This window comes from Luteibacter sp. 1214, assembly GCF_031455395.1.
Classification (GTDB): Bacteria; Pseudomonadota; Gammaproteobacteria; order Xanthomonadales; family Rhodanobacteraceae; genus Luteibacter; species Luteibacter mycovicinus.
Genome location: NZ_JAVDSQ010000001.1, coordinates 916037 through 1113279 on the forward strand (window position 1 = coordinate 916037; position 197243 = coordinate 1113279).

The 197243-nt window shown below is 64.6% G+C and carries 172 protein-coding genes, 5 tRNA genes, 2 pseudogenes and 2 riboswitches (1 of these 181 cut by a window edge); of the genes and pseudogenes, 96 read left to right on the forward strand and 83 right to left on the reverse strand.

Features of this window, described 5'->3' with window-relative positions:
• The 4 genes from J2X57_RS03770 to J2X57_RS03785 all read left to right on the forward strand — a co-directional run.
• Nucleotides 1–532, forward strand: the 3' portion of a protein-coding gene (locus tag J2X57_RS03770; protein WP_309863924.1) for an ABC transporter permease subunit. Its footprint begins 1127 nt before the window's first position; the window shows 532 of its 1659 coding nt (coding positions 1128–1659); its start codon lies beyond the left edge, outside the window; the stop codon is at nt 530–532.
• Nucleotides 522–1277 (forward strand): DeoR/GlpR family DNA-binding transcription regulator, encoded by a 756-nt coding sequence (locus J2X57_RS03775; protein ID WP_036114096.1) that lies wholly within the window; start codon nt 522–524, stop codon nt 1275–1277. The genes J2X57_RS03770 and J2X57_RS03775 overlap by 11 nt, the downstream gene beginning before the upstream one ends.
• 64 nt (nt 1278–1341) lie before the next feature.
• A complete protein-coding gene (locus J2X57_RS03780) occupies nt 1342–4353 on the forward strand; it encodes a TonB-dependent receptor (protein WP_079522066.1) in 3012 nt (1003 codons plus the stop codon).
• A 10-nt stretch (nt 4354–4363) separates the two neighbouring features.
• A complete protein-coding gene (locus J2X57_RS03785; RefSeq protein ID WP_309863931.1) occupies nt 4364–6307 on the forward strand; it encodes a CocE/NonD family hydrolase in 1944 nt (647 codons plus the stop codon).
• A gap of 115 nt (nt 6308–6422) precedes the next feature.
• On the opposite strand, the gene J2X57_RS03790 is transcribed toward J2X57_RS03785, so the two are convergent.
• Nucleotides 6423–11861, reverse strand: a complete 5439-nt coding sequence (locus tag J2X57_RS03790; protein ID WP_309863933.1) for an autotransporter outer membrane beta-barrel domain-containing protein — start codon at nt 11859–11861, stop codon at nt 6423–6425.
• A 272-nt stretch (nt 11862–12133) separates the two neighbouring features.
• Here J2X57_RS03790 and asd point away from each other — a divergent pair, with 272 nt between their 5' ends.
• Both asd and J2X57_RS03800 read left to right on the forward strand, forming a co-directional pair.
• The gene (asd, locus tag J2X57_RS03795) at nt 12134–12988 is read left to right on the forward strand and encodes an archaetidylserine decarboxylase (protein ID WP_036114101.1); all 855 of its coding nucleotides are present in this window, start codon (nt 12134–12136) and stop codon (nt 12986–12988) included.
• Nucleotides 12989–13117: 129 nt separating this feature from the next.
• The gene (locus J2X57_RS03800) at nt 13118–13561 is read left to right on the forward strand and encodes a hypothetical protein (RefSeq protein WP_309863935.1); all 444 of its coding nucleotides are present in this window, start codon (nt 13118–13120) and stop codon (nt 13559–13561) included.
• Between the two features lie 15 nt (nt 13562–13576).
• On the opposite strand, the gene J2X57_RS03805 is transcribed toward J2X57_RS03800, so the two are convergent.
• Entirely contained in the window at nt 13577–15112 is a 1536-nt protein-coding gene (locus J2X57_RS03805) for a transglycosylase SLT domain-containing protein (RefSeq protein WP_309863937.1), read from the reverse strand.
• Nucleotides 15113–15248: 136 nt separating this feature from the next.
• Here J2X57_RS03805 and J2X57_RS03810 point away from each other — a divergent pair, with 136 nt between their 5' ends.
• The 3 genes from J2X57_RS03810 to greB are packed head-to-tail and all read left to right on the forward strand — an operon-like array spanning nt 15249 to nt 18531.
• Nucleotides 15249–16769, forward strand: coding sequence for a helicase HerA-like domain-containing protein (locus J2X57_RS03810; protein WP_309863939.1), 1521 nt, complete (start codon nt 15249–15251; stop codon nt 16767–16769).
• A gap of 2 nt (nt 16770–16771) precedes the next feature.
• Nucleotides 16772–18034, forward strand: a complete 1263-nt coding sequence (locus J2X57_RS03815; RefSeq protein ID WP_309863941.1) for a hypothetical protein — start codon at nt 16772–16774, stop codon at nt 18032–18034.
• A complete protein-coding gene (gene greB, locus J2X57_RS03820; protein ID WP_036114111.1) occupies nt 18031–18531 on the forward strand; it encodes a transcription elongation factor GreB in 501 nt (166 codons plus the stop codon). Before J2X57_RS03815 ends, greB begins: the two co-directional genes overlap by 4 nt.
• 68 nt (nt 18532–18599) lie before the next feature.
• On the opposite strand, the gene J2X57_RS03825 is transcribed toward greB, so the two are convergent.
• A complete protein-coding gene (locus J2X57_RS03825; protein WP_309863946.1) occupies nt 18600–22166 on the reverse strand; it encodes a transporter substrate-binding domain-containing protein in 3567 nt (1188 codons plus the stop codon).
• A gap of 135 nt (nt 22167–22301) precedes the next feature.
• Here J2X57_RS03825 and J2X57_RS03830 point away from each other — a divergent pair, with 135 nt between their 5' ends.
• Nucleotides 22302–22937 carry a response regulator gene (locus J2X57_RS03830; RefSeq protein WP_036114118.1) on the forward strand — a complete coding sequence of 212 codons (636 nt, stop codon included), beginning with the start codon at nt 22302–22304 and terminating at the stop codon, nt 22935–22937.
• Between the two features lie 10 nt (nt 22938–22947).
• On the opposite strand, the gene J2X57_RS03835 is transcribed toward J2X57_RS03830, so the two are convergent.
• From J2X57_RS03835 to J2X57_RS03845, 3 genes are all read right to left on the reverse strand, one after another.
• Nucleotides 22948–23736 carry a DUF3025 domain-containing protein gene (locus J2X57_RS03835; RefSeq protein ID WP_036114120.1) on the reverse strand — a complete coding sequence of 263 codons (789 nt, stop codon included), beginning with the start codon at nt 23734–23736 and terminating at the stop codon, nt 22948–22950.
• A gap of 5 nt (nt 23737–23741) precedes the next feature.
• Nucleotides 23742–25058 (reverse strand): 30S ribosomal protein S12 methylthiotransferase RimO, encoded by a 1317-nt coding sequence (gene rimO / locus J2X57_RS03840; protein ID WP_309863951.1) that lies wholly within the window; start codon nt 25056–25058, stop codon nt 23742–23744.
• A gap of 135 nt (nt 25059–25193) precedes the next feature.
• Nucleotides 25194–26129 (reverse strand): acyltransferase, encoded by a 936-nt coding sequence (locus tag J2X57_RS03845; RefSeq protein ID WP_309863954.1) that lies wholly within the window; start codon nt 26127–26129, stop codon nt 25194–25196.
• A gap of 436 nt (nt 26130–26565) precedes the next feature.
• On the opposite strand from J2X57_RS03845, the gene J2X57_RS03850 reads away from it, so the two are divergent.
• The 4 genes from J2X57_RS03850 to J2X57_RS03865 all read left to right on the forward strand — a co-directional run bounded on the left by J2X57_RS03850 (nt 26566) and on the right by J2X57_RS03865 (nt 29200).
• Nucleotides 26566–27024, forward strand: coding sequence for a hypothetical protein (locus J2X57_RS03850; protein WP_309863957.1), 459 nt, complete (start codon nt 26566–26568; stop codon nt 27022–27024).
• 143 nt (nt 27025–27167) lie between these two features.
• Nucleotides 27168–28010, forward strand: a complete 843-nt coding sequence (locus tag J2X57_RS03855) for a hypothetical protein (protein WP_309863959.1) — start codon at nt 27168–27170, stop codon at nt 28008–28010.
• Between the two features lie 105 nt (nt 28011–28115).
• Nucleotides 28116–28787, forward strand: a complete 672-nt coding sequence (locus J2X57_RS03860; protein ID WP_043693328.1) for a dienelactone hydrolase family protein — start codon at nt 28116–28118, stop codon at nt 28785–28787.
• Nucleotides 28784–29200 carry an HIT family protein gene (locus J2X57_RS03865; RefSeq protein WP_309863963.1) on the forward strand — a complete coding sequence of 139 codons (417 nt, stop codon included), beginning with the start codon at nt 28784–28786 and terminating at the stop codon, nt 29198–29200. Before J2X57_RS03860 ends, J2X57_RS03865 begins: the two co-directional genes overlap by 4 nt.
• Before the next feature lie 130 nt (nt 29201–29330).
• Here the strand turns inward: J2X57_RS03865 and J2X57_RS03870 are convergent, their stop codons facing one another.
• The 3 genes from J2X57_RS03870 to apbC form a co-directional block, all read right to left on the reverse strand.
• Complete coding sequence (locus J2X57_RS03870) at nt 29331–29822, reverse strand: hypothetical protein (RefSeq protein ID WP_036114138.1); 492 nt, start codon at nt 29820–29822, stop codon at nt 29331–29333.
• An 85-nt stretch (nt 29823–29907) separates the two neighbouring features.
• Complete coding sequence (dcd, locus tag J2X57_RS03875; protein ID WP_036114141.1) at nt 29908–30474, reverse strand: dCTP deaminase; 567 nt, start codon at nt 30472–30474, stop codon at nt 29908–29910.
• Nucleotides 30475–30533: 59 nt separating this feature from the next.
• Nucleotides 30534–31619, reverse strand: coding sequence for an iron-sulfur cluster carrier protein ApbC (gene apbC, locus J2X57_RS03880; RefSeq protein WP_309863971.1), 1086 nt, complete (start codon nt 31617–31619; stop codon nt 30534–30536).
• A gap of 184 nt (nt 31620–31803) precedes the next feature.
• Here apbC and J2X57_RS03885 point away from each other — a divergent pair, with 184 nt between their 5' ends.
• The 4 genes from J2X57_RS03885 (at nt 31804) to nth (ending at nt 35739) form a co-directional block, all read left to right on the forward strand.
• Nucleotides 31804–32250 (forward strand): DUF2147 domain-containing protein, encoded by a 447-nt coding sequence (locus tag J2X57_RS03885; RefSeq protein WP_309863974.1) that lies wholly within the window; start codon nt 31804–31806, stop codon nt 32248–32250.
• A 106-nt stretch (nt 32251–32356) separates the two neighbouring features.
• On the forward strand, nt 32357–34471 hold the full coding sequence (metG, locus tag J2X57_RS03890; protein WP_309863978.1) for a methionine--tRNA ligase: 2115 nt from the start codon (nt 32357–32359) through the stop codon (nt 34469–34471).
• A 24-nt stretch (nt 34472–34495) separates the two neighbouring features.
• Nucleotides 34496–35104: an RnfABCDGE type electron transport complex subunit B gene (locus tag J2X57_RS03895; RefSeq protein ID WP_036114155.1), complete on the forward strand. Its 609-nt coding sequence runs from the start codon at nt 34496–34498 to the stop codon at nt 35102–35104.
• Nucleotides 35105–35124: 20 nt separating this feature from the next.
• The gene (gene nth, locus J2X57_RS03900; RefSeq protein WP_156108850.1) at nt 35125–35739 is read left to right on the forward strand and encodes an endonuclease III; all 615 of its coding nucleotides are present in this window, start codon (nt 35125–35127) and stop codon (nt 35737–35739) included.
• Between the two features lie 47 nt (nt 35740–35786).
• Here the strand turns inward: nth and J2X57_RS03905 are convergent, their stop codons facing one another.
• From J2X57_RS03905 to J2X57_RS03920, 4 genes are all read right to left on the reverse strand, one after another.
• On the reverse strand, nt 35787–37304 hold the full coding sequence (locus tag J2X57_RS03905; protein WP_036114160.1) for a SulP family inorganic anion transporter: 1518 nt from the start codon (nt 37302–37304) through the stop codon (nt 35787–35789).
• 12 nt (nt 37305–37316) lie between these two features.
• On the reverse strand, nt 37317–38006 hold the full coding sequence (locus J2X57_RS03910) for a carbonic anhydrase (RefSeq protein ID WP_036114164.1): 690 nt from the start codon (nt 38004–38006) through the stop codon (nt 37317–37319).
• 135 nt (nt 38007–38141) lie between these two features.
• A complete protein-coding gene (locus J2X57_RS03915) occupies nt 38142–38507 on the reverse strand; it encodes a hypothetical protein (RefSeq protein ID WP_309863986.1) in 366 nt (121 codons plus the stop codon).
• Between the two features lie 308 nt (nt 38508–38815).
• On the reverse strand, nt 38816–40201 hold the full coding sequence (locus J2X57_RS03920) for a hypothetical protein (RefSeq protein ID WP_043693309.1): 1386 nt from the start codon (nt 40199–40201) through the stop codon (nt 38816–38818).
• Between the two features lie 222 nt (nt 40202–40423).
• Here J2X57_RS03920 and rnt point away from each other — a divergent pair, with 222 nt between their 5' ends.
• The 6 genes from rnt (at nt 40424) to phoU (ending at nt 45836) form a co-directional block, all read left to right on the forward strand.
• The gene (rnt, locus tag J2X57_RS03925) at nt 40424–41083 is read left to right on the forward strand and encodes a ribonuclease T (RefSeq protein ID WP_036114172.1); all 660 of its coding nucleotides are present in this window, start codon (nt 40424–40426) and stop codon (nt 41081–41083) included.
• 167 nt (nt 41084–41250) lie between these two features.
• Entirely contained in the window at nt 41251–42246 is a 996-nt protein-coding gene (pstS, locus tag J2X57_RS03930) for a phosphate ABC transporter substrate-binding protein PstS (protein ID WP_309864380.1), read from the forward strand.
• A 124-nt stretch (nt 42247–42370) separates the two neighbouring features.
• Complete coding sequence (pstC, locus tag J2X57_RS03935; RefSeq protein ID WP_309863991.1) at nt 42371–43402, forward strand: phosphate ABC transporter permease subunit PstC; 1032 nt, start codon at nt 42371–42373, stop codon at nt 43400–43402.
• A complete protein-coding gene (gene pstA / locus J2X57_RS03940) occupies nt 43402–44271 on the forward strand; it encodes a phosphate ABC transporter permease PstA (RefSeq protein ID WP_036114177.1) in 870 nt (289 codons plus the stop codon). The genes pstC and pstA overlap by 1 nt, the downstream gene beginning before the upstream one ends.
• Nucleotides 44272–44353: 82 nt before the next feature.
• Nucleotides 44354–45097: a phosphate ABC transporter ATP-binding protein PstB gene (gene pstB, locus J2X57_RS03945; protein WP_239709154.1), complete on the forward strand. Its 744-nt coding sequence runs from the start codon at nt 44354–44356 to the stop codon at nt 45095–45097.
• 25 nt (nt 45098–45122) lie between these two features.
• Nucleotides 45123–45836 carry a phosphate signaling complex protein PhoU gene (gene phoU, locus J2X57_RS03950; RefSeq protein ID WP_036114183.1) on the forward strand — a complete coding sequence of 238 codons (714 nt, stop codon included), beginning with the start codon at nt 45123–45125 and terminating at the stop codon, nt 45834–45836.
• 35 nt (nt 45837–45871) lie between these two features.
• On the opposite strand, the gene sugE is transcribed toward phoU, so the two are convergent.
• The 4 genes from sugE to rnr all read right to left on the reverse strand — a co-directional run bounded on the left by sugE (nt 45872) and on the right by rnr (nt 50110).
• Entirely contained in the window at nt 45872–46192 is a 321-nt protein-coding gene (gene sugE / locus J2X57_RS03955; protein WP_308846554.1) for a quaternary ammonium compound efflux SMR transporter SugE, read from the reverse strand.
• Nucleotides 46193–46332: 140 nt separating this feature from the next.
• Nucleotides 46333–46608 (reverse strand): hypothetical protein, encoded by a 276-nt coding sequence (locus tag J2X57_RS03960; protein ID WP_036114189.1) that lies wholly within the window; start codon nt 46606–46608, stop codon nt 46333–46335.
• On the reverse strand, nt 46605–47351 hold the full coding sequence (gene rlmB, locus J2X57_RS03965) for a 23S rRNA (guanosine(2251)-2'-O)-methyltransferase RlmB (RefSeq protein WP_309864007.1): 747 nt from the start codon (nt 47349–47351) through the stop codon (nt 46605–46607). Before rlmB ends, J2X57_RS03960 begins: the two co-directional genes overlap by 4 nt.
• Complete coding sequence (gene rnr / locus J2X57_RS03970) at nt 47348–50110, reverse strand: ribonuclease R (protein WP_309864384.1); 2763 nt, start codon at nt 50108–50110, stop codon at nt 47348–47350. Before rnr ends, rlmB begins: the two co-directional genes overlap by 4 nt.
• Before the next feature lie 222 nt (nt 50111–50332).
• Here rnr and J2X57_RS03975 point away from each other — a divergent pair.
• The 4 genes from J2X57_RS03975 to J2X57_RS03990 all read left to right on the forward strand — a co-directional run bounded on the left by J2X57_RS03975 (nt 50333) and on the right by J2X57_RS03990 (nt 52906).
• Nucleotides 50333–50417, forward strand: a tRNA-Leu gene (locus J2X57_RS03975).
• A 163-nt stretch (nt 50418–50580) separates the two neighbouring features.
• Nucleotides 50581–51663 (forward strand): DUF4272 domain-containing protein, encoded by a 1083-nt coding sequence (locus J2X57_RS03980; RefSeq protein ID WP_309864010.1) that lies wholly within the window; start codon nt 50581–50583, stop codon nt 51661–51663.
• The gene (locus J2X57_RS03985) at nt 51660–52244 is read left to right on the forward strand and encodes a hypothetical protein (protein ID WP_309864013.1); all 585 of its coding nucleotides are present in this window, start codon (nt 51660–51662) and stop codon (nt 52242–52244) included. The genes J2X57_RS03980 and J2X57_RS03985 overlap by 4 nt, the downstream gene beginning before the upstream one ends.
• Before the next feature lie 59 nt (nt 52245–52303).
• On the forward strand, nt 52304–52906 hold the full coding sequence (locus J2X57_RS03990; protein ID WP_309864014.1) for a pentapeptide repeat-containing protein: 603 nt from the start codon (nt 52304–52306) through the stop codon (nt 52904–52906).
• Nucleotides 52907–52996: 90 nt separating this feature from the next.
• Here J2X57_RS03990 and J2X57_RS03995 read toward each other — a convergent pair whose 3' ends face one another.
• Nucleotides 52997–53149, reverse strand: coding sequence for a hypothetical protein (locus J2X57_RS03995; RefSeq protein WP_309864016.1), 153 nt, complete (start codon nt 53147–53149; stop codon nt 52997–52999).
• A 497-nt stretch (nt 53150–53646) separates the two neighbouring features.
• Entirely contained in the window at nt 53647–53901 is a 255-nt protein-coding gene (locus J2X57_RS04000) for a hypothetical protein (protein ID WP_043693292.1), read from the reverse strand.
• 478 nt (nt 53902–54379) lie between these two features.
• On the opposite strand from J2X57_RS04000, the gene katG reads away from it, so the two are divergent.
• Nucleotides 54380–56632 (forward strand): catalase/peroxidase HPI, encoded by a 2253-nt coding sequence (gene katG / locus J2X57_RS04005; protein WP_036114203.1) that lies wholly within the window; start codon nt 54380–54382, stop codon nt 56630–56632.
• A gap of 146 nt (nt 56633–56778) precedes the next feature.
• Nucleotides 56779–57300 (forward strand): YcxB family protein, encoded by a 522-nt coding sequence (locus J2X57_RS04010; protein WP_308846561.1) that lies wholly within the window; start codon nt 56779–56781, stop codon nt 57298–57300.
• Between the two features lie 41 nt (nt 57301–57341).
• Here the strand turns inward: J2X57_RS04010 and J2X57_RS04015 are convergent, their stop codons facing one another.
• Both J2X57_RS04015 and J2X57_RS04020 read right to left on the reverse strand, forming a co-directional pair.
• A complete protein-coding gene (locus tag J2X57_RS04015) occupies nt 57342–57722 on the reverse strand; it encodes a DUF6869 domain-containing protein (RefSeq protein ID WP_308846562.1) in 381 nt (126 codons plus the stop codon).
• Between the two features lies 1 nt (nt 57723).
• Entirely contained in the window at nt 57724–58359 is a 636-nt protein-coding gene (locus J2X57_RS04020) for a TetR/AcrR family transcriptional regulator (RefSeq protein ID WP_309864019.1), read from the reverse strand.
• 78 nt (nt 58360–58437) lie between these two features.
• On the opposite strand from J2X57_RS04020, the gene J2X57_RS04025 reads away from it, so the two are divergent.
• Nucleotides 58438–59172 carry an SDR family oxidoreductase gene (locus tag J2X57_RS04025; protein ID WP_036114213.1) on the forward strand — a complete coding sequence of 245 codons (735 nt, stop codon included), beginning with the start codon at nt 58438–58440 and terminating at the stop codon, nt 59170–59172.
• A 20-nt stretch (nt 59173–59192) separates the two neighbouring features.
• On the opposite strand, the gene J2X57_RS04030 is transcribed toward J2X57_RS04025, so the two are convergent.
• Entirely contained in the window at nt 59193–60326 is a 1134-nt protein-coding gene (locus J2X57_RS04030) for an NAD(P)/FAD-dependent oxidoreductase (protein WP_309864021.1), read from the reverse strand.
• Nucleotides 60327–60408: 82 nt separating this feature from the next.
• Between J2X57_RS04030 and J2X57_RS04035 the strand changes: the two genes are divergently transcribed.
• A complete protein-coding gene (locus J2X57_RS04035; RefSeq protein ID WP_036114215.1) occupies nt 60409–61131 on the forward strand; it encodes a TetR family transcriptional regulator in 723 nt (240 codons plus the stop codon).
• Here the strand turns inward: J2X57_RS04035 and J2X57_RS04040 are convergent.
• Nucleotides 61088–61999: a LysR family transcriptional regulator gene (locus J2X57_RS04040; protein WP_309864025.1), complete on the reverse strand. Its 912-nt coding sequence runs from the start codon at nt 61997–61999 to the stop codon at nt 61088–61090. The two genes, J2X57_RS04035 and J2X57_RS04040, sit on opposite strands and share 44 nt — an antisense overlap.
• 192 nt (nt 62000–62191) lie before the next feature.
• A riboswitch (glycine riboswitch) is annotated at nt 62192–62286 on the forward strand.
• 42 nt (nt 62287–62328) lie between these two features.
• Between J2X57_RS04040 and gcvP the strand changes: the two genes are divergently transcribed.
• The 4 genes from gcvP (at nt 62329) to J2X57_RS04060 (ending at nt 69404) form a co-directional block, all read left to right on the forward strand.
• Entirely contained in the window at nt 62329–65199 is a 2871-nt protein-coding gene (gcvP, locus tag J2X57_RS04045) for an aminomethyl-transferring glycine dehydrogenase (protein WP_309864028.1), read from the forward strand.
• 162 nt (nt 65200–65361) lie between these two features.
• Entirely contained in the window at nt 65362–66027 is a 666-nt protein-coding gene (locus J2X57_RS04050; RefSeq protein ID WP_036114222.1) for a carbonic anhydrase, read from the forward strand.
• Nucleotides 66024–66902, forward strand: a complete 879-nt coding sequence (locus tag J2X57_RS04055) for a bestrophin family ion channel (protein WP_051943748.1) — start codon at nt 66024–66026, stop codon at nt 66900–66902. The genes J2X57_RS04050 and J2X57_RS04055 overlap by 4 nt, the downstream gene beginning before the upstream one ends.
• Nucleotides 66903–66995: 93 nt before the next feature.
• Entirely contained in the window at nt 66996–69404 is a 2409-nt protein-coding gene (locus tag J2X57_RS04060; protein ID WP_309864036.1) for a GH92 family glycosyl hydrolase, read from the forward strand.
• 66 nt (nt 69405–69470) lie between these two features.
• Here J2X57_RS04060 and J2X57_RS04065 read toward each other — a convergent pair whose 3' ends face one another.
• The 4 genes from J2X57_RS04065 to J2X57_RS04080 all read right to left on the reverse strand — a co-directional run bounded on the left by J2X57_RS04065 (nt 69471) and on the right by J2X57_RS04080 (nt 73475).
• A complete protein-coding gene (locus J2X57_RS04065) occupies nt 69471–71792 on the reverse strand; it encodes a heavy metal translocating P-type ATPase (protein WP_309864039.1) in 2322 nt (773 codons plus the stop codon).
• On the reverse strand, nt 71789–72205 hold the full coding sequence (locus tag J2X57_RS04070; RefSeq protein WP_309864042.1) for a heavy metal-responsive transcriptional regulator: 417 nt from the start codon (nt 72203–72205) through the stop codon (nt 71789–71791). The genes J2X57_RS04065 and J2X57_RS04070 overlap by 4 nt, the downstream gene beginning before the upstream one ends.
• A 68-nt stretch (nt 72206–72273) precedes the next feature.
• Nucleotides 72274–72915: a DUF1109 domain-containing protein gene (locus J2X57_RS04075; protein ID WP_309864046.1), complete on the reverse strand. Its 642-nt coding sequence runs from the start codon at nt 72913–72915 to the stop codon at nt 72274–72276.
• Nucleotides 72912–73475, reverse strand: coding sequence for a sigma-70 family RNA polymerase sigma factor (locus J2X57_RS04080; RefSeq protein WP_036114244.1), 564 nt, complete (start codon nt 73473–73475; stop codon nt 72912–72914). The genes J2X57_RS04075 and J2X57_RS04080 overlap by 4 nt, the downstream gene beginning before the upstream one ends.
• Before the next feature lie 188 nt (nt 73476–73663).
• Here J2X57_RS04080 and J2X57_RS04085 point away from each other — a divergent pair, with 188 nt between their 5' ends.
• From J2X57_RS04085 to J2X57_RS04130, 10 genes are all read left to right on the forward strand, one after another.
• Nucleotides 73664–73933 carry a DUF2282 domain-containing protein gene (locus tag J2X57_RS04085; RefSeq protein ID WP_043693269.1) on the forward strand — a complete coding sequence of 90 codons (270 nt, stop codon included), beginning with the start codon at nt 73664–73666 and terminating at the stop codon, nt 73931–73933.
• Between the two features lie 7 nt (nt 73934–73940).
• Nucleotides 73941–74777: a DUF692 domain-containing protein gene (locus J2X57_RS04090; protein ID WP_309864052.1), complete on the forward strand. Its 837-nt coding sequence runs from the start codon at nt 73941–73943 to the stop codon at nt 74775–74777.
• A complete protein-coding gene (locus tag J2X57_RS04095; protein WP_309864055.1) occupies nt 74774–75505 on the forward strand; it encodes a DNA-binding domain-containing protein in 732 nt (243 codons plus the stop codon). The genes J2X57_RS04090 and J2X57_RS04095 overlap by 4 nt, the downstream gene beginning before the upstream one ends.
• A 14-nt stretch (nt 75506–75519) precedes the next feature.
• Nucleotides 75520–75984 (forward strand): DoxX family protein, encoded by a 465-nt coding sequence (locus tag J2X57_RS04100; RefSeq protein WP_309864058.1) that lies wholly within the window; start codon nt 75520–75522, stop codon nt 75982–75984.
• Nucleotides 75985–76075: 91 nt separating this feature from the next.
• Complete coding sequence (locus J2X57_RS04105) at nt 76076–76345, forward strand: hypothetical protein (protein ID WP_036117863.1); 270 nt, start codon at nt 76076–76078, stop codon at nt 76343–76345.
• A 50-nt stretch (nt 76346–76395) separates the two neighbouring features.
• Entirely contained in the window at nt 76396–77229 is an 834-nt protein-coding gene (locus tag J2X57_RS04110; protein ID WP_309864062.1) for a DUF692 domain-containing protein, read from the forward strand.
• Nucleotides 77226–77975 (forward strand): DNA-binding domain-containing protein, encoded by a 750-nt coding sequence (locus J2X57_RS04115; RefSeq protein WP_309864065.1) that lies wholly within the window; start codon nt 77226–77228, stop codon nt 77973–77975. Before J2X57_RS04110 ends, J2X57_RS04115 begins: the two co-directional genes overlap by 4 nt.
• A 594-nt stretch (nt 77976–78569) precedes the next feature.
• Nucleotides 78570–81752, forward strand: coding sequence for a TonB-dependent receptor (locus tag J2X57_RS04120; RefSeq protein WP_309864067.1), 3183 nt, complete (start codon nt 78570–78572; stop codon nt 81750–81752).
• A gap of 85 nt (nt 81753–81837) precedes the next feature.
• Nucleotides 81838–84216 carry a GH92 family glycosyl hydrolase gene (locus tag J2X57_RS04125; RefSeq protein WP_309864069.1) on the forward strand — a complete coding sequence of 793 codons (2379 nt, stop codon included), beginning with the start codon at nt 81838–81840 and terminating at the stop codon, nt 84214–84216.
• A complete protein-coding gene (locus tag J2X57_RS04130) occupies nt 84216–86081 on the forward strand; it encodes a sugar-binding domain-containing protein (RefSeq protein ID WP_309864072.1) in 1866 nt (621 codons plus the stop codon). Before J2X57_RS04125 ends, J2X57_RS04130 begins: the two co-directional genes overlap by 1 nt.
• A gap of 55 nt (nt 86082–86136) precedes the next feature.
• Here the strand turns inward: J2X57_RS04130 and J2X57_RS04135 are convergent, their stop codons facing one another.
• Nucleotides 86137–86985: a hypothetical protein gene (locus J2X57_RS04135; RefSeq protein ID WP_309864077.1), complete on the reverse strand. Its 849-nt coding sequence runs from the start codon at nt 86983–86985 to the stop codon at nt 86137–86139.
• Nucleotides 86986–88015: 1030 nt separating this feature from the next.
• Between J2X57_RS04135 and J2X57_RS04140 the strand changes: the two genes are divergently transcribed.
• The 10 genes from J2X57_RS04140 to J2X57_RS04185 all read left to right on the forward strand — a co-directional run bounded on the left by J2X57_RS04140 (nt 88016) and on the right by J2X57_RS04185 (nt 97142).
• Complete coding sequence (locus J2X57_RS04140; RefSeq protein ID WP_309864079.1) at nt 88016–88741, forward strand: GntR family transcriptional regulator; 726 nt, start codon at nt 88016–88018, stop codon at nt 88739–88741.
• The gene (locus tag J2X57_RS04145; RefSeq protein ID WP_309864082.1) at nt 88738–89526 is read left to right on the forward strand and encodes an SDR family oxidoreductase; all 789 of its coding nucleotides are present in this window, start codon (nt 88738–88740) and stop codon (nt 89524–89526) included. The genes J2X57_RS04140 and J2X57_RS04145 overlap by 4 nt, the downstream gene beginning before the upstream one ends.
• Nucleotides 89527–89561: 35 nt before the next feature.
• The gene (locus tag J2X57_RS04150; protein WP_309864085.1) at nt 89562–90494 is read left to right on the forward strand and encodes a 3-keto-5-aminohexanoate cleavage protein; all 933 of its coding nucleotides are present in this window, start codon (nt 89562–89564) and stop codon (nt 90492–90494) included.
• Nucleotides 90495–90512: 18 nt separating this feature from the next.
• Nucleotides 90513–91391 (forward strand): SMP-30/gluconolactonase/LRE family protein, encoded by an 879-nt coding sequence (locus J2X57_RS04155; protein ID WP_043693242.1) that lies wholly within the window; start codon nt 90513–90515, stop codon nt 91389–91391.
• A 73-nt stretch (nt 91392–91464) separates the two neighbouring features.
• Nucleotides 91465–92793 carry an MFS transporter gene (locus J2X57_RS04160; protein WP_309864089.1) on the forward strand — a complete coding sequence of 443 codons (1329 nt, stop codon included), beginning with the start codon at nt 91465–91467 and terminating at the stop codon, nt 92791–92793.
• A gap of 21 nt (nt 92794–92814) precedes the next feature.
• Entirely contained in the window at nt 92815–94137 is a 1323-nt protein-coding gene (locus J2X57_RS04165) for an MFS transporter (protein ID WP_309864091.1), read from the forward strand.
• Nucleotides 94134–94835 (forward strand): CoA transferase subunit A, encoded by a 702-nt coding sequence (locus tag J2X57_RS04170; RefSeq protein WP_309864095.1) that lies wholly within the window; start codon nt 94134–94136, stop codon nt 94833–94835. The genes J2X57_RS04165 and J2X57_RS04170 overlap by 4 nt, the downstream gene beginning before the upstream one ends.
• Nucleotides 94835–95479 (forward strand): CoA transferase subunit B, encoded by a 645-nt coding sequence (locus J2X57_RS04175; RefSeq protein WP_309864098.1) that lies wholly within the window; start codon nt 94835–94837, stop codon nt 95477–95479. Before J2X57_RS04170 ends, J2X57_RS04175 begins: the two co-directional genes overlap by 1 nt.
• Nucleotides 95476–96003 carry a gamma carbonic anhydrase family protein gene (locus tag J2X57_RS04180; protein WP_309864101.1) on the forward strand — a complete coding sequence of 176 codons (528 nt, stop codon included), beginning with the start codon at nt 95476–95478 and terminating at the stop codon, nt 96001–96003. The genes J2X57_RS04175 and J2X57_RS04180 overlap by 4 nt, the downstream gene beginning before the upstream one ends.
• Nucleotides 96000–97142 carry a glycerate kinase gene (locus J2X57_RS04185; RefSeq protein ID WP_309864104.1) on the forward strand — a complete coding sequence of 381 codons (1143 nt, stop codon included), beginning with the start codon at nt 96000–96002 and terminating at the stop codon, nt 97140–97142. Before J2X57_RS04180 ends, J2X57_RS04185 begins: the two co-directional genes overlap by 4 nt.
• On the opposite strand, the pseudogene J2X57_RS04190 reads toward J2X57_RS04185, so the two are convergent.
• From J2X57_RS04190 to J2X57_RS04225, 8 genes and pseudogenes are all read right to left on the reverse strand, one after another.
• A pseudogene (locus tag J2X57_RS04190) lies at nt 97139–97411 on the reverse strand (M24 family metallopeptidase); the annotation flags it as partial. The gene J2X57_RS04185 and the pseudogene J2X57_RS04190 sit on opposite strands and share 4 nt — an antisense overlap.
• A gap of 332 nt (nt 97412–97743) precedes the next feature.
• Nucleotides 97744–98931, reverse strand: a complete 1188-nt coding sequence (locus J2X57_RS04195) for an MFS transporter (RefSeq protein WP_309864387.1) — start codon at nt 98929–98931, stop codon at nt 97744–97746.
• 50 nt (nt 98932–98981) lie between these two features.
• Nucleotides 98982–99311 (reverse strand): hypothetical protein, encoded by a 330-nt coding sequence (locus tag J2X57_RS04200; RefSeq protein WP_036114301.1) that lies wholly within the window; start codon nt 99309–99311, stop codon nt 98982–98984.
• Between the two features lies 1 nt (nt 99312).
• Nucleotides 99313–99876, reverse strand: a complete 564-nt coding sequence (locus J2X57_RS04205) for an isochorismatase family protein (RefSeq protein ID WP_309864107.1) — start codon at nt 99874–99876, stop codon at nt 99313–99315.
• On the reverse strand, nt 99876–100328 hold the full coding sequence (locus tag J2X57_RS04210; RefSeq protein ID WP_309864109.1) for a MarR family transcriptional regulator: 453 nt from the start codon (nt 100326–100328) through the stop codon (nt 99876–99878). Before J2X57_RS04210 ends, J2X57_RS04205 begins: the two co-directional genes overlap by 1 nt.
• Before the next feature lie 188 nt (nt 100329–100516).
• Nucleotides 100517–101698, reverse strand: coding sequence for a glycoside hydrolase family 64 protein (locus J2X57_RS04215; RefSeq protein ID WP_156108852.1), 1182 nt, complete (start codon nt 101696–101698; stop codon nt 100517–100519).
• A gap of 211 nt (nt 101699–101909) precedes the next feature.
• Entirely contained in the window at nt 101910–102713 is an 804-nt protein-coding gene (locus tag J2X57_RS04220; protein ID WP_309864114.1) for an alpha/beta fold hydrolase, read from the reverse strand.
• Between the two features lie 151 nt (nt 102714–102864).
• Nucleotides 102865–103569 carry an SDR family NAD(P)-dependent oxidoreductase gene (locus J2X57_RS04225; RefSeq protein WP_309864117.1) on the reverse strand — a complete coding sequence of 235 codons (705 nt, stop codon included), beginning with the start codon at nt 103567–103569 and terminating at the stop codon, nt 102865–102867.
• Nucleotides 103570–103711: 142 nt separating this feature from the next.
• Between J2X57_RS04225 and J2X57_RS04230 the strand changes: the two genes are divergently transcribed.
• Entirely contained in the window at nt 103712–104629 is a 918-nt protein-coding gene (locus J2X57_RS04230) for a LysR family transcriptional regulator (protein ID WP_036114312.1), read from the forward strand.
• Here J2X57_RS04230 and mmsB read toward each other — a convergent pair.
• The 5 genes from mmsB to J2X57_RS04255 are packed head-to-tail and all read right to left on the reverse strand — an operon-like array spanning nt 104571 to nt 110128.
• Nucleotides 104571–105494 carry a 3-hydroxyisobutyrate dehydrogenase gene (mmsB, locus tag J2X57_RS04235; protein WP_309864121.1) on the reverse strand — a complete coding sequence of 308 codons (924 nt, stop codon included), beginning with the start codon at nt 105492–105494 and terminating at the stop codon, nt 104571–104573. The two genes, J2X57_RS04230 and mmsB, sit on opposite strands and share 59 nt — an antisense overlap.
• Nucleotides 105491–106636: an enoyl-CoA hydratase/isomerase family protein gene (locus tag J2X57_RS04240; protein WP_309864124.1), complete on the reverse strand. Its 1146-nt coding sequence runs from the start codon at nt 106634–106636 to the stop codon at nt 105491–105493. Before J2X57_RS04240 ends, mmsB begins: the two co-directional genes overlap by 4 nt.
• The gene (locus J2X57_RS04245) at nt 106633–107430 is read right to left on the reverse strand and encodes an enoyl-CoA hydratase (RefSeq protein WP_309864127.1); all 798 of its coding nucleotides are present in this window, start codon (nt 107428–107430) and stop codon (nt 106633–106635) included. Before J2X57_RS04245 ends, J2X57_RS04240 begins: the two co-directional genes overlap by 4 nt.
• The gene (locus J2X57_RS04250; protein ID WP_309864129.1) at nt 107427–108602 is read right to left on the reverse strand and encodes an acyl-CoA dehydrogenase family protein; all 1176 of its coding nucleotides are present in this window, start codon (nt 108600–108602) and stop codon (nt 107427–107429) included. Before J2X57_RS04250 ends, J2X57_RS04245 begins: the two co-directional genes overlap by 4 nt.
• Nucleotides 108603–108613: 11 nt before the next feature.
• A complete protein-coding gene (locus tag J2X57_RS04255; RefSeq protein ID WP_309864390.1) occupies nt 108614–110128 on the reverse strand; it encodes a CoA-acylating methylmalonate-semialdehyde dehydrogenase in 1515 nt (504 codons plus the stop codon).
• A gap of 139 nt (nt 110129–110267) precedes the next feature.
• Nucleotides 110268–110473, reverse strand: a riboswitch (cobalamin riboswitch).
• A 111-nt stretch (nt 110474–110584) separates the two neighbouring features.
• Between J2X57_RS04255 and J2X57_RS04260 the strand changes: the two genes are divergently transcribed.
• From J2X57_RS04260 to J2X57_RS04275, 4 genes and pseudogenes are all read left to right on the forward strand, one after another.
• Entirely contained in the window at nt 110585–110968 is a 384-nt protein-coding gene (locus J2X57_RS04260; RefSeq protein ID WP_309864134.1) for a VOC family protein, read from the forward strand.
• Between the two features lie 108 nt (nt 110969–111076).
• Nucleotides 111077–111535 (forward strand): annotated as a pseudogene (locus J2X57_RS04265) (aldo/keto reductase); the annotation flags it as partial.
• A 29-nt stretch (nt 111536–111564) separates the two neighbouring features.
• Nucleotides 111565–111777, forward strand: a complete 213-nt coding sequence (locus J2X57_RS04270; protein ID WP_309864136.1) for a LysR substrate-binding domain-containing protein — start codon at nt 111565–111567, stop codon at nt 111775–111777.
• A 111-nt stretch (nt 111778–111888) separates the two neighbouring features.
• Nucleotides 111889–112077: a hypothetical protein gene (locus J2X57_RS04275; RefSeq protein WP_036114325.1), complete on the forward strand. Its 189-nt coding sequence runs from the start codon at nt 111889–111891 to the stop codon at nt 112075–112077.
• 45 nt (nt 112078–112122) lie between these two features.
• On the opposite strand, the gene J2X57_RS04280 is transcribed toward J2X57_RS04275, so the two are convergent.
• Nucleotides 112123–112632 carry an Lrp/AsnC family transcriptional regulator gene (locus tag J2X57_RS04280; RefSeq protein ID WP_043693203.1) on the reverse strand — a complete coding sequence of 170 codons (510 nt, stop codon included), beginning with the start codon at nt 112630–112632 and terminating at the stop codon, nt 112123–112125.
• A 78-nt stretch (nt 112633–112710) separates the two neighbouring features.
• Between J2X57_RS04280 and J2X57_RS04285 the strand changes: the two genes are divergently transcribed.
• Entirely contained in the window at nt 112711–113124 is a 414-nt protein-coding gene (locus tag J2X57_RS04285) for a DUF2000 family protein (protein WP_309864141.1), read from the forward strand.
• A gap of 40 nt (nt 113125–113164) precedes the next feature.
• Entirely contained in the window at nt 113165–115798 is a 2634-nt protein-coding gene (locus J2X57_RS04290) for an excinuclease ABC subunit UvrA (protein ID WP_309864145.1), read from the forward strand.
• A 62-nt stretch (nt 115799–115860) separates the two neighbouring features.
• Here J2X57_RS04290 and J2X57_RS04295 read toward each other — a convergent pair whose 3' ends face one another.
• The 4 genes from J2X57_RS04295 to J2X57_RS04310 all read right to left on the reverse strand — a co-directional run bounded on the left by J2X57_RS04295 (nt 115861) and on the right by J2X57_RS04310 (nt 121785).
• Nucleotides 115861–116286, reverse strand: a complete 426-nt coding sequence (locus J2X57_RS04295; RefSeq protein WP_036114334.1) for a hypothetical protein — start codon at nt 116284–116286, stop codon at nt 115861–115863.
• A 129-nt stretch (nt 116287–116415) separates the two neighbouring features.
• A complete protein-coding gene (locus J2X57_RS04300; protein ID WP_239708999.1) occupies nt 116416–117057 on the reverse strand; it encodes a DUF1345 domain-containing protein in 642 nt (213 codons plus the stop codon).
• Between the two features lie 85 nt (nt 117058–117142).
• On the reverse strand, nt 117143–119371 hold the full coding sequence (locus J2X57_RS04305; RefSeq protein ID WP_309864149.1) for a transferrin receptor-like dimerization domain-containing protein: 2229 nt from the start codon (nt 119369–119371) through the stop codon (nt 117143–117145).
• A 5-nt stretch (nt 119372–119376) separates the two neighbouring features.
• On the reverse strand, nt 119377–121785 hold the full coding sequence (locus J2X57_RS04310) for a TonB-dependent receptor (protein ID WP_309864152.1): 2409 nt from the start codon (nt 121783–121785) through the stop codon (nt 119377–119379).
• 460 nt (nt 121786–122245) lie between these two features.
• Between J2X57_RS04310 and J2X57_RS04315 the strand changes: the two genes are divergently transcribed.
• The 3 genes from J2X57_RS04315 (at nt 122246) to J2X57_RS04325 (ending at nt 125520) form a co-directional block, all read left to right on the forward strand.
• Nucleotides 122246–122779, forward strand: a complete 534-nt coding sequence (locus J2X57_RS04315) for a hypothetical protein (RefSeq protein WP_036114338.1) — start codon at nt 122246–122248, stop codon at nt 122777–122779.
• A gap of 138 nt (nt 122780–122917) precedes the next feature.
• Nucleotides 122918–123628, forward strand: coding sequence for an AraC family transcriptional regulator (locus J2X57_RS04320; RefSeq protein ID WP_309864155.1), 711 nt, complete (start codon nt 122918–122920; stop codon nt 123626–123628).
• 62 nt (nt 123629–123690) lie between these two features.
• Nucleotides 123691–125520, forward strand: a complete 1830-nt coding sequence (locus tag J2X57_RS04325) for a M3 family metallopeptidase (protein ID WP_309864157.1) — start codon at nt 123691–123693, stop codon at nt 125518–125520.
• A 5-nt stretch (nt 125521–125525) separates the two neighbouring features.
• Here J2X57_RS04325 and J2X57_RS04330 read toward each other — a convergent pair whose 3' ends face one another.
• Complete coding sequence (locus J2X57_RS04330; protein WP_309864160.1) at nt 125526–126440, reverse strand: LysR family transcriptional regulator; 915 nt, start codon at nt 126438–126440, stop codon at nt 125526–125528.
• Between the two features lie 115 nt (nt 126441–126555).
• Here J2X57_RS04330 and J2X57_RS04335 point away from each other — a divergent pair, with 115 nt between their 5' ends.
• The 5 genes from J2X57_RS04335 to mfd all read left to right on the forward strand — a co-directional run bounded on the left by J2X57_RS04335 (nt 126556) and on the right by mfd (nt 133193).
• The gene (locus J2X57_RS04335) at nt 126556–127191 is read left to right on the forward strand and encodes an NAD(P)H-binding protein (protein ID WP_309864163.1); all 636 of its coding nucleotides are present in this window, start codon (nt 126556–126558) and stop codon (nt 127189–127191) included.
• A 98-nt stretch (nt 127192–127289) separates the two neighbouring features.
• Nucleotides 127290–128192 (forward strand): 23S rRNA (adenine(2030)-N(6))-methyltransferase RlmJ, encoded by a 903-nt coding sequence (rlmJ, locus tag J2X57_RS04340; RefSeq protein ID WP_043693175.1) that lies wholly within the window; start codon nt 127290–127292, stop codon nt 128190–128192.
• 28 nt (nt 128193–128220) lie between these two features.
• A complete protein-coding gene (locus tag J2X57_RS04345) occupies nt 128221–128727 on the forward strand; it encodes a Slp family lipoprotein (RefSeq protein WP_308846602.1) in 507 nt (168 codons plus the stop codon).
• Between the two features lie 33 nt (nt 128728–128760).
• Nucleotides 128761–129669: a cation diffusion facilitator family transporter gene (locus J2X57_RS04350; protein ID WP_043693172.1), complete on the forward strand. Its 909-nt coding sequence runs from the start codon at nt 128761–128763 to the stop codon at nt 129667–129669.
• 74 nt (nt 129670–129743) lie between these two features.
• On the forward strand, nt 129744–133193 hold the full coding sequence (mfd, locus tag J2X57_RS04355; RefSeq protein WP_309864170.1) for a transcription-repair coupling factor: 3450 nt from the start codon (nt 129744–129746) through the stop codon (nt 133191–133193).
• A gap of 127 nt (nt 133194–133320) precedes the next feature.
• Here the strand turns inward: mfd and egtD are convergent, their stop codons facing one another.
• Together egtD and egtB are read right to left on the reverse strand one after the other, a co-directional pair.
• Nucleotides 133321–134307 (reverse strand): L-histidine N(alpha)-methyltransferase, encoded by a 987-nt coding sequence (gene egtD, locus J2X57_RS04360; protein WP_309864174.1) that lies wholly within the window; start codon nt 134305–134307, stop codon nt 133321–133323.
• Nucleotides 134304–135569: an ergothioneine biosynthesis protein EgtB gene (egtB, locus tag J2X57_RS04365; protein WP_309864392.1), complete on the reverse strand. Its 1266-nt coding sequence runs from the start codon at nt 135567–135569 to the stop codon at nt 134304–134306. Before egtB ends, egtD begins: the two co-directional genes overlap by 4 nt.
• Before the next feature lie 185 nt (nt 135570–135754).
• Here egtB and J2X57_RS04370 point away from each other — a divergent pair, with 185 nt between their 5' ends.
• Complete coding sequence (locus tag J2X57_RS04370) at nt 135755–136195, forward strand: DUF6491 family protein (RefSeq protein WP_309864177.1); 441 nt, start codon at nt 135755–135757, stop codon at nt 136193–136195.
• 137 nt (nt 136196–136332) lie between these two features.
• Here the strand turns inward: J2X57_RS04370 and J2X57_RS04375 are convergent, their stop codons facing one another.
• The 3 genes from J2X57_RS04375 to J2X57_RS04385 all read right to left on the reverse strand — a co-directional run bounded on the left by J2X57_RS04375 (nt 136333) and on the right by J2X57_RS04385 (nt 139486).
• The gene (locus tag J2X57_RS04375) at nt 136333–136749 is read right to left on the reverse strand and encodes a hypothetical protein (RefSeq protein WP_036114369.1); all 417 of its coding nucleotides are present in this window, start codon (nt 136747–136749) and stop codon (nt 136333–136335) included.
• A 77-nt stretch (nt 136750–136826) separates the two neighbouring features.
• A complete protein-coding gene (rlmKL, locus tag J2X57_RS04380) occupies nt 136827–138971 on the reverse strand; it encodes a bifunctional 23S rRNA (guanine(2069)-N(7))-methyltransferase RlmK/23S rRNA (guanine(2445)-N(2))-methyltransferase RlmL (RefSeq protein ID WP_309864181.1) in 2145 nt (714 codons plus the stop codon).
• On the reverse strand, nt 138968–139486 hold the full coding sequence (locus J2X57_RS04385) for an alpha/beta hydrolase (protein ID WP_036114375.1): 519 nt from the start codon (nt 139484–139486) through the stop codon (nt 138968–138970). Before J2X57_RS04385 ends, rlmKL begins: the two co-directional genes overlap by 4 nt.
• A gap of 45 nt (nt 139487–139531) precedes the next feature.
• Between J2X57_RS04385 and J2X57_RS04390 the strand changes: the two genes are divergently transcribed.
• The 3 genes from J2X57_RS04390 to J2X57_RS04400 are packed head-to-tail and all read left to right on the forward strand — an operon-like array spanning nt 139532 to nt 141902.
• Nucleotides 139532–140089: an N-acetylmuramoyl-L-alanine amidase gene (locus J2X57_RS04390; protein WP_036114378.1), complete on the forward strand. Its 558-nt coding sequence runs from the start codon at nt 139532–139534 to the stop codon at nt 140087–140089.
• Nucleotides 140090–140140: 51 nt separating this feature from the next.
• Complete coding sequence (locus J2X57_RS04395) at nt 140141–141007, forward strand: acyl-CoA thioesterase II (protein WP_036114381.1); 867 nt, start codon at nt 140141–140143, stop codon at nt 141005–141007.
• Nucleotides 141008–141011: 4 nt separating this feature from the next.
• Nucleotides 141012–141902, forward strand: coding sequence for a LysR family transcriptional regulator (locus J2X57_RS04400; protein WP_079521969.1), 891 nt, complete (start codon nt 141012–141014; stop codon nt 141900–141902).
• Here the strand turns inward: J2X57_RS04400 and J2X57_RS04405 are convergent.
• The 8 genes from J2X57_RS04405 to J2X57_RS04440 form a co-directional block, all read right to left on the reverse strand.
• The gene (locus J2X57_RS04405; protein ID WP_309864186.1) at nt 141877–143112 is read right to left on the reverse strand and encodes an MFS transporter; all 1236 of its coding nucleotides are present in this window, start codon (nt 143110–143112) and stop codon (nt 141877–141879) included. The two genes, J2X57_RS04400 and J2X57_RS04405, sit on opposite strands and share 26 nt — an antisense overlap.
• Before the next feature lie 154 nt (nt 143113–143266).
• Nucleotides 143267–143728: a hypothetical protein gene (locus tag J2X57_RS04410; protein WP_309864189.1), complete on the reverse strand. Its 462-nt coding sequence runs from the start codon at nt 143726–143728 to the stop codon at nt 143267–143269.
• A 52-nt stretch (nt 143729–143780) separates the two neighbouring features.
• Nucleotides 143781–144758 (reverse strand): multidrug resistance efflux transporter family protein, encoded by a 978-nt coding sequence (locus J2X57_RS04415; RefSeq protein WP_309864192.1) that lies wholly within the window; start codon nt 144756–144758, stop codon nt 143781–143783.
• 52 nt (nt 144759–144810) lie between these two features.
• A complete protein-coding gene (locus tag J2X57_RS04420; RefSeq protein ID WP_051943766.1) occupies nt 144811–145152 on the reverse strand; it encodes a hypothetical protein in 342 nt (113 codons plus the stop codon).
• Nucleotides 145153–145216: 64 nt separating this feature from the next.
• The gene (locus J2X57_RS04425) at nt 145217–145564 is read right to left on the reverse strand and encodes a hypothetical protein (protein WP_043693146.1); all 348 of its coding nucleotides are present in this window, start codon (nt 145562–145564) and stop codon (nt 145217–145219) included.
• A gap of 185 nt (nt 145565–145749) precedes the next feature.
• A complete protein-coding gene (gene recJ / locus J2X57_RS04430; RefSeq protein ID WP_309864196.1) occupies nt 145750–147459 on the reverse strand; it encodes a single-stranded-DNA-specific exonuclease RecJ in 1710 nt (569 codons plus the stop codon).
• Complete coding sequence (locus J2X57_RS04435) at nt 147456–148430, reverse strand: phosphoglycerate mutase (RefSeq protein ID WP_309864200.1); 975 nt, start codon at nt 148428–148430, stop codon at nt 147456–147458. Before J2X57_RS04435 ends, recJ begins: the two co-directional genes overlap by 4 nt.
• 2 nt (nt 148431–148432) lie before the next feature.
• Nucleotides 148433–150322, reverse strand: coding sequence for an ATP-binding cassette domain-containing protein (locus J2X57_RS04440; RefSeq protein ID WP_036114395.1), 1890 nt, complete (start codon nt 150320–150322; stop codon nt 148433–148435).
• A 233-nt stretch (nt 150323–150555) separates the two neighbouring features.
• On the opposite strand from J2X57_RS04440, the gene J2X57_RS04445 reads away from it, so the two are divergent.
• The 6 genes from J2X57_RS04445 (at nt 150556) to J2X57_RS04470 (ending at nt 154896) form a co-directional block, all read left to right on the forward strand.
• Complete coding sequence (locus J2X57_RS04445; RefSeq protein ID WP_239709153.1) at nt 150556–150840, forward strand: hypothetical protein; 285 nt, start codon at nt 150556–150558, stop codon at nt 150838–150840.
• Nucleotides 150841–150912: 72 nt separating this feature from the next.
• Complete coding sequence (locus tag J2X57_RS04450; RefSeq protein ID WP_309864207.1) at nt 150913–151950, forward strand: agmatine deiminase family protein; 1038 nt, start codon at nt 150913–150915, stop codon at nt 151948–151950.
• Between the two features lie 10 nt (nt 151951–151960).
• A complete protein-coding gene (locus J2X57_RS04455) occupies nt 151961–152851 on the forward strand; it encodes a carbon-nitrogen hydrolase (RefSeq protein ID WP_308846613.1) in 891 nt (296 codons plus the stop codon).
• A gap of 24 nt (nt 152852–152875) precedes the next feature.
• Nucleotides 152876–154111: a TraB/GumN family protein gene (locus J2X57_RS04460; RefSeq protein ID WP_309864210.1), complete on the forward strand. Its 1236-nt coding sequence runs from the start codon at nt 152876–152878 to the stop codon at nt 154109–154111.
• A gap of 96 nt (nt 154112–154207) precedes the next feature.
• The gene (locus J2X57_RS04465) at nt 154208–154528 is read left to right on the forward strand and encodes a cytochrome c (RefSeq protein ID WP_036114406.1); all 321 of its coding nucleotides are present in this window, start codon (nt 154208–154210) and stop codon (nt 154526–154528) included.
• A gap of 17 nt (nt 154529–154545) precedes the next feature.
• Nucleotides 154546–154896 (forward strand): cytochrome c, encoded by a 351-nt coding sequence (locus J2X57_RS04470; RefSeq protein ID WP_309864214.1) that lies wholly within the window; start codon nt 154546–154548, stop codon nt 154894–154896.
• Nucleotides 154897–154979: 83 nt separating this feature from the next.
• Here the strand turns inward: J2X57_RS04470 and J2X57_RS04475 are convergent, their stop codons facing one another.
• Nucleotides 154980–155573 carry an NfuA family Fe-S biogenesis protein gene (locus tag J2X57_RS04475; protein WP_309864218.1) on the reverse strand — a complete coding sequence of 198 codons (594 nt, stop codon included), beginning with the start codon at nt 155571–155573 and terminating at the stop codon, nt 154980–154982.
• Between the two features lie 139 nt (nt 155574–155712).
• On the opposite strand from J2X57_RS04475, the gene J2X57_RS04480 reads away from it, so the two are divergent.
• Together J2X57_RS04480 and J2X57_RS04485 are read left to right on the forward strand one after the other, a co-directional pair.
• On the forward strand, nt 155713–156054 hold the full coding sequence (locus J2X57_RS04480) for a 4a-hydroxytetrahydrobiopterin dehydratase (protein ID WP_036114410.1): 342 nt from the start codon (nt 155713–155715) through the stop codon (nt 156052–156054).
• A 1-nt stretch (nt 156055) separates the two neighbouring features.
• Nucleotides 156056–157531: a CPBP family glutamic-type intramembrane protease gene (locus J2X57_RS04485; protein WP_309864221.1), complete on the forward strand. Its 1476-nt coding sequence runs from the start codon at nt 156056–156058 to the stop codon at nt 157529–157531.
• Here J2X57_RS04485 and J2X57_RS04490 read toward each other — a convergent pair whose 3' ends face one another.
• Entirely contained in the window at nt 157532–158479 is a 948-nt protein-coding gene (locus J2X57_RS04490) for an RluA family pseudouridine synthase (RefSeq protein ID WP_079522942.1), read from the reverse strand.
• Between the two features lie 349 nt (nt 158480–158828).
• On the opposite strand from J2X57_RS04490, the gene J2X57_RS04495 reads away from it, so the two are divergent.
• Nucleotides 158829–162338 (forward strand): Rne/Rng family ribonuclease, encoded by a 3510-nt coding sequence (locus tag J2X57_RS04495; RefSeq protein WP_309864224.1) that lies wholly within the window; start codon nt 158829–158831, stop codon nt 162336–162338.
• Nucleotides 162339–162453: 115 nt separating this feature from the next.
• Here the strand turns inward: J2X57_RS04495 and J2X57_RS04500 are convergent, their stop codons facing one another.
• The 3 genes from J2X57_RS04500 to J2X57_RS04510 all read right to left on the reverse strand — a co-directional run bounded on the left by J2X57_RS04500 (nt 162454) and on the right by J2X57_RS04510 (nt 164638).
• Nucleotides 162454–163107 carry a response regulator gene (locus J2X57_RS04500; RefSeq protein ID WP_036114414.1) on the reverse strand — a complete coding sequence of 218 codons (654 nt, stop codon included), beginning with the start codon at nt 163105–163107 and terminating at the stop codon, nt 162454–162456.
• A gap of 550 nt (nt 163108–163657) precedes the next feature.
• Nucleotides 163658–163867: a hypothetical protein gene (locus J2X57_RS04505; protein WP_036114417.1), complete on the reverse strand. Its 210-nt coding sequence runs from the start codon at nt 163865–163867 to the stop codon at nt 163658–163660.
• A 108-nt stretch (nt 163868–163975) separates the two neighbouring features.
• Nucleotides 163976–164638 (reverse strand): TetR/AcrR family transcriptional regulator, encoded by a 663-nt coding sequence (locus tag J2X57_RS04510; protein ID WP_309864231.1) that lies wholly within the window; start codon nt 164636–164638, stop codon nt 163976–163978.
• A gap of 119 nt (nt 164639–164757) precedes the next feature.
• Here J2X57_RS04510 and J2X57_RS04515 point away from each other — a divergent pair, with 119 nt between their 5' ends.
• Nucleotides 164758–166335 carry an MDR family MFS transporter gene (locus tag J2X57_RS04515; protein WP_309864234.1) on the forward strand — a complete coding sequence of 526 codons (1578 nt, stop codon included), beginning with the start codon at nt 164758–164760 and terminating at the stop codon, nt 166333–166335.
• 86 nt (nt 166336–166421) lie between these two features.
• Nucleotides 166422–166772 (forward strand): hypothetical protein, encoded by a 351-nt coding sequence (locus J2X57_RS04520; RefSeq protein ID WP_036114420.1) that lies wholly within the window; start codon nt 166422–166424, stop codon nt 166770–166772.
• Nucleotides 166773–166831: 59 nt separating this feature from the next.
• Here J2X57_RS04520 and J2X57_RS04525 read toward each other — a convergent pair.
• Both J2X57_RS04525 and J2X57_RS04530 read right to left on the reverse strand, forming a co-directional pair.
• A tRNA-Gly gene (locus J2X57_RS04525) sits at nt 166832–166907 on the reverse strand.
• A 50-nt stretch (nt 166908–166957) separates the two neighbouring features.
• Nucleotides 166958–167221 carry a hypothetical protein gene (locus tag J2X57_RS04530; RefSeq protein WP_309864240.1) on the reverse strand — a complete coding sequence of 88 codons (264 nt, stop codon included), beginning with the start codon at nt 167219–167221 and terminating at the stop codon, nt 166958–166960.
• A gap of 113 nt (nt 167222–167334) precedes the next feature.
• On the opposite strand from J2X57_RS04530, the gene J2X57_RS04535 reads away from it, so the two are divergent.
• Nucleotides 167335–167955: a hypothetical protein gene (locus J2X57_RS04535; RefSeq protein ID WP_309864244.1), complete on the forward strand. Its 621-nt coding sequence runs from the start codon at nt 167335–167337 to the stop codon at nt 167953–167955.
• A gap of 100 nt (nt 167956–168055) precedes the next feature.
• On the forward strand, nt 168056–168352 hold the full coding sequence (locus tag J2X57_RS04540) for a hypothetical protein (RefSeq protein WP_036114428.1): 297 nt from the start codon (nt 168056–168058) through the stop codon (nt 168350–168352).
• Nucleotides 168353–168409: 57 nt separating this feature from the next.
• Here J2X57_RS04540 and J2X57_RS04545 read toward each other — a convergent pair.
• The 10 genes from J2X57_RS04545 to serC form a co-directional block, all read right to left on the reverse strand.
• Nucleotides 168410–168496 (reverse strand) — tRNA-Leu (locus J2X57_RS04545).
• Between the two features lie 52 nt (nt 168497–168548).
• A tRNA-Cys gene (locus tag J2X57_RS04550) sits at nt 168549–168622 on the reverse strand.
• 78 nt (nt 168623–168700) lie between these two features.
• Nucleotides 168701–168776 (reverse strand) — tRNA-Gly (locus J2X57_RS04555).
• Between the two features lie 38 nt (nt 168777–168814).
• Nucleotides 168815–169429, reverse strand: a complete 615-nt coding sequence (pgsA, locus tag J2X57_RS04560) for a CDP-diacylglycerol--glycerol-3-phosphate 3-phosphatidyltransferase (protein WP_036114575.1) — start codon at nt 169427–169429, stop codon at nt 168815–168817.
• Between the two features lie 49 nt (nt 169430–169478).
• A complete protein-coding gene (gene uvrC, locus J2X57_RS04565; RefSeq protein WP_036117967.1) occupies nt 169479–171302 on the reverse strand; it encodes an excinuclease ABC subunit UvrC in 1824 nt (607 codons plus the stop codon).
• A 279-nt stretch (nt 171303–171581) separates the two neighbouring features.
• On the reverse strand, nt 171582–172367 hold the full coding sequence (gene kdsB, locus J2X57_RS04570) for a 3-deoxy-manno-octulosonate cytidylyltransferase (RefSeq protein WP_309864247.1): 786 nt from the start codon (nt 172365–172367) through the stop codon (nt 171582–171584).
• A 56-nt stretch (nt 172368–172423) separates the two neighbouring features.
• Nucleotides 172424–173728, reverse strand: a complete 1305-nt coding sequence (gene aroA, locus J2X57_RS04575) for a 3-phosphoshikimate 1-carboxyvinyltransferase (RefSeq protein WP_309864250.1) — start codon at nt 173726–173728, stop codon at nt 172424–172426.
• Nucleotides 173725–174837 (reverse strand): histidinol-phosphate transaminase, encoded by a 1113-nt coding sequence (hisC, locus tag J2X57_RS04580; RefSeq protein WP_309864253.1) that lies wholly within the window; start codon nt 174835–174837, stop codon nt 173725–173727. Before hisC ends, aroA begins: the two co-directional genes overlap by 4 nt.
• Nucleotides 174834–175934, reverse strand: a complete 1101-nt coding sequence (gene pheA, locus J2X57_RS04585) for a prephenate dehydratase (RefSeq protein WP_309864255.1) — start codon at nt 175932–175934, stop codon at nt 174834–174836. Before pheA ends, hisC begins: the two co-directional genes overlap by 4 nt.
• Nucleotides 175935–176014: 80 nt before the next feature.
• Nucleotides 176015–177100 carry a 3-phosphoserine/phosphohydroxythreonine transaminase gene (gene serC / locus J2X57_RS04590; RefSeq protein ID WP_309864399.1) on the reverse strand — a complete coding sequence of 362 codons (1086 nt, stop codon included), beginning with the start codon at nt 177098–177100 and terminating at the stop codon, nt 176015–176017.
• 167 nt (nt 177101–177267) lie between these two features.
• Here serC and J2X57_RS04595 point away from each other — a divergent pair, with 167 nt between their 5' ends.
• Complete coding sequence (locus tag J2X57_RS04595; RefSeq protein WP_309864257.1) at nt 177268–183522, forward strand: neuraminidase-like domain-containing protein; 6255 nt, start codon at nt 177268–177270, stop codon at nt 183520–183522.
• On the opposite strand, the gene J2X57_RS04600 is transcribed toward J2X57_RS04595, so the two are convergent.
• Nucleotides 183512–184285, reverse strand: a complete 774-nt coding sequence (locus J2X57_RS04600; protein ID WP_036114587.1) for an FHA domain-containing protein — start codon at nt 184283–184285, stop codon at nt 183512–183514. The two genes, J2X57_RS04595 and J2X57_RS04600, sit on opposite strands and share 11 nt — an antisense overlap.
• Before the next feature lie 126 nt (nt 184286–184411).
• On the opposite strand from J2X57_RS04600, the gene J2X57_RS04605 reads away from it, so the two are divergent.
• Together J2X57_RS04605 and infA are read left to right on the forward strand one after the other, a co-directional pair.
• The gene (locus J2X57_RS04605; protein ID WP_036114590.1) at nt 184412–184687 is read left to right on the forward strand and encodes a polyhydroxyalkanoic acid system family protein; all 276 of its coding nucleotides are present in this window, start codon (nt 184412–184414) and stop codon (nt 184685–184687) included.
• Between the two features lie 88 nt (nt 184688–184775).
• The gene (infA, locus tag J2X57_RS04610; protein ID WP_019466733.1) at nt 184776–184994 is read left to right on the forward strand and encodes a translation initiation factor IF-1; all 219 of its coding nucleotides are present in this window, start codon (nt 184776–184778) and stop codon (nt 184992–184994) included.
• An 86-nt stretch (nt 184995–185080) separates the two neighbouring features.
• Here infA and J2X57_RS04615 read toward each other — a convergent pair whose 3' ends face one another.
• The 3 genes from J2X57_RS04615 to clpS form a co-directional block, all read right to left on the reverse strand.
• Nucleotides 185081–185680 carry an ATP-dependent Clp protease proteolytic subunit gene (locus tag J2X57_RS04615; RefSeq protein WP_036114591.1) on the reverse strand — a complete coding sequence of 200 codons (600 nt, stop codon included), beginning with the start codon at nt 185678–185680 and terminating at the stop codon, nt 185081–185083.
• A 106-nt stretch (nt 185681–185786) separates the two neighbouring features.
• A complete protein-coding gene (gene clpA, locus J2X57_RS04620; protein ID WP_036114594.1) occupies nt 185787–188054 on the reverse strand; it encodes an ATP-dependent Clp protease ATP-binding subunit ClpA in 2268 nt (755 codons plus the stop codon).
• 80 nt (nt 188055–188134) lie between these two features.
• On the reverse strand, nt 188135–188467 hold the full coding sequence (gene clpS, locus J2X57_RS04625) for an ATP-dependent Clp protease adapter ClpS (protein ID WP_036114597.1): 333 nt from the start codon (nt 188465–188467) through the stop codon (nt 188135–188137).
• 124 nt (nt 188468–188591) lie between these two features.
• On the opposite strand from clpS, the gene J2X57_RS04630 reads away from it, so the two are divergent.
• From J2X57_RS04630 to hflD, 3 genes are all read left to right on the forward strand, one after another.
• On the forward strand, nt 188592–189080 hold the full coding sequence (locus tag J2X57_RS04630) for an NUDIX hydrolase (RefSeq protein WP_309864402.1): 489 nt from the start codon (nt 188592–188594) through the stop codon (nt 189078–189080).
• A complete protein-coding gene (gene mnmA, locus J2X57_RS04635; protein WP_309864312.1) occupies nt 189077–190171 on the forward strand; it encodes a tRNA 2-thiouridine(34) synthase MnmA in 1095 nt (364 codons plus the stop codon). The genes J2X57_RS04630 and mnmA overlap by 4 nt, the downstream gene beginning before the upstream one ends.
• Before the next feature lie 82 nt (nt 190172–190253).
• The gene (gene hflD, locus J2X57_RS04640; RefSeq protein ID WP_043693098.1) at nt 190254–190880 is read left to right on the forward strand and encodes a high frequency lysogenization protein HflD; all 627 of its coding nucleotides are present in this window, start codon (nt 190254–190256) and stop codon (nt 190878–190880) included.
• A gap of 3 nt (nt 190881–190883) precedes the next feature.
• Here the strand turns inward: hflD and J2X57_RS04645 are convergent, their stop codons facing one another.
• Nucleotides 190884–191813 (reverse strand): LysR family transcriptional regulator, encoded by a 930-nt coding sequence (locus tag J2X57_RS04645; protein WP_309864316.1) that lies wholly within the window; start codon nt 191811–191813, stop codon nt 190884–190886.
• A gap of 230 nt (nt 191814–192043) precedes the next feature.
• Between J2X57_RS04645 and acnA the strand changes: the two genes are divergently transcribed.
• Nucleotides 192044–194791: an aconitate hydratase AcnA gene (acnA, locus tag J2X57_RS04650; protein ID WP_079522962.1), complete on the forward strand. Its 2748-nt coding sequence runs from the start codon at nt 192044–192046 to the stop codon at nt 194789–194791.
• A gap of 79 nt (nt 194792–194870) precedes the next feature.
• On the opposite strand, the gene J2X57_RS04655 is transcribed toward acnA, so the two are convergent.
• Nucleotides 194871–195305, reverse strand: a complete 435-nt coding sequence (locus J2X57_RS04655) for a hypothetical protein (protein WP_309864319.1) — start codon at nt 195303–195305, stop codon at nt 194871–194873.
• Nucleotides 195306–195427: 122 nt separating this feature from the next.
• Between J2X57_RS04655 and J2X57_RS04660 the strand changes: the two genes are divergently transcribed.
• Nucleotides 195428–197125 carry an AMP-binding protein gene (locus J2X57_RS04660; protein ID WP_036114608.1) on the forward strand — a complete coding sequence of 566 codons (1698 nt, stop codon included), beginning with the start codon at nt 195428–195430 and terminating at the stop codon, nt 197123–197125.
• Nucleotides 197126–197243: the final 118 nt, after the last annotated feature.

Below are 197243 nucleotides of genomic sequence, written 5' to 3' on the forward strand. Positions count from 1 at the left end.
CTGGGTTGCCCGGCCGGTGCAGGTGCTGGCTTCGCTTCCCGCCGCCGTGCCCGGCATGGTCCTGGGACTCGGCTACGTGCTCACCTTCAATCACGGCGCCTTGTCGACGTGGCTCTACGGCAGCGTGGCGATCGTCGCGGCATGCAGTCTCTATCACTATCACGCGCCATCCTTTCTTACGATGCAGACCGGTATGCGTCGTGTTCCGGAAGCACTGGAAGACGCGGTGGCGGTGTTCGGCGGCGACACACGTCACGTCGTTCGCGACGCGGTGCTGCCTTTCGCGGCGCCCGCCGCTGTCGCGACCTTCTTCTATCTGTTCATGCGCTCACTGGTGACCCTGTCGGGCGTTATCTTCCTGGTGACGCCCGACCTCGGCCTTGCCTCGGTCACGGTGATGCGCCTCGACGAAAACGGCTTCCTGGCCCAGGCGGCGGCGTACGCGATGTGCGTCGTCCTTGCCGGCGGCCTCGCACTGGGCGCCATGCGCCTCATCCTCCACACACTCAAGGACCGACGCCATGTGGCATGAAGAACGACACACCCGTATCCGTGACCTGCTCCGCGCCAGCGGCAAGGTCTCCGTGGAGCGCATCGTCGCCGAGCTCGGCGTGTCGCGCGAAACCATTCGCCGCGACCTGGTCGAACTGGCCGCGCTCGGAGAAATCCGCCGTGTGCACGGCGGTGCCGTGCTGACCGGCGATGAGCCGCCGATCGCCGTGCGCCATGCTACCCGCGTACGCGAAAAACGCGCGATCGCGAAGAAGGTCGCCAGCCTGGTCGAGAGCGGCCAGACCATCTTCATGGATGCGGGCAGCACGATGACGCTCGTCGCTGAAGCATTGGCGACACGAAGCGGGCTCACCATCGTCACCAATGCGGTCGACGTGGCGGCGCGCTTCGCGTCACGCCCCGGCAACGAGGTTCATCTGCTCGGCGGTCGCTTCGATGCGCAGATCGGTTGTACCAACGGATCGGCGACGATCGCCGAGATCGGCCGCTATCAGCCCCACCTGGCGATCCTTTCTCCGGTGGGCATCGATGCGAAGGCCGGTGCCAGCAGTTTCGAAATGGAGGAAGCCGAGATCGCCCGTGCGATGTGCGCCAGCGCACGACGCATCGTGATCGCGGCGGACCATTCAAAAATCGGCGTGCGAAGTCGCGTCGCCTGGTGTCCCGCGGACCGGATCGACGTGCTGGTCACTGACCGCCGCTCGGAAAAGTCGCGCGGTATCGCCGCCATCAGTAAGGCGATCGGCGATGTCGAATACGCCTGAAACAACAACGTGCCAGGAAGGCCAACTCACCCATCACAACCCCATGTCCTTCCCGGAGCAACCCATGATTCCCCGCCCCAATCTCCGACGCACCCTGTTGTGCGCCGCCGTCGCGGCGTCACTGACCGGCCTCGCCTATGGTCAGGCCACCACCGGCCGCATCGCCGGTAGCGCGCCTGTCGCCAGTGGCGAGACCGTGGTGATCGAAGGCAGCAATGGCATCACCCGCGAGGTCGCGGTCGACTCGCGCGGTCGTTATGTCGCCGAGGCCCTGCCGCTGGCGACGTATAAGGTGTCACTGAAGTCCAACGGCAACATCGTCGATACCCGCGACAACGTCACCCTGCGCGTGGGCGCCGCAACGGACGTGTCGTTCGCCGCCGCCTCCTCGCAGGATGCCCAGCAGCTCGATCAGGTGACCGTCTCGGCCACGCAGGCGGCGAAGATCGATGTCGCCACCGTCGCGTCGAGCACGGTGGTCACCTCCGCCGATCTCGCCCGGCTGCCCTTGCAGCGTTCGGCCGAAGCCATCGCCCTGCTCGCTCCCGGCGCCTCGCCGGGCTACACCGGCTTCAAGAACGCGTTTGGCGGCAGCCTGGTGAGCTTCGCGGGTTCGGCCGTCTCCGAGAACGCCTACTACATCAACGGGATGAACACGACCGATCCGCTCAGCGGCTTCGGTGGCGTGACCCTGCCCTACGGTGCGGTCGATCAGCAGGAAATCCTCAGCGGCGGCTATTCCGCCATGTACGGCCGCTCGGACGGCGGCGTGATCAGCCAGGTCGGCAAGCGCGGCACCAATGAGTGGCACTTCGGTGCGCAGGTGCTCTGGGAGCCGGATTTCGCACGCGCCAGCGCGCGCAACATCACCTACGGTCACGACAACCCGGCGCCCCCGGGCACGATCAACCAGCGCAACGACGAAAACCACGAGTGGACCACGACCGTGAGTGCGTACGCCGGCGGCCCGCTGGTCAAGGACAAGCTGTACGCTTTCGCCGCGGTGGAAATGGAGCGCAGCAAAGGCAACAGCATCGGCGACGTCAACCACGCCTACGATACCCGGTACACGTACAAGGATCCGAAGTGGTACGGCAAGCTCGACTGGAACATCACGGATAACAACATCCTCGAGCTGACCGGCGTCAACCAGACGCATCGCTCCAACGGCAACAAGTACACCTACGATTACCCGACCGATACGGTGGGCGATTTCGCCAGCACGGACTCGACATACAAGACCAAAGCGATGGTCTATGTGGCGAAGTTCACCAGCTACATTACCGATGACCTGACCCTCACCGCCCTGTACGGCAAGTCGAAGCTCACCTATTACAACGAGCCGCCGGCCACCGGCGTCTCCGGCCCGTTCATCGGCAACGTCAGTCAGCAGAACCCGGCCCTCAATGGCGGCACGCCGATCACCAACGGCCAGACGCTGGATACGGTGGACAACCCGGATCATGAGTCGACCAACCGCAACCTGCGCGTCGACCTCAACTACAAGATCGGCAGCCACTCGATCACCGCCGGTATCGACAATCAGGACTCGCAGGACATCGAAGACGGTACGACCATCGGTGGCGACGGCTACGAACTCTGGTATGCGAAGGGCGATCCCAATCTCAACATCAGCGACAGTCCCTTCGTCGACAAGCCGGCCAACTATCCCGGTGGCCAGACCGGTTACTACGGCTACTACCGCCACTACAACACGCTGGCCTCGGTACGCGTCAGACAGCGTGCGCAATACATCATGGACGACTGGCAGGTCACCGACCGCCTGCTGCTCTCCCTCGGCCTGCGCAACGATCAGTTCACCAACTACAACCCGTCCGGCCAGCCGTATCTCAAGCTGACCCGCCCGCAGTGGGCGCCGCGACTGGGCTTCAGCTGGGACGTCAATGGCGACTCGAGCATGAAGATCTACGGCAATGCCGGTCGTTACTTCCTCGCCATGCCGGCCTCCGTGGCGCTGCGTACCTCCGCCGGCTCGCTGGCGACCAACCAGTACTTCACCTATACCGGCATCGACGCGAACGGCCTGCCGACCGGCGTCAACTTCATCCAGTCGGCCACCGGTGGTGCGGTCTCTCCCAACGGCGAATACGGCCAGCCGCCCGACCCGAAGACGGTCAGCGCGAAGAACATCAAGTCGGAGTATCAGGACGAATACATTCTCGGCCTGGACAAGCAGATCGACGCCGACTGGGTGGCGGGCGCGAAGGCTACCGTGCGTCACCTGCGCAACGCGCTGGATGACGTCTGCGACAACGGCGCGATCACCCGTGCGGCGATCGCACAAGGCGCCGACATCGACGCCGTGACGGTGGGTAGCTGCTACCTGTCGAATCCGGGCCGCGCGAACGTTTACCAGCTGGCCAATGCGAACGGCGGCTACACGAATGTCACCGTGACCAACGCCGATTTCGGCTTCCCTCACCTCAAGCGCAATTATTACGGTCTGGACCTCTACCTGTCTCACCCGTTCGACGGCACGTGGTCGGGCAAGATCGACTACCTCTACTCGCGCAGCTACGGCAATACGGAAGGACAGGTGCGCTCGGACGTGGGCCAGGGCTCGGTCGCTGCATCGCGTGACTGGGATTACGCCACGCTGATGAACTACGCCAACGGCAACCTGGGCAACGATCGCAAGCACCAGCTGAAGCTCTACGGTTCCTACCAGATCGCTCCCGAATGGCTGCTCTCGGCGAACATCCTGATCCAGTCCGGACTGCCGAAGTCGTGCCTCGGCCGCTACGGTGCGGACGAGAGCGACCCTTCCGGTTACGGCAGCTACTATCACTTCTGCTTCGGTGTGCCTTCGGCATACGGCGCGAAGGGTCGCGAGCCGTGGGAAGAGCTTGTCGACGTGAATGCGGAGTACCGTCCGCTCTGGGCCGACAAGAAGCTGGCCTTCACCGTATCGGTGTTCAACATCCTCAACCAGCAGCGCTCGCAGCGGACCAACCCGGTGTCGGGCAGCACCAACTCGGTGAACGACGGCTACCAGCAGGTCATCAGCTACACCCAGCCGCGTTACGCCCGGTTTGGCGTCACCTACGACTTCTGACGGAGCGTCCATGCATTCACTTCTGCGACTGGGTATCGTCGCGCTTGCCGCCGGGGTCCTCGCGACTCCGGCGGTCGGTGGCGAGAAGACCTATAACGACCTGCCGACGGAAACGCCGGCCCGATTCACGCCGACGAACCCCGGCTTCGACTACGTGCGCCGCACCGTCGAGATCCCGATGCGCGATGGCGTCAAACTGCATACCGTCATCCTGATGGCCAAGGGCACGGCACACGCCGGCATCCTGCTCACGCGCACGCCTTACGGCGCGGATGGCATGGGTCACCGCAGCGACAGTCCGCATCTGGACACCGCCCTGCGCGGCTACGACAACCCGGCCGACATCATCGTCCAGGACGGATACATCCGCGTCATCCAGGACATCCGGGGCAAACACGGTTCGGAAGGCGACTTCGTCATGAACCGCCCGCCGATCGGCCATGGCAATCCGACCGCCGTGGATGAGTCCTCGGACATCTACGACACGGTGGACTGGCTGGTAAAACATGTGCCGGAGTCCAACGGCAAAGTCGGCATCATCGGCATTTCGTACGACGGGTTCGAGGCGATGGTGGCGACGATCCGCCCTCATCCGGCGTTGAAGGTCGCCGTGCCCATCAATCCCATGATCGACGGCTGGATGGGCGACGACTGGTTTCATCGTGGCGCGTTTCGCCAGCAGATGATCCCCTATATCTATGGCATGGTGAATTCGCGCGGCAGCGACATCGGCTGGACGACGGGTTACCGCGACGACTACGACCTGTACCTTCGCGGCGGTTCGGCTGGCGATATCGGCCGCGCCTACGGCATGGAATCGCTGGGATTCTGGCAGAAGATTCTTGCGCATCCCGCGTACGACCGCTTCTGGTCCGAGCAGGCCATCGACAAGGTCGCGGCGAACGAGCCGATGACCGTGCCGACCATGCTGGTGCACAGCCTGTGGGATCAGGAAGACAATTACGGCGACATGGCGGTCTACCGCGCCCTCGCGCCGCGCGATCCCCGGCATGAGAAGTTGTGGCTGGTCCTGGGACCGTGGCGTCACGCGAAGACATGGGAAAAAGCCAACACGATCGGCGCGATCGATCTCGGCAGCGATACGGGCACCGAGTTCCGCCAGAAGATTCTGCGTCCGTTTCTCGCCCAGTACCTCAAGGACGATGCGCCGAAAGCGGATATCGCGCCGGTCAATGCGTTCGTTACAGGTGAGAACACGTGGCGCAAGCTGAATACGTGGCCTTCCGCCTGCCGTGACGGATGTGTGCCCGCGATGCAGCGCTGGTTCGTCGGGGCCGACGGCGCGCTGGGGACGGCGGCACCCGCCAAGGGCGACGACGAATACGTATCGGATCCCGCGAAGCCCGTTCCCTACCGCGTGCGCCCGATTCAGTCGTGGTCGCACGGCGTGGCCGATCGCGAAGACTCGTGGCCCGAATGGCTCGTGGATGACCAGCGCGATTTCGCGTCGCGGACCGATGTGCTGACCTATGTGTCCCCCGTGCTGGATAAGCCGATGGGCGTCGCCGGCGAGCCGCTGGTTCATCTGCTCGCGTCGACGAGTGGCACGGACAGTGACTGGGTGGTCAAGCTCATCGACGTGTATCCGGACGAGGTCGAAGAGAAGCCGTCGATGGGTGGCTACGAGCTACCGGTAGCGATGGAGATCTTCCGCGGCCGCTACCGCGAGGGCTATGACAAGCCGAAGGCGCTTCAACCGGACACCGCGCAGGAGTACCGGTTTCCGCTACCGACCGTGAACCATGTGTTCCAGCCGGGGCATCGCGTGATGGTGCAGATCCAGTCGAGCTGGTTCCCGCTGTACGACAGGAACCCGCAGACCTTCGTGCCGAACATCTTCAACGCGAAGCCGGGGGATTACCGGAAGGCGACGCAGAAGATTTATCGCGACGGGCAGGAAGGAACCTACGTCGAGTTACCCGTGGTGAAATAGAGGGACGACCCGTTACCAGCAGGCCGGCCCCTACCAGGTTGCGACACCCTGGTGGGAACCGGCGCCGATGGGGGCCAGCTGGCTGGCGATACGCGATCGCCTCAGCCCGGAGGACTCAGAAGTCCCAGCGCGCCCCGACATTGAAGCCCCAGCCACGCGTTCCCGCCTCACCCAGCTTCTTCTGCCAGTCCGCCTCGCCATACAGCGAGATCCGGTTGGTCCAGGCATACGTACCGCCCAGGCCCACCTCCACCATCCGACCGAAAGCACCGCCGGCGAACTGCTGCGAGATGTCGTAGCCCTCGGCGCCGACGTTCACCGACGAACTGCCGCCCCAGCCCTTGATGTAGTTCACCCGCGCATAAGGCGTAGCCTTGCTGCCGCTATCCGTCACCCACGTGCGATCGAAACGCACGCCGGCTCGTCCGATCGTCTGCGACAGGTCGTTGAACCGCGTGGTGGCGCCATCGGTATCCGTCTGATCACGTAGCACGATGTGCTGACGCGTCAGCTGAAGCTGCGGCTCCAGTTCCCATCCGCCATCGAACTTGAACGGGTACCCGGCCTCGAGCGAACCGTTCCAGCCCGAGCCGCGGATGCGCGCCGTACCCTTTGAGCGAGCGGTATCGACGTCGCCGACGTGGCGGTCGCCCTGGGCGATCGCGTCGATATAGAAACCGCTCACGTGCTGCCACGTAACGAACATGGCGACCGAGTTGGTATCGAATTTCGTACGGCTGTAACCGTCGGCCGCTTTCGGTTCGAGCCGCGTCGTGCCGTGCGTATAGGCGATACCCGCCCGCAGGGCTGACCGGTCCGCATCGAGCGCGAAGATGTTCACGCCCACCTGCACCGCATGCGTGTCGATATCGGCGTCGTAGCCGTACTGGCTGAACGACCGGTTGGAGGAGTAGCTGTAGTCGCCACCGGTGTAACGCACGAACGGCTCACCGCCGAGACCCTCTCCCGCATCGTTCATATCGCGAATCTCGCCGAGCCGGCGATGCAGGTTGTCGATCGTGCTGTAACCGTAGATGGCCAGCGCGGTCGGCGAGAGAATGTACGAAGGCACCTGTGGCACGACCGCCGGGCGAGCATCGCCTGCCGGCACGAATCCGCCGGTCGATCCCGGCTGTGGCGTCGGATAAGGCAGGCCCGTCGCTGGCGTAGGCGCCGGTGTAACCGTGGTGGGCGTGGGGCAAGGGCCGTCGCACACCAGGACGTTGGCCAGCCGGTAATCCCAGAACGCGTTGCCGGTGGTCGCACCACCCACGACGCGCTGCGACGCATCGCTGCTGCCAGGCTGGAAGGCGTACAAGCCGTACTGCCACGGACCCGCCGCGACATAACCGCCCTTGAGCCGGAAAGCACCGCCCGTCGACGTGCCCGCGACCTGCACGAGGGAGATACCTTCATCGGCACGCACGTAGCCATTGCGATCGGTATCGGTCAGCGCTCCCGTGCTCAGCGCGGCAGGTGTGACATCGAGCACCGTTTCACCCGATGCATTCCCTTGCACCAGCAGGCGATCGGTCTGCTGCTGGGCCAGGGCGCCACCGGCGTTGAGGTTGGTTACCAGATTCAGCCGACCGCCCGAACTCGCATAGTTGCCGTCGATCGTCAGTCGATTGCCCGGCGATCCGCTGCCCTGGGTCAGGTCGATCAGGCCGGCATTATTCACGTTGGCCGAGCCCGGCGATGCGCCCGAGATTACCGGGTAGACACCGTTACCGGCATAGAGGGTGGACGTCGGATCGATGTCGACGTCGCTGTTGGCGAGCTTGAGGTTGTCCGTAAGGGTGAACTGCGCGCCGTTCGCGAGCGAGACGGTGTTCCAGCCGTTGCCGAGGTTGATACCCTTCGCAAGATCGTCGTAGGCGAACGTGCCGCCGCGTGTCTGTGTCCCGTCGAACGTCAGCGAGTTACCGCCGCCGGTCCCGGCCAGCAGATGATAGGTGCCGGACGTATCGACCTTGCCCACCGTCGCCTGGTTGCCCGTCCCGTTGCCCATGGTCAGGCTGCCCTGCAGGGTGCCGCCCGTCCAGGCGAACGTGTCGGATCCCTCCCCCGTGCCGATGTCGCCGCGTACGCTGCCCCCAACGAGACCGACCGTATCGTTACCGGCGCTACCGCGCACGGCCTGCGCCGACGGCGACGCCGCACGGATCGTGCCGCTGTTGACGAAACTGGTGCCCGTCCCATTGGCAAGATCCACGACGGGCGACGCGGTGCTTGCCGACGTCAGCACCCCGGCATTGGATACCGAGGACGCCGTCCCTGCCACAAGCGCCGATCCACCGGCCGGCGAAAGGATATTCACCGACGCGGCATTGGCCACGGAACCCGTGGTCAGGGCCTGGATACCGGTCGCGCCCGCACCGTTACCGTTGACGGTGAAGCCATTGCCGATCGAAAGGTTACCGTCGGTCGGACTGCCGTCGGCGCGGCGGAACGCGTAGCCCACACCCGAGCCGTCGACGTTGAACGTCGCCGTGGACGAGGGATCGATCGCCGTCGCGGTACGCAGTCCCGCGCCGTTGACGACGCGAAGCGTCGCGCCGCGGAGCGTGATCGCACCGGTCTCCGCGGCGTTCTCGATCGCGTTACCGGTACCCAGCGTGGTGATCGTCGTGCCCGTCGCGTTGAGCGAGGCGGCGCCCGTGTCCAGCAGTACGCCGTGCGCGCTGCCGTTGGTGACGATCGCGGAGTCACCCGAACCGAGCACGAGGCCGGCACCGCTGGTCAGCTGCACACCCGCCACGCCATCATCCACCGTGATCGACCCGGCGGGATTGAGTCGCTGCGTCCCCGCACCTTCCACGCGCACGCCGGTGCCGCTGCCCACATGGATGCTGCCGTTGTTGGCGAACGTGCCGCCCGAGCGCAGCAAGGCGCCCGTGGCACCCGGGCCCGACAGATTGAGCGCCGCGTTGTTGATGGCCTTGCCGTTGGTCTCGACGATGAACCCGGTGGTGTTCGCCCCTGTCAGAGTCATGGCACCGGCATTGACGAGGCTGGCACCGTTCCGTGCGATGTAGCCAGTGACGCCGCTGGTCGCGGACGTGAGATTCGCCAGGCTGTTGAGTTGCGTACTGGTGACGACCGCACCCTGGCTGGCGCCGGTGAGGCTGTGTTTCTGGCCGTCGGCCACGCCGGCGATGGAGCCAGCGCCAGCAAGATTCACGTTTGTCGCCGCGTCGATGGTGGCCACCGCGCCACCCTCCGCCACCACGCCCTGCGCGCCGTTGCCCGAGACCGTGATACCGGCGTTGCGGGTGTTCACGAGTGAACCGGCGCCCGTACCCAGGATACCGGTCGACTGCGCACCGGAAGCGACCATGCTCAGCCCCGTGCCATCGAAATCCGCGCCCGAGTCGAGCCGGAACAGCGTCGACTGCGCCGTCGAGACGTTCAGCGGGCTGCCGCCGTTGACATTGATATGCGCGTCATCGCCGTAGGCGAAGAAGCCGATCTGTCGTGTGCCGCTGGCGAAACTCGGTGCCGCGCCGGCAGCCACATCGACCGTGGCGCGGCCGCGCGCATGGATACCGATCGCGCCGTCGCCGAGCAGGTTTACCGCACCCTGCACGTTCGCGCTCGCCGTGGCGCTGCCCTGCCCTTCGGCCCAGACACCGTAATTGCGCGTGCCACTGGCGGGATCCGCGCCACCGGCGACATTGATCGTGCCCGTATTGCTCACCAGCGATGCCGTCGCGCCGGTCGAGAGCGCCTTGATACCCGTCCCGTTCACGCCATTGAGGTTGATGGTTCCGCTGTTGACGACGTTACCGGTAGCGCCCCCGTTCTGTACGAGGATGCCATCGTTTTCGCGTGGGACCGCGGCGGCCGCGCCGTTGACGTTGATCGTCCCCGAACTGTCGACGTTCGCACCCGGCGACGTCACGAGAATGCCCGCGGCGTTCTGGGTGAGCGAGCCAAGCGTGATGGTGCCCTGGTTCCGCGCGATCGCCGCGTAAGGTACGTAGATGCCTGTCGTCATCGTGCCCTGGTTGACCGCGATGTCGGCCGCCGGCGTCGCGGGTGACGTTTGCGGCCCGCGACCGATATAGATCGTGCCCGCCGCTCCGTTGGTGAAGATGGCGGTGGGATCGCCCAGCGCGATGCCGTCCATCGAGCCATTCGAACGCGAACCCGTCACGCCGACGTTGACGATGCCGTTGTTGGTCGCGCTGGCATTGGCGCCCACGCGCACACCAATCGACTTGCCCGCGCCATTGGCCGAGCCGGTGGCGAGGTTGAGAATACCGTTGGTTCCATTGGTGAACGTACCGCCGGACTGCAGATCGACCGCCGTGGACCCGATGGCACCGTTGGTAATGGTGTTGTCGGCATTACGGAAGAAGTTGCCGTTGATCACGCCATTGTTGGTACCTGTCGTACCCGCTCCCGTCAGCACCAGCGCAGAGCCGTCGCCGGTGTTATGCGTGGCCGCCAGCGTGCCATTGATCGTCACGTTCGCGCCGGCTTCTCCACGCACCGTGCCGCCGTTAGTGTTGACCGCTTCCAGCGTCGCGCCGGAAGCCACCGTGCCGGAGGCGTTGGGGCCGACCAGTTGCATGACGATGCGATTACCGATGGGCTGCGCCACTTCATCGGCTGCGTCGTCGGCGCTGATGCCGTAGCTGATCTGCTCGGTCGTCGCGCTGTAGCCCTTCGCGAACAACGATGCGTACGAGGTGGGAGCGAGATTCCCCGTCTGCAGGTTGGCGATGAGGAAATTGTTGTAATCACGCAGCTGCGCGTCATTGGTGACGGTGTGTGAACTCGTCACACCGTCGACGGTGGTGACATCGAACGTGCCGCCGTAATGCGAAACGTAGCTCACGTAAAGGTTCTGCGGCTGGGCCGGGTTGGCCACATCGCCGTTGAAGGCGATGCGATTGCGCGAGGTCCAGTCGATGGTGCTGGCCGCACTCCCGGTGCCGTCCGCGTAGAACAGGGAGGTCTGTTTCGCCGCCATGGTCCAGCCGTTGGTGGTGGAGTCCGTCGGCACGCCGGGACTGCCGATGTCGACGGTGAGCGCGCCGCCACCACTGGTTACCGTGCCGACCCGCGCGTCGATGTACTGCTGCCCGTTGACGTTGACCACGTCCGGCACCGCGGTGCTGCCGTCAACGGCGCTCAGCCCGACCAGGTTGGCACTGTTGTACGTGGAGACGACACGCCGGCCACCGGTGATGGGATCCGGCACGCTGACGCCAAAGTTCTGGGTGCCGGGGTTCAGACGTGCCGCACCGATCCACTCGGAACCCGACTGGATCCGTCCAAGTCCCTGGAGCGCGGCGATGGTCGTATTGCGCGTGCCGGTGTCACCCGCGGCGAAAAGCTGTGGGCCGGAGATCGTCACCACCTGACCGGGCGTCAGTACCGTGGCGTACTGCTGGTTGTCGTTCTTCGTCGGTGAATAGGCGTCGAGGGTGACGGTCTGAGCGACGACCGGACCACCCGTCAGTGCCGCGGCGACGGCGAGAAACAATTTGGCGCGACGGCGGCCGCCCATCATGGCGCGGCGCGAAATAACCTGGGAGCTCATTTTTCGGTACGTATCCCTATCGGGCGCCGATCCCGGCACCGTGAAGCACGACTGGCACTCCCTTACCCGGCGACGCGAGCCCCCTCACCCGTTCACCGTGGCCCTCCTGGGCCCCGTGCGAAGCAGCGACGTGTCGAAGACGCGTCGGTCATTACTTAGGTATATTCGGCAGGCCATGAAAAAAACGTGCATTTATTTGCCGAATATGCGCATAGTTTTTGCACAGTTTTACCGCAGCAGCGGGAAACGCGGGCCTCGCCTATACTTCCCCGATGAAGCCAAAGGTCCTGCTGCAGTACATCCTCCCGCACCGCTTTCTCTCGCGAATCGTCTACTGGGCGACCCGCTGGGAATGGACGCCCTGGAAAAATTTCCTGATCCGGGAGATCGTCCAGCGCTACGACGTCGACATGAGTCAGGCGGCGCAGCCCGACCCGCTCGCGTATCAGCATTTCAATGCGTTTTTCACGCGCAAGCTGAAGCCGGGCGCACGCTCCGCCGCGCCCGATCCGCAGGCCATTCTTTGTCCCGCTGACGGACGTATCAGCCAGTGCGGCCCGATTCGCGACGGCCGGATCTTCCAGGCCAAGGGCCAGGAATACACGGCGGCCGAACTGCTGGGCAGCGACGAAGCCGCCGCCCCTTTCCGGAACGGCAGCTTCGCGACGATCTACCTGTCCCCGCGCGACTACCACCGCGTTCACATGCCGCTGTCGGGCACTCTGACCGGCACGACACACGTGCCGGGTCGCATCTTCAGCGTCGCCCCGTTCGCGGTGGCCGACATCCCTCGCCTGTTCGCGCGTAACGAACGCCTCGTCTGCCATTTCGACGGCGAACACGGCCCCTTCGTCTCGGTGATGGTGGGAGCGATCCTGGTCTCGAGCGTCGCCACGGTCTGGGACGGCATGGCTATCCCGCCGTACGCGGCGGACATCATCCGCAAGGACTGCCGCGGCAGAGGCGTCCACATCGATCGCTTCGGCGAGATGGCCCGCTTCAACATGGGCTCGACCGTGATCCTCCTGCTGCCGGAGGGCTACCGCTTCGACGACCTCCAGCCCCAGCAGCAGGTCGTCGTCGGCCAGCGTCTGGGCCAATACGTGGGCGCCGGCACGCGCGACTGACCCACCGCGTCACAATGTGACGAATATGTCTTCAAATTGACGCGACGTCAGCGTATGCTCCGTGGCTCCGGCGCCTCTTAGGGGGAAGCGCCGGGGTCATAAGAAGCATCCGCCCAGGGGAAGTCGTCCATGCGTCTTGTCACTCATCTCATTGCCGTCAATCGCGAGATCCGCCTTAAGCGGCAGCTCGCCGACATCGAGCGCGTCGTGCTTGCTCTTCCCGTCCGGGCACACGCCGACCTGCAGCAGTTGGTCAGGCGCGAGATGGAGCAGGCCGCGGCATGTGACTTCCCGCATCTCTACGGCACTCCGCCGGAAGAACGCTACAGCACCTATGGTCACGGGCCGGATGTCGGCCTGGGCAAGGCACGCTCGGAAAATCCGCTGATCGCCACACGCGGCGTCGCCCTGTGGATCGCCTCGGTGTATCACGAGACCCTCGATTCCCGCCGTCCTGGCATGGAAGACCTGCACCGGCAGATTCTTCGCCTGATGCGTCAGATCAAGGAACTCTCGGCACCGGATAAGCGCGATGCCGCCGACGCGTGGATGGAACCGCACGCGGTCGCCTGATTCTTTTCAGAAAAACTACCGGCAAACCGGTACGCGCAGCGCCTGCCCCACTTTCAGCTGATGTCCTTTGAGGCCGTTCATACGCGCGATGTCCTCGACATCCGCGCAGTTGCTCTTGCGAGCGATACTGACGAGCGTGTCGCCCCGGCGCACCGTGTAGCTCTTCGAAGCCGACGACGATGACTTCGACGGTGTCGACGACGACGAACCACCGGCCAGCGCGGCGGATGTGGCGGCCGGCGGGGGTGGAGCGATGATCTTCACCGCATTGTGCAGGTCGGCCGCGAGGATGGGCCACGGACCGTCGGCACAGCTGGAGGCGTAGGCCTTCTCGAGCTGTTTGGGTACTTCGAGTCGCATACCCACCGGCTGGCTGATCTGCGGATCGAGGCGGGGGTTGAGGTTGCGCAGCGTGCGGAACCAGCCTTCCGGCATGTCCTGCGTCGAGCCGAGGCAGACCGTCAGTTCGCTCAGGGAGGCCGGGCGCTTCAACGTGATCTGGCCCGGCTCACCGTCGATCTTCGGCCACTTCAGGTGATAGCTGTCAGGGTGCAGGAACAACCATGCCGCGGCCAGCACCATCGGGACGTAGTCACGCGTTTCCGCCGACATCTGGCCATAGATCTGCGGGTCGTAGAAGCCCGCGCCGGGACTGCTCGCCGCGATGCGGCGCATGCGCCCCTCGCCGCCGTTATAGGCGGCCAGGGTCAGCTCGAGATTGTTGTTGAAGGCGGCCAGCTGCTCGTCGATGTATTCCGCATTGGCCTGCGCCGCCATCGTCGGATCGAAGCGCTGGTCGAAGCCGTCCGAGTTGCTCAGGCCGAAGCGCAAGCCGGTGGCGTACATGAACTGCAGGGGGCCGGATGCGCCGGAGCGCGAGACCGCGTGCACCTTGCCGCCCGACTCCTTGGCCATGATGCCGAAGAGCAGCGCCTCGGGCAGGTCGGCCTTCTTGTAGGCCGGCCACATCTTGTAGCGCATCATCTGGTAATTGACGTAAGCGTCCATCAGATTGGGACGCAGCTGGGTCAGCCAGAGCTCCAGCGCCGCCTTGACCGGACCGTTCATCACCATCAGGTCGGAAAACTGCTGACCCTTGAGCATGGTGACGGCGCGCTGCGCCGCCGGTAACGAACCGATCGCGACGGAGCCCGGCAGATTCGCGTCGCCCGGCTGCGCACCAACTTCGGCACCCTGCTCCGTATCGTCCGCATCTTCGCCTTCGATGAAGCTGCCGTCCTTCAGGCGCAGCAGACGATCGAACACCGCGGCGAACCGCTGCGGGTCGCAACCCGGGGTCAGGCTGCAACGGGCCGACGCGTCCTTGAGCTGGTCGAGCGACTGCTTGCGCGTCTGCGCCGCCTGCGGGGTATCGCCCCGGCGAGCCTGGTCGATCGAGCTCTCGTAACCCTTGCTCGCCTGGTTCATCCGGTCGTACAACGCATTGACCTCGGGCGTGGCCCTGCCCGGACGGGGCGTACCGCTGGAAGCGCAACCGGCGAGGACCGCCAGGGGAAGCAGGAGAAGCGGACGCGGCACGCGAAAGGACATGTACGAAACTCAGGGTCAGGCAGTGGCGGCCACGTTACCCGCCGGACCGCCCGGACTCAAGCGGTCGTGCGTCAATTTTCTCCGTAACGGCATATCGTTGCGTACACTTGTTCAGGAGATTCTTAAGGATGAAACCATGCCCACGATCCTGATTGGCCGCAACGACGAGGCCGCTGTCGAACTGGACTCCCGCTACGGCAACCGCCACGGCATGATCGCCGGGGCCACGGGTACGGGAAAGTCGGTCAGCCTGATGCTGCTCGCGGAGGGTTTTTCTCGCCTCGGTGTGCCCTGTTTTCTGGCCGATGCCAAGGGCGACCTCGCCGGCCTCTCACAAGCCGCCGGCGCTCCGTCGGAAAAGCTCACCGCCCGCCTGACCAGGCTCGGTCTCACGACCTGGAAGCCGCAGGCCAATCCAGTGGTGTTCTGGGACATCTACGGCAAGGCCGGTCACCCGGTACGTGCCACGGTGTCGGAGATGGGCCCGACCCTGCTCTCCCGCATTCTGGAGCTGAACGACACGCAGGAGGGCGTCCTCGAGGTGATTTTCCGGGTCGCCGACGATGAAGGCCTGCTGCTTCTCGACCTGCCCGACCTGCGCGCGATGCTGGGCTTCGCTTCCGGGCACGCCAAGGACATCTCGTCGCGCTATGGCCTGATCAGTCCGCAGAGCGTCGCCGCCATCCAGCGATCCTTGCTGAAGCTGGAGCAGGACGGTGCCGACGCCTTCTTCGGCGAACCGGCGCTCGAGTTGCCGGATCTGATGCGTCAGGACATGAGCGGCCGTGGCGTGATCAACGTGCTGGCGGCGGATACCCTGATCCTCAAGCCGCGCCTGTATTCGACGTTCCTGCTGTGGCTGTTGTCGGAGCTGTTCGAGCAGCTGCCTGAAGTGGGCGATCTGGACGTGCCGAAGATGGTGTTTTTCTTCGACGAAGCGCACCTGTTGTTCGACGACGCACCGGCCGCCCTGCGCCAGCGTGTCGAACAGGTGGTGCGGCTGATCCGTTCCAAGGGCGTGGGCGTCTACTTCTGCTCCCAGAATCCCGACGACGTACCCGGCGAGATCCTCGGCCAGTTGGGCAATCGCGTACAGCATGCGCTGCGCGCGTTTACCCCGCGCGACCAGAAAGCGGTGAAAGCCGCCGCCGAAACGTTCGCGCGAAACCCGAAACTCGATGTGGTCGAAAGCATCGGCACGCTCGGCACCGGCGAAGCCCTGGCATCGACCCTCGGTGATGGCGGTATCCCCTCGCGCGTGCAAAAGATCCTCGTGTCGACGCCTGAATGCCGCATCGGCGCGATCACCGACGACGAGCGCGCGACCGTTCGCGCGCGCTCGCCCGTCGGCGCTAAATACGACACGTCGGTCAACCGGGAATCGGCCGAGGAACGCCTCGCCGCGCGCGCCACGGCGAAGAACGCCGACGATGCGCCGTCGGTGAAGTCCGCGGGTAAAACCGGCGACGCCGCTGGCAAGGCGGGCGAAGACGACGCGGGCTGGGGCGGCGCCGTGCGTGACGCCGTCTTCGGAACCCGACGGCGGCAGGGTATGGTCGAGACGATGGCCAAGTCGATGGTGCGCGCGGCCGGAGCGCGTGCGGGTCAACAGATCGTGCGCGGCATTCTTGGCAGCATCTTCGGCGGAAAGCGCTGAGCATGCCGCGACACGCGCTCGCCGACGCCGACACGCCGTTTTCGCAGCGTGCGATCGACGGGTTCCGCTACCCCCTGGGTAGCGGCGCCCGGCTGACGCTGATCGCGGTGACGCTGCTGGAGGCGCTCTCGTTCCTGCCGGTGACCGGTCTGAAACTGCTGGTGATCTTCATCGGCTGGATGGCGATCTACGTCTACGCGTTCGAATGCCTCCGGCACACGGCGGATGGCTTCGCCGATCCGCCGGAGCTCGCGCTCAACACCGAGGACAGCACCGGCGTCGCACTGATCCTGATTCAGCTCACCGGCAACGCACTGGCCGTGCTGGCACCGTTTTTCCTTGGCATTCCCGGATTGCTCGTCTCACTGGTGTTCGCTTTCGTCCTGCCGGTGATCACGATGTCGCTCACCTTCGACGGTGTCGGCGCGGCGCTGAACCCGGCTAACTGGATCGCAGCCATCGGCCGTTTCGGTCCGAGCTACCTGCTGCTGTTCGCCATCGTCATCCTGACCAGCCTGCTCCAGGCGGGCGCGCAGTACGCCATGAAAGATCACGGCCCGACCTTCATCGGCACGCTCGGTTATTACGCGGTGGCCAATTACCTGACCATCTACAACTTTCATCTCATGGGCGCTCTGATTCACCACAAACACGAGACGCTGGGCTATTTCCCTTCGTCCATCGCGCTGCGCGAGGCTACCGAACCCGATGACGACGACGCACTGCTTCGGCACGTCAACCTGATCGCGCGCGACGACATTCCCGGAGCCACCGACATTCTTACGGAGCGCTTGAGAGAAGGCCTCGCACCCGTCCCGATGCATACACGCTACCGTGAACTGCTACGTGCGCAGGACCGGCTTCCCGAGCTGCTCGTCCATGGGCAGATCTGGATCGCCGCGCTGATCGCCGGGCAGGAAACCCGGCGTGCCCTGGGCGTGGTTCAGGACTGCCTCGACGTCGATCCCGCCTTTCTCCCTGACGATCCCCGCACGTGCGGACCGCTGGCGGACGTCGCCGCGCATGGCGGCATGGTTCGGCTGGGGCTGCACCTCGCGCAGGGCTACCTGACGACCTGGCCACGTGACATGGGCGCGCCCAGCTACGGACTGCTGGCGGCGCGTCTGCACGACCGTCTCGGCGACCCCGTGTCATCGGCACGGCTCGCCCGCCGGATGCTTGCCGACTATCCGGAACATCCCGTGAGATCCGACCTGGAAGCATTGCTGGCGACGCTGAGCCCGACATACGGGGTGTCACCATGAGCCGCTGGCGCCCGCCGTCGCCGTCGTCGACGGCGATCATCACGCGCGAGGGCTTCGAGCGACTCAAGGCGGAGCTCGACCATCTGTGGCACACGGTACGTCCCGAAGTGGTCAAGGCACTCGCCGCGGCTGCCGCCGAAGGCGACCGGTCCGAGAATGCGGAGTACACGTACCGCAAGAAGCAACTCGGCGAGATCGATCGTCGCGCGCGCTATCTCAGCAAACGCATTCCGGTGCTCAAGGTCGTCGAAGCGGCGCCTTCTCAGCGCGATGCGGTTTTCTTCGGCGCCACGATGGAACTCGAGAATGTGGAAACCGGCGAGACGGTGCGTTACCGCATCGTGGGACCGGATGAAACCGATGCACGCAAAGGGTGGATCAGTATCGATTCGCCCATGGCGCGCGCGGTACTCAAGAAGCGGCTGGATGATGAGTTCGAGGCGGATCTGCCGGGTGGACGGACGCGGTTTGCGATTCTGGCGGTGGCGTACGACTGAGACAGGCAGGGAGTGAGACAGGCGGAAACCCAGCCGGGACAGGCGGGGAGACAGTCCTGCCGGCGACCCTACGAAGCCGCCACCAGCCGCCCGGCAAACGCCTCCAAACCATCGGCAAAACGCCCGACGCCCGCGGCGAAGTCTCGCAACGCGGCCCGGTCGACGTCACCGCCTTCCCGCAACGCCAGCTCCATCCGCTCCCCCTGTTCGCCCACCTCGGATTGCCCGAAGACGTTCACGCCGCCCAGCACGTGGTGAATCCATCCCGCGACCTCATCGCGATCCGCGCGAGCCGCTACGACATCGAGGCTCGTCAGCGCATCCCGCGTCGCATGCACACCCGCCTGAATCACGCTGACGACGTTGGCGTCGGAACCGAACGCGCGGCGCATGCGATCCATGTCGATTCCGAGGTCGGGCACGCTGACCGAAGGCGCCATCGCGTGGTTGCCGTCATGCGTGTCGTCGAGATGGACGTCTAGGTCGACACGACCCCGCGCGCCAAGCCAGCGCGCCACGGTCTCATGAAACGCCTCGAGCCGGATCGGCTTGCGAAGAAGGTCGTCCATGCCTGCCGCGAGGCAAATCTCCCGCTGATCCGAGCGTGCATCGGCGGTCATCGCGACGATGGGCAGACGCCGCGTGCCACCCGCCTCGCGCAGGCGCACCTCGCGCGCCACGGCATAGCCGTCCATGCGGGGCATGTGGCAATCGACCAGCAACAGATCGTAGTCGCCGACGTCGAGGGCCTCGAGCGCGGCGACACCGTCGTCGACCACATCGCACCGGTAACCCCGAAGCGCCAGCTGCACGCGGACGAGCTCCTGGTTCACCGGATGATCTTCCGCCAGCAGGATGCGGGCGTCGCGAGGGGTGGCGGCGACAGTGGCCCTGTCGTCGACCTCCGTATCCTGCGACAGCGGCAGCGTGGTGACCGGCAGCTCGAGCGTCACCGTAACGACGGTGCCCCGTCCCGGTTCGCTCTCGATCGCGATGTGCCCACCCATGCGTTCCACGAGACGCCGCGAAATCGCCAGGCCGAGGCCCGTCCCGCCGAAGCGGCGGGTCGTCGACGACTCGGCCTGACTGAACGGGGCGAAGACATGCCGAAGCTTGGCCGCATGAATGCCGATACCGGTGTCGCTGACCACGAAGCGCAGGCGCTGGCGCGCGCCATGTTCTTCGTCGACGTGTAACGCCACGTTTACGGCGCCACGCGCCGTAAACTTGATCGCGTTACCCAGCAGGTTGAGCAGGACCTGACGCAAGCGCCCGTCGTCGACCATCAGCGCAGGCGCCAGGGTCTCGTCGAATGTCACTTCGACGCGCAGTCCTTTCGCCTCCGCCTGCGCCGCCATGATGGCGACGGCGCCCTCCACGATGGCGCGTGGATCCGCCGGCCGCGGGTCGAACGTCAGATGACCGGCTTCGATCTTCGAGAAGTCGAGCACGTCGTCGAGGATGTGGAGCAAGGCCTCCGCCGAATGCTCGATGGTCGACACCATCTTGCGCTGCTCCCGATCCAGCGGCGTACGCTCGAGCACGTCGAGCAGGCCGATCACGCCGTTCATCGGGGTGCGGATTTCGTGGCTGATCGTCGCGAGGAAATCGCTCTTCGCGCGGGTCGCGGCTTCCGCTTCGTCACGTGCATGGGCGACGCCGCGCGCGGCCAGTTCCTGCGCGGTCACGTCGACCCAGTAGCCGTTCCATCGCACGCTGCCGTCTGCCGCGGCCAGCGGCACCGCATCGGAGCTGAGATAGCGCGTGCGCCCGCCGACCTGGGCGCGAACGGTGACGTGCAGCGGCGTGAGTTCGCGGGCGGATCGTTCGAACGCTTCGCGCAGCGCTTCGCGATCCTCGTCCGGCACGGGCGCCAGCATGGTTTCGCCGCCGGCGAGCAGCTCGCCCGGCTCCATGCCGAGAATGCTTTGCGGATCGCCGCCGACATACGCCATCGCATAAGCGCCGTCGACGCCGCGGACCGCCTCGTAGACCACCGCGGGCACATGCGCCGTGACCTCGGCGAGACGCCGCTCGGTGCGTTCGCGTCGGCGCGTCTCGCGACGCAGATTGAGGTACGCATAGCTGATCGCGATCAGCGAAGCCAGCAACACCGCGACGAAGGGCAGCACACGTCCCGCGATTTCACGCCATGTCGGTCCCACCACGTAGTGGGAGGCGAACCAGGTGTTGCGGATCTCCTGCTGCCGGTGCGTCGACAGGTTGACCAGCACACGGTTGACCAGCGGAACCAGCGGCGCGAGTTCACGCCGCACACCGATGGCGATCGCTTCGTTGTCGCCGGTGGGAGCGGCCACCTTCAGCTGGCCGAGGAAATTTTCGCGGATGAGGTAATCGACCGAGGCCAGATTGCCAACGAACGCATCCCCCTCACCGGCCGCGAGGCGGCGCAGGCCGTCCGCCTCGGTATCGACGGAGACGATCTGCACGCCGGAAATGCGCGAGAGCAGCCGCCGGATCGGCTCGCGCGTGGTATTACCCAGAACGCGTTTACCGACCAGATCGTCGCGGCCAGCCACTGTGGGCGAGCCCTCGCGCGTCACGATCATGATCGGAAAGTCGAGGTAAGGCACGCTCGGTTCGAGGAACGGCGCCGTCGCACTCTGCGGATTGATGGCCGCGACGAGGTCGACATCGCCCCGATGCACCCGCTCGACCGTGCCCGCCCAGTTCTCGCTGGGCACCTGAGTGACGCGGATACCCAGTTCGGCCGCGATCTCGCGCACGTAATCCAGCGAAAGGCCCTCCGCCTCACCCTGCCCCGTGATCAGGCTGAAAGGCGCATAGCTGGGGTCCACCCCCAGACGCAGAGGCGGCAGCGCCTGCAGCCAGTTCTTCTCCTTTTCACTGAGAGGGATACCGGCCTCCCTCGGCCGCGGCGCGATATCCCGACCCACCCAGCGCGCGCGCAGGCGGCCGTGATCCGCGGCGGTGAGCTCACCCAGGGCGTGGTCCAGCGCCCGCCCCAGCGGAGCACGCTCGGCAGGCACAGCGAAGGCCAGCGCGCTGATCGGCAGCGCCAGCGGTGCCCCGACGCGAAGCTCATGATCCAGCCGCAGGCGCGAGACGAACTCGCGTGCCGAATACGGGTTGTCCAGGTACGCGTTGACGTCACCGCTGCGCACGCGCTCCAGCGCCTCGGCCGTCGAGGCGGTCTCGACCAGAGTCGTCTCAGGCAGCTCGCGACGCAAGGCCGAAATGTCGAAGTAGCCGGTATGGACGGCCAGGCGCTTGCCGACCAGATCGCCGGGACGGTGCACGATGGGCGCGTCCACCCGCTCCACCACCGCCGGGAGCGATTCGAAGTAGGTCGCACCCACACGAATGCCGGGCATGCCCTGTTCCAACGGCGTGACCGACGTGGCGACATCGATCTCGCCCTTGGCCAGGCCCGCCAGGAGCGCCGGCCAGCTCGGGTATTCGCGGGTCTGCAACGTGACGCCGAGCTCCGCGGCGATCTCGCGCAGGTAGTCCGGGCCCAGACCTTCCAGTTCACCGTCACGAAGCTCCTCGAAGGGGGGATAGCCCTCCGGGTAGGCGCCGACCGTGAGTACGGGGTGGTGGCGGAGCCATTCGGCATCCTCCGGACGCAACGGCACGTCCGGGGTGGCCATCGCCACACTGGCAAGCACAAACAAAATTAACGGGAGCAGGCGTCGGATCACGTGGGAGGCTTCGTCAAGGTAACCTTCTGGGCATAATCGGTTCGAAGCTCAATGTGTCGCAACGTATTCAGGAGAACGCAAGGCATGCCACTCAAGGTCATTCTGGCAGACGATCACCCCCTCGTTCTCGTTGGCGGGCGGCTTGCGCTCGAGAATGCGCATATCGAAGTGGTCGGTGCGGCGAAGGCGGCCGACGAACTTCTGGCCATGCTCGCCGACCGCGAATGTGACGTCGTAATTACGGATTTTCTCATGCCGAGCGATCGGCAGGACGACGGATTCCCCCTTCTCGAAGCGATCGCCAAGGATTATCCGCATATCGCGCTGATCGTCCTGACCATGATCAACCGCCCCGCCGCTCTTCAGTCGATGCTCTCACGCGGCGCACGCGGCATCGTCGACAAACGTGCCCCGATGGACGAGCTGGCCACGGCCGCACGTGCGGTCTCCGACGGCGAAACCTACCTCAGCGAAACCCTGCTCGACATCCTCAACGAGGCCGACGAGAGTTCGGTCGCCATGCCGGGTGCGCCGTTGTCACCCCGCGAGACGGAAGTCATCCGCGCCTTCGTCAACGGCATGTCGCTTCAGCAGATCGCCGACCGCGAAGGCAAGTCGGTCAAGACGATCAGCCGCCAGAAGCGGGATGCCATGCGCAAGCTGGGCGTCGATCACGACAGCCTGCTCGGCGACTACGTGCGGGATCACGGACTGAGCTGAGCGCTTTTCGCTAAAGCGGTGGCGGGTAGACCCGCCCCGCGCGCAGCGGCTGGAAACACGGCGCCGTGGTGTAGAACGACGCCTCCCCCGTATCCGCGTGCCAGCCCGGCACGCCGGACACCGGCAACGGCCGAAGTTCCTGCGGATCGTTGAGAACGGCACCGCTGTGAATCGCCTCGGCGCAGACGGCACGCGCATCGCGCCCGTCCATGACGACCAACGCCTTCCCCACCAGCAGCTTCTCCGGCGTCAGGGCATGCTCGAGCAGCGCATGGCCGAACACCTCGACGCTCGCTTCGCCGCGCAGCCAGGCCTCGCGATGCGTCCAGAACAGCGTCGACCAGTCGTGTGCATCCCAGGCGCGCAGCATGGCCGGATCGCGCAGCGAAACGATCATCCCCGCCTCGTCGAAATGCGTCAGCGCGCACTGCGGACGTGAGCGCTCCCGCGGTCCCATGCGCGCGATCTCATCCATCTGGCGCGCGTTGAGTGCACGTTTCAGCGCCGGGTAGCGCAGCCAGATGAGCGCGTTGAACAGGTCGTGCCAGTTCTCGGCACGCGTGGCTATCGCGCCTTTGCGGGCGATGCGCTCTTCGTAGTGCAGTCCGTCGTCGAGCAGGGCCTTGTCCTGCGTGGCGAAGCGCACGTCGGAACCGGGCGGGAGCAAGGCGTTCAGCGGCGCGGTACCGGGCCACGTATCGCCGTCGAGGAGCGACGTGTAATCGCCCCAGGCGGAAAGCGGCGGCGACGCGAACACGCTCCGATCGAGCGAATGCCGCGTCGGTGCCACGTAACGCATGGGACTTAAGCCAGACGACCGTAGAGGTCGTGGGCGTCGGCTTCTTCGACGACGACGTCAACGAACTGGCCAGGCTTCAGCAGCTGGCCGTCGTCGATACGCACGGCACCGTCGATTTCCGGCGCATCGGCGCTGGAACGCCCCCAGGCGCCATCGGTATCGATTTCGTCCACCAGCACCTTGATCGTCCTGCCCACCTTGCGCTGCAGCTTGGCGGCGGAAATCTCGGCCTGCACCGCCATGAACTGCTCGAGGCGGTCTTCCTTGAGTTCTTCGTCGATCTGACCCGGCAGATCATTGGCCCTGGCGCCGTCGACCGGCGAATACGCAAACGCGCCCACGCGATCGAGTTCGGCCTCACGCAGGAAGCCGAGCAGTTCCTGGAACTCCTGATCGGTCTCGCCGGGGAAGCCCACGATGAACGTGCTGCGGATGGTGAGATCGGGCACCTGACGACGCCAGTTCTGCACGCGCTCCAGTGTCTTGTCGACGTTACCCGGGCGCTTCATCAGCTTGAGGATGCGCGGGCTGGCGTGCTGGAACGGGATGTCGAGGTACGGAAGGATCTTGCCGTCCGCCATCAGCGGCATGATTTCGTCGACGTGCGGATACGGGTAGACGTAGTGCAGCCGGGTCCAGATGCCCAGTTCGGACAGGCCCTCGCACAGCTCGGTCATCCGCGTACGGTACGACTTGCCACGCCATGCGCGCTCGGCGTAGCGCACGTCGACGCCATAGGCGCTGGTGTCCTGCGAGATCACCAGCAACTCCTTCACGCCGCCGCGGGCCAGCTTCTCGGCTTCCATCAGCACCTGGTCGACCGGGCGGCTGACGAGGTCGCCACGCATCGACGGGATGATGCAGAAGCTGCAACGGTGATTGCAGCCCTCGGAAATCTTCAGGTACGCGTAATGCTTGGGCGTCAGCTTCACGCCGGTGTCGGGCACCAGATCGAGGAACTTGTTCCGCGTCGGCGGAATGGCCTGATGCACCGCGCTCATCACGCTGACGTAGTCCTGCGGGCCCGAGATGGACAGGACGTCGGGGTAGCTCTCACGGATCAGCTCCGAACGCTTACCCAGGCAACCGGTGACGATTACCTTGCCATTCTCGTGAAGCGCCTCACCGATGGCATCGAGCGATTCCTGAACGGCCGAATCGATGAAGCCGCAGGTGTTGACGACGACCGCGTCGGCCTCGCCGTAGCTGGGCACGATCTCGTAGCCTTCGACCTTCAGCTGGGTGAGGATGCGTTCGGAGTCGACGAGGGCTTTCGGACAGCCGAGGCTGACGAAACCGACTTTGGGAGCGGCCTGGGACATTGCCGTGGGTACCGGGGGTATAGGAAGCCGGGCATTATAGCGGGTTGGCGGGCATGCGGCCGGGGGGCCCTTCACGTCTCGCCCCAAGGCTTTGTGGCGGCCCGAATCTCCTGAATCAACACCTCGGTGTAAAGCTTAATGAAGGTCCGCTTCCGAAACGACGCGTGCCCTGCCTGGCGCGCTATTTCCAAATGGCCGACCCGGCTTGAAGCGTAGGGCCTTCTTTTCGATGAGGTGCCACGAGGCAGCGGCCAGAGCAACGGTTACGGGCACGGTGATGGACAGCAGTTCAAGGTAAGGCGTTTCCCGCCCCCAAAGTGCAACTCCTATCTGCTGCACGGGCCATGCGTATATATAAATGCCATAGGAGAGATCTCCGACTTTTGAAATGTTTCGCAGACCAGCCCATGACCGCACGCCGATCGCAATTGTCAGTGACGGAACGACGAAGGCGAGCCCAAGATTGGTCTGATCAATGCGGATGAGTGCGTAGCCGATGACCAGGGATGACAGGGTCGGCAGGGGTTTGCGGAGGTACGGACAGGCCCGCAACAGACTTCCTGCAGCGAAGAAGAGCCCGAAGTCCGCGAGGAAACTCTCTCCGGACTGAAGACCTGAAAGCGCGAAATACCCAAAAATTCCCACGACCAACACGATGGAAGGACGTCGCGTTGCGGTTCCGGCAACGATAAGTAGTCCATAACAATAGACCTCGTACGGAATGGTCCAGAGTGATCCGTTGGGGAGGTGCTTTGGGTTCTCAGGAAATCCCGTCAGTCCAAGCGCAGCTATCACTGCAAACGTCAGCGGAATTGATATGCAAAGAGCCGGCACCATCCGAAGGGCACGACGAGCGGTAAAGCGCAGAATGCTAGGGTCTTTCAACCAGCTGGATGTGACCAGATAGCCGCTGATTGAGAAAAAAATGAGCACGCCGAGGTTACCGAACGAATGATCCCCCAGGAACATTGGCTCCACGCGTCCGGACAGAGCGAACTGATGGCTGATCAGCACGAGGAAGGCGCCTGACAACCTTAGCGCGTCAAAATTGTTGCGCTGTCCATTGGTCATATCCTCGTCCCCCGCTGCGAACACTCAATATGCCGAGCTTGGTTAACGACGCGTTACCTGTGAGCCGACGTATGAGTCGGTCAGGGAGAATGACTGTGCCGACGAGCAGCCGCAAGCTGCGATATTGCGTATCAGCGCGCAGGATATGGAACGCAAAAACTTACTGCCGAATATGGGCATCATCGGTTGACGATGCGCTTATAGCATCAGGGTCGAGATTGCGCGCATCGGGTGTTCTGCGGCCCGCCTTGATCTCTCGCGCTCTTCAAGCCTCACATCTAGTGACCTGCTTTAGGCCGATACGACATGGATGCTAAATGACTACGAAATGTAATCACGCCCTTGCCAGCGTCGCGCTAAGTATCATGATGCTTAGCTCGGGGATCGCATTTTCTTACGATGACAATAATCCAGTGAACCTGCCTCTCAACAGACAGTGACGCCGCAGCGCGAAATTGACGAGGCGCGGGCGCCTATCAAGTCCGATGCGGACTTACAAAGATATCTGATCACCGAACAACCTTCTTCTCCGTTAAACCAATTAAGTCCAGAAGGTAAGGCGAGGTTTCTGGCAAGCCTGCATTTCGGCGACAAAGCACTGGGCAGCTACAATTATCAGGCTCTCGAGACTGAGCTAACAGCGTCGCAAATCTACGATATCCTGAGCTTGTTCGGCGCACAGGCGACCACCCGGCTTATTCCTGGAGCGATGGTTCAAACCAGCACCGATTCGCTCATCATGAAGCCTCAGGCAATAAATCGCCCGTGTGGCCCCGGCATTGACTCATGCGACTCAGGGGGCGGCGACGGCGACACGGATTACGAAGGGTATGGCTGTGGTCGCCCGCACACCTGCATTGTTGAGCCGAACGCTATCTGCATGCATAGCTGCTGACTCCAAAGGCTTCCGGGCGCGCAGTGCACGCCCGGAAGCCTGAATTCGACCTCCGCCTCGATGGAGATTCAGCATTGCCAGCGCGCAAGTACGCACTAAGCCTGCTAACGATCATTGCCCTATGTGGAAGTGCCACAGGCGTAATGGCTTTCGCCCAGGAAACGCCCGCAGTACGACTTCGGGCACTGGAAAATTACGAGCACGCACGCATAGTCGATCAAACGCCTGAGGATCAGCGCAACCACCTGATCGTCGCTGAGTACGACCGCCTGTTCCCCTACAGCGCGGCCACGCTACCGTCGATGTCGGATGATGAGCTTCGATCCGCGTTCAGCGCGTCGTATCTCGCCGCCTTTTTTGCGATGGACCGGCGGCTCACGTCCGAAGTCGAAGCTTATCTCCATGCGCTAGAGCAACGGGGTATCGTTTCCGGTAAAGACTTCGTCAAGATGCACGATATCTTTGTCGCCACCCGAATGTTCGATCGCGCGAATGAGATAAAGACGAAGTATCCGGATCTGAACATGGAGAAGGCACCTACCATCATCGGCAGGTCGCCCGTTCGCAAGCCGAGCAGACTGGTGCCGACGTCTCAGGACGACTCCCTGACCTATCAGCCGGTTAACCTGAAAGGAAGGGTACTGGTCGTTATCGCGCATCCGTTGTGCCACTTCTCCGTCAACGCGATCAAGGCAATTTCGGAAGAACCCGCGTTGAGTTCGATATTCAAAGGCGCCGTCTGGCTCGCACCTCCTGGACCGCGCCTCAACCTTCCAGAGATAAACAAGTGGAATGAGGATCACCCGGCTGCCCCATTAGCTTTCATGGACCAGAGAGAAGACTGGCCCATGTTCGATGCCTGGGCCACCCCGACGTTTTATTTCCTCAATAACGGAAAGGTCGTGGCAAAAGTGGAAGGCTGGCCACCCGCCAAGGGCATGAAGGACTTCTACCAGTCCGCCGCCCGGTGGAAAGCTGCCCGCTAAGCGAGCATTGGCACGGAGGTACCGGACAGGCCTTCACGCACATCCCGCCGACATGCGGCCGGGTTACCCTTACGGGTATTCCTACCATCTCCGGAGATTCGCCCCATGGGCCGTACCCTGATCCTCGACACCTCACGCCCGCACGAAAGCATGGACGCCTACCTCGCCGAGCCGACCGGCACCCCGAAGGGTGGCGTCGTGGTGATCCAGGAGATCTTCGGCGTCAACGCCCATATCCGCAGCGTGGCGGACCGTTTCGCGGCCGAAGGCTACGTCGCCATCGCGCCGGCGCTGTTCGACCCGGTCGAGAAGGATGTCGAGCTTGGCTACGATCAGGACGGTATGCAGAAGGGCGTCAAGCTCATCGGCGAGTTGGGTCTTCTGCGCCCGATGCAGGATGTGGGCATCGCCGCGAAGCTGATCGCCGACCAGTACAAGGTCAAGGTCGGCACGGTGGGCTACTGCTGGGGCGGTACCGTCGCGGCGCTGGCGGCCCTGCGTCTCGGCTTGCCCTCGTCCAGCTACTACGGCTCGCGCAACGTACCCTTCCTGAGCGAACCGGCCAAGGCCAACGTGATCTTCCATTTCGGCGAGCGCGACCACTCCATCCCGCCCGAGATGGTCGAGAAGCACCGTGAGCTGAAACCGGAAATGGATACCTGGGTCTACCCGGCCGACCATGGCTTCAATTGCGACGCACGCGCCAGCTACGACGAGCCGAGCGCAAAGCTGGCCTGGGAACGCACCCTCGCCTTCTTCGCCCGCGAACTGGCATGAGCGAGGCGTTCGACCTCGATCCGCGGCTCGCCGGTGACACCCTCGTCGTCGGCGACCTCCCTCTCAGCCGCGTCCTGCTGATGCGGGACGCGCGCTATGCGTGGCTGGTGCTGGTGCCGCGGAGAGCGGGGCTGGTCGAGGTTTCGGATCTTCCCGACGAGGAACGCGCCCTACTCTGGCAGGAGGCCGGCCTCGCCGGGAGCGCACTTCGTGCCGTGGCACCGTGCGACAAGCTCAATATCGGGGCGCTCGGGAACATCGTGCGCCAGCTCCACGTCCACGTTGTCGCCAGAACCGAGGGCGATGCGGCGTGGCCGGGGCCGGTATGGGGGTTTGGCAAGGCGGAGCCCTATGCGGACGGTGAGGCGGAGAAGCGGGTCGAGGCGTTGCGGGAACTGCTCGGCCTGAGCTGATGCCGCACCACCCATCGCCAGCAGGGCTGGCTCCTACAAGAGCCGGGGACAGCCGAGACGGCGCCAGCAAGAACAAAAAAGCCCGGAGGCGCGAGCCTCCGGGCTTTTTTCGAGCAGAAGACCTGAGGGCTTACTGCTGCGTCTGCGGGTCGTAGGCGCCGCTGGAGGCTTCCTTACCCTGCATGCGGTCCGGCAACGCGGCCTTCTGCGGGGTGTCCTCGAGCTGGCGTGCCTTTTCTTCCACGGCGTTCAGGCGGGTGAGCTCGCCCTTCTTGTCGTAATACACGGCAAAGCCATAGTCCAGCTGCATGCGGGCCATGAAGCCAAGATGGATGTCGCGGATCTTGGAGTCGTCGCTCGGGATCAGCAGGACCGTCTTCGGCAGCTTGCCCTGGTCTTTCAGGTAGGCGAAATGGCTGCCGGTATCGGCGGCGGAAAGCACCGCGTTGTCCACGACGAACTGGCCGCTCTTATAGGCCTTGATCGTGACGTCGAACTGGCCCTGCTCTTTGGCGACGGGGTCGTTCTTCGTGGCACCGCTGTGGCAACCGGCGAGCACCAGCATGCTGGCGAGGAGCATCGCCGCGGCGGCGCGGGACAGGAGGTTGGGAACTCGGATCATGCGGTGTCTCCGTGGATCGGCGTTTCGTGAAAGTGGGAAGTTTACCCCGCGCCCCTATCGGGCGCGGATGCGACCGGAAGGCCGTTCAGGTACTCGGCAGGGTGACGCCGCGCTGGCCCTGGTACTTGCCGCCGCGATCGGCGTAGGACACCTCACACTCCTCGTCGGATTCGAGGAAGAGCATCTGGGCGACGCCCTCGTTGGCGTAAATCTTTGCGGGCAGCGGCGTCGTGTTCGAGAACTCGAGGGTGACGTGGCCTTCCCACTCCGGCTCGAGCGGCGTCACGTTGACGATGATGCCGCAGCGGGCGTAGGTGCTCTTGCCGAGGCAGATGGTCAGGACCTGACGCGGAATGCGGAAGTACTCGACCGTGCGCGCCAGCGCGAAGGAATTCGGCGGAATGATGCAGACGTCGGATTTGACGTCGACGAAGCTGCGCTCGTCGAACGCCTTCGGATCGACGATGGTCGAGTTGATGTTGGTGAACACCTTGAACTCATCGGCGCAACGGACGTCGTAGCCGTAGCTCGAGGTGCCATACGAGACCAGCCGGTGACCGTCGCGCTCCTTGACCTGACCGGGCGCGAACGGCTCGATCATGCCGTGCTGCTCGGCCATGCGGCGGATCCACTTGTCGGACTTGATGCTCACGTACTTGTCTCCCTCGCTGGAGCCGGAAAGGTATAGGAACGTCGTCGAAGACGCTACTTTCAGGTGTTCTGGATGACGATCTTGGGGAAAGAGATCGCCTTGTTACGGGCCTGCAGGGACAGTTTCGCCGCCGTGGAACGCGCGATGGCGCGATAACGCCCGGCCAGATCGGATTCCGGGATCGCCGCCACGGTGGGCTTGCCGTCGTCCGACTGCTGACGGATGCGGATGTCGAGCGGCAGATCGCCCAGATAGGCGATACCGGCTTCTTCCGCCATCCGTGCGCCGCCGCCGTGGCCGAAGATGTGCTCCTCGTGACCGCAGTTCGTGCAGATGTGCGTCGCCATGTTCTCGATGACGCCGAGCACCGGCACCTCCACCTTGCGGAACATGCCCAGCGCCTTGCGCGCGTCGAGCAGCGCGATGTCCTGCGGCGTGGTGACGATGACGGCACCGGAGACCGGCACCTTCTGCGAGAGGGTCAGCTGGATGTCGCCGGTTCCCGGCGGCAGGTCGATGATGAGGTAATCCAGGTCGTCCCAGCGCGTGTCGTTCAGCAACTGCATCAGCGCCTGGGTGACCATGGGACCACGCCAGATCATGGGGGTGTCCTCGTCGATCAGTACGCCGATGGACATCGCCTGCAGGCCATGGGCGAGCATCGGCTCGATGCTTTTGCCGTCAGGAGAAACCGGTTTTCCTGACAATCCGAGCATGCGCGGCTGGCTGGGGCCGTAGATATCGGCGTCCAGGATGCCGACCCGGGCGCCTTCGGCCACCAGCGCCAGCGCCAGGTTCACTGACACCGTGGATTTGCCTACCCCGCCCTTGCCCGACGCGACGGCGATGATGTTCTTCACCCCAGCCATGGGAGACAGCTGGCCCTGCACCTTGTGGGGATGCACGCGCCAGGTGACCGACACGGCGGCCGAGGCGATGCCCGGCTCGGCCTCGAGGGCCTGGCGGGCCTGCTCCGCCGCTTGTGCGACATAGCCCACGGCGGGGTAACCGAGCTGGATGTCGACGGAGACACGGTCGCCATCGACGCCCACCGCACGCACGGCGGCGCCGAACGGCTGTCCCGAGTGCGGGTCGATAACGCGGTCGAGGACACCGCGGACGAGGGATTCGCTGGGCTGGGTCATGAGGAGAGTTGAGCAAAATCGAAGATCGCCCATTATGCCAGCTAGCGTGCCTCGACCGGGCCCGCACGTTTGCGCGGGGCCCGGGGGCCGCAGCCTTGCCTCGTGGCGCGATGCAGCTTGACGGGGCTGCCGCCGCTCGTCAGGCTCCGGCCGTACCTTACCGTATGGGGAGCACCGCCATCCTATGAAGTCCCTGATCCGCACCGTCGCTGCCCTCGCCCTCGTCGCGAGCGCCCTCCCCGCCTTCGCCGCCACGGATACCCCGGTCGGCAAGTGGAAGACCATCGACGACAAGACCCACGAAGTGAAGTCGATCGTCGAGATCACCGAGCACGGCGGTCTGCTGGAAGGCAAGGTCGTGGAGGTGCTCAAATCCGACCACGGTCCTCACCCGGTCTGCTCCGAGTGCGATGGGGAGCGCAACAACAAGCCCATCGAAGGCATGACCATCATGTGGGGCCTGAAGAAGGACGGCGACGAGTGGTCCGGCGGTCAGATCCTCGACCCGGCCAAGGGCAAGATCTACAAGGTGACCCTGAAGCTCGAGGACGGCGGCAAGAAGCTCGATGTGCACGGGTATATCGGATTTTCGCTGATCGGTCGCAGCCAGGAATGGGTGCGGGCGGAATAATCAAAGACATCGCGCGCAAGGCGCGCTCCTACGGGGGCGGGGGCCAGGGGCCCGTCGCCCCCTTCGCATGCCATAATCCCCGGTCCCAAAGCAGACCGCGATCCTCATGGCCCGCCGCATCCTGGTTACCAACGCTCTACCCTACGCCAACGGCCCGCTTCATCTGGGCCATATGCTCGGCTACATCGAAGCCGACATCTGGGCGCGGGCGCAGCGAATGCAGGGCAACGAGGTCTGGTATGTCGCCGGTGAGGACGCCCACGGCACGCCGATCATGCTGGCCGCCGAGAAGGTCGGGCTGACGCCTGAGGAATACATCGCGGGTATCCGCGCGTCGCACGAAGCGGATTTCACCGACTTCCACTTCAGCTACGACCAGTACCACACGACGCATTCCCCGGAAAACCGGGAAATCGCGACGGACATCTACGTGCGCCTGCGTGATGCCGGGTATATCGCCCGCCGCGACATCCAGCAGCTGTATGACCCCACGCGTGACATGTTCCTGCCGGACCGCTACATCAAGGGCACCTGCCCCAACTGCGGCACGCCAGACCAGTACGGCGACAACTGCGAGAACTGCGGCGCCACCTACGCACCGACCGATCTGATCAACCCGTACTCGGTGATGTCGGGCGCTACCCCCGTGCTGCGTGACTCCGAGCATTACTTCTTCGAGCTCGGCAAGTTCGAGCAGCTGCTGCGCGACTGGTTCGCGGGCAAGTACACCGACGGTAAGCCCACCGCCAACAGCAGCGTCGTCGCCAAGCTGGCGGAATGGATCGACGGCGGCCTGCGTGACTGGGACATCTCGCGCGATGCGCCGTATTTCGGATTTCCGATCCCCGACGCGCCGGGCAAGTTCTTCTACGTGTGGCTCGACGCACCGGCGGGTTACCTCGCCTCGTTCAAGGCACTGTGCGAGCGCAAGGGCATCGTCTTCGACGACTTCCTGCGTGCAGACAGCACCGCCGAAATGCACCACTTCGTCGGCAAGGACATCATCAACTTCCATGGCCTTTTCTGGCCGGCGATGCTGCACGGCGCGGGTATGCGCGTGCCAACCGCGCTGCATACCAACGGTTACCTGACGGTCAACGGCGCGAAGATGTCCAAGTCGCGCGGCACCTTCATTCAGGCGCGCACGTTCCTGGACTCCGGCCTCGACCCGGAAGCCCTGCGCTACTACTTCGCCACCATGCTTGGCCCGCAGCCGATCGACGTCGACCTTGACCTCAAGTCGTTCGAGGAACGCGTCAACTCGCATCTGGTCGGCAAGTGGGCGAACATCGCCAGCCGTACGGCGGGCTTCCTGCACACGCATTTCGCCGGCAAGCTGTCCGATCGCTTCGACGACGAGGCGACCGCACTGTGGAAGGACCTCCTGGCACAGTACGAAGGCATCGAAGCCGTCTACGAAGCCGACGAATATGCCGAAGCGACGCGCCGGTTTGTGTCGATGTCCGATGCGGTCAACGGCTACATCGCAGCCAAGGCACCCTGGGTGATCGCCAGGGACGAGGCGCGCCGCGACGAACTGCAGCAGGCCTGCTCGTTCGCGATCAACGCGTTCCGCCTGCTGTCCGGCCTGCTCAAGCCCATCGTGCCGACCACCGTCGCCGCCGCTGAGGCATTCCTCGGCGCGCCGATCGCGACGTTCGCCGACGCACGCCGCGAGCTGTTCGGCCACACCGTCAATGCGTTCTCGCCGCTGTTCGGACGTCTCGATCCGAAGAAGATCGCCGCCATGGTCGACGCCTCGAAAGAATCGCTGACTCCCGCTGAGCAGGCTCGCGAAGCCGCCGCGGAAGCCAGGCCCGCCAAGAAACCCAAAGAAGCTCCGAAGCCCATGACCGACGCCACCGCTACCGCCTCCACCGATACCGCCGCCACCATTTCCATCGACGACTTCGCCAGGCTCGACCTGCGTATCGGCAAGGTGACCGTCTGCGAGTTTGTCGAAGGCTCGGACAAGCTGCTCCGCTTCGAACTGGATGCCGGCACGCTCGGCACGCGCCAGATCTTCTCGGGCATCCGCGCCGCGTATGGCGAGCCGGAGAAGCTCGTCGGCCGCAACGTGGTCTTCATCGCCAACCTCGCGCCGCGCAAGATGCGCTTCGGTCTGTCCGAGGGCATGATCCTGTCCGCCGGTGACGGCGGTGCGGACCTGTTCCTCCTCGACGCCGACCAGGGTGCGGCGCCGGGCGCCACCGTCCGCTAAACACGACCCGGCAACGCGCCAGCCATGACGCCAACGCTCGCCGACCGCATCGACACGCTCCTGCCGCAGACCCAGTGCGAGCAGTGCGGTTTCCATGGCTGCCGCCCCTACGCGGAGGCGATCGCCGCCGATGAAGCGGGCATCGATCGCTGCCCGCCGGGTGGTGCCATCGGCATCGCCCGTCTGGCCGCCCTGCTCGATCGTCCCGTGGTGCCGCTCGATCCGACGCATGGCGTGGAGAAGCCGCGCACGCTCGCGCGCATCGTCGAAGCCGATTGTATCGGCTGCACCAAGTGCATCCAGGTGTGCCCGGTCGATGCGATCCTCGGTGCATCCAAAGTGATGCACACCGTGGTCAGCGATCTGTGCACCGGCTGCGAACTCTGCGTACCCGCCTGCCCCGTCGACTGCATCCGGCTCGATCCGATGCCGCTGGCACAGGCGGACGACCGCGAGCACGCCGACGCGGCGCGACGTCATTTCCAGCGCCGTGAGGCACGTCTTGCTCAGGAGCGTGCCGAGCGCGAACGCCAGCTCGAAGCGAACAAGGCCGTGGTCGCCGCGCCCACCGCACGCAACGCGGTCCTCGAAGCGCTCGCCCGCGCGAGGCTGCGGAAGAAGGACACTCCGTGAAAAAAGCCAACGTGGTCGAGATGTTCAGCCGCCTGCGCGAGCTGGATCCGCATCCGAAAACCGAACTCGAATACACCACGCCGTTCGAGTTGCTTTCCGCCGTGGCGCTGTCCGCACAGGCCACCGACGTCGGCGTGAACAAGGCGACGCGCAAGCTGTTTCCTGTCGCCAACACGGCACAGAAGATCCTCGACCTGGGGCTCGAAAAACTCAAGACGTACATCAGCACGATCGGGCTCTACAACAACAAGGCGAAGAACCTGATCGCCATGAGCCGGATTCTCGTGGATCGTTACGACGGCGAAGTACCGCAGTCACGCGAGGCGCTCGAAGAACTGCCGGGCGTCGGTCGCAAGACCGCCAATGTGGTGCTCAACACGGCGTTCGGCCAGCCGACGATTGCCGTCGACACGCACATTTTTCGGGTGGCCAACCGCACGGGGCTGGCACCCGGACCGGATGTACGCAAGGTTGAAGACAAGCTCGAGAAGGTCATCCCGAAAGAGTTCATCCAGGATGCGCATCACTGGCTGATCCTGCACGGGCGTTATGTTTGTAAGGCGCGTAAGCCGGAGTGTCCGAACTGCGCGATCATCGACCTGTGCGCTTATAAACAGAAGACAAAGCCGGCCTGAGCCGGCTTTTCTTCTTCGCGAGGGAATGTCGCGTGCGAGGCGCGCTGCTACGCAGCCTGTCTGGAACCCTCGACCCGCCGTCCCAGTTCGTGCCAGTCCACGACGAGTTCGCAGCCGCGTTTCGAGGCGTTCTGCCCCCACTCCCGCAATAGCTCCAGCGACGCCTGGTCGACATGCACCAGGCGATCCATCCGCACGCTGAGGCGCGTATTGGCCGGCACGGCCTCCAGCTTGCGTGCCATCGTCGGCACCTTGAGGAACGTCGCGGAACCCTCGAGGTGGAGCGTCGCCTGACCCGGCTCGTCGTGGTGCTGCACGTCCATCTTGAGCTTCGACGACAACAGCGCCAGGCGGAACAGCGAGAGACCGAAGCCGACGATCACGCCGGTCAGCAGGTCGGTGGCAACGATAGCCACGGTGGTCGCGACATAGACCGCCGCCGTACCTTTGCCGTACGCCGCCAGTGTCTTGATCTGGCCGGGATTGACCATCTTCACGCCGGTAAAGACCAGGATGCCGGCCAGGCAGGAGATGGGCGTCATGCGCATCAACCACGGAAGCAGCATCACGAAGGCCAGCAACCAGCCGCCGTGCAGGATCGACGCCATACGTGTGGCTGAGCCGGCCTGCACGTTCGCGGCGCTACGCACGATCACGCCCGTCATCGGCAACGCACCGAGGAAACCGCAGATCAGATTGCCGACGCCCTGCGCCGTCAGTTCGCGGTCGTAGTTCGTCCGCACGCCGTTGTGCATGCGATCCACCGCGGCCGCGGAGAGCAGCGTCTCCGCGCTGGCGATGAACGCAAACGTCGCCGCCGCGACCAGCAGCGACGCGTCGAACAGTCCGAAGAGGCTACCCATGCTCGGCAGGCTCACCGCCGAAAACAGGTTGGCGGGCACGTCGACTCGCTTGACGTCCACCGCCGTCAGTTGCGCGATGAGCGTCATCGCAACCACCGCGAGCAAGGCACCCGGCACGAAGCGGAGCTTCGCCGGGCGCAGCTTCTCCCAGCCGAGCATGATCGCAATGGTGCCCAGGCCGATCATCAGGGCGGCGGGGGCCTGCCCTTCCGCGGCACCGGTGACCGATTCCCACGCTGCGGAGGGGAGCGCCGCGAAGTTTTCGAGACCGCGTGCTTTCGGAATCGCGTCCAGCAACACATGGGACTGGGACGCGACGATCAGGATGCCGATGCCGGACAACATGCCGGCGACCACCGCCGGCGACGTCATCCGGAACCAGACGCCGACCTTGCACAGACCGGCGACGATCTGAATCAGGCCGGCAAGCAGCACGACGGGGCCAAGAGCGGCCACGCCGTGCTCGCGCACAAGTTCAAACACCAGGACCGCGAGGCCCGCCGCGGGACCGCTGACCTGCAGCGGCGACCCCGCGATCGAACCGACGATGATTCCGCCCACGATGCCGGTGATCAGTCCTGCGCTGGGCGGCATGCCCGACGCGATCGCGATACCCATGCACAGAGGCAGAGCGACAAGAAAGACGACCACCGAGCCGAGGAGGTCGCGGCCAAAGAGGCCCTGGGAGAAATATGCGCGCATGTCGTGCCTTCCTTAAGCGGCGTTTGCTACCGGCACGGGCGTGGAGAAACGCGCGTGCGGTGTCGCGTCCGGCGCGTGTGCATCGCCGGCGACGAGGGGACGGAACCTTCCTTCCAACGGATCGAAGGCGGTGATTTCGGTGTTGGCGATGTCGTAGATCCAGCCGTGAATACGCAGGCTGCCGTTGGCGATCGCGGCTGCGACGGCGGGCAGCGTGCGCATGTGTTCGAGCTGGCCGACTACGTTTTCTTCGGTGAGATAACGCAGACCCTCTTCGCCCAGGATGGTCGGACGATTCTCGGCGACGACGTAGCGAGCCACGTCGGCGTGCTTCAGCCACTGCTCGACCGACGGTTTGCCCTTCAGCGCCGCCGGGTTCTGCAGCGCCTTCATCGCGCCGCAGTCGGAGTGGCCGCAGATGACGATGTGCTGCACCTTCAGCGCCGTCACCGCGTATTCGATGGCGGCGACCACGCCACTGACGTGCTGCGCGTACGGCGGAACGATGTTGCCGACGTTGCGGTAAACGAACAGGTCGCCCGGCTGAGCGTTGAAGATCAGCTCCGGCATGATGCGCGAGTCGGCACACGTGATGAACATCGTATGCGGCGTCTGGCCGGACGCCAGCTTGGCGAATACCTCGCGCTGATCGTCGGTCATGTTGCGGCGGAAATTATCGAAGCCCTGGATGAGACGTTCCATGGTGGTTTCTCTCTTCGTTGGCGAAAACAAGGCACGAGCGCGCACGCTCGCGGCGGCTGGCGGATTGCCAGCGCACGAAAACTGCAGGTGAGAAAAAGAAGGTGGGGCTGTCGGCGCGTGAAGGCGCCGGACCGATCAGACGATCGGAGGCCGCAGCTCGAGGCTGGGATGATGCGCGTGAGGCGCCGGCCGGACGTCCGCATGACGGGAGGTGCTGACGTGGGGAATCATCACGACATGCTGAGGGGGGACGTCGAAGGTATCGTCGAGGCCGCCGCTATTGTCTTCCAGCGACGGCACGGGATCCTGATCGTCGAACGAGGCCGTGTCGTCGGCAACCGCCAGCGCGTGCTGCGCCGCGTGTTCCTGGGAAGCCTCCGCCGCGGCGAGGCCGCTGGCGGAGGGCGCCGCATTCACGCCGACGCACGCGACGAACAACGCGAAGAACACGAAAATCGTGCTCGCGAAGCGGCGCATGGCGGGGGCGAAAAGGGTCTGCATGAGCCCGAACCTACGACAGGCTTCATGACGTTCGCAAGTGTGGCGATGCAACAAATTCAGGCTTGGGGCATTTTTGTGTGCTGAAACGTGACGTGGCAACGGTTTTTTGCCGGTGACCGGGCACGAAGCGGCCCGCGCTTATTCAGATATGGACGTCCGAAAGACCGTTGGCTGCCTGAGATCATTCGCAACGAGAATTCGCTGACAGGGTCAGTTACCACGAACGCATGGCCGCGTAAGGCAAAAAAACGGCGGGCTTGCGCCCGCCGTCCGGTTCGTCCCTGAGCAGAACTCCGTTCCGATATCGATCAGAAGGTCAGCATGCCCCAGAAGCCCACTTCGTTGGTCTTGTAGTGGTAAGGGGTAGCGAACGGGCCGTCGAGCTTGTTGTGCTTGTAGACGAGGGCCAGCTTCAGGTTCTTCAGCACGTCGTAAGAGACGCCTGCGTTGTAGTACTTGTCCTTGATCTTCTCTTCGACGTTGACCAGGTTGTCGTACTTGTAGTCGACCTTGTCGTAACGAGCGAAGACGGCGAACTGGTCGTAGAACTTCCAGTCAGCCCAGAGCGAGTAACCGTCGGCCTTGTCCTTGGTCGTGCCGGTGGCCACGCCGGTGCCGGCGCCCGTACCCTGATACTTCAGGATGTCGTCCCAGTTTTCGGTGTGGAAATATTCCGCACCGACGCCCCAGGTCTTGTCGCGCCACGCCAGCAGGGCATCGCCGCGAGTCGCCGTACGGGTCGGGGCGCCAGCCTCGACGTCGTTGCCGCGCTTGCCGCTGTAACCGCCGATGGCGATGACCATCTGCTCGATCGGCGAGTAGCCGAGGCGGGCTTCCGTGTCGACGCTCTTGGAGCGGCTCAGGTTGCGGTAGCCGCGACCGTTGACCACGGACACCTGGTAGTTGACCGAGTTGTCGCCGGTCGTGGCACCCATCGCGTGGATACCCCAGTCGGACGAGTTGCCGAAGGCGCCGACGCCGCCGGCGGTTGCGGTACCACCGCTGCGACCACCTTCAAACGAGCGATCGGTGATGGTGTTCTCGACGTAGCGGTAGCCGTACCACTTCTCGACGAACGGGATCCAGGGCATGTCGGATGCACCGAAGCGCACCGTGAACAGCTGGTCGAACTTGCCCTGCACGTAGGCCTTCTTCACGAACAGGCTCGTGGACGAGAGCGACGACTGGTAGCTGAAGTCGGTCGTCAGGTTGGCCGACCAGATATCGTTGAACTTGTGGTCGACGGTCAGGTAGAAGCGCTTGACGTCGAAACCCGTGCCGTTGACCGAACCGTGACCATCCTTCTGGATCGAACGGCCGTTGCCGATCTTCTCGTCGTGATCCTGATTGGTCACGTCGAAGAACATCGTGCCGCCGATCTTCGTGTTGTCGACCAGCTTGTTCAGTGCGTCGAGCTTCTTCGCGAGCTCGTCGGCCGGCTTGGCGGCGGTCACCTGCACGTCGTTCACGGCCTTGGCCGTCTCGATCTGTGCGTCAGCCTGGGCTTCCTGCTTGGCCTGAAGGTCGGCGACCTGGCTCTGGAGGGCGGCCAGCTGCGCCTGCAGCTGCTGGAGGGTGGCGGCGTCGACCGTGACGCGGGCCGGCTGCTGCGACTTCTGCGTCGCGGCGAGGGCCGAGAAGCTCGTCAGGCCCAGACCGGCGGCGATGGCCACCGTGAGCAACTTGGAACGCATGGGATTTCTCCGCTTGGTTTTTAGAATGTGTGTGGTCCCCTGTGTCCCCACTGAGCTTTTTCTGTCCGAAAAACCTCAAGCGGGGCCAACGGCGCGAAGGATGGGCCGTGGCGTTTACCGTTCAATGCAATTTTTGTTACAGATCGAAGACATGCGCACATCCGCTTAACACGGACGGCACAGACGGACGCCGGATGGCCCCCCGGCTGATATCCTTGACGCATGGATACGACCAGTAACAGCACCGCTTCGACGATGGCCGCGCGGTTCCGGGGCTTTCTGCCCGTGATCGTGGATGTGGAAACCGGGGGATTCGATTCGGAGCGTGACGCGCTGCTGGAGATCGCCGTGGTGGCCGTCACCATGGAGCCATCGGGCCTGCTCGTCCCCCAGCCGGCCGTCGCGGCCAATGTGGAGCCCTTCCCGGGCGCCAATATCGACCCGCGGTCCCTCGAGATCACCGGCATCGATCCGGACCACCCGTTCCGCGGCGCCCTGCCCGAGCGTCAGGCCCTGGATCACGTCTTCAATGCGGTGCGCGAGGCGGTCAAGGCCTCGGAGTGCCAGCGCGCCGTGCTGGTGGGCCATAACGCCGCATTCGATCTGGCCTTCCTTAATGCGGCCGTGCGCCGCGTGGGGCACAAGCGCAATCCGTTCCATCCTTTCAGCTGCTTCGACACGGCCACGCTGGGCGGCCTCGCCTACGGACAGACGGTCCTGAGCAAGGCCGTACTGGCCGCCGGCATCCCGTTCGACAGCCGCGAAGCCCATTCGGCGATCTACGACGCCGAGCGCACCGCCGAGCTTTTCTGTGAAATCGTCAATCGCTGGCGCCGCCTGGAGCTCGCGGAGCGCGACCAGACGGCCCCGATCGAAGTCTGAGGCATTTCGTAAGTTCATGAATATGACAGCAAATCGGATGCTGTCATATCGCTGCAACATTCAGTACGTCTCATTGCAACACGGCAGGGCTGCAATACGGCCCCAGGCGGTCAACGCCTGACACTCATCCATCCGAGGACTACTCCGTGTTCACACGTAAACTCCGCATCGCTGCGCTCGTCGCCGCTTCCCTGTTCGGCATGTCCGCCCAGGCCACCGACATCACGGGCGCCGGCTCGAGCTTCGTTTACCCGGTCCTGTCGAAGTGGTCGGCGACGTACGCCGAAGCCACCGGCAACAAGCTGAACTATCAGTCCGTCGGTTCGGGTGCGGGTATCGCCCAGATCAAGGAAGGCACCATCGACTTCGGCGCGTCCGATGCTCCGATGAGCGCTGAAGACCTCACCAAGTTCGGTCTGGGCCAGTTCCCGGTCGTCGTCGGTGGCATCGTGCCCATCGTCAACCTGCAGGGCATCGCCCCGGGTCAGCTGAAGATCGATGGCAAACTGCTTGGCGACATCTATCTGGGCAAGATCGCCCGCTGGAACGACCCGGCCATCGCCGCCCTGAATCCGGGCGTGAAGATTCCGGACGTCAAGATCACCGTCGTGCACCGTTCGGACGGTTCGGGCACTTCGTTCAACTTCACCAACTACCTGTCCAAGGTCAACCCGGAGTGGGCGTCCAAGGTGAAGTTCGGCACGGCCGTCGAATGGCCGGCGGGCGTCGGCGGCAAGGGTAACGAGGGCGTCTCGCAGTACGTCCGTCAGATCCCGGGCTCGATCGGCTATGTCGAATACGCTTACGCCACCAAGAACAAGCTCTCGTACACGCAGATGCAGAACGCTGCCGGTACGTGGGTCCAGCCGAACGCCGACGCGTTCGCCGCTGCCGCCTCCACGGCGGACTGGAAGTCGGCCAAGGACTTCAACCTGATCATGACCAACGCCCCGGGCGCCCAGGCGTGGCCGATCACGGCGACGACGTGGGTCATCATGTACAAAAAGTCCAAGAACGCCTTGCACAGCAAGGTCGCCTTCGACTTCTTCAAGTGGTCGCTCGAGAAGGGTCAGTCGCAGGCCGCTTCGCTCGACTACGTCGCGCTGCCGCCGGCTCTCGTCCAGCAGATCGAAGCCTACTGGGCTGCCGAGTTCAAGAACTGATCCATCCGGTCTCAACGGACCGGCTGTCATATAGCCGGTCCAGAGTATCGTCCAAGGGGGTCGCCGTTCCGACAGGGACGGCGACCCACACGTTTGCATAGGCTCCCGGGAACCCGAACCCATCATGCACGCCACCGTCAGCAACGCCGTGCCCGACCAGGAACGTCAGGCGGAAGCGTCCCGGAATGCGCGGGATACGCGTAACGACCGGCTGTTCGGCTGGGCCCTGAAGGCCTGCGCCCTGCTCGTTCTGCTCTGCCTCGTCGGCGCCGCCGCTTCCACGCTCTGGCTGGGCCGCGACGCGTTCGCCACCTTCGGCTGGGGCTTTCTTACCAGCGCCGTGTGGGATCCGAGCAACAACCAGTACGGCGCCCTGGTGCCGGTGGTCGGCACGGTCGGCACCGCGATCATCGCCCTTACATTCGCCGTGCCGGTCAGTTTCGGCATCGCCCTCTTTCTTACCGAGATCGCCCCTGGCTGGATGCGCGGTCCGGTCAGCTCGGCCATCGAACTGCTGGCCGGCATTCCATCGATCATCTACGGCATGTGGGGTCTCTTCATCTTCGCCCCGTTCGTGGCGGAGAACGTCAAGCCGTGGCTGATGAACAACTTCAGCGCGGACCCGCCGGACGGCAAGGTGTCGTGGCTGGTCCAGCACGTGCCATTCATCGCGAAGTTCTTCTCCAGCGAGTACCCGTTCTTCGGCGCCGGCGTGCTCACCGCGGGACTGGTGCTGGCGGTGATGATCATCCCGTTCATCTCTTCCGTGATGCGCGAGGTCTTCCAGACCGTGCCCACCCGCCTGAAGGAGTCCGCTTACGCCCTGGGCTCCAGCACGTGGGAAGTGGTCTGGGACATCGTCGTCCCCTACACCCGCACGGCCGTGATCGGCGGCGTGTTTCTCGGCCTGGGCCGGGCGCTCGGCGAGACGATGGCGGTGGCTTTCGTCATCGGCAACACCTTCAAGTTCACGCCGTCGCTGCTCGAAACCGGTAGTACGATCGCCTCGACCATCGCCAACCAGTTCGGTGAGGCCGAGGGTCTGCAGAAGTCCGCGCTCATGGCGATCGCCTTCCTGCTCTTCGTAGTGACCTTCATCGTGCTGATGATCGCGAGACTCATGCTCCGCCGCCTGGCGTCGAAGGAGGGCAACTGATGTCCGCCTCGCTCTATACCAGGCGCCGGATCAAGAACATCCTCGCGATGGCCTTCAGCATCGTGGCGACCTGCATCGGCCTGCTCTTCCTCGCGTGGATCCTGTGGGAGACCCTGAGCCAGGGGCTCGCGGGACTGAAGCCGCAGCTGTTCACCAAGATCACGGCGTATCGCGAAGAGGGTGGCCTGGCCAATGCCATGGTCGGCAGCCTGATCCTCAACGTGCTGGGTATCCTGATCGCCACGCCGATCGGCGTGGCCGCGGGCACCTGGCTCGCCGAGTATTCGCGCCGCTCGAAGCTCGGTCCCACGATCCGTTTTCTCAACGACATCCTGCTGTCGGCGCCGTCGATCGTGCTCGGTCTGTTCGTCTACACGGTGATCGTCCTGCCGTCCAAGTGGCTGACCAATGGCGACGTGACGTTCTCGGGCATCGCTGGCGGCATCGCGCTGGCGCTGATCGCCCTGCCCGTCATCGTCCGCACCACGGATGAAATGCTCCGCCTGGTACCCGGCACGCTGCGCGAAGCGGCACTGTCGCTGGGTGTCCCGCAGTGGAAGCTGACGATGCAGATCCTGGTGCGTTCGGCGCGCTCGGGTATCGTCACCGGCATCCTGCTGGCCCTGGCCCGCATCAGCGGTGAAACCGCGCCGCTGCTGTTCACGGCGTTCGGCAACAACTTCATGACGTTCAACCCGATCGACAAGATGCCGAGCCTGCCCCAGGTCATCTACGAATACACCAAGGACCCGAGCCCGGACATCAACACGCTCGCCTGGGCCGGTGCTTTCGTCCTGACCATGTTCGTGCTGGCGCTCAGCCTGATCGCCCGCCTCGCCTTCTCGCGTTCCAAGGTGTCCCATGACTAAGATGAACGAAGTCGCCTCCAAGCCGGGATTCGGCACCTCGCCGCATGCCGCCGCCGTCGACCTCGGCCAGGTGCCGGCGAAGATGACCGTGCGCGACCTCAACTTCCATTACGGTGAGTTCCATGCGCTGAAGCACATCGCCATGGACGTACCGGAGAAGAAGGTCACCGCCATCATCGGTCCGTCGGGCTGCGGCAAGTCCACCCTGCTGCGCATCTTCAACCGCATCTACGCGATCTACCCGAATCTGCGCGCCAGCGGCGAGATCGTGCTCGACGGCGAGAACATCCTCGACCCGAAGTACTCGCTCAACCGCCTGCGCAGCAAGGTCGGCATGGTGTTCCAGAAGCCGGTGCCGTTCCCCATGACGATTTTCGAGAACGTCGCTTACGGCATTCGTCACCACGAAAAGCTCAACCGCACCGACATGGAGGGCCGTGTCGAGCAGGCGCTGCGTGGCGCCGCACTGTGGGACGAGGTGAAGGACAAGCTCAAGCAGAGCGCACTCGGCCTCTCCGGCGGCCAGCAACAGCGTCTGTGCATCGCCCGCGGCATCGCCCTGAAGCCGGAAGTGCTGCTGCTCGACGAGCCGACCTCCGCGCTGGATCCGATCGCCACGAGCCGCATCGAGCAGCTGGTCGAGGAGCTCAAGAGCCAGTTCACCATCGTCATCGTGACGCACAACATGCAGCAGGCGGCGCGCTGCTCGGACATGACCGCGTTCATGTACATGGGCGAGCTCATCGAGTTCGACCGGACCGAGAAGATCTTCACCAAGCCGGACAAGAAGCAGACCGAAGACTACATCACCGGCCGGTTCGGCTGAGCGCCCCCTATTTCGAGGTCCCGCGATGAATACTCCGCACCAGCACATCATCAAGAGCTACGACGACGAACTGAAGCGTCTCACCGGCGAAATCGTCCGCATGGGCGAGATCGCCGTCGCGCAGCTCGAAGCCGCCATCGACGTGGTCGAACGTCGTGACGAGCGCGCCGCCCAGCGCGTGGTCGACAACGACGACGCACTCGATTCACTTGAGCAGGAAATCAGCCAGGATGTCGTGCGTCTGCTCGCGCTGCGCGCGCCGATCGCCGGCGATCTGCGCAACGTATTCGCCGCGCTGCGTATCGCCGCCGACATCGAGCGCATCGGCGACTACGCCGCCAACGTGGCCAAGCGTTCCATCCCGCTCAGCCGTGTCGCCCCGATCACCGCCGCCGGCGGCCTCAAAAACCTGGCCGAGCTGGCCGCGGACCAGTTGCGCAACGTGCTCAAGGCGTACGACGAGCAGGACGCCGAAGCCGCTTATGAAGTGTGGAAGTCGGATGCGGATCTGGATGAGGCCTATACGGTCGTCTTCCGCGCGCTGCTGACGTACATGATGGAAGACCCGCGCAACATTACGCCCTGCACCCATCTCCTGTTCATGGCAAAGAACATCGAGCGCATCGGCGACCACGCGACCAACATCGCCGAGAACGTCTGGTTCGTCGTTCACGGCGAGCCGCTGGTGGCACCGCGCACCAAGCGCGACACCACCGCGAATCCGGATTTCGATAAATAAGAGGCGGCCGGCAGGGCAACCGCCCTGCCGGGGTTTTACGTCGCCGACGTCAGCTTCAACCCAAGAATCCCGACGACGATCAGTCCGACGCAAAGCAGCCGCAACGGCTGCGCCGATTCGCCGAAGAGGATGATGCCGAGCGTCACGGCGCCGACGGCACCGATGCCTGTCCACACCGCGTAAGCCGTTCCGAGCGGCAATTTTCTCGTCGCCCAGGCGAGCAGGACGATGCTGACGAGCATCGCGCCACCCGTAAGCACGCTGGGTAGCGGCTTCGAAAATCCTTCGGTGTATTTCAGGCCGACCGCCCAGGCGATCTCGAACAGCCCGGCAAGGACGAGGATGAACCAATACATGAGAGTGAGCTCCGCAAGAGCGGGGTCGTCCCCGTGGAGATAGTGCGCGCCCCGGGGTCGTCCCCAAGGGGCGGACCGGCATTGCGCCGGTCCGTTTTGCATTATACGGGGGAGGTGTAACCCCCCGCTGACCGAATGCCTCAGACGACCGGTGGAACGACCGCCTTGCGCGCCCGGACACCACGCACGATGCCGTACACGCTGATGAGGAACCAGGCCAGTTCCTGCACGAACGCGGACAGGTTGAACATGCCGAAGATCAGGGAAAGCAGGATGCCGAAGGCACCCAGCAGGTTCATCACCTGGTACGTATACCCCTGCCCCGACAGCTTATGTGCCTGAAGCAGAAAAAACGCGACCAGCACCAGCGCAACGCCGACCAGGCCGGCCCAGTCATGCCAGAACATCGAACTCATTTCTTCGCACCTCGCTGACGCAGCGCCTCGAACAACACGATACCCGTAGCGACGGACACGTTGAGACTCTCCATGCCACCCGGCATCGGGATCTTCGCCACGAAGTCACAGGTATCGCGGGTAAGGCGGCGCATGCCGTCACCTTCGCTACCCATGACCAGCGCGACCGGACCCTTCAGATCGATGGCATAGAGCGACTGATCCGTATCGCCGTCCATCCCCGTGATCCACACGCCTGCGTCCTTGAGCAGGCGCAGGGCGCGGGCGAGATTGGTGACGGCAATGACCGGCACCAGATCCGCGCCGCCGGCCGACGCACGACGGACCGTGGGGGTAATGCCGACCGCGCGGTCCTTAGGCATCACCACGGCGGTGACGTTCGCGGCCGCCGCGCTGCGCAGGCAGGCACCGAGGTTATGCGGATCCGTCACACCGTCGAGCACGAGCACCAGCGCGTCCGCACCGGCCGCCTCGAGCAGACCGGGCAACGCACTCTCGTCGCGGAGCGGCGGTGTTTCGTACCGCGCGATGACACCCTGATGGCGGGCTTCGCCACCGAGCTTCTCGAGCTGCTCCTTGCTCACCGTCTTGACGATGAGCCCGAGCTTGCGCGCTTGCGCGGCGATCTCGTTGACACGGGCATTCTTCGAGTTCTGCTCGATCAGTACTTCACGGACACGATCCGGGTCGTTGGCGAGAGAGCCTTCGACCGGATTGATCCCTACGATCCACGTCTCACTCATGCTTGCGGCTTGCTCCTGGGTTTACGCGGCCCACGCCGACCTGCGGATGTCTTCGCGGGGGTCTGGTCCGTCGGCGCCGGACCGGCCGCCGTTTTCGTTACGGCGCTTTTCTTCGCCGTGGATTTCTTTGCGACGGGCGCCTGCGCGACGTCGGACGCCGCACGGCGCCTCGATGTGACTTTGCGCGCCGAGGTATCGGGAGACGCATCGCGACTGTCGTCCCGACGAGCGCCACGACGACCTGACGGACGCGCATCCTCCGCCCGTGCCTCGTCAGCCTGACGCGGGCCACGCGGGCGTGAGCCACCTTGCGACGCCGTGTCCTGGCGTGACGAGCCCTGCCGCGAACCGCCGGCCGAGGAGCCGCGCTTTCGTGACGAGGTCTCGGCCTCCGCCTCGCGCCTGGGCGCCCGCGCGGGACGCGCATGATGCTCAACCGGCTCTTCAACCGCAACCGGGGCCGCCGTCTTCTTGCCGAAGATCCGGCCGACGGCCTTCTTCGCGGCACGGCCCATCGCCATCCCCGCCTCCAGCATGCCCGAGCGAGGCGCCGGCTTGGCCGCAGCCACGACCTTCGGCGCAGGCTTCGGCAACTCGGCCAGACGTGCGACCAGGCGGAAGTCGATCTTGCGATCCTCCAGGCTGGCGCGCAGCACCTGCACGCTCACGTAGTCACCGAGGCGATACGCCACGCCCGTGCGCTCACCCTGCAACAGGTGACGTACGGGATCGAACTTGTAGTAATCGTTGGGCAACTGCGAAACATGCACCAGACCCGATACGCGCGAGGCGGACAACTCGACAAACAGACCGAACGAGGTAACGCCGGTGATGGTGCCCGCGAATTCCTCGCCGACGTGCTTCTCCATCCACGCGCATTTGAAACGCTCATCCACGTCGCGCTCGGCCTCTTCGGCACGGCGCTCACGCTGCGAGCAGTGGATCGCCATCGCGGACATCTGCGTATCGCTGTAGATGTAATCGGCCGGCTTGCCGCGGGTCAGCGCGTAGCGAATGGCACGATGTACCAGCAGGTCGGGATAACGGCGGATGGGCGACGTGAAGTGGGCATACGCGTCCAGTGCCAGACCGAAGTGGCCCTGGTTCTCCGGATGGTAGATCGCCATGCTCTGCGCACGCAGCAGCACGGACTGGATCAGCTCCGCTTCCGGGCGGTCCTGCACTTTCTTCAGCAACGCCGAGAAATCGGCTGGCGTGACTTCGTCCGCCGGCGGCATCTTCAGCTTGAACTCCTTCAGGAACTGCAGGAGGTCGTCGTACTTTTCCGCCGGGGGCGGCGCATGCACGCGATACAGCGCGGGGATCTTGCGCTTGGTCAGGAAGCGAGCCGCCTGCACGTTGGCGGCGATCATGCATTCCTCGATCATCTTGTGCGCATCGTTGCGATCGGACGCGCCCATCGATTCGACATCGCCCGCGGGACCGAGACGGAACTTCACTTCCGGTGTTTCGAAATCGATGGCACCGCGACGCTTGCGCGCCTTCGCCATGACCTTGTAGAGCTTGTGCAGCGTTTCGACCTGCGGCAGGACGTCGGCGATCTCGTCACGAACGTCCGCGTTGCGCTCGCCCACCGCCTGCCAGACCTTGTTATAGGTGAGGCGCGCGTGCGAGAACATCACCGCGTCGTAGAACTTGGAGCGTACGACGTCGCCGTCCTCGTCGATCTCCATGTCGCAGACCATGCACAGACGTTCGACCCTTGGCATCAGCGAGCAGATGCCGTTGGAAAGCGTCTCGGGCAGCATCGGCACGACGAAGCCCGGGAAATACGTGGACGTGCTGCGGTTGTAGCCCTCGACGTCGAGCGGCGTACCGACCGGCACATAGTGCGAGACGTCGGCGATCGCCACGATGAGACGGAAACCGCCGTCCTTCAGCGACTCGGCATACACCGCGTCATCGAAGTCACGCGCGTCTTCGCCATCGATGGTGACCAGCGGAAGCTTGCGGATGTCCGTGCGGCCCTTGCGCTCTTCGGACGTCACCTTGGGCTCGACTTCCTCAGCCTGACGGATGACCTCCGGCGGGAACTCATGCGGCAGGTCGTGGCTGGCAATGGCCATCTCGACCACCAGCGACGGCTGCAGGCGCTCACCGAGGACGGCGCGCACGGTGCCCATGGGGCCACGGTGCTGGGTCGGCGGATCGGTGATCTCCACCACGACGATCTCGCCCGAGCGGGCGCCGGCGTCGCGGCCGGAAGGAATCATGATGTTCTGGTGCAGGCGGCGATCGTCCGGCTCGACCAGGGTCACGCCGTTCTCGATGACCACGCGGCCGACCAGGCGCGGCGAGCGGCGCTCCAGCACCTCGACGATGGCACCCTGCCGGCGGCCACGACGGTCGATGCCGACGACGCTCGCGAGCACGCGGTCGCCATGAAGCACGCTGCGCATCTGCTGCGGCGACAGGTAGAGATCTTCTCCGCCCTCGTCCGGGCGCAGGAAGCCGTAGCCCTCGGCGTTGGCGATGACCCGGCCCGGCAGCAGGCTGAGCTTCTGGGCGGGTGCGTAGTCGCCGCGGCGGTTACGCAGCAGCTGGCCATCGCGGACCATGGCGCCCAGGCGACGGTTGAGGGCGACGATTTCGTACTCGTCGAACAGCCTCAGGGCGCGGGCGATGTCGTACTCGGCCAGCAACTCGCCCCGCTCCTCGAACAGCGCCAGGATGGCCTCGCGGCTGGGGATCGGCTTCTCGTAGCGCTGAGCTTCGCGATCGGCATGGGGGTCGACCACGGCGCGCGCCGGGCCGTGCTGATCCAGCGCCTTGCCGGAGCGGCTGGACTTGGGTTTACGGGGGCCGCGGGCGGCATCCGAACCTTTAGTTTTCTTTGTCACGTATGAACCTTTGAAGGGGGACGCGAAATAGTTTCACATCCGGTGTGCAAAATCGTTGACAAGTTTCCCCGACCTACCTAATCTACGCGGCTCACGGGGCAGCGATGCTTCGGGACACCTGCCCAGGTGGCGGAATTGGTAGACGCACTAGTTTCAGGTACTAGCGGGTAAAACCGTGGAGGTTCGAGTCCTCTCTTGGGCACCAATTATAGACGAAGCCTCGCAGCGATGCGGGGCTTTGTTGTATCTGGGGTCAGAAAGCCGCGTCTGGCGTACAGCGCGGGCACGATGTGCCGCTGCCACAGGTCTCTCTTGGCACCGGCGACGGACTCGCCGAGAATCCGGTGACACTGCATTGGGAAGCCCACGTGTTCACACGCCTGAAGTCCATCTTCGCAACGTCCGGGGGCAACAGCAGCGCGGAAAACGATATCCGCCTCAATGTCTATGCCACCGTCAGCCCGCTGCCGAAGCCAAGCTTCCCTCACACGCTCCTCGGCGAGCGCGATCTGAGCGATCCGGAATTGCACGGTCACCTCGAGGGGTTCATCGGCTACACACTCAGCCGGGGCGACGGGGAAATGACTCACACCCGTTACCACGTGATGCGGCACCTTCAACGGGTGCAACACCATGTCAGCCTGATGCTGTCCTCGAATGCGCTCCCCGAGTTCGCTCGATGGGCCTGCCAGGCGAATGCGATCGTTTTCGACGACGACGGCAGGATCTGCGATCCCGAGGGCCGCGTGCTGATCGACAGCCAGGGCGCGGGAGATCCCGCTGCGGAGTTGCCCTACCCCACCGACGCGCTGGAACGAAAGTCGCGCAGCGAAGCAAGGCTGCTGGCGGATGGTATCGCCGTGCCTGGCAGCCTGCCGCCCATCATCGGTGAGCACGAGGTCCAGTGGCGCACTGCCGATGAGGTGGCCGGACGCGTGATGGCCCTTCTGGCCGTGAGCGCGTTTGCCGAGGGCATACGGGACAACGACCCGCTCGACCTCGAACAGATACGTGAACGGCTCCCGGCCGCCTTTTCGTATTTCTCGCAGGCCGAACAAGCGTTCCTGCAGGCCGCTACGCCCGACACGCACGTCGTCATCCAGATGGGGTGGCGTTATGAGAGCACGGCGATCCTCGCCTGGGCGGCGGGACTGTGGCCGGAACTACCGTCTCCCGGCGAGATATGCGACGTGTCCGGCCTGACCGGGCACCTGCTCGATGCGTCAGCACATGGTCTGCCGCCGACCCATGGCCTGCGGCCTGCAAACGAGATTCTCGACGCGCTCGACGAGACGATCCGATGGCACTGGGTCATTCGCGAAGCCGAACTCGGACGACGCGAATTCCCGCCCGACGTCATTCCCGGCGTCATCAGGGAACGGCACCACGCCCTGAACTGGCTCGTTGGTTTCGAGCGCGCGGATTGGGATGATGTGACGACGCCGACGTGAACTCACCAACCCGAAAGATCAGATCGGTCGTCCCCAACGAGGTCTGGCAACTGGCCATCGTTTTCGACGACGGGACCATACGCCTGTTCAACGCGTCCGTGGCCCGGGAGGAGATGGCCTGGTCGCAGCTGGCCTATCCCCAGACCTTCAAACATTTCTCATATAGCGATAGCGCATTAACGTGGCCTCTGCTGGGTAACGTCACGGCTGACTACCTGTACGACAACGCCGCACCCGTCACGCAAGCCACCCTCGAGCATCATGCCCTTCGCCTCAGCTACAAGAACCAGGCACCGACCGAGGAAGACGCCACGCATCACGTCTATGGCATCTATCTCCACGCCTTCAGCGAAGCTCTTTTCTCCGTGGGCGAGTCCATTGGCGGCGGTCACGCCGAGCGGGGCGGATCGCGACGGATGACGCTGCGCGAATGGCGGGACTGGCCCGGCTGGAAAGAGCACGCCATCCTGTCCGGCGCCGAGTGGGCCATCCCGGTCATCGAGTCCCATATCGATGACCCTGAAATGCTGGCGGATCGCCTCGTCCGCGAGATCTGTCGCCGAGCGGCCGATCCTCAGTAAGAGGAAATCGAGCCCTTAGGCCGGATAATGTCGCCCTGCCCCAACGGACCTCCTGGCTCATGAACGACCTGATCGGCGAAGAAGCGGAGTTCTATCTGAAGGCCTTTCACGGCCTCGACTACGCCGAAGGCAAGCTCGCCTCCAAGACCTTCGAGGAATGTACGTTCACCCGATGCTCTTTCGGCGACGCCGTCCTCGACCACTGCAAGTTCATCGACTGCACGTTCAACGCCTGCGATCTGAGCAACGTCAAGGTCAATGCCAGCAAGTTTCAGGGCGTGACCTTCAACGAATGCAAGGTGATCGGCGTGGACTGGGCGCGGGCGGACTGGCCTCGTTATGCGGCACCAGCCAAACTGGCATTCCGAAAATCAGTGGTGAACTACTCGTCGTTCTTCGACCTGAATCTTCAGGAGCTGGTGCTCGAAGAGTGCAAGGCACGCAACGTCGACTTTCGCCAGGGCGATTTCGCGCGAGCCAACTTCACCTACTCCGATTTCGCCGAGAGCATGTTCGGCAAGACGAAGCTGATAGGCGCGGACTTCAGCGAAGCGACCAATTACATCATGGACATTCGCGAGAACCAGATAAGAGGGGCCAAGTTCACGCGGACGGAGGCATCGGGGCTTCTCTACGGTCTGGGTATCGAGCTGGTCGACTGAAGCCAGGGACCGCAGGCATTGGTCAAGGCGCTCCTATGGCGCGCCGTTCAATACCTGCCTGAACCGATCCTCCGCGTGCCGCTGGGATGATCAAGCCCGGGATCGTCGCCAGTCGCCCTTGATGACGATCACTGCGAACAGAAGCAGTGTGATTCCGATCCTCGATGCAAGCGCAAGGGCGTAGTGCAGCCCGGGATCGATCAGCCGCGAAAGCGCAATCATGAGCGCGGTGTACACCAGCATGGTCACCCACCCCTGCCAGCTGCGAGGACCGATTCCCCAGCCAAAGCGCTTCTTCCCGAACCAATACGTCCGATCAGCCTTCATGCCCGGCGCCCCAAGGTTTTGTACCGCTCAATGTACGCCGGCACGATCGCAAGAACTTGTCGACTTACACGATGACCCGGCAAAGTACAGTAGCCGTCTGACGTTCCCGGCTATGATCCGGTCCACACCCCGCGAGGTATCAAGGATGACCGCTCGTTTATCACCCCGATTCGCTCTTTGGCGCGCTGGTGCCTTCTTCGGCATTCTCGCGGCAGCCGGCATCATCATCTTCGTTCCCGCCGGACTTCGCGAAGCGGGAGTCCACGTGGCGAAAGCGTGGGGACTCGGTCAGTGGGCCGCGCCGCTTTGTCTGTTGGGTGCGATACCCGGCGCGGTAATCGCAGATCGAATCCGAACGAACCGAACCTCCGCAGGTAGCTCGTAGGCACCTCGCATGGGATGCGTAGCGACTTCTATGATTCACTCCGCTCGATAAACAAAACGTGCCCAGGAAAGTGCTCTCGAATGGTGACCAGCTCGTCATCAATTCCGGCTCCGTCTAGCGGATCGAGTCGACGCGTCATGATCGTCAGATCGAGGCCCTGACGCCGAAGCTCCGACACCTCCGCCGGATCGGCGACACCGCCGTTGAGCCATATCGAAGCATGGCCCGCTGCCACATGGCGCCAGCGATCCCAGCCCTCTAGCGTCAACACAAAGACAATCATGGCGCGCTCCTATGGGTCGGACCACTAGACGCGACACCTCGTCGGGCACCTCGTCGAGGGTTCCTACCGGCGCCGTGCTCCCCTTGCCGGGAACGCGCAGCGAAACCGCCCCCGAAACTGACAGGATCACCTGCCACAATCTTTTCTGTGCCTTCGTAGTCCACTCTTGTGCCCCGCAGCAGAATGACGATAGTCCGACTCTATGGGTTCGATAGATTCAATCAGTTTCCGAACGCATCACGGCCAAGCGTACACTCCGACGAGGTCTTCCACAGGTTCGCGTCATGCCTACCAGCCAACGCGCCCCACTTGTTGCATCCAGTGCCCTTTGCATGCGGGCCAACGATGCTCTGGTCGACCCTCCGGCAGTCACGCTGCCCAACATCGTTGTCCCTCCGGCGCTCCGCGTCGGAACTCCGTGCAAGCCTGACACCCCGTAACGCCAGCATTTGGGACCTGTCCCAAGGAGAAAGAGCGCATGACCAATGAAGCCAAGTGCCCGTTCAACCATACCGCCGGCGGCGGTACGACCAATCGCGATTGGTGGCCCAAACAATTACGTGTCGACCTGCTGGCCCAGCATTCGAACAAGTCCAATCCCCTGGGTGAGCAGTTCAATTACGCCGAAGCGTTCAAGAGCCTCGATCTGGCGGCGGTCAAGGCCGACCTGACCAAGCTGATGACCGACTCGCAGGACTGGTGGCCCGCCGACTTCGGTCATTACGGCGGCTTGTTCATCCGCATGGCCTGGCACAGCGCCGGTACCTACCGCGTCGGCGACGGCCGTGGCGGCGGCGGTCGCGGTCAGCAGCGTTTCGCGCCGCTGAACAGCTGGCCCGATAACGTCAGCCTGGACAAGGCGCGCCGCCTGCTGTGGCCGATCAAGCAGAAGTATGGCCAGAAGATTTCCTGGGCGGATCTCTACATCCTGACCGGAAACGTCGCTCTGGAGAGCATGGGCTTCAAGACCTTCGGCTATGCCGGCGGCCGCGAAGACACCTGGGAACCCGACCAGGACGTGTACTGGGGTAACGAGAAAACCTGGCTGGGTGGCGACGTCCGCTACGGCAAGGGTGCCGCGGGTAAGGACGACGATGGCGGCGTCCTCGTTGCCGATGCCGAGAAGCATGGCGAAGAGCAGAGCCGCACCGATGGCGGTCGCAACCTCGAGAGCCCGCTCAGCGCCGTGCAGATGGGCCTGATCTACGTGAACCCGGAAGGTCCGGACGGCAATCCCGATCCGGCCGCCGCTGCGCACGACATCCGCGAAACCTTCGGCCGCATGGCCATGAACGACGAGGAGACCGTCGCGCTGATCGCTGGCGGTCACACCTTCGGCAAGACGCACGGCGCCGGCCCGGCCGATAACGTCGGTCCTGAGCCGGAAGGTTCCGACATCGAAAATCAGGGCTTCGGCTGGAAGAGCAGCTTCGGCAGCGGCAAGGGTGCGGATACCATCACCAGCGGCCTCGAAGTCACCTGGACCAGCACGCCCACCAAGTGGGGCAACGGCTTTTTCGAGAACCTGTTCGGTCACGAGTGGGAGCTGACGAAGAGCCCGGCCGGCGCCCATCAGTGGATCGCGAAGGACGCCGAGGAGACCATCCCGCACGCCTTCGATCCGTCGAAGAAGCAGCGCCCGACGATGCTGACCACCGACCTCTCGCTGCGCGTGGACCCGGCTTACGAAAAGATCTCCCGCCGTTTCCTGGAAAATCCGGACCAGTTCGCCGACGCGTTCGCCCGCGCGTGGTTCAAGCTGACCCACCGCGATATGGGACCCCGCGCCCGTTACCTGGGGCCGGAAGTGCCGGCCGAGGTGCTCGACTGGCAGGATCCGATTCCGGCGGTCGATCACCCGCTCATCGGCGAGTCCGACCTGGGCGCGCTGAAGGAGAAGATCCTTGCGTCGGGTCTGACCGTTGCCGAACTGGTCACCACGGCCTGGGCTTCCGCGTCCACCTTCCGAGGCTCCGACAAGCGCGGCGGTGCTAACGGCGCGCGCATTCGCCTGGCACCGCAGAAGGACTGGGAAGCCAACCAACCCGAACAGCTCGCCAAGGTGCTGAACGTCCTCGAAGGCATCAAGAAGGACTCGGATGCCGCAGGCAAGAAAGTCTCCATCGCCGATCTCATCGTGCTGGCGGGTAACGCCGGCATCGAAAAGGCCGCGAAGGATGCGGGTCACGCCGTAACCGTGCCCTTCTCCCCCGGTCGTGGCGATGCCACACAGGACCAGACGGATGTCGAATCCGTGGGCGCGCTCGAGCCGAAGGCCGATGGCTTCCGCAATTACCTCAAGCGCAAGTGGCGTGTACCCGCCGAAGCCCTTCTGATCGACAAGGCCCAGTTGCTGACCTTGACCGCGCCGGAGATGACCGTGCTGGTCGGTGGCCTTCGCGCGCTGGGTGTGCGCTCAGGTAACGACAAGCATGGCGAGTTCACGTCCAGGCCGGGCACGCTCACGAACGACTTCTTCCGCAACCTGCTCGACATGGGTACGGAATGGAGAGCGATGTCATCGGCACAGGATGTGTTTGAAGGCGTCGATCGCAAGTCGGGCGAGCGCAAGTTCACCGGTACGCGTGTCGACCTGATCTTCGGCTCGCATGCGCAGTTGCGTGCGATTGCCGAGGTGTATGCGACGGAAGATGCGCAGGCGAAGTTCGTGAAGGACTTCGTGGCGGCATGGACCAAGGTGATGAATCTGGATCGCTTCGATCTGAAGTAAGCGGGATACGTTTGCCGTTTTACCCGAAGGCCGCCGGGACCAACGTCCCGTCGGCTTTCTTTTTTTTACCATCCACCCAGCTCTTGACACGAAGGGTGCCGGCACGAAGACTCGGCCCACGGTCTTACACAGCGTCAAGGGGATCCATGGAAAGGAATTTGGACGAAAACCAGTCCGAACGCGTCACCATCAATGCCACCCGGACATTCTCACGCACATTTCTCGTCATGGTGCAGCTCTGGTTTTCTGGAGCGTCCGGGTATATCAATATCGCGGCACTCGCTGGCGTCATGACATTCGCGTTCCACCAACCGTCGCACTGGGGCATCGCCGCAGCAGGCGGCTTTGCATGGGTCGCCATCATGCTGCCGATCCTCTTCGCCTACCAGGCGTGGAAGGCCGTCCGACTCTCCAGGAAAGCCGGCCCGCTTCAGTTCGAACTGGATGCCGAGGGCCTCGTATGCAACAACAGGTCGTTTACTACGCAGATCAAGTGGCCGGCCATCGTGCGAGTCCGGACGACCAAGCGAACTATTTTCTTCTACGTTTCAAAAAATGCTGCCTGGTTCATCGATCGCCGAGACTTGAAAAATGGCGATGAGCAGGCCATTGCGGAGCTTGCCGCCGCGCATGGTTGTGCGATGACGCGTAAAGCACGCGCTGCCTGACGTTCTCGATGCCGTGAAGCTGGCTGTCGCGCACTAGCCGCTCAGAACATCGTCCGCGCACAGGCGCGTTCTACCCGGGCCCATACGTCAGGCGAACTGCTTTCCCATACACCATTCAGCAACTCACGAAACGCTGGGTCCTGCCGCGCCCGTATCTCGATGCGGTCGATGAAGTCCGCCCCGCGATAGTGGATCAGGTCCTCCAAAGGACCGGCGGCGAGCATCCCCAGAACCTCCTTGGGAGGCGATTTCGCCAGAATGTGCAGAATGACGTTCCATATGTCATCGCCAGGCGTGTCTGTGTCGTGGAATCGTTCGATCGACCACCACAGAGGGTGATCCTTCTGAAATCGCGAAGGGTCCTGCACACCCTCGATGTATGCCGTCGCCCAGCTTTCGAGTTCCGCATCGCTCATCGTCATATCAGGCTCTCCTGGATACCGCCATCAGATAGGCGCGGCACATGATCGGCAGCTGCGCCCTCAGCATCGCCAGCGAAGACACCGGCGCTTCCTTCTCCAGCACTTCGCGTACCGTTCCTACGAGAATCGTACGCACGGCAAACGTCACCGTCGGCAGGTCGTCGAAGTGGGCGTCGGCCGCGCTGGCAAGCAGCCGCTTGATCGCCTGGTCGGCGCGGCGGACGATGTCGTCGATCAGGTCATCGGTGTCGAGTTCGGCAGCCACCGTATACAGCACACGCGAACCGGGCATGTGGCGTAGCTTCGCTTCGAGATAGGCATGCACCAGCCCATCGGCCATCTCACCCAGCCGCGCACCTTCGAGCCGGACGCAGGCCTCTTCGGTCGCGATCACCACCTCGTAGAGGTACTGCTCCAGCACCGCGTACAGCAGCGCCTCCTTGTGCGGGAAGTACTGGTACATCGTGCCCACCGACACCCCTGCCCGCTCGGCCACCCGCGTAGTGGTCAGCTTGACGAGGCCGTCGGACAGCAAAACCTGAAACGTCGCCTCGAAAATCGCCGCCACCGTCGCGGTCGAGCGGGCCTGACGCGGGGTTTTACGCGGCTTGAGGGGGTCTGAAGGGACGACGGCCATATGCGAATGTAAAAACCGAAGGATGATTCATAAATTAACTCATAGCGCCATCCGCCACCTAATCCAGAAGGAAACGCCATGAGCAATACCGATCGACGCATCTCCCTCATCACCGGTGCCAACAAGGGTATCGGTCTCGAAATCGCCCGCCAGCTCGGCAAGGCCGGCCATCGCATCCTGCTCGGCGCCCGTGACACCGGCCGAGGCCAGCAGGCCGCCAAAACGCTCAGCGACGAAGGCATCGATGTCCGCTTCGTCTCGCTCGATCTCGGCAGTCCGGCATCGATCAAAGCCGCCGCGGCGGATATCGAAGCCAACGAGGGCCGTCTGGACGTCCTCGTGAACAATGCTGGCGTCGCCGTGCAAGGCGACGGCAACACCAGCATTGCGACGATGGACGCCGTGCGCACCACTTTCGAGACGAATTTCTTCGGGACGGTGGAAGTCACCCAGGCTCTGTTGCCGCTGGTGAAGAAGTCCGCCTCGGGACGCATCGTCAACATCTCCAGCGGCCTCGGCTCCATCGCGCTGAATGCCGATCCGACGTGGGACTATGCCGCGGTCAAGCTGATCGGCTACAACGCGTCGAAAGCCGCGCTGAACATGTTCACCGTGATCCTCGCCGATGAGCTGAAGGACACCGGGATCAAGGTCAACGTCGTCAACCCCGGTTACACCGCAACGGACCTCAACGGCAACAGTGGCCATCAGACCGTGGCCGAGGGTGCGCAGGAAGCCGTGCGAGTCGCGCTGCTTCCCGACGACGGCCCGACCGGCGCGTTCACCAGCAAGGAAGGTCCGGATCCGTGGTGAGCGCCAAGCTCGCGAGGTAATCAGGTCGCGGACGGGATCTGCGTAAACATCTCGACGAGGCTGTGGGGGGCACGCTCGCCGAAACAGATGTCGAGGAGTTCGTCCGCGTCCGCCGCCGCCGAGGCGCTGCGTGGAAACAGCGTCGCCTCGTATGCGGCAAGCGCCGCTTCGATGTCGCCGGGATGAGCCACGATGGCTTCAGCCAGTTCCGCGCCATCCCACATCGCCAGATTGGCGCCCTCACCCGAGGGCGCCATCAGGTGGGCGGCGTCGCCGAGCAAGGTCACCCCGGGAACGCGACCCCAACGATGATCGCCCGGTAAGGCATGGATGATGCGGAGGACGGGCGGCGTTTCACCATCGGTAATCAGCGCGGTGAGCCCCGACGCCCAGCCGTCGAATTCCAGGGCCACGCGAGCCCTTGCTGCCGCCGGATCGGAGACGTCGATCTCGGCCATCCAGGCTTCGGATCGCCTGAGCGCCACATAGGTATGAAGCGCGCCATCCGGCTCCCGGTGCGCAAGGATGCCTTTGCCAGGCATCGCGGCAAACATGGCGCCGCCACCAACCGCATCCGCTGCCGCCTTGTGGCGCTCGTCGCTTTCGTAGAGGTAGGTCTCGACATACGACATGCCCACGTAGGCCGGCCTGGCATCCGACAGCAACGAACGCACCTTCGACCATGCGCCGTCGGCACCGACGAGAAGGTCGGCCGTCACACTCGATCCGTCGACGAAGGTCAGGCGATGCTGCGCACCTCCCGCTGGCGATGCACTGACAAGCTTGCGCCCCCACTGAATGACGCCACCCGGCAGCGACTCGATTAGCATGCGGCGAAGCTCGCCACGAGGCACTTCCGGGCGGCCACCGGTGCCGTCATCCGGCTCGTCGAACAGGACGCGACCGTCCGCGTCGAGCACGCGCGTTTGCTGACCGCCAGGGTGAACGAGCGCCTGAAAGGCATCGAAGAGACCTGCCGCCCTGATTGCCCGCTGCCCATCGCGTTCGTGGATGTCGAGCATGCCACCCTGCGTACGTGCCGTCGCCGAGGCCTCTGCCTCGAACACCGTCGACGCGATGCCATGGACGTGGAGAACGCGCGCCAGCATCAAGCCGCCAAGACCGGCACCAACGATCGCTATGGGGGTATGCATTGGGGGAAGACCTTGCGGAAGGTTTTATGGAACGTCGTTCCAATCATGTTGGAACGACGTTCCATCCATGTCAAGATGGCTCATGGTCAAGAAAGCTGCCCCCGCCCCGCGCCGTGAAGACTCCCTCTCCCGGGACCGCATCGTCGACGTGGCTATCGAACTCCTCGACGCCGAGGGTGAGAGCGGTTTGACGTTTCGCGCTCTGGCGGGGCGGCTCGCCACGGGCCCGGGCGCGATCTACTGGCACGTTGCCAATAAAGGCGAGTTGCTGACAGCCGCGTGCGACGCGATCGTCGGCCGGACGATGACGATCGCAGTGGCTGGCGAGTCGCCGGAAACCGACATCCGCGCGCTGGCTCTCGGGCTCTTCGACGCCATCGACGCGCATCCATGGGTGGGCTCCGCGCTCACGCGCGCGCCCGGGCAGCTGCCTGCCGTTCGCATACTCGAAGGACTCGGCCAGGCCCTCTGCGCGCTTGACGTTCCGGCCGAGAGGCAGTGGCCGACGGTGTCGGCATTGCTGAGTTACATCCTCGGCGTGGCGGGACAGAATGCGGCCAACGCGCATGTCGGCAGAACGCTGGGGACGGATCGCCTGGCCTTCCTGTCGAGTGTCGCTGCGACCTGGTCCGAGCTCGACGAAGAGGCCTTTCCGTTTGTGCGGAGCATGGCGGGGCCTCTGCGTGAGCATGACGATCGCGCGGATTTTCTGGCGGGGATCGATCTGATTCTTGGCGGGGTCCGCGGACGAAGGGGCGTGATCAGGGAGGAAGTAAGTCCGTGCGCTCACGCACCAGATCGATGAAGGCACGGAGGCCAGCGGACATATGCCGGTGCGCGGGGTAGTACACCGCGAGACCAGGGAAGCCGGGGCTCCAGTCGTCGAGAACACTTACCAGATGGCCAGCGGCGAGATGCTCGGGAACGCCCGGGCCATTGCTCCACGTCCACGCTAGGCCGAAGCCGTCGACGGCGGCCGCAACCATCAGATTGTGATTGTCCAGGCCAAGCGGACCGTCAACCTCGATACGCCGCTGCTCGCCGCGTTTTTCGAACTCCCACCGATAGATCGTCCCGCTCGGCAGGCGGCCCCGGATGCAGACGTGCTTCGCGAGGTCGTCCGGTACCTTCGGCTTCCCATGGGTTTTGAAGTACTCCGGTGAGCCGACCACGATCAGCCGCAGCTTGTCCGAGCAGCGCACGGCGACCATATCCTGCGGCACGTCGTCAGCCAGACGAAGACCCGCATCGAAACCCTCCGCCGCGATGTCGATGAATCGACCCTCGGTATTGAGGTCGAGGCGCATCTCCGGATAGCGGCGCAGGTACTCGAGGATGACGGGCTCGAGGATCATGGCCGCGCCGCCTTCCGCCGCACTGATCCGCAGCGTCCCGGTCGGGCTGTCCCGGAAGGCGTTGGCGGCCTCCATCGCGGCGGATATCTCGCCCAGTGCCGGGCGCACCCGTGCCACGAACTGCTCCCCGGCTTCGGACAACGACACGCTGCGGGTCGTCCGGTTGAACAGGCGGACGCCCATGCGTTGCTCCAGGGCCGCGACCGCGTGGCTCAACGCCGACGGGGACATGCCCAGGGCCACGGCGGCCCGTCGGAAGTTCTGGTGGCTGGCCACCGCCAGTACCGCCTGAAGTTCGATCAGCCCGGCCTTGTGCATTGTTCGGGATTCCGCATCGATGGGTGCCGGATAAGCCTGATTGACGGGATGGCCGGGTGCAAGTGAAAACCGTCATCTTCGGCCCCGCCTCTGTATAATCGTGCCCAGCAACACCCGGTGGGAGAAGCGGAAGGACCCGCTGCCGAAGGCGCAACGCCCGTAATCGCTCAGGCTCCCATGACCACCGGCGTGCTTCATCACTCTGGAGAGACCGGTTAGATCCGGCGCCGAAGGTGCAAGAGGCCATCCGCCTCCAAACTCTCAGGCAAAAGGACAGAGGGGCGCCCCACGTGCCGGCACGGCACGTTCTTTCGGATGCCTCCAAAGTCATGAGCCAGAAAAACTCTCCTTCGCTGCGCGAGCTCGAGAACCATGGCGCGTTCATCGAGCGCCACATCGGCCCGAATGACGCCGAGATCGCCGAGATGCTCGCCGTGGTCGGCCACGCCGACCTCGATGCGCTGACGGACGCCATCGTCCCCGGCTCGATCAAGTCGCCCGCCCCGCTGTCGCTGCCCGCAGCGGTGACCGAGGAAGAGGCGCTGGCCAAGATCCGCGCGATCGCCGACCGCAACACCGTCTTCCGCAGCTTCATCGGCCAGGGCTACTACGGCACGCTCACGCCGAACGTCATCCTGCGCAACGTGCTCGAGAACCCGGCGTGGTACACGGCCTATACGCCGTACCAGGCGGAGATCTCGCAGGGCCGCATGGAGGCGCTGATCAACTTCCAGACCATGGTCACCGACCTGACCGGCATGGACATCTCGAACGCGTCGCTGCTCGACGAGGCCACCGCCGCGGCCGAAGCGATGACGCTGGCCAAGCGCTCGGCCAGGTCGAAGTCGAACGTCTTCTTCGTCTCGAAGGACGTCCATCCGCAGACCCTCGAAGTGCTGCGCACGCGTGCCGACGGAATCGGCATCGAACTGCACGTCGGTGACGACAGCGAAGGTACGACGGTCGACAGCTTCGGCGTGCTGCTGCAGTACCCGAACACCTTCGGTCGCATCAACGATTACAAGGCGCTCGCCGACGCGACCCACGCGCGCGGTGCCATCGTCTGCGTCGCCACCGACCTGCTCGCCCTCACGCTGATCGCTTCGCCGGGCAGCTGGGGTGCGGACATCGTCGTCGGCAACACGCAGCGCTTCGGCGTGCCGTATGGCTTCGGTGGCCCGCACGCCGCGTACCTCGCCTGCCGCGATGCGTACAAGCGCTCGATGCCGGGTCGCCTGATCGGCGTCTCCGTCGACACCGAGGGCAAGCCGGCTTACCGCCTCACCCTGCAGACCCGCGAGCAGCACATTCGCCGCGAAAAGGCCACGTCCAACATCTGTACCGCGCAGGTGCTGCTCGCCGTCATGGCCAGCATGTATGCCGTGTACCACGGTCCGGAAGGCCTCGTCCGCATCGCCCGCCGCACGCATCGCCTCACCGCGATCCTCGCCGGTGCGCTCGGCAAGGCTGGCGTTGCCGTTGGCGGCGACTTTTTCGACACGCTGCACGTCACCGGTGTCGACGCGAAGGCGCTGCACGCCAAGGCCGCAGCCGCCAACCTCAACCTGCGCGCAATCGACGCGAACAGCGTCGGCATCAGCCTCGACGAGACCACCACGCGTGCGGACATCGCCGCGCTGGCCGGCGTGTTCGGTGCGAACGTGAACGACATCGACGCACTCGATGCCGCGACCGACGACGCACTGCCGACTGCCCTGCTCCGCGATGTCGATTTCCTGCAGCATCCGGTGTTCAACACGCACCACAGCGAGCACGAGCTGCTTCGCTACCTGCGCGGCCTGGCCGACAAGGATCTCGCGCTGGATCGCACCATGATCCCGCTGGGCTCCTGCACCATGAAGCTCAACGCCACCGCCGAGATGATCCCGGTGACGTGGCCGGAGTTCGCCAACATCCATCCGCTGGCCCCGGCCAGTCAGGCGCAGGGTTACAAGCAGCTGATCGACGAGCTCGAGGCGATGCTGGTCGAGTGCACCGGTTACGACTCCGTCAGCCTGCAGCCGAACTCCGGCGCCCAGGGTGAATACGCCGGCCTGCTCGCGATCCGCGCGTACCACCGCTCGCGTGGCGAAGGCCATCGCGACATCTGCCTGATCCCGGAATCCGCGCACGGCACCAACCCGGCGTCCGCGCAGATGTGCGGCATGACCGTCGTGGTCACGCGCTGCGATGCCAACGGCAACGTCGATGTCGACGACATCCGCGCCAAGGCGGAGAAGTATTCGGATCGTCTCGCCGCGATCATGATCACCTACCCGTCCACGCATGGCGTGTTCGAGGAAGACGTGGTCGCCATCTGCGACGTCGTGCACAAGCACGGCGGCCAGGTGTACACCGACGGCGCCAACATGAATGCGCTGGTCGGCGTGGCCAAGCCGGGCAAGTGGGGTTCGGACGTCTCGCACCTCAACCTGCACAAGACCTTCTGCATTCCGCACGGCGGTGGCGGCCCGGGCGTCGGCCCGTGCGCGGTCAAGTCGCACCTCGCGCCGTTCCTGCCGCGTGCCTTCGGCGCCGAGGGCGACGTGGGCATGGTCAGCGCGGCTACCTTCGGCTCCGCGTCGATCCTGCCGATCTCGTGGATGTACATCACGCTGATGGGCACCGAAGGCCTGCGCAAGGCGACGCAGGTCGCGCTGCTCAACGCCAACTACATCGCGAAGCGCCTCGCTCCGCATTACAAGACGCTGTACACGGGTCGTAACGGCCTGGTCGCGCACGAGTGCATTCTCGATCTGCGTCCGCTCAAGGACGTCACGGGCGTGGGCGCGGAAGACGTGGCCAAGCGCCTCATCGACTTTGGCTTCCACGCACCGACCCTGTCGTTCCCGGTCGCGGGCACGCTGATGGTCGAACCGACCGAAAGCGAGTCTCAGCATGAGCTGGACCGTTTCATCGACGCCATGATCCAGATCCGTGAAGAGATCGCCGCGGTGGAAGATGGCCGTCTGGATCGCGAGGACAACCCGCTGCGCAATGCTCCCCATACGGCTGCCATGGTCACCGGCACCGAGTGGACACACGCCTATCCGCGTGAGCTGGCCGCGTTCCCGCTGCCCTCGCTGAAACTCAGCAAGTACTGGCCGCCGGTGTCGCGCGTGGACAACGTCTACGGCGACAAGAACGTGATGTGTGCCTGCATCCCCATCGATGCCTACAAGGAAGATGCGGAGGTTTGAGGCTTTCGCTGCTGAAAGCGTTCAGGGCGGGAGCCATCGCCAGCAGGCTGGCTCCCGAATCCCTCGCTCCATACCCCCGCGAATCCCTTCGGCCATGCTTTGTCTTAAACTGGAAACCTGACCGCCGCACCTCCGCAGCGGCGCACTTTCCAAGGTAAGCGCATGACTCAGGAAACTCTTCGCGACCAAAGCCTCCTCGGCCTCCTCAGGGGCGTCGAGGACTTCAGCGCCAACGTCTTCCCCGAGACGCAGGAGCTCTTCAGCGAGCTGGCCGAAGGCCAGAGCCCGCACACCTTGTTCATCACCTGCGCGGATTCACGCGTGGTCCCGGAGATGATCACCCAGACCCAGCCAGGGGATCTCTTCGTCTGCCGCAACATCGGCAACATCGTGCCCGGCTACGGCGAAATGCTCGGTGGCGTGTCCGCCGTGGTCGAATTCGCGGTCGCCGTCCTGCATGTCCGTCATGTCGTGATCTGCGGTCATAGCGACTGCGGCGCCATGAAGGGCCTGCTCAACCCGGACTCCACCCGGACGCTGCCTACGGTCGAGGCCTGGCTACGCAACGCGGCCGCCGCCAAGAGCGCGGTGTTCGCACGCCAGATAGAGGGCCCTGCCCTGCTCAACGCCGTGACCCAGGAAAACGTCCGCCTCCAGCTGGCCCATCTGCGCACGCATCCGGCGGTCACCGCCGCGCTCGCCAACAAGGCGATCACGTTGCAGGGCTGGGTGTATGACATCGGCGACGGTACCGTTTCGGTGCTCGACCAGGCACACGACGAGTTCATCCCGCTGGCCGAGGCGATCAAGCGGGAACACAAGGCGTGATCCTGCCGGGGCGGGCGCACCTGGGCCACATCCTGCGTTACGTGGGCAAGCCGTTGATCTGGCTGCTTGCGTGGGATGTGGCGGTCACCGCCTTCTGGTACGTGATGCATCCGCGGCTCACGGCGGAGTTTCCCGCCCTGCCGCTCACTCTGCTCGGCTCGGCCGTCGCGGTGTACCTCAGCTTCCGCAACACCACGGCGTACGCGCGCTGGTGGGAAGCGCGCACCCTCTGGGGAGCGATGGTCAACGCCTCGCGGACACTCGCCCGCGAGGCGGTCACGCTCCTGCCGGACCGCGGCATGGGCGTCACGGTCGCGCATCGACAGATCGCCTATGTGCACGCGCTGCGCATGCATCTGCGTCGACAGGCGCCGTGGGACGAACTCGCGGCGCGGCTGCCGGCGGAGGAAGTCGAACGACTGCGCGGCGTCCTCAACGTGCCTAACGCGATCCATGCGCGCACCGCGGCGCTCATTGCCGACACCCGCCCCGATCCGATCATTCAGGCGGCCTTCGCGCGGACGCTGTCGGACATCTCTAACGCTCAGGGTGGCATGGAGCGGATCAAGAACACGCCTTTGCCGCAGCAGTACGCGACCTACCCGGCCATCTTCACGCACGGTTTCTGCATCCTGCTGCCCCTCGGCCTGGTCGAGACGCTGGGCCTGCTGACACCGCTCGGCTCGACGGTCGCGGGCTTCCTCTTCCTCGCCCTGCTGCAGATCGGCAACGATATGCAGAACCCCTTCGAGAACCTCGAAGACGACGTGCCGCTGACCACGCTCACGCGCGGCATCGAGATCGACCTGCGCGACTCACTCGGCGAAACGCATGGGCTGAAGCCGGTGCAGCCGAGCGACGGGATTCTCTGGTAGCGATTGCTGCGCTGCATCCATGACGCCTGGCACACGACCCGGCCTCCGATTCGGATTTCAATCGATATAAATACCGGTCCCGGAGATCTGCCCTTGCGCGCGATTCGCCCGTTCGTCCTTGCCGCCGCCGTTCTGCCGGCCGCTGTCGCTGCCGCTTCCGGCCCCGCCGACCTCGTCAACCCACTGATCGGCACCACCAACGGCGGCAACGTCTTCCCGGGCGCCGTCGTGCCGTTCGGCATGCTGCAGTTCAGTCCCGAGGCCTCGCCGTTGCCGGGCAAGAAGGCCCCGATCGCCGCACCGGGGGGTTACGAATATCGCGCCGATGCGATTCGCGGTTTCAGCCTGACCAACGTCGAAGGCTGGGGTTGTGCGGGTGGCTCGGGCGATGTACCGATCATGCCGATCACCGGGGACGTGACGACCTCACCCAGCACCGACTTCCGCCATGCGTACGCATCGAAGTTCAGCCACGACCATGAGACGGCTAAAGCGGGCCAGTATCGCGTAACGCTCGATAACGGCGTCACCGCCGATCTCACCGCCGCGCTGCACAGCGGTGCCGCACGCTTCTCCTTCCCCGCCGAGAAGCCGGCCAACGTGCTCGTGCGCGCGTCCGATTCGGAGGTCGGTTCGGAGAACGCGGACGTCGTGGTCGACAAGGCGAACCGTCGCATCAGCGGCTCGGTCACCAGCGGTAACTTTTGCGGCTATATCGACAAGGCGGACCGCCACAGCTACTACACGATTCATTACGTCATCGAGTTCGACCAGCCGTTCGCCAGCACGGGCACGTGGAAGGACACCGCCGTGACCAAGGGCGGCACAAAGAGCGAAGGCGGCTCGGGCTACGGTGAAAAGGGCTTCCCTGCCGAGGGCAAAGGTTCCGGCGCATGGGTCGGTTTCGCCAGGGGCACGAAGGACGTGAACCTGCGGGTCGGCATCTCGTACGTCAGCGCGGCGAACGCGCAAGCCAACCTCGATGCTGAAGTACCGAAAGGCACTTCGTTCGACACCGTGCGCGATAACGCGGTGGCCGCCTGGAACAAGCAGCTGTCGCGCATCGATATCGAAGGCGGCACGCCGGACCAGCGCACGGTGTTCTACACCGCGCTCTACCACGCATCGATGACGCCGAACGTCTTCAGCGATACCAATGGCGAGTACATGGGTTTCGATCAACAGGTGCATAAGGTTTCCGGCACGCAGAAAGCGCAGTACGCGAATTTCTCCGGCTGGGACGTGTACCGCTCGCAGCTGCCGCTGGTGACCTGGCTCGACCCGAAGACCGGCAGCGACATCGCGCAAAGCCTCTACAACCAGGCGCAGCAGAACAAGGGCGTCTGGGACCGCTGGACGCATAACAACGGCGCGACGCACGTCATGAACGGCGATCCCGCCGCGCCGTCGATCGCCGGCATCTACGCGTTCGGTGGCAGGGACTTCGACGTCAAGGGCGCCTTTGCCTCGCTCGTGCATGCCGCAGACAACCCGACTGAACTGGACAAGTCGATGGATGGGTGTCCGGTCGAGTGCGTCGGCCAGCGCCCGGGTCTCGAATCGTGGCTCAAGCTGCACTACATCCCCGTGGGCGCACCGTCGTGGGGGCCCGCCGCGGATACGCTCGAAATCGTCGCCGCCGAGTTCGCCCTCAGCGCCCTGTCCGACCGGCTCGGCGACAAGGCCACTTCCACGCGTTTCCTGGACCGAGCCCAGTACTGGCGCAACCTGTTCGATCCGAAGGCCGCTCCGGACGGCGGCTACATCCGCAACCGCAACGCCGACGGCAGCTGGGCGCTGGTGAAGGATGATGACGACAAGGGGGCCCACGCGTTCACGCCATCCACGGAAGACGGCTTCGTCGAAGGCAGCGCCGCGCAATACGTGTGGATGGTGCCGTTCAACGTGCACGGCCTGTTCGACGCGATGGGTGGCATGGACAAGGCGCGCAAACGTCTGGACAACTATTTCTATCAGCCCGATGGCACCTTCGCGGTCACGAAGTCCGGGCCGCTGCATGCGGAGCTCGACAACGAGCCGTCGATCGGTGGTCCCTGGCTTTACAACTACGCCGGCCAGCCATGGAAGACACAGGAGCTGGTGCGCCGCGTCCTCGATACGATCTGGGTCAACGGTCCGAACGGCATCCCCGGCAATGACGACCTGGGCGAGATGTCTTCGTGGTATGTGTTTGCGGCGTTGGGCATCTACCCGAATATCCCGGGACGCGCGGAGTTCATCGTGGGCAGCCCGATTTTCACGAAGGCCACCGTGCATCGCGAAGGCGGCGATGTGGTGATCGAAGCGCCGAATGCGGGCGCGGGCAAGCCGTATGTCACGGGGCTGAAAGTCGACGGGAAGACGACGCCCCGCTCATGGCTGCCGGAGTCGTTCGCGACCGGCGGCGGCAAGCTCGAGTTCGACCTGTCGGACAAGCCGAACAAGAGCTGGGCGAGCAAGGCATCGGACGCCCCGCCGTCGTTCGACACCAGGAAGCACTGATTATGTAGGAGCGCGCCTGCGCGCGACGGGGTCTGCTGCAGCCCCTATCGCGCGCAAGACGCGCTCCTACAAAGTGCTGTGGCGCAGGCGTAGTGCGTTCGCTACCACCGACACCGAGCTCAGACTCATCGCCAGTGCGGCGATCATCGGTGACAGCGTCAACCCGAACACCGGGTACAACACGCCAGCCGCTACCGGCACACCTACCGCGTTGTAGACGAACGCGAAGAACAGGTTCTGCCGGATGTTTTTCACGGTCGCATCCGACAGAGCGCGAGCACGGGCGATGCCGGCGAGGTCGCCCTTCAGCAGCGTAACCGAAGCGTTCTCGATGGCGATATCGCTGCCATTGCCCATGCCGATACCGATATCGGCCACCGCCAGCGCCGGGGCATCGTTCACACCGTCGCCCGCCATGGCCACGACGGCACCGTTTGCCTTCAGCGACGCCACGATGCGTGCCTTGTCTTCCGGCGATGCGCCGGCGTGTACGTCATCGATTGGCAACGAGGCTGCTACCGCTTTCGCGGTGGCCGCATTATCGCCCGTCAGCATCACCAGCTTGACGCCGGCCTCATGCAAGGCCTCGAGCGCCGGCTTCGTCGACGGCTTGACCGCGTCCGAGAAGGAAAAAACCCCCGCCAGTCGTCCATCGATCGCGAGGTACATCGCGGTGGCGCCCCTTGCACGTGCTTTCGAAGCCACGTCATGCGCGGCACCGAGTTCGACACGCTCGTTTTCCATTAGCCGGCCGTTGCCTACGGCTACATCGCGGCCCTCGACGCGACCGCTCACGCCGCGCCCCACGTAGACCTGGAATCCCGACACGGCGGCGATGGTTACGCCCTCCCCTTCCGCCGCCGCGACGATAGCCGCCGCCAGCGGATGCTCGCTGGGACGCTCGACGGCAGCGGCCATTGCCAACGCGGTGGCACGATCGACCCCGAACGTACGCACATCGGCCAGCGTCGGCTTGCCTTCGGTCAGCGTGCCGGTCTTGTCGAAGACCAGCGTGTCGATATCCCGCAGCCGCTCGATCGCTCCGGCATCGCGAAACAGCACGCCCGCCTGGGCACCACGACCGCTCGCCACCATGATCGACATCGGCGTCGCAAGGCCGAGGGCGCAGGGACACGCGATGATGAGAACCGAGACGGCCGCCACCAGTGCATGCGTCAACGCTGGCTGCGGGCCCACCCACCACCAGGCCGCGAACGCCAGGATCGCGGCGACGACGACGAGCGGGACGAACCACGCCGCCACCTTGTCCGCGACGCGCTGCGACGGCGCGCGCGAGCGTTGCGCTTCGGCGACCATCGCCACGATGCGAGATAAGACCGTGTCCGTACCGACATGATCGACGCGCATCGTCAGTGCGCCGTGCTGGTTCTGCGTGCCGCCGGTCAGCCGGTCATGCGCATGCTTGGCCACGGGCATCGCCTCGCCCGTAAGCATGGCTTCATCGACGTGGCTCTCGCCATCCAGCACGGTGCCGTCGACCGGTACTTTCTCGCCCGGACGCACGCGAAGCGTGTCACCGACGCGCAGGGCATCGATCGCGACATCCTCTTCGTGGCCATCGCTGCCGACGCGACGTGCCGTCTTCGGCACGAGACCCAATAAACCTCGCAGCGCTTCGCCGGTGCGCCGACGGGCGCCCAGCTCGAGGAAGTCACCCAGCGTCACCAGTGTCACGATCACGGCCGCGGATTCGAAATAGACCGCGACCTGCCCATGCATGTCGCGCATGGCCGGGGGAAACTTGCCGGGGAGAAGAAAAGCGATCGTGCTGTAAAGCCAGGCGACGCCCGTACCCAGCGCGATCAACGTATACATGTTCGGCGACCACGGCTTGAGCGACCGCCAGCCACGGGCGAAAAACGGCGCGCCGCCCCACAGCACCACGACCGTCGCCAGGATCGCCTCGACCCAGCCGAGGATCGCCGCCCACGGCTGATGCCATGCCTGCCCCGCAAGATGCGGAATCATGGCGATCAGGAACACGGGCACCGTCAAGGCGACAAGCAGCGCCAGCCGACGGCCCATCGAGCGCACCTCACCGTCGTCGTCATCCAGGCTCGGCATCGCCGGCTCGAGCGCCATGCCGCACTTCGGGCATGAGCCCGGGCCTTCCTGCCGCACGTCCGGGTGCATGGGACAGGTGTAGATCGTCCCGGCGGGCGCAGGTGCCGCCGGGGTCTTCGGGCCGAGGAAGGCCATCGGGTCGGCGGCGAATCGTTCGCGGCAGCGGCCGCAGCAGAAGTGATACTCCTGGCCGTCATGCATCGCGTGGTGTGCGGTCTTTGCAGGATCGACCGTCATGCCGCACACGGGATCGATCGCGGTCGCCGGCTCGGCGGCCGCGTGGTGCGCGCAGCAGGAGCTCATGCGTTCGGCTCCGCCAGCGCCTTGAGGATGGGACAGTCTTCAGGCGCACCGTGTCCCGGGCACGCCTCGACCAGTTCAGAGAGGCCATCGCGGACACGCTGGAGTTCGGCGATGCGCTCGTCGATGGCCTGAAGGCGCGCTGCGGCGCGTTCGCGGACGCCCACGACACCGCCGTGGCGGTCGGCCGAGAGGGCCAGCAGTTCGCGGATTTCATCGAGGGTGAAGCCGAGGTCCTTCGCTCGACGGATGAAGCGCAGGCGGGACACCGCACCCTGGTCGTATTCACGGTAACCCGAGGGGCGGCGCTTCGGCTCGGGAAGGAGGCCTTCCCGCTCGTAGAACCGAATGGTGTCGATAGCGACGCCCGCGCTCTGCGCGATGCGGCCGATGGTGAGGGAGGTTTGGCTGGTCATGGGATAAGTCTAGACCCTTTATCCATGTCCAGAGTCAAGCGATTGGGCTCATGGGGCGACCACCCCACCTACCAACGCAAAACCCGCGGCCCCAGCAACGCACCCACCACCGAGGGCACCAGCATCCCAAGCAAATACCAGACCGACCAGAACGGCGGCGCCATTTCCGGGCAATGCAGGCAGTAGGCAACGGCGGAGGTCGCACCAGCCAGCAATCCCGCAGCGGCTCCCGCCAGGCGCAGCCGCACGGGCGCCATACCACGTACCGCCCACAACATGGCGACAAACGGCGGTACCGACAGGACGGCGATGATGATCGAGCACACCTTCCAGGTATGACCGAGCAACAACGGCACGCGGGCATCGACATCCGCGCCGGCGAGCGCGATGCCTGCGGCGATCCAGGCGATCACGGCCGGTATCACGACGGCGGTCCATCCCGCACCCACCGACACGCCCGGACGCGACAGCCGGAGCGTCACGAGCAGGGCACCGCCGCCGAGGGCCACCGCAAATCCGAGCCGGAACCAGAAGACCGGCATGGAGACCACCTCGCCGAGATCCGGACGGATACCCAGAAAGACCGCCATCAACACCGTGGCTGACGACAATCCGATGAGGATGGCTACCGCGAAGCGCCAGGGCGGGACACGCCGATCGACCGGTGTCGTCTGGCTTGCCAGCAGGGAGATCAGATCGTCGGTCTTCATGTCAGGCCTCGAATGCGCGTGGCGAGGGCCTTGAGGCCGCGGTGTATGCCGACTTTGACCGCCGATTCGGACAGTCCGCTGCGAGACGCGGCTTCGGCCACGGACAAGCCCTGAAGCTTGACCAGTTCGATCGGAAGGCGATGGCGCTCAGGCAGGGTGACCAGTAACTCGCCGAGATCGCGCCTTGCTTCAGCCGGCTCCAGGTCGACAGTACCGAAGAGGTTATCGTCTTCCCAGAGGGGCTCGTGCAATGCCTCTCGTCGCGCGTGCGCGCGAAAGAAATCCATCAGCTTGTACCGGGTAATGGCATAGACCCAGGCCGTCAGTGACTGATCGTCCTGATAGGTGTGCCGTGCGTTATGAATGGCCAGCAGGGCCTCCTGCAGTACGTCCTCGACATCGGCCGGAGCCTTCGGCAGTCGGCGACGCAGGTACGCACGCAAGTGCGACGACAGCCTGCCGAGGAAAAGGCGGTACTGCGCGGCATCACCGCTCAGCCCTTGCAGGAAACACCAGCGCAGTTCGACCTCAGCGGAGGTGGTGGCGTCATTATCGGACATCGTCCCGCCTGTGATCACCCGAACACGGGCATCGCGGAGTGTAACGCTGGAGGTAACGGGAGTTCATAGTCACTATTCGCGTCCGCGCCCCATCCGGTTACACCTCGCGATGTCCGGGTGTAACCAGCGGGCCCTTTCGAGCGAATTCTCCTGTACCGGACGCCGTGTCCGGATCCAAGGAGACCGCCATGAACCATCGCCACATCGCTTCCCTCGCCCTGACCTTCGCCGCCCTGACCGCCGGTGTCGCTCACGCCGACGCCGCCAAACCCGCCGTCGAAAAATGCTGGGGTGTCGCCAAGGCCGGCCAGAACGACTGTGCCGCCGGCCCCGGTACGACCTGCGCTGGTACCGCAAAGGCGGATTATCAGAAGAACGCGTGGAAGAACGTCCCGGTCGGCACGTGTACCGCCATCAAGACCCCCAAGGGCAACGGCTCCCTGACCAAGGTCGGTTGAGCTCGCCATGACCCTCGCACCCACCGCGGGTATCGGTTTCAAGCCCCAGCACGCCGACGACGTCTTCGCTTGTGCGTCGCCGGCCCTTTGGCTCGAGATCCATCCGGAAAACTACGCGGTGGATGGTGGGCCGCGACTGGCCCTGCTGGATGCGCTCGCGTCGCGGTTCCCGCTGTCGCTGCACGGGGTCTCCCTGTCACTGGCCGGGGAGACCCCGCCCGATCCCGTGTGGCTGAGGCGACTGAGGACCCTCATCGAGCGAACGCAGCCCGTTCTGGTATCGGAGCACCTCGCGTGGTCATCGTGGGACGGGAACTATCTTCCCGACCTGCTTCCCTTCCCCCGGACGCACGAGGCCCTGTCGATAATCGTTGAGCACGTCGACCGGACGCAGACGGCACTCGGGCGGCGCATCTCGCTTGAAAACCCATCTCATTACCTCCCGATCGACGGGCACGAGTGGAGCGAAACGGCATTTCTGTCCGAGCTTGCCAGACGCACGGGGTGCGGCCTGTTGCTGGATATCAACAACGTCCACGTCAGCGCCCGAAATCTCGCCGCCGATGCCCACGACTACATCGATGCATTCCCTCTTTCGCTCGTCACCGAGATCCATCTGGCCGGACACGCATTCGACGAGGGACTCGAAGGCCTCCTGATCGATTCGCACGATGCACCGGTCGCCACCGAGGTGTGGGACCTCTACAGCTACACACTGCAAAAGACAGGTCCGGTGCCGACCCTGATAGAGCGCGATGGCAACGTTCCATCGTTCCCGACGCTGCTGGCCGAGCGCGATATCGCTCAGGCGATTCTTGCCAATGCGCACGGACGGACGCCATGACGTCCGCGTCTTTCCAGCAAGCGTTCGCGGAGGCTCTAGGGGCGGATGGCAGCCGCACGGCGTTCTCCGACCATCCTGCGTTCGCCGTGTATCGCAACACGGTAATGCGTGGGTGCATCGATGCCCTCGAAGCCAACTACCCCGCGGTATCGTGTCTCGTGGGGCGCGACTGGTTCCGGTCGGCGGCAGCCATCTTCGTCGGCGAAGACCCGCCGCGCGACGCGCGCCTCGTGGCGTACGGCGAACGCTTTGCCGACTTCCTCGCGAGGTTCGCACCCGCCTTCGAGCTACCCTATTTACCCGATGTCGCACGCCTCGACCGCTTGTGGACGGAGAGCTACATCGCGCCCGACGCATCGCACCTCGACGTAGCATCCTGGCGACAGGCGGATCCCGCCGCCATGGCGTCATGGCATCTCACGGTCCATCCGGCGACGCGCACGTTCGCCTCCGACCTGCCTGCCTTTTCCATCTGGTCACCCAGCCGGGCCGGTGAGGCCGTCCATGGCGATCTCGTGTGGGAGCCGGAGACTGTACTGGTTACCCGGCGCAATCACGAAGTACGCGTCACGCCAGCCAGTCCCGCCGTGTTGTCTCTCCTGCATGCGTGTGAGGCCGGTCTGTCCCTGGCCGATGCGATCCGTACAACCACCGATGCTCATCCCGGCACCCGCATCGACCTGCTCGTCGCCCTCCTCGTCGAGGCGGGTGCTTTCGCCTCATCCTGAAGGATCCGATTCCCATGATTGAACCACGCTCTTTCTCCGACAACTCCTTGCGCGCACGGTGGAACGCGATCGCCGGAGCCGTCGAATCCCACATCGGCCACAGCTTCCTGGCCTCGGTAGCCCGCGTCTCCATCGCCGCGATCTTCTTCCAGTCCGGACGCACGAAGGTCGAAGGTTTTCTGACCATCACGGAGAGCACGTACGAACTGTTCCGCACGGAATACAAGCTTCCGCTGGTGCCGCCGGAAATTGCGGCGCACATGTCCGCCTATGTCGAAACTTTTGTACCCGTACTCCTGGTGCTGGGCATCATGACGCGCCTCTCCGCCACCGTTCTCCTCGGCATGACGACCATCATCGAGATCTTCGTGTATCCCGACGCATGGCCTACCCATCTGTCATGGGCGGCCATCCTGCTGTACCTGATCGCACGCGGAGGCGGACGCGTGTCGCTCGATCATGCATTCGGCATTCGCTGACCGCGAAAAGATAGTGCGGGCAGCTGTAACCGAATAGCCACCGGCAACGAATCAATCAGTGCCACTTCCGGCACACCTTCTGGAGAACGCCATGAATACCGCCACCCACAGCATCGCCGCGGCTGCCGCCCTCTTCGCCGTCTCCGCCGCCGCCATCAGCGCACCGGCACAGGCCGCCGAACAGGCAGCCGGCAAGACCGTTCACTGTTATGGCATCAACAGCTGCAAGGGGACGTCCGATTGCAAGTCGGGCAATCACCAGTGCAAGGGGCAGAACGAATGCAAGGGCCAGGGCTTCAAGGCCGTCTCCGTGCAGGAGTGCAAGGCACAGAACGGCAGCACCACGCCGCCCGCGGCCTGATCGTCGGGCCCGGCCGATATACACGGCCGGGCCACCTTGAAGGACTGTCGATGCAACCGACCATACCTCCACCGTTTCAGGGTTACGGGCTCGGGCTTCGCGTACCTCACTACGCCGAATTCCTCGCGCGTCAGCAGCCGGTGGATTTCGTCGAAGTCATCTCGGAAAACTTCATGGTCGAAGGCGGCCGGCCCCTGGATACGCTTGCACGCATCCGTGACCGCTACGACGTCGCGCTTCACGGTGTCTCGATGAACCTGGGCTCGGACGACGGTGTCGACCTCGACTATCTCAGACGCCTGCGCGCGCTGGCCGACACCATCGAGCCCCTGTGGCTATCCGATCACGTTTCCTGGACCGGTGTCGGCGGCATCAACTCCCACGACCTGCTCCCTCTTCCCTATACGGTCGAAGCGCTCGATGTCCTCGCCAGAAACGTGCTCGATGCGCAGGACGCCCTCGGACGCGCACTCGTGCTCGAGAACCCGTCGACCTATCTGTCGTTTTCCGACAACACCATGGATGAACCGGGCTTCCTGAGGGCACTGTGCGAACGCACGGGATGCTTTCTTCTTCTCGACGTCAACAACATCGTCGTCAGCGCGACCAATCATGGACTCGATACCGAGGCATGGATCGAGCGCTTACCCCTGGACCGTGTGCGCCAGATCCATCTGGCAGGTCACAGTCAGGGCGTGGACATGCTCGTCGACACGCACGACGCCCCGGTGCCCGAGACCGTCTGGGATTTGTACCGGCGATTCCTCCCGCGCCTCGGCGAGGTCGCCGTCATGATTGAGCGTGATGACCACATTCCGCCATTGCCCGAGTTGCTGTCGGAACTCGACCGGGCGCGACAACCGGCGATCGTCGCGACGCCATGAGTCTGGGCGACCTCCAGCGCCGCCTGCTCACGGCGGTCATGACCGGACGCCCGGTGCCCGAGTTGTCGGCGGCGGGCCAGCGCGTGTATGCAAACAACGTTCGCGGTCAGCTGCTGGCCGCGTTGCGCGATACCTATGAAAAATGCGCCGCGTGGCTGGGCGACGACGTCTTCGATGTGCATGCCGGGGCCTATATCGACGCGCATGGCTCGACGTCCTGGTCACTGGACCATTACGGCTGCGACTTTCCGGACTATCTTGCGCGAGCCTTCCCGGAAAGGCTCGAACTGAGTGAACTGGCGTGGCTCGAAGGGGCACTTCGCACCGCGTTTTCCGGAAGAAACGCTTCAGGCCTCGCGCTCGAGGAACTGCACGTGAAGGATTGGGATGGCGTCCAGTTCTCGTTCGTTCCCACCCTCATGTACCGACAGCTGCACACGAACGCACCCGCCCTATGGGCCGGCATCGCGTCCGGCCAGCGAACACATACACGTATAGCCGACGGCGCAGCCGATAACGGTCACGGCGTCCGCGTCTGGCGGCATGAGTTGACGCCACGCTTCGTTTCCATGACGCGTGCGGAACACGCCTGTCTCGATCTGTTGGTCGCGGGCGCAACGTTTGGCGAAGTCTGCGAGTGGCTGTCCTCGACGGCGCGTGAGAAAGACGTCGCCTCCGCGGCGGGATCGCTGCTTCGCGCCTGGGCGACCGACGGGTTGATTTCCGGTGTGCGGGAAACCGGCTGACCCCTCGTCTATTTTCGAGCCCGAGTTTTTGCAGCGCAGCGTGACACAAACGCGCAATAACGGCTTAATTCTCCACAGGGGATTTAGATCGATCTAAGTGTGTGATCCACGTCACGCCGCTTGAGCGATGACATGGACGACCTGGATCGTGGGGTGGGGACAGTCTGGGGATGACGCATAAAGCGTGGCTTCCCACAACGCTGCTTCCTGTCGTGCCTTGGGTGGGGATTTGGGAAGCTGTCGCATGAACGCACGAAACGATCGTATCGCCGTGAAACGAGCCTGCGCGAGGAGTGCTGCCTGTTTTCCACGGTGAGGGATGCTGACCGTTACACGGGTCGCGCGCAGGCGCGCTCCTACGACTCCGTGTTGGAAAACGATGGTTGCGCAGGCGGGCATCCGCTTTAACCCATAGAAAACCGCAGAGAGACCATCACCGACAAGCGGGGGCTTGTCGGGCGTGGAATTTTGGATCGATGTAACTGGTTCCAGCAGGAGGCCGCGTGCAGAACTAGACCGGGTATCTGCAGTGATGAAACGGGGATCAACGCGCCGTCTCAACGTGCGCGCACATTACTGAGGGAAGTAATCGCAATGACTTATCTGCCACACATGCTCAAGCGCAAGCCGCTCTGCGCCGCACTCGCCGTAGCCACCCTGTCCTTCGCGGGCCTGATCGCCGTTCCGGCGACCGCCTTCGCGCAGGCCGCCGCACCCGTCGCGACGAGCTCTGACGCCACGGCGCAGACCACCGATGGTGCCAAAGCGAAACAGGACGAAAAGACCCGGAAAACCGACAAGGCCAAGGACGACAGCACGACCAACCTCGACGCCGTCGTGGTCACGACGTATGCCCAGTCCATCGACCAGAACGTCCAGGACAAGCGCGAAGCCAATTCCATCGTCGAAGTGATCAACGCGCAGAACATCGCGCAGTTTCCGGCCAAGAATATCGCCGACGCGCTCGCCCACGTCCCTGGCGTCGTCATCAGCCGCGAGTCCGGCGAAGGCAAGACGGTCAGTATCCGCGGCCTCGCGCCCGAACTGACCCTCACCGAACTGAACGGCAACTACGTGGCCTCGGCCGATACCTCCGCCGGTCTGACGCGCTCGTTCAACTACACCCTGATGCCCGCCAACATGTTCTCGGACATCAAGCTCTACAAGAGCCTCGAGGCGCGCCTCGATGAAGGCGGTATCGGCGGCAACGTCGACCTGCGCACCCGCCGCCCACTGGAAATGAAGGCCAACGACGGCTTCGTCTCCGCGAACATGGCCGGCTCGGACAACAGCAGCAAGATCAAGCCCCAGGTTTCCGCGCTCTGGTCCTGGAAGAACAAGGACGAGACCTTCGGTTTCCTCGTCGCCGGTTCCGAACAGAAGCGTCGTGACATCAACTACACCGCCAACGCCAACAGCTGGCACTGGTGGGGCAATGACTGCACCGACCACGCCACCTGTACCGCGCCGCCGACGGACATACACGGCAAGCCGTACGGCGGCGACGTCGCGCCCAATATCGACCTCTGGTCCGGTGGTGGCGTCGTCGATCAGGGCGGCAATACCTATAACGGTTACTGGATGCCGCAGCAGTTCTCGACCAGCCGGAACCAGCTCGACCTGAAGACCAAGGGCGCCCAGGCGACCATGCAATTCAAGCCAAGCGATCATTTCCTGCTGACGGGCAACTACTTCCGTTTTCAGCGTGAGCAGACCCAGATCACCAACACGCTGGAAGTGCCCGAATGGGGCCTGCCGGGCAACAGCAACTACGCCGACCAGCAGGGCCGCCTGCTCGCGAACAACGGCTTGTCTTTCGATCCGTCGCACACCGTCGTGACGGGTGCCAACTACGTGCTGCCGCCCGCTGGCACGGGCTGTAACGCCACGGTCAACCCGAGCACGGGTGCGGTACGCCAGGCCGTCGACGTGTGCTCCACGGAAATCCCCTGGGTCACCGGCAATTACTCCGTCGAGAAAGCCACCTCGCAGACGCTCAACCTCGAAGGCGAGTGGGACAACGGCGGCGCGCTCAGCGGTACGTTCAACGTCGGCCGCACGTGGGCCAAGGGCGGCCCGTCGGTCGAACTGGGCATGGCCGCCAAGCCGCGTAACTTCGTCAACGGCGCGTGGGTCGACGGCAGCAACGGTGCCGCATGGACCCTGGACGGCAAGCCGACCCTCACCGCGGCTCCGGGTGTACTGCAGGCCATGCAGAACGGCGCAGGCCAGGTCGATCTGGGCTCGACCGGTTCCAACATGGTCAACACCACGACATCGCAGAACTTCGCGCAGGCGGACTTCACCTGGGCGTTCGACGACAGCTGGATGCAGTCGCTGCAGTTCGGCGTGAAATACCGTGACAACAAGGCCGAGCAGCAGAGCAACGAGGTGCGCTGGTACTGCAAGGGCACCGAGTCGCAGTTCCAGACCTGTGACCCGAACGCCGGCCAGCTGCCCGCGGGCTTCCTGCAGGCCAACAGCCTGGACGGCAGCAGCGAGGTCTACAACGACAATACGTTCCCGGCGATCAACTTCCCGGCGTATTACAACTACCTCAACTCCACGTACGACCGGGTGCTGTACAACCATCCCGAGAACAAGTCGTCGATCCAGGAGAAGATCGCCGCGGCGTACGTCCAGGCCAACTTCGACACGGGTACGATTCGCGGCAACGTCGGCCTGCGTTTCGTCAGCACCAAGCAGGACCTGACAGTCGCGGATCAGATCACGACCAACAACGCGGTGTACTACCACGATCCGGCGGGCAACATCCTTATCTGCCCGGCATCGGGTGTGAACGCCGGCGGCGGCGCGTGCGCGGCAGGTGACTTCCAGTACCTGCCCCGTGAAGTCGCGGTCATCCAGAACTACACCAACGCCACGACGTCCAAGCGTTACAACAAGCTGTTGCCGAGCTTCAACATCGCGTGGAACGTGACGGACGACTTCCTGGTTCGCGCGGCCGGCTCGCAGGCACTCGCCCGTGCCAACTACACCGATCTGGCGCAGCTGGGCAGCCTGACCAATAACACCCAGGAGTACTACAACGACCGCAAGCAGTTCGGTGCCCCCTTGCCCGGCTGGTACGGCAGCGGCGCCAACGCCGATCTGAAGCCGTTCACGGCGACGCAGTTCGACCTGGCCGGCGAGTGGTACTACGCCGAGCATTCGGTGCTCGGCCTGGATCTCTTTCAGAAGAAGGTGAAGAACTTCGTCGTGCCCGTGACCGTGAACAACCTCACGGTGAACGTCGGCGGCACGGAAGAGAACTTCCTGCAGTACAGCACCAACGCCAACGGCCGTTCGGGTACGTCGAAGGGTATCGAGCTCTACACCCAGCACACCTGGGACTCGGGCTTCGGCTACATCGGCAACTACACGCTCAACAAGACGAACGAAACGGCCGTGACCCTGGGCGACACCGCGGTGGGCAAAGCCGAGCTGATCGGCAGCGCCAAGTACGCCGCCAACGTTTCGGTGTTCTACGAAAAGAACGGCCTGCTGCTACGCGCCAGCGACAACTGGACGGGCCGTACCATGCAGGGTCTGGCGTCAGGTCTCCCGATCTACTCGCAGCCGTACCACCAGATCGATCTGAATGGCGACTACGAGTTCAACAAGCACGTCATGGTGACCGCCTCGGTGATCAACCTGAACAAGGCGACGCCTCACCAGTACCTCGGTGGCGACACCCGGGCACGCCTGGTCTCGCTCGAGTACGCCGGCCGCCAGTACTACGTCGGTGTGACGTACAAGTTCGGCGACGGTACCTGAGTAAAAACAGACGGGGTCAGGCGCATCGCCTGACCCCGTTTCCGTTTCAACGGATGCCTCCCCACTCCGTCGAAGGAAAAACACCATGAATTCGCATAAGGCACGCCTTCCTGGCCGTGCTCTCGCCGTCGCGCTGTCGCTGCTGCTGTTCGGCGCCATCGGCGACGGGCAAGCCAGAGAGAAGACAGCCGCCACGCCGCCCGGATCGTCGCTCGATCTGGCGAACCCGCTGGTCGGCACCGCTTCGCTGGATCGGAAGGAACTGATCGGGAATGCCCCGCCCCCGGGTGAGCCGCTCTACACCGGCATGACCACGCCCGGCGCCAGCCTGCCGCAAAGCGCGACCGAAGCGGCGCCGGTCAACATCAACGCCGACCTCAGCTTCCCCACGGGCGTGCCCGTCGCCTATGACTACCGACGTCCCGCCATGGTGGGTTTCACCGGCGGCGGATCGACCTATGGCGCACGTGGCGCACCCATGGTCATGCCGGTCGTCGGCGACTGGACCGTACCGCCCGACTACGCCACCTCGTACTACGACAAGGCCACCGAGAAAGCGTCGCCCGGCTACTACGCCGTCGATCTCGCCACATTCCACACGAAGGTGGAGCTGACGGCGTCGCAGTGGACCAGCCTGATGCGTTTCACCTTCCCGGAAAGCCACCGTTCGAACGTGGTGATCAACCTGCGCCGGGACGGCGGCGACGTGGAAGTGGTCAACGACCACACGATTCGCGGTGTCGCCACCGCGGGACGTCGCGACCATGACGCGGATGGTCCCTATTTTGTCGCGGAGTTCTCCCGGCCTTTCGCCAGCTTCGGCACGTTTCACGCGAACCTGAGCGATAAGGGCGAAGGCCTGGGTGGCGAAGATGTACAGGCCGGACGACGCAACGTGTCGGGTAGCTACGCGGGTGGCTATGTCACCTTCGACACGAAGGCGGGCGATCAGGTGGTCGTACGCATCGCTCACGGACACAGCGCGGAAGAAGCGGATCAGCGGCTGCATGCGCAGGACAGCGATACGGACTTCGACCGCGTACACGCCAGCGCACGCGCGGCCTGGGCAAAGCTGTTCGATCGCGTGGAAGTGAGTGGCGGCACCCCGAAGCAGCGCACACTGTTCTATTCGACGCTCTACCACTCGTTCGCCAGCCCGCGCATGATCGCCCGCAAGGGTGAGCACTACACGGACGCCGCGGGCAAGGATCAGGTGGCGGCATACGATCATTACGGACCAGTGCCCTTCTGGGACACCGGCCGGAACCAGATCACGCTGCTGATGCTGCTCGAGCCTGGCGTCGTCCAGGACATCATGCGCTCGGAGCTGGATCGCGCGCACGAACGCGGTTACATGAACACTTCGTTCCACGGCGACCACGCCGTGTTCCTCTACGACGGTGCCATGCAGCGCGGCATTCCGTTCGATTATGCATCCGCCTACGACGCGTTACGCAAGAACGCCACGGACCCCAGGGGCCCGCGTGGTTATCTCGCGGAATACGACAAGAACGGCTGGATCTCCGACATCGTCCCTCCCGGCAACCCGAGTCCGCCCTACGCCGGCGGGAAGGCCGGCGTGGCAACCACGCTGGAATACGCGTGGGACGACCATGCGCTGGCCGACTTGGCACGACGTCTGGGTAAGAAAGACGATGCCGACCTCTTCGAACGCCGCTCCGCGAACTATCGGAACGTATTCGATCCCTCGACAGGTTTCTTCCGCGGACGCACCGACGACGGCAAATGGATCTCGCCGTTCGATCCCGCCGAGCCTTACTACAACTTCATGATGAAGGAAGGTTCGGGCTGGTCGACGCTGTGGCTCGTGCCGCATGACGTGCAGGGACTGATCAACCTGCTGGGCGGCCGAGACGCGTTCAACGCCAGGCTGGATACGTTCTTCTCCACGCCTTACCAGCCCAAAGGCATCTGCCGTGACTGCACCGGAGTGATCGGGCAATACGTGCAGGGTAATCAGCCGGACCAGCAGGCGCCGTATCTGTATGCGTGGAGTGGTCAGCCGTGGAAGACGCAGGCGCTGGTACGTCGCATTCTCGCCGACCTGTACGGCAGCGACGCCTCGGGCTACGGCTACCCGGGGATGGACGATCAGGGATCGACGTCGTCGTGGTACGCCCTGAGTGCGATGGGTTTCTATCCCGTCGACCCGGCGACGCCCGATTACATCATCGGTAGCCCGATCTTCGACCGTGTCCGCCTGCGTCTTGGCAACGGCAAGGTTTTTGAGATCGTTGCCCGGAACAACTCGGACCGTAATCCGTACATTCAGTCCGCCACGCTCAACGGGAAGCCGTGGACCAAACCGTGGTTCAGTCATTCCGATATCGCCGAGGGCGCCACACTGGTGCTCACGATGGGTCCCGCACCCAGTAAGACCTGGGGCACCGACCCGAACGACGCGCCGCCCTCCATGTCGGCCGCAAAAAAGGATCCTCAATGATGCGTACGACCCACCTGCGGCACGCCTGCCTCGCCATCGCGATGGCTGCGGCCTTCGCTCCGGTCGCCATGGCGGCATCCACGGACAAGGCCTCGACCTGGAGCGGTAAAGCCGCTCCGCTGGCCACGCCCTGGACGGGCAAGGTGTCGCCCACCAACGCGCTGCCGGAATACCCGCGCCCGCAGCTCGCGCGCCCCTCGCTGGAACACCCGCAGTGGCTGAGTCTCAACGGGCTTTGGCAGTACGCGGCGAGCGACACCGAGACGAAGCCGACCTTCGGCCAGGCACTGAAGGACAAGGTGCTCGTGCCCTACCCGGTCGAGTCCGTGCTCTCGGGCGTGCAGAAACATGCCGACTTCATGACATACCGCCGCACGGTCGATGTCCCCGCCGACTTCACCGCCCATGGTCAACACGTCATGCTGAACTTCGGAGCGGTCGCGCAGGACGCCGTCGTCTATGTCAACGGCACGCAGGTCGCGAAGCACACGGGCGGCTATACCTCGTTCGCTGCGGACATCACCTCGGCGCTGAAGGCCAAAGGCCCTCAGGAAATCGTCGTCACGGTACACGCGCCCGTCGACGGCGAAGACGTAATGGTCGGCAAGCAGCGCCTCAAGCCCGAAGGCATTTTCTATACCCCGGCCTCGGGCATCTGGCAGTCCGTGTGGATCGAACCCGTCGGTGCGACCAGCCTCGCACAGCTGACCTTCACCCCGGCGCCCAGCCTGGATGCCTTTACGGTGACCCCGAAGCTTCAGGGTGACACGACCGATGCCACCCTGCATGTCACGGCCTACGCAGACGGCAAGCCCGTCGGCGAAGCGACCGGACCCGCCAATGCTCCGCTTCATCTGGGGATCGCCCATCCGCGCCTATGGAGCCCGAAAGACCCGTTCCTGTACACGTTCAAGGCGACGCTCGCCAAGGGCGACCAGCACGACGATGTCACCAGCTACGCGGGCCTGCGCACCATCGGCCTCGCAAAGGTCGGCGGGCTCAACCGGATCGTCTTGAACGGTAAACCGACCTTCCTGCTCGCCACGCTCGACCAGGGCTACTGGCCCGACGGCATCCATACCGCTCCGACCGACGCGGCACTGAAGTTCGACATCCAGAAGACGAAGGACCTCGGCTTCAACACCATCCGCAAGCACATCAAGGTCGAGCCGGCGCGCTGGTACTACTGGGCCGATCACATCGGCCTGATGGTGTGGCAGGACATGCCCGCCCTGCCCAACGGCCACAACGAGAAGCTCAGCGATCCCGCCAAGGCCGGCTTCAAGACCGATGTCACCGCCATCGTCGAACAGCTGAAGGGTGAGACCTCGATCATCGGCTGGATCCCGTTCAACGAAGGCTGGGGTCAGTGGAGCATCCCCGCCGCTGGTGAACTCGCGACGCAGATCAAGCAGCTCGATCCTTCGCGCCTGGTCAATGCGCGCAGCGGCGCAAATTGCTGCGACACCAAGGGCGACCCGCATGCGGGTGACGTTTACGACATCCATGATTATCAGGGTCCCGGCCTGCCGGCGCCAGATGCGACCCGTGCATCCATGGATGGCGAGCATGGCGGCTTGACGCTCGGCGTACCGGGTCACGTGTGGCCGAACACACCGATCAATCCGTACGGCGAGGTGAAGGACAACGCCGCATTGAACGCCGGCTATGTGGCAAACACTGCTGTGCTTCGTGACAAGGGCCCCGGTATCGGAGTCTCCGGTTCGGTCTACACGCAGATTACGGATGTCGAAGGCGAGCACAATGGCTTGTATACGTACGACCGGAAAATCGAAAAGGTCGACGAAGCCAAAGTCCGCGCGATCAATGAGGCGACCATCGAGGCGGGTAGCCCGTCCCTCTGAGTTTCAACAGTTGTTCCTTTTTCCCAAAGCCCCGGAGCGATCCGGGGCTCTTTTTTTATTTTCCCGCCTCTTCGTCATGTGAGGCCAGCATTCGCCGAAGACGTTCAACATTCTCAGCAGAATCAAGCCCTGAGATCGATTCCACAACCCTCCCGTCACGGAAGACATTGAACGTAGGCGAGGCAGTGAAGTCGACGCCCTTCCAGGCCGCGTTATCAAAAGCGATCATCGCCGGGAACATCGGAAACCGTCGATTCCACTCGGTCAGAACCTCGCGGTCCAGTTCCGCGCCACTGATCAGCCAGGTAACGTTGGATTTGTTGAACATCCCGGCCAGCTCGGCATCGCGTAGCACTTTCGAGGCCGCATCCTCGGCGAAGTGACACCCAATGACGACGACCACGTACGTGCCCTTTGCCGGTGTGGTCGGCTCAACCAGACTCAGGCCGCCGTCATGCTCGACATATCCCATCGGATGGCCCGGCCCTGGCGCCGTAGTGACTTCGAAATGGCGATAGTCGTAGAAATCATCCTCGGGGTATGCCTGTCTCAGCTGGGCCGATGCGACAAAATCCCTGGCCGTAATCAGAGCTTCGTAGTACGCCTGGACTTCACTTTCGGCTGCAATGTTTCGCCGCCGAAGCTCTTTCAGTACGTCGCGCATGCCATGCAGATACAAACTTCTCGCATCGTAGTCTCCCGCTTGCGCGAAGAAACTCGAGGTCTTCAGCATGCGGAAGAGCATGCGAAGATCCGCTTCCTTCTGTACTTCCAGGCTGGCAATCCACTCCGCCAGCGACCTTTTATAGAGCCGCTTCAGTGCCAACGACTTCTCTTTGGGAGTAATCGCCGAGAGACGGATCGATGAAACCTCGGACCACAGCACATCGCCCGAATGACGCACGCCGCTGAGTACGGGCGACGCGTAAAACGCCAGAAACGAAAGAACCCAAAGGGCGCCGCTCCGACATGTTCGCGAATCAGGACGGTTTCTCACCTAGTGAGTCCGACAAAGATACGAGCAGACCGCACCTTCGAGCCGCTCACAAACATGGCTGCTAACGCCCTTGTGTACGAGGCACGCTGCGCCCCCACGGGTAGGTGGAAGTGACCGCCTCAAACGACGCTCGACTCGATTGTCATCCTCGGTTGTTGCACGACGCGTCCGAACGGCTCGTGTCGTCGTCTGCAATCCAAAGAGCGCCAGGATGCTGTAGACCTCCGAAGAATGCATACCCTCAAGCTCTACGCTCGAATACGAACCCAGTCCTCGCGGAGAGAACATCAGCGATGCGAGAAACGTCTTCATCTTCGCCTCTCCAAGCCGATGAATGGGGGAGTTTGGCGTGACGGCCAGATAAGCGTCCAATTGCGCCCGGGTCCGAATAGGAGCACTTATCGCGTCGAGGACCTCCTCAGAAGAGGCTGCTTCGTTCTGTAGTCGATAACTCGAAGCGCACGCATCGAAGCTCAGTGCCAGAGCGAATGCTCCAGCAAGAATAATCATTTTCATGTGAGACCCTGGGAAGAAGGTTGGCTGGTGGCGCACGTACCGAAAGGTTGGTGTTGTGCCCGGGAAATGATCGCTGTATCGACCCTCACCTGGATGTAGGCGAACGACATCAATCCCGACAGGAGATCTCCCTCCGTGCCTGAGTAACCCGCCCTTAAATGAGCACGCTGCCAAGGTGCAGCGGCCCTGCGCCGTCTCTGAGCAGAAGCGCAGCCCGCCGCCTTCCGTGGTGATGCGCTGGCTCCATCGCCGGGACCACCCGCCAACGGTACCGAATCGATCCAGGCCAGACTGTTCGACCCTTCGCCGGGTTACGTACCGCCAAACCCCCGTGGTACCGAAAACGCGCATGTTGCGCTGCAGCTTTTCGACGCCTGCTTTTTTGTGATCACATATCAAACATCGCAACGAAGGCCCCGTGATGAGCGTCGATCCCAAAGCCCTCCCCTCCCTGACTGAAGTCACCCGCTCCACGCTGGTGGATCAGGTCTATCGGCAGCTGCGGGACGCTCTGATGAGCGGCCGGTTCGAGCCCGGCCAGCCGCTGACGATCCGAGGTCTGGCCGAGGCGCTGGGCTCCAGCCCCATGCCGGTTCGCGAGGCCTTGCACCGGTTGCACGCGGAGCGCGCGTTTGAAGTGACGCAGACCGCGCGCATCCGCGTTCCGGTGATGACCGTCGCCCGCCTTCGTGAAATCCGCGATGCCCGCGTCGCCCTCGAAGGCTTGTTGGCGGAGAAAGCCGCGGCCCTGATCGACAAGAACGATCTCGCCGAGATCCGCACGATCTACAAGCAGATGCAGGCCGCCGTCACGAGCGTGAACGTTCCGGATTACCTCTGGGCCAACTTCGCCTTCCACCGTCGCATCTACGCCGTCGCGCGCACCGAACTGGTGATCGCCGCCGTCGAGACGTTCTGGCTGCACATGGGCCCGTGCTTCGGGCTCGTCGCGCCGGACAAAGCGCATCTGCGCCGCTCGATGGAGGCGCATCGCCGCATCGTCGAGGCACTGGTGGATCGTGATGGCCCCGCCGCGAGGGCCGCCGTCGCCGACGACATCATGCAGGCCGCCGACTCCCTCACGCATTTGCTGGCCGACAGCAGCGGCCGCGCCCCCACACAAAAGAAGAAAGGAACCGAAGCATGACGATTCTCGATCGGATGGTGCCCCAGCCTGGCTTGCGTGTGCTGATCTCGGGCGGCGCGTCCGGCATCGGTGCGGTGTTGGCGGATGCCTATATCGAAGCGGGCGCCACCGTGCACGTGTGCGACGTCAGCGCCAAGGCCGTCGACGCCTTCAACGCGGCGCGTCCCGGTGCGCTCGCCACGCTGGCCGATGTCTCCGATGCCAACCAGGTAGCGAACGTCTTCCGTGTCCAGGAAGAGCGCTTCGGCGGCCTGGATGTGCTGATCAACAACGCGGGCATCGCCGGCCCCACGGGCGGCATCGATGCGATCGCGCCCGATGCGTGGAAGACCACCGTCGATATCAACCTCAATGCGCAATACCGCTTTGCGCACCACGCCGTGCCTCTGCTCAAACAGTCCGACCGGGCGCAGCTGCTGTGCATGTCGTCGGTGGCCGGGCGTCTCGGATATGCGTGGCGCACACCCTATGCGGCGACCAAGTGGGCCGTGATCGGTCTCATGAAATCGCTGGCGTCTGAACTCGGCCCTGACGATATCCGCGTGAATGCCCTGCTGCCGGGCATCGTCGAAGGGCCCCGCATGGAAGGCGTGATCCGCGATCGCGCCACCCAGCTGGGCCTGCCGTATCCGGAAATGGAAAAGGAATACCTGAAGAAGATCTCGCTGGGCCGCATGGTCACTGCGGAGGACGTAGCCGCCATGGCGCTGTTCCTCTGCTCGCCCGCCGCGCGCAACGTGACCGGCCAGGCCATCAGCGTCGACGGCAACGTCGAATACCTCTGAGCCCCCTTCCTCCCTTTTCGTTCCGGAGTCTCCCCATGGCCAAGGCCAAGCCCGTCATCATCACCTGCGCCGTCACCGGTGCGATCCACACGCCGTCGATGTCGCCCCATCTGCCGGTCACGCCCGATGAAATCCGTGACGCGGCGCTCGGCGCGGCAGAAGCAGGTGCCGCCATCGTCCACCTGCACGCGCGCAATCCGGAAAACGGCCAGCCCAGCCAGGACGTGAACCTGTTCCGCCAGTTCCTCCCGCAGATCAAGAAGCAGAGCGACGTGGTGATCAATATCACCACCGGTGGCGCGCCCAACATGGGCGTGGAAGAGCGCCTGCAGCCCACCCTGTTGCTGAAGCCCGAACTGGCATCGCTCAACATGGGCTCGATGAACTTCGGTCTGTACGAAATGCTGCAACGCTTCCAGGATTTCAAATACGACTGGGAACGCCCGTACCTCGAAGAGAGCGACGACCGCATCTTCCGCAACACGTTTCGTGACATCACCTACATTCTCGAAAGCTGCACGAAGAACGGCACGCGCTTCGAGGTCGAGTGCTACGACATCGGCCACATCTACGCGGCGCAGCACTTCGTGCAGCGTGGTTTGCTCAAGACTCCTGTGTTCCTGCAGTCGGTGTTCGGTCTGCGCGGCGGTATCGGTGGCGATCCGGAGGACCTGATGCATATGCGCCGTACGGCAGATCGTCTGCTCGGCAAGGACTATGTCTGGTCGATCCTCGGCGCCGGGCGCAACCAGATTCCGCTGGCGACGATGGGCCTGGCGATCGGATCCAATGCACGCGTCGGGCTCGAAGACTCGCTGTGGGACGGCCCCGGCCAGCTCGCCGCGAGCAACGCTCACCAGGTCCGCCGCATCCGCACCGTGATCGAAGCACTGGGCCACCGCGTGGCGACACCTGACGAAGCGCGCGAGATCCTGCAGCTCAAGGGCCGCAACCAGGTCGATTTCTAAGCATCCCGGGAGAGCGTCATGAAGATCGAAGTACTCGTCGACATCAAGACCACCCTGGGTGAAGGCCCGCAGTGGGACGTCGAGCAGCAGCGGCTGTACTGGGTGGACAGCATGGACGGCCGTATCCTGCGTTGCACCGCGGAAGGCAGCGAATTACGCGGCTGGGAAGTCGGCCAGAAGATCGGTTCCATGGCGCTGCGCAAACATGGCGACCATGCGCTGGTCGCCATGGAGAACGGCATCCACGACCTCGATCTGGGCAACGGCGACCTGCAACTCATCGTCGATCCCGAGCCGGGCATGACCAACAACCGGCTTAATGACGGCAAGGTCGATCGCCACGGGCGCTTTCTGGTGGGCTCCATGGACATGCAGGAAGAAAAGGGCTCGGGAAAACTGTTTCGTCTCGACCCAGATCTTTCGCTGCACGTGCTGGAGGAAGACATCATCTGTTCGAACGGTCCGTGCTGGAGCCCGGACGGCAAGACCTTCTACTTCGCCGATACGTGGACAGGCGAGATCTGGGCATACGACTACGACAACGCCAGCGGCAAGGTAAGCAACCGTCGCACGTTCGCCCGGGTCGATACGTCGGGCGGCGGCGCCGCGGACGGTGCCACGGTGGACGCCGAAGGCTGCGTCTGGCAGGCGCTGGTCTACGACAGCAAGCTGATTCGCTACACGCCTGATGGCGAGGTGGACCGCGTGATCGAGATGCCGGTGCGCAAGGTCACCAGCGTGGCGTTCGGTGGCCCGGACATGGACGTCCTGTACGTCACCTCGATGGGCAAGCCGCCCTTGCCGAGGTTCCCCGGCGACGGCCAGCAGCGCGGTTCGCTGTTCGCCATCACCGGTCTGGGTATACGAGGCGTGCCGGAACGCCGCTTCGCCTCCTGAGCCTCGCGCACGGGATTTCCACAGGATCCGATCCATCTCACTAACGGTGCCGTGACGCGCCGGGGGGAGTGTCATGTTCAAAAAAACCGAAGCACCGTTGAAGAAGATCCATCGCTTCTCGTGGGTCTCCCTGCTGGTCTGTTGGTTGATCTGGGTCCTGAATGCCTATGACCGGGAAATCATCCTTCGACTTGGCCCTACCATCTCCAAGGAATTCAACCTCAGCCCCGATCAGTGGGGCACCGTGGTCACGGTGGTCATGCTGGCTCTGGCGCTGCTGGATATCCCCGGCTCGATCATGAGCGACCGCTATGGCGCCGGCTGGAAGCGTGCACGCTTTCAGGTGCCGCTGGTCCTCGGTTACACCTTCATCTCGTTCCTTTCGGGTTTCCAGGCGCTGACCGGCAAGCTCTGGTCGTTCGTCGCGCTGCGCGTCGGCGTGAACCTCGGCGCGGGCTGGGGTGAACCGGTCGGCGTCAGCAACACCGCCGAATGGTGGCCGGTGCAGCGCCGTGGCTTCGCGCTGGGTGCGCATCACACGGGCTACCCCGTCGGTGCGATGCTCAGCGGCCTGATCGCCAGCTTCGTCATCAGCACGTTCGGCGAGGGCCACTGGCGCTATGTGTTCTTCCTCGCCCTGATCGTCGCCATTCCGCTGATGATCTTCTGGGCTCGCTATTCGACCGCCGCACGCGTCGACACGCTGTACGCCGATATCGCCGAGAAGGGTATGACGCCCCCGGATCTGGGTGATGGCGTGAAGGTCGCCAAGGGCGAAACCTGGAAGACCTTTGTCGCCACGCTGACCAACCGCAACATCGCGCTCACCGCGGGCAACACGATGCTCACGCAGGTGGTCTACATGGGCGTGAACGTGGTGCTGCCGGCGTACCTGTACAACATCTCCGGCCTGTCGCTGGCGGAGTCCGCGGGCATGAGCGTGGTCTTCACCATCACCGGCATTCTCGGTCAGCTGATCTGGCCCAGCCTGTCGGACATCATCGGCCGGAAAATCACGCTGGTGATCTGCGGCGCGTGGATGGCCGCGTCGGTAGCGGCGTTCTACTTCGCCCAGAACATGGCGATGCTGATCACGACGCAGTTGCTGTTCGGCCTTGTGGCCAACGCGGTATGGCCGATCTACTACGCGGTGGCTTCCGACTCCGCCGAGCCGCGTGCCACGTCGACGGCCAACGGCATCATCACCACGGCAATGTTCATCGGTGGCGGTATCGCACCGGTACTGATGGGCGGACTCATCTCCATGGGCGGCGGCTGGAAGAACCTCAGCGGGTACATCGTCTGCTTCTTCGTGATGGCCGGATGCGCGCTCGCCGGTGTGCTGCTGCAGCTGTTTACGCGATACGGCAGCCAGCACCACAACCCACGGGCGGCCGCCTGACCGGATCCCCGGAGAACAGCCATGAGCATCCTCAGCCCGTCACAAGACACCGAACGCCTGGTCATGCGCAAGTTGATGCCGGTACTGGTGGTGGCTTACATCATCAGTTTCCTGGATCGCAGCAACATCGCGCTGGCCAAGACGCATCTTCAGGTCGACCTTGGCCTGTCGACCGTGGCCTACGGAGTAGGTGCAGGTCTGTTCTTCCTCACCTACGCGCTGGCGGAGATACCCAGCAACCTGATCCTGCACCGCGTGGGCGCGCGTTTCTGGATCACGCGGATCATGGCGACGTGGGGACTGGTCTCCGCCGCCATGGCGCTCGTCCAGGGCGAGACCTCGTTCTACGTGCTGCGGCTGTTGCTCGGCGCCACGGAGGCCGGATTATTCCCGGGCGTGATGCTCTACCTGACCTACTGGTTCGGCGAAGCATCGCGCGCCCGGGCCACGGGTTACTTCCTGGTCGGCGTGAGTCTGGCCAATGTCATCGGCGGCCCGTTGGGCGGTGCCTTGCTGGGGCTGGAAGGGAAGCTCGGGCTTCATGGCTGGCAGTGGATGTTCGCGGTGGAGGGCCTGCTGGCGACAGCCTTTGCCGCCGTGGTCTTCATCACCCTGCCTGACCGCCCTGCCCGGGCGCGCTGGCTGACGCCTGCACAGCGCGATGCGCTGGAACGGCGGATCGCTGATGAGTCCGTGGCGATTGAAACGAAGCGCGGTAAGGGAGCGAGTGGGCTGGCCCGATGTTTCACCGACCCACAGATCCTGCTGGCGATCCTGGTCTACTTCTGCCATCAGATAGCCATCTACACCGTGATCTTCTTCCTGCCCGGCATCATCGCCGGCTACGGCAAACTGAGCGACCTGCAGGTAGGCTGCCTCAGCGCCCTGCCCTGGCTCGCCTCGGCGATCGGTACGATGACCATACCCCGGCTGGCGAACACGCCCGCACGCAGTGCGTGGCTGTTGCGCGGCGGACTCGTGCTGATGGCCGCCGGGCTTCTGATCGCCGCATGGACCGGGCCGCTCGTGGCGATGCTCGGCTTCTGTCTGGCGGCCTTCCTGTTCTTCGTCGTGCAGTCGCTGATCTTCACCTACGCCACGTCGCGGCTGACCGGCCGCGGACTCGCGGGCGGTCTGGCGTTTATCAACACCTGCGGCTTGCTGGGTGGCTTCCTCGGCCCCTCCCTGATGGGCGCTGTGGAAGCGCATACAGGCAGCACGCATGACGGACTGATCGTCATCGCCGGACTGCTCCTGCTTTCCGCTATCGCCGCGACGCGACTGCGCCATGGCAGCGAGGAACGCGCGATTACTTCCCCCGATCTTCTCAAGGTGAACCGATGAACAAGCTCTACCCCAGCGCCCAGGCGGCCCTGGCCGACCTGCTGGCCGATGGACAGACCCTGGCTGTCGGCGGCTTCGGCCTGTGCGGCATTCCCGAAGCGTTGATCGACGCCGTGCGCGAGCATGGCGCCATGGACCTCACCGTCGTCTCCAACAATGCCGGTGTCGACGGTTTCGGGCTGGGTGTGCTGCTGGAATCGCGGCAGGTACGCAAGATGGTTTCCAGTTACGTGGGCGAGAACAAGGAGTTCGAGCGTCAGTATCTTGCCGGTGAACTCGAACTCGAATTCACGCCACAGGGCACACTCGCCGAGAAGCTGCGCGCCGGTGGTTGCGGCATTCCCGCCTTCTTCACCCGTACCGGCGTTGGCACCGAAGTGGCGAAAGGCAAGGAAACCCGCGACTTCGCGGGCGAAACGTATCTGATGGAAGAGTCGATCCGCGCCGACGTCGCGCTGGTGAAAGCCGCCGTCGCCGATCGCTCGGGCAACCTGCGCTTCGCCAGCACCGCGCGCAACTTCAACCCGTTGTGCGCGATGGCCGGCAAGCAATGCGTGGCCGAGGTGGAACGCATTGTCGAGAACGGTGAAATCGCCCCCGACGACATTCATCTGCCAGGCATCTTTGTCCAGCGGCTGGTGCTCAACGCGACGCCCGAGAAACGTATCGAGAAACTCACCCTGACGGACGCAAACTGATGGCTTGGGATCGCGACGATATGGCGCGCCGCGCCGCCGCCGAACTGGCCGACGGTTTCTACGTCAATCTGGGCATCGGCTTGCCGACGCTGGTGGCCAACTACATTCCCGAGGGCATGGACGTGTGGCTTCAGTCGGAGAACGGCCTGCTGGGCATCGGCCCGTTCCCCACGAGGAGCACCGTCGATCCCGATCTCATCAGCGCAGGCAAGCAGACCGTGACCGCCCTGCCCGGCTCGAGCTTCTTCGACAGCGCACTCAGCTTCGGCATGATCCGCGGTGGCCACGTGAACCTCGCCATCCTTGGCGCGATGCAGGTGTCCGAACGGGGCGACCTCGCCAACTGGATGATCCCGGGGAAGATGGTCAAAGGGATGGGAGGCGCCATGGACCTCGTCGCGGGCGTCGAGCGTGTCGTGGTATTGATGGAACACACGGCGAAGGGGGCGCATAAAATTCTCCACGAGTGCAGCCTGCCCTTGACCGGCGTCGCGGTCGTCGACCGGATCATCACCGATCTGGGCGTACTCGATGTCACGGCCGATGGCCTGCGACTGGTCGAGCTCGCGCCCGATGTCACCCTCGATGAATTCCGTGAAGCCACCGGCTGTACCGTGCACGCCCCAGATGGAAATACACGATGAAATACCAGCTCGGCGACACTCGCGTAAACGCACATCCGGACAGCTGGATCGCACCCCAGGCTGTGGTGGTCGGCAACGTTCACCTGCACGCGGGCGCCAGCGTGTGGTTCAACGCGGTGGTACGCGGCGACAACGAGCCCATCGTCATCGGCGAAGGCAGCAACGTACAGGATGCCGCCGTCCTGCATAGCGATCCCGGATCACCGCTGACCATCGGCAAGGGCGTCACCATCGGTCATCACGCCATGCTCCACGGCTGCACCGTGGGCGATCACACGCTGATCGGGATCAACGCCGTGGTGCTCAACGGCGCCGTCATAGGCAAGCACTGCATCATCGGTGCGAATGCACTGGTGACCGAGGGCAAGCAGATTCCCGATGGCTCGCTGGTCGTGGGCTCCCCGGCAAAGGTTTTACGCGAACTCAGCGACGAGCAACGCCAGGGTCTCGAAGAGAATGCGGCCCACTACGTCGCCAATGCCGCGCGCTTCGCCGCCAAACTGACGCCACAGGACGATGCGTGAAGATCGTCATCGCCCCGGACTCCTTCAAGGAAAGCCTCGACGCCTTATCGGTCGCGCGGGCCATTCGTGATGGCCTCGCCGATGTGTGGCCCGGTGCCGACTACGTGCTGAAGCCGATGGCCGATGGTGGCGAAGGAACCGTCGACGCCGTGATCGCATCGACGGGTGCGCAACGTCTTTCCCGGAAAGTGCGCGGGCCGCTGGGGGATCTCGTGGACGCTACATGGGCCTGGCACGCCGACACGAGGACGGCGACCCTTGAGATCGCCGAAGCCAGCGGCTTGATGCGTGTGCCGCCGGATCGCCGCGATGCCGCGCGGGCCGACAGCTACGGCACCGGCGAACTCATGCGTGCCGCACTCGATCACGGTGCAAGGCGCATCGTCGTCGGACTCGGCGGTAGCGCGACCAACGACGGTGGCGCCGGTTTGCTTCGTGCGCTTGGCGTGCGCTTTCTCGATGACACGGGGAGTGCCCTGCCGCCCGGCGGCCTCGCGCTGGGCGCACTGCACCGGCTCATCCTCGATGACCTCGACCCACGTCTGCGTGACGTTGAGCTGATCATAGCGAGCGACGTCGACAACCCGCTGTGCGGCGCGTCGGGGGCGTCGGCGGTGTTCGGGCCGCAGAAAGGCGCCCATGCCGCATTGGTACCGCAGCTCGACGCCGCTTTGGCTCGATTGGCTTCCGTACACGCAGCGCAAACCGGCAAGGACTGGAGCGGCACGCCCGGTGCGGGTGCCGCTGGCGGAGCCGGCTGGGCGATGCTCGCCGTGCTTCGGGCGACGCTGCGCCCCGGCGTGGCGCTGATTGCGGAGATGAACGGCCTGGAAGACGCCATCGATGGCGCTGACCTCGTCATCACCGGCGAAGGCCGTATGGACGCCCAGACGGTGAGGGGCAAGGTGCCGTTCGGTGTCGCGCGTCTGGCGAAGGCCGGCAACGTGCCGGTGGTGGCTATGGTCGGCACTCTCGGCGAAGGCTATCGGGACCTCTACGGACACGGCCTCACCGCGGCGTTCTCGCTGGTCTCGCGGCCGATGTCGCTGGCGGAGGCCATGACCGACACCTCCGCGTTGCTTACGAGTCTGGCCCGGGACGTGGCGCGGCTGATGGATGCCTCGCACCCTACGCGTTAGGCCTCGTCCAACAGGCACAGAGGTACTTCACCCGGGCGAAGTGTCAGCACCCGCACGCCCTTTCGCGTGACCGCTACCGTATGTTCGAACTGGGCGGAAAGACTGCCATCGCGCGTATACACGGGCCATTCGCCCTCTCGCGAGAGAATGGCGGAGCGGCCCTGATTCAACATCGGCTCGATCGTGAACACCATGCCCTCGCGTAGCTCCAGGCCGGTACCGCGACGGCCGTGATGGAGGATCTGGGGATCCTCGTGCATCTCCCGGCCGCGCATGGGGCTTCCTGAGGTTCTGCAGGGCATACGTGACGTATATGGATCATATACGAAGCATTTATGCCGTACAAAGGCAGGCGAGGCCGACGATCAACCCCCGGAAAAGTGAAAGGCGCCAGCGCATCGTGCGCCGGCGCCTCTCGGTCCACACAGGGGGAAGTGGACGCCTCCAGCATGCTGCGACGGATGTCGGCCAAGTGTGACGCAGCGCACCAACGTGGTCTGGTGCCGGAAATGCGTGGGTAGAAATGAGAAAAGGCGACCGGGATCACGCCGTATGGAAGACGTATGACGCACTAAAGCGCTGACCGATTGAGCTGAGATATCTAACCAGACCTGCGAAAGCAGGCTTCATGGTGCGCGTCATAGAGCATCGTATAAATCCCGACGCCAGCGGCCATCAGCCCCGAAGCCGCCCCCACGCCCAGCGCCCAGCGCGGCCCCATATGATTGGCCACCCATCCGACCATAGGTGCCCCGATCGGTGTCCCGCCCAGCGCGATACCCAGACGCAGCGCCATCACCCTGCCCCGCATCGCGGCGGCGGTAGTCAGTTGCATGAGGCTGTTGGTCGTATTGGTGAAAGTCAGGGCGGCCACACCGATGACGACAAGGGCCGCGGCGAAAAACCAGTAGCCCGGCGCCACTGCGGCCAGTGCGCAGCCCAGACCGAAGACCGCCGAACCGACCAGCAATGACGCAAAGCGCGGCTTATCGCGCCCGGCTGCCAGCAAGGCGCCGGCCAGCGTGCCGACAGCCATGATCGACGACAGAAGCCCATAGCCCCGCGCGTCGGTATGGAACACCCCGACGGCCATCGTCGAAATAAAGATCGGAAAATTCATACCGAACGTTCCGATCAGGAACAGCATGACCAGAATCGCCTTGAGATCGGGCCTGCCCCACACGTAACGCAGCCCATCGGTAAGACTGCCTTTGGTGCGTACGGCACGCGTCCTCGCATGCAAGCTGTCCACGTGTAGGAAAAACAACGACCCCAGCACCGCGAAGAAGCTGATGCCGTTGAGCAGGAACGCCCAGCCCGTGCCCACTGAAGCGATCACCAGACCGGCGACGGCCGGCCCGATCATGCGCGCCGCATTGAACGAGGTCGAATTCAGCGCCACGGCGTTCGGCAGGTCATCATCACCAACGAGGTCGGCCACGAAGGTCTGGCGTACCGGAGCGTCGAACGCCGAAGCACATCCGGAAGCGAACGCGAACAGATACACGTGCCACAGTTGCACGACGCCGAGCACGGTCATCAGCCCGAGTGCAAGGGCGAGCAGACCCATCGTCGCCTGTGTCGCCATCAACAGGGTACGGCGGTCGTAGTGATCGGCGGCGAAACCCGTCCACGGCAACAGGAGCAACTGCGGTCCGAACTGCAGTGCCATGACGGTACCGACCGCTGCGGCGTCATGGTGAGTGAGTTGCGCGAGAACCAGCCAGTCCTGGGCGGTGCGCTGCATCCACGTTCCAATGTTCGACACCAGCGCACCGGCCGCCCACATGCGGTAGTTAGGGCTTTTCAGTGAACGAAAAACACGTGTTTTCGCGGCACTCACGAGCGCTCAGGCACACGGCCACCGTGAAACTGCCCGAAGTGCCGGGCCGAGTGCAGGCTCATGACGAGCACGCCAAGACCGAGAACCACGACATCTACCGTCTTCTTCATGTCGATGTCGCCGGTACGGCAGACCAGCACGTAGCCGATCACCAGATTGGCAATACCCCACACCACGTTCACCGTCGAAGAAGACAGCCCCTTGCCCGGCGGCTTGGCGAACGGACTCTGGAACGACTCACCCATCACGCCGCCGACAAAATGCGGCACGGCATTGGACAGAAATGCACCCCCGAAAAACAACGAAACCAGATGCTGCCAGGGCATGTCAGACACTCCTCGTATCGAGTAGATCGATGATTTCCTTCGTCGCTCCCGTCTCGCCCAGCCGTGGGAAAACGTGCTTGATGCTGTATTCGTGCGCTTCGGGCCGCGCATCCGTCATCGCGTCGATCGCCAGGGTGACGTTGAAACCTTGCTCGTAGGCCTGCCGCGCCGTGGATTCGACACCGGTCCCCGTCGCCACGCCGGCCACGACTACCTGGGTCACACCGCGCACTCGTAATGTGCTTTCGAGGTGAGTGCTGGCGAAAGCACCCCAGGTTCGCTTCGTCACGACGATATCGTCGGGTTGCTGATCCAGCTCCGGAATGAAATCGGTCCAGCCAGGTGGCCTCGTCGTCATGCGAGGTGGGCGTTCCGTACGCCCGGGCGCGGCACCTGCCACGTTCACCAGCACCACAGGCAGGGCTCGCTGGCGGAATGCCGCGAGCAGCGCGCGTGCGCGTTCAATGACATCCTCGATGGGATGGGCGAGCACGGAGCCGACAATGCCCTTTTGCAGGTCGACGACGATCAGCGCCGTCTGCGGATCAAGCTTCGTAAGCGCCATCAGAAGTCCGCCAGCCGCTGCAACAGTGTCACGGCGGCCGCCAATTCGCGACGTTCCTGTGGCGACAGCTGCGCCTCAAGCGCGCGAAACAGCCAGTCTTCCTTGGCGGCTCTGACCTCGGTGACTTTCTTGCGAAACCCCGCCGTCAGCTCGATAAGCGTTTGCCGCCCATCGGTCGGATCCGGCGTGCCCGTCACGGCTTTCATCGTTTCCAGCGTGCCCACGGTCACCCGCATGGACTGCGGGCGCACGCTTTCGGCCCGGGCCAGAGCGGACACCGTGGCCGGGCCGTCGCGCTCAAGGCGGAGCAGCACCGATTTCTGGGCGGCCGTCAGGTCGTGTGCCTGGGTTTGCTCACGTACCCGGCGGATGAGCTTGCCAAGCGTGATGCGCAGGTCACCGGCGAGGGCCACGGAGGAGGCAGTATCGGGAGTGGGCGAGGGTTTGGCCATGCACACACGGTAGCATGCATACAGGTTATATGTACAGTCTAACTGTATATAAGCCAACAACTCAGGTAGTGGCTTGGCTCGGGTAGGAGCCAAACCTGTTGGCGATGGCAGGTCGCGGCAAGCACCCTGTCGCCAGCAGGGCTGGCTCCTACCAGAGCCAGGCCGCGATCAGCGTGTCAGCAAACTGCTTACCAGCCCACGCCCAACGTAATCTGCGTCGGCGCAGCGGTATTCACCGTCGAACTCTGCTCCTGCGCGTCGTCATAAGCGAACCCGTACGCCAGCCGATCAATGGAATGGTCGTGCCAGAACCTGGCGTAATAGTTGGCCGGTGCGGCCTGATACCATGCAGTCGGGTCGCTCCACTTGCTTACGTCGGAAATGACGTGCCGATTGAACGCGGCGGAGATCTGCGTTTCCAGCGCTTTCTCGGCGTCGTTGCCCTGCGCAAGGCTACCCTTGGCCTCCAGGACATCCTGCGTGGTCGGCTTCTGGACCAGATACTGACCACCGACATACGCACCGTTGCCAAGGTCGACCTCGTTGAAAACCAGCGTGGTTCCCTGCACCTGCCCGCTGAAGCGACGCGCGCCGCCCCACAGATCGATCACGAGCGGCCGCGTGCTGTAGTCCGCCCACGCCTGGTCGATGTAGCTGTCGAAGTAATGCTCGTTGGGCTGCCCCGTGTCGAATGTCGACTTTCCGGGCGCCAGGATGCGCGTGCCGCTGTCCGCCTCGGAGACGAACTCCGGCGGGACTTCGGCCTTGAAAGCCGCGTAAATCGAAGCACGCGACTGCTCGATGCCGACGCGCTTCTGAAATCCACCTTCACCGGTGACGTTCAGCGTGAGCGGAAAACCGAACTGGTCGACCTGCGTGGTGTTGATCCAGAGACCGCTGTCGTTATAGGTGAACTCGTACCAGTCCAGTTTGACGTCGTTGTTCGCGTCGGTCGGGTTCTGTGGATTGGGACCGGCGAAACCCGTCAGGCCATCCGCCGCGACAAGAATCTTCAGATAGACCGGCTCGCCCACAGATACATAGATGCGACCCGAAGACATCTTCGGCAGCTTCAGGTTCTGCGCCTGAGCCAGGGTGAAGCCATGATTCGGATAGTTCTGTCCATTCTTGCTCAGATGGCCGTCCGCATCGTTGTCGCCCACCGAGGCCGCCACAAGCTGGCCGTCGGCGGATACCCAGGAAAGATTTCCCGTGACGGGATCCTTGCCCAGGATCGTCACGTAGACCTGATCATCGGCAAAGGCACCGGCCGTGTTGTTCTGCACGATTGTCGGCACGTCGGCGTAAGCCGGAAGCGCTGCACATACACCCGCCGCCAGCGTGGCCAGTGGAAGGACCAAAGCCAGCATACGGCGGCGGCCGGCGGAACGAGCGGTTTGAATATTCGTTGTCACCATGAAGCCTCTCCTTGCGTTAACGAAACGAGAGCATGCGCATGGCAGGCAGGAATGTCTGCCTTATTTCGGATAAGCGGACCGCATGACCGGCGCAATGGCCCGTACTGTGACGGGACTTCACTCCCATTCGTGCGACCGCCGTTAACGTGGCGTCGGCGACATGTTAGTCGCGCAGAAACTCACGCAAAAAGGCATTGAAGCGCTCGGGATATTCGACAGGCGGAAAATGTCCGCACTTCGGAACGACATGCAGAACGGCATCGCGTGCCTGATCGCACATGAGCTGACCCGCGGCAACCGGTGCACTCGCGTCGTCTTCTCCCACGATCACCATCAATGGGATAGCCGTCTCGGCGAATCGTGCCGTCAGCCGGTCTTTGAGGTCGAGCGTCGCAACGAGCTCCCATAGCGAAGCGTGAAAGCTCGGGTCTTGTCTATGCAGCAGCTTCCGGAACCGGTCGGACACTTCGGGATGTTGTGCACGAAACGCTTCGGGGAACCATCGCGCCAGATGCGCCTCGGCCATGATCGCCATGCCGCCGTCACGCGTAGCGCGCGCACGATCACGCAGCATCTGCCTGACTGTTTCGGGGAACGTGCAGGATGTGGCAACGAGCGTCAGGCTCCGGACCACCGATGGCTGCTCGATCGCCAGGGCCTGCGCGACCATGCCACCGAAGGAAATGCCGATGACATGCGCGGATGCGATATCCAGCGAGGCTAATGTGTCCGCCACCTGCATCGCGATGGCCTCGAATGTCGGCGCGCCGTCGGGAGCGCCGGACAGACCGTGACCCGGAAGGTCGAGCGCTACGACATTTCGATCGCCCGCGAACTCCGCGAACTGCGCATCCCAGATACCGAGATCGAGCCCCAGTGCATGAAGAAACACGATCGGCGACGCACCCGGTGGCCCCGAGCGCACGACGTGGATGGCATCTGGTGCGCGTGCGGACAAATCATTCACGAATGAATACCCTTCAGTCGATATCAGCTCCCGCCCCCCGCAAGAGAACGCCGAGCATACGGACGCAAATGCTCGCGCGAAAGGAGGTTCGCCAGGGCATCTAACGCTAGAGCGGGATACCTTGACCGGAGCGTCGCGCCGCTTCGCTAGCTCACCAGGGTACGACACGCCCCAGATAGTCGAGGTAATGCAGCCCCTGGCGCCCCGCATACGTCGTCATGGTGTCGACCAGGTTCGGAATGCTCTCCTGAATGGTCAGGCGCGCCTCAGGGCCGCCCATGTCGGTGCGAACCCATCCCGGCGCCATGAGCAAGAGCGTGCGCGGGTCGTCCTTGTGACGTGCGGCGAAGCTGCGCATGAACATGTTGAGTGCGGCCTTGCTGCCTCGGTAAACCTCGTGATTGCCGTTGGTGTTGTTGGTGAGGCTGCCCTGCCCTGACGACATGACGCCGATCGTCCCGTCGACCGTCACAAGATCCTGCAGGGACTCGATCACGCGCATGGGACTGAGCGCATTGGTGACCATCACGCGGATGAACTCGTCGGTGGACACGTCGGCTATCGTCTCCGCGTCATCGTTGGTCACCCCCGCGTTGACGAAAAGCACGTCCACGGTCCGCGATGACAGTCGGCCCTTGAGGGCGGCGATATCCTCGACCACGGTCGTATCGAGGACCTCGACTTCAAGTGCGCCGTCGGACGACGCTGCCAGTTCACGCAGCTTTCCGGTTGAGCTGGCCCGCCCCGTAGCGATGACGTGCCAGCCACGCCCAAGGTATTCCTCGACCATCGCGAATCCGAGGCCGCGCGACGCGCCAATCAGGAGAATGGTTTTCTGTGAGGACGGTGCTTGCATGAGCTACTCCGGTTACGAGGGGCCCGCACTCCGGGCCGGTCCTCCCAACGTAGCGACGACGCAACCGGGGCGGAAGACGCGCGACCGTCAGTCCATACCTGCACCAAACGCCTTATCTGATCCGATCGCGATACGATGGGTCATGGACGAACCCGACCTCAACCTCCTCGTTGCCCTTGACGCCCTGCTGGCCGAAGCGAGCGTCGCGGGCGCGTCACGGCGCCTGGGGCTCAGCGCGTCGGCCATGAGTCGCACGCTGACGCGCTTGCGCGCCGCCACACAGGACGAACTGCTGGTCCGGGCCGGGAGGCGTATGGTGCTGACGCCGCACGCCGAAGCTCTGCGCGAACGCGCCCACGGCCTGCTCCAGGACACGCGAAGCGTTCTCCGCCCGGCGGTCACCGAAGACGGGATCGCCTCCCTCCGGCGCACGTTTACGATCCGCGCCAACGATGGATTTGTCGAGGTGTTTGCGGCCGAACTCATCGGCGCGGCCAGCCGCGCAGCGCCTGGCGTCCGCTTGCGTTTCGCCCCGAAAGCGGAGAAGTCCGCGGTGCCGCTCCGCGAAGGACTAGCCGATCTCGAGATCGGCGTCCTCGGCGGCATGGGACCCGAAGTCCGCGTGCAGGCGTTGTTTCGCGACCGTTTCGTCGGTGTGATCCGGCGCGGCCATCCGCTGGCCGATGTCGATCCGATGACGCCCGAGTCGTACGTGGCGTACGGCCACGTTGTCGCCTCACGTGCAGGCCGCAGCGAGGGTCCGGTCGATGCCGCCCTGACCGCAAAGGGTCTTCAGCGCGACGTCGTTTCGGTCGTGCCGAGCTTTCAGGCGGCTCTGGCGGTGACGCTGGCATCCGACCTGATCGGGCTGGTTCCGGCCTCGTTTCTTGCCAGCCCGCCCGATACCGTGCGCGTCTTCGACCTGCCGGTCGAAACGCCGGCCATCACGGTGTCGCAGATGTGGCATCCAAGGCTGGAGAACGAGGCTGGACATCGCTGGCTCAGACAACTGGTGCGCGAGGCTTGCCAGGATCGTCTTGCACAGCTGACATCAGCCTGATCACGCTGGAGAAATCCAGCTCCCCATTCCCCGCCTTACTATTTAACGCATAAAGGTTGCGCGCCAGCTCCCCAAGTGGAATCGAGGCCCCCACACCGACTGCCGCCTCGGTGACCAGCCCGAGATCCTTCAACATCAGATCGTTGCCGAAGCCACCGGTGTAACCACGCGATGCCGGCGCATTCGGCAGCACGCCCGGCCACGGATTGCACACCTCGGTAGCCCAGCTGCGCCCCGTGCTCACCGCCATCATCTGCGACAGCACGCCCGCGTCGAGACCGTGCGCGACGCCCAGGGCCAGCGCTTCGCCGGTGACGGCCATGATGACGCCGAGCGCCATGTTGTTGCACAGCTTGGCCACCTGTCCCGCACCGCTAGCGCCGACATGGAAAATATTCTTCCCCATCGCTTCCAATACGGGCCGTGCAATATCCAGCACCGCCGCGTCGCCTCCCACGATGAACGTCAACGTTCCCGCCGCTGCACCCGCGGTGCCGCCAGAAACAGGCGCGTCAAGCATCGCGAGGCCGCGACCAGTGGCGGCTTGTGCAACTTTTTTCGCCGATGCCGGTGCGATCGTGCTGCAATCGACGACGAGTGCACCATCGGGAATGGCGGCCAGCAGCCCCGCGTCTCCCAGATAAAGCGCTTCCACATGCCGGCTGGCGGGAAGCATCGAGATGACGATCTCAGCGTCGCTCACCGCATCGGCAGCGCTCGCCGACAAGGAGGCTCCTGCGGCAACCGCCGTATCGACCGCCGACTGAACGAGGTCGAAGACCCGCAGGGCATGCCCTGCCTTGAGCAGATTCGCGGCCATCGGGCCACCCATGTTGCCCAGCCCGATAAAAGCGATACGACTCATGCGTACGACTCCGGTTGACTGCCCAGATCGGCGAGCGGATGCGCTTCCGCGCTGAACGGTGCATTGAAGAAAGATTCGGCCCAGCTCGATGTCGCCTCGGCCAGCGTTGCCGGGTTCCAGCGCGGTTGGCGGTCCTTGTCGATCAGCAGCGCACGGATGCCCTCCGCGAAATCGCCGTGTGCGGCGCAATGCAGCGACACGATGTATTCGAGGCGAAAGGTATCGGCGAGGGAAAGCGTCGACGCGCGGCGCTGCAGCTCGAAGCCGAGCCGCGCGGAGCCAGGCGCACCGGCAAGCAGCGCTGTCCTTGCGTTCCGCAGCCAGGTATCGTCATCCTGGATCGCATCGATGGCGCCAACGATATCGTCGAGCCGCTCGTTGCCGCAGACGTCGCGGATCAGTGCCGCGTGCGCTTGCAGCGGACCGGGAGACACCGGCTGCTCGATGGAGCGTAGAACCGCGGTCAGCGTGTCGTGGTTGGCGCTCGCCGAACTCGACCAGTTCGCGTTGGACAGCGCGTTCATGACCTCCGGACGCGCATCCTCGGGAATGAAGTGGTCGGCGAGACCCGCATGGATGGCATCGCCCGCGCCGAGCGGCGCGCCGGTGAGGGCCAGGAACATGCCGCCGCGATCGGGCACACGCGACAACAGCCAGCTGCCTCCCACGTCCGGATAGAGTCCCACGGTAATTTCCGGGAAGGCGAGCTTCGACCGCTCGGTGACCACACGGTGGCTTGCTCCCGCCATCAGTCCGATGCCGCCACCCATGACGATGCCGTGCCCCCAGCAGAGGATCGGTTTGGCATAGGTGTGAATCCGATAGTCCAGCCGGTACTCGGTCGAAAAGAACTCACTGGCATACGCGTTGCGCGTGATCTCACCGCCGCCTGCGTCCCGGTAGTCGACCATGCTTCGATACAGGCCATGCAAGTCGCCGCCCGCGCAGAAGGCCTTGTCGCCGGCTCCCTGCAGGACGACCACCGCGATAGCGTCGTCGTCGGCCCATGCGCGAAGCTGGGCATCCAGCAGGCTCGCCATCGTCAGTGAGAGCCCGTTGAGGGTCTTCGGAGCATGGAGCGTCGCGATTCCGATACGTCGGCCATCACGCCCGTCGCGCTCTTCGAACAGCACGTCGCTCATGCGTTCTTCCACTCGGCCGGGCGCTTCTCGAGAAAGGCGTGTACGCCCTCCGCCTGATCGGCGCTGTCGAACAGGTCGACGAAGGCTTCGCGCTCGGCGACGAGCGCGGCGGCGTGCGTCTGCGTGCGCGTTGCCTGCACCAGGCGTTTGCAGGCCGCCACGCTGGTCGGGCTCTGCTTCGCGGCACGCGCTGCCCATGCGAGCGCGGCGTTCAACCCTTCCCCTCGGGGAACCACGTCTTCCACCAGCCCGATGTGCAAGGCCGTCGCGGCGTCGACTCGCTCGCCGAGCAGGATCATCCGCTTCGCCCAGCCCTCGCCGACCAGGCGCGGCAGGTTCTGTGTACCGCCGGCACACGGCAGCAGTCCCACACCCGCTTCCGGCAAGGCCATCTGCGCGTGTTCCTCGGCGATGCGAAGATCGCATGCCAGTGCACATTCGAGGCCGCCACCCATCGCATAGCCGTTGATGGCCGCGATGCTCACGCCACGGAACGCCGACAACGCCTCGAAGGCCTCACCGAACCGACGGGCGGCTTCACGCGCCAGCGCGCGGTCGCCATCCGCGAACTGCTTGAGATCGGCGCCGGCCGAGAAGAACTTCTCCCCCTCGCCCGTCACCACCAGGGCGTAGACATCACGATCCGCATTCAGCGCCGTGACGAGATCGCGCAGCGCGGAAAGGCTATGTACCGTCCAGGTGTTGGCTGGCGGGTTGCTCAGCGTCACGATGGCCGTGCGGCCTTCGAACGTCAGCCTGAGCCCTGTCCAGTCGGTATCCTTGTAACCGGTCATCGCAACTCCTCTTCAGTGTTGAGCAAGTGGCGCGCCACGATCACGCGCATGATTTCGTTGGTGCCTTCCAGTATCTGATGCACGCGGCTGTCGCGCAGCAACCGTTCGATCGGGTACTCGCGAATATAGCCATAGCCGCCATGGAGCTGCAGGGCGTCGTTGCAGATGTTGAATCCCGCATCGGTGGCGAAGCGCTTGGCCATGGCGCACCACACCGTGGCGTCGTGACTGCGTGCGTCGAGCTTGCGCGCCGCCGTGTGCACCATCTGTCGAGCGGCGACCAGCTGGGTCGCCATATCGGCCAGCTTGAACTGCAAGGCCTGGAACTCGCCCAGCTTGCGCCCGAACTGCCGCCGCTCACCGAGATAACGCCGCGCGGCGTCCAGGGCGCCCTGTGCGGCACCGAGTGAACAGGCGCTGATGTTGATCCGCCCACCGTCCAGACCCTTCATGGCAATCCGAAACCCTTCACCCTCTTCGCCCAGAAGGTTCGCCGCCGGCACACGAACGCCGTCGAACGTGATGCCCCGCGTAGGCTGACTGTTCCAGCCGAGCTTGTCCTCCTTACGCCCATACGTAATGCCTTCGGCGTCGGCGGGTACGGCGAACGCACTGATACCACGCGCACCCTCGCCCCCCGTGCGGGCCATGACCACGAGCATGTCGGTGGCACCGGCTCCCGAGATGAAGGCCTTGCTGCCATGGAGCACGTACGCGTCACCATCACGCACGGCGCGCGTCTGCAGAGACGCCGCATCGGAACCAGCGCCCGGCTCGGTCAGGCAGTACGACGCAAGCTTCGCCCCGCTGCACAGCGTCGGACCCCATTCGGCACCCAACGAAGAACGTGCATGCGTCGCCAGCATCCACGTCGCCATGTTGTGGATACTGATGAACGCCGCGGTGGATGGATCGGCGGCGGCGAGTTCTTCAAACACAATCGCCGCATCCAGCCGGGTCAGCCCGCTGCCGCCGGCCGCTTCGTCGACATAGAGGCCGCAGAAACCCAGTTCGCCCGCCTTGCCGATGGCCTCACGCGGAAAGATGCTCTCGGCGTCCCAGTGCGCCGCACGCGGCGCCAGTTCGGATGCCGCAAAATCGCGCGCCGCCTCGCGAAACGCCATCTGCTCGTCGCTGAAGCCGAAACCGTGCCCCATCACAGGAATGTCCATCACGGCCGCCATCACTTGAGACTGATCGTCGTATTGACGCCGTGGCCGCGCGTGTCATCGTCGAACCAGCGCGACGTGATCGTCTTGGTCTGCGTGTAGAACATGACCGCCTGCTTGCCGTAAGGGCCCAGGTCGCCGAGTTTGGACGCACGCGATCCCGTGAACGAGAACAGCGGCACCGGTACGGGAATCGGTACGTTGATGCCGACCTGACCAACGTCGATGTCTTCCTGGAACCGCCGCGCGGCCGCACCGCTCTGCGTAAACACGGCCGTACCGTTCCCGTTGGGATTGGCGTTAACCAGATCGATCGCTTCGTCCAGCGTGTCGACCGTGAGGACGACCAGCACGGGCCCGAAGATCTCTTCGTCGTAGATACGCATGCCAGGCTTCAAGCCCGAGAAAATCGTCGGCCCCACGAAGTTGCCCTCGTCGTAACCCGGCACGCGAAAGCCGCGACCGTCGAGCTCCAGCGTCGCCCCCTGCGCCACACCGGCGTCGATCAGGCGCTCCACGCGCTCACGCGCTGCGGATGAGATCAGTGGACCGACATCGGTGCCCGCTTCTATGCCTGCGTTCACCCGCAGCGCCTTCGCTCTGGCGACGATGTCGGGAATCCACTCGCGCGCGTTACCGACCAGCACCGCCGTCGATGCCGCCATGCAACGCTGCCCGGCCGCACCGAAGGCGGCGCCGATCATGGCATTGAGCGTCTGTTCCTTGTTGGCGTCGGGCAAAACGACAGCGTGGTTTTTCGCCCCCATCATGCACTGCACGCGCTTACCGGCTTGCGATGCACGGTGATAAACGTGCGTACCGACCTTCGTCGATCCGACGAAAGACACCGCCTTGATGTCGACGTGATCGCAGATGGCGTTGACCACCTCTTCGCCCCCGTGCACAACGTTGAGCACGCCTCTGGGAATGCCCGCCTCCTGCGCCAGTTCGACCAGCCGCATGGTGACCATCGGGTCCTGCTCCGACGGCTTCAGCACGAAGGTGTTTCCCGTGGCGATGGCCATCGGAAACATCCACAGCGGGATCATCGCCGGAAAGTTGAACGGCGTGATGCCGGCGCAGACACCCAGCGGCTGCAGCAATGTGTACGTGTCCACGCCACCGGCCACGTTGTTGGCCAGCTCGCCGAGTTGCAGATTGCCGATGGCGGCCGCGTGCTCCACCACCTCGAGGCCACGGAACACGTCGCCTTCGGCGTCCGGCAGTGTCTTGCCCTGTTCCGCCGTGAGGATCGCCGCCAGCTCCGCCATGTGTTCGCGGATCAGTTGCTGGTATCTGAGGAAGATGCGGGCCCGCGTCCCGATGGGCGTCTTGCGCCAGGTGGCGAACGCGCGCCGGGCGGCGGCGACGGCCGCATCCACCTCCCGGGACGTGGCGAAGGGCACACGTGCCAGCACGACCTGCGTCGCCGGGTTGATCACATCGCGCCATTGTGTGGTCGCGGACTCGACGAACTCGCCGTCGATCAGCAGTTTGACGGTCGCGACGTCGGTCGCGGCACGATTCATCTCGTTCATGATGCTTGTCTCCAGATCGCTCACCCGCGAAACCGGGCGTGCGTGAGCGAGACAAGTCGGTTCGAGGCCACGGACGCCGCATCGAGCCAGCTCGTCCGGTTGCCCACCGCAACACCCGAGGAAGACACCGCAAGCGGTGCCCACCACGGGCCGGTCTCCGGGCTTGCGAGCGATGCGATCCGCATCACCCCGACACCTTCCCGCGTTGCCGCAGTGGTTCTGAGTCGGGTTTTCTCGCCTACCGTTGCGGGGGCAGCGCCGGCATCGGACCGGCTTCCCGTTTCACCCTGCGCACCGGAATGGCGGCGGCAGGACACCTGTGGCCAGCGGGAGTGTAGGCGGCGACGCGGCGAGCGACACGCTGCGATGCAGTAAAGGCGCCTTGGATGCCGCCACGGATTCCGACTAAGCTGCGCGGATCAGCCGTTCCACGCTCAGGAGATCTCCATGATCGACCACACCGGCGCCACCGTCAGCGACTTCGAGCGCAGCAAGCAGTTCTATACGACCGTATTGGCCTCCATCGGCTATGAACTGATCGTGCACTTCCCCGCCTCGAAAACGGGACGTACCGACGTGGCGGGGTTCGGCGAGAACGGCAAGCCGGATTTCTGGATCTACCAGGGCACACCCAATCAGCCGCCGGTAGACGTCGCCTTTCGAGTGAGTTCGCAGCAGCTGGTGCGGCTATTTCATCAGACGGCGCTGGATGCGGGCGCGAGGGACAACGGTCCGCCGGGCCCGCGTTCGCACTATCACGAAGGCTATTACGGCGGTTTCGTGCTGGATCCGGATGGCCATAACATCGAGGCGGTGTTTAACGCCGGCTGATGGAAGATCATTGATGAACTGCCCGCATAGGCTCAAGCGGTTTATCCCACTTAATCACTGGACCCCCGGTCGGTAGCATGGCGTCATGGCTATCTTCTGGAGATCACCATGAAAAAGCGCGTTCTCGGTAAGAGCGGCCTGGAGGTCTCAGCCCTCGGCTTTGGCTGCATGGGCCTCAATTTCAGCTATAGCTACGCGCTGAGCAGCGACGAGTCAGTCAAGCTCATCCGCGAGGCGGTGGACCTGGGCGTCGATTTCTTCGATACGGCCGAGGTCTATGGCCCGTTCACCAACGAGGAAATCGTCGGTAACGCCCTCGCGCCGATGCGCGACCGCGTCGTCATCGCGACGAAGTTCGGCGTCGCGTTCGATCCGGAAACGAACAAGCAGACGGGTCTGGACAGCCGCCCGGAAAACATCCGCAAGGCCGCCGAGGGCTCGCTCAAGCGTCTGGGCATAGAGCAGATCGATCTGCTCTATCAGCACCGCGTAGACCCGAACGTGCCGATCGAAGACGTCGCCGGTGCGGTGAAGGATCTCATCCAGGAAGGCAAGGTGAAGCACTTCGCGTCGAGGGCCAGCTGGTGCTCAACGGGATGAACCACATTCTCCGGGCAACCCTGGCGGGCCTTGGTCTGGCCTGGGTGCCCGAGGACATCGTCCTGCCGCATATCGAGGCCGGACGACTGGTGCGCGTCCTGGAGAACTGGTGCGACCCGTTTCCGGGCTACCACCTTTACTACCCGAACCGGCGACAGACCTCCCCCGCACTGACCCTGCGGGTGGATGCGCTACGTTATCGTGGCTGAATCGCCCACAATCCCTTGACGTTTCCTCGATTGACACCATCTCGTAGGTAGCCGAGGATCGAATCAGGCCGCGCCCGGGTCCCGGGGCCGCGCAGCAAGCAGGAGTCACCCATGAGCCAACGTCATCTCGTCCTCGCCGCCTTGTTCGCCCTGGCCGTCGTGTTCTTTCTTGCCGGTTCGGTCACCGGGACGTTGTTGCTCGTCGCCGCTGGCGTCGTGACGGAGACGGCCTTCTGGTTCAACATGATGCAGCAGCGGCGGATGCAGCGGATCAAGGTTCGCGCCCGACGCGATCGCTGAGCCTCCCGTAAGTCCACGTCAGAAACCCCGCACCGCGGGGTTTTTTTATGTCGCCCCGGAAGCCTCCTCCGCACTCGGTCCCCGCTCCAGATACGTCGACAGAGCGATATAGCTCCGCGTCCCCTTGAATCCCTCCATCGCGTGAATCCGCTCCAGCAGGTGCTCGAGCCCCCGCGTATCGGCCGTCCGCACCTTCAGCAACATCGCGCTCTCTCCCGTCACGGTGTGGATTTCCTCCACCTCGGGAAAGGCCTGCAGCGCCAGCAGCTGGCGTGTCACCGCCCAGCTGGTCGTGTCCACGTGGACGAAGGTCAGCAACGGACGCCCGACCTTCACCCCGTCGAGCACAGCCACGGTGGCCTTGATGACCCCATCTCTGCGCAGCCGCTTCACCCGCTCATGCAGCGCGGGAGCGGAGAGATGCAGCCGTTCGGCCAGCTCCGCGTAGCTGAGGGTGGCATCGGTGGAGAGCGCGCCTAATAATTTTCGGTCGATCGCGTCGAGCCTGACCGCGTCGGGGGTATCGCCCGGAATGGCTTTCGTTTTTTTCGTCATGGCAGTCTGTTGCCCTTTCGCCGAATGACATTCGGCGTTTTACTGAATCAGCCTAACAGACTGCGAAGAACCTTTCACATGACCACCTTCGACACTCGCGTCGCCATCCTTGTCCGCAGCGATCTGCTGACATGGCAGAAGCTCAACGTCACCGCCTTCCTGGCCACCGGCATCGCCGGAGCGGCGGCGGATGCCATGGGCGAGCCATACATCGATGCGGCCGGACGTCACTACGCGCGCCTGCTCGGGCAGCCGATGCTCGTGTTCGGTGCCGATGCGACGCAGCTCGCCCATGCGCATCGCGTCGCCATCGAACGCGACGTGACCCGCGCGATCTATGTCGAGGCGATGTTCTCCACCGGCCACGACGCCGCCAACCGCGAAGCCTTCCTGGCGGAAGATGCCGACGCGCCCCGCCTCGTCGGCATCGCGTTACGCGGGCCTCGCAAGGCGATCGAGAGAGCCACCAAGGGCGTGCCTCTGCACACCTGATTTCACGGAAACCGCAAGCCGGGGCTGCGATAATCCCTGGATGACCAAGCGTAGATCCCCGCCCTCTTCGACCGACCTCCATGGCTTCGTGCGTGTACGTGGCGCACGCGAGCACAACCTCAAGAACATCGACGTCATGATCCCTCGCGACTCGCTCGTCGTGTTCTCCGGGGTGTCGGGATCGGGCAAGTCGTCACTCGCTTTCGGGACGCTGTACGCGGAAGCGCAGCGACGCTACTTCGAGTCGGTGGCGCCTTATGCGCGACGCCTGATCGACCAGGTCGGCGTGCCGGACGTCGACGAAATCGAGGGGCTGCCGCCCGCGGTGGCATTGCAGCAGCAGCGCGGCACGCCCGGAGCACGCTCATCGGTGGGCAGCGTCACTACGCTGTCGAGTCTCGTGCGCATGCTTTACTCGCGTGCGGGCTCGTACCCCGCCGGCCAGGCGATGTTGTACGCCGAGGATTTCTCGCCCAACACGCCGCAAGGTGCCTGCCCGCACTGCCACGGCCTGGGCCGCGTGTACGAGGTGACGGAGGCGTCGATGGTGCCGGATCCCACGCTGACCCTGCGCGAACGCGCCATCGCGTCATGGCCACCGGCATGGCATGGCCAGAACCTGCGCGACATTCTGGTCACCCTCGGCTACGACGTGGACGTGCCGTGGAAGGACCTGCCGAAGAAGCAGCGCGACTGGATTCTGTTTACCGAGGAAACCCCGACGGTCCCGGTCTATGCCGGCTTCACGCCAGCGGAAACCCGTGCGGCACTCAAGCGAAAAACCGAACCCAGCTACATGGGCACGTACATGGGTGCGCGGCGTTACGTGCTGCACACCTTCAGCACGACGCAAAGTCCGCTCATGAAGAAACGCGTGTCGCGCTACATGATCGGCAGCGTCTGTCCTGTCTGCGATGGCAAGCGCCTGAAGCGCGAGTCGTTGTCCGTGACTTTTGCAGGGCTGGACATCGGAAGCCTGTCCGCGTTGTCATTCGATGCACTGGTCGATACGTTGAAACCGGCAGCCGAGGGGCGGTTCGACGATTTGGCCGAGTCGACGACACGCAGCCGCGCCGCGGGCAAGCGCGCGAATGCGAAGCGCGTAGCCGCCGGCGGCGCCGCGCACGACGGGTCATCGGACGTGCGGCGCACCCCCAACCTGTCCGAGGAAAAACGTATCGCTGCTCAGCGCATCGCACAGGATCTCGTTGCCCGCGTGGGTACGCTCCAGGCACTCGGCCTTGGCTACCTGTCGATGGACCGATCGAGTCCCACACTGTCACCGGGCGAGTTGCAGCGGCTGCGCCTGGCCACGCAGATCCGATCGAACCTGTTCGGCGTCGTCTACGTGCTCGACGAACCGTCGGCCGGCCTTCACCCGGCGGATGGCGAGGCCTTGCTCACCGCGCTGGAGCAACTGAAGCGATCGGGCAATACGATCTTCGTCGTGGAGCACGACATGGACGTCATGCGTCGCGCTGACTGGCTGGTCGACGTCGGCCCGGATGCAGGCGAGCGCGGCGGCGAGATTCTCTACAGCGGTCCTCCCGATGGTCTCGCCGACGTGGCGCTGTCGCGTACCGCGCGTTATCTGTTCGGTCACGAGCGGCCTCTCGAGCGGTCACCTCGCCCGGCATCGCGCTGGCTCGAGCTCCGCGGCATCACGCGCAACAACCTCCGTGATCTGGATGCCGCCTTCCCCATCGGTCTGTTTACCGCGGTCACCGGCATTTCCGGCTCGGGCAAGTCCAGTCTGGTCAGCCAGGCGCTGGTGGAGCTGGTCAGTGAGCACCTGGGCCACGAGCTGCCCGCCCCGGAGGATGAAGGCGATGACGCGGCACCCAGCGTCATCACGAAGACCGGCGGTCGCATCCACAAGGGCGCCGACGCCATCACGCGACTGGTCCAGGTCGACCAGAAGCCAATCGGGCGCACGCCTCGCTCCAACCTCGCGACGTATACCGGACTCTTCGACCACGTGCGCAAGTTGTTTGCCGCGACAAAGGCGGCCAGGGCGAAGCGTTACGACGCCGGGCGCTTTTCGTTCAACGTGGCGAAGGGGCGCTGCGAAACCTGCGAGGGCGAGGGATTCGTCAGCGTCGAGCTGCTCTTCATGCCCAGCGTCTATGCACCCTGCCCCACGTGCCACGGTGCGCGCTACAACGAGGCCACGCTGAAAGTGCAGTGGAACGGCAAGAACATCGCCGACGTGCTGCGGCTGACGGTCGAGGAAGCCTGCGAGTTTTTCGTCGACGAGCCAGCGGTGATGAAGCCGCTGTCGCTTCTCTATGACATCGGGCTTGGCTACCTGCGCCTCGGACAACCGGCCACGGAGCTTTCCGGCGGCGAGGCGCAGCGGATCAAGCTGGCGACGGAACTGCAGCGGTCGCAGCGCGGGAGCAATCTTTACGTGCTGGACGAGCCGACCACCGGGCTGCATCCGTCGGATGTGGACAAGCTGGTGGCGCAGTTGCAGGGGCTGGTGGCGGCCGGCAATACGGTGATCGTCGTCGAGCACGAGATGCGCGTGGTCGCCGGAGCCGACTGGGTGATCGACGTCGGTCCCGGCGCGGGTGACGAGGGCGGCAAGATCGTCGCCTGCGGGCCGCCGCGGCTGGTCGCCAGCGAGACGACGAGCCGTACGGCGCCTTATCTGGCTCGGGTACTCGGGTAAACGGCGGCGCCGACAGGAACGGCCCCATCGACGACCGGGCGCTGCCCGCGTGGGAGCTGCCCTCAGCTCCCCTCGGCAACCGCCGGCAGCTCGCTGACGTCACGCACGCTGTATACATCGATGGCATACGGATGCTGCGCGTCGCCAGTCGCCTTGAAGCGTCCGAACACCGTGGCATCGGCACGGGTGCCTTTATTGCTCACCGTGCGTCGGAATGAGGACACATCCCGCTTACCCGCGGACTTGTCGTCCATGGCGAGGTCCACCGCGCCCTTGCACTGCGCATCGGACAGCGTCGTCGTCTTGCCCTCGCTGCTGGCCACGCCACGGACGGTCACCGTCGTGTTGAGGTAGCGGGCGGCCGTGCCGAGCACCGAGCAGATCGACTCGGGTGGTGTGTCGTCCTCGGAGCGAGCGACCGCCGCGTTACTGGCGATAACGAGGACCAGGGCGACCCCCGCCGCCCGTGCGAACGTCTGGATTGTCATTTGGCTTCCCCCCTTCTCTTCTCAAGCCCGTCAGGGCCCCTGCCGTATGGACGGCTAATCGAAGGACACCGCGTTTGCGGCGTCGCGTCAATAAGAAAAATGGGCAGTAGGGGGTGAAGTTAATGCCGATCAGGCCTTACCGGCGGCGATGTTCACGCTGATGGCGATGATGAAGACGTTGAAGAAGAACGCGATCGCGCTGTGCATCAGCCCGATCCGGCGCAGGTACCGGGTGGTGATCTGGACATCGGAGACCTGGAAGGTCATGCCGATGGTGAAGGCGAAATAGGCGAAATCCCAGTAATCGGGTTCCTCATCACCGGGGAAATCGAGCCCCTGGTGTGGCTTGCCGAACTCTCCGTAATACCCGTGGGCGTAATGCAGGGAGAACAGGGTATTCATGAAGGTCCACGCCAGGATGATGGTGGTCGCGGCCACCGCGATGGCCAGTGCCCCGCCCTTGTCGCTGGAGTTCAGCTCCGTCGTGACCGCGCCGAGCACGACGGCGGAGAGGACCACACCACTGAGCAGCGTGGTCCACCGGCCGGTGTCCTGTTGCTTCGCCTGCCGTCGCATGGTGGCCGGACTCGCACCGACGAATATCCGCAAAAGCAGGACGAAGTACACGACGGCACCCAGATCGAATCCCAGCAGCAGCGGCAACGACCGTGGCATGCCGCTGAATTCCAGCGCCGCCGCGGCAACCACCGCCACGGCGGCGCCCACCAGCAGGCGTGGGCGGGCATGGGCGTAGCGGATCGGACCCCACACTTTCCTGCGATGAGGCGCTGATTTTTGCGGCGTTTCGGTCATGAAAGAAGCTGTCCACCCGGCGAATGCGGCGGACTATAACCTCTTACGGCTGCGTCAGCGCCACCGTCGCCTGACGCAGGGCCTCGGCGGCCTTCCGGGTCGCGTTGGCGGTGAGGGTCACTTCCGCACTCGCCTGATCCCAGGCTTTCGCGTCGATGGCGTCACCGATACCCGGAAGCGGCGCGACGTCTTCGCCCTCCTTGCGACCCGGGGCCTGCAGCAGGTGCCGATACCAAGTGCGCTGGGGCAAGCCCGATGTCTGGAGGAACGCGGGCGCCACATCTCGCAGCGAACGGTTGACCTTCGCCGTCTGCGCCGATGAGAGCGCAGGCGCCCCCGATGCTCCGGCGGCGGTCGCGGCCGCGTCGAACGCGGTAGCGGCCACCAATAGGTCGCGCTGGGCATCCCGCAGGGCATCGAGATTCACCGCCTGCCACGCATCGTCCACTCGCGTGGGTGGCTGCAGCTTCCGATAGGCCACATCGGCCAGGTGGTACGAACCTTCGTCCACCAGGGCGTTATGGCGCTGCGCTTCCTTGTGCGCCGTTTCCGAGCTCGCCTGCAAGCGATCGATGTCCTTGCCGAGCGCCGTGGCAAAGCCGGTGTATCGCCACGGCAGCACGTCCGCATTGGCGACACGCAGGACGAGTCGCGCGTTGGTTTTCGCCAGCAAGCCGACATACGCAAGGCCGGGATCGCCGAAGCGCTGGTAATGCGTGTACGTGTCATAGAGCGAGTGGTACACCGGCACACTCTCGTCGTCCCCGTCGCGGTCATAGCCATAGCGAACGTGCAGCGACGGCACGGCGAGACGATGCGCAAACGACAGGTAATCGGAGCCCGTACCCACACGCGACGGGATGATCGGACCGGAAACATCCTTTCCCTTCTCCGCCGCATCCACCGCACGCTTGGCCAGGCGACGTGCCTGCACGGTGGCGCCGGTTTCCGGATCCTGCAGATCGGCGGCCACGCCGTCGATCAGAGTGGAAAGCGACGGGTCACCCTGCGCGGCGAGGAAGCCCCGCCCGGTGGTGTCGTTATTGAGGTAGAACACGGCCTTTTTCGACAGCTCGGCGGCGTGCTGCGCAGTCCAGGCCTTGGAGCCCAGGATGCCCAGCTCTTCGCCATCCCAGCTGGCGAACACCAGGGTGCGCTTCGGTCGCACGCCTGCCCTGGCCAGCTCGCCGATAGCCCTGGCCTCGGCCAGCAGGGCCGTCGTGCCCGCGAGAGGATCCCACGCGCCATAGACCCAGGCGTCGTGATGCACGCCGCGAATCACCCACTCGTCGGGATGCTCGCTGCCACGCAACGTGGCAATCACGTTGTGCAGCGTGCGCCATTCCCACGGCGAACGGACTTCCAGATGAACACGTGCATTGCCCCCCACGTGATAGGTCAGCGGCAGACCGCCCTGCCAGCGGTCCGGCACGGCCTGCCCGCCGAGCGCCCGCAGGAAGTGTTCGGCGTCGCCATAGCCGATGGTAACCACAGGAATCGTCAGGTCCGCCGTGTGCTTCGCGGCCTGGATCGTCTTCGCACTTGCCGCATCCAGCACGCTGTCGATGCCGAGCGTGCCGCGCTGCACGGTACGCGGCGTGCGCCACGCGCCGTCCGGGTACACGTCGCCCTTCACGAAGCCGTCGGCTTCCGGATCGGAGTAGATCACCACGCCGACCGCGCCGTGCTCCTGCGCAAGACGTGGCTTCACCCAGCGCCCGGCACCGCTCGACTTGACCAGGACCACCTTGCCTTTCACGGACTCGCCCGCGCGTTCGAGCTCGGCGTAGTCCTTAGCCAGGCCCTCATTGACGTAGATCAGCGGCGCATCGACCGCGCCGTCCGGGCTGTACGACTCCATGCCCGGCAGCACGCCATCCCGCTTCGCCGTGTCCGGATCGCCGGCGACCGCGGGCTCGGTGAAGTCCGCCGCATAGTGCTCGCCGCCCAGCAACGAAAGCTTCTGCACGGTGGGATAGGCGACAAGCACACGGGTCGCTTCAACCTTCACGTCCCAGCCCCACTGACGCAGGCTGTCCGCGATGAAGCGCGCGTTGTCGTCGTTATGCGGCGACCCGACCTGGTTGGGCGCCGACGTCAACCGCCGTAACCAGCCGTCGAGATCGGCGCTGCCGATGGACGCGTCGACACGCTGCTCCACGTCGCGCTCCGCCTGCGTCGAGGCGCCGCCGAAGCCGGCGATCGGTTCGGCGGGAGCGGCATGGGCGCCAGCGGCGACGGTGAGGGAAAGGGCGATAAATAGCGTACGCATGCGCATCAGTCCCACCGGTACGTGGCGCTGGCGTAGTAGTAACGCCCGTTCCAGCTCAGCGGTGAGAACAGGCTGTACTTGAAGTTGCCGCTGGTGGAATTGGCATACTTCACCTGCTCGGGGCGCGCATTGAACGCGTTGTCCGCACCGGCGCTCAGGGTCCAGTGGTCGATGTTGTAATCGGCCGAGAGATCCAGCGTCCAGCGATGATCGAAATTCTGATCGAGCGCATTGCCACTGTTGCTGTAGACGGTGTAGCTGCCATAGCGCTGCACGTTGGCGTGACCCGCCCAGCGGCCGTGCAGGTAATCGAAGCCGACGTCGAGCTTGGTGCGCGGATTGGTATCGCCCAGCAGGCCGAGACGCTCGCGACGCTCCACACGCTGCACCGCCACGCCGAGCTCATCGAGGATGGCCGGATTCGGCTTGACCCGGGTCACCTCGTTTTCGTTGTACGCCCAGCCCACGGTGGTGTTGAGGCGATCGCCGTTGGCGAAATCGAAGCCGTACTGGCTCACGACATCGAGGCCGCGCGTGCGCGTGTCCACCGCATTGGTGAAGTAACGAATCGACTGATAGTTCGCGTCCACACCGTTAGCGGCGAGGTAGGCGTTGACGGCGGGTGTGCTGACCGGAATGTTCGACGACAGATTGATGCGATTGTTGATCTTGATGTAGTACGCATCGACGCTGACGTTCCAGCCGTTGAGCGGCTCGAGCACGAGGCCGAGCGTGGCGCTGCGCGACTTCTCGGGCTTCAGCTTCTCTGCACCCAGCAGACTGGCGGCTGCCGCATCCACCGGGAACGTACCGGATTGCACCAGCACCTGTCCCTGCCCCAGGTCCTGCAACTGCGATGAGATATCCGCATAGTGCTGCTGCACCAGCGTCGGCGCACGGAATCCGGTGCCGACGCTGCCGCGGACGGCGACGCGCGGCGTGAAGTCGAAACGACCGGACAACGATCCGGACGTCGTGCCGCCGAAATCGCTGTAGTTCTCGTGGCGTCCCGCCAGCGACACGGCGAAACGGTCGGTCAGGTTCGTCTCGAGATCGATGTACTCGGACGTGTCATGGCGCTGCCAGTTGCCCTGCAGGTCGCCCGTGATACCTCCGTTCGCACCGTACTGAGAGACGGCGTCGCCCGGCGTCACCTTGTACGCCTGACGCAGGTACTCCGCGCCAAACGACACGCTGACGGGATTGGGCAGCCACGATGTCGTGATTTCCTTGCTGATATCGAGGTTGGCCACCTGCTGATTGGTCTTGTAATCGGCCCCCTGGATAAAGAACGGCGTCTCACCGAACGCCCTGTAATAGTCGGCGTTGATCGAATGACTGCGCTGGTCGTACTCGTTGGAGCCATGACTGACCGAGGCATCGTAATGCCAGCCGTCGCCCAGCTCACCGCGCAGGCCCGCGGTCAGCGTGGTGTCGTTGACGATCGGAATGCTCACCGGCAGGTAGCCGCTGGGATAGATCGAGGCGACATTGGTCGAATCGCCGCGGTGACGATAGAGGCTGGCGGTTTCGTCGCGGTCACGCCGGTAAAGCGCTTCGAAATAGACCTCGGCCGCCTTGCTGAACTCGTACTGCCCGACCACGGACACCTTGTTCGACTGCACGGCCGGATCACCGAGCCAGTACACCTTCTTGCCGTACGTGGTACCGACCGACGCCGCGGTCTGATCGCGCCCTGCGCGATTGCTGCCATCGTTGTTCTGGGTATCGATCGCCACATGGATCGAGCCCTTGTCGCCCAGCTTGAAACCGGTATCCGCCGAGAGCTGTCGCTGCAGGCCATCGCCCGCGTCATAGCCGCCGAACTTGGCCGTCACCTGGCCGCCCGTGCCCGACTTCTTCAGGATCACGTTGATCACACCGCCGATGGCGTCGGAGCCGTAACGTGCCGACTGGCCGTCTCGCAGCACCTCGATACGCTCGATCGCCGACACGGGAATGGCGTTCAGATCGACGGGGTTCGAACCGCGGCCGATGGCGCCTCCCAGGTTGAGAAAGGCGCCCGAATGCTGCCGCTTGCCGTCGATCAGCACCAGGACCTGATCCGGGCTGAGGCCGCGCAGTGTCACCGGCCGGGCCACTTCCGCCCCGCTGATGGTGGTCGGCTGCGGGAAGTTGAGGGAGGGCACCAGACGCGCCAGCGCCGCCGTGAGCTGGGTGGCCCCGCTCTGCTGCAGCTGCTGCGGGGTGATCACGTCAATCGGTTGCAGCGAGCTCGATACGGTGCGCTCGGTGCTGCGCGTACCCGTCACGATGACGGTGTCGAGGTTGCTGGGTTTGGCGGCTTCGGTCGTGTCGGCCGGCGCGGCCTGTTGCGCATGGACGGACGAGGCGCTGAGCGCGACAGCGAGTGCAACAAACAACGGCTTGCGGCGATGAGCGAAAGACAACATGGGTACGGAATTCCCCTGGAAACGGAAAGTGCGCCGACGCCCCGGGGGCGACGGAAATGAGTGACGGCAGGTCGCGGCAACGCTCCGGGGCGTCACCCGTCGACGTGACGGAGAAAATGGCGAGATGTGCTCGGCGGGTTTAGCGGAGCGCGCACTACGCGCGGTGTGGGTCGCTCAGACCAGTCGACACGAACGACACGCGCATGCCGCCACCGAACATCGCGGCATGGCCGGCGACGTCATCGGGAGGGTGTGCGCGTGGAAGTCGTATGCGTTCACTGGGAGCGTGTTACACCTGAAGTGAGCCGCCGGAACGGCATGGTTGGCAGTGGCCCGGATGTCATTTGTTGCACCGCGTCGCAAGTTTGTCAACCTGTGCGATTGGACGTCCATTTCAAGACCTGCGGCGCTATGACGCGCATCGTGCGATGATTTCCCCCGATCCCACAGGCCATTCCCCATGAGCTACGACGACGATTACCCCGAAGAACGCGAGTACGACGATGAAGAAGGCGAGGACACCGTCGAGTCCCAGGTATGGCAGCTGTTGCTGCTGATCAATCCCGGCGACGAGGAGAATGCGCTGCGCCAGTTCACCGTGTATCGCGCGGAGATCGAGGACCAGGGCGACGACGACCCCATCCGCATCGTGGCGCAAGTCACCGACTGGCAGTCCAGTTTCGAGGTGGATGCCGACGACACCCGCACCCTCGTCGATGCCATCATGGAACTGGTGTCGCGCTGGAGCGATGTCACCATCGACTGGGACGGCGACCCGAGCGAAGACGAGTTTCACGAGGACATCGACGGCCCGGAAATCTTCAGCCGCGCCTTCGACCAGCTCAACCAGTACGGCTATACCCTTTGGGCCCGCGAGGCTGAGGAAGACGATGTGTACGCCGGCTGGATCACGTCCTCCCGCGACGACGAGCACATGCGCCAGCTGGCGGCGACGCTGGGGATCAACCTCCGGCTGGGCAGTCAGGTGACCTGATTCGGAGAGCAACGCACGGAGGGGTCTTGCTCCGGCCCACTCCGTGCGCGCATATTCTTCGGCGGGATTCTGGCCAGGAGAGGCTTGGTGAGTGGGATCAACGACCTGCACGTGTCGTATTACGCCCCGCATGGATCGATGGACCTGCACGCCCATGATGAGGGCTGGTTCTGCCTTGTCATCGACGGCAGGTATGAGGAGCGCATCCTCGGTGAAACCAACGAGCACGATCCCGGCGACCTGCTCTTCTGCCCGGCCCACGCCGTGCACGCGCAGCGATTTGGTCGCGAAGGGGCTCGAAAGGTCATTTTCTCGCCCGACACGGCGACCACGGACGTGCTCACCGAACACGCGGCCAGGCTCGACGGCCGGCCGCTGTTGCGCCGATCTGCGGACCTGCTCCGCCTGGGCCAGCGGATTGCCGCCGAACTCAGTGTTGGCGATGCGTTCTCCACCCTGTCGGCCCAGGGACTGACGCTCGAGGCTCTGGCGCTCGCCGGGCGAGGGCTGGACCTGCGCCTACGCCAGGAGCCCGTATGGCTTCGGCGGGTACGCGACTTCCTCCATGAAGATCCGTCGCGCGAGAGCACGCTCGAGCAACTGGCAGCGATCGCGGAACGCCATCCGGTGCACCTCGCGCGCACTTTTCGCATCGTCCATCAATGCACGATGGGCGACTATCTGCGCCGCCTTCGTGTCGATCGCGCTGCCGAGCTTCTACGCAGCTCGCGCCGGCCGCTACTGGATATCGCCCTGGAGTGCGGTTTTGCCGGGGCAGCCCAGTTTTCGCGCTCGTTTCGTGCGGTATACGCGACCACGCCCACCGCCTGGCGACAGGCCATCCGCTAAACCAGGGAAACGACGCTAATCAGGGTAAAGCATTGACCGGCAGCGCTTGCTACGGTGCGGCCATGCGCTCATACCACCTGATCACCGCCCTCCTCCTCTCGGTGCCCGGCCTCGCCGTCGCCGAGTCGTATCGGATCGATCCGACGCTCTATTTTGCGTCGCCCACGACCGAGACCGCCGCACGCAGCGCGCTCGAAACGGAGATTGCCGGGCTGCCCGTACTCGCCTCACCGTCGCCTGGTGATCTGCTCGCGTACCTCATGCGCACGGAGAACCTGCTGGCCGATAACCAGCGGCACATGGCCTACCTTCATCTTCGTGCTTCGCTCGATATCGACGATCATGACGCCGCCGATGCCTACCGCTCATCGCAGAACGACGGGAACACGCTCATGGCCAAGGTCAAGAGCTCACTGCGAAGCGTTGGCAAAGCGGGATTCGATAACGCAGCGAAGTCGGAGCCAGCGCTCACGCACTATGCCTACGTTCTGGACCGCGCCGTCCGCGGGCTGCCCCACGAGTTGCCACCCGCGGAGCAAACGATCGTGGACGACCTCGCCGACGAGGGAAGCACCGCGCTGTGGAACACCTACCAGAAGACGCGACGTGCCACCGTCTACGGCAGCGTGCACACGGCCGACGGCGACCTCGATGCAGGCAAGGACGCGGATCGGCTCGGCGCGAATGCCAGTCGCGAGATCCGGCAACAAGCCTGGCGGCAGCGACAGGCAGCGACCGCAGCCAACGCGGAGACCTATGCGGCCTTGCTTATCGGCGTGGTGCGAATCAATGATCGCACCGCGCACCTGGAGCACTTCGCCGATGCACCGGACGCCGCCTATTTTTCGCGCCAGTTCGATCGTGCGGACGTCGATGCGACAGCGCTCGCCGTGCAGCGAAACGCGTCGGTCCTTATGGATTATCAGCGCCTGCGCGCCAGCCAGATCGGTCGCAGCGCAGCAATCGCCGATGTGCATAGCTGGGACATGAGCTTGCCGCCCCGGGGCTTCACGATTCCGACCTTCGATTACGAACGAATCCGTCTCACCGTCCCGGCCGCGCTCGCGCCCCTGGGGCGTGACTACGTGGCGCGCTTTACCGCCTTACTCGACCCGGCCGCGCATCGTACCGATCTTGCCGCCGCGAGCGGAAACCGCGTAAACGATGCGTTTTCGATCGCGGCCTCTGGCGTCCCGCCGGGCCTGTTTCTGGGGCAATGGGACTCGAGCCTCAAGGGCGCGAGTGTGGTCGCGCACGAAGGCGGGCATGCACTGCATAGCGAGCTGATGAGCGCGCACGGCGTGTCCGCCTTCTACAACCACGGCCCCAGCTGGATGCACGAAGCCCTGGCCATTCTCAACGAGATGCTGTTCTACGAGTATCTCTACAGACACGCACCCGATACATCGACCCGGGCGTACTTCCTGCAAGCTCAGCTCGACGAGATGACCTTTGAGATTTTCACGTCCGCTGAGGAAGCGCAGCTGGAAGAGTCGATCTATGACGGCGTGACGAGCGGAAAGGTCCGTGGCGCAGCCGATCTCGATGCCCTGACGCTCGCCGTTACCAGCCGCTTCGAGATCTGGCCCGGCATCGACCCGGAACTGAAACATGCATGGATCGGAAAACGCCTGATGTTTCAGGACCCGCTTTACCTCGCCAACTACCTCTACGCCGGCCTCGTCGCGACGAAGATGTTCGCCATGGCGACAAAGGACCCGCACGACTTTCAGAAACGCTATGCGGCGATGATGGCAGTGGGTTTCGATGCGCCGCCCAGGGAAATCCTGCGACGGTTCTTCGGTCACGATCTCACCCCATCGGACCTGGTCGGTGCGGACATGCAGGTCATTCGCGCAAAAACCGTCGAACTGGGCAAGCTTTACCGCTGAATCCGCTATCCGGCACCGGGCCGATCCGATGCCAGGCGCTCCTTCAGCAGGTCGATAAACGCTCGCACTTTCACCGGCGGCTGGCGACCTGGATAGACCGCATGCACACCGCCTTCGGGAAGCGTGAAGCCAGGGAGCAACGCGACCAGTCGCCCCGATGCGAGATCGGCATTGACGACGTAGTCGGGCAGGACCGATATGCCCATACCCTCGAGCACGAAACGATAGGCGACGGCCGCGCTGTTGGCACTGGCGATGACACGGGTCTGTACCGAGTGCTCATCGCCGTGGCCATCGGTGAAGGTCCATCGCGTCGGCGAAGCCAGCACCGTGACGGCGATCCAGCGATGCGTGGCGAGGTCGCCGGGGACCGATGGCGTACCGTATTTTTCCAGATAGGCCGGCGAGGCGACGAGGCATTCGCGGAAACCGGCCAGCCGGGCGGCACGCAGGCTCGAGTCGCGCAGCCAGCCGATACGGATGGCCAGATCGAACCGCTCGGCGATCAGATCGGACACGGTGTCGGTGACGACCAGTTCCACCCTCACCTGCGGATAGCGCTCGGCGAACTCGGCGAGCGCCGGGGCGACGACGGTGGTGCCATGGTCGCTGGCAGCCGTGACGCGAAGCACGCCCATCGGCGTGTCACGGCACTCGCCCAGCCGGGTGATCGCATCTTCGGCATCGGCGAGAATGCGGGCGCAGTCTTCGTGGAAGCGCTCACCGGCGTCGGTCAGCGCCATCCGCCGCGTGCTGCGCACCATCAACGCGACGCCGAGTTCCTCTTCCAGCTTCGCCAGGTGCTGGCTGACCATGGCCTTGGTCGTCCCCAGCTGCCCGGCCGCGGCGGTGAAGGACCCCGCCCTGACGAGGGCGACGAAGACGGCGAGGCGGTTCAGATTGACGTCGGCGGCGGCCATGAGTCGGTCCCTGTCGTAAAGCGATACTTTACGATGAATTGCGCGATGGGGCGTTTTTCGGAAACGATCGCCGGCGCATCCTAGCTGCCTGACTTCCGACACCAAGGCCATTCCCATGAAGATCGTTCTGTTCGGCGCCACCGGTAACATCGGCAACGTGATCCTCGACGAGGCTCTGGCCCGCGGGCATGAGGTCACCGCAGTCGTTCGCGATCCTGCGAAACTGGCCACGAAGAACCCGAAGCTTGAGGTCGTCAAAGGCGACGTGGCCGACGCCACCTCGTTCGCCCCCGTCCTTGCCGGGGCCGATGCCGCCATCGCCAGCCTGAACGACCACGCTACGCCGGCCAATGTGCCGAAGCAGGCGACCGCCCTGCTCGACGCGCTCGCGGCGGCCGGCGTGAAGCGCTTCGCCTGGGTCGGTGGCGCGGGCAGCCTGGAGACCGCACCGGGCGTGCGCGTGATCGACGACCCGAACTTCCCGGAAGCCTGGAAGGCCTCGGCGAACTCGCAGATCGAGGCGCTGAAGGCGTTCCGCGGGAGCGACGCCATCGTGGACTGGACCTACATCAGCCCGGCGGCGGAGATCGCACCGGGTGAACGTAAGGGGAGCTTCCGGGTGGGCGGCGATCAGTTGCTTGTGGATGCCGACGGGCACAGCCGGATTTCGACCGCTGACTTTGCCATCGGCGTGCTGGACCGGATTGAGAAGGGCGATGCGGTGAAGAAGCGGGTGACCTTCGCGTATTGAGGGGCATCGCGCGCATGAGGAATCGCGCGCACGAGGAGTCGCGCGCAGGGCGCGCTCCTACATGGGGATTGGCGGCTTTTGGCCGCTATAATCTCCCGATGAATTATCGCCACGCCTACCATGCCGGCAACTTTGCCGATGTCCTCAAGCACATGGTGCTCGTGGCCCTGATCGACTCGCTGAAGCAGAAGGCGTCGCCCTTCTGCTACATCGACACTCACGCCGGCAGCGGTCGATACGACCTGCAAGGCAACGAGGCGCGCAAGACCGCCGAGGCCGACGAAGGCTTCGGCGTCCTCAAGACCGCCTCCGGCCTGCCGCCCCTGCTGTGGAAGTACCTCGAGATCGTCCGCGCGTTGAACGAAGGCAGCGACTCGCTGCGCTTCTATCCCGGCTCGCCGTGGATCGCCGCCCATCTGATGCGCGAGACCGACTCGGCGCAGATGGTCGACGTACGCAATGACGAGTCAGGCGCACTCCGCCAGCTGTTCCACCACGACAAGCGCATCCATGTGCACGAGCGTGATGGCTACGAGGCGATGAAAGCCTTCGTTCCGCCAAAAGAAAAGCGCGGCCTGGTCCTGATCGATCCGCCGTTCGAGGCTCAGGAAGCCGAGTTCCGCATCATCGAGAAGACGCTCAAGGCCGCGCTGGAAAAGTGGCCGACCGGCGTCTACGCGGTCTGGTACCCGATCAAGCTGCGCAGCCACGTTCAGCCGTTCCATCGCTGGCTGACCAAGTGTGGCGCCAAACGCGTCCTGGTCGCCGAACTGCTGCTGCGTCCCGACGACTCCCCGCTGCGTCTCAACGGCACGGGTATCGCGATCGTGAATGCGCCGTGGAAACTCGATGAAACGATCCGCGATTCGCTCAAGCTGCTGCCGAAGCTTTTGGGGAAGCCGGGCGAATCCGAATACCGGCTGACCTGGCTCGTGGAAGAAGGCAAGGATGAAGAGCCTGCCCACAGTCCGCACGCGCCCCGTTCAGTCCGTCGGCGCTAAATTGGCGATACATGCCAGGAGCCGACCCATGCGCCCGACCATCGTTCGTTTAGCCGTTCCTGCCGCCCTGCTCACCCTCGCGCTGTCCGCCTGCGCGCCGGCTCCGATTTACAAGGCCACCGCAAACAACGCCGCCGTGCCGCCCTCCCAGGTGGCGCGCGAGCCGGAACGCTACGGCAAGTCGGACGTGATCTGGGGTGGCCGCATCGTCAGGGTCAGCAACTTTGCCGACCACAGCGAGATCGAGATCCTCGCCTATCCGCTCGATGGTTCGCAGCGGCCGCAGGCGAACGACACCGGCAACGGCCGGTTCATCGCCGCCATGCCTGGCTACGTCGAAAGCCTCGACTACCCGGCCGGCGGCCTGGTGACGGTCGCGGGTCGCCTGAATGGCACGCGCGCGTCCAATGTCGGGCAGGCGTCTTACACCTTCCCACTGGTTTCGGTGAACCAGTCGCACGTGTGGACGGCCAAGGAAATGTCGGGTGGCCACCCGAACATCAGTTTCGGCGTGGGTGTCGGCGTCATACGGTAAGATCTTTCGATCACTTACCGGGACAGGGATCACATGTCGGGACATTCCGATTCGAAGCGCGCGATTTTTCTCGCGCTTGGCGCCAACTTCGCCATTTTCGTCGCCAAGCTCGTCGCGGCCCTCTTTACCGGATCCGGTGCGATGCTCGCGGAAGCGGTGCATTCGCTCGCCGACTGCGGCAACCAGGGCCTGTTGCTGCTCGGCATGAAGCAGGCCAAGCGGCCGCCGTCGTCCGAGTACCCGCTGGGCTGGGGGCGTGCGCTGTATTTCTGGTCCTTCCTCGTCGCCATCCTGCTCTTCAGCGTGGGCGGCATGTTCTCGGTCTACGAGGGCGTCCATAAGCTCACCCATCCCGAGCCGCTCAAATGGGCATGGCTGGCTGTCGGTGTGCTGGTGTTTTCCATCATCACCGAAGGCGTTTCCATGCATGGCTGCATGCAGGAAGTGAACAAGGCGCGCGGCGACCAGCCTCTGTGGCAGTGGTTTCGCGAGACGCGGGCGAGCGAGCTGCTGGTGATCTTCGGTGAAGACCTGGCCGCTCTGCTCGGCCTCTGCCTGGCACTGATCGCCGTGTTGCTGACCATGCTGACCGGCAACCTGATATTCGACGCTATCGGCACGATCGCCATTGGCGTGCTGCTTATCGTGGTAGCCGTCGCGGTCGCCCGCGAGGTCAAGGCGCTGCTGATCGGCCAGGGCGTGGAGCCAAGGCGCCGCGTGCAGATGATGGCTTTCCTCCAGGGTCGGCCTGAAATCGACACGGTCTACAACCTGCTGACCGTGCAGATGGGCAACGAGGTGATGGTGGCGATCAAGGCGAAGATGGCCGCGGCGCCGACCGCGCGCGCCATGGTCGAAGCGATCAACATCGTGGAGGCGGACTTCAAGGCGGAGTTCAAGGACGTGCGGTGGAGCTTCTTCGAGCCGGATATCGCGGACTGAGGCTGGCCTAGCCAGCCGCTTCACCCCGGGGTAGTACAATCGTCGGCTTGTCCGCAAGCGACCAAGCCGACTTCATGCCTCTAGCTCTGACCCGCCCGCCGCTGCCCGCCACCGCCAAGACACGCCGCTACTGGGCCACGCCCCATGGCTCGGCCTGGGCGCTCGAAGTCGCCGAGGCGGCACGCTCGCACGAAGGCCTGCTGGTCGTGGTCACCCGCGACACCCGCAGCGCCGACAACCTCGAAAGCGAGCTGGCGGTCTTCGCGGGCGAACTGCCCGTGCTGCACTTCCCGGACTGGGAAACGCTGCCCTACGACGTCTTCAGCCCGCACCCGGAAGTCGTCTCCCAGCGCATCGCGACCCTCTACCGGCTACCCAGCACCCGGCGCGGCGTGCTGGTCGTGCCGGTGGCGACCCTGATGCAGCGCATCGCTCCACGCACGCACATCACCGGCTCCGGCCTGGTGCTGCGCAAGGGTCAGAAGCTGGACCTGGGTGCCGAGCAGCGTCGCCTCGAAGCCGCCGGCTACCGCAACGTGCCGCAGGTCGCCGAGCCGGGCGACTTCGCCGTGCGCGGCGCGCTCATCGACATCTATGCCATGGGCGCGAGCGAGCCGTATCGCGTCGAACTGTTCGACGACGAGGTCGAGTCGATCCGCAGCTTCGACACCGAAACCCAGCGCTCCACGCATCAGGTCGACAGTGTGGACCTGCTCCCGGCCCGCGAATTCCCATTGACCGAAGACGCCGCCAAAAACTTTCGTGCCAACCTGCGCGAACGTTTTCCGATCGACATCCGTCGCTGCCCGCTCTATCAGGACATGAAGGAAGGCGTCACGCCGGGCGGCATCGAGTACTACCTGCCCCTTTTCTTCCCCGCCACCGAAACGCTGTTCGACTACATCGCTGGCGATGCGATGTTCGTCCTGGGCGAAGGTGCGCTGGCGTCGGCGGAGCAGTTCTGGACCCATACCGCCGAGCGCTATGACCAGCGCGCGCACGACATCGAGCGTCCGGTGCTTCCGCCGGCCGAGATCTACCTGCCGCCCGAGCAACTGCGCGAGCGCCTTAACAAGCAGGTGCGCGTGGATGTCGTGGCCAGCGATCACGAGCACGCCGTGGACCTGGGCACGCAGCCCGCACCCGAGGTGCCGCTCAACCGCAAGGGCGAAGAGCCGGGCACCGCGCTGCGGCACTTCCTCGCCAGCTACAAGGGCAGCGTGCTGATCGCCGCGGATTCCGCCGGCCGCCGCGAAGCCCTGATCGAACAGCTCGCGGGCGCGGGGCTGAAGCCGGCCATCCTCGACGGCTGGAAAGACTTCCTCGCCCGCGACGAGAAGCTGGCGATCACCGTCGCCTCGCTCGAGCAAGGCTTCGCGATCACCAGGCCCGCGTTCACCGTGCTCACCGAGCGCGAACTGTTCGGCGAGCGTGTGCGCACCGATCGAAAGCGCCGTGCCGGTGCCGCCCGCGATCCCGAAAGCATCATCAAGGACCTGACCGAGCTGTCCATCGGCTCGCCCATCGTCCACATCGACCACGGTGTGGGCCGCTATCAGGGCCTGCTTTCGCTCGATGTCGGCGATATGCCGGGCGAGTTCCTGACCATCGAGTACGCCAAGGGCGACAAGCTCTACGTGCCCGTGGCCCAGCTAGGCCTGGTCAGCCGCTACACCGGCACCGCGCCCGAGCTGGCGCCGCTGCACTCCCTGGGCGGCGATGCCTGGGAACGTGCGCGCAAGAAGGCCGCCGAAAAGGTGCGCGACGTGGCGGCCGAGCTGCTTGGCATCTACGCGCAGCGCGAGGCGCGTCAGGGCCAGTCACTGTCGGTCGACCGCCAGATGATCGAGGAATTCGCGGCGACCTTCCCCTTCGAGGAAACACCCGATCAGCAGGCCGCCATCGATTCCGTGATCGTCGACCTCGCCGCACCCCGTGCAATGGATCGCGTCGTCTGCGGCGATGTCGGCTTCGGCAAGACCGAGGTGGCACTCCGCGCCGCTTTCGCCGCCGCGACGGCCGGCAAACAGGTGGCCGTCCTGGTGCCCACCACCCTGCTCGCCCAGCAGCATTACCGCAACTTCGCCGATCGCTTCGCCGACTGGCCGGTCCGGGTGGACGTCATCTCGCGCTTCAAGTCGAAGAAGGAAGTGGACGGCGCGCTGGAGCGCCTCGCCGAAGGGCAGATCGATGTCATCGTCGGCACCCACAAGCTGCTTGGCCCCGAGATCCGGTTCAAGGATCTGGGCCTGGTCATCGTCGACGAGGAGCAGCGTTTCGGCGTCCGCCAGAAAGAGCAGCTGAAGAAACTGCGTGCGGAGGTCGACCTGCTGACCCTAACCGCCACGCCGATCCCGCGCACGCTCAACATGGCGATGAGCGGGCTGCGCGACCTGTCGATCATCGCGACGCCGCCGGCCCACCGGACCGCCGTGCGCACACTGATCTCCACGTACCAGCCCGCCCTGATCCGCGAAGCGATCCAGCGCGAGCTGGCCCGTGGCGGACAGGTCTACTTCCTGCACAACGAAGTCGAATCCATCGAGCGCATCGCACGCGAGCTGGGCGAACTGGTCCCTGAAGCGCGCATTCGCGTCGCCCATGGACAGATGCCGGAGCGCGACCTCGAACAGGTCATGGCGGACTTCCACCGCCAGCGATTCAACGTGCTGGTGTCGACGACCATCATCGAATCCGGCATCGATATCCCGACCGCCAACACCATCGTGGTCAACCGCGCCGATCGCTTCGGTCTCGCGCAGCTGCACCAGCTGCGCGGACGCGTCGGTCGTTCGCATCACCGCGCTTACGCGTACCTGATCGTGCCCGACCGCAAGGCGATGACCGCCGATGCGGAGAAGCGTCTCGAAGCGCTGGCCTCGCTGGAAGAACTCGGCGCCGGCTTCACGCTCGCCACGCACGATCTCGAAATTCGCGGCGCGGGCGAGATGCTCGGCGAAGAACAATCGGGCCAGATCCAGGAAATCGGTTTCGGTCTGTACACGGAACTGCTCGACCGCGCCGTACGTGCACTGAAGTCGGGCAAAGTGCCGGACTTCGATCTCACCTCGGAGCACGAGACCGAGGTCGAACTGCATCTTCCCGCGCTGATTCCGGAGGACTACCTGCCGGATGTCCATGCACGACTAACCCTATACAAACGCATCGCCAGCGCGCGCGACGAACATGGGCTGCGCGAGTTGCAGGTGGAAATGATCGATCGCTTCGGCCTTCTGCCGGATCAGATCAAGTGCCTGTTCGCGGTCGCCCAGCTGAAACTGATGGCGACGCCGCTGGGTATCCGCAAGGTGGACTTCGGCGCCAATGGCGGACGTATCACGTTCCGCGATAAACCGGATATCGACCCGATGGCGCTGATCAAGCTGATCCAGCAGCAGCCCCGGGTTTTCAAGATGGACGGGCAGGACAAGCTGCGCGTCATTCTGGAGCTGCCGGGTTCGGCCGAGCGAATTCGCACGGCGCAGGACTTGCTGGTATCCCTGGGGGCGAGGCGCCCCGGCTAACCCACCAACCTAGCGTCACCACTGTAAGAGCGCGCCTCGCGCGCGACATCCGGCGTGCGCCACCATCACACGGCGACGCCGACCGTTTTCGCGCGCGGGGCGCGCTCCTACAAAGCTACCGCTGGCTTCAGGCCACCACCGGTGTCGACCGGACCAGATACTGCACACTGAAACGGCGGTCCTCGTCCATCCAGACCTGCGCCACGGACAGCCCGGCTTTGTTCGCCATCTGCGCGAAATCGTCCAGCGAATACTTGCAGCTGTATTCCACATGCATCGCTTCGTCCGCGCGGAAGCTGAAGGCCTCGTCGCGCACGTGCACCACTTGCTGCTTCGTGCTCACGAGCGACGTCTCGATCCGACCTGCCAGCACGTTGTAGCGCGCGCGATGACGGAAAGCGTCGACATCGAAGTCGGTCCCGATTTCCCGATTGAGACGAACCAGCATGTTGAGGGTGAAGTCGCGCGTGATGCCTGCCTCGTCGTTATAGGCCGCTTCGATCTCCGCGACATCCTTCTTCAGGTCGACACCGATCAGCACGCCGCCGCCGTCGCTCATCTCGGTACGCATCTGGCGAAGAATCTTCACCGCGTCCTTTGCCTCGAAATTGCCGATGGTCGACCCCGGAAAATAGATCACTGTGCGACGTGGCGAGCGCGACGCGACCGGCAGGCGAAGCGGCTGCGTAAAGTCGGCACACACCGGCTGCATCGGCACGTTCGGGAAGCGGGTCGCAAGTTCGGCGACGCTTTCCATCAGCGCGGTGCGAGAGATCTCCACCGGGACGTAAGCCACCGGCGTCTCGAGGTGTTCGAGCAGCATGCGCGTCTTGATGCCGCTGCCGCTGCCGTACTCGACCAGACGCGCGTCCGGCCCGATGACATCGGCGATATCGCCCGCGTGGTCGCGCATGATCGCGATCTCCGTGCGGGTGAGGTAGTACTCGGGCTGCTCGCAGATCGCCTCGAACAGAGCCGAACCACGTTCGTCATAAAAGAGTCGCGAAGGCAGCTTCTTGATCTTCGCTCCGAGGCCGCGGCGTACGGTCTCGAGGGTGTCCTCGACATCCGGGTGGCGGTCGTCGACACGGATGTCTTTCGGTTGAGCGCTCATCGATCGTTTCCCAGTCGTATCCCCGTGAACTGCCAGCGGGCATGGGGAGGAAAAAAATTGCGGTAAGAGGCGCGAACATGATCGGCGGGCGTAGCACAGGAGCCCCCGCGAAGGATCCACTGCCCGTTCATGAACTTTCCGTTGTATTCGCCCAGCGCTCCGTCCAGCGGACGGAAGCCCGGGTAACTGACATAAGGGCTCATGGTCCATTCCCAAACGTCGCCATACATCTGTCCGAGATCGGTCTCGAACGACGAGGCACGTGGCTGGAACACCCCGCTGTCCTGAAGGTTTCCGCGCACGGGTACGTCGGCAGCCATCGTCTCCCACTCGACTTCCGTCGGCAGGCGAGCGCTGGCCCAGCGTGCGAAGGCATCGGCCTCGAAATAGCTGATGTGACACACAGGCGCGTGCGGGTCGATCGCGCCTCGGCCCTGCAGGGTGAATTCGGTCTCGCAGGCCTCGTCCCAGTACAACGGATGCTGCCAGCCTTCCGCATTGACCGTCGCCCAACCATCGGACAGCCACAGCATGGCGTCGCGATAACCGCCGTCCTGAATGAAAGCGAGGTACTCGGCATTGGTGACAGGACGATTCGCCAGCGACCCGGCCTGCCGGTATGCGCGGTGACGCGGGCCTTCGTTGTCGAAATGGAAGCCCGCGCCCTCGTAGCCGATCTTGACGACTCCTTCGTCGAAGGGGATGTATCGCAGGGCGGGAGCCGCGACGGACAGCGCGCGCGGCGCATCCGGAGCAAAAGCGGGCTCCAGCGGGTTCTGCGAGAACGCATGTTTGATATCGGTGAGCAGCAGTTCCTGATGCTGCTGCTCGTGCTGGCAGCCGAGCTCGACCAGCATCGACAGGGCTTCGTCGTCACCGCGCTGGATGCGTCCGGCAATGGCCTCGTCTACGCGGGATCGATAATCCAGCACCTCGTCCAGACCCGGCCGGGTGATCATGCCGCGGCGCGGACGCGCGTGCATTGGACCGACCGACTGGTAGTACGAATTGAACAGATAGTGCCATTCCGGATGGGGCGAAACATACGCCGGGTCACGAGCCAGGATGAACTGCTCGAAGAACCAGGTCGTATGGGCGAGATGCCACTTCGTGGGGCTCGCATCCGGCATGGACTGGATCACGGTATCTTCGGGTCGCAGCCGGGCCGCCAGTGCCATAGTGCGATGGCGGACGCCAAGGTAGCGCTGTGCGAGATCCGCGGGGGCCGATGAGGGGGTTTCGAGGCCAAGCGGGCGGACCATCATGCGCTGGCCTCCTGTGCGGCCGAAAGAGCGTCAGTCATGACGGAAAGGATGGCCGAGCAAACGTTCAACGAATGTGAGCACGCCCCTTCACGACCTTAACGAAAGGTGCACCCGGCCCTGTCCCCTCTCGCTTCCAGGCCGTTTCGGGCTTAACGTGAGACATTCCCCCGGAGGACCACGCCGTGAATGTCCGCACCCTGATCGCCGCTTCCGTGCTGCTTGCCTGTGCCTCGTCCGCGCATGCCCAGAACGCCCCGCCAGTTCCGCGCAACGAGCTTCCATTCAACGACTGCATGCGTACCGACCGTATCAACGAATGGGCCGTCGCCGACGCCCGTACGGTGGCCGTGCGCAATGGGCCCAATCACTTCCTCATCAAGACCAGTACGGACTGCCCGCGCATGGATCTTGGGGGAGGCATCCACTTCAAATCGTCCAACAGCGACAAGGCCATGGGCGAGATGCGCATCTGCGGAGGGATCGACGAGAAGATCGTGAGACGAGACGATCCGCCGTGCCAGATCCAGTCGGTGGAGACCATCGACAAGGCGCAGTTCGACACACTGAAGAAGAAGGCGAAGCGGCGTGGGTCGGGCGCGGAGCCGAATGGGGCCGTGCGCTGACGTGACCCGGTCCGCTCACTGGCCCTCAGCTGTCTCCAGCGCGACCGTCTTCCAGAGCGGACCAAAAGAAGAGGCCCGGCAATGCCGGGCCCCTCTCTTAACGTTTCAGCGACTGCCGATTCAGCGACTGCCGACGATCAATACCCGTCGTCGCGGATGTAGCGCGTACCACCGTAACCATCGTCCACATAGGTAGTCGTGGTCGTCACGCGGCGGGTCACCACCGGGGGCGCATCCTCGTACACCACCGTGCGGCGCGGCGCGTAATACGTCGGGCCGTTGTCGTACACGACGGTGCGCGGTGCCGTCGCGTTCGCGACCAGACCCACCACCGCACCGGCGACGATCGCGCCAGCGATCCAGCGGCCGGCGTGGTCGTAGTGACCGCGACCGTAATAACCGCCACGACCGCCGTAGTAGCCACCACCGTGGTAGCCGTAACCGCCACCATGGTAGCCGCCGTAATACCCACCACGCGCGAACGCGCCGGGAGCGAACGCCATCAGACCCGCAGCGGCGAGGACGAGGGCGGACTTTACGAACTTACCTTTCATGACAGTTACCTCCGGGTGTTGAGCGCAGATTCGCGCTCTGCCACTGAATCCAATCTGAAGTTTTCTACACTCTCAATTCACGTTTTCCACGGATTCACGTACGGCTTCCGAAGCAGCCAGCAGCCATGGATGTTGTGGCGGCGGGCGAAGTCGAACGGGATGCTGGGAGCACTCCAGTCTTCAATGGAGAAATGGGGTTCGAGCGCCGCCTTGTCAAGCTGGAATCGGCGGAAATTGTTCGAAAAAACAATGACCCCGTCCGGCAACAGGCGGTCCAGGCAGAGCATCAGCAGCTTGACGTGATCACGCTGGACGTCGAAGTCGTCGGCCCGCTTGGAATTGGAGAACGTCGGCGGGTCGACGTAGATCAGCCCGTACTGCATCGAGCGCTTCTCGAGGAAGGTGAGGGAATCTTCCTGCACCAGCCGGTGACGTGCGCCCTCAAAGCCGTTCAGCGCGAGATTACGCGATGCCCAGTCGAGGTAGGTGCCCGACAGGTCGACCGTCGTCGTGTCGCGCGCGTCGCCGGCCGCCGCGTAGACGCTGGCCGTACCCGTATACGCAAACAGGTTGAGAAAATGCTTACCGGGGGCAAGCTCGCGGATCTTGGCCCGGACCAGGCGGTGATCGAGGAACAGGCCCGTGTCGAGGTAGTCGGTCGGGTTGATCAGGAAGCGCAGGCCGCCCTCACCCACCTCGACAAATTCGCCCTTCTGGTCGAACTGACCGTATTTGGAGCCGCCCTTGCCGCGCTCGCGCGTCTTCACGGCGATCCGCTCGCGGGGAATTCCGAAGACTTCGCTGGCCACGCGACCGATCTCGCGCATGCGGATGCGTGCCACGTCGACCGGCACGTCCTGCGGCGCCTTGTATTCCTGGATGTGCAGCCAGTCCTCGTAGACGTCGATCGCCGCCGCGTACTCCGGCAGGTCCTGGTCGTATGCGCGCCAGCAGGTGATGCCCTCGCGGGTCAGCCGCTTGCGCAAATGGCGGACATTCTTCTCGAGACGGTTCTTCAGCATCTCCGCGCCGGCCGACAACGGCCTGGCCTCGCGGGGCGCCGCATCGCGCGGACGCAGCGCGAAGGTCAGCAGCGGCGTCTCGAGCGCGCCGTTGAACAGCACGTAGCGCTTGTCTGGGCTGAGGCGGAGGGCGCGGCCCAGCTCCTCGTCACCGGCAAGAATAGCGGCACGCCAGCCCTGGAAACGGTCCTTCAGCGCCTGACCGAGGTCGCGGTAGAGCACCGGCAACTCGGCGCGGTCGCCCAGACGCTCGCCGTAAGGCGGGTTGGTGATGACCAGACCCAGCGGGGTCTCCGGCGGCGGCGCGACATGCACGGCGTCGCGCTTGTCCAGATGAACGAAACCGGCGACGCCCGCGCTCTGCGCATTGCGCTTCGCGGTCTGGACCATGTGCGCATCCGAATCGCTGCCGAAGAACACCGGACGCAGGGCCCGCAGGCCTTCCTCGGCGCGAGCCCTGGCCTCGTCGTAAATCGTGCGCCACAGCGAATAGTCGTGCTTTGCCCAGCCCAGGAAACCGAAATAGTCGCGACGCAGGCCCGGCGCCACGTCGGCGGCCATGAGGGCGCCTTCGATCAGGAGAGTGCCCGAGCCGCACATCGGGTCGACCAGCGCGCCGCCTTCGGCGTAGATCCGCGGCCACTGGGCACGGACGAGCATGGCGGCGGCGAGATTCTCCTTCAGCGGAGCCTCGCCCTGCTGCTCGCGCCAGTTACGGCGATGCAGCGGCAGACCCGAAAGGTCGATGGACAGGGTGGCGCGGTCGCGGCGCAGGCGCACATTGACGCGCAGATCGGGTTCTTCCGGGTCCACATCGGGGCGCATACCGCTGGCGGCGCGGAACTGGTCGACGATGGCGTCCTTGGTCTTCAACGCGATGAACTGGCTGTGGTTGAGCTTGCTCTGCGCCGTGTTGGCGTCCACGGCCATGGTGCCGTGCGGCGCCAGATGTTCGGACCAGTCGATGTCCTGCACACCGGCGTACAGGGCGTCCTGATCGGCGGCGTCGAACTCGGCCAGCGGCAGCAGCACCCGGCTGGCCATACGCGACCACAGGCAGGCCCGGTAGGCCGTCTCGATGCTGCCGGTGAACGACACGCCCGCCAGCGCCTCGCGGACGTCACCAGCGCCGAGAGCGATCAGTTCGTCCTTGAGCAGGTACTCCAGACCCTTGGGGCAGGTTGCGAAGAAGTGGCTCATGCCAGACCTCCGAGGAAACGGCGGAACTCGGCCTCGATATCGGGCAGCGAATCGCTCAGGCGATGGTCGTCCTGCACCAGCAGCAGCGGCGACGCGTGGGCACGGGCGTAGCCGATGGCCTCATCGACGGGGCAGACGTCGTCCGCATAGCCATGGATGAGGAACGACGGCACGCCGGTGGCGGTGGCGAACGCGCGACCGTAGCCGGGGATGCGTGCCGGCAGGGCCAGCAGGAACAGACCGGCGACCGGGGCGTCCAGCGAGGCCAGGCCGGAGACGAACGCGCCCATGCTGGACCCGACGAGGACCGGCGGCGCGGGCGACGCGGCGACCGCCTCGGCCAGGCGTGCCAGACGCGGATCGACGCAACCGGCATGGCCGAGGGCGTCGTCGTCGCGGTAATCGGGGCGGACCGTGGTCCAGCCGAGCGATTCGGCCACGGCGGCCAGCGCGCTGACCTTGGTGGCGTCGGGACCGGAATCGGACCCGTGGGAGAGAATGATGTTGCCGCGCATGGCGGACTCCGTACGCGGAATGACCGCCTATGTTATCAAAGCGCCATGATCGACATACTTTACGCCCCCCTGCCCTATGAACGTCTGCTCCCCGAGCGGGCCCCCGACACCGTCGACCTGGTGGTCATCCACTGCACCGAGCTGCCCGACCTGGCCATGGCAAGGGAATACGGCGAGCGCGTGCTGTACGAAGATCGCGGCACCGGCGCCAGCGGGCACTACTACATCGACCGCGACGGCTCGATCCTCTGCTACGTCGACCCGAACCGCGTGGCCAATCACACCCGCGGCTACAACCCGCGATCGATCGGTATCGAACTGGTCAACCTCGGCCGGTACCCGGACTGGTTCCACTCCGCGAAGCAGGAAATGACCGAGCCCTACCCGCCCGAGCAGATCGCCGCCCTGCGCGACCTGCTGGACGAACTGGTCGTCCGCTTTCCGTCGCTGCGCCACATCGCCGGCCACGAAGACCTCGATACCGCGCTGGTCCCGGCCAGCGACGATGAGGAAAACAGCGTGCCGCGCAAGCGCGATCCGGGCCCGCAATTCCCGTGGTCGCGCGCGTACGACGCCGGCCGCCTCGGACGGCTCGAAGGCTGAGGCCCGTTATACTTTCCGACCATGTCGCCACCCCGCACACCAGGTAACCCCATGACGGACAACCACGTCGGCGAACTCGTCGAGCTGCTGGAGCTCGAACGTCTCGAAGACAACCTCTTCCGCGGCCAGAGCCGGGACATCGGCACCAAATTCGTCTTCGGCGGCCAGGTGCTGGGCCAGGCGCTGTCCGCCGCTCAGCGCACCGTGGACCCGAGCCGTGAGGCCCACTCGCTGCACGCCTACTTCCTGCGTGCCGGCGACATCAACGCGCCGATCGTCTACAGCGTCGAGCGCACACGCGACGGTGGTTCGTTTTCGGCCCGCCGCGTCGTCGCCATCCAGCACGGCCAGCCCATCCTCAACGGCTCCATCTCGTTTCAGGTGCCGGAGACCGGCTACGAACACCAGATGTCGATGCCCGAGGTTCCCGCGCCGGAAGACGTCGAGCCCATGCCTGCGATGACCGCCGAACAGCTCAGCCGTCTGCCGGAGAAAACCCAGCGCTGGCTAGGCATCGACGGGCCTTTCGAGTTCCGCCACGTCTGGCCGCGCGACGAACTGCGTCCGGCCAAGCGCCCGCCTTATCAGCACATCTGGTTTCGCCTGACCGCGCCGATCGGGGACGCGCTCGGCCTGCACCAGGCCTTGCTCGCCTATGCCTCGGACTTCCATCTGATCGGCACCGCCACCCTGCCCCACGGGATCTCTTACCTGACGCGCAACATGCAGATGGCGAGCCTGGATCACGCGCTGTGGTTCCATCGCCCGTTCCGCATCGACGACTGGCTGCTCTACTCCTTCGACAGCCCGACGTCGCAGGGAGCACGCGGCCTGGCACGCGGCATGATCTACACGCGCGACGGCGTGCTCGTGGCTTCCACCGCGCAGGAAGGCCTGATCCGCGTCCGTCCGGACTGACCCCATGAGCATCGAGCTGCGGCATCTGCGCTACTTCATCGCCGTCGCCGACGAGCTCCATTTCAGCCGCGCCGCCGAGCGGCTGGGCATGTCCCAGCCGCCACTCAGTCAGCAGATCCGCGATCTGGAGACCATGCTGGGCCTGCGACTGCTGCGCCGTACCAACCGCCGCGTCGAGCTGACCGACGCAGGCCGGGTTTACCTGGATGCCGCCCGCGACATCGTCACGCGCGTCGACGACGCCGCCGACATGGCGCGTCGTGCCGAGCGCGGCGAGATCGGCGAACTGCATGTCGCCTTCACCCGGTCCACGCCGCTCATCGAAAAATTTCCTCAGGCCATCCGCGCGTTTCGCGATGCATATCCCGCCGTGCGGCTGGTGCTCGTCGAGCGGAATACGCTGCAGCAGGTCGAGTGCCTGCTCGACGATCGCCAGCAGATCGGTTTGCTTCGCGGCGGCAAGCTGCCCGCCCCGCTGGTTTCGCACAAGCTCGTCGACGACCCGCTGGTAGCCGTGCTTCGTGCGGACCATCCCCTGGCGAAGCGCAAACGTCGCAAGCTGCGTATGGAAGAACTCGCCGACGAACGCTTCGTCGTGTTCAGCCGTGCCGCCGGTACCGGCGTACACGATCAGTTGCTGACGATGTGTCGCAATGCGGGCTTCGCGCCGCGCATCGCACAGGAGGCTGGTGAATCATCGACGATGATCGGCCTCGTCGCCGCGGGCATGGGCGTCGCCGTATTGCCTGACTCCCTGCGCCACGTCCGCGTCGATGGCGTCGCCTATGTCGCCATCGATTCGCCTGACGCGGCGAGCGCGATCCACGTCACGCATCGCCGCGACGACACCTCGCCGCTGGTCAGAGCCTTTACGAAGCTGATGCTGAAGGCGTAAGCGTGCGCAGCTTCAAGGCGATGGCGAGGCCGCCGAGCACGAGCAAAGCCGCGTAAGCCGCTACGCCATTCCAGCCTCCATGAGTCCAGGCGAGACCACCGACCGATCCGGCGATGCTCGAACCCATGTAGTACGAAAACAGGTAAAAGGACGAGGCGTGCGCCTTGGCATACACCGCGCGCCTGCCCACCCAGCTGCTGGCGATCGAGTGCCCACCGAAGAAACCGAAGGTCAGCATCGCGATACCGGCGACGATCGCCCACAGCGATGAGCTCGCGGTCAACGCCACGCCTGCCAGCATGATCACGAAGGTCGTCCAGAGCACATGGCGACGTCCCAGCTTGCCAGCCAGTGCGCCCATCCACGCCGAGCTGCCCACACCGATCAGGTACACCATGAAGATCGCACCCACGTGCGACTGCGACAGTGAGAACGGCGGCGCAAGCAGGCGATACGACACGTAGTTGTAGATCGTGACGAAGGCGCCCATCAGCAGGAAGCCCTCAGCGAACAGCCACGGCAGACCCTTGTCGCGCCACAGCGAACCGAACGACGCGATCAACGCACGCGGATGGGCGCGACGCTTCTCGAAATGCACGGAGGCGGGCAGCCCGCGGAATACGAGATACGACGCAAGGAGACCAAGCACGCCGATCACCGCCACGGCGACACGCCACGACGAATGATCCGCGGCGAAACCGGAGATCAGTCGCCCACCCATGCCGCCAATGGCGTTACCGCCGATGTAGAGACCCATCGCGAAGCCCAGCGAATCGCCGTGAATCTCCTCACTCACATACGTCATGGCGACTGCGGGTAGCCCTGCCAGAGTGATGCCGAGCAACGCTCGGATTACCAGGAACGAGCCCCAGGTCGGCGCCATGGCGGAAAGCAACACGAGAATCGACGAACCCAGCAACGACGCCAGCATGATCGGCTTGCGACCGAACGCATCCGAGATCGCCCCCGCAAACAGCATGGCCACCGCCAGTACGCCGGTCGTCAGCGACAACGACAGACTGCTGCTCGCCGCGTCCACCCCGAAGCCGTGAGAGAACGCGGGCATGAGCGGCTGGACGCAGTAGAGCAGGCCGAAGGTGGCGAAACCCGATGAGAACAAGGCCAGATTGGTGCGCCGGAATGCCGGCGTGCCGTGACGGATGCGTCGATCGACGATGACCGCCGACGCGGCGGGGGACGAGCCGTCCACGGGAACCTCCAGGGAATGAGCCATGGGAATAAGGCTAGACCCTGAATTGAGTCGAATCGATACCGGAACGCGTCCGCTTCGATATCTCCTGCGTATCAATACGGGAGGGGCAGTACGGCGACCGCGTATCCGGCGACGCGCCAGCGCGCAGGCGCTAGCGCGATGCGGTGCCCGAAGCGGCACCGTCCCACTGCACCGCCTCCGTCAGCTCCTGGTCGGTCAACGCCAGAGAGCCGGATTCGGCCTCGGTTTTGACCGAGAGCACGTGCCCGTCGTTACGCGACAACTCGCGTGCCCCGGACGTCGCCATCGCATGCGCCCGCTCGTCATCGGACGACAGCAGCACCAGCAACGTCTTCGAACCCGCGACGAAACGCACGCCGCTGGTCGCACCCGACTTCGCGAGTGCCGCGGAATCCAGTGGCACCGCCGTTACCTTGCCCGTCCAGCGTGGCGGAGCGACGAAGGTGTAACCCGCGGCTTCGTCACGCCAGGCAAAACGCTTCATAGGCTCAGCTGCCGGCGCGCGCTCGCCGTGGGTGCCGGGCGGCGTCTGGGCGGCGGACGCTGTCACGCTGAAACCGAGCAGCAGGAAAGCGATAGCGACAGGTTTCATGGCATACCTCCGGACGATGGGAGCAGCGTACGCTTCCCGTGTCGTGGTGGCGTCAAGCGCCCCGGTCGGCGGCGACGTCGTCCGGGGCGACGTGCCCTTCCCTGCCGCTGACCCAGGCAAACAAGGCGATGCCCACGATGATGGCGACCGCGCCGATGGCGGCCATCGGGCCCGGCACGGCTTCGTGCAGAAAAATCACGCCGATGACCGTCGCGAGCAGCAGCTCGGCGGCCTGCATGGCTTCCACACCGGCCAGCGCGGTCGGCTGGCGGCCGACCATCTCGGTCGCGTGGAAAAACAGCACCGTCGCAATGACACCCGACGACAACGCCACGCCACCGGCCAGCCAGAGCTCCCGCCAGGACGGCGGCCCGATGCTGAACCACATGGCGACGGCAAGGACGATCCAGAGCGGCCAGCTCGCCAGCGTCATCCCGAACACCCGCTGCACGGCACCGAGGCGCGTGCCAGTGCGCTCGAGATGCAACAGGATTTTCCGGTTGCCCAGCGGATAGGCGAAGGCAGCCAGGACGACCGCGCCGACGGCCAGCCACGCCGACGCGTCGAGCGATCCGCGGGCATTGCCGAGCTGCAGCAACATCACGCCGATGACGATCAGGGCGCCGATCGACAAGGCGCCAACGTGCCAGCGGGCACGCTCATCGCGATAGATGAAGGGGGCAAGCAAGGGGCCGGCGAGGACGGTTGTCTGAAAACTTCCCGCCACCAGCCAGGACGGACCGCTGCTGGCCGCCCAGGTGAGCGGCAGGCCGAACAGCACGAAGCCGACGCTGCTCCAGATGAGCCACGTGCGCGTATGCGAGCGAAGTTCGCGAGGAAGCGAACCCAGCCCGCCTTGAAACGGCAGAACCGCCGCGAGCAGCGGCAGCGTGATCAGGTAACGAAGGATCACCGCCCACTGCCAGTGCCCACCCCCACTGACGACGGCGCGGTTGAGGACATAGGTCAGCGTGAAGAACAGCGCGGAGAGCAGCGCGATCGCGACGGCCTGGAGTGCACGGGAACGCATGGTGGACCTTGATTCGAACGAGGTCCGAGTGTGCCAGTGATGGAAAGGCGCGTCAGCCCGCTTCGTTAAGCTCCAGAAACAACTCCTGCAACTCCCCGCCGATCGGCTTCCCGTCCACACAAAGCGTCACGTCCCCCTCGATCCCGGAAACCGGGCAGCACCCGTCGACGATACCCAGCAGGTTCGCCGTCGTATCGATCATCGTGTGGCAGATCACCTGGAGGAAGACCTCCTTGTTGTCCTCGTCCAGCCCGTTGAACAGTTCGAGCGCGCGCACCCAGTGCGGGTCCACCGCCATCTCCACGGGGGTGCTGCGGAACAGCTCGGAGTAGACCGCGAGGTTGTCGCGGACCACGGTGTTCTGGAGAGCGAGTACGAAACGCTCGGGGGACATGGGTGCCACCTGCTCGAAAGACGGGTTGGGGATGCACCCTATGTGTGGGGGATGGGGCCCTGGCTCAATAGTGCTCCCGCCCCTCCCGCCTCGGCCGGCGAGAAGCCGGCACGTAGCCGGGCCAGATGGCGTCGTAGAAATACCGTTCCGCCTCGCTGGGCGGCCCGTAGGCCCGGACCGGCGGCGGGATCAGTTTCCGCAGCCGGGCCTCGTTATGTTCGGCCCAGCGCATCACCATGCGCTGCATGAGGGAGACGCCCCGTAGCGTCGCGCCCTGCCCGCCGCGAGGCCCGTAGCGCCAGCGGACCACCCAGCGGCCATCCTTCGGGCTGACCCGTGCGAAGGCCCGCGAGGTCCCTTCCAGGATCGCGTACTGCCGTTCGCCCATCTGTACCCAGTTCACCTTGGCCATGGGGCCGAGATTAAGCGGGGGTAGTCTCAGATATGTGGACGGGACGGCAGGTTTGCCTGAGGTAGTTCGGGCAAGTCGTTGAGTGCGCGAGGTCCCGGGTCAGTCTGCCGGAACATGGCGACGTGCTCTTCCGGTCGACGCAGCCAGACGCAGCCAAAGGCAGGCAAATGGTCGCGACGTTGCCGTCAAATCGCCTCGAGATGCGTCACCAGCAACCGAACACTCTCCCTGCCCTGCCAGTCGTTGACGGACAGTTCGTAGGCGACACGCATCCGCGCGGGTGGCGGCGTACCGTCATAGCAGTTGAACATCACCGCATCCAGCGGTGCACCGCCCTGCGTGTGGCGCAGATGCAAACGCAGATGCCGGCTACCCATCGGCTTCCATGACGCGCACTCGAAGCGCGCCTCGAACACCGGCGGCGGAAACGCCTGCCCCCACGGCCCGGCGTGCCGAAGCTGCTTCGCCAGATCGAGTGTGTGGTCACGGTAGTCGAGTTCACCATCGGTATGCACGAGTGCCTGCAGATGATCGTCGTCGAGATGCTTGCGTGCGATCGCGTCGAACGCGGCGGCGAAGCGCTCGAAGTCGCGCGCCTGCATGCTCAGGCCTGCCGCCATCGCATGGCCGCCGAAGCGCAGGATCAGACCCGGATGCTTCGCGTCGATCTCGGCCAGCGCATCGCGGATGTGGAACCCGGGAATCGATCGTGCCGAACCGCGCAGCTCATCCGTGTCGTCGCCGGCCGGCGCGAACGCCAGCACGGGGCGATGCAGCTTCTCTTTCAACTTCGAGGCGACGAGACCGACGATGCCGGGATGCCAGCCTTCGTCGAACAACGCCACGCCCACCGCATCGACATGTTTCGCCAGCGAGACCATGCGCTCGGCTTCGTCGACCATGCCCGCCTGCATCTCGCGGCGTTCCTGATTGATGGCCGAAAGCTGTTCCGCGTAACGACGCGCGATGCCGACGTCATCGGTGAGCAGACAGGCGACGCCTAGCGACATGTCTTCCAGTCGGCCGGCGGCGTTGAGGCGCGGGCCGATGGCGAACGCGAGATCGGTCGCGGCGATGGTGGACAGCGATCGGCCACTGGCTTCGATCAACGCGGTGACACCCGCGCATGCCTTGCCCGCGCGCATGCGCTTCAGGCCGGCTTCGACCAGTACGCGGTTATTGAAATCCAGCGGCACCAGATCGGCCACCGTGCCGAGCGCGACCAGATCGAGCAGCGCGCTCAGGTCGGGTTCGCCGTTCGGAAACTGCCCGGCGTCACGCATCGATGCGCGTAACGCCAGCAGCAGGTAGAACATGACGCCGACGCCCGCCAGGGCCTTGCTCGGAAAACCATCGCCATCGAGGTTCGGATTCACCATCGCATCGGCATCGGGCAACGTATCGCCCGGCAGGTGATGGTCGGTGATCAGTACGCCGATGCCACGTGCTCGCGCGGCCGCGACACCGGCGACACTGGCCACGCCGTTATCGACGGTAACGATCAGGTCCGGTGACGGTTGCAACGATTCGACCAGCGCTTCGCTGAGGCCATAACCATGGACGAAGCGATTGGGCACGACATGGGCGACGTGTTTCGCACCGAGCAGGTGGAGGCCGCGCACGGCGACCGCCGTGCCCGTCGCGCCATCGCAGTCGTAATCGCCGGCGACGACGATGCGCTTGTCGCTGGCGATGGCGTCCATCAGTACGGCGACGGCGCGATCCATGCCACCGAGCAGGCTGGGCGACAGGAGCCGCGCGAGGCGATGCTCGGCGCCGTCAGGGGTGCTTACGCCGCGTGCGGCGTAGATACGCTGGATCACGGGATGGATGTGCGCGGGCCAGCCGCTGGGTGCGGCGATGGCGATGCGTTGTCGCCAGACGCGGGTCGTCATGCCTTGCGCCAGAAGCGCAGGCGATGGTTCTTCTTCAGGACCATGCGGAGGCCGTCGGCGAAGGCGAGGCGGAGTTCGGTGCCTTCGGTCAGGTGGGTTTCCAGGGCGGGCCACCAGGTCTGGTCGAAGTCGTGGGGCTGGGTGTCCTGGAGGTCCAGCAGGGTATAGGGGGAAAGTGCTGCGTGGGTTGTGCCGTCGCCAGCACCCTTCGCCAGCAGGCTGGCTCCTGCAGGAGCGGGCCTGGGTCCCGCAGGAAAGGCAGTGCGGGCCTGGACGTCGACGTTGGCTTTGTGGCCGAGGGCCCAGGGCAGGAGGTCGTCGCTGTAGATGCGGCTGAGGCCGCATTCGACCCAGTCGGGAAGGACGCCGGCGCCCCACAGCCAGACGCTGTTGACGGGCGGCAGGTGGCGCGAGGCACGCGAGCGGTTGACCGGGTGGTTGTGCAGGACGACCTGCGCTTCGTTGATCAGGGCGCGCCAGCGGCGACCGGTTTCGCCTTTGGGCAGTTGCTCGAACAGGTCGGCACCGAGAGCTTCTTCCGGCTCGGGAAAGGCGGGTACGTCGATATAGCTGGGCAGACGCAGCTGCCAGTGCTGTGCATCACCGACATGCAGGCTCATGCCTTCCGCTTCGAAGGTCTCGGCCAGCGCGGCGACGAGGCTCGCGGACTCCTCCACCGTGAGGCCGAGGTTGCCGCAGGCGAGCAGCCGCGCCCCGCTCAGTTCGGGCTGCACCCAGGCGGGATCGGCGGACAACCACAGCGCGTCGCCCGCGTCGCCCGCGACCGACTGACGGATGACCGCCGCAGCCGGAAGTGCGCCGCCGGGCCAGCGGAAGTGCTCGGCCATCGCGACCATGTAACCGGGCAACGCCGCCGGCAACGTCGTGCCGCGCGCCAGCCAGGCGGCGAACGGCGCGATGTGGGCGAGTTTGTCGCGTCCCGGCAACAGGACGTTGAGGACGGCGGCCATGCTTACTCCTCGATCTGTTCCAGGATGCCGAGCCATTCGAGCTCGAGGGTTTCCTTTTCGCCGCGCAACGCGGACTGCCGCTGGCTGAGCTTCATCATCTCCGCGGTCGGGCCGTCGTAGACCCTGGGGTCGGCGAGCTGGCTTTCGATCGCGGTGAGCTCCTTGTCCATCGTGGCGATGAGGGTCTCGATCTTCTTCACCCGGGCGCGCAGCGGCTTTTCCTTCTCGCGCTCTTCGGCGCTGAGCTTACGCTTCTCCTTGGCCGACGCCTGGATCGGCGCTTCCGGTGCGGCCGAGGCGACGGCGGCGGTCTTGCGCGTGGTGGCGCGCGTGCGCAGCCATTTGGCGTAATCGTCGAGATCGCCATCGAAGGCTTCGACATCGCCGTCGGCCACGCGCCAGAACTCGTCGCAGACCATGCCGAGCAGATGGCGGTCATGGGACACCAGCACCAGCGCACCGTCGAAGCCGGACAGCGCATCGGCCAGCGCTTCGCGCATGTCGAGGTCGAGATGGTTGGTCGGTTCGTCGAGCAGCAGCAGGTTCGGCTTGTCCCACGCGATCAGCGCAAGCGCGAGACGCGCGCGCTCGCCACCGGAGAACGCATCCACCGGCTCGAAGACGCGGTCGGCGGGGAAGTTCCACGTACCCAGGTAATCGCGCAATGCCTGCTGACCGGCAGTGGGTGCCTTTTCCTGCAGGTGATCGAACGCGCTCCAGCCTTCGTGCAGGCTTTCGACCGTGTGCTGGGCGAAGTAGCCGATCTTCATGTCCTTGTGGAAGGACCGCTCGCCCTTCAACGGTTCCAGTTCGCCGACCAGCGACTTCACCATCGTGGATTTACCGGCGCCGTTCGGACCGAGCAGGCCGATGCGGTCGCCCGACTCGAGACCGAAGGCGACGTCGCGCAACACCACGTGATCGCCGTAGCCCGCATCGATGTGATCGAGCTGAAGCATCGACGTGGGGAGACGATCCGGCGCGGGGAACGAGAAGCTGAAGCTGCGCTCGGCGCGCACCGCTTCGGTACCGGCCAGCTTTTCAAGGCGCTTCATGCGCGACTGCGCCTGCTTGGCCTTGCTGGCCTTGGCCTTGAAGCGGTCGATGAAGGATTGCAGGTGAGCGCGCTCGGCCTGTTCGCGCACATGTGCGATCTGCTGCTGACGCAGATGCTCGGCACGCTGGCGTTCGAAGGCGGTGTAGTTGCCGGTGTACAGCTTGGCCGTACCGTCATGCAGATGCATGGTGTGCGAGATCACACCGTCGAGGAATTCGCGATCGTGCGAGATGATCAGCAGCGTGCCCGGATAGCGGCGCAGCCATTCTTCCAGCCAAAGCACCGCGTCCAGATCCAGATGGTTGGTCGGCTCATCGAGCAGCAGCAGATCGGACGGCGCCATCAGCGCGCGGGCCAGGTTGAGACGCACGCGCCAGCCACCGGAGAAGGAGGACACGGCGCGCTCGTGGGTTTCCGGACTGAAACCCAGGCCATGCATCAGGCGACCGGCGCGGGCACGTGCGTCGTAGCCGTTGAGTTCCTCAATGCGGTGGTTGGCCACGGCGGCGGCCTCGTAGTCTTCGCGGTCATAGGCCTCGGCTTCGGCCTTGAGCGCCGCGGCGACCTCGACGTCGCCACCCAGCACGTAGTCGATGGCGGGATCGGGCAGCGACGGAGTCTCCTGCGAAACGGACGCCAGCCGGACCCTGGAAGGCATGTCCAGCTCGCCCACCTCCGGCTCCAGCTCGCCCTTGAGGGCGGCGAACAGGGTGGATTTGCCACAGCCGTTACGGCCGATGACACCCAGGCTCCATCCACTCTGGATGGTGAGGTCCATCTGCGACAGCAGGGTGCGGCTGCCCCGACGAAGGGCAAGATTGCGAAACGAGATCATGGATTGGGAAGACTGGCGGCTAGCGACCGTCCATGATAACTGCCCCGCCCTGCCCGCGTCCGGAAACGCGACGCAGCACACAGCCGTGAAGGCGGCGCGGCGCGCCCCATGGCGTGGGTGAAGGCGATCTGTTAAAACGACGTCCTGCGCCGCATGGGGAGCGCGACGGAGCCATCATGAACACCTTCAAGCCTGTTTTCACCGCGATCGCCCTGGCGCTCGTGTCCGCCGCCATGGTCCCTGCCGCTCACGCGGGCGACAGCCTGCTGGTCAACCGCGTCCAGCAGGAGCAGGCCATGAACCTGCCCAGGAAGGGCATGAGCATGGCCCAGGTGGAACGCCAGTTCGGCGCGCCGACGTCCAGACTCGACTCGCGCGGCGGCGGCAGCGCGAAGCAGCCGGTCATCAACCGCTGGATGTACCCGGGCTACATCGTCTACTTCGAGCGCAGCCACGTGGTCCACACGGTGCTGAATACGCCGGCCGGCAACAACCTGAATCCGCAAGCCGCCAGGTAACCGGCGCATTACAGCAGCGGTAACGAGGAAGCCCTACAATAGCCGGCTTACTTTGCTGCCCCGTTGCCCGCCATGACCGACCGCACTTCGTATCGCCTGCCCGCCGAATGGGAGCCGCAGGCCGGCGTTCTGATCGCCTGGCCGCACGCGGATACCGACTGGTTCGACCGTCTGGCCGAGGTCGAGAGCACCTATGTGGCGCTGGCCGCCGCCGTGACCCGCTTCGAACCGCTGCACGTCATCGTCGCCGATGGCGAGTTGCGTGAACGCGCGCGGCTGCTCACCGGGCAGGCCGGTGCCGACATGTCGCGCCTGCACTTCATCGAACTGCCCTACGACGATACCTGGCTGCGCGACTCCGGCCCGATCACGCTGACCGGCCCCGACGGTGTGCTGCTCAACGATTACCGTTTCACCGGCTGGGGCGGCAAGTTCGGCGCCGAGCAGGACGACGCGCTGATCTCCGGCCTGCTCGAGCGTGGCGTGCTCTCCGGCCTGCCGCACAAGCGGATCGACTGGGCGCTGGAAGGCGGCGGCATCGAGAGCGACGGTCGCGGCACCATCCTCACCACGTGGAAGTGCCTCAACCAGCGTCACCCGGACCTGTCGCGCGAAACCATGACCGAAACGCTGGCCACCACGCTGCACGCCGACCGCGTGCTCTGGCTGGACCACGGTTACCTTGAAGGCGACGACACCGACGCCCATATCGACACGCTGGCCCGCTTCTCCGAAGACGGCGGCATCGTGTATCAGGCGTGCGACGACGCCAGCGATCCGCACTTCGAGGAACTGGGCCAGATGGCCTCGGAACTCGCCGAACTGCGCACTCCGGATGGCAAGCCGTACCCGTTGCACCCGCTGCCCTGGGCGCAGCCGATCCTCGACGATGGTCGTCGACTGGCCGCGTCCTATGCGAACTACCTGATCGTCAACGGCGCGGTGCTCGTGCCGGCGTATGGCGATCCGGTGGACGCGGAAGCGGCACGGATCATCGGCCTCGCCCATCCGGGCCGCGAGATCGTCCAGGTACCTTGCCGTCCGTTGATCTGGCAGAACGGAAGCCTGCATTGCATCACCATGCAGCTGCCCGCCGCCATCGCCAAGTAAGGAAGAAGTCATGTCCCGCAAGACTCTCAAGGTCGCCCTCCTCCAGGAAACCGACCGCGGCAGCCGCGACGCCAACCTCGACGCGATCGAGCAGGCCCTGCGCGACGCGGCCGGAGCCGGCGTCGAACTGGTGCTGCTGCAGGAACTGCACAACGGCCCGTACTTCTGCCAGCACGAAAGCGTCGACCTGTTCGACCTCGCCGAGACCATTCCCGGCCCGAGCACCGAGCGCCTGGGCAAGCTTGCCGAAGAGCTCAGGCTCGTCGTCGTCGCGTCGATCTTCGAGAAGCGCGCCACCGGGCTGTATCACAACACCGCGGTGGTCTTCGATCGCTCGGCCGTCATCGCGGGCAAGTACCGCAAGATGCACATCCCCGACGATCCGGCGTTCTACGAGAAGTTCTACTTCACGCCGGGCGACCTGGGTTTCGATCCGATCCAGACGTCGGTCGGCAAGCTCGGCGTGCTCGTGTGCTGGGACCAGTGGTATCCGGAAGCCGCGCGCCTGATGGCGCTGGCCGGCGCCGATATCCTGTTCTACCCGACCGCGATCGGCTGGGATCCGAAGGACTCCGACGAAGAAAAAGCGCGTCAGCGCGAGGCATGGATCACCGTGCAGCGCGGCCATGCCGTCGCCAACGGCCTGCCCCTGCTCTCGTGCAACCGCACGGGCTACGAGGCGGATCCGACCAGCGTCGGCAACGGCATCCAGTTCTGGGGCTCCAGCTTCGTCGCCGGTCCGCAGGGTGAGTTCCTCGCCCAGGCCGGTACGGACGGTCGTGAACTGCTGATCGTCGATGTCGACATGGAACGCAGCGAGCACGTGCGCCGCATCTGGCCGTTCCTGCGCGACCGTCGTATCGACGCCTATGCCGATCTCACCAAGCGCTTTCGCGATTAAGACATCCAACGGACACCCGAGCGCATGATTCCTGCCGAGAACGACGTCACCCTGCCCGCCGCCCTGGAAGGCCAACCCATCGAGCGCATGACGCGCGACGGCGTCGACTACGTCATTCTCGGCACCGCGCACGTGTCACGCGCCAGCGTGCAGGCGGTGGATGCGCTGCTGGAAACGGAGCACTTCGACGCGGTGGCGGTGGAACTGTGCGCCAGTCGTGCGCATGGCATCCGCGATCCCGAAGCGTTCAAGCAGATGGATCTGTTCCAGGTCATCCGTGAGGGCAAGGCCGGCATGGTCGCCGCGAGCCTCGTGCTCGGCGGCTTCCAGAAACGTCTCGCCGCGCAATACGGCATCGAGCCGGGCGCGGAAATGAAGGCCGCCATGGACGGCGCCGACGCGCGCAACCTTCCGGTGTGGCTGGTGGATCGCGAAGTCGGCACCACGCTCAAGCGCGCCTGGCGCAGCGTCGGCTTCTTCCAGCGCTTCGGCCTCATGGCCGGCATGCTCGGCAGCGTGTTCGAGCGTGAGGAGATCCCCGAGGAAGACATCGAGAAACTGAAGCAGGCGGATCTGCTCGAAAGCGCCTTCAGCGATTTCGCCCAGGGCTCGGCACCGCTTTACCGCGCACTGATCGCCGAGCGCGACGAATACATGGCCGCGCGCCTGCGCGAAAACGGCCAGCGGATGGATGCTGCCGCGCCATCGCGCAAGGTGCTCGTCGTCATCGGTGCCGGCCACCTGAAGGGCATGAGCAGGCAGCTTGCCGATCAGCAGGGCGATGCCCGTTCGACGGCGGATGACCTCGCTGTCACGCCACCCGCCTCGCACTGGCCGAAGATCGTCGCCGTAGGCGTGGTGCTCGCGATCTTCGCCGCCATCGGCTTCGCCTTCTACCGCAGCCCGAGCCTGGGCGCCGACGCCGTGAAGAGCTGGATTCTGCTGACAGGCGGCCTTTCCGCGCTCGGCGCCCTGATCGCGGGCGGTCATCCGCTGTCGATCATCGCCGCGTTCATCGCCGGTCCGCTCAAGCCTTTCCGGCCCGGCATCCCGTCCGGCGCCTTCAGCGCCATGGCCGAAGCGTGGGTCCGCAAGCCGCGCGTGCTCGACTTCGAACACCTGCGTGACGACATCACGCACTGGACCGGCTGGTGGAAGAATCGGGTGGCCCGCACCCTGCTCAACTTCTTCCTGGTCTGCGTCGGCACCATCGCCGGCGAGTACATCGCGGGCTTCCACATCATCAAAAGTCTTCTCTGACGCGGACTTACGCCTGAGTTGTTCCCCGTTGCGACAGCCCTCTATACTTCGACGGCTGTTCAACCCCGGCCCCGCCCGGCACCCAGGGAACTCTTAATGAAGCGTCTGCATCTGGTTGGTCTGATCGCTGTAGCTCTGTGTGCCGCATCCGCGGCGCATGCCGAAGGGGATAAGGCCCGGGGACGGACGCTCGTCTACACCTGCAATGGCTGCCACGGCGTGCCCGGCTATGCCAACGCCTACCCCGAATACCATGTGCCGCACATCGTCGGCCAGAACGAGCAGTACATCGTCAACGCCCTGAAGGCGTACAAGAGTGGCGAGCGCACGCACCCGACGATGGGCGCCCAGGCGCAGAGCATGTCCGATCAGGAAATCGAGGACATCGCCGCCTACCTCTCCAGTATCGCCAAGTAAGCCGCCGAGGACGAATGATGATCCGTGGTTTCTCCCTGATTGCCTTGGGCGCGCTGCTCGCGCTGACCGCCACCCAGACCTTCGCCGCCGGTGACCCGGCGCGCGGCAAAACCAAGATCGCCACCTGCGTCGCCTGCCATGGGCAGGACGGCAATTCCGTCGACCCGCAGTATCCCCGCCTGGCCGGCCAGTACGCCGACTACCTCGCGCAGGCCCTGCACGAGTACAAGGACGGACGCCGTGGCAACGCCATCATGAAGGGCTTCGCGGCCACGTTGTCCGATCAGGACATCGACGACGTGTCGGCGTATTTCGCGACGATGCCGTCGAAACTGCAGGGGCTCGAGCACCACATCCAGGGCGACTGACCCCCTTGTAGGAGCGCGCCCTGCGCGCGATGTTTTTCATTCCAATGCGCGCGTGTCATTCGCGCGCAGGCGCGCTCCTACATTTAGCCTGCTGCTTTCGCGAAATAGGGGGCGTCGCCGGTTTCGTGATCGGTGACGTCGCGCACTTCCGTAATCTCCGGCACGCGCTCGCGCAGGGTCTTCTCCACGCCGTTCTTCAGCGTGAGGTCGACCATGCCGCAGCCGTGGCAACCGCCACCGAAACGCAGCACGACGATGCCGTCGGCGGTGACCTCGACGAGGGAGATGCGACCGCCGTGCGAGGCGATCTGCGGGGCGACTTCGGACTCGAGGACGTATTTGACCCGTTCGACCACGCCAGCACCCTCACCCGGGGCGTCGCCCTTGATGCGCGGCGCACGGATGTTGAGCTGGCTGCCGGTAGGCGTCATCTCGTAGTCGATGTTGGCTGGATCGAGCCAGCGCATGCTCTCGCCGTCGACGTAGAGATTGAAGCCGGTGCACTCGATCGTCCACTCGTCGCCGGTCAGCTCCGAGGCTTCGCAGAATTCGAGTTCGCACTGGGCGGCAGGCGTCCCGGCCTCGACGACGCGCAAGCGAACGCCGAGGCCATCATCACCCTGCTGGGCGATCAGGCGCTGGAAATGCGCCTGCGCGCGTTCCGTGATGTCGATCATGGGGGCTCCGGTATCGGGTCCGGCGTGGGGAGCGCCGGAATACAGCACCATTCTAGTACTGTTTCCTCCGGGATGCCGCCTTTTGACAATTCAGGCGCAAGCGTCGACGCTTCGCGCTTTCCTCTGCCGGATGCCCGCCATGACCCTCTCCCCGCTCGCGACCCAGCATTGCCAGCCACGCAAAGGCCCGGAGAATGCGCTCGACCGGGCGACGCTCGACCAGCACCTTGCCGGTCTGCCGGGCTGGACGGTGACCGCGGACGGCAAGGCCATCGTGAAGGACTTTTCCTTCAGGGACTTCCATCACACGCTGGGCTTCATCAATGCGGTCGGCTTCATGGCTAACCAGGAAGATCATCATCCGGATCTCGAAGCCGGCTACGGCCATTGCCAGGTGCTCTGGTCCACGCATGACGTCGGCGGCCTCTCACTCAACGACGTGATCTGCGCCGCACGCGTCGAGGCCCTGCTCGATCGCTGACGTGTCACCCCGCGCCTCCCGCTGGATGGTCGCGGCGACGCTCGCCGCGGCGGTCGCCTTGCTGTTCGCCCTCCCCCGGTTCGCCGCCACGGTGGTGCAGGGTGCGATCGAGCGTGAAAGCGCAAACGATCGCGTCGCGTTCGCCGAAGGCCGCTCGCCGTGGTCGTGGCGCTTCTCTGACGTCGAGGACGTGGTGGCCGGTCGTGCGTTTGGCGGCGGCCGACTCGCGACGTCGCCTCCTGGACTGAGCGTCCAGGCGACAGACGCGGGCGGCTTCGAGATCGGCCTGGTGTTGCGGCGTGATGCCGACCTCGTCCGCCTCGACACGTTCTATCTGGACGCCACGGCATCGGCGACGGGACGCTACGCGCTTGCGGTGAGGGAAACGCTGACGAGTCCGGGACGACATGCCGACCTCGGTACGCTGACGCCCGCGGAGGTTGGCCGGCCCGTAAGGCTCGACAGGCTGTCCTGGACCGACGATCAGGGCCGCGCCGTCGATCCACCGCGTCGGGCCGCCATGCTGCGCATTCGGGCTGTGTTGCCGGTGGGCGCGACGCTGAGTCTACGCAGCGCGCGGCTGGCGTTGGCGGAGGGGGCCTCCTTGCCACCTCCGGTGATGCTGCCCGATGGCCTGTCGGCGGAGGGCCTGCTGGCACTCCGGGACCGGGAGCGTGCGGCGGATCCGCTGGTGGCGTTCGGTGAGGCTCTGGAGCGGGTACGTGCCACGTCGGTGGAGTCTTACCCTTCACCGGCCTGGCCTGGCTGGGTGGAGGCCGGGGTTTATCTGGCTCTGGTGTCGGTCGTCGGGTGGCGCCGCCAGGGCGATCGCGCACGTCGACCTGTCGACGAAGGGACCGGCTCCCACGCGGGCTGGCGAGCTCTGGCCGGCGCCGGCCTCGATGTGGCGCTCGTCCTGGCGGGCCCCTTGTGGTTTATCGCGGGGCTGGGGCTCTCGTTGCGGCTGGCGCCGCCTGGCATCGCGGCGTTCGCTATCGGCGTGGGCTATGCCGTGGCGCTGGGCGCGCGACGGCAGTTGCCGTCGTGGCACTGGGCAGGCGCGTGGCGCCAGGCGGGCTGGCCCTTGCTGGCTGTCGCGGTCGCCGGCGGCATCGCCCTCGCGGCGGGGCATTCGCCCGCATGGCCTCCTGCCGGACGCACCCTCCTCTATATAGGGTGGGCGCTTTTTCAGCAGTGGCTGATTCTGGCCGTCGTGGCCGCCCTGCTCGACCGGGCGGTCCCCCGAGCGGTCGCCATCCTGCTGGCCGCCCTCGCCTTCGCGCTGCTGCACACACCCAACGGGCTGCTGATGCAGCTCTGCTTCGTCGCCGAACTGGGCTGGGCCTGGTGGTACCTGCGCCACCGTGCCCTGTTGCCCGTCGCCGTGGCACATGCGCTAAGCGCCGTGATCCTCCAGGCCTGTGTCGCGGGCGGCCTGTTGCGGTCGCTCGAGGTCAGTGCGCGGTTCCTTGCCTGATCAATCGCGCAGTTTGTCGAGGAACGCCTTCAGATCGTCGGGCAACGGCGCCGAAAAGTCGTAGTTCTTGCCGCCAAGATCGAAGCTCATGCGGGCCGCGTGCAGGAACATCCGCTTCAGGCCCTTCGCGCGGAACCGCTTGTTGGCCTCCTCATCGCCGTATTTCGGGTCGCCCGCGAGCGGATGGCCGACATACTGAGCGTGAACGCGGATCTGGTGGGTACGACCCGTACCCAGTGTCGCCTGCATCAGGCGGGAGGCCGGGTACTGCTCCAGTTCCTGGAAGAACGTAAGCGAGGGCTTGCCTGCGTCGTCGACCCGTACCATCCGCTCGCCGCCGTGCATCACCGACTTCAGCAGCGGCTGATTGACGTCGAACTTCGCCTTACGCGGCGTACCGGTCATCAGGCAGAGGTATTGCTTGACCACCTCGTTGTCGCGGATCAAGGCCTGCAGGCCGGTCAGACCCGGACGCGAGCGAGCCAGGACCAGGACGCCGCTGGTGTCGCGATCCAGCCGGTGGACCAGTTCGAGGTGCTCGTTCGGACGGGCCGCGCGCAGCAGCTCGATGGCGCCGTGGCTCACGCCGCTGCCGCCATGCGCCGCGATGCCCACGGGTTTGTCGATCACCAGGAAGTGTTTGTCTTCGAAAATGACCGAGTCGGCCACCGCACGGACCATGCCCGAGGGCGCCACCGTCTCATCGCGCTCCGCGACGCGTACCGGTGGAATCCGCAGCATATCGCCGGCGGCGAGGCGCGTTTCCGGCTTGGCCCGTTTGCCATTGATGCGAACCTGTCCGGTTCTCAGGATGCGGTAGACCAGGCTGCGCGGCACTCCCTTCAGGAGGGTCATCAGAGCGTTGTCCACGCGCTGACCGTCCCTTTCGGGTCCGATTTCGACGATGCGCACACCTTGGCCGCCGTCGAGGGAAGTTGCCGTCTGCATTGATAAAACTCGAAATTGATAGGATACTCGGCCAGCGCCAGGCTCCGCTGAAGACTTATCTCTCGCGGGGTGCCTGTACCGTCACGTAAGGCGAGTGTCGCGCGGGTCCGTCCGAGGGGGCGGAACGCGAAGACACCCCACATCGTAACGGTTCGGGTTGCGGTTGTCCGGCTAATCCGTAGGGACGCGGACCGGTTGCAAGGCGCTTATCACGAATCACGCCGGGTCCAGGTATCGGTCCCGGATCCCATGCCGCTTGAAGCCTCACCGCTGCGGCGCGATCCCCGGCAGGCCGCCAATCAGGCGCCACCGCGGCCCGCGGCCGCGCGGCAAGGCCGAGGAAATTACAATGAAGCGTATGCTTATCAACGCGACTCAGCGCGAAGAGTTGCGTGTGGCCATCGTCGATGGTCAGAACCTTTACGATCTCGATATCGAAATCCCGTCCCGCGAGCAGAAAAAGGCCAATATCTACAAAGGCCGTATCACTCGCGTCGAGCCCTCCCTCGAAGCCTGCTTCGTCGACTACGGCGCCGAGCGCCACGGGTTCCTTCCCCTGAAGGAAATCTCCCGCGACTACTTCAATCCGAATGCGGAAGGTAAGTCGAACATCCGCGATCTCCTCAAGGAAGGCCAGGAGATCATCGTCCAGGTCGAGAAGGAAGAACGCGGTAACAAGGGCGCCGCCCTCACCACGTTCATCAGCCTCGCCGGCCGGTACATGGTCCTGATGCCGAACAACCCCCGTGCCGGCGGCGTCTCGCGCCGCATCGAGGGTGAGGACCGCCAGGCCCTGAAGGAAGCCATGGAGCACCTGGAGGTGCCCGACGAAATGGGTCTCATCGTGCGCACCGCCGGCATGGGCCGCGACGCCGAAGAACTCCAGTGGGATCTGGACTACCTCCTGCAGCTCTGGAAGTCGATCTCCGGCGCCGCCAACTCGCAGAAGGCGCCGTTCCTGATCTACCAGGAATCGAAGCTGTTCATCCGCGCCCTGCGCGATTACCTGCGTAACGACATCGGCGAAATCCTCATCGACGAGGAGTCGCTGTATCAGGACGCCCGCGATTTCGTCCAGCAGGTGATGCCGAACAACCTGCGCAAGCTCAAGCTTTACCAGGATCCGACCCCGCTGTTCTCGCGGTACCAGATCGAAACCCAGATCGAGAGCATCTTCGAGCGTAACGTGCGCCTGCCCTCGGGCGGCTCCATCGTCATCGATCAGACCGAAGCCCTGACCGCCATCGACATCAACTCGTCGAAAGCCACCAAGGGCAGCGACATCGAAGAGACGGCGTTCAACACCAACCTCGAAGCCGCCACCGAGATCGCCCGTCAGCTGCGCATCCGCGATGCCGGCGGCCTGATCGTCATCGACTTCATCGACATGGACAGCCCGCGCCATCAGCGCGAGGTCGAAGAGCGCCTGAAGGACGCCCTGAAAGCGGACCGCGCCCGCGTCCAGATCGGTCGTATCTCGCGCTTCGGCCTGCTGGAGATGTCCCGCCAGCGCCTGCGCCCGAGCCTCGGCGAAGCCACCCAGAACGTTTGCCCGCGTTGCGAAGGCCACGGCCACATCCGCAGCGTGGAGTCGCTGGCGCTGTCGACCCTGCGCCTGATCGAAGAACACGCGATGAAGGAAAACACCGGGCAGGTCCTGGTGCAGGCACCGTCCGCGGTCGCCAACTTCATGCTCAACGAGAAGCGCGCCAGCGTCGTCGAGATCGAGCTGCGCCACAGCGTCCACGTGGTCGTGGTCGCCGACGAGAAACTGGAAACGCCGCACCTCGAGATCACCCGCATCCGCGAAGCGGACATGGGCGAGCACAGCAAGCCGAGCTACGAGCGCACCACCCCGGTGGTCGCCCAGGCCCTGCCGAAGATGGGCCAGGCCCTTGGCAGTGGCGAGCAGCCGCTGGTGACCGGCGTCGTGCCGGCGTCGCCCGCTCCCATCCGTGAGGAAGTGGCCGAGCCGGTCGCCGTCGCGGCACCCGCGCCGCGCGTTTCCGCCCCGGCCGCTCCCACCGGCGGCTTCTTCTCGCGCCTCTTCGGCAGCCTGTTCGGCGGCGGCAACGCCCAGCCGGCAGCGGCGCCGCAGCCGGCCGCACCCGCACGTCGCGAGGAATCGCGCTCCGGCGGCCGCAACGACCGCAACGATCGCGGCAACCGCCGTGACCGCGACGATCGTCGTGGCAACGAGGGCCGTGGTCGCAACAACGAGCCGCGCCAGCCGCAGGGCCAGCGCAAGGACCGCGATGCCTTGCCCGCGCAGGGCAAGGGTCAGCAGCAGCCCAAGGGCGGCAAGCAGGCCCAGGTCCGCGACGAGAAAGCTCCGCGCCAGAAAGACAACGCCCAGCAGCAGGGTCGCCAGGGTGGCCGTCAGGAACAGCCGCAGGGCGGCGAGAGCACCGGCCGCCGCGAGAGGCAGCCGCGTGGCGAGCGCCAGCCGCAGGGCGAGAAGGTCGAGAAGGCGGCGAACGTCAACGTCGCTCCGGTCGCCGCTCCGCGCAATCCGGCTGAGAAGCCGGTGACTGCGCCGGTCCTCAACGATGACGAGAAGCTGATTCTCGACGCCGAGGCACTGGGTGTCGACGCGACCGCCACGGGTGAAGTCAACGGCGACGCGCCGTCGACAGATGCCGGCAAGGATACCGAAGGTGGCCAGCGCCGCCGTCGCGGCCGTCGTGGTGGCCGCCGCCGTCGTCGCCAGGAAGAAGGCACGGCAGCCGGTGGCGTCGAAGGCGCCGCGGGTGCCGACGACCTCGACGACGAAGACGGTGACGACGAAGGCCAGGCCGATACCGGCCGTTCCAGCCCCAGCGTCCCGCCGATGCTCGACACCGCCGCGGCCGCCGAGAACGCGTTCGCGGTCGAGGCTCCCCGCCACGAGGCGACTCGCCCTGCTCCGTCTGCTCCGGCAGCCTCGGCTGCGGGCAACGCGGACGATGAGAACGTGCCTTCGGCACTGACGCTATCGTCGCTGCCGAAGTTGCCGCCGATCCCGGGTCAGTCCCCGGCACCCGCGCCGTCGCGCTCCGTCGTCGACCCGGCCACGCCGGCCGACTCGGCACAGACCCGGACGACCGAGCGTCGCCAGACCGAGTCGGATGCTCCGCTGAGCTCCGCCCCGGCCACGGGCTCGGCTTCGGTGCCCGCTGCGGCGCGGGCTCAGCCCGCCGCTCCGGTCGTCACAGCGGAAGACGCCATCCAGCCCGCGGCCTCGCCCGCGAGCCAGCCGTCTGTGCTCGACGCCCCGGCACGCGGCATGCTGCCGACCGAAGCTGACGAGGCCCGCGCAGGCGTCAAGGCGACGACGCCGGGCCCGGCGGCTGTGACGGAGGCCGCCGTATCGGCTCCGGCTAAGGCTCCGGCTCCGGCAGAAACGCCGACCTCGTCTCCTGTGAAGACGTCGGTCGAAGCTGCTGCCCCGGCGGAAGTTCTGGCTCCTGCTCCTGCTCCTGCTCCCGCGCCGGTCGCGGCACCGGCGCCTGCTCCGGTTCCGACGCCAGCTCCGGCCGCGACGCCTGTTCCGGCTCCGGCTCCAACTCCGGCGCCAGCTCAGGCTCCGACGCCAGCCCCCACCCCTGCCCAGACGGCCAGCGCACCGGTCGTCGTCGAGAGCCCGGCGGTCAAGGCCGACGAGGATGCGATCGAGCACGGAAAAGCGTCTTCGGCACTGCCTGCGGATCCGACGGCGGTAACCCCGAAGTCGCCTGAGGCTTCCAACGTGTCGCCGGTGTCGCACACCCCGCCTGCCGCACCCAGGCCTGCGTCGACGCCGCTGCCGGCCCAGGGCGACCTGCTGACGCGTCCGCGTCAGGAGCCGTCCTCCGGCGATACGCCACGCGACGACGCGTAAGCCTGCGGGGAGGCTTCGGCCTCCCCGAAAGCTGAGTGACTCGTCGTTCCAAACGAAAAACGCCGGGCTGAGAAGCCCGGCGTTTTTCGTTACAGCGAGCCGGTCGTGGGACCGATCAGGTGCCGACCTGGTGATTGTGCGTATCGAGCAGGCCGTGAACGGTCATGAGGTGGGCCAGCCCGACCACGTGCTCCACGTGCAGCTTCTCCATCAGGCGCTGCTTGTAGGTCGATACGGTCTTCGGACTGAGATTCAGACGCTCGCCGATGGACGTGAGCGGCATGCCGCGCACCAGCATCATCGATACCTCCATCTCACGCGTAGACAGCGTATCGAACGGCGAATCCGAGCCGTCGAGGGTCGCCAGGGCCAGCTGCTGCGCCACCGTGGGCGCGAGGTATCGCCGGCCGGATGCGACCTGACGCACGGCGCTGAGCAGCTCGTCCGACGAGCAACCCTTGGTGAGATAGCCCAGCGCACCCGCGTCGAGCAGGCGCTTGGGAAAGCGCGCGTCGTCCACCACCGTGAGAATCACGATGTTGGTGCGCAATTTCGCACGGATCACCCGTTCCGTCAGTTCCACGCCGCTCATACCGGGCATGTGGACGTCGACAAGCGCGATATCCGGCGACTGGGAACGGATAAGACGCAGGCCTTCCTCCGCTGAACCGGCTTCACCCCTGATACGGATGTCCGCCTGCTGCTGCAGGATCATCCGAAAGCCGGTCCTGACCAGTTCGTGGTCGTCGACCAAAACAACATTAATCATTCTTTGCCCTCCCTGGGCCGACTGTACTTCTATGCGCGCGGTGTGGCCCGCACGCTGCCTGCGAATGCATACAATGCCAGATGTGCAGGCGAGACAACCAGCGTGACGGTATGATCATGGAATGCCTTCGAGGCCTGTAGCGGTAATCTCCCACCGTCGTGAGGCGATGCGACCCGATGGTCGTGTAGGCGCCGTCCGCGCTGATCCATAGGGTTTCCCCTACACGCAAAGATGGACGATAGGGGTGACGCGGTTATTGCCGGAAGAAGCGCACTGGGACGGAATGGACGTGGCCGCCCCTGGCTCCACTTAGCCGAGGCGACATACCCGTCACGCAGGGCGCACGCCACCGTCAACGGGATGGCGCGAAGCTGGTCGCTCACTCGAGGAGATGACCATGGCTAATGAGAAAAATCGCCCGCCGCAGCATCCTGGACAGAACGATGCGCCGTCAGAGAAGCGCGGTCCGACGGAGCAGCCCGAAACGAATTCTTCCGGCGACCCGGTCGATGACACGGGCGAAGACAATCAGAGCAGTAAGTAGTCGCTCTTAGCGCAGCGCGTCGATGCGGTGATCGCTGGACTTCAGATCAGCCCGCAACCGGCGCGCCGCGCGATTGGCGGCACGCTTCCTCAACAGGACAATGCCCGCAAGAATGAGAATAACCGGGCCCCATCGCCCTCCGGCTGCCTGCGCGAGCAACCTGCCTGCCGCCAGTGAACCGATCGTATTGACGTGTGAACCCGTCGTGCTGGCCATGATGCCTTCCCCGTTTCATCGGTGCGATGACTGCGCTGAAACACAGACTTACCGCTGCGACATGGCAGGCGCGTGAAGCCAGCGACTAGGCGGTATTTACCTCTGCATTCAGCTTGGCGGCGTGGCGATGCCAGCTGACAATACGGCGATCGCATGACGGGTAATGACCTCGGCGTCGATGTGCCCGCGCAGCGGATCGTCTTTCCATTTGCGAATCGCGGACATCGGCAGCACGGTCAGGCTCAGCACCGTGGTCATCAGCAACGCCGGATCGAGCCCCTTGCTCAGACGGCCCTCTTCCTGCCAGCGTCGAATCGTGTCGATCACGACGATCTGGCGCGAGTCGCCCAGACGTTTCTGCATGTGTTGCTTGAACAGATCGTTGTCGCTCAGCATCTCGCCGAAAAACACGGGGCCCATCCACGGCGAGTCGCCGGCGATCGTGACGAAGCGCCGGGCTAGTTCACTGAATGCGGCGACCGGATCCTCCGCGTTGTCGAGGAAAATGCCTTCGAGTCGCTTCCGCATCGGAGCGATGCGCTCGTCGAACAGGACGTCGAACAACTGCTCACGGGTCTTGAAGTAGTAATGCACCGCGGCCGAGGTCATGCCCGCCGCCCGTGCGATGCCGGCCAACGTGGTTTCTGCGTAACCCTTACGGGCGATCAGCTCCAGCGCGATGTCGACCAGACGCTGACGCTGATCGGGTCCATCGGGCTGTAGGGGTGGCCGGCCGGGCCGACGGCCACGGCGGGGAGCGGAAGTAACCAAGCAAACTCCTGACAGCGTCGAAGACGACGACCTGAATACCACGACCGCCGGACCGATTGACCGGCCACGGTGTCGCATTTATATTAACTTACCCATTAATTAAATTCATTGGACGCCTCGTGACCGCCTCCTCCCCTCCGGAAACGGCCAGCTCACCCACTTCATCGCCGTCCCTGCGCGTCCTGTTCCCCGCCCTGATGCTGGTCATGCTGCTGGCGGCGCTGGACCAGACCATCGTATCGACGGCGCTACCGACCATCGTCACGGAACTGGGCGGTTTCAACCAGCTGTCCTGGGTGGTCACCGCTTATCTGCTGAGTTCGACCGTCGTGGTCCCGCTCTACGGTAAATTCGGCGACCTGTTCGGGCGCAAGATCGTCCTGCAGACAGCCATCGCCCTCTTCCTGCTGGGCTCGGTACTGTGCGGGCTCGCCCAGAATATGGATCAGCTGATCGCCATGCGCGCTCTGCAGGGCCTCGGCGGTGGCGGATTGCTGGTGGTCGCCATGGCGTCGATCGGCGATGTCATCCCACCGGCCGAGCGCGGCAAGTACCAGGGCCTCTTCGGTGGCGTATACGGGCTGGCCACCGTGCTCGGGCCTCTGGTCGGCGGCTTCATGGTCGACCACCTTTCGTGGCGCTGGATCTTCTACGTGAACCTGCCGCTGGGCCTGATCGCCGTTGCGGTGATCGCCGCGGCGTTTCATCCGCACGTTCGACACGTAAAGCACACCATCGACTACTGGGGCGCCGGCTGGCTCACCCTCGCATTGAGCTGTCTGATCCTGTTCACCACGGAGGGCGGCACGATCCTGCCCTGGAACGCGGCGGAACTGTGGTTCATCCTCACCTTTGCCGTCGTCGGCGTCATCGGCTTCATCTACGAGGAGTCGATCGCCAGCGAACCGATCATCCCGCTCGGCCTGTTCCGTCACCGCACGTTCCTGCTCAGCTGCATCATCGCTCTCTTCGTGGGTGCCGCCCTGTTCGGGTCGACCACCTTCATGCCGCTGTACCTGCAGGTCGTGAAGGGGGTCTCACCCACCGGCGCGGGCATGCAGCTGCTTCCGCTGATGGGCGGCGTGCTGGTCAGCTCCATCGTCAGCGGGCGGGTGATCAGTCGTATCGGCCGCTACCGGATCTTCCCGATCGTCGGCACCTTCATCGCCACGGTCGCACTGACCCTGCTAGGCACCCTGCACAACGACAGCCCCATCGCCCTGCTCTATGCCTACGCCGGCCTGCTCGGTCTGGGCCTCGGCATGGTCCTCCAGGTCCTCATCCTCGCCACGCAGAACAGCGTCGACATGAAGCACATGGGCGTGGCGACGTCCGGCGTCACGCTGTTTCGGTCGATCGGCGGCTCTGTCGGCGTGTCCGTGTTCGGCGCGGTGTTCAGTAACGGGTTGCAGTCGCGGCTGGCCGACATGATGCCGGCCGGCGTGCCCGCGCCGCACTCGCTGCGCCCGGACGCCGTCAACGCATTGCCGCCGGACGTCCACGCCCGCTATCTCGAGGCGTTCGGCGCGTCGCTGCATACCGTGTACGACGTGGGCGCGTGCGTCATCGCGGTCGCGTTCTTCTTCGCCTGGTGGATGAAGGACATGCCGCTGCGTCGCGCCTCCCACCCGGCTGCGCCGGTCGTGACGGGCAAGCCGGTCGCCGCCGAGGAACGGGTGGCAGAAGCGGAAGCCTGAACATCAGCGTGCGCACATTCGGCGTGGCCCATCAAGCGCGTGGCCGCTCGGCCGTTACATCAGGCGACCCTCCGGCTGGACATCATGTGAAACGCCATAGCGCACCGGGCATCGCCCTGCTTTCTCTGCTACTGCTCGCCGGCTGCGGGAGCAACGACCTCCATCTTGCCGGCAAGGGCGCCGATCCGGCGGACATCACGTTGTCCGGGAAACGCGGAACCGTCACCTGGCAGTGGGGACCGAAGTCGTTTGCGGAAGCCGTCACGGCGATCAGCCGAACGACCACGCATGGGCCCACGGGGGTGTCCGGCACCGTCGACCTGACCCTTGCGGGTGGCAAGCACGTATTCCTCGTCGGGGACCACAGCACCTTCGCCTGCCGGCATGGCTGCACGGAACTGCACATGCCGGCCCTGTGGGTCGTGGCCGAGGACTAGCTCCGCCTTCCGGATCGGACACAAAAAAAGCCCCGGTTTTCACCGGGGCTTTAAAAATCTGGAGCGGGAAACGAGACTCGAACTCGCGACCCCGACCTTGGCAAGGTCGTGCTCTACCAACTGAGCTATTCCCGCATCGAGCCGGCAATTCTATTGAAGATGCCAGGGCATTGCAAGCCCTTCTATCAGGAGACGCGGACGGACATCCACGATCCGGAAATCTTCTCCTGCAGCACTTCGACGGGGCGGCCATGACCGCTCAGCTCGCGAGCACGCGTGAACGCGAAATCGACCGCCGCGCCTTCGGAGCCGAACACTTGTTTCGCGGAGCCCGGGAGCAAGACCCACCACGAGCGGTGATTGATCGAAGGGTAGAAGACGTAGACACGTAGCGGTTTGACGTGTTCCGTCACCGGTCCTTTCTGCGCGGTACGGTTGGAACCGGGCATGGGCTACCTCCGGAATTCCTACGTGTCGCACATGGCGAGTTATGCGTATGTGACATGCCGAACTTTCCTGCGCGCTCCCGGTCGAGAACTCATGCATGGCAAGGGAGCATCAGGTGAAGCCGATCGAATGGCGTCGCGTTTTCAGGAACGGAATCAGCCTGGGCCTGGTATTCGCCGGACACCTCATGCTGCTGCTCTGCCTGATTGCATATCGTGCTGAGCGCATCGAATCGAATGCGGTCACGGAAGACAAATCGTCTTCGGTCCTGCACGCGTCGCTGGACCTTCGGCGGGACCTTCCCGTCCCTCCGCCGAGCATGCATATCGCCGCCCCGCTACCCGTCAAGCGCATGTCGCGCCACGCGCCCGCGGTGCACGTGAACCGCGAAGACGCGCCAGTCCCTTCTGCCGAAACCGACCTGCCTGGGGAGCGCGAGATGGAAGCGGACGCGCGGTCGGGTACAAGCACGGGCAGTCAGCCTTATGGCGATCCGGACATCACGCATGCCTTGTCTTCCGACAGCACGAAACATGCGGCCACCTTGCCCGGCTATGCGAACGGCTCGAAAGTACGCGGCGTCGATCTTGCGCCCCCATCCAGCATCCGGAAGTCCATCGAACGTATCGGCGACTTCCTGACATGCAGCCAGATCCAGATGAAGCGGCAGACGGCCGGCTACGGACTGGATCGACGGTTGGCGCAGGCTTATGAGGCGATGGGGTGCACGCTTTGAAGCGCCGACCGCTGATAGCGTGACGTGGTCGCACAAACGAACCGATGCCACTACTGGCGAGCTTCACAGCGCAATTTCGGGTCGGCACAATGCGTTCGATATGCGACTATCAGACGAAAAAGTGCTCACCCTCGCGGACCTGGCGAACGACGCACTAGCCCTGAACAAGGCGGCCCTGGCTGGCGACTACGACGAGGCGCGCTTTCGCGCTCAGATGATTACCGAGAAGGCCATGACAGCGGGTTACGACGCGCTTGCGTCGGCGGCGGCCACGGCACACCGAAGTCTGGGCGCGGTGGGCACTACGCCGGAAGCCGGCTTCGGCTACGGCATTCTCAATATCGCGGAGCAGATCGGCGCTCTGGTCGAAAGGCAATCCGCCAGGCGCCTGCCGTGACGTTTACGAGTCGGATGCACTGACGTCGTTGCGACGCACGAAAGCCGTCGGTATCCCTGGTGCCCGGAGTCGGACTCGAACCGACATACCCTTGCGGATGAGGGATTTTAAGTCCCTTGCGTCTACCGATTTCGCCATCCGGGCGTCACAAAGAAAAAAGGCGCAACCGCGTTAACGGATGCGCCCTGGAATGCGATGGAGGCCGAGGTCGGAATCGAACCGGCGTACGCGGATTTGCAGTCCGCTGCATGACCACTCTGCCACCCGGCCATCGCTTGCGCAGCGCGAAGAGTATCGCGTGGCGCTTAAAAAACAAAACCTCGGGTGACCGAGGCTTCGTAAAATCTTTGGAGCGGGAAACGAGACTCGAACTCGCGACCCCGACCTTGGCAAGGTCGTGCTCTACCAACTGAGCTATTCCCGCGTCGTTGTCCAGCTATTCTAAATCACGACGGCAATGTGTCAACCACCTTGCACGGGTTTTTTTTCATTTTCGTTCTCATCCTCCGCATCGCCCCGCAGCGCGGGCCACGCGGCGCGCAGGTAGTCCAGACCGGACCAGATGGTCAGGATGCCCGCGATGACCAGGAGGGCCTCGCCGATGTGGTACAGGCGCAGGGTTTCGGCGTCGTGCTGCAGAAGCAGGACGACGAGGGCGACCATCTGCATGGCGGTCTTCAGCTTGCCCAGGAAGGCGACCTTCACCCGTGAGCGCGCACCGATCTCGGCCATCCACTCGCGCAAGGCCGAGACACTGATCTCACGCCCCACGATCACCGACGCCGTGACCGCGAGCAGGATGCCCTGCCAGCCGCCGGGGTGCGACTGCACCAGCAGGAACAGCGTCACCGCCACCATCAGCTTGTCCGCGACCGGGTCGAGGAAGGCGCCGAACGCCGAGGTCAGATTCATGCGACGTGCCAGATAGCCGTCGAGCCAGTCGGTGAAACCGGCCAGGACGAAAACCAGCGCGGCGGTCAGGCTCGCCCCGCGGAACGGCAGGTAGAAGACGACAACCATCACCGGCAACAGCAGCACGCGGAAGAGGGTCAGCCAGGTCGGGAGGTTGATGCGCATAGGTCAGCCAGTACGGGAGAGGTCGGTGCGAGCCGACACCTCCGTTCGATCAGGGATGCAGCATGGCATAGATGCGTTCGGCGAGCCCGCGATCAATGCCCTTTACGCTCATCAGTTCTTCGACGCCTGCCGCTTCCACGCCGGCGAGCCCGCCGAAAGCCTTCAGCAGCGCCGCGCGACGACGTGCGCCGACACCGGCCACGTCTTCCAGCGTACTGCGTTCGCGGGCCGCCTCACGCCGACGGCGATGCCCGCTGATCGCAAAACGGTGCGCTTCGTCACGAACCGCGGCAACCAGGTGCAGTGCGGGCGACGATGTGCCGGGATGCAGGGTCTTCCCACTTTCCGCGAGAACCAGCGTTTCTTCACCCGCGCGGCGACCCGGCCCCTTGGCCACACCGACCACGCGAATGCCTTCCACGCCCAGCTCGCGAAGGACGTCCACCGCCTGCGCCACCTGCCCCGTGCCACCATCGATCAGTAGGATGTCAGGCCTGACTCCGCCTTCGACGACTTTCTTGAACCGGCGCGTCAGCGCCTGGTGCATGGCGGCGTAATCGTCGCCCGGGGTGATGCCTGCGATATTGAAACGACGGTAATGAGATTTTTCAGGACCTTCGGGGCCGAAGACCACACACGAGGCCACGGTCGCCTCACCCATCGTATGGCTGATATCGAAGCACTCGATGCGACGCGGCATGACGTCCAGTGCCAACACCTTCTGCAGATCGTCGAAGCGCGCCAGCAGGGTGTGCCGACTGGCGAGCCGCGACGTCAGCGCGGCGCCCGCGTTACGCTGGGCCATCTCCAGGAAGCGCGCACGCTCACCGCGCACGCTCGGCTTCAGCGAAACCGTATAACCCGCATGCTCGGAGAGGACGGACGCGAGCACGTCGATGTCCTCGACGGTGTCGCTGAGAATCAGCTCACGCGGCACCTGCCGCTCGAGGTAGTACTGGGCGATGAACTGCGCGAGGACGTCGCCCAGCGACGCATCGGTACCCAGTCGCGGGAAGAAATCGCGCGATCCCAGGCTGACGCCATTACGGAAGAACAGCACGCTGACGCAGGCCATGCCGCCCTCCATGCTGCAGGCGATCACATCCATATCGGCGCTCGCGCCTTGCACGAAGTGCTGTGCCTGGAGCCGGCGGAGGGCGGCGACCTGATCGCGTAGCGTCGCCGCGCGCTCGAAGTTGAGCGACTGACTGGCGGTTTCCATGGCCACGGCCAGTTCATCGATCACCGCACTGCTGCGCCCTTCGAGGAACATCTCGGCGTGGCGCACGTCATTCGCGTAATCCGGCACGTCGATCAGGCGCACACACGGTGCGCTGCAGCGGCCGATCTGATGCTGCAGGCAGGGCCGGGAACGATTCCTGAAATAGCTGTCCTCGCACTGGCGCACCTTGAACAGCTTCTGCATGAGGCCGAGGCTCTCACGCACGGCGAACGTGCTCGGGTACGGCCCGAAATAACGGCCGGGGCCCGTCTTCGCGCCCCGATGGAAAGCCAGACGCGGGTATTCGTCGGTGCTTGACAGGTAGATGTAGGGATAGCTCTTATCGTCGCGCAGGACGATGTTGTAGCGCGGTTTCAGCGACTTGATCAGCTGCGATTCGAGCAGCAGCGCCTCACCCGCGGTGCGGGTCAGCGTCACTTCCGCGCGCGCGATCTGCGACACCATCGAGGCGATGCGCGGATCCATCGGCGGCTTGAGGAAATAGTTACTGGTCCGCTTCTTGAGGTTGGCGGCCTTACCCACGTACAGCAGCTCGTCCTCCGCGTCGAAATAGCGGTAGACGCCAGGCGAGGTGGTGAGATGACGAACGAAGGCCTTGCCGTCGAACGGATGCGACTCGGTGTGCTCCATACCGGTCATTTTACCGCGTCCGTGTACGCCGGACGCGAAAACGCCGGCATGGGATGAATCATGCCGGCGCCGGACCTTCCGTGGGAGCGTCGCCGTCCTTAGGGGGAGAGCTTGGCGACAGGGATAGGTTACGTCGCCGCTCTACGCCGCGCGCCCGGCGGAGGCCGACGCCGGGCCTAGGCAAGCGCCTCAGCCCAGCGTCAGCGATCCCTTACACGCCGGCGCGACGGAATCGATTCCGACGCAATAGCAAGGCCTCGGCGGGTCAATCGCGCCGGCTCAGCCCTTCAGCTGCGCCGCCACCCAGCGCTCGGCCCGCTCCAGATCCTCCGTCGTGTCGATGCCCGGCGGGAACGGCTCCGGCGTCGGCCGGACCGAGATGGCATAGCCGTGCTCCAGCGCCCGCAGCTGCTCCAGGGACTCGATCCGCTCCAGCGGCGTACGCGGCAGAGCCGCCAGACGACGCAGGAAGCCCGCACGGTAGGCGTAGATCCCGATGTGGCGCAGGAACGGGACATGAGGCGGCAGGACGCCGCGGTCCTTCGCGAACTCGTCCCGGGCCCAGGGCGCGGGCGCCCGGGTGAAATACAGCGCCCGGCCGTTCCCGGACCGGACCACCTTGACGATGTTCGGGTCGAAGAATTCCTCGGCGTGCTCGATCGGGGTCGCCAGGGTGGCCATCGGCGCGTCGTCCCCGGCCAGGGTGGCCACCACGGCACGGATACCCGCGGCGGGCGCGAACGGCTCGTCGCCCTGCAGGTTCACCACGATGGTGCCTTCCGGCCAGCCGAAATGGTTGACCGTCTCCGCGATGCGGTCGCTGCCGGACGCGTGGTCCTCGCGCGTCATGCAGACGAGGATGTCGCCGCAGCCGCGCAGCTCCTTCGCCACGCGCTCGTCGTCGGTGGCCACCACGACCTGGGCGGCACCCGCCTGCCCTGCCCGCGCCGCCACCCGACGAATCATGGACTCGCCGGCGATCTTCAGCAGGGGCTTGCCCGGCAGGCGGGTCGACCCGAAACGTGCGGGTACGACGACGACGAACGGGGGAATCTTCTCGGCCATGAGGGCTTCCGGTCTCGGGGAGACGGAAGCGTACCCCCTATGACCGCACGGCGGAATCAGACAACCGAGAGATTGAAGCCCAGACCGTTGGCCAGCTCCATGAACCCCGGGAATGACGTGGCGACATTCGTACAGTCGCCGATCGAGATCGGCGCGGAAGCGACGAGGCCGGCGATGGCGAAACTCATCGCGATGCGGTGGTCGCCGTGGCTGTCGACGTTGCCGCCACCGATCGTGCCACCACGGATCATCGCGCCGTCCGGCAGTTCGTCGATCAGCACGCCACAGGCCTTCAGGCCGTTGGCCATGCTGGCGATGCGGTCGGACTCCTTGACCCGGAGTTCGGCCGCGCCACGGATCGTGGTCATGCCCTCGGCGACCGCCGCCGCGACGAACAAGGCCGGGAACTCGTCGATCATGTCGGGCACGATATCGAGGGGCAGTGCCACCCCGTGAAGCTTCCGATAGCGCACGACGAGGTCGCCGATGTCTTCACCGCCGCTGCTGCGCTCGTTCTCGACCGCGATGTCCGCACCCATGAGTTCGAGCGCCGCCAGCAGACCGGTGCGACGTGGATTGAGGCCCACACCCTTGATCCGTACATGCGAACCCGGCACCACGCAGGCGGCGACGATGAAGAACGCCGCCGAGGAGAAGTCGGCCGGGACGTCCACGTCGACCGCGGTCAGGCGGTGACCCCCCTCCAGTTTCGCCTTGCCCGGCGAATACTCGATGGGCCAGCCGAACGCCTTGAGCATGCTCTCGGTGTAGTCGCGGGTCGGATGCGGCTCGATGACCTCCGTCGTGCCTTCAGCGTACAGGCCGGCCAGCAATAACGCCGACTTGATCTGGGCACTCGCCACGGGCGGCCGGTAGCTGATGCCCCTGAGCTTCGCACCGGCGTGAATGCGTAGCGGCGGCTTACCGTCCTCGGTGTCGATGGTCGCGCCCATCAGAGCAAGCGGATCCGTTACGCGACGCATCGGCCGGCGCGACAGCGATTCATCACCGACCAGCGTGCTGCCGAACGCCTGACCTGCAAGCAGGCCGGCAAGAAGACGCATCCCCGTGCCCGCGTTACCGCAGTCCAGATGGTCCGCCGTGCCGCGCAGGCCGTGCAGTCCCACGCCGTGCACGACACGCTCGCCCGGCGCCGGCGTTTCGAAGCGCACGCCGAGCTTGCCGAGGATCGCCGCCGTGGCGCGGGTGTCCTCACCTTCGAGAAAGCCGCGGATATGGGTCACACCGTCAGCCAGGGCGCCGAACATCAAGGCGCGATGGGATACGGATTTGTCACCGGGTACGACGATGTCGCCGTGCAGGGCGGTGCCTGCGCGGCTTTGCCAGTCCATGCGGCTCATGGCAGGTTCTCCAGAAGACGTTGTAATTCAGCGCGACTGCCGATGCTGATGCGTACCGTGTCGGGCAGGCGATAGCCCCCCATGGGGCGCACGATGACGGCGCGCTCGAAGAGGTGCGCCTCGAACGAGGCGGCGTCGCGACCGAGATCGACGAGCAGGAAGTTGGTCTGCGATGGGAGCACGCGCATGCCGTGCGCCGTGAGCTCCCCGGTCAGCCACGCGCGATCGCGACGATTGACCTCGCGCACGCGGGCGCGATGCTCGTGATCGCCCAGCGCCGCTTCGGCCGCGGCGAGCGCCACGACATTCACGTTGAAGGACTCACGCAGGCGTTCGCACACCGCAGCCACGGACGGATGACTCAACATGTAGCCGATACGCAGCCCGGCCAGACCATGCGCCTTGGAGAAGGTGCGCGTCACGACCAGATTGGGGAAGCGACCCAGCAGGTGCAGCGCCGTGCTGAGGCCCGCCGCGTCGACGTACTCGTGGTAGGCCTCGTCGACCACCACGATCGTTTCGTCTGGCACGCGCTCGAGAAAGGCTTCGAGCGCGGCGTCGGTGAACCAGGTGCCGGTCGGGTTGTTCGGGTTGGCCAGATAGATCAGCCGCGTCGTCGGCGTGACCGCCGCGGCGATGGCATCGAGGTCATGACCGTACGGCGCCTCCGGATGATCGGCCGGCAACGCCGGCACGGCGATACCCGGTGCACCGGCGGCAGCCGCCGCGATGGGAAACACCGCGAAGCCATACTGCGAGAACACCACCGGGTGATCCGCATCGGCGAAGCACTGCGCCAGCAACATCAGCAGTTCATGCGAACCGTTGCCCAGGGTGATGCCGGCCAGCGGGACGCCCAGTTCCGACGACAGACGCTCTTTGAGCGACTTGCCGCTGGGATCGGGATAGCGCCACATCTCCTCGAGCACGCGCGTCGCCGCCTGCGTGGCGAGGCGGCTCGGGCCGAGTGGATTCTCGTTGGAGCCGAGCTCGGAAATCACCGCACCGAAACGACGGCGCAGCGCGGGCAGGTCATGACCGGGATCGTAGGCACGCAGCGCCGACGTCGCCCGGTTGGCGAGCGCCGCCGCGTCGAACACGCCGGTCACGGCAAGGCGACCGGGTAGGAACCGAGCACGCGCACGTCGGCAGCCGCGGGCTTCATTTCCTCGAGGGCGGCCTTCATCGACTCGTCTTCGACATGGCCGGAGACGTCGATGAAGAACGCGTACTGCCACTTGCCCGTGTGCGCCGGACGCGACTCGATGCGGTTCATGCTGATGCCGTGATGCGCCAGCGGGCTGAGGACGTCGTACAACGCACCTGGCTTGTCACGCACGGACACCAGCAGCGACGTGCGATCGTTACCCGACGGCGGGAAGATCGAACGACCGATGACGAGAAAGCGCGTCGTGTTGTCCGAGCGGTCCTCGATGGGGCCGGCCACGGTCTTCAGACCGTACACACGCCCCGCCGTCTCGCCAGCGATGGCCGCGGACTCCGGCGACAGCTTCGCCGTGCGCGCAGCCTCCGCATTGCTCGACACCGCGATGCGCTCGGCGTTGGGCAGGTTGACGCGCAACCAGCCCTGGCACTGCTGCAGCGACTGCGGGTGCGAGTAGATGCGCTTGACGTCTTTGAGCTCGCCCGTGAGCGAGAGCAGGTTCTGGTGGACGCGCAGCTCCACTTCGCCGCAGATGGTGGCTTTGGACACGAGGAACATGTCCAGCGTCATCTGAATCATGCCCTGGCCGGAATTTTCGACCGGGACGACGCCGAAATCGGCATTGCGCGCGGCGACTTCCTGAAAGACTTCCTCGATGCTGCCCAGGGGCAGACCGTAGGCGGCGTGACCGAAATGCTTGCGCACGGCCTGCTCGCTGAAGGTGCCCTCGGGACCGAGAAAGCCGATCTTCAGCGGCTGCTGCTGCGAGAGGCAGGACGACATGATCTCGCGGAACAGACGGACCAGCTCGGCATTGGGCAGCGGGCCGTCGTTACGATCGATCACGCCGCGCAGGACCTGGGCCTCCCGTTCGGGTCGGTAATACTCCACCGCCGCCTTCAACGGGCCTTTGGCCCGGCCGACCTGCTGTGCCCAACGGGCGCGCTCGCTGATGAGCGACTGCAGTTGCTGGTCGATGCTGTCGATGCGCGTACGCGCTTCGATGAGCGTGGCTTGCTTATCGGTGGGGGTCTTGCTCATGGACTTCCAGGCGGCTAAGTGGTTGCAAATGAAACGGTTATCACCGCAAACAGCATGCTGCAGTGCGGTGACTCCCGACTTTAACCGTGCCGCGCCATAAAGTCCCGCATGAAATTCACGAGGACGTCGACAGCCTCCTGCGGCACCGCGTTGTAAAGCGACGCACGCATGCCACCGACTGCCTTGTGGCCCTTGAGCGCCAGCAGGCCGGCTGCCTCGGATTCGGCGAGGAAAGCCGCATCCAGTGCGCTGTCGTGAAGAGTGAATGGCACATTCATGCGCGAACGAGCGCTCACTTCGACCGGGCTGCGATAAAAACCGTCCGAGCCATCGATCGCGTCATACAGCGTCGAGGCCTTGCGCGCATTGCGTTCGCCCATCGCGACGAGACCACCCTGCTCTTCCAGCCATTCGAACGTGAGCCCGGCGAGATACCAGCCCCAGGTGTTCGGCGTGTTGAGCATGGAGTCGTTCGCTGCATGCTCCGCGTAGCGAAAAATCTTCGCCATCGGACGGCCCGCGCGTGCCAGCAGGTCGTCCCGCACGATCATCACCACCAGCCCCGACGGCCCGATGTTTTTCTGCGCGCCAGCGTAGATCATTCCAAAGCGCGAGACGTCCACCGGCTCGCTGAGGATGTTCGATGACATGTCCGCCACCAAGGGAACACCACCGGCATCCGGCACGTCATGAAATTCGACCCCATGGATCGTCTCGTTTGGCGTGTAGTGCAGGTAGGCCGCTCCCGGATCGAGATCCCACGTGTCACGTGCAGGCAGCGCAAGATAATTCGCCGATTCCGACGTCGCTGCCACGCGTGCCGTGATGTACGGCGACGCCTCACGTACGGCCTTCTCGCCCCAGTGCCCTGTAACGACATAGTCGGCCGACGCGCCCACGGGTGCCAGGTTCATCGGAATCTGCGCGAAATGCTGGGTCGCGCCCCCCTGCAGGAAAAGCACCTTGTACCCGGCCGGCACGCTCATCAGACGGCGAAGACGCGCTTCGGCCTCCGCTGCGAGGGTCATAAAGGCCTTGCCGCGATGCGAGAGCTCCATGACCGATGCCCCGGAGCCGTTCCAGTCCAGCATCTCCGCTTGCGCCCGTCGCAGCACCGCTTCGGGAAGCGCTGCCGGACCGGCACTGAAATTCCACGCTCGCGACATTGTCAGTCCACTCATAAGGGAGGAATCGATTATGCCGAAAAGTGCCCTCGATCGCGCCTGACTTTGCTTCAGGACACCAGCGAATTTCACGACGGCTGAATGCTTGAAGGACTTTAATCCAGACCGTAAGCGGCAAAGGATGCCGCCCTCGACGCAAGGAAGCGACCATGCCGACCCATGCCATCCCGAGCACCGGGATCGCCGCGAGTGAACTGGCCTCGGGCCTTAGCCGCCTCGGATTCACCTCCTGCCTGGACGTCGTCCGCCGGGGACGGCAAGCCTTTCTCGAACGCGCCCGAGCGATCGACACGCCAGCGGACGCCGACACCCCGACCGACGCCGATGCGCTCTACGACGCCGCACTGAGCCGCGCCTCATCGCTGGCCCAATGGCACAACCGACTCATTGGCCGCCAGTCCCCGACCACTCGCGCCCTCCGCAAGCTGGACGCGGGGGACGCGAGACAGCGAACCGTCGCCACCATCGGCGATGGCACGCAATACGACGACTGGTTCGCACGCGCCGGGAATTACGCCGCCACGGACTCGGTGGCCAGCCTGTTCTCGCCTGCGAGTTACCTCGTCGACCTCTATCGGCAGGCGAAAAGGCTGCACCTTGTGAGCAGCGTGTTTCACATCGACAAACGCCGACCGGATCTGGCGACGTTCGTACTCAGCCAGGCCAATATGGATGACGAGGTACCCAACCTGACCCTGGTCAATGAGATCCTCGCTACCGCCGTCGACGCCAAATGGAATCTCAAGGAAGAAAAGTCCCCGCCCTTCGAGCTTCCGTACGATGCCGACGCCGATCTCGTCGATGAGTGGATCCGAGCCCTCGGAACCACGGAGGCATCCATACTGGATGCTTTGTTCGATGATGTTGCCGACGCATTTGAACCGGCGGTGTCTTACAACGACAGTGCGCCCTGGCGCGTAACGCCGGAACTTTGCCGGGCGACGCTGCGCTGGGCCCCCGCGCGTATGGCAACCTTGGCCAAGGGCGCGACGCCCTGGCGGACGCCGACTCCCGATAGGGTGACCGACCTGACGCGACAGACCGGGTTATCTGTCGGGCAAGTGCACGATCTCCTGGCAGTCGAGCCAGCGTTCGGACCCGACGGGTTGCGCACGAACCCGAAAACCTACGGCGCCTATTTCATCCACGATGGCAACAACCCCCTCCCGCACGCCGCGTTCGAAATCGTGCATGACAAACCCGGCGACCCTGGCAAGATCGTCAACGGAGGCAGTGGCAACTGGGACCGCATGCTATGGTCGATCGCAATCCAGCGATCTCTCGGCATCTCCTTCGAAGACATCGACTGGATAGGTCGACAAATCGATTATGACGTCACCGACCTCCGTGCACATGCAAGGCTCTATACGGCCTTCAGCCAGATTCGCGATCTCCACGGCCTTTCCGCGAACGCATTCGCCGGACTCGTCGGCGACCTGAACAGTTACGGTCGTCCGAGAGAAGCGTCGTTCCTGTGCACCGTCTATTCGCCTGCCATTCTTCCCATGCTCGGCAAGAAGTACGATTTCCTGGCAAGTGCCGGCTTGGCAGAGAACAGTCCCATGAAGTGCATTTGCGAGGCACTGGGCATGCTCCCGGACCAGGTCGAACGTTGCATACGAGAGGGCTTTGCGACGACCAGACAGGTCGAAGTCAATGTGCACCTGCTCAGTGGTCTCTACCGCGCCTCCCTTATTGCCAGGCTCGTCGGCCTGACCATGGGTGAAACCTTGGCGTTGTGGGAGCAGATGGAAACGACTCTCGTTCAGCAGCTCTTCGAAAGACGCGCATCCAATCTCGCGGAACGATCCATTCGCATCCTCAAATGCACGTACACCGTCGCCTGCTGGCTTCGCGAACAAAAAATGGACGTGGACACTCTCGTCCGCCTGACGGCGCGGACGCACGCGACGACCGTCGACGACAACATCCTGAAGTTTGTCGCCAATCTGCATCAGAGTGCGCAGGAGGGAACCGACGCGGAAGGGCACGGTTTGAGTGACGCGCTAACGCAGGCCAGGATGATCTCGCAACTGTCCCGACACGTCGCCACGCATTTCGGCATGAAGGCCGAAGCGGCAGCAGCCATGCTCTCCTGGGTCGACGAAGTGATCGTGGAAGCGGATCCGGACCTGGAGGGATACGGTTCCGCGACGTTCTGGAAAGACGCATTCGCCAACCCGCAGACCAAGCATCCGCTGGGCCGCGACGACCTGCCTCCAAAGCTCATCCAGTACGTGCGCGTGCTCACCCAGTTCGCCGAAGTCTGCTGCCGCTATGGCTTCGAGGAACAGGACATACGCCTCATCATCGCACCGAACGGATATAGATCACCGGTTTACAAGGGAAAGACACCCGCACTGAGCCTGCCCACGCTTTTTCACCTGGCTTGGTACGCAGCATGGCGAGACGGCATCAAAGGGGATATCAGCCAGGCCAGACTGAAGCTCGTCGAGGCGGTACAGGCGAAGAAAGGCGAATATGACGTCACCGAGTTCGCCATCCTGAACGCGTGGCCCGTCGACGATACGCAACATATTTTCACCGGCGAACTCGAATCGAAAATAAGCACCGTGTCCCATATACGTCGAATTCAGGCGCGACTGGCTCAGTGCGACCTGCTGAGCATCGACCATCCGCAACTCACCGTTTTCGAGTCGACGTTCGCGTTGATGGACTCAGCCGAGCCGACTTTCACCGATCGCGGCCAGCACGCGGCCATCGCGCGTGCCGCCCTCAACCACGCGCCAGCCTCCGCGCAGCGCGGAGTGAGTGAGGCCTGCGCCGAGCGTCTGCGCGATGCGCGGCTCGCCTGCTACATCCGACTGAACGACTGGGGCACATTGAAAGGCCGCATCAACACGCCGGACGACCTCTACGAGTATCTCCTGCTCGATCCGCTCGTCACCGCGAAGCCCACCACTTCCCGGCTGGCCGAAGCGATCGCCAGCGTGCAGCTCTATTTGCATCGCTGCAGGGAGGGCATGGAACCCGACGTGATCGCATCGGCACTCGCCGAGCTGAAACGGCCTGGAGGATATTTTGCTTACTGGGATGCGTACCACAAACGCTACGGTACGTGGGCTGGCCTGCAAAGATTGCTCCGCTATCCCGCCAGCTTTCTCGACCCGACCCTTCGCTATATAAAGAGCGAGCCGTTCAGACAACTTGAGCAGACGCTCTCGTCGGCGCGCCTCACCGCCGCTCATGCCGACCTCGCCTTTGAGCAGTTCATCGGCGGTGTCACGTCGCGGCTCGATATCCGCATCGATGATGCCTACGAAACCGAAGAAGGTGCTAATTCGTCCATTTACCTGCTTGGTCATGACAATAGCGTCCCGATAAACTACTACTGGCGGCGTGGAGATGCTCCTTACTCGACGGCATGGCGATGGTCCGACTGGCAGAGAATCGCCAGCCCGGCACCGACAAAAGCCGCCGCGGCGCCGAGCGTCTTTCTTTTCCAGGGCAGACTGCGTGTGGCGTGGTGGGAAAGCAGGGACGATTCCTACGACGGGTCGAGCCCGGAACTTTTCAAGATCAGTCTCGCTATCGCGAGCCTCGTACCGGGCGGTTCGTGGACCACGCATACCTACGACATTTTTCGTGGCGTCATTCGGGACTTCTATCCCACGACGATCGTGACGACGACGGCGGACGATTCAATGATAGTCGCTGCCCTGCACACCTCTGATGGCTGGGACATATCTGTCATCCGCTCAGATATGACGGAGAAACCTGACGACGAGTGGCCGCAACCGTACAACTTCACCCTCACCAAGATGAACGATCCGCACCTCACGTACGTGCGTCGACCGCTTCGATATCGTGAACTTCCCGCATCAGGGAGTGGCAATCACGATGTCGAGATCTCTTCTGAAAAAGTATCGAACTGGCATGACGACTTCGAGCACTCGAGGATCGACGGTTACATGACGCTTTGGCCCCCGTCCGGCCTGCTTATCACCCTGTGCAACTTCGGACTTCCCACGTACTTGCACAAAGCGCTTCGATCCGGGCCAGATCATTTCCTCGCTTACCAAACCCAAAATGCGATGCCGGCTTGGCAAACTGCCTGGAAGGGAGGGCCTGGCTTGTACCTGTGGGAGCTGTTCCTACATGGTCCACTACTTATTGCGAGCCGCCTCATCGAAGAGCAACATTTTGACGAAGCGACCGTCTGGCTGGAACGCCTGTTCGCACCCTCCGGGTATGTCGATGCGAAAGGAATGGCGCTGGCAGATCGGACCGGCAAGCCCTTGTACTGGAATACGCTCCCCCTCCAAGACGACATAGCGTGGGATTCGACAGGCCAGGCCAGCACCGACGACCCCGACATCATCGCGATGCTCGACCCCATGCACTACAAGCTAGCCATCTTCCAGCGCTGGCTGAAGCTCTACCTCGACCGCGGCGATCGCGCCTACCGGCAACAGACGCGCGACACGCTGACCGAAGCGAAGATGTGGTACGTGCAGGCGTCGCAACTGCTGGGTGAGCAGCCGTACTTTCACGAAGTGCCCGGATCGCTATGGCCCAACCCCACGCTCTCGAGAGCTGCCACATCGACCCTCGGCGCGCTGGATGTTCTCGAGGGCACGGTCGAACCCGGCGAGGAACTGCCTGCCGACCCGGGCCCTCGTGGCCAGATCGATCTCATCGACGGCGTGTTTCTCTCACCCCTGGACGACGACACCTTGCAGTGGTGGCCACGAATCGCGATGCGCCTGCGTTATTTGCGTGCCGGTCTGTCGCTCGATGGCCGGCCACTGGTTCTGCCTCTCTATGAGACGCCCGTGTCGCCACGCGAGCTGCAGCAACGGCGCCTGGCGGCCGGTGCGAATGGCCGAAACCTCGGTGGACCAGTGCCGGCCATGCCTGTCTACCGCTTCCTTTATGCGCTCGAACGCGCGCGCTCGATCGTTCGCGAGGTCATGCAATTCGGCATGACCTTGCAGTCACTGATGGAACGAAAAGACGGCGATGCCATGGGCGCGTTGCGCGAGGATCAAGCCGTCGCTATCCAGGCGCTGATCAAAGACGACTACCTCGATCGTCAGCGGCAACTGCAAACGACCGAGCGAGGGCTGAAACAGAGCCGGGCTCGCGCCGAACAGCGACGGGACCACTACCAGTCCCTGATCGATCGCAACCTTCTGTCCGAGGAGACGGCGGCGCAGATCATTCGTTACGCATTGCCCCCGCTCTACCATCTGACGGCCGGCGCTGGCGCCGCTGCGGCATTCCTGGACACCGCGCCCAATTTCTACATCGGGGGAATGTCTTTCGGTGTCGGCGGCATCAAATGGTCGGCGGTCGGCAACGCCGTCGTCCAGGGCATGCAGCTCGAAGCGGCCGGCATGGAATCGGTCGCAGCCGGCCTTGAACAGAAAGCGGCCTACGCCGTACGCCGCGACGAATGGAACACGCAAAAGACACTGGCCGAAGGCGACATCGAACAAATCGATATCCAGTTGGAAATCAACGCCAGCGAACAGCGACAAGCCATCGATGCGAGCGAACTGCTCGACCTGCAATACGAGCATGCCAGGGCAACGCGCGACCTGCTCGCCACCCGTTTCAGTTCGCAGGAGCTGTTCGGCTGGCAGGCGAGCCGCGCCAGCACGCTGTATTACCAGTTGTACGACATTGCACTTGGTCTGTGTGGTGAGGCGCAAAGTGCCTACGCCTATGAAACGAGGCAGCCGGAGGGGTTCATTCTTCCCGGGGTCTGGGATGACCTGCATCAGGGCCTGCTGGCTGGAGAGGGATTGCTGCTTGGTCTGCAACGTATGGAACAGGCATTCCAGCAGCAGAACATCCGCCCACTGGAAGTGGAACGGACGGTATCGCTGGCGGCGCTCGCCGACCAGCCACTGGCCGACCTGATCGCAGAGGTCATGGGGGCAGACGCGGGCGAGGGCATGAGCATTCGCGACAGTGGAGCGCTCAAGGTGGAGTACGGCAAGCAGGGACTCGATATCTCATTCTCGCTCAAGGATGCGGGCATCGCGACGGATTACCCGGCCTCGATGAACCTGGGCAACGCACGACGGATCAAGTCGATGGCACTGACCCTGCCCGCCCTCCTTGGCCCCTACGAAGATATCCGCGCACTACTCGGCTATGACGGCGCTTATGCCGGCGACATGCCGCGTGGATGCCAGGCGGTGGCTATCTCGCGGGGGCTGGCCGACAGCGGGCAATTTGTCCTCGATTTCAACGATGCGCGCTACCTTCCGTTCGAAGGCATCCCGGTCGACGACCCAGGCGAGATCCGCCTGAGTTTCCCCGACCCTGCCGACCGGCCGCAACGGGAGATGCTGCTGAGTATCACCGACGCCATCCTGCATGTGAGGTACACGATCCAGGAGGACGCTACGACACGACGGGTCAGAGCTTGACGAAGAGCACCAGCGCGATGCCGAGCGCGAGCAGCGCGGCGGTGACGATCAGCCACCAGACGTCGCCGCGGGCGCCGCCGGATTCGTCGTTCGCCGCGTCGGCTTCGACCTCCGGCTCCGGCATGACGACGACAGGCTCTGCCGACCAGCCGGGGCCATCGACGACGAAGCGGTGTGCGGCCAGGCCGATCTGGTCGCCTGGCTGCAGCACGGCGCGGACGAGCTTGACGCCATTGACCCTGACCGCATGCCTCGCAGGCACACGGGACCCGTCGAGGATGAGTTCACCGCCTTCCCAGGCGAGTACGAGCAAGGCGGCATCGTTGCCGGGCAGCTCGAGCGGCAGCGCGCCATGGGTGGCACCGAGCTCGAGCCGGTCGCCCACGGCGATGACGCGGCCGGACAGCGGCCCAGCCACCGGGCGCAAGGCGACGGTGCAGCGGGCTTCGGTGGGCTCGACCGTCTCGCGGGCATCGAGGTCGGCATCGTCGCGCAACAACATGCGGCAGTCGCCAAGCGACAGGCTGTCGCCCGGACGCAGCAGCGCACGCTCGCGCACAGGACGGGCATTGACGTAGACACGGCCCGTCTCCGGGGCCACCTCGAGGACGAGGCCGCGGCGGTCGCGATGGATGGTGACGTGACGCGCGGCCACCTGGGTTTCGGACACGACCAAGTCGTTGTCCTCACCACGGCCGATCGTGAGCACGGGCCGTGACCAGTGGAAATCACCGCGAGCCGAGCTGACGAATTCGATGCGCATGGAGGAACCGGGACGTTGACGAAGCGACTTTAGCAGAGTGCGGTATCTGTTTGAACTTAAAGGTGTCGACGTAGCGTGATGCCGGTCCTGCTAGACTCCGTCGCTTTCCACGCACAGGAGACTCCCATGGCGAAGATCGACATCCGCCGCCCGCACGGCAGGACCGTGGCCGAGGCGCGCGCCGTGGTCGAGAAAGTGGCCGCCCGCATGAGCGAGAAGTTCGGCACCGAAGGCAGCTGGAACGGCGACACCATGAGCTTCGCCCGGTCCGGCGTTAAGGGCGCCATCGCCGTCTCGGATACCGACGTGCACGTGACCGCCGAGCTGGGCATGTTGCTCTCGCCGCTCAAGGGCACCATCGAGGAAGAAATCCGCAGGAAGCTGGACGAGCACTTCGCCTGAGACCGCCCCGTGGGGTGACTCGGGCGGGCGGCCATGGCATACTAAGGGACTTATGCGGCCATTCCGGCCGTTCATCGACCCGGAACACATGGCAAAAGACGACGTCATCGAAATGGAAGGCACGGTCCAGGAGACCCTGCCCAACACCATGTTCCGCGTGCAGCTCGAGAACGGGCATGTCATTACTGCCCATATCTCCGGCCGTATGCGCAAGCATTACATCCGCATCCTCACCGGCGACAAGGTGAAGGTCGAGATGACCCCCTACGACCTGACCAAGGGTCGTATCACCTACCGTATGAAGTAAGCGCGTCTCGCGCTGCACCTGGTAGGTGCCGAAAAAAAGCCGCAGCTTTCGCCGCGGCTTTTTTGTTGTCGCGATTCCTGAGGGAATCAGTCGCGGCGCACGTCTTTGCGATGCTCGACGATGCGCGAGACCAGGCCATACTTCACCGCGTCTTCGGCCGACATCCAGAGATCGCGCTCGATGTCTTCGCGCACGCGCTCGATCGGCTGGCCGCTCTCACGGGAGATGACGCCAGCGATGCGCTCGCGCGCCTTCATGATCTCCTTGGCCTGAATCGCGATGTCGCTGGCCTGACCACCCGCGCCGCCGCTGGGCTGATGGATGAGGAAGCGCGTCTGCGGCAGGCAGACACGACGCTCGCGCGGCGCACCGAGGTACAGATGCGTGGCGGCGCTGCCGACCCAGCCGGTGCCGATCATGTTGACCGGCGCCGTGATGAAGCGGACCACGTCGTGGATCACATCGCCCGACTCCAGGTGACCACCCGGCGAGGACACGATCATGTCGATCGGGGCGTCGGATTCGGCATCCAGCGCCAGCAGGCGACGGACGGTATCGGCGGCGACCGAGTCGGTGATCGTGCCGAACACCAGCACGGTACGCGCGCGGAACGCTTTCTCTTCGAGGAACGTGCTGCCCTGGCCCTGACCGGCGGTCGGCTTGGGCTCGGTTTCGTTGCTGAACATGTGCGTTATCTCCATGGGGCAGTATTTACTTCTGGCGGCAAAAAAGGGCGGCCCGCAGGCCGCCCTTTCTCTCAAGCCAGCATGTCTTTCAAACCATCATTCCAACTCAAGCCGTCAGGGCCGCCGGCTCAGCCGACTCAGTTTCCACGTGAAGCTCGTCGCCGTCCACCGACAGCGTCACCTTGCCGCCATCGGCGAGCTTGCCGAACAGCAACTCGTCGGCCAGCGCACGCTTCACCTTGTCCTGGATCACGCGAGCCATCGGGCGGGCACCCATCTGCGGATCGAAGCCGTGTTCCGCCAGCCAGCGACGGGCCTCCGGCGTTACGTCCACGCTCACCTTCTTCTCGGTCAGCTGGGCCTCGAGCTCGATCAGGAACTTGTCCACCACGCGCAGGATATGGTCGAAGTCCAGTGCGTTGAACTGGATGACCGCATCGAGACGGTTGCGGAATTCGGGCGTGAACATCCGACGGATGGTCTCCATGGCGTCGGTCGCGTGGTTCTGCTTCACGAAGCCGATACCGCGGCGCGAAGCCAGCTGCGCACCCGCGTTCGTGGTCATGACGATCACCACGTTCTTGAAGTTCGCCTCTCGACCGTTCGTATCCGTCAGTACACCGCGATCCATGACCTGGAGCAGGATGTTGTAGACGTCCGGGTGGGCCTTCTCGATTTCGTCCAGCAGCAGCACGCAGTGCGGATGCTTGGTGATCTGCTCGGTGAGCAGACCGCCCTGGTCGAAGCCGACGTATCCCGGAGGCGCACCGACCAGGCGCGAGACCGAATGCGCCTCCATGTACTCGGACATGTCGAAGCGCACCATCTCGATGCCCAGCTGCATGGCGAGCTGCTTGGTCACCTCCGTCTTACCGACACCCGTGGGGCCGGCGAGCAGGAAGCTGCCGATCGGCTTGGACGGATCGCCCAGGCCGGAACGCGCCATCTTGATCGACGAGGACAGCGCTTCGATCGCACCGTCCTGCCCGAACACGACCATTTTCAGGTTGCGCTCGAGATTGCGCAGCACGTCACGATCCGAGGCCGAGACCTGCTTGGCCGGGATGCGCGCCATCTTGGCCACGATGTATTCGATTTCCGGCACGTCGACCTTGCCCGTGCGCTCGTCTTCCGGGAGCAGCCGCTGGCGGGCGCCGGCTTCATCGATGATGTCGATGGCCTTGTCCGGCAGCAGGCGATCCGGGATGTGCTTGACCGAGAGGTCCACGGCCGCGCGCAGGGCTTCACCGGTGTACTCCACCGAGTGATGCTCTTCGAAGCGGGTCTTCAGGCCCTTCAGAATCTCGATGGAGTCGGCCACGGTGGGCTCGACCACGTCGATCTTCTGGAAGCGACGAGCAAGTGCACGGTCCTTCTCGAACACGCCCCGGAATTCCTGGAACGTCGTCGAGCCGATGCAGCGCAGCTCGCCGGAGGCAAGCATCGGCTTGATCAGGTTCGAGGCATCCATCGTGCCGCCCGAGGCCGAGCCCGCACCGATGATGGTGTGGATCTCGTCGATGAAGAGGATCGCGTTGGGCTGCTTCTTCAGCTGACCGATGACCGCTTTCAGCCGCTTTTCGAAATCGCCGCGATACTTGGTGCCGGCAACGAGGGCGCCCAGGTCCAGCGACCAGATCGTGCAGTCTTCCAGCACTTCCGGCACCTGGCCCTCGACGATGCGCTTGGCCAGACCTTCGGCGAGAGCGGTCTTGCCCACGCCGGCTTCGCCAACGTAGAGCGGGTTGTTCTTGCGACGGCGGCAGAGCACCTGGATCGTGCGCTCGACCTCGTCCTGGCGGCCGATCAGGGGGTCGATCTTGCCCTGGATCGCCAGTTCGTTGAGGTTGGCGGCGTATTCGCTCAGGGGGTTGCCCTTGCCTTCGCCGCCTTCCTCGCCGTCACGCTCCGGGTTCTGAGCGGCCGCTGCCGACTCGTCGCCAATCTTGGCGATGCCGTGCGAGATGTAATTGACCACGTCCAGCCGGGTGATTTCCTGCTGATGCAGGAAGTACACGGCGTGGGAGTCCTTTTCGCCGAAGATAGCGACCAGCACGTTGGCACCGGTGACTTCCTTACGGCCCGACGACTGCACGTGGTAGACGGCGCGCTGGAGCACGCGCTGGAAACCCAGCGTGGGCTGCGTGTCACGCTCGTCACCGGCCGGCAATACCGGCACCGTTTCAGCGATGATTCGCTGAAGATCGGCCGAAAGTCGCGGAAGATCGACGCCGCAGGCGCGCAGGGCGGCCAGGGCTGAGGTGTTTTCAGTGAGCGCGAGGAGCAGGTGCTCGACGGTCATGAATTCGTGGCGCTGCTCACGGGCCTGCTTGTAGCAGTGCCCGATGGTGACTTCGAGATCCTTGCTGAACATACGGACCGTCTCCGATAGCTGTGGGCGGCGGGGACCAGCCCCATGTTTCATTGCCGCATGAACACCAGATGGGGGAGCGCCTACATTTTTTCCATAGTGCACAAGAGCGGGTGCTGATTCGACCGTGAGTACTCGTTGACCTGAGTCACCTTGGTTTCTGCCACCTCGCGAGTGAACACACCGCACACGCCCTTCCCTCGCGTGTGCACATGGAGCATCACCTGGACCGCCCGCTCCTGATCCATGCCGAAAAACGTACGTAAAACCTCGATCACGAAATCCATGGGGGTGAAATCGTCATTCAGCAAAACCACCTGGAAGAGCGGTGGCTTTGCCGTTTCCGGACGAACGGTCTCGATCGCCAGCCCGTGGCCGCGATCGCTTTCCTGATCGTGTTCGTGTTCCTGGGACATTAATTGACAACCTGTCGGTACGCGATTCGATTATATACACCGGAATTCCGTCGTCCTCCGGCTCGATTTCCACAGGTGATGGCACAATATGCCTTTTTCCAGAGCCCACCCGACCTTTCAGCCGATGCCGCCGACTTCCAACCAGCCTGAAAACGTCTGGCGCCCCCGTGCCACGGTGGCGTGCGTCGTCGCGCGCGGCGATCGCTACCTGATCGTCGAAGAGGACGTCTTCGGCGAAGTCGCTTACAACCAGCCGGCCGGTCATCTGGATCCGGGCGAGAGCCTGCAGGCCGCGGCGATCCGCGAAACCCTGGAAGAAACCGGCCACACCATCGCGCTCGACGCTTTCCTCGGCGTCTGGCAGTGGGCCAGCCCGGAGCACGGCGAACAAGTGCTGCGTTTCGGTTTTGCGGCTCATGTCACCTCATACGATGAGCATCGCCCCCTGGATGAGGGGATTCGCAGAGCGATCTGGCTGCGACGCGACGAGATCGAGGCGCTGGGCTCGCGCCTGCGCAGCCCGCTCGTGCTCGAGACCATCGACGCCTGGCTGGACGGACGCCGCCTTCCGCTGGACGCCGTCACCAGCCGCCTGCCCGAGCCCTCCGCGTGAAGGTGATCCTTGGTGTTTCCGGCGGCGTGGACTCGTCCGTCGCGGCCCTCCTGCTCCAGCAGGCCGGACACGAGGTCGAAGGCATGTTCATGCAGAACTGGGAGGAGGACGACCGCTCCGGCCCCTGCACCACCGACGACGACCGCAAGGATGCCGTGGCCGTCTGCGGCCGGCTGGGCATTCCGTTTCACGCAAGAAATTTCGCCGGCGAGTACTGGGACGGCGTCTTTGCCTACTTCCTTGCCGAGTACGCGGCGGGCCGCACGCCAAACCCCGACGTGCTGTGCAATCGCGAGATCAAGTTCAAGACCTTCCTCGAGCACGCGCAGGCTCTGGGCGCGGAGAAGATCGCGACGGGCCACTACGCGCGCGTGGATTTTCACGAAGGGCGCTACCGGTTGCTCCGCGCGGTGGACGCCGCCAAGGACCAGAGCTACTTCCTGCATGCGCTTGGGCAGAAGCAGCTCGCCGCCACGCTGTTCCCGGTCGGCGAGATCGAGAAGCCGCTGGTGCGCGAGATGGCACGCGAAGCCGCGCTGCCCACGCATGCGAAGAAAGACTCCACCGGCATCTGCTTCATCGGCGAGCGCGACTTCCGCGCCTTCCTGTCCGCCTACCTGCCGGCCAGGCCGGGTCCGATGGTCGATCCCGACGGGCGCGTCATCGGTGAGCATCAGGGCGTGATGTATTACACGCTGGGCCAGCGCAACGGCCTCGGCATCGGCGGCCGCGCCGACGCGCCCAACGAGCCCTGGTACGTGGTCGGCAAGGACGTCGCGACCAACACGCTGATCGTCGCCCAGGGCGGCGAGAACCGCTGGCTGCAGTCCACCCGGCTCACGGCCACCGATCTGACGTGGGTGGCGGGCGAGCCGCCCGCCCCCGCCTTCCGCTGCACGGCGAAGACGCGCTACCGGCAGGCCGACCAGGCCTGCACCGTCGAGATCCGCGGCGACACCTTATATGTGTCGTTCGACGAGCCCCAGCGCGCCGTCACCCCCGGTCAGTCCGTGGTGCTCTACGACGGCGAGGCCTGCCTCGGCGGCGCGGTGATCGCCGCCACGGACGCCACCTACGGCGGCCTGACATGACCCCGCGCCCCTACACGCCCCCTCTACGCTGTAGGAACGCGCCTTGTGCGCGATCCCCTCTCATTTTTTCCAGGCTTTACCCATGAACGAAGAACGCGTCCTCGCCCTCGCGGGGGTTTTCCAGGGTGCCTCACTGGCCCAGCAACTGGCTACCGAAGGCCGTTGCGAAGATGCCGCATTCGAGGCGAGCGTGGGTAGCGTGTTCCGTATCGACGCGGATTCCGTCGCGTCCGTCTATGGCGGCGTCAGCGGTGTGCGCCGTGGCCTGCGCACCCTCGTGGCTCAGTTCGAGGACGAGACCCGCGATATCGCGGTGATGCGGATGGCGATCACCGTGCTGCGGCTGGAGCGCTCGTTGTCGCGCCATCGCGGTCTGCTCGATCGCCTGCGCGAGGGCATCGTCGCCACGCAGCGGCAGGTGGAGCATTTCGGGATCGAGCACCCGAATGTCGCGGCGCGGCTGGCGGAGGTCTATTCGACCACCCTGTCGACGCTGAAGCCGCGCGTGATGGTGACCGGCAACCCGACGCACCTGCAGCAGAAGCCGAACGTGGATCGGGTGCGGGCGTCGTTACTGGCGGCTGTGCGGTCGGCGGTGCTGTACCACCAGATCGGCGGGCGGCAGTGGCATCTGCTGATCTATCGCAAGCAATGCGCGATGCTGGCGAGGGGGTTGCTGACGGGGTCCACGCTGGACGACGGGGGTTAAAGGCTACGAAGCGGCCGCATCCAGGCCCGGAATCGACCCCGCCAGCTCCCGCAACAAGTCCCCGAACCGGTTCAGATCCTCACGCCATGGCGTGGCACTCCGCCAGTAAAGCGCGATATGACGGCCCGGTCGTGCCCCCTCCACCTGCGCCAGCACCACGTTACGGATCGACCCCAGCCGCTCGTGCGCAAGAATCGGCACCAGGGTGTAGCCGCCGCGCATCGCCACCAGCGACGCCAGGCTTTCCAGGCTCAGGTCCTGAATCCGCTCCGGCCGCGCCGCGCCGGCCATGCCAAGATCCGACACGCCATTGCCATGGCTCTCGGCCATCAGGGTGGCATCGGCGGCATCGAGGGCGGTGAGCGCCACGGAGGCCCGTCCCGCCAGCGGATGCGACGCGTTCAGCATCAGCTCGTACGGCTCGAAGAACAACGCCGCGGATTCGAGTCCGGTGGCGGTCGTGCTCGGCGGCGCCAGCACGGCATCGAGCTCGCCTTCGTGAAGGCGGCGCAGCAACCCGCGTGGCTTGCCCTCGGAGATCGTCAGCCGCGCGCCAGGAAAACGCTGCGGGAACGGCTCGATGAAATGCGGCAGCAGATACGGTCCCAGCGTGGACGGCACGCCGAGGCGCAATTCCCCGCCAAACGCCACGTCCCCGGCACGCGCGGCGTGCTCCAGGTGTTCGGCCGACCCCAGCACGGCCTCGATATAACCCAGCAGGCGCTGGCCGCCGACGGTCGGAACGACCCGCCGGCCACCGCGCTCGAACAAGGGGACGCCGAGGGCCTGCTCGACCTTCTGCACCTGATGCGAGAGCCCGGACGGGCTGATGTACATGGCCCGCGCGGCGCTGGTGAAGCTGCCTTCGCGCGCCACCGCCTGGACCAGCGCGAGGTCGCGCAGCGACACCGACGACAGGGCCATCGAAATCATCGAACGCTGCGTGCCATCAAATACGTTTGCGCCCATCCGCTTACCGCTCCATCCTTTCGCCGCCGAATCATCGCCCGGCCCTGCCCCGAAGCCCGCCATTCTAGCCCGACGCCAGACTCGTGGCGGTCGCACAGGGGCGGCGGACTGCGCGATAATCGACGCTTTGGCGGAACCCCTGCGGGGTTTCTCCAGGCCTCCCCAGCTAAAGAACGTCACGCCAGGAGTACAGCATGAAAGATTCGTTCTCGGTACGAGACAGCATCGAAGTCAACGGCAAGCGCCACACGATCGCCAGCCTCGCCAAGTTCGGCGCGCAGCACGACATCAAGCGCCTGCCGTACTCCATGAAGATCCTGCTGGAAAACCTGCTCCGCCAGGAAGACGGCGTGAACGTCACCTCGAAGGAAATCGAGGCCGTGGCCAAATGGGACGCCAAGGCCGAGCCGGACACCGAGATCTCCTTCATGCCCGCCCGCGTGGTGCTGCAGGACTTCACCGGCGTGCCCTGCGTGGTCGATCTGGCCGCCATGCGTGACGCCGTCGCCAAGCTCGGCGGCGACCCGAACAAGATCAACCCGCTGGCGCCGGCCGAACTGGTCATCGACCATTCGGTGCAGGTCGACGCGTTCGGTTCGGAAAGCGCGCTGGAAGAGAACGTCGCCATCGAATTCGAGCGCAACCAGGAGCGTTACTCGTTCCTGCGCTGGGGCCAGAAGGCCTTCAACAACTTCAAGGTCGTGCCGCCGCGCACGGGCATCGTCCACCAGGTCAACCTGGAGAACCTCGCCCGCGTCGTCTTCACCAATGAAGTCGACGGCGAGTCGTTCGCCTATCCGGATACCGTCTTCGGTACCGATTCGCACACCACGATGATCAACGGCATCGGCGTGCTGGGCTGGGGCGTGGGCGGTATCGAAGCCGAAGCAGCCATGCTCGGCCAGCCGTCGTCCATGCTGATCCCGCAGGTCGTCGGTTTCCGCCTGAAGGGCAAGCTGCCGGAAGGCGTCACCGCCACCGACCTCGTCCTCACCGTGACCCAGATGCTCCGCAAGCTCGGCGTCGTCGGCAAGTTCGTCGAGTTCTTCGGCAGCGGCCTGCAGAACCTGCCGCTGGCCGACCGCGCGACCATCGCCAACATGGCGCCGGAATACGGCGCGACCTGCGGCATCTTCCCGATCGATCAGGAAGCCCTGAACTACATGCGCCTGTCGGGCCGCGACGAAGCGCAGATCGCGCTGGTCGAAACCTACGCCAAGGCCCAGAACCTCTGGCACGACGCCAACACGCCCGAAGCCGAGTTCACCACCGTGCTCGAACTCGACCTGGCCGACGTGCGTCCGTCGATGGCCGGCCCGAAGCGTCCGCAGGACCGCGTACTGCTCGAAGGCGTGCAGCAGAGCTTCCTCGACGTGGTCGGCCCGCTCACCGCCAACCGCAAGCCGAAGAGCCACGGCGAAGCCAGCTTCAGCAATGAAGGCGGCGGCACCGCGGTCGGCAACGAAGCCAACAACGTCGGCGAAGACGGCGGCGTGCTGGTCGAGAAGGACGGCAAGTCGTTCCGCATCAACGACGGCTCCGTCGTGATCGCCGCGATCACCTCGTGCACCAACACGTCCAACCCGGCCGTCATGCTGGCCGCCGGCCTCGTGGCGAAGAAGGCGGCCGCGCGCGGCCTGACCTCCAAGCCGTGGGTGAAGCCCTCGCTCGGCCCGGGCTCGCTCGTCGTCACCGAATACCTGAAGAAGACCGGCCTGCTCGAAGAGCTGGAAAAGGTCAATTTCTACGTGGTCGGCTACGGCTGCACCACCTGCATCGGCAACTCCGGTCCGCTGCCGGCCGAGATCAGCAAGGGCATCGCCGAGGGTGACCTCGCCGTGGCGTCCGTGCTGTCGGGCAACCGCAACTTCGAAGGCCGCGTGCATCCCGAAGTCAAGATGAACTACCTGGCGTCGCCGCCGCTGGTGGTCGCGTACGCCCTCGCCGGCACGCTCAACATCGACCTGACCAGGGATCCCATCGCCAACGGCAGCGACGGTCAGCCCGTGTACCTCAAGGACATCTGGCCGAGCAACCAGGAAATCTCCGACGCCATCGCGGGCGCCATCAATCCGCAGATGTTCAAGGACAGCTACGCCGACGTCTTCAAGGGCGACAGCCGCTGGAACCAGATCGCCTCGCCGGATGGCCAGACCTACGCGTGGGATGACTCCACCTACATCAAGAACCCGCCTTACTTCGACGGCATGTCCGCCGAAGCCGGCACCATCGAAGACATCCACGGTGCGCGCGCCATGGGCATCTTCGGCGACTCGATCACCACCGACCACATCTCGCCGGCCGGCTCGATCAAGAAGGACAGCCCGGCGGGCCGTTTCCTGATCTCGCGTGGCGTCGAGCCGAAGGACTTCAACTCCTACGGTTCGCGTCGCGGCAACGACGACGTGATGGTGCGCGGCACCTTCGCCAACATCCGCATCAAGAACCTGATGCTCGACGGCGTCGAGGGTGGCTTCACCCGGTACATCCCGACCGGCGAAGAAATGGCGATCTACGACGCCGCCATGAAGTACAAGGCCGACGGTACGCCGCTGGTCGTGCTCGCCGGCAAGGAATACGGCACCGGCTCGTCGCGTGACTGGGCGGCCAAGGGCACGCTGCTGCTGGGCGTCAAGGCGGTGATCACCGAGAGCTTCGAGCGTATCCACCGCTCCAACCTGGTCGGCATGGGCGTGCTGCCCTGCCAGTTCCAGGACGGCGAGAACGCGCAGACGCTCGGTCTGAAGGGCGACGAAGTGTTCGACATCACCGGCCTGAATGGCGGCGAGTCGAAGACGGCGACGGTCAAGGCCGTGCGTCCGGACGGTTCGGTCAAGGAGTTCACCGTGAAGGTGCTGCTGCTGACCCCGAAGGAGCGCGAGTTCTTCCGCCACGGCGGCATCCTGCAGTACGTGCTGCGTCAGCTGGCCAAGGCCGCTTAAAGCACCACCAGGAGGCTGGCTCCTGCCAGAGCAGGCATCGCGCCGCTCTTGCAGGAGCCAGCCCCGCTGGCGATCTCATCTACAACGCCCGCTTCCAGCTAGCCGTAAAACAGCGCCACTCCCCACCGTCCTTACGCCATCCCGTCTCGACGTCATACGCCCCCGCGTTATCCGGCAACACGCCGCTACTGGCGGTAAGCGTCACGGTGAACCTCGCCACGCTCCGCTCGCCACGCGGCTCGACCGTCACCGGCCCCATCAGCACGTGGATGCCCTGCCCGCGCAATGCGAACAGGCGAACCATGTTCGACAACGCCCGCTTGTCGAATTGTCCGGCGTTACCGTCGAAGTCATCGCTAAGCGCGGCGACCGTGTCGGACGCCTTGCCCGCTTCGGCTCCCGCCGCCGTCGTCGCGATGGCCTCACGAATCCGCTCGTCGTCCGGGGTGCCATGACACCCGGCCAGCGCGATGACAAGGGTGAAAACGAAGGCGAGGATCGACGGCAATCTCATGGTTTCTCCGGCTGATTTCACGCTGCGTTGCGGCTTGCCGCTATACGCACGCGTATGCTCCAATGCCGCATCGTACGGGACGTGTGCCGTGCGACAGTCATTTTACGGAGCGCGTCCGATTCATGAGCATTGAACGTCCCTGGCTTGCCCACTACCCGGCCGGCATCCCCGCCGATATCGACGTCAACGCCTACCGCTCCGTGGCGGCCGTCTTCGAAGAATCCTTTAAGAAATTTCGTGACCGCCCCGCCTACAAAAACTTCGGCAAGGTTCTGACCTACGGGCAGATCGACGAACTCTCGACCGCGTTTGCCGGCTACCTTTCCGGCGAACTCGGCCTGGTCAAGGGCGATCGCATCGCGATCATGCTGCCCAACCTCCTGCAGTACCCCATCGTGCTGTTCGGCGCACTGCGCCTCGGCCTGACGGTAGTGAACACCAATCCGCTCTACACGGCGCGCGAACTCCATCACCAACTGGAAGACTCGGGTGCGAAGGCACTGGTCGTCCTCGACAACTTCGCGGCGACGGTGCAGCAGGCCCTGGACGGCACCAAGGTGCACCACGTCATCACCACCGGCGTCGGCGACCTGATCGGGTTTCCCAAGGGCAACATCATCAACTTCGTCGTCAAGCACATCCGCAAGGAGGTGCCTGCGTACAAGTTGCCGTCCAGCATCCGCTTCAAAGACGCGCTCGAGCGCGGCAAGTCGCACGCTCTGCCGCCCGTGGAAGTCGGTCACGACGACATCGCCTTTCTGCAGTACACCGGCGGCACCACCGGCGTGGCCAAGGGCGCGATGCTCACCCACCGCAACATGGTGGCGAACATGCTGCAGGCGGATGCCTGGATCAGCGGCTCGGCCAAGGCCGGCGAAGAGATCATCGTCACCGCGCTGCCGCTGTATCACATCTTTTCGTTGACGGCGAACGGCCTGGTCTTTACGCGCATGGGCGCGATGAACCTGCTGATCACCAACCCACGCGACATGAAGGGCTTCGTCAAGGAGCTCTCGAAAGAGCGCTTCACCGCCATCACCGGCGTGAACACGCTCTTCAACGGCCTGCTCAACACGCCGGGCTTCGCCGACCTCGACTTCTCGGCCCTGCATCTCTCGCTCGGCGGCGGCATGGCCGTGCAGCGCGCGGTGGCGGAGCGCTGGAAGAAGACGACGGGCGTGACGCTGGCGGAAGCTTACGGTCTCACCGAGACGTCTCCGGCCGCCTGCATCAACCCGCTGGATCTGAAGGAATACAACGGCTCGATCGGCCTGCCCATCTCGTCCACCTACGTGCAGATCTGGTCCGATGACGGTGACGTGCTCGGCTTCGGCGAAGTCGGCGAACTCTGCATCAAGGGCCCGCAGGTGATGAAGGGCTACTGGAACCGTCCCGACGAAACCGCCAAGGTGCTCGACGCCAACGGCTGGCTGCGCACCGGCGACATCGCGAAGATGGACGAGAACGGCTACGTCTACATCGTCGATCGCAAGAAGGACATGATTCTGGTCTCCGGGTTCAACGTCTACCCGAACGAAATCGAAGACATCGTCGCGCGCCACCCCGGCGTGAACGAAGTGGCCGCCGTCGGTATCGACGACGAGCACTCGGGCGAAGTGGTGAAGCTCTTCGTCGTCCGCAAGGACCCCTCACTGACCGAAGCAGCCCTCAGCGAGTACTGCCGCGAGAACCTCACCGGTTACAAGCGTCCCAAGCAGATCGAATTCCGCGACAGCCTGCCGAAGACGAATGTCGGCAAGATTCTCCGTCGCGAGTTGCGCGACGAGGACCGAAAGAAACGCGCTGCCGCAAAAGCCTGACACGTGTAGGAGCGCGCCTGTAATGGCCGGGTTTTTCAGGACCACCAAGTAGGAGCAAAATCTCCTGCGAGGTGAATCATGGCTCATAGAAAAATTCCGGCAGCGGTCAAAGCCGAGG

Bases quoted from the DNA above. Each gene is read 5' to 3' on its own strand.
- J2X57_RS03775 (WP_036114096.1), top strand. From the start codon at position 522: ATGTGGCATGAAGAACGACACACCCGTATCCGTGACCTGCTCCGCGCC.
- J2X57_RS03780 (WP_079522066.1), top strand. From the start codon at position 1,342: ATGATTCCCCGCCCCAATCTCCGACGCACCCTGTTGTGCGCCGCCGTC.
- J2X57_RS03785 (WP_309863931.1), top strand. From the start codon at position 4,364: ATGCATTCACTTCTGCGACTGGGTATCGTCGCGCTTGCCGCCGGGGTC.
- J2X57_RS03790 (WP_309863933.1), bottom strand. From the start codon at position 11,861: ATGAGCTCCCAGGTTATTTCGCGCCGCGCCATGATGGGCGGCCGCCGT.
- asd (WP_036114101.1), top strand. From the start codon at position 12,134: ATGAAGCCAAAGGTCCTGCTGCAGTACATCCTCCCGCACCGCTTTCTC.
- J2X57_RS03800 (WP_309863935.1), top strand. From the start codon at position 13,118: ATGCGTCTTGTCACTCATCTCATTGCCGTCAATCGCGAGATCCGCCTT.
- J2X57_RS03805 (WP_309863937.1), bottom strand. From the start codon at position 15,112: ATGTCCTTTCGCGTGCCGCGTCCGCTTCTCCTGCTTCCCCTGGCGGTC.
- J2X57_RS03810 (WP_309863939.1), top strand. From the start codon at position 15,249: ATGCCCACGATCCTGATTGGCCGCAACGACGAGGCCGCTGTCGAACTG.
- J2X57_RS03815 (WP_309863941.1), top strand. From the start codon at position 16,772: ATGCCGCGACACGCGCTCGCCGACGCCGACACGCCGTTTTCGCAGCGT.
- greB (WP_036114111.1), top strand. From the start codon at position 18,031: ATGAGCCGCTGGCGCCCGCCGTCGCCGTCGTCGACGGCGATCATCACG.
- J2X57_RS03825 (WP_309863946.1), bottom strand. From the start codon at position 22,166: ATGGCCACCCCGGACGTGCCGTTGCGTCCGGAGGATGCCGAATGGCTC.
- J2X57_RS03830 (WP_036114118.1), top strand. From the start codon at position 22,302: ATGCCACTCAAGGTCATTCTGGCAGACGATCACCCCCTCGTTCTCGTT.
- J2X57_RS03835 (WP_036114120.1), bottom strand. From the start codon at position 23,736: ATGCGTTACGTGGCACCGACGCGGCATTCGCTCGATCGGAGCGTGTTC.
- rimO (WP_309863951.1), bottom strand. From the start codon at position 25,058: ATGTCCCAGGCCGCTCCCAAAGTCGGTTTCGTCAGCCTCGGCTGTCCG.
- J2X57_RS03845 (WP_309863954.1), bottom strand. From the start codon at position 26,129: ATGACCAATGGACAGCGCAACAATTTTGACGCGCTAAGGTTGTCAGGC.
- J2X57_RS03855 (WP_309863959.1), top strand. From the start codon at position 27,168: ATGGCTTTCGCCCAGGAAACGCCCGCAGTACGACTTCGGGCACTGGAA.
- J2X57_RS03860 (WP_043693328.1), top strand. From the start codon at position 28,116: ATGGGCCGTACCCTGATCCTCGACACCTCACGCCCGCACGAAAGCATG.
- J2X57_RS03865 (WP_309863963.1), top strand. From the start codon at position 28,784: ATGAGCGAGGCGTTCGACCTCGATCCGCGGCTCGCCGGTGACACCCTC.
- J2X57_RS03870 (WP_036114138.1), bottom strand. From the start codon at position 29,822: ATGATCCGAGTTCCCAACCTCCTGTCCCGCGCCGCCGCGGCGATGCTC.
- apbC (WP_309863971.1), bottom strand. From the start codon at position 31,619: ATGACCCAGCCCAGCGAATCCCTCGTCCGCGGTGTCCTCGACCGCGTT.
- J2X57_RS03885 (WP_309863974.1), top strand. From the start codon at position 31,804: ATGAAGTCCCTGATCCGCACCGTCGCTGCCCTCGCCCTCGTCGCGAGC.
- metG (WP_309863978.1), top strand. From the start codon at position 32,357: ATGGCCCGCCGCATCCTGGTTACCAACGCTCTACCCTACGCCAACGGC.
- J2X57_RS03895 (WP_036114155.1), top strand. From the start codon at position 34,496: ATGACGCCAACGCTCGCCGACCGCATCGACACGCTCCTGCCGCAGACC.
- nth (WP_156108850.1), top strand. From the start codon at position 35,125: ATGTTCAGCCGCCTGCGCGAGCTGGATCCGCATCCGAAAACCGAACTC.
- J2X57_RS03905 (WP_036114160.1), bottom strand. From the start codon at position 37,304: ATGCGCGCATATTTCTCCCAGGGCCTCTTTGGCCGCGACCTCCTCGGC.
- J2X57_RS03910 (WP_036114164.1), bottom strand. From the start codon at position 38,006: ATGGAACGTCTCATCCAGGGCTTCGATAATTTCCGCCGCAACATGACC.
- J2X57_RS03915 (WP_309863986.1), bottom strand. From the start codon at position 38,507: ATGCAGACCCTTTTCGCCCCCGCCATGCGCCGCTTCGCGAGCACGATT.
- J2X57_RS03920 (WP_043693309.1), bottom strand. From the start codon at position 40,201: ATGCGTTCCAAGTTGCTCACGGTGGCCATCGCCGCCGGTCTGGGCCTG.
- rnt (WP_036114172.1), top strand. From the start codon at position 40,424: ATGGATACGACCAGTAACAGCACCGCTTCGACGATGGCCGCGCGGTTC.
- pstC (WP_309863991.1), top strand. From the start codon at position 42,371: ATGCACGCCACCGTCAGCAACGCCGTGCCCGACCAGGAACGTCAGGCG.
- pstA (WP_036114177.1), top strand. From the start codon at position 43,402: ATGTCCGCCTCGCTCTATACCAGGCGCCGGATCAAGAACATCCTCGCG.
- pstB (WP_239709154.1), top strand. From the start codon at position 44,354: ATGACCGTGCGCGACCTCAACTTCCATTACGGTGAGTTCCATGCGCTG.
- phoU (WP_036114183.1), top strand. From the start codon at position 45,123: ATGAATACTCCGCACCAGCACATCATCAAGAGCTACGACGACGAACTG.
- sugE (WP_308846554.1), bottom strand. From the start codon at position 46,192: ATGTATTGGTTCATCCTCGTCCTTGCCGGGCTGTTCGAGATCGCCTGG.
- J2X57_RS03960 (WP_036114189.1), bottom strand. From the start codon at position 46,608: ATGAGTTCGATGTTCTGGCATGACTGGGCCGGCCTGGTCGGCGTTGCG.
- rlmB (WP_309864007.1), bottom strand. From the start codon at position 47,351: ATGAGTGAGACGTGGATCGTAGGGATCAATCCGGTCGAAGGCTCTCTC.
- J2X57_RS03990 (WP_309864014.1), top strand. From the start codon at position 52,304: ATGAACGACCTGATCGGCGAAGAAGCGGAGTTCTATCTGAAGGCCTTT.
- J2X57_RS03995 (WP_309864016.1), bottom strand. From the start codon at position 53,149: ATGCTGGTGTACACCGCGCTCATGATTGCGCTTTCGCGGCTGATCGAT.
- J2X57_RS04000 (WP_043693292.1), bottom strand. From the start codon at position 53,901: ATGATTGTCTTTGTGTTGACGCTAGAGGGCTGGGATCGCTGGCGCCAT.
- katG (WP_036114203.1), top strand. From the start codon at position 54,380: ATGACCAATGAAGCCAAGTGCCCGTTCAACCATACCGCCGGCGGCGGT.
- J2X57_RS04010 (WP_308846561.1), top strand. From the start codon at position 56,779: ATGGAAAGGAATTTGGACGAAAACCAGTCCGAACGCGTCACCATCAAT.
- J2X57_RS04015 (WP_308846562.1), bottom strand. From the start codon at position 57,722: ATGACGATGAGCGATGCGGAACTCGAAAGCTGGGCGACGGCATACATC.
- J2X57_RS04020 (WP_309864019.1), bottom strand. From the start codon at position 58,359: ATGGCCGTCGTCCCTTCAGACCCCCTCAAGCCGCGTAAAACCCCGCGT.
- J2X57_RS04025 (WP_036114213.1), top strand. From the start codon at position 58,438: ATGAGCAATACCGATCGACGCATCTCCCTCATCACCGGTGCCAACAAG.
- J2X57_RS04030 (WP_309864021.1), bottom strand. From the start codon at position 60,326: ATGCATACCCCCATAGCGATCGTTGGTGCCGGTCTTGGCGGCTTGATG.
- J2X57_RS04035 (WP_036114215.1), top strand. From the start codon at position 60,409: ATGGTCAAGAAAGCTGCCCCCGCCCCGCGCCGTGAAGACTCCCTCTCC.
- J2X57_RS04040 (WP_309864025.1), bottom strand. From the start codon at position 61,999: ATGCACAAGGCCGGGCTGATCGAACTTCAGGCGGTACTGGCGGTGGCC.
- gcvP (WP_309864028.1), top strand. From the start codon at position 62,329: ATGAGCCAGAAAAACTCTCCTTCGCTGCGCGAGCTCGAGAACCATGGC.
- J2X57_RS04050 (WP_036114222.1), top strand. From the start codon at position 65,362: ATGACTCAGGAAACTCTTCGCGACCAAAGCCTCCTCGGCCTCCTCAGG.
- J2X57_RS04065 (WP_309864039.1), bottom strand. From the start codon at position 71,792: ATGAGCTCCTGCTGCGCGCACCACGCGGCCGCCGAGCCGGCGACCGCG.
- J2X57_RS04070 (WP_309864042.1), bottom strand. From the start codon at position 72,205: ATGACCAGCCAAACCTCCCTCACCATCGGCCGCATCGCGCAGAGCGCG.
- J2X57_RS04075 (WP_309864046.1), bottom strand. From the start codon at position 72,915: ATGAAGACCGACGATCTGATCTCCCTGCTGGCAAGCCAGACGACACCG.
- J2X57_RS04080 (WP_036114244.1), bottom strand. From the start codon at position 73,475: ATGTCCGATAATGACGCCACCACCTCCGCTGAGGTCGAACTGCGCTGG.
- J2X57_RS04085 (WP_043693269.1), top strand. From the start codon at position 73,664: ATGAACCATCGCCACATCGCTTCCCTCGCCCTGACCTTCGCCGCCCTG.
- J2X57_RS04090 (WP_309864052.1), top strand. From the start codon at position 73,941: ATGACCCTCGCACCCACCGCGGGTATCGGTTTCAAGCCCCAGCACGCC.
- J2X57_RS04095 (WP_309864055.1), top strand. From the start codon at position 74,774: ATGACGTCCGCGTCTTTCCAGCAAGCGTTCGCGGAGGCTCTAGGGGCG.
- J2X57_RS04100 (WP_309864058.1), top strand. From the start codon at position 75,520: ATGATTGAACCACGCTCTTTCTCCGACAACTCCTTGCGCGCACGGTGG.
- J2X57_RS04105 (WP_036117863.1), top strand. From the start codon at position 76,076: ATGAATACCGCCACCCACAGCATCGCCGCGGCTGCCGCCCTCTTCGCC.
- J2X57_RS04110 (WP_309864062.1), top strand. From the start codon at position 76,396: ATGCAACCGACCATACCTCCACCGTTTCAGGGTTACGGGCTCGGGCTT.
- J2X57_RS04115 (WP_309864065.1), top strand. From the start codon at position 77,226: ATGAGTCTGGGCGACCTCCAGCGCCGCCTGCTCACGGCGGTCATGACC.
- J2X57_RS04120 (WP_309864067.1), top strand. From the start codon at position 78,570: ATGACTTATCTGCCACACATGCTCAAGCGCAAGCCGCTCTGCGCCGCA.
- J2X57_RS04125 (WP_309864069.1), top strand. From the start codon at position 81,838: ATGAATTCGCATAAGGCACGCCTTCCTGGCCGTGCTCTCGCCGTCGCG.
- J2X57_RS04130 (WP_309864072.1), top strand. From the start codon at position 84,216: ATGCGTACGACCCACCTGCGGCACGCCTGCCTCGCCATCGCGATGGCT.
- J2X57_RS04140 (WP_309864079.1), top strand. From the start codon at position 88,016: ATGAGCGTCGATCCCAAAGCCCTCCCCTCCCTGACTGAAGTCACCCGC.
- J2X57_RS04145 (WP_309864082.1), top strand. From the start codon at position 88,738: ATGACGATTCTCGATCGGATGGTGCCCCAGCCTGGCTTGCGTGTGCTG.
- J2X57_RS04150 (WP_309864085.1), top strand. From the start codon at position 89,562: ATGGCCAAGGCCAAGCCCGTCATCATCACCTGCGCCGTCACCGGTGCG.
- J2X57_RS04155 (WP_043693242.1), top strand. From the start codon at position 90,513: ATGAAGATCGAAGTACTCGTCGACATCAAGACCACCCTGGGTGAAGGC.
- J2X57_RS04160 (WP_309864089.1), top strand. From the start codon at position 91,465: ATGTTCAAAAAAACCGAAGCACCGTTGAAGAAGATCCATCGCTTCTCG.
- J2X57_RS04165 (WP_309864091.1), top strand. From the start codon at position 92,815: ATGAGCATCCTCAGCCCGTCACAAGACACCGAACGCCTGGTCATGCGC.
- J2X57_RS04170 (WP_309864095.1), top strand. From the start codon at position 94,134: ATGAACAAGCTCTACCCCAGCGCCCAGGCGGCCCTGGCCGACCTGCTG.
- J2X57_RS04175 (WP_309864098.1), top strand. From the start codon at position 94,835: ATGGCTTGGGATCGCGACGATATGGCGCGCCGCGCCGCCGCCGAACTG.
- J2X57_RS04180 (WP_309864101.1), top strand. From the start codon at position 95,476: ATGAAATACCAGCTCGGCGACACTCGCGTAAACGCACATCCGGACAGC.
- J2X57_RS04195 (WP_309864387.1), bottom strand. From the start codon at position 98,931: ATGTGGGCGGCCGGTGCGCTGGTGTCGAACATTGGAACGTGGATGCAG.
- J2X57_RS04200 (WP_036114301.1), bottom strand. From the start codon at position 99,311: ATGCCCTGGCAGCATCTGGTTTCGTTGTTTTTCGGGGGTGCATTTCTG.
- J2X57_RS04205 (WP_309864107.1), bottom strand. From the start codon at position 99,876: ATGGCGCTTACGAAGCTTGATCCGCAGACGGCGCTGATCGTCGTCGAC.
- J2X57_RS04210 (WP_309864109.1), bottom strand. From the start codon at position 100,328: ATGGCCAAACCCTCGCCCACTCCCGATACTGCCTCCTCCGTGGCCCTC.
- J2X57_RS04215 (WP_156108852.1), bottom strand. From the start codon at position 101,698: ATGCTGGCTTTGGTCCTTCCACTGGCCACGCTGGCGGCGGGTGTATGT.
- J2X57_RS04225 (WP_309864117.1), bottom strand. From the start codon at position 103,569: ATGCAAGCACCGTCCTCACAGAAAACCATTCTCCTGATTGGCGCGTCG.
- J2X57_RS04230 (WP_036114312.1), top strand. From the start codon at position 103,712: ATGGACGAACCCGACCTCAACCTCCTCGTTGCCCTTGACGCCCTGCTG.
- mmsB (WP_309864121.1), bottom strand. From the start codon at position 105,494: ATGAGTCGTATCGCTTTTATCGGGCTGGGCAACATGGGTGGCCCGATG.
- J2X57_RS04240 (WP_309864124.1), bottom strand. From the start codon at position 106,636: ATGAGCGACGTGCTGTTCGAAGAGCGCGACGGGCGTGATGGCCGACGT.
- J2X57_RS04245 (WP_309864127.1), bottom strand. From the start codon at position 107,430: ATGACCGGTTACAAGGATACCGACTGGACAGGGCTCAGGCTGACGTTC.
- J2X57_RS04250 (WP_309864129.1), bottom strand. From the start codon at position 108,602: ATGGACATTCCTGTGATGGGGCACGGTTTCGGCTTCAGCGACGAGCAG.
- J2X57_RS04255 (WP_309864390.1), bottom strand. From the start codon at position 110,128: ATGAATCGTGCCGCGACCGACGTCGCGACCGTCAAACTGCTGATCGAC.
- J2X57_RS04260 (WP_309864134.1), top strand. From the start codon at position 110,585: ATGATCGACCACACCGGCGCCACCGTCAGCGACTTCGAGCGCAGCAAG.
- J2X57_RS04270 (WP_309864136.1), top strand. From the start codon at position 111,565: ATGAACCACATTCTCCGGGCAACCCTGGCGGGCCTTGGTCTGGCCTGG.
- J2X57_RS04275 (WP_036114325.1), top strand. From the start codon at position 111,889: ATGAGCCAACGTCATCTCGTCCTCGCCGCCTTGTTCGCCCTGGCCGTC.
- J2X57_RS04280 (WP_043693203.1), bottom strand. From the start codon at position 112,632: ATGACGAAAAAAACGAAAGCCATTCCGGGCGATACCCCCGACGCGGTC.
- J2X57_RS04285 (WP_309864141.1), top strand. From the start codon at position 112,711: ATGACCACCTTCGACACTCGCGTCGCCATCCTTGTCCGCAGCGATCTG.
- J2X57_RS04290 (WP_309864145.1), top strand. From the start codon at position 113,165: ATGACCAAGCGTAGATCCCCGCCCTCTTCGACCGACCTCCATGGCTTC.
- J2X57_RS04295 (WP_036114334.1), bottom strand. From the start codon at position 116,286: ATGACAATCCAGACGTTCGCACGGGCGGCGGGGGTCGCCCTGGTCCTC.
- J2X57_RS04305 (WP_309864149.1), bottom strand. From the start codon at position 119,371: ATGCGTACGCTATTTATCGCCCTTTCCCTCACCGTCGCCGCTGGCGCC.
- J2X57_RS04310 (WP_309864152.1), bottom strand. From the start codon at position 121,785: ATGTTGTCTTTCGCTCATCGCCGCAAGCCGTTGTTTGTTGCACTCGCT.
- J2X57_RS04315 (WP_036114338.1), top strand. From the start codon at position 122,246: ATGAGCTACGACGACGATTACCCCGAAGAACGCGAGTACGACGATGAA.
- J2X57_RS04320 (WP_309864155.1), top strand. From the start codon at position 122,918: ATGGACCTGCACGCCCATGATGAGGGCTGGTTCTGCCTTGTCATCGAC.
- J2X57_RS04325 (WP_309864157.1), top strand. From the start codon at position 123,691: ATGCGCTCATACCACCTGATCACCGCCCTCCTCCTCTCGGTGCCCGGC.
- J2X57_RS04330 (WP_309864160.1), bottom strand. From the start codon at position 126,440: ATGGCCGCCGCCGACGTCAATCTGAACCGCCTCGCCGTCTTCGTCGCC.
- J2X57_RS04335 (WP_309864163.1), top strand. From the start codon at position 126,556: ATGAAGATCGTTCTGTTCGGCGCCACCGGTAACATCGGCAACGTGATC.
- rlmJ (WP_043693175.1), top strand. From the start codon at position 127,290: ATGAATTATCGCCACGCCTACCATGCCGGCAACTTTGCCGATGTCCTC.
- J2X57_RS04345 (WP_308846602.1), top strand. From the start codon at position 128,221: ATGCGCCCGACCATCGTTCGTTTAGCCGTTCCTGCCGCCCTGCTCACC.
- J2X57_RS04350 (WP_043693172.1), top strand. From the start codon at position 128,761: ATGTCGGGACATTCCGATTCGAAGCGCGCGATTTTTCTCGCGCTTGGC.
- mfd (WP_309864170.1), top strand. From the start codon at position 129,744: ATGCCTCTAGCTCTGACCCGCCCGCCGCTGCCCGCCACCGCCAAGACA.
- egtD (WP_309864174.1), bottom strand. From the start codon at position 134,307: ATGAGCGCTCAACCGAAAGACATCCGTGTCGACGACCGCCACCCGGAT.
- egtB (WP_309864392.1), bottom strand. From the start codon at position 135,569: ATGGTCCGCCCGCTTGGCCTCGAAACCCCCTCATCGGCCCCCGCGGAT.
- J2X57_RS04375 (WP_036114369.1), bottom strand. From the start codon at position 136,749: ATGAAAGGTAAGTTCGTAAAGTCCGCCCTCGTCCTCGCCGCTGCGGGT.
- rlmKL (WP_309864181.1), bottom strand. From the start codon at position 138,971: ATGAGCCACTTCTTCGCAACCTGCCCCAAGGGTCTGGAGTACCTGCTC.
- J2X57_RS04385 (WP_036114375.1), bottom strand. From the start codon at position 139,486: ATGCGCGGCAACATCATTCTCTCCCACGGGTCCGATTCCGGTCCCGAC.
- J2X57_RS04390 (WP_036114378.1), top strand. From the start codon at position 139,532: ATGATCGACATACTTTACGCCCCCCTGCCCTATGAACGTCTGCTCCCC.
- J2X57_RS04395 (WP_036114381.1), top strand. From the start codon at position 140,141: ATGACGGACAACCACGTCGGCGAACTCGTCGAGCTGCTGGAGCTCGAA.
- J2X57_RS04400 (WP_079521969.1), top strand. From the start codon at position 141,012: ATGAGCATCGAGCTGCGGCATCTGCGCTACTTCATCGCCGTCGCCGAC.
- J2X57_RS04410 (WP_309864189.1), bottom strand. From the start codon at position 143,728: ATGAAACCTGTCGCTATCGCTTTCCTGCTGCTCGGTTTCAGCGTGACA.
- J2X57_RS04415 (WP_309864192.1), bottom strand. From the start codon at position 144,758: ATGCGTTCCCGTGCACTCCAGGCCGTCGCGATCGCGCTGCTCTCCGCG.
- J2X57_RS04420 (WP_051943766.1), bottom strand. From the start codon at position 145,152: ATGTCCCCCGAGCGTTTCGTACTCGCTCTCCAGAACACCGTGGTCCGC.
- J2X57_RS04425 (WP_043693146.1), bottom strand. From the start codon at position 145,564: ATGGCCAAGGTGAACTGGGTACAGATGGGCGAACGGCAGTACGCGATC.
- recJ (WP_309864196.1), bottom strand. From the start codon at position 147,459: ATGACGACCCGCGTCTGGCGACAACGCATCGCCATCGCCGCACCCAGC.
- J2X57_RS04435 (WP_309864200.1), bottom strand. From the start codon at position 148,430: ATGGCCGCCGTCCTCAACGTCCTGTTGCCGGGACGCGACAAACTCGCC.
- J2X57_RS04440 (WP_036114395.1), bottom strand. From the start codon at position 150,322: ATGATCTCGTTTCGCAATCTTGCCCTTCGTCGGGGCAGCCGCACCCTG.
- J2X57_RS04445 (WP_239709153.1), top strand. From the start codon at position 150,556: ATGGTCCCTGCCGCTCACGCGGGCGACAGCCTGCTGGTCAACCGCGTC.
- J2X57_RS04450 (WP_309864207.1), top strand. From the start codon at position 150,913: ATGACCGACCGCACTTCGTATCGCCTGCCCGCCGAATGGGAGCCGCAG.
- J2X57_RS04455 (WP_308846613.1), top strand. From the start codon at position 151,961: ATGTCCCGCAAGACTCTCAAGGTCGCCCTCCTCCAGGAAACCGACCGC.
- J2X57_RS04460 (WP_309864210.1), top strand. From the start codon at position 152,876: ATGATTCCTGCCGAGAACGACGTCACCCTGCCCGCCGCCCTGGAAGGC.
- J2X57_RS04465 (WP_036114406.1), top strand. From the start codon at position 154,208: ATGAAGCGTCTGCATCTGGTTGGTCTGATCGCTGTAGCTCTGTGTGCC.
- J2X57_RS04470 (WP_309864214.1), top strand. From the start codon at position 154,546: ATGATCCGTGGTTTCTCCCTGATTGCCTTGGGCGCGCTGCTCGCGCTG.
- J2X57_RS04475 (WP_309864218.1), bottom strand. From the start codon at position 155,573: ATGATCGACATCACGGAACGCGCGCAGGCGCATTTCCAGCGCCTGATC.
- J2X57_RS04480 (WP_036114410.1), top strand. From the start codon at position 155,713: ATGACCCTCTCCCCGCTCGCGACCCAGCATTGCCAGCCACGCAAAGGC.
- J2X57_RS04490 (WP_079522942.1), bottom strand. From the start codon at position 158,479: ATGCAGACGGCAACTTCCCTCGACGGCGGCCAAGGTGTGCGCATCGTC.
- J2X57_RS04495 (WP_309864224.1), top strand. From the start codon at position 158,829: ATGAAGCGTATGCTTATCAACGCGACTCAGCGCGAAGAGTTGCGTGTG.
- J2X57_RS04500 (WP_036114414.1), bottom strand. From the start codon at position 163,107: ATGATTAATGTTGTTTTGGTCGACGACCACGAACTGGTCAGGACCGGC.
- J2X57_RS04505 (WP_036114417.1), bottom strand. From the start codon at position 163,867: ATGGCCAGCACGACGGGTTCACACGTCAATACGATCGGTTCACTGGCG.
- J2X57_RS04530 (WP_309864240.1), bottom strand. From the start codon at position 167,221: ATGCCCGGTTCCAACCGTACCGCGCAGAAAGGACCGGTGACGGAACAC.
- J2X57_RS04540 (WP_036114428.1), top strand. From the start codon at position 168,056: ATGCGACTATCAGACGAAAAAGTGCTCACCCTCGCGGACCTGGCGAAC.
- pgsA (WP_036114575.1), bottom strand. From the start codon at position 169,429: ATGCGCATCAACCTCCCGACCTGGCTGACCCTCTTCCGCGTGCTGCTG.
- uvrC (WP_036117967.1), bottom strand. From the start codon at position 171,302: ATGGAGCACACCGAGTCGCATCCGTTCGACGGCAAGGCCTTCGTTCGT.
- kdsB (WP_309864247.1), bottom strand. From the start codon at position 172,367: ATGGCCGAGAAGATTCCCCCGTTCGTCGTCGTCGTACCCGCACGTTTC.
- aroA (WP_309864250.1), bottom strand. From the start codon at position 173,728: ATGAGCCGCATGGACTGGCAAAGCCGCGCAGGCACCGCCCTGCACGGC.
- pheA (WP_309864255.1), bottom strand. From the start codon at position 175,934: ATGAGCAAGACCCCCACCGATAAGCAAGCCACGCTCATCGAAGCGCGT.
- serC (WP_309864399.1), bottom strand. From the start codon at position 177,100: ATGTCGCGAGCGTGGAATTTCAGTGCCGGTCCGGCAGCGCTTCCCGAA.
- J2X57_RS04595 (WP_309864257.1), top strand. From the start codon at position 177,268: ATGCCGACCCATGCCATCCCGAGCACCGGGATCGCCGCGAGTGAACTG.
- J2X57_RS04600 (WP_036114587.1), bottom strand. From the start codon at position 184,285: ATGCGCATCGAATTCGTCAGCTCGGCTCGCGGTGATTTCCACTGGTCA.
- J2X57_RS04605 (WP_036114590.1), top strand. From the start codon at position 184,412: ATGGCGAAGATCGACATCCGCCGCCCGCACGGCAGGACCGTGGCCGAG.
- infA (WP_019466733.1), top strand. From the start codon at position 184,776: ATGGCAAAAGACGACGTCATCGAAATGGAAGGCACGGTCCAGGAGACC.
- J2X57_RS04615 (WP_036114591.1), bottom strand. From the start codon at position 185,680: ATGTTCAGCAACGAAACCGAGCCCAAGCCGACCGCCGGTCAGGGCCAG.
- clpA (WP_036114594.1), bottom strand. From the start codon at position 188,054: ATGTTCAGCAAGGATCTCGAAGTCACCATCGGGCACTGCTACAAGCAG.
- clpS (WP_036114597.1), bottom strand. From the start codon at position 188,467: ATGTCCCAGGAACACGAACACGATCAGGAAAGCGATCGCGGCCACGGG.
- J2X57_RS04630 (WP_309864402.1), top strand. From the start codon at position 188,592: ATGCCGCCGACTTCCAACCAGCCTGAAAACGTCTGGCGCCCCCGTGCC.
- hflD (WP_043693098.1), top strand. From the start codon at position 190,254: ATGAACGAAGAACGCGTCCTCGCCCTCGCGGGGGTTTTCCAGGGTGCC.
- J2X57_RS04645 (WP_309864316.1), bottom strand. From the start codon at position 191,813: ATGATTTCGATGGCCCTGTCGTCGGTGTCGCTGCGCGACCTCGCGCTG.
- acnA (WP_079522962.1), top strand. From the start codon at position 192,044: ATGAAAGATTCGTTCTCGGTACGAGACAGCATCGAAGTCAACGGCAAG.
- J2X57_RS04655 (WP_309864319.1), bottom strand. From the start codon at position 195,305: ATGAGATTGCCGTCGATCCTCGCCTTCGTTTTCACCCTTGTCATCGCG.
- J2X57_RS04660 (WP_036114608.1), top strand. From the start codon at position 195,428: ATGAGCATTGAACGTCCCTGGCTTGCCCACTACCCGGCCGGCATCCCC.